Raw genomic sequence first — 190,643 nt, 5'->3', positions numbered from 1 at the left:
CCAAAACAGTAAAGAGGGAAAGAATTGCTAGTAGTGATTCTTGACCAAGACAAACACTTTTAACGAGAGTTTGATCCTGGCTCAGGATGAACGCTGGCGGCGTGCCTAACACATGCAAGTCGAGCGAAGCACTTTGCTTAGATTCTTCGGATGAAGAGGATTGTGACTGAGCGGCGGACGGGTGAGTAACGCGTGGGTAACCTGCCTCATACAGGGGGATAACAGTTAGAAATGACTGCTAATACCGCATAAGACCACAGCACCGCATGGTGCGGGGGTAAAAACTCCGGTGGTATGAGATGGACCCGCGTCTGATTAGCTAGTTGGTAAGGTAACGGCTTACCAAGGCGACGATCAGTAGCCGACCTGAGAGGGTGACCGGCCACATTGGGACTGAGACACGGCCCAAACTCCTACGGGAGGCAGCAGTGGGGAATATTGCACAATGGGGGAAACCCTGATGCAGCGACGCCGCGTGAGCGAAGAAGTATTTCGGTATGTAAAGCTCTATCAGCAGGGAAGAAAATGACGGTACCTGACTAAGAAGCACCGGCTAAATACGTGCCAGCAGCCGCGGTAATACGTATGGTGCAAGCGTTATCCGGATTTACTGGGTGTAAAGGGAGCGTAGACGGATGGGCAAGTCTGATGTGAAAACCCGGGGCTCAACCCCGGGACTGCATTGGAAACTGTTCATCTAGAGTGCTGGAGAGGTAAGTGGAATTCCTAGTGTAGCGGTGAAATGCGTAGATATTAGGAGGAACACCAGTGGCGAAGGCGGCTTACTGGACAGTAACTGACGTTGAGGCTCGAAAGCGTGGGGAGCAAACAGGATTAGATACCCTGGTAGTCCACGCCGTAAACGATGACTACTAGGTGTCGGGTGGCAAAGCCATTCGGTGCCGCAGCAAACGCAATAAGTAGTCCACCTGGGGAGTACGTTCGCAAGAATGAAACTCAAAGGAATTGACGGGGACCCGCACAAGCGGTGGAGCATGTGGTTTAATTCGAAGCAACGCGAAGAACCTTACCTGCTCTTGACATCCCGCTGACCGGACGGTAATGCGTCCTTCCCTTCGGGGCAGCGGAGACAGGTGGTGCATGGTTGTCGTCAGCTCGTGTCGTGAGATGTTGGGTTAAGTCCCCGCAACGAGCGCAACCCCTATCTTTAGTAGCCAGCGGCCAGGCCGGGCACTCTAGAGAGACTGCCGGGGATAACCCGGAGGAAGGTGGGGATGACGTCAAATCATCATGCCCCTTATGAGCAGGGCTACACACGTGCTACAATGGCGTAAACAAAGGGAAGCGAGACCGCGAGGTGGAGCAAATCCCAAAAATAACGTCTCAGTTCGGATTGTAGTCTGCAACTCGACTACATGAAGCTGGAATCGCTAGTAATCGCGAATCAGAATGTCGCGGTGAATACGTTCCCGGGTCTTGTACACACCGCCCGTCACACCATGGGAGTCAGTAACGCCCGAAGTCAGTGACCCAACCGTAAGGAGGGAGCTGCCGAAGGCGGGACCGATAACTGGGGTGAAGTCGTAACAAGGTAGCCGTATCGGAAGGTGCGGCTGGATCACCTCCTTTCTAAGGAAGAAATAACTTCTTTCGTCTGGAACAATCCAACTAAAACGGAAGAAATAACTTCTTTCGTCTGGAACAATCCAACTAAAACGGAAGAAATAACTTCTTTCGTCTGGAACAATCCAACTAAAACGGAAGAAATAACTTCTTTCGTCTGGAACAATCCAACTAAAACGGAAGAAGAAGTAGAGTGAGTCGTTGTCTATTGTTTAGTCATCAAGGATGACAAAACTTTTTGGTGGCGATGCGTTCAGGGGTAACACCCGTTCCCATCCCGAACACGATGGTTAAGACCTGAACGGCCGATGGTACTGCACTGGAGACGGTGTGGGAGAGTAGGTGGCCGCCAAATCAAAAAAAGAAAAAACGAAGACAGAAACGCTGTCGAAGTTTAGAATAAATACAGGCAGGGATGAGCAACAACTTATCAAAGCCAACCCAATCAGCAGGGCAGTGCTGTTGGAATAACTGGGTTCACCAGTGATTAGAGTTTAAAAGAGATTTTAAGTTCTAATGACTGATGAACAGTCAGTCAGGATGCGAAGCTCAAAAACCTTTGGTTTTATCGCTCATGGCATTACATGCCAATGCATCAAAAATCAAGATCGCTTAGGAAAATGAATTTTCCACGCGATACCGATTTTTGTTACGCTCGCATCTTTATGTACCTTGAAAACTGCATACAGAGAAAATCAATGATAAGATAAAATATCTAATCAAGACATCCGAGGTAATGTTATTTAACAATTACTATAAAGTTTGAAGAAAACAAACTAAAAATAAATTGGCCTAGAACCAACACATGTAACGCTATACATGTGTGGATAGAAGTTCATTCCCGTGAACAACTATCGTTTGGTTATGCTGATAAGAGCGTATGGTGGATGCCTTGGCACTAAGAGCCGATGAAAGACGTGATAAGCTGCGAAAAGCTTCGGGGAGGGGCAAATACCCATCGATCCGGAGATTTCTGAATGGGGAAACCTAACTGAGCAAACCTCAGTTATCCTGACGCCAATCCATAACGTCAGGAAGGGAACCCGGTGAACTGAAACATCTAAGTAGCCGGAGGAAGAGAAAACAACATGTGATTCTGTGAGTAGCGGCGAGCGAAAACGGAAGAACCCAAACCGGGATGCGTGCATCCCGGGGTTCGGACCGCGGAATTGATTCAACAAGTTTAGCAAACAGTTTTGGGAAAGCTGACCAAAGAGGGTGAAAGTCCCGTAAGCGAAAGGCGAGTTGACATGGCGGTATCCAGAGTAGGTCGAGACACGTGGAACCTTGACTGATATGGGGGGACCCCCCCCGTAAGGCTAAATACTCCTTAGTGCCCGATAGCGCATAGTACTGTGAAGGAAAGGGGAAAAGGCCCCCGGGAGGGGATTGAAAAAGAACCTGAAACCATATGTTTTCAAGCTGTGGAACATCTTTATATGATGAACCCGCGTACTTTTGTAGAACGGTCCGGCGAGTTACGCTGGCTGGCGAGGTTAAGCACTGAAGGTGCGGAGCCGAAGGGAAACCAAGTCTGAACAGGGCGAAAGTCAGTCGGAGTAGACCCGAAACCGGGTGATCTATCCATGTCCAGGTTGAAGTTGCCGTAAAAGGCAATGGAGGACCGAACCCACATCCGTTGAAAAGGGTGGGGATGAGGTGTGGATAGGGGAGAAATTCCAATCGAACCCGGAGATAGCTGGTTCTCCTCGAAATAGCTTTAGGGCTAGCCTCATACAAGTCTTGCGGAGGTAGAGCACTGAATTCCTACGGGGGCGTCAAAGCTTACCAAGGGATATCAAACTCCGAATGCCGTGTAGATGATGTATGGGAGTCAGACTATCCGAGATAAGTTGGGTAGTCGAAAGGGAAAGAGCCCAGACCTGCAGCTAAGGCCCCAAAATGTGTGTTAAGTGGAAAAGGATGTGGGATTTCGAAGACAACTAGGATGTTGGCTTAGAAGCAGCCATCCATTAAAAGAGTGCGTAATAGCTCACTAGTCGAGAGGTCCTGCGCCGAAAATGTCCGGGGCTGAAACACACTGCCGAAGCTCAGGGATGAACAGTGATCAATACAGATCAATGCAAGAGGAAAGCTTCTTGATGAAATCAAGAAGATTCCAAAACAGATGAAACAGACTGCTGTTGGTCTGCGTTGATCACTGTTCATCGGTAGAGGAGCATTCTTAAAGAGACGAAGCTGTACCGAAAGGAGCAGTGGATTTTTAAGAAGAGAGAATGCCGGAATGAGTAGCGAGAAAGAGGTGAGAATCCTCTTGGCCGAATATCTAAGGTTTCCAGGGTAAAGCTGATCTGCCCTGGGTAAGTCGGGGCCTAAGGCGAGGTCGAAAGACGTAGTCGATGGATAACAGGTTGAAATTCCTGTACTATCCTGTAACAGAACTGTGGGGACGCAGACAGAGAGCACAAGCCGGGAATGGAAAGACCGGTGCAAGCGAGGTAGGAGTACATCAGGCAAATCCGGTGTGCAATCCGAAGACGTGATGCGGATCGAAAAGAAGTAGAGAAGTGTGTGAGCTGGCTGCCAAGAAAAGCCGCTATTGTTTACAGGATACCCGTACCGTAAACCGACACAGGTGGATGAGGAGAGAATCCTAAGGTCGACGGGAGAAGCATTGTTAAGGAACTCGGCAAAATGACTCCGTAACTTCGGGAGAAGGAGTGCCATGCGAATGGCCGCAGAGAATTGGCCCAAGCAACTGTTTAGCAAAAACACAGGTCTATGCGAAACCGAAAGGTGAGGTATATGGGCTGACGCCTGCCCGGTGCTGGAAGGTTAAGGGGAGAGGTTAGCGCAAGCGAAGCTTTGAACTTAAGCCCCAGTAAACGGCGGCCGTAACTATAACGGTCCTAAGGTAGCGAAATTCCTTGTCGGGTAAGTTCCGACCCGCACGAAAGGCGTAATGATTTGGGCACTGTCTCAACAATGCACCCGGTGAAATTGAAATACCAGTGAAGATGCTGGTTACCTGCGCCAGGACGGAAAGACCCCATGGAGCTTTACTCTAGCTTGATACTGGGATTCGATATTGCATGTACAGGATAGGTGGGAGACTAGGAAGTGGTGACGCCAGTTGCCATGGAGTCAATGTTGGGATACCACCCTTGCAGTATTGGGTTTCTAACCAGCAGCCGTGATCCGGCTGGGGGACAATGTCAGGTGGGGAGTTTGACTGGGGCGGTCGCCTCCGAAAGGGTATCGGAGGCGCTCAAAGGTTCCCTCAGAATGGTTGGAAACCATTCGAAGAGTGCAAAGGCAGAAGGGAGCTTGACTGCGACACCGACGGGTGGAGCAGGTACGAAAGTAGGACTTAGTGATCCGGTGGTATAAAGTGGGATTGCCATCGCTCAACGGATAAAAGCTACCCTGGGGATAACAGGCTTATCACTCCCAAGAGTTCACATCGACGGAGTGGTTTGGCACCTCGATGTCGGCTCATCGCATCCTGGGGCTGTAGTCGGTCCCAAGGGTTGGGCTGTTCGCCCATTAAAGCGGTACGCGAGCTGGGTTCAGAACGTCGTGAGACAGTTCGGTCCCTATCCGGCGTGGGCGTAGGATATTTGAGAGGAGCTGCCCTTAGTACGAGAGGACCGGGGTGGACTGGCCGCTGGTGTATCTGTTGTATTACCAAGTGCATAGCAGAGTAGCCAAGCCGGGAAGGGATAAACGCTGAAGGCATCTAAGCGTGAAGCCCCCCTCAAGATGAGATATCCCATAACGTCAAGTTAGTAAGACCCCTTGAAGACGACGAGGTAGATAGGGCAGAGGTGGAAGTGTGGCAACACATGGAGCTGACTGTTACTAATAGGTCGAGGGCATAACCAAAGCGGAGATAGGCACATGTCGTTGGTTAGCATCTGTGTTTTAGATGCTTATCAAAGACGGTACCCGTAAGGGTAGGATGAAAAAGATTCTTTGTATGTAGTTTTGAAGGTATATGTAAACGAGATATAAATAAGAAGAGAATATTTTCCAAACGGAATGAGAGAAGGCAGCGTCTGAAAAGGCGTTGCCTTTTTTTGCGGCAGAGACAAGCTAAAGTCGGGCTTGTCAGGAATATTGATTTAGAAAGAAAAACTTCCAATGTGTATAATATTAAAGTGATATATATTCTATATATTATGAAAAATCATGGTGAAATTCACTATATAAGTATAACTTATAAATAAAGGTTAAAATAAATCAATGCTGAAAATCGTGAGCATTCTCTGAAAGGGTTGACATCAGTTCTGAATTTTTGTAGTATATCAAATAACATTTACTAGTATGGATTGGTAGAAAGAGAGGTCAAAGGACATGGGAAAGATTATAGGAGAAGGTATTACGTTTGATGATGTGCTGTTAGTTCCCGCATATTCAGAGGTAATTCCGAATGAAGTAGATCTGTCAACATATTTGACTAAAAAGATAAGACTTAATATTCCGATGATGAGCGCCGGAATGGATACGGTTACAGAACACCGTATGGCGATTGCAATGGCTCGTCAGGGCGGCATCGGTATTATTCATAAAAATATGTCGATTGAAGCTCAGGCGGAAGAGGTGGACAAGGTAAAAAGATCTGAAAACGGGGTTATTACAGATCCGTTTTATCTGTCACCGGAGAATACTTTGGAAGACGCTAATAATTTAATGGCAAAATTCCGTATTTCAGGAGTTCCGATAACAGAAGGGCGTAAACTTGTCGGTATTATTACGAATCGTGATTTAAAATTTGAAGAGGATTTTTCTAAAAAAATTAAAGAATCTATGACTTCTGAAGGATTGATTACAGCAAAAGAAGGAATTACTCTTGAAGAAGCAAAGAGAGTTCTTGCAAAGGCAAGAAAAGAAAAACTTCCGATTGTGGATGATGAGGGAAATCTGACAGGATTGATCACAATCAAAGATATTGAGAAACAGATCAAGTATCCGTTGTCTGCAAAAGATTCGCAGGGACGCCTTCTCTGTGGAGCGGCAATCGGAATTACAGCAAATTGTCTTGAGCGAGTAGATGCTCTGGTAAAGGCAAAAGTAGATGTTATCGTTATGGATTCTGCGCATGGTCATTCTGCAAATGTTCTTCGTACTGTTCGTATGGTGAAGGAAAAATATCCGGATCTTCAGGTAATTGCCGGTAATGTGGCGACAGGAGAAGCTGCGAAAGCATTAATTGAAGCCGGAGTTGATGCGGTGAAAGTCGGTATCGGACCGGGATCTATCTGTACGACTCGTGTTGTTGCCGGAATCGGTGTGCCGCAGATTACTGCGGTAATGGACTGCTATAATGTTGCAAAAGAATACGGTGTGCCGATTATTGCAGACGGAGGCATCAAATATTCAGGAGACATGACGAAAGCAATCGCCGCAGGAGCAAACGTATGTATGATGGGAAGTATTTTTGCGGGATGTGATGAAAGTCCGGGAACATTTGAACTTTATCAGGGAAGAAAATATAAAGTATACCGTGGAATGGGTTCAATCGCTGCTATGGAAAACGGAAGCAAAGACCGTTATTTCCAGGAAAATGCAAAGAAGCTCGTTCCGGAAGGTGTAGAAGGCCGTGTAGCTTATAAGGGAACGGTTGAGGATACTGTATTCCAGCTTATGGGAGGACTTCGTTCGGGTATGGGATATTGCGGAACACATACGATCGAAGAACTTAAATCAAACGGAAGATTTATTAAGATTTCAGCAGCATCTCTTAAAGAAAGTCATCCGCATGATATTCATATCACAAAAGAAGCGCCAAACTATAGCGTAGACGAATAAAGAAAATCAGCATCATTACATAACAGAAAAACGGTTTGTGTGACGATGGGAATCAAAGTAAATAGAAAACGTGATCAAATAAATGCCTGTTGAATTTCTGACAGGCATTTGTTTTTATAACGGCGACGAGCCAAAGTCCGGGCTTGTCCAAGACTTTGTCACCGCTTATAATCCCGGAATGTGCTTTTTGTCACTTTCGGGGATTCATCATATCAGCAGACCAAAATGCGAAAGATACATAGAACAGAGGCAAAGAAATGAGTCTTTATAAAAAAAACAGAAGAAAAGTATCGAAAAACAGAAAAAATGCATCGGGACATAATACTGGAAGATCAAGTACAAAGAAAAGCCGTTCTGTAAAATCGAATTCGTTAAAGCAGAAGATGAAAAAGAAAAGAATCAGAATAACGGCAGTTGCAGGACTCGCAGTGCTTCTTATTCTGACGATTATTTTAGTTGTGCGCTCCTGTATCGGAGAGAGAAATCAGTTTGTAGAAACAGATGCTTCACAGCCGGATATTGATGTACAGCTTTTGGATGTAAATCCCTATTCAAGGCCCGGAATCGAGAGCGAAGGAGTAAAAGGCGTTGTTATTCATTATACTGCAAATCCGGGAAGTACGGCTCAGGATAACAGAGATTATTTTAATGGCCTTCAATATTCCGGGCAGACGGAAGCAAGCAGTAATTTTATTGTAGGATTGGATGGAGAGATCATACAATGTGTACCGACATGGGAGATCGCTTATGCATCGAATGAGCGAAATGCAGATACAGTATCGATTGAAGTCTGTCACCCTGATGAAACAGGAAAGTTTACTGATGCGACATACCGTTCTCTTGTACAGCTTACAGCATGGCTTTGTGTCAAATTTGATTTGAAAGAAGATCAGATTATTCGCCATTACGATGTTACAGGAAAAAATTGTCCGAAATATTTTGTAGAAAACGAAGATGCATGGGAAATGTTTAAAGATAATGTGTGGGACGCGGTTCAAAAGAAATAGATGATCCGCTTGTTTGGAAAATTATATTGAGGACAGTTTCTTTGATTTTCGGAAAATTTGCGCAGACTGTATTTGTAAAATCCCTTGTCATGTTTCTATGGAATTGATATAATGTGTTAGATTTGTTAGTTTGAGTGAAATGTGGAGGGTAAAGATGAACGATCTGGAAATGTATCGTGAACAGCTTGCGATGTGTGATGATAAGCTTATAGATGCGCTTGTAGAGCGAAATGGAATCATCGAAAAGATAATGTCATATAAAGAAACATACGGGATGCCGATTTTGCAGCCTGCGCAAGAGGAAAAGCAGGAAAAAAGGTTGGAAGAAAAGTTACAGGGAAATAAATATCAGGAAGAAATCCATGATGTATTCCAGAGGATTTTGCGGAACAGCAAAAGAATTCAGGCAAGAAAGCTGTTTCCATATAATATTGTATTAATCGGGTTTATGGGAGCGGGAAAGTCTACGATTTCAGATTATCTCAGCACGATGTTTGATATGAAACTTGTGGAGATGGATCAGGAAATTGCCGAGAGGGAGGAAATGAGCATTCCGGATATTTTCGCAACATATGGGGAAGAATATTTCCGCAATCTTGAGACGGAATTATTAAAGGAACTTCAGACAGGCAGAAATTGTATTATTTCTTGTGGGGGCGGAGTAGCGCTTCGCAGTGAAAATGTCGTTGAAATGAAGAAAAACGGAAAGGTCGTTTTATTGACTGCCAGCCCGGAAACAATTTATGAACGCGTAAAAGACAGTAATGACCGCCCGCTTTTAAAAGAAAATAAAAGTGTGGAGTTTATTGCACAGTTGATGGAAAAAAGAAAAGAGAAGTATGAAGATGCGGCAGATGTTGTGATTCGCACGGATGGAAAAACGATATTGCAGATCTGCGAAGAACTGATTACAAGACTGATGGAGTTGGAAGAGAAATAATGTTTGAAAGATTTTTCCCGGATGAATATGTGGTATCTACATATGTAATCCCATTTGAAAGATTGTATGAAGAGGGATATCGAGGAGTAATTTTTGATATAGATAATACTCTTGTGCCTCACGGTGCACCGGCAGATGACAGAGCAAAAAAACTGTTTCGGAGATTGAAAGAGATTGGATTTTCCTCCTGTCTCATTTCTAATAATCAAGAAGAACGAGTAAAAATGTTCAATCAGGAGATTCGGACAAATTATATTTATAATGCGCATAAACCTTCAACGAAAAATTATGAGAAAGCGATGAAGATTATGGGAACTGATAAAACAAATACATTTTTTGTCGGAGATCAACTGTTTACAGATGTCTGGGGAGCGAAAAGAACAGGAATACATAATATTCTTGTGAGGCCGATCAATCCAAAAGAAGAGATTCAGATTGTTCTTAAGAGGTATCTTGAGAAGATCGTTCTTCATTTCTATAAAAAAAGATTGAAAAATGAAAGAAATTAGTATAGAATTATTAAATGGAGTGCTAAAATAGTGAACGATTTTGAAGGAGGAAGATAAATGATTTCAGCAGGAGATTTTAAGAACGGAATTACTGTGGAAATTGATGGAAATATTTACCAGATTTTGGAGTTCCAGCATGTAAAACCGGGAAAAGGTGCAGCTTTCGTAAGAACAAAATTAAAAAATATTATCAGTGGCGGTGCGGTAGAGAGAACATTCCGTCCGACAGAGAAATTCCCGAAAGCTCATATTGACAGAAAGGACATGCAGTATCTGTATCAGGACGGTGATTTGTACAACTTTATGGATGTTGAGACATATGATCAGATCGCTTTGAATGCGGATGTCGTAGGAGATGCTTTGAAATTTGTGAAAGAGAATGAGACAGTTAAGATCTGCTCACATAACGGAAATGTATTTTCTGTTGAACCGCCGCTTTTTGTCGAGCTGGAGATTACAGAAACAGAGCCGGGATTTAAGGGCGATACTGCACAGGGAGCAACGAAACCGGCTGTTGTAGAAACAGGCGCTACGGTTATGGTTCCGCTTTTTGTTGAGCAGGGAGATGTTCTGAAGATTGATACTCGTACAGGAGAGTATTTGTCAAGAGTTTAATCAAAGCGATATTTTAGATTTTGTGTCTATATAGTGTTTTGAAATTATATAAAAAGATTCCGTCTGAGGGCGGAATCTTTTTTGTGCAATATTACATGTTGCATTTTCTTTTTTGATTCTCTATAATCAAGAGCACATAATATTTTTCAAATTATCAATGTATTTCAAGGTACAGTTCGTACCGGATTTCTCATTTAATTCAAATTGAACCGCATAAAAAGGAAGGAGTTATATGACTTATATTGAATTTGCAGATGCGGTAGAAAAGATGATGAACAAAAAGATGAAAGGGGGCGTTCGTGCAAGCTTATATACGGCAATGAAAAATAATGGGAAAGAGAGAACGGGTATTTTGATTGAAATGCCCGGGATCAATATTTCTCCGACAATCTATCTAGAAGAGTATTACGAAAGCTATGTGGCGGGTAGAAAGATAGAACAGATTGTAGATGACATCAAGCAGCTTTATGAAGAAATAAAACAGGAAAAACCGTGGGATTGTGAATCTTTTCGGGATTATGAAGGGGTCAGAAACCGGATTGTATTTAAAGTGATCAACACGGCAAAAAATCGAAAATTTTTAAGAACCGTTCCCCATTTAGCGTTTCTTGATCTGTCTATTGTTTTTTATGTTCTTGTTGATGTGTCTGAAGAAGGAACAGCGGCAATGGTTGTTAACAGAAGCCATGCAGACACTTGGAAGGTGCAGGCAGAAACATTGTGGGAAGACGCGGTGAAAAATGTAAAAAATCTGCTTCCGGCAGAATTTGTTACGATGAACCATGCATTAAAATCTCTTTTAGGGGATGTGGAATATGAAGAGGGAGATCTTCTTTTAGAAAAGAAAAAAGACTATGATCAGATGTATGTTTTATCAAATAAATTCAGAAATTATGGAGCGGCATGTATTGCTTATCCTAACGTGCTCGAAATGATCGGTCAGATTTTAAAGAAAGATTATTATATTTTGCCAAGCAGTGTTCATGAAGTGATCATTGTGCCATATTCAGAAATCTATGTATGCAGTAAGTTGGATGAGATGGTAAGAGAAATCAACAGTACACAGGTTGAAGAGGAAGATGTATTAAGTAATCATGTGTATTTGTATGACAGAGTTTCCGGTAAGCTTCGTGTCGGATCATCTGTACAGACAGGGAGGATGATGGCATGAGACGATGGATGAAAGTTGTATTTTGTTTTCTTTTTGGAATCATTTTTACGAACATGTTCACTATGGATCAGGCAGTCGCAGATGAAAGCTTTGGAAAAAGAGAAATCTCAGCAGAATCATCCGTATTGACGCAGAAAAAACAAGCAGTGTTAGATATGGAAACAATGACATTTTCGTTGGAATCAGAGGCAGATGAAGACGGAGATACGATATCGAAAGGTATGATACTGACAACTGCGGGAATCACATCGGATACATATCCGGCAGTTTTGACAAAATCGGATGAGATGTTCAAAAAAGCGGCGGCAATTTCAGAAAGATCAAAAGTAGAACTGACAGTAGGAGAAGAGATTTATTATGGCAATTACAGCACTAATTATTTTGATGTAAACGGAAAACCTGCATACTGTCTTGAACCGCTGAAAGATACTCCAAATTCAGGTTCGTATGAAACGCAGGCATTAACCGGCGGAGCTGTAAGAAAAGGATTGTATTATGCATATGGCGGTCCAGGATATGAATTGTATAGGGCAAAATATGGTGCGATCGGCATTGGAGAAAATTATTCTGTAAATGACGAATACTGTATGAGTCATTGCATTTTGTCGTATCTTTATATGGGAACGGAGGAAGCGTTTCTAGGATTAGATCAGCAGGTAATTGAAAATTTAAAACAGAAGGCAAAAAATATAGAAAGTATGCCGGATCCGCCGGAATCATTTTACGCGTTTTTGTTTAACTTAAATTCAGCCGGACAGACAATGGGAGGAAGTGGAAAAGACAGAGTCGGATCTATTGAGATTTATAAATATTCCGATCATCCGGAATGGATAGAAGGAAACAGATGCTATTCTCTTGCAGGAGCGGTGTTTGGTATCTATGAAAGCGGAAAAGACAAACTATTATGGGAATTGACTACAGACGAATCAGGTTATGCAAAAAAAGAAAATATTCCGATCGGAAATTATGATATCAGGGAATTAAAAGCTCCGGCCGGACATGTTATACAATTTAAGCCGCAATCTATCCGAATAGATGAAAACAAAGTATGTACATATAAGTGCACAGATCAGGCGCAGTATTATCCGATAGATCTGATTTTACAGAAAAAAGATAAAGAAACAGATCAATCAGAAGCTGAAGGAGCGGCAACATTGGAAGACGCTCAATTTTCTATTAAGTATTATTCCGGATATTATGAAAAAAATCCGGCAGATTCAGGAGTAACACCGGTCAGAGAATGGATTATGAAAACGGATTCAGAAGGAAGAATAAGAATGAAAGAAGAACAAAAAGTCAGTGGAGATCCGTTTTATAAAAACACGGAAGGAGAAGTTGTTCTTCCGCTTGGAACTGTTACATTTCAGGAAATAAAAGCTCCTGAAGGATATTTGCTCAACAATGAAATTTTTATAGAAACGGTTAGGGAAGAAGGCACAGGACAGACAGATACAATTTTTCAATGTCCTACAATACCTGATCAGATCATCAGAGGTAATCTGCAGATTGTAAAATTTCGTGAAGATAAAGAGGAAGAATCAGAGCAGGGCGAACAAAAAGTACCTTTGGAGGGAATTGTTTTTACAATCACATCAAAAACAACAGGCTGGCAGTGTGAAATTGTAACAGATGAAAACGGATATGCGTCAACATTCCGACAAGGAGAAGAACAGCAGAAAGGAGGTCTTGTATATGATACATATATTGTGAGCGAAAAAAAGGCGCCGGAAGGGTTGACTCCGGTAGGAGATTTTGAGATTACAATAGAAGAAGATGCGAAAACGCTATATTACATATTAGAAAATAAGAAAATATTTTCTCCGGTAAAGCTCGTGAAAAAAGATAGCGAGACAGAAAAAATAATTCCTGTTGCAGGAGCGGTGTTTCGGCTTTTGGACAAAGATAAAAAACCGATTACGATGACGACACATTACCCGAATGAATCAGTTTACGATCTGTTTAAAACAGACGAAAACGGAAGTTTTGTTTTGCCTGAGAAACTTCCTGCCGGAAATTATTATTTTCAGGAGGTGGAAGCGCCGCAAGGTTATCTTATAGAAGATGGATTAATTCCATTTACAATTATAGAAAATCATGACTGGGAGAAACCTTTTATTGTTGAGTCGAAAGACAGACCGGCGAAAGGGCGCATTTATATTCAAAAAAATGATTCTGTAACAGAAAAAGGAATCTCAGGAGTAAAATTTGAGATAAAGGCAGCAGAAGATATTTGTACTCCTGACGGAACTGTTCGTGTGGAAAAAGGAACAGTAGTCGGATCATTAGTGACAGACCAAAGCGGGAAAGCATGGTCGGAAGAATTGTATCTTGGAACGTATGAGATCATAGAGACAAAGCAGGCAGAAGGTTATATTTTGCCGGAAAAGAGCGTTGAGATCGAATTAGAGTACGAAGGTCAGGACGTACCGGTTGTGACAAAAGAGACGGAAATATTAAATAAGCCTACGTCTGTAGTTATCCGAAAATCAGATGGGGAAACAAAGAAAGCACTTTCTGGCGTGAAATTTGAACTGCGGGAAAAAATATCGGAAATAAACGAAGAATCCGATGCAGAAGAGGAAGATCTCAGCGAAGAGAAAACAACATATATTACAGATGAAAATGGAGAAATACATCTTTCTTATCTGCGTCCGGGAGTCTACTGTCTTTATGAGTCTGAACCTTTGACAGGATATATAAAAAATGAAGAAGTGTGGGAGTTTCAGATCAGGGAAGACGGAACAGTAGAAGGAGAACAGGAAAAAATTCTGGAGATTGAAAATCATCATACACGGATCACGGATACACACGCCGTTTGGAAAGAAAGCAAGGCAAAAGAAATTATTGCAGGAGAGGAACATATTATCTGCGATACAGTCAATTTTAAATATATGGAAGCAAATGCATCTTATACGATGAAAGGCATATTGATGGATGCAGATACAGGAAAAGAACTGCTTCAGGACGGGAAACCGGTAACATCAGAAAAAACATTTAAGGGGAAAGACGCAAAAGACGGGATTACAATGGAATTTGATGTTGATTCAAGAAAATTTCCGGGGAAAAGAATTGTAGTTTTTGAAGTATTGTATCTCGGTGATTGTTTGATTGATGCACATCGAGATCTGAGAAATCAGGAACAGACAGTATCTATTTTGAAAAAAGAAGAAGTTACGGTAAAAACCGGAGATAATAAGGTATATATGAAGCAAACGATTTTGATTATGTCGGCGTCTGTCTGTATTTTATATGCTACTTGGAAACGAAAAAAACGAAGACATTAAAAACGACCGATCAAGGATGCAGCAGCTGAATTGTTCTATTTGAGAAATTGCTTTAGAAATTTATTTAAAGATTGCTTATTAGAATTATTAAAATTAGTATTTAGAGCTTGCTCAAAATTACTGGGCTTAAAATTACTGTTTAGAATTTGCTCAAAATCAGTAGTAATATAAAGCGGTTAGTGTTATAATATTGAGAAAGTAAAGACTGTTTTTCAGAACAGAGAAAGGACGTAGATTATGAGCAAAGTAGAAGAATTTATCGCCGAGACAAAACTGAATGATCTGCTGCACAAAAAAGAGGCGGAAAGTCAGAAAAATAAAGTGATCTGGGTATTGGCAATTATTGGAGCAGTGGCAGCAGTTGCAGGAATCGCTTACGCAGTGTATCGTTTCTTTACACCGGATTATTTGGAAGAGTTTGAAGATGATTTTGACGATGACTTCGATGATTATTTCAGCGAAGACGATCAGGTGTAAGAAACTGTTTGCAAAAGTAAAACAGAATATACAGGCAGAGTGTGGATGAAACTGCACCCTGCCTGTTTTGCAGTTGAAAAGGTGTCTGCTTTGCAATGATATATGGATGAAGGATTGACATAAAAGTTAACAGAAAAATTGATAAAAGAGTAAGAGTTAATGCGGTAATTTTCTGCTGTGTTAAAAAGAAAAATTATTATGAAAGGAAAAGCTTATGAAGAAAGGGCAGATTTTTGAAGGAATAATTGAAAGAGTAGATTTTCCGAATAAAGGACTTGTGAAAGTTGAAGAAGAAGGTAAAGATGCCAGATATGTGACTGTAAAAAATGCAGTACCGGGGCAAAAAGTGCGATTCATTATAAATAAATTTAAAAAAGGGAATGCAGAAGGCAGGCTGTTAGAAGTTCTGGAAAATTCCTCTCTTGAAACGAGGAAACCTGTATGCAGTATTTTTCCGGCATGCGGTGGATGCATGTATCAGACAATGCCGTATGAAGAACAGATGAAAATGAAAGAAGGACAGATCCGAAGAATTATGGATGAAGCTGTGGACGGCGAGTATTTGTTTGAAGGTGTGAAGGCAAGTCCGAAAGAATTTGCATATAGAAATAAGATGGAATTCTCATTCGGAGATGAATATAAAGATGGTCCTTTGTCGCTCGGACTTCATAAAAAAGGAAGTACTTATGATGTGCTGACCGCATCCGACTGTAAACTCGTGCATGAAGATATGAATAAAATTCTCGTGTGCGTATTAGAGTATTTTAAAGAGCGGAAAGTCAGTTATTATAAAAAGATGCAGCATGTCGGATATTTAAGACATTTACTTTTAAGACGGGGAGATACGACAGGAGAGATCCTTGTCAATCTTGTCACAACAACGCAGGAAGAATACGACTTATCAGAACTGACAGAACAGCTTTTACAGCTTCCGCTTGAAGGGAAAATCGTAGGCATTCTTCATATTTTGAATGATTCTTTGTCAGACGTTGTAAAAAGCGATGAGACGAGGGTTTTATATGGTCAGGATTTCTTTTATGAAAAACTGCTCGGATTACAATTTAAGATTACACCGTTCTCCTTTTTTCAGCCAAATACAAAGGGGGCGGAAGTGCTTTATGAAACAGTGCGCGAATACATAGGCGATATCCATGATCTGACGGTGTTTGATCTGTTCAGCGGAACAGGCACGATCAGTCAGGCGCTTGCTCCTGTGGCAAAAAAAGTGATTGGCGTAGAAATTGTAGAAGAAGCAGTGGAAGCGGCAAAAGAGAATGCAGAAAGGAACGGACTTTCTAATTGTGAGTTTATTGCCGGGGATGTGTTTGAAGTGCTTGATGATATAAAGGAGAAACCGGATGTGATCATATTAGATCCGCCAAGAGATGGAATCCATCCGAAGGCATTACCGAAGATCTTGGATTATGGAGTGGATCGTATCGTATATATTTCATGTAAAATGACAAGCTTGGCGCGGGATTTAGAGTTGATACAGCAGAGAGGGTATACGGTTGAAAAAATGACGGCAGTGGATCAATTTTGTGAGACTGTGCATGTTGAAACCGCCGTGCTTCTCACGCGGAAACCCTGATTCTATGCGGGGTTGCGGGATTATTTGATGGAAATGTAGTTGTGTTTTTACGAAAAATAAAATGGATAAGTTACCGTGGAAGTGGGGATGGGGTAACGCTGTGTGAGTTTAATATGTGGTTTATTGTTCGCTTCAGCCGGGGCAATCGTTGGGGCTATATCAGCAGGTAATAAAAAACAAGTAAAAGAAAGGCAATACAGACAGTAAGCTGTCAAAAGGTCTGTATGCAAGATTAGGTGAAGATGTCAATTATTTAAGGATCAAAGTTTTTATCAAAGTTGTGAGCCTTTGCAAAGGCCTTTAACTGTTTTATGATACGGTTCGCGTATTTCGGATTATTTTCTGTTACCCATGCCTCAATTCCAGAAGTATCAAAGATACTCATGGAAGCAAGGTTAGAATCAATATGTTGGCAGATCGGTTCAGTGATATCAACTAAGTGATCGAACATCGATTGTAAGTCCATAAGAAACACTATAACGGAGATAAGATCTGGCAATAATTTTAAGTTTTCATAAATTATTGATCGAGCTATGATGGGAGCGTGAATTTTGAAAAATATATTGGTTATTGATGATGATTTACATATAGGAAATGTATTGGAAGAAACTCTTACTAACGAAGGTTATGGTGTTATTCGTGCATACTCGGGAACGGAAGCTGTACTTTTGCTTTCTCAGGTAAAGCCCGATCTTGTACTTCTTGATTTAATGCTGCCGGGGTTGAGCGGAGAAGAAGTTTTGCCGCATATTAAAGGGATTCCTGTTATTATTATGAGTGCAAAAGTTGATGTAGACAACAAAGTTGCTCTTTTGCTCGGCGGAGCGGTTGATTATATGACAAAACCTTTTTATACAAGGGAATTATTAGCTCGGATAGCGGTACATCTTCGTACTTTTGATAGCTTTGCTAAGTCGGAAATTTTGACTTTTGAAGAAATAAAACTCAATATTGATACGCACATAGCACAAATAAAGGATGTAGAAATTAAATTGACGAGAACAGAGTATGCGATTTTGAAACTTTTAATGCAGAATCAGACACAAGTTGTTTCCAAATCGCATCTGCTTGATCATATCAGTGAAGATACACCGGATTGTACGGAAAGTTCACTAAAGACACATATAAGCAACCTTCGCAAAAAACTTCGTGCTGTAAATGGAAAAGAGTACATTGAAGCAGTTTGGGGAATCGGCTTTAAAATGAAAGAAGAATAAATCTCCACTGTTTCTGAACTATTTTCTTAACCGTTTTCTGAACTGTTTTGCGATAGAATGACAGCATCAAGTACAGGAGGTAAGACTTATGGAATATGTTCTTAAGACAAACGCTTTATGTAAAAATTATAAGAATTTTAAAGCGTTAAATGGACTTACTATGAATGTTCCGAAAGGAGCAATCTATGGCTTTGTCGGTAAAAACGGCGCAGGAAAGACAACTTTAATTCGGCTGATTTGCGGGCTGCAAAAGCCTGAGTCCGGGAATTATGTTTTATACGGATTAAAAAATTCGGAAAAGGGAATTTTAAAAGCCCGCAGGAGGATGGGGGCTGTAGTTGAAACACCGTCTATTTATTTGGAGTTAACAGCGGTTGACAACTTGAAAGAGCAGTACCGGATTCTCGGAATTCCTTCTTACGACAGTATTCCCGATCTGTTAAAATTAGTAGGGCTTGAAAATACAGGAAAGAAAAAGGCTAAAAACTTTTCTCTTGGTATGAAACAAAGGTTGGGAATCGCTGTTGCTTTAGCGGGCGATCCTGATTTTTTAGTGTTGGATGAACCTGTGAATGGTCTTGATCCACAAGGTATTATCGAGATGCGTGAGTTGATTTTAAAACTGAACCGGGAGTATCAAATAACTGTATTGATTTCAAGCCATATTCTTGATGAGCTGTCCCGTCTTGCGACACATTATGGTTTTATTGATAACGGAAGAATGGTTAAGGAAATCAGTGCGGAAGAATTAGAAGAGTCTTGTCGTAAATGTGTGCGAATCGAAGTGACGAATGTAAAAGCGCTTGTCCGTGTTTTGGACGAAATGAAAACGGACTACAACATTATCTCTGACAATGTAGCTGACATATTTGCAAAAATTAATATTTCCAAACTCACTTTGGCCTTGTCAAAAGAGAATTGTGAAGTTATTTCTATGCAGGAACGAGATGAAAGTTTGGAAAGTTATTATGTCGGTTTAGTAGGAGGTAAAGACAATGAGTAAGTTGTTATCAGCAAATTTTATCCGTTTAAAAAAAGATAAATTCTTTTGGAGCGGTCTGGTTTTCATGTTGGCAGCAGGAATATTTTTTCCGGTGATGAGATATATGGATATGAGGCAGACTCAGACAATCAATCGTATTGACAACGGCTTTTTTGGGTGTGCTCTTTTTATCGGCATTGTAATGGCTGTGTTTTGCAGCTTGTTCATTGGTACAGAATATAGTGAAGGAACGATCCGAAATAAGATAATTATCGGTCAAAAAAGAGGCACTGTTTATTTGTCAAATTTTATTACATGCTCTTTGGTAAGCGTTGTTATGTGTATGGCATTTTTTATTCCGTATCTTTGCATCGGGATACCTCTTCTCGGCTTTTTTGAAATGGACATAAAAATAGTTTTGTTGTTTGCAGTAACCGTACTGATGACTGCGATTGTATTTTCATCAATTTTTACTTTGATTTCCATGTTAAATAATAATAAAGCGGTTACGGCTGTAATTTGCATTTTGACAGCGTTTTTGTTTCTGATTATCGGAGCGCAATTACATAAGATGTTGAGTGAACCCGAAACAAACATGGCTTTGGTCATGACAGACAATGGACAGGAATATCAGGAACTGCCCAATCCTAAGTTCCTTGATGGAGGCGGACGAAAAACCGTTCAATTCTTTTATGATTTTCTTCCGGGAGGTCAAGTAGTACAGTGTACTTCTTTGGAAACTGAAAATCTATCGTTGCTGCCTGTTTATTCATTGGTCATTGTCGTTTTGACAACAAGTGCGGGAATGTTCTTTTTCAAAAAGAAAGAATTAAAGTAGGAGCATTATATATGGAATTTTGGTTATTAGTTGTGATCGGTATTTTGCTGATTATTATTTTTTCTCTGGTTATTAAACTATTTTTCGTACACAAAACTGTACGAGAAATAGAAGCGCAATTTACTGAGCGGTTAATGACTGAAACTAATACGCTCATTGATATTTCACATCGAAATAAAATCATGTGCGGTTTTGCAAAGCGATTAAATACAGAGCTTCGTAAATTACGCAAAGAGCGGCATCGTTTTCAGCAGGGGGATTTAGAATTAAAAAACGCCGTTACTAATATTTCACATGATTTGCGGACTCCTCTTACGGCAATCAGCGGTTATCTGGATTTGCTTGATAATGCGGAAAAAAGTGAAGAAGCAGAGCGTTATATTAAAGTTATCAGAAATCGTACCGAAGTATTAAGGCAGCTTACAGAAGAACTTTTCTGTTATTCTGTTGTAACATCCCCCGAATACGATAACGATGTAGAATTTGTTTCGGTAAACAGTGTTTTGGAAGAAAGTATATTAGGTTTTTATGCAGTTTTGCAGGAACGAAACATAACGCCGAATATTTCTATGCCGGAGAATAAGGTGTTCCGTAAAGTTAACAGGGCAGCTCTTTCCCGTATTTTCTCAAATCTTCTCAATAACGCAATTAAGTATAGCGACGGTGATTTGAATATCACTTTGAACGATACAGGGGAGATTACCTTTTCAAATACTGCTTCAGATTTAAGTGAAGTGGATGTTAAAAAGCTGTTTGATCGGTTTTATACAGTTGAAAATGCAAGAAAGTCAACGGGTCTTGGTTTGTCTATTTCAAGAATACTGATCGAACAGATGAAAGGAACAATATCTGCCCAATATAAGAATGGAAAACTAAGCATTTGTATTTGGCTGCCGGACGTTTCAGGTGATTAAAAGATGCGAAATCAGAGTATGAAAAATTGATACGGTTTGGTGAAAAGGCAGAAGTAAGGAAAAATTTAAGTTGAAAAAATTTTAGAAGTATTGAAAAAACATTCTGTTTCCAATATAATACATCATTATCATTAAAAATAATTAAGAAGGGACAGGCTGGTGTGCCCGCATATAGTGACGCGCGCATATTGATGCAAAAGATTAGTTTGTACGTTTTTATGTCCCAATTTACGGGGTGAGAGGAGGGTAGAAGAATATAAACTTGTTTATATAAGTGATTTGATGAATTATATAGCAACATGCAGAAAGGATAATATGACATGAAATTAAAACAACACAGAAAACATAGGAAGTTTGTTTCTTCTGCCGTTTCGCTGCTTTTGATTTTTACGATGATTTTGTCTTTTTCCGTATATGTATTTGCTGAAACGCCTGATTTTACAGGCACGATTCCGACAGAGGCTGAAAAAAACTCATTACAGGAAAACAGAGAATACATACCTTCTGAAAAAGAAGAAATGACATTGAGCGAAAAAGGACTTCCTATTATTTTTGAAGGCGGAATTCATTACATAGAAGATCCGGCGTATCCAGGTGAAAAAATCACGTTGTTTTGTATGAATAATGAACGCCATTGGCCGCATCATACGGAAGATATGGGAGATGTGCAGGTGCCGGAATATACAGAAGGCTATTTGACTCCGGGCAAGTTTGATTCTGAGGCTGATTATAAGGAATGTATGCGCAGATTGTCAAAACTGCTCTACGCGGGATATCTGTATAACGGGGAACGGCTTTATAAAATTGTGGATAATTCAGAGCTGCATACTCCTACAGAAAGTCAGTTTAATGAAATGCTGATTCCGACACCGGTGCTTCAGACAGCGTTTCCGTATTTAGGTCACCATTCTTTTACTTATAAAGATTGGGAAACAAATGATACGGAACATTTGGATGAGTTGAGAAGATTTATGAATGCAGTTGCAAAACTTTATCCGGATGGACAGACATCGAATGGAGTAACATACTCAGATATTACAGCGATGCCGTTTTATAAAGCAGTTTTTTGTATGTTATATGAAGCGGAAGGAACAACGCCATTACAAAATTTTGCAATCATGTATTCTGATTCGTATTTCGTTACAGAAGAACAGGCGTATAATGCTACGCAAGATGCGGTCTGGAGATTATTACATCAATACAATATTGAAGATAATAATATGAATGATTTGGAACATGATGCATTGGCGCAGGTTTTGTATGTTTATTCAGAAAGAGGAGGTTTATTGAATTATGAACCATCTCTTAAAGATGTGCATTTAACAGGAGATTTAAAATTTACATATAATCCGAAAGACGGTTATTGGCACAGCGGTGCTTTGAAAATAATCGAGCCGGTAGAATACAATGGGCTATACCGCTTAGAGTTGCCGAAAGGTATGAGTGCATTATGTGATAATATAACATATGTATATGGAAATGAAGAGTACGAATTAGTTTCAGATCATCAGCCGACAATCGAAGATACGTTTACAATTAAAGCAGAATTTGTCTGGATGAAAGATTTTAAGCAATATGCTCCTATGGGTGATGTAGAAGTACATGGGAAAAAGTTTCAAAATATGGTTGGAGCGGTTATTCGCAATACGACAGTATCAGCAGAAGTTCCTGTAGGTGTTGATGAAGTGGGCAGTTTGTCTATTACCAAAAAAGTAGTCGGCGAGAAAAATTGTCAGGAAGAGTTTCAATTTGAAATTCGTTTTCCGTACCATACAAAGATAAATGGATTATACGGAGATTTAGAATTTCATGACGGCATTGCACAATTTTCATTGAAAGACGGACAGACAGTAACGGCGCATAATCTTCCTGCAGGCGCTCAATACGAAGTGACAGAGGCGCAGACAAACCGATATAAAGTTGATTCTGTTGACAGTACCGGAGAAATTATAAAAGACGATATAAAGAACGTCTTATTTACGAATACGAAATATCCTGATTTGTCTTTGAGCAAAATTGTTATAGGGAAAAACGGAGATAAAACAAAACCATTTACATTTACGATACAATTAAAAGATGAAACAGGTAAACCGATAAACGGAACGTATCACTATAGTGGAAGCGTTAAACCGGAGTTTGAGAAAGAAGCAGAAAAACCTGCTGACGGGACACTTACATTTGTTGATGGCAGAGCAGAAATATCACTTTTGCACGGACAACAAATAACACTTCAAAATCTTCCGCTGAATGCAGCATATGTTGTGACAGAAAATGAAGCGAACAAAGATCGATACATAACAACTTATAATGGAAAGAAAGATCATGCAGAAGGCGTGTTAAGTAAAGATACTGCGGTTGATGTGATTAATAATAGGCAGTCGGATCAAGCGCCTTCGCAAGGAAAAGATGAAGAAAATCCAGATAAAGAAGTATCGGATAACGGAACTGCTGTAAAGACCGGAGATTATACAAATATGTGGCAGTATGCATTTACGGCAATAGCAGCGTTTATTGTGACCGCATCGGTATTCGGATTGAAAGAGTGGAAGAGAAAAAGATAATACGGATAAAAATAAACAGAAACAAAATGAAATAAATATAGTGAGCAGAAAAGAAGCTTATATGAAATGAGCGTATGATTATGCCGTGAAAGAGAGTACCGCAAAATAACGAGAAGCAGTTCACAGATTCAATTCAGTTATTTTGCGGGGCTCTTTATTTTTTGACAGGAAATTACTGGAAGTGCCAAAAGGTACATTCTGGGATTACAAGCGGTCACCGAGGTCCAAGGTCTTGGGCAAGTCCGATTTTGGCTTATCGCCGTTACAAAAAAGGCGCTGTTTTATAGACGAGTATCCGTCTGTTTTGCAGCGCTCTTTGTATTTATAATTATAAGGTTAAAATCCCAGTACTTTTTGTGTTAGCTTGCGTTCGTCAGCATCGGCATTTCGATAATGTGTGATCAAATCAATTTCTTCTCTTGTCAAATAAATAGTGTCTGCACTGTCAACAACCATTCCTGTGAAATACGGACCGGAAGTTTCATTGATAAGACCATCTTTTGAACAAGTCTGCGTAAGCAAATTTTCGAGAGAAATATGATAAATATTTGCAATGCGGATAATGATATCCAAATCGGGAATCCGTTTTCCTGTTTCATAATTAGAGTACGCCTGTCTTGAAATATTCAATTTTTTACTAAATTGAGTTTGTGTAAAATGATGATCTTTTCTAAGCCGTTGAAGATTGGCTGCCAGCTGAATATTAGACACGAAGACACCTCCATTTATAAGAAATCTGAAATTTGTTTAAATATCTTTTTTATTATACCAATTTTTCCTGTAAATGGATTTATATGCAACTTAACAAAGAATATATCATAAAAGCAACAAAATGTTGCTAACATTTATAAAGATTTCTTTGAACAAATTGACTTGACTTTTAAATATTACAGGTGTAATATTTATGAATGAAAAATATTCGTTAACAAAAATTTTTCGATTAAAATCTTACAAGTGTAATAAAAAGTCTAACTATTAAAAGTCAAGGTTAAAATGAAGATTTTTTGAGTAAATTGCAGAAATGCTTTTCAGATATATTTGAACCTTGAAAACTGCATGACAATAAGAGCATCTTTGCAGGTGCTCTAAAAGGAGATATGAAGTTAAATTTTATGCTGCTCTATGATAAAGCTGCCCTGACTTTTCTAGTTGGTAAATAACCCTGACCAGTTTCTTGGCAGCATGGGATATGGCAACATTATAGTGTTTGCCTTCGGAACGCTTCTTTGCAAGATAAGCAGAGAACTGATTATCCCAAATGCAGACAAATTTTGTCGCATTAAACAGCGCATAGCGGAGGTAACGGGAACCACGCTTTTCCATGTGAGAATAACAGCCGTCAAGCTGACCTGATTGGTAAGTAGAGGGAGAAAGTCCTGCATAGGCAAGTATCTTGTCAGGGGAACTAAAACGGTTGAAGTCGCCAATCTCAGCAATGATCATCGCACCCATTCGGTAATTGATACCAGGGATGGAAAGAATTGGAGAGCGGATTTCGTCCATAATGGATTTAATGAAGCATTCTATTTCATCAATCTCAGAAGTTAATTCCTGAATAAGCCGAATTGTGTGCTTTAGTTCAAGAGATTTTGCAGGCATATTTGAACCGATGGAATGTTTGGCGGCATTTCGGATTTCTATCGCTTTTTCCTTATTGTAGTGTCCCTTAGAAGCATTCGCCAGCAGATTTGTGAGGCGAGTCAGATGGCATGAAGCAATCTGAGCAGAAGAAGGAAACTCGGCTAAGAGTGCGTATATAGAAACCATGTGAAGACTAGGAACAAGTTTTTCCAGTTCAGGGAAAAGGATGTTAACAAGGCGTGAGATAGAAGTTTTCAGTTTTGCTCGTTCTTGTACTTTATCAAACCTGTATCTGGTTAATGACTTAAGCTCTTCGTTGTGATAAGATGTGTCTGAGTAGGACTGTAAGTTTACTCCAGACATCATCATAAGAGCAATCGTATGGGCATCCACTTTATCGGTTTTTGTCTGTCTAAGGCTAAGACTTTTACGAAACAGATTGGTATGCAAAGGGTTGATGACAAAGGTGGGGAGACCTTTATCAATGAGAAAACCTAACAGATTGTAATTGTAGTGTCCGGTAGCTTCCAGTCCTACTTTTACGTTAGAAAAATCATTTGTTAAGGAAGAAATCTTTTGAAAGAGGTCATGGAAACCATCCGCATTGTTTGGAATAGTAAATGCGTTAAAAAGCACTTCTCCTTCTGAGTTTGTGATAAAACAATCGTGTTTGTCTTTTGCAACATCAATACCAATATAAATCATGGCAAATCTCCTTTGAATATATTTGACACTGTTTTAGAACCACAGTTGCTCTTCGCAGTTGTGAACTCGTTCTAAATAAACCGTCATGCGGTATCTAACTGATTAACAATCAAGCAAAGAGACTGTGGCTGGACACTTTCTGAAACCATCAAAGTGGTAGAGAGGAAACACCAGTCCACAGCATCTTATATATCATAACCATACCTGTAGAAAAGGTAAAGAATGGTTATGATGGAAATAGCATACAGACCTTGGAGAGGGTCTATAAATACTACTACTTTATAATACGAGAGAGGACGATAGTTTGAAAAGAAAAGGAATTTGGAAAAGAGGAGTTGTGGTGAGCGGAATCATGTTGGCAATGAATTTGTCCGGGTGCAGTTTTTTTGTAAAAAAAGATTCGGGAAACACAGACATTCAATCAGTACGGCAGGAAAGTGAAAATGCGGATAAAACAGTAATGAAACGAAGTAAATCAGAAGAAAAAGAAGCAGAAGAAATACTGGAAATTTGCAGTAAGACTTATGCGAAAGCTGAAAAAGAAGGTAAACTGGATGATTTGGAAATGATCCGAGATCTTATTAAAGAATTAGGAGAGAAAGGTTTTACGGCAGTTGACAGCGAAAATCAGGTCAACATGACAGAGTATGAAAAACTCATACAGTTTAGTGAAAAGGCAGAAGCAAAGAAAAATGGACGCATGACCGTTGTAGAAGTTGCAAAGGGAGGGAGCTGCATCATTCGGAATATGGAGACACATGACGGAATTGTAAATATGATCAGAAGTTATTGTATTTATGAGAATGGTAAATTAAAGCAATCTTCAGAAGATATATACAGGACAGAATCATGGGAATATACAGAAGACGGACATTTGATGTTTTCCGGTCGGTTAGCCTTTGAAGGATCTTATGAAGTTACGAGAAATGAGATTATGGAATATATGGCATATAGGGTACTGTCATTAGATGAAACATGCAGAGAACTAAACCGTAAATATATACTTCCGATCGGATATGAACGTAATAATATGTTTCTGACAGACTGGAGTGAAGAAGAGTTCGCAGAGCTAGATTTTTATGATATGTTTGATTTGTTTTATCAGGAAAATCATACGGCGAACGGAGAGTTTACTTTTGGAAATGCAATGGGAACAAGCGCGGTATATTTAATTTCAAAAGAAAAATTTGAACCGGTTATCAAATCTAAATTCAAAATCAGCAGTGAAGTGTTGCAGTCGAAGACAGTTTATTATCCGTGTGAAGAAGTCTATGAATACAAACCGAGAGGGCTTGAAGAAACAGAATATCCGGAATATCCGTATCCGGAAGTTATTGGATATGTGAATAATGATGACGGAACTTTGACATTGAAGGTACAGGCTGTTTTTCCTTATAGAGGGGTATCAAAAGCGTACATCCATGAAGTAACTGTGCGCGATACGAAAGATGGAGGTATACAGTATGTGGGAAATCGGATTATCGAGCCGATAAACAATCCGGAGATTAGATGGCACGTACCGCGCTTGACAAGAACAGAGTGGGAAGAGTTGTATGGAGATAATTAGTTTATCTCCATATATTTAAGTCCGATAAAACAGATAAGGTGATTTCTGAAGCCTTTTTACCGGTGGCGTGTTTTTGATACTGAATATTGGAAGCAAAAAAATAAGTATTATCTGCATTTTCTACAAAGCCGATAAACCAACCGTTGACATCTTGTCCGTTTACTCGTCCTGTTCCGGTTTTTCCGTAGAGGTCACCGAAAGCAGAGGAGGAGATGTGGAGGGCGTTCTTTACAGTCCCGGTGTTTTCTAAGGAGAATCCGAAGCGGTTATTATGCAGTTTGACTAAAAGCTCGACCTGTTCTATCGGGGAAATCTTCAGGGAGGAATTCAACCAATAGGAAGAAAGATTACCGCTTAAATTCTCATTTCCATATCCGATTTGGTGAAGGTATTTCTGAATAGAGTCGGCTCCAAGCCGTTCATCAATAGTCTGAAAATACCAGTTGACGGAAGCTCCCATAGCTGATTGTAATGTTTGATCGGTGTTCCACGCTTCAAAAGGATAGTTTTTCCCGTTCCATTTGATCAAGGAATTTGCAGGGGTGATGACACCTTCTTCTAATCCAAACAAAGCATCATATATTTTGTAGGTGGAGTTTGGAGCAACTCGTAAGACAGCTCGGTCTATATTGTGTATTTTCCAGACATCTCTTTTTAAGTCATATAATACAAAACTACCTTCATATTTTCCGAAATAATTACGAAGGTCTATTTCAGAACAATTCTTTGAAGTTGTGTTCCACTGATATTGCTTTTCATCTGTCGCATAGGTAGAGACAAACGGTGTAAGTCCGAAAAGGAGAATAGATATCATCAGAAAAGCAATGAAGCTTTTCAGTTTTTTTTGTAATGTCGGTTTTTCATAAGAAGCAATATTTAGGATTCTTCGCTTCATCTGCTTCATATTTCCTCCGATGCCGGAGGAAAAGGGAAATGGAGTCAGAGAAATCTTTTCGGCAAAGTTAATCAGCGTATTTCCATAAGTTACATAATCGTCGGATTTCAGCAGGTTTAAAACAGAACTATCACAGGCAATTTCCCTGTCGCCGCGCATTTCTTTCAGTGCGTACCAGACGAACGGATTGAACCAATATATCATTCCGGCGAGGTTTATCAAATAGTTGATAAATCCGTCTTTGTGTTTATAGTGCTGAAGTTCATGCAACAACATATACCGGATATCTGTTTCATTTTTATCCGATATCAGGTGAACGGGAAGAAAGATGCACGGTTTCCAAAATCCTGCAATAACAGGAGATTTTAGATAAGCAGCGCTGTATACGGGTATACTTTTTGTAATATTTGTGTCATTTAGGCAGCGTCGATATAATTTTTGAACATCCTGATCTTCAAGAGGTGATGCAGATTTTTTTAATGAATGCAGGAACAGAGCAGATCGGATTGCTAATATTATCATAATGATAATACCCAAAATCCAAAGAGTAAATAGCAGATAACCGATTGCGGATGAGGATGCTTCGTTTACGGAGAGCGCAAAGTCATCCATCCAATCTTTTGCGCCTGCGATGTTCGTGTGAAGTGGTGGAGCCGAGGCGTTTTTTGTGGCGGCAGAAGGAAGAAACTTTAAGTTCGTGAAACCGAAAAATAGTTCTGAAAACTTGAAAAAATGAGAAGGTAAGAATGGAACTGTTAAAAGTCCAAGCAACAGAAACCATAAGTTATACTGCATCCGGCTTGACAGACAATTTTTTAAAATATGTTTCATAAGCAAAAGGATACTGATGATGCCGCAAAATAATATGTTGCAGATAAGAAAGCGAATCATGAAATCAGACATATTATTCTCCTCCTTTTTCCTGTTTCTGTGAAAGAAGAGTTCGGAGTGTATCTAATTCCGATTTTGATAATTTGTCATTTTCTATATAGGAAGATACCATAGCTGTAATATTGCCATCATAATAACGGTTCAGAAAAGAAGAACTTTGTTGTCTGATGTATTCATCTTCTTTTACTGCAGGAGTATAAACAAATACACGACTTTGTTTTTCGTATGTGAGCGCGCCTTTGGTCACAAGGCGTTTGATTAAAGTTTGAATTGTTTTAGGACTCCAGTTTGTAGTAGGCAATAACTTTTCGGTAATTTCATTTGTGTTGATAGGTGCGTATTTCCATACGATCTTCATGACCTCAAATTCTGCTTCGGAAATCTGCGGGAATGTGCTCATAAGTTCTCTCCTTTTAAATCTTACGATTGTAATATAAACATTATAGATGGGAATAGAAAACTTGTCAATTTATGCGGCAGAATAAAATATTATGTAAAATAGCCAATTGGATAAATCCAGTCGGTTTTTTGTGGGAAATCTGGATTATCACTCAGATTGTATACATGATTCTGGCAGTAATCTAGTCCCGTATGTGTAGTTCATGGCAAAACGTAATTTATTGGATAAAATGAGAAAACATTATGAAATGACGGAGAAAAATGACTTAAAAAATCTGAACAGATATAACAGGAGCTGCAAAAAGATGATACGCATTTTACACAATGACAGTTATGTAAGCATGGAAAAAGTGATATAATAGGCAAAAGATTAGGAAAGATAAGTAGAACGAAGAGGTAAGATTTGGGGTGTTTTGCAACTGAAGAAAACACGGAAGATGATAACCCTCCAATAGGGATTAATTATAGTAGGAGAAGATTCAAAATGAAAAGTGTTACACGATATTTCAGAAATGCTGTGGCAGCAAGTATGCAAGGAACCGTAAACTATAAAAAAGAGCGTTTTTTTGTAGTTACAGAAGGGGAATTATTATCTGGAAAGTTAAGTGAAGAGAATAATTTTAATATATGGAAGAAGGAGTATGATGCAGAGAGCGATAATGATGAAGAAAAATTAAAGATAAAAAATGTAATTATTGCATTAAAGACATTAGCAACGGAATTCCGGGATGGCGGAAAGATGGAAGACAATATAGAAGAGATGACTTCATTTTTCTTTTTGCCGTTATGCGTAACCCGTACCGGAAAGTTATGTATGCCGGTTGAAGGGAAAATACCTTGGATACCGCGGGAGTATTTAAGACCTATGGAGGATCCTTTGCTTGCTGTAGGAGATGGTGAGAAATATGATGAATTTTTGGAGCATACTACGAACGAAAGATATCAGTTGGATTCGTGGCAGGATTATTTAGCATATGCGATCAAACTCTATGAATTTGTTGCAGAGATACCATTTAAAAGTAACTACATTAGAAATGGAAATGAACTGTTTAAAGCAGATGGCAGATATTATTTGTTTCAGGATTCGACAGTTAATGCTTCTTTTTATATTTTGCAGTTGTATAATGCGTTGATAAAGGGAACTGTTAATTCCTTGTATGATAAAATAACGAATGGAAAGATAGAGCCCTCAAAACCGCTGATAAAAAATACTGATATAAGTAAAATGAAAGCTCATGTCGGACAAATGGGAGGGGCATATCCATTGTCACCATCTCAGCGTGAGGCAATGAACCATTTTGGAGAAATAAAAGAAGGAAATCTTTTGGCAGTCAGTGGACCTCCGGGAACAGGAAAGACTACTTTTTTGCAGTCTGTAGTGGCAGACATGTATGTAAAATCTGCATTGAAGAGGGAAAGGGCACCGATTATTGTTGCAGCATCCACTAATAATCAGGCGGTTACAAATATTATTGATTCTTTTGGACAGATTTCAGAGATTGGGATTTCTAATTTAGAACATAAGTGGATTACTGGAACAGATAGCTTTGCAGTTTATTTTCCCTCCAATGGGAAAGTAAAGGAAGCTGCCCAAAAACGATATCAGTATACGACGGTACGCGGGGGTGGATTTGTAGATGAACTTGAGTCAAAAGAAAATAGACGTTCCTCAGGAAGGTTATTTAAACAAGAATTTCATCAATATTTTCGAAGAGAGACAGCAAGTATTGATTTTGCGTTATGTGAAGAAATATTGTGGAAGGAATTGGAGAAAGTAAATAAAGACAGAATAAATTGTATCTCTATGTTAGATAATATAAAAAGCGTTCTCGGTAGGGAATCGTATGGAGCATATGTAGAAAGGATAATGCAGAACATACGGAAAGAAGAAGCGATTAGAAATGATTTGCAAAATCAAATAGAAAAAATTCAGGAAACTACACAATGGTTTTTAAATAGGATGCAGGAATGGCGAAAAGCTTATCAGCAATTTCCGTGGTATGTACGATTATTAAAAAAGTTTTTCTGTTTTAAAAGCAAGATACAAAGATGGTCATTTTCCTTTGTAAATCAAGCGGAATTATCCTTTTTAAGACGTGATATGTCAATAGATGAGATAGAAAAAGTTTATATGCAGAAAATATGTGATAATGATTTGCAAAAAAGTCAGTTGCAGGAACAGAAGCTTTGTATAGACGATAAAATAGAAAAATTAAAAAGTCAAAAAAAAGAAATAGATATAAAGATGGAACATTTAAAAGAAGGATATCAAAACTTTGAAAAATATAATGTTGCAGTTCCGGAGGACAGTGTGTTAAATGAATTCGACTTGTGTAAATTGAACGATGTATTGGATCGGGTAAGATATGCAGAATTTTGGCTGGCAGTACATTATTATGAGAGTCGTTGGTTGAAGGAAGATAATCCGGTCAGTGAGAAGCAAAAAGGAAAAACATTTAAAAATATACTGGATGATATGTATCATCGGATTGCTATGATATCACCGTGTATGGTTATGACATTTTTTATGCTTCCAAAACAGTTTTGGGCATATGACGGAAATGATAAAAAGAACTATTTTATGTGTAACTATATAGATTTATTAGTCGTAGATGAAGCGGGACAGACATCTCCGGAGATTGCTGCCGCATCGTTTTCCTTAGCTAAAAAAGCAGTTATTGTAGGGGATGAAGAACAAATACCGCCCGTATGGGGAACTGCAAGAGCTCTTGATATTGCAATGGCAATCAGTAATGGTGTAATTGCAAATAAAGGTGAATACGGTATGCTTGAAGAAAATGGTTTAAATTGTTCTCAATCCAGTATTATGAAAATGGCTGCACTATCCTGTGAATTTAATAAATATAAAAGAGGGCTATTTTTAAGTGAACATCGCCGGTGTTATAATGAAATAATTACATATTGTAACAAACTGGTATATGAGGGGAAATTGGAACCTAAGAGGGGTTCCTTTTATGCAGCTGAGTACAATGAATTAAGAGGGCTTCTTCCGGTAATGGGATTCAGACAGGTTACCACCGCAAAATCAGAGAAATACGGAGGAAGCAGACGAAACAGAGAAGAAGCTGAGGCTATTATAATGTGGCTGCAGAAAAAATATGAAAAAATTTTATTATGCTACAGCGACAAAGATGGCATTGAGGAGAGAGGAGTATTGGGGATTATCACGCCTTTTAAGAGCCAAAGTTTTTTGATAAAGAATCTTATAAAACGTAGACTTCCGGAGTATTCAAAGTTTATTGATGTTGGAACTGTACATACGTTTCAAGGGGCGGAGCGAAAAGTCATTTTGTTTTCCAGTGTGTATGGAAGTGAAGATGGGTGTTATTTTATTAACAGAGCACCGGATCTTATGAATGTTGCGGTGTCTCGGGCAAAAGATTCGTTTTTGGTTTTTGGAGATAAAGAGTGCCTTACAGGAGGGGAAAAAACTGCGGCAGGATTGTTGAAAAAAATGGTGTTTGTGGAAGGGGAGGAACTATGTTAAGGAATATGATTAACAACATAAAGAAGTCTGTATGTAAAGCAAATGAGGACTTTATATTTGGTACGGATTTTGCGGACAAAATGGGATGGAATGAATTAGATGATATTAGACGAACAAATGGAATTTGTGATTTTTTTTAAGTTGGGACTATAAAGAAGATGAAAGAGATCGGAAATACAGAAAGGTAGAACAATGGCATTTTTAAAATTTATAGATAAAAAAGGTGCGGATTCTTTTATATCAGGAATAGTACAATTTGGACGGCTAAAAGAATATTTGTATATTGAAAAGAAAAAATGTGTTGGAAAAAATGATGAGATGGAAGGTAAATATTATACGACAAAATATCAGACGCCACAAGGAAAAGGGGTTAATTTTACGATTGATGCTAATAAACAGAAAAGGAATTTTGCCTTATGTTTATATCATTTAAATAACAAATATAGTACATCGAGAATAGAGGAGATGTTTGAATTTGGAGAGTATGTTGTAAAAATAGAGGATGAATTAGAATTTGATAAAAGAATAAAAAATGGGGCAAAAGAAAATAAATATCAGCTCTATAGCAGAGACGTTTTATATTATCGAGATGAGAGCATTAAAGATGAAATGAAAATTATGGATTTGATGACAAATAGTCTTGATGATTTGTCATTTATAAAGAGAAAGGAAATTTTCTCGTATCAAAATGAATATAGATATTTAATTGTAGATGAATTAGAAGAAAGAAAAAATATTAGATTTGAGATAGGAGATTTAAAAGACTTAGCAACTATTATGAGTAAATCTGAATTCTTGAAAACTTTATAAATGGGTGATTTCCTGCCTAAATTTGTAATCATTATGATTATAAAATAGGAAACGATAAAGAAATAGTGAGCGTGGTCCTGCTTAGTGGACGATTCAAAATGAGTAGAGATAAATACAAAATCTATTGCAGTCTATTACGCAAGATATGATAAAGAATAAAGATTGATGCATAGTCGATTGATTTCAAGATTAGGATTAATCGGTTATAGTTATGCACTAATGTTCAGAGGAGAGTTTTTTAGAGATGTGCTATATAAGAATATTTGAATTATGCGATAGATTATTATTAAATAATAAAATAGAGAGAAAAAGATGCAAGCGATGTCCTGCATCTTTTTTACAAAGAAAATATGTATGTCAAAGGGAATGTATGTTCGATATATTCTTGATTTATATCGGCAATTATGATAGCATGTTACCATGATAATAGTAGTGATGGGGAAAAGTACACAAAGTTATGTACGGATTTTTGGGTTGATATTAGACATAGTAAGAGAAAATTTCACTATGGAACATTTTGGATTAGTATCGGAATACGCCCTTACCGGCGATCAGCCGCAAGCTATTTGTTTTGCTCATTAATAAGGCAATTTTTATTACAGCAACTATAGAGAAAGAGAATAAGTTTAATTGTAAAGGAATTGAATTTGAAATCGAAATTCGAAATAAAGTAAAGGAGAAATTATGGATCATTTTGAATTAGTATCAGAATATGCTCCGACCGGCGACCAGCCGCAGGCCATCGACCAGCTTGTAAAAGGCTTTCAAGAAGGAAACCAATGCCAGACTTTACTGGGAGTTACAGGCTCTGGCAAGACGTTCACAATGGCAAACGTCATACAACAATTAAATAAACCAACACTCATAATCGCACACAACAAAACGCTGGCTGCGCAGCTATATGGAGAATTCAAAGAATTCTTCCCGAATAATGCGGTAGAATACTTTGTATCCTACTACGACTATTACCAGCCGGAAGCTTATGTTCCGTCCTCGGACACATACATTGCCAAAGACTCTTCCATCAATGATGAGATTGACAAGCTTCGCTTATCTGCCACAATGGCATTGACGGAACGGCGGGACGTGATCATAGTTGCCAGTGTATCGTGTATTTATGGTTTGGGAAGTCCTGTAGATTATCAGAATATGGTGATTTCTTTACGCCCGGGCATGACAAAAGACAGAGACGAGGTTATGGCAAAATTGATAGAAATCCAGTATGACCGTAATGACATGGATTTTCACCGCGGAACTTTCCGTGTTCGCGGCGATGTGGTGGAGATCATACCGGCGTATGAGAGCGATGTGGCGATTCGTATCGAATTTTTCGGAGATGAAGTTGAGCGGATTACGGAAATTGATATTTTGACAGGAGAGGTCAAAGACGAATTGTCACATGTGGCGATTTTCCCGGCGTCACATTATGTGGTGGATAAAGAAAACATAAAGCGTGCTGTAAATGATATAGAAAAAGAACTGGATGAGCGTGTGAAGGAGTTTAAACATGCAGATAAACTTTTGGAAGCGCAGAGAATTGCAGAGAGAACAAATTTTGATATTGAAATGTTGAAAGAAACCGGATTTTGTTCCGGAATCGAAAACTATTCGCGGCACTTGGCAGGACTTAGTCCCGGGCAGGCGCCATATACATTGATAGATTATTTCCCGGATGATTTTATTATTATGATTGATGAATCGCATAAAACCATTCCTCAGATCGGAGGTATGTATCACGGAGATCAATCAAGAAAATCTACCTTGGTAGATTATGGATTTCGTCTTCCGTCTGCGAAGGATAACCGTCCGCTGAACTTTGAAGAATTTGAGAGCAAGATCAACCAGGCGTTATTTGTATCTGCAACACCGGGAGTATATGAAGAAGAACATGAGCTTCTCCGTGTGGAACAGGTGATTCGTCCGACCGGACTGCTCGATCCGGAAGTTGTCGTGCGTCCTGTAGAAGGTCAGATAGACGATCTGATCGGGGAAATAAACAAAGAAATTTCCCAAAAGAATAAAGTTCTCGTAACAACTCTGACAAAGCGGATGGCAGAAGATTTGACGGATTATATGCGTGAGGTGGGAATTCGTGTGAAATATTTGCATTCGGATGTGGATACACTGGAACGTACAGAGATTATTCGTGATATGCGTTTAGATGTATTTGATGTGCTTGTGGGAATCAATCTTTTGCGAGAAGGTCTGGATATTCCGGAAATTACGCTTGTAGCGATATTGGATGCGGATAAGGAAGGATTTTTGCGTTCGGAAACGTCATTGATACAGACAATAGGACGTGCGGCGCGTAATGCACAAGGGCATGTTATTATGTATGCGGATAAGATAACGGAATCTATGCAGCTGGCGATCGATGAAACAAAACGGCGTCGTGAGATTCAGATGAAATATAATGAAGAGCATGGTATCACACCAAAGACGATTCAAAAATCAGTACGCGACCTGATCAGTATTTCTAAAAAAGTTGCGGCAGAGGAGCTGAAACTGGAAAAAGATCCGGAATCTATGAGCGTAAAAGAACTTAAAAAGCTGATTGCCGATCTTACAAAACAGATGAAGAAAGCGGCGGCAGAACTGAATTTTGAAAGCGCGGCAGAATTGCGGGATAAGTTGACAGAATTGAAAAAAATGTTGAATGAAATAGAAGGATAAAATACAAAATAAAATATGACTACAGGGAGGAAAAAGACGGATTATGAGTACGAAAATGGATGTTCGGAAATATATCAAAATAAGGGGAGCGAATGAGAATAATCTTAAAAATATAGATGTGGACATTCCCCGGAACGAACTTGTTGTACTTACAGGATTGAGCGGTTCGGGCAAATCTTCCCTCGCGTTTGATACGATTTATGCAGAAGGGCAGAGAAGATATATGGAATCATTATCTTCCTATGCAAGACAGTTTTTGGGGCAAATGGAGAAACCGGATGTGGAAAGCATAGAGGGACTGTCGCCTGCAATTTCCATTGATCAAAAGTCGACAAATCACAATCCGAGATCTACGGTCGGAACAGTGACTGAAATTTATGATTATTTCAGACTTTTATATGCAAGAGTCGGAATTCCTCATTGTCCTAAATGTGGAAAAGCAATTTCAAAGCAAACAGTCGATCAGATGGTTGATCGAATTATGTCAATGCCGGAAGGAACGAAAATCCAGCTTCTTGCTCCGGTCGTAAGAGGCCGGAAAGGAACACATGCAAAATTATTGGAAAAAGCAAAGAAAAGCGGATATGTGCGTGTACGTGTAGACGGAAATATGTACGAATTGACGGAAGAGATTATTCTTGACAAGAACTTGAAACATAATATTGAGATTATTGTTGACCGATTGATCGTAAAACAGGGGATTGAGAAGAGGTTAACAGATTCTGTGGAAAGTGTTCTGCATTTATCGGAAGGTTTGCTCAGTGTAGATGTGATCGGCGGGGAGATGTTGAATTTCAGTCAGAGCTTTTCCTGTCCGGATTGTGGGATCAGTATCGAAGAGATCGAACCAAGAAGTTTTTCATTTAATAATCCCTTTGGGGCATGTCCGACATGTTATGGATTAGGATATAAGATGGAGTTTTCAGAGGATTTGATGATTCCGGATCCGTCATTGTCGATTAATGAAGGTGCAATAGCGGTATTAGGGTGGCAGTCTTGTACAGACAAATCAAGTTTTACTCATGCGATACTTCAGGCGCTGTGCAGAGAGTATCAATTTGATCTGGACACACCGTTTGAAAAATATCCGAAGAAGATTCATGATATTATTCTTCATGGCACAAACGGGAAAGAGGTGAAAGTATTTTATAAAGGCCAGAGAGGCGAAGGCGTTTATGATGTTGCGTTTGAAGGGTTGATTAAAAACGTAGAGCGCAGATATAAAGAAACCGGTTCGGAGACGATGAAAGCCGAATATGAGACATTTATGAACATAACTCCGTGTTCGGCATGCCACGGGCAACGTCTGAAACCGGGAGCTTTGGCGGTAACCGTCGGAGAAAAAAATATTGCAGAAGTAACGTCGATGTCTATCGGAAAATTGCAAAATTTTCTTGAAGAGCTTGTATTAGGAGAAACACAGATGCTCATCGGAGGGCAGATTTTGAAAGAAATCAGAGCTCGGATCAAATTTCTTATGGATGTGGGACTTGATTACTTGACGTTGGCCCGCGCTACCGGAACACTTTCAGGCGGTGAGGCGCAGAGAATACGTCTGGCAACGCAGATCGGATCGGGTCTTGTGGGAGTAGCATATATTTTGGATGAGCCAAGTATAGGACTTCATCAGCGGGATAATGACAAGCTTCTTGCAACATTAAAGCATCTTCGTGATCTGGGAAATACGCTGATAGTCGTAGAGCATGACGAAGATACAATGATGGAGGCGGATTATATTGTAGATATAGGACCGGGAGCGGGAGAACACGGAGGCGAGGTTGTTGCCGTCGGAAATGCGAAAGAGATCATGAAAAATGAAAATTCGATTACAGGCGCATACTTATCGGGAAGGATCAAAATTCCGGTTCCGCAAGAGCGCAGACAGCCTAAGGGATGGTTGAAGGTGGTCGGCGCCCGGGAAAACAACTTGAAAAATATCGATGTGTCATTTCCTCTTGGAGTTATGACTTGTGTTACCGGAGTTTCAGGTTCGGGAAAAAGCTCTCTTGTAAATGAAATTTTGTATAAAAGGCTTGCACGTGATTTGAATCGCGCGAGAACAATTCCGGGAAAACATAAAAAAATAGAAGGGTTAGATCAGGTAGATAAGGTGATTGATATCGATCAGTCGCCGATCGGGCGAACCCCAAGGTCAAATCCGGCAACCTATACAGGTGTGTTTGATCTGATAAGAGATTTGTTTGCGGCAACTCCGGATGCAAAAGCGCGCGGATATAAGAAAGGGCGGTTTAGTTTTAATGTGAAAGGCGGACGCTGCGAGGCGTGCTCGGGAGACGGCATTCTTAAAATCGAAATGCATTTTTTGCCTGATGTATATGTTCCGTGTGAAGTTTGCGGGGGAAAGCGATATAATCGAGAGACTTTGGAAGTAAAATATAAAGGGAAAACGATTTATGATATTCTCAACATGACAGTGGAAGAGGCGTTGGAATTTTTTGCTCATGTTCCGAGTATCAGGCGCAAGATAGAGACATTGAACGATGTAGGTCTTTCTTATATCCGTCTCGGACAGCCTTCTACAGAATTGTCCGGAGGTGAAGCACAGCGCATTAAGCTGGCAACGGAACTTAGTAAACGGAGTACAGGAAAAACTGTGTATATTTTGGATGAGCCGACGACAGGACTTCATTTTGCGGATGTGCATAAATTGACGGAGATCTTGCGGCGTCTGACAGATGACGGAAATACGGTTATTGTAATCGAACACAATCTGGATGTTATAAAAACAGCAGATTACATTATTGATATCGGTCCGGAAGGCGGAGAACGCGGTGGTACGGTCGTTGCACACGGAACACCGGAAGATGTGGCAGAGAATGAAAATTCCTATACAGGGAAGTATATAAAGAAGATGCTGTAGAAAACACTGTAGTTATAAAAAATAACAGTTCAGTCTGCGCCATTCATAAAATCACGCTGTGTGCTTATTGTGGCCGGCGCCACTGTTTCGCTCATAAATGTGCGCTTGTCGCATACAGATGTCCGTTAGCGAAAACATGAGAGCATGTTTTGTGCTTTCCGTACACTGTAGGGCTGAACTGTTACAATAAAAATTATAAAAAAGTTGTAAAAAGTATCATGTAATTAAAAAAAAGGGTTTTCATTTTTTGTTGAGTCGATTATACTAAAGAATGCAGATTGGATGCAGGGGTATCATCCGGTCTGGAAATATGTGAATGATAAGACCTGTTTGGGGAGAGATACAGACATTTTCGTTTTTGAGGAGATGTCAGCGGGAAAAGAGTATAAAGATTTAGAAGGGAGAATGGAATATGTCGGTAGATATCGGAATAGATCTGGGAACAGCCAGTGTGCTTGTCTATGTCCGCGGCAAAGGAGTCGTTTTGAAAGAACCATCAGTTGTCGCGTTTGACAGAGATACGAATGTAATCAAAGCGATCGGGGAAGAAGCGAGACTGATGCTCGGAAGGACGCCTGGGAATATCGTTGCGGTTCGTCCTCTCAGGCAGGGCGTGATTTCGGATTATACAGTGACAGAAAAGATGATCAAATATTTTGTCCGAAAGTCGCTTGGTAAGAGAACATTCAAAAAACCGCGTATTAGTATCTGTGTGCCCAGTGGTGTCACAGAAGTGGAAAAGAAAGCGGTAGAAGAGGCTACTTATGCGGCAGGTGCGCGGGAAGTGCACTTGATTGAAGAGCCTGTAGCGGCCGCGATTGGCGCGGGAATTGATATTGCAAAGCCATGTGGGAATATGATTGTAGATATCGGCGGAGGTACTGCGGATATTGCGGTAATCTCACTGGGCGGCACTGTTGTGAATACATCGATTAAGGTGGCGGGAGATGATTTTGATGAGGCAATCGTCCGTTATATGCGTAAAAAACATAATCTTCTGATCGGTGAAAGAACGGCGGAAGATATAAAGATAAAGATAGGAACAACATATCCTCTTGTAGAGGAAGAGACTATGGAGGTTAGGGGAAGAAACCTTGTAACAGGATTACCGAAAACTGTTACGGTAACTTCTTCGGAGACAGAGGAGGCTTTGAGGGAAGCCACCGGGCAGATTGTTGAAGCTGTGATAGCGGTATTGGAGCAGACTCCGCCGGAGTTGTCGGCAGATATACTTGACCGTGGAATCGTTTTGACAGGCGGAGGTTCTATGCTTCGCGGATTAGAGGAATTGATCGAGGAGAGGACAGGCATTAACACGATGACAGCGGAAGATCCGATGAAAGTTGTTGCGATCGGAACAGGACAATTTGTTGAATTTATGAGCGGACGGGGCGAAGTCTGACGTGAAGAGCTGATTTGGCAAAGAGAGAGAAGGAGCAGGGATGTGAGCAATACGGCACATCCCTGTTATAATGTGGATATAAAGCGAAATATTGTGGAAAACAATAACGGAAAGAGGAAAGATCTGTGGAAAAAGTTACGGGATATGTAGGTCACATTGTGTTTCGGAATGCAGAAAACGGATATACAGTGTTTCATTTGGAAAATGATGACGGAGAAGTGACCTGTGTGGGGAATTTTAATTACATTACAGAAGGGGAACTGTTGGAAATAACGGGGGAGTATGTGACTCATAGTGTGTATGGAAATCAGTTGAAGGTAATGTCTCACGTTGTGAAAGAACCGGAAGATCTCGTATCCATAGAACGGTATCTTGGATCGGGAGCCGTTAAAGGAATCGGGGCGGCTCTGGCGGGACGTATTGTCAGGAAGTTTAAAGAAGATACTTTTCGTATCATAGAAGAAGAACCGGAGCGTCTTGCCGAAATCAAAGGAATCAGCGAGCGTAAAGCAAGAGAGATTTCATCACAGTTAGAAGATAAAAAGGATTTGCGAAAGGCAATGATCTATCTTCAAAAGTATGGAATTTCTGCGAAATTGGCAGCAAAGATATATAATCATTATGGTATGCGTGTATACAAAGTGATGGAAGAAAATCCGTATGAACTTGCGGATAATATTGAGGGGATCGGATTTCGTACCGCAGATGAGATTGCGGCACGCATCGGAATCCATACAGATTCCGATTACCGGATTAAAAGCGGACTGTTTTATACATTGCAGCAGGCAGTAGGAGAAGGGCATATCTATCTTCCTCAGGAGGAACTTTTACGTCGTGCAAGAACGCTTTTGGAAGTGGAGATTGACGATATAGAAAAGCATGTGATGGATCTGTGCATTGAGAAAAAAGTGGTTATGAAAGAATGTGTCAATGAAAACAAAAATGAAAATGAAATCAGGATTTACCCGGCACATTATTATTATATGGAATTGAATACGGCGAAAATGCTTCATGATTTGAATATAAATTGTGATATGCCGGAGGAAATGATGGAAAGACGGCTCTGTAAAGTGGAGCGGGCAGAAGAGATCAAATTGGATCCTAAGCAGCATACAGCGGTGATTGAGTCGATCAAACACGGTTTGCTTGTGTTGACCGGAGGACCGGGAACGGGAAAAACAACGACAATTAATACAATGATCCGTTTTTTTGAGAGCGAAGGGATGAGCATTCTTTTAGCAGCGCCAACCGGAAGGGCGACAAAGAGAATGACAGAAGCTACCGGATATGAGGCGCAGACGATCCATCGTCTTTTGGAAGTGAATGTAAATCCCGAAGAAGCGGAAAATTCGGGAGGATTTTTAAGAAATCGGCAGAATCCCCTTGAAGCGGATGTGATTATTATTGATGAAATGTCTATGGTTGATCTGACATTGATGCATGCGCTTTTGTCTGCAGTTATACCGGGGACAAGACTGATACTTGTAGGAGACGTAGACCAACTTCCGTCTGTGGGACCGGGAAGCGTATTGAAAGATATCATTGCATCGCATCGGTTTCCTGTTGTGACACTGACTCGTATTTTTCGTCAGGCAGGAGAAAGTGATATTATAGTAAATGCACATAAAATCAATGCAGGAGAGCCGGTTATTCCCGATAATAAGAGCAGAGATTTTTTCTTCTTACGAAGACAGGATGCAGATACGATCATAGGTATTGTGATCATGCTTATCCAGAAAAAGCTTCCGAAGTATGTAGGGGCAGATCAAAACGAGATCCAAGTTATGACGCCGACGAGAAAAGGACTTCTTGGGGTAGAACGTTTAAATGAAATCCTTCAGAAATACTTGAATCCGGAAGAACCGAAAAAGGCGCAGCGTGAGATTAACGGCAGGCTGTTCAGAGAAGGCGATAAAGTAATGCAGATTAAAAATAATTATCAAATCGAGTGGGAAGTATCTACAAAATTCGGTCTGACGGTAGACAAAGGAACCGGTGTGTTTAACGGAGATATGGGAGTGATTACAGAGATTAACGAGTATACGGAAACGATAGAGGTAGAATTTGACGAATCTCGAAAAGTAAAATATGGGTTTGATATGACAGAAGAACTGGAACTGGCATATGCAATTACCGTACATAAGTCACAGGGGAGCGAATATCCGGCAGTTATCATTCCTCTTTTGCCGGGCCCGAAGCTTCTTTATAACCGGAATCTGTTGTATACTGCGGTGACAAGGGCAAAAAAATGTTTGACGATTGTAGGGAGTGAGGCAGTATTTCAGGAAATGATACAAAACAAAAACGAACAGGCGCGGTATACAAGTTTGGCGGAACGTATACAAGAATTTTAAATCTGCTATATCCGAAAGTATGCCCTTTCTGCGGGGAAATTTCGCCGGAAGGGGTTTGCGCGGAGTGTAAAAAGAAGATTATATACGTCAGACAGCCAAGATGTATGAGATGTGGGAAGCCGATAAAAGATGAATATAAAGAATATTGTTCGGATTGTGCAAAAAGAACATCGCATATTACCCAGGGGCGAAGTTTGTGGCTTCATAAAGAACCGGTATCAACGGCGATATATAAATTCAAATATAATAATAAGCGCAGTTGGGGAGAATTGTTTGCGGCAGAAATGGCACAAGCTTATAAAGATCAAGTTATAAAATGGGGAATTGAGGAAATTATCCCCATTCCTCTGCACAAATCTCGAAAGAGAAAAAGAGGGTATAATCAGGCGGAGATTATAGCAAAATGTTTGTCGGAAAAGACAGGAGTGTCTCTAGTGTCAGATGCTTTGTTTCGAGTGAAAAAAACGACGGCGCAGAAAAAGTTGGACAGGCAGGAACGAATGGGAAATCTAAGGGATGCATTTGCTTTGTCAGAAAGATGGAAACCTGTGGCGAATGTGCTTCTGATCGACGATATTTATACAACGGGAGCGACAGTAGAGCAGGCAGCAAAAATATTAAAAAAGGCAGGGGCGCAAAATGTGTACTTTTTGACTATAAGCATTGGACAAGGTATTTAAATATATGATATAATAATCATACATATGTAATTATTTACCGTATTTGGAATATAGTATATGGATTTCGGAAAATACATAGGAGGACGGGAAGACGTCATGTTAGATAAGAGGAAAATACGTTTGATGACTCGGGCTGCTATTTATGAAAAAAACTATGGAGAAGAAGATTTTAAGATCAGCAGCTATTATAAGAAAGATTATTCGAGTTTAAATACATGGGTCACGCTTATTTGGATCACAGTCGGTTATGGATTGGCGGTTGCAGTGCTGTTTCTCGGTTGGGGAGAGGCTGCGATGGAAGGCATCACGCTTGCAAAGTTATTTGTTTTTGCCGCGGTGGCGATAGGCGCTTATGTGTCGCTGCTGATAGCATATGGAATCGGTGCGGGAAGCTTTTATAAAAATAAGCATATCAAGGCAAAACAGAGAGTGAAAAAGTATCTGAGAGACCTTTCCAGAATCGAGAAGATCAACAATAAGAAGGAGATAAATTAATCATGAGTACATTGCTTGTTTGGAGAGAAAAGCTGCAGAGAATATATGCGTTATATTCAATTTATATTCAAAAAGGGCTGCAGTTTGTGACAGGGCTGGTTTTGTTTTGGGTTATCAACTCTAACATAGGTTTTATGAAGCCGGCATCTTCAGTTTTTTGCACATTGGGATTGGCAGTGATCTGTACATTTCTTCCGATGACAATTACCGTTTTAGCGGCGACAGCATTGATACTCGCACATTTTTATGCGTTGTCGCTTCCGATTGCGCTTGTGGCGCTCGTCATTTTTATTTTAATGTATATTTTCTATTTTCGTTTTACCCCGAAAAAAGCATGGCTTGTGTTGATTTCGGGACTTGCGTTTAGTTTGAAAATCCCGTTTGTAATCCCGATTGCATTCGGTCTGCTTGGATCGCCGGTGTGGATTGTTCCTGCATCATGCGGAATTATCACCTATTATATGACAGATTATGTGAAAGTATCCGCGGCAGCGCTAAAGGAGGCAGATGCATCCGGTATAGCGGCTAATTTGATGAGTTTTACAAAGCAAGTGCTTGCAAGTAAAGAAATGTGGCTTATGGTCATGGCAGTGACGATAGGAATTCTTGTTGTGAATTTTGTCCGTACAAGAGGTGTGGATCATTCTTGGAAAATTGCGTCGGCAGCGGGAGCGGCAGTAACGGTTGTTGTTTCAGCGGCAGGTAATATTGTATTAAGTACAAATATATCTTATATAGAAATTATATTGAGCGCGGTTCTTGGCGCGGTGACAGGACTTGTGCTGGAACTTCTTTTCTTTTCCGTAGATTATTCTCGTACGGAGAATATCCAGTTTGAGGATGATGAATACTATTATTATGTAAAAGCCGTTCCTAAAGTCGGAGTAGCCGTTCCGGAAAAGAAGGTAAAACGGATTACTGAAAACCAGCCTCAGGAAACGACGGTGATCAGAGAAGATGCGGATTTGAACAATATAAATACAGAGAATGATGCGGATGATATTCTTTTGACAAGAAGTTTGAGTAAAGAACTCGGTTTGGAAAAACAAAGACCGGAGTAAATCGAAGTAAACGGTAAGGTGGTGATTACGGTATGTTAGATTGGATAAAAAGTATTTTAGACAATTATACAAATGGAATGTATTTTCCTAACATCCATATTAAAGATGTGATCGAAATACTGATCGTTGCCGTAATCGTGTATGAGATCATGCTTTGGATCAAGAATACAAAAGCGTGGATGCTTCTTAGAGGAATTATTATGCTGGGGGTATTTATTCTTTTGGCATGGATTTTTCAGATGCATACGATTTTGTATTTGGCGGCGCAGTCGATCAACGTACTGGCTATTGCGGCTGTAGTGGTGTTTCAGCCGGAACTGCGTCGTGCGCTTGAAAAACTCGGAGAGAAAAACCTGCTTAGCAATATTAATCCGTTTGATAAAAACAGAGAGAATGAACGTTTTTCTGATCAGACAGCAGAAGGTATAGTGACGGCATGTTTTGAAATGGGAAAAGTATGTACAGGAGCCTTGATCGTAGTAGAGCAGGCGATTCAGCTTACAGAATATGAAATGACCGGAATTGAATTGGACTGTAAGGTGTCACCTCAGGTTTTGATCAATATATTTGAACATAATACACCGCTTCATGACGGAGCGATTATTATACGAGGAGACCGGATTACTTCGGCTACATGTTACCTTCCTCTTTCTGATAATATGCGCATCAGCAAAGATCTCGGAACGAGGCACAGGGCGGCTTTGGGAATGAGTGAGGTATGTGATGCTCTTGTAATCGCGGTGTCGGAGGAAACAGGTCTTGTTTCCGTAGCTATGGGCGGTCAGCTTGACAGAGGGATTACAAGGGAAGAATTGAGAAAGCGTCTTAGTCAGATTCAGTATAGAAATGCCGAGTCAAAGCGGTTTTTCTTGCGGAAAGGATGGCGCAGAAAATGAAAAAATATAAGTTTACGGATAATTTGGGATTAAAGATCATAGCGGTTATTTTTGCGGCGTTCTTATGGCTTATTGTTGTGAATCTTGATAATCCCGTAAGTACACAGACTTTCAGCGAGGTTCCGGTAACGATTATAAATGAGGATATTATTTTATCGGCAGGCGATACCTATCAGGTGCTTGGGGAAGAAAAAGTAAGTGTTGTTGTATCGGCGACAAGACAAGTGCGGCAGAAACTGACAAAAGAAGATATTGTCGCGACAGCGGATATAAAGGAGATGGATACAAGTACAGGACTTGTTCCGATCAAGATTTCCATACCGAATTATGCCGGAAAATATGAATCTGCGGAGGCGGCGCCGAGAAATCTTCAGATACAGAGAGAAAAATCGGGAAAGAAAGTCCTTTCCCTTACGGTAAGCACAGGGGATTCTAAAGTAAGAGATGGGTATATTTTAGGTGATATGACGGTTAATCCGGATAAAGTGACGATCACAGGACCGGAGTCGATCCTTGACCAGATTGATCGGGCGGTTGCTCTTATTGATGTAGAGGGATTGGCAAAGGACAGCGAGGAGACAGCAAAACTTGGGTTGTATGATATCAGCGGCAACCCGATCAGTCAGACACGGCTGGGAAATAATCTTGGCGAGGGCGGCATTACTGTGTCTGTTGAAGTGTTAAAGATCAAGAGCGTTCCGATTTCACTCAGTGTTTCGGGAACTCCGGCAGAAGGCTATAAGTATACAGGGTACAGCAGTGAACCGGAAACTGTTCAGATTTACGGGGAAAAAGATGTGGTCGATAAAATTGAGGAAATAGATGTTCCTGTTATTGATGTCAGCGGAGCTTCACAACCGATTCAGAAATCTGTCAATATCTCAGAATATCTGCCGGAAGGAGTTCAGCTGGTAGATGAGAAAACTGCCAATATAACAGTTACTGCAATGGTGGAAGAAGAAGGAACGCGAACGATCAATTTTATGGTAAGTTCGATCCAGATCAATAATCTGGCAGAGGGTCTGCAAGTATCTTATGAGCCGGATGCGGAGATAGCGCTTCGTTTTAGCGGTGATCAGAAAGCATTGGAAATGCTGGATATCAGCAATGCGGTTTCTGTGGATATGTCTGCATATGTAGTGCCGGGAGTATATGATGTGCATGTAGATGTGGATATTCCGGAAGGAATTACATTGATGAAGAAAGTGACAGTTCAGCTTACTGTTGCGGAGAAAGAGCAGGAAGGCGGCAACGAAAGCGATACGAATACAGAACAAAAAGGACAGTAAGCTGCTTTTGGAACGGAAGATGGCTGTTATGAATGGAAAGTAGGCGAAAACAGAGAAAAAGCAGCAGCATAAAGGGAGACGGAATAATGGTAAGAAAAAAAATAGTGATCGATAATCCTACAGGACTGCATTTGAGACCTGCAGGAACATTCTGTAAAGCTGCGATTCAGTTCGAGAGCAAAATCACAGTTCAGAAAATTACAAAAAATGAAAATGTAACTGCAAATGCCAAGAGTGTACTCAGCGTACTTGGGGCGTGTATTAAAGATCGAGATGAAATAGAAATCATCTGTGAAGGCGAAGATGAAGAAGAAGCTTTACAGGAGATGATCCGAGTTGTAGAAAATGAACTTATTTGAATATAATATCGTGTGATTGAAGAAAGAGGAGAAAAAGATGAGCAGAGCGACATTGGTTATAATGGCGGCAGGAATAGGGAGCAGATTCGGAGGGGGAATTAAACAGCTTGCCCCTATAGGACCGAACGGAGAGATCATAATGGATTACTCCGTTTATGACGCGATAGAGGCCGGATTTGATAAAGTTGTGTTTGTTATAAGGAAAGATCTGGAGAAAGATTTTAAAGAAGTAATCGGAAATCGGATCGCACAGAAGGTTGAAGTTGCGTATGCCTATCAGGAAGTTTCGGATATTCCGGCAGAATATGCCGAAAAGTTTGTAGGAAGAACAAAACCGTGGGGAACAGGTCAGGCAATTTTGTGTTGTAAAGATGTTGTTTCTGAACCGTTTCTTGTAATTAATGCGGATGATTATTACGGCAAGAGCGCTTTTAAAGAAGCGTACTCTTATTTGACAAGTATTCCCTCTGCTGATAAAATACAGGTTTGTATGGTTGGATTTGTATTGAAAAATACCTTAAGTGAAAACGGCGGTGTGACAAGAGGAATTTGTCGTGTTGATGAAAACGGAATGCTTCAGGAGATCATTGAAACACATAATATAGAAAAAGACGGAGATAAAGCGGTTGTTCGGGAAGGCGATATTGAAACAGAGTACGATGCAGACTCTCCGGTATCTATGAATATGTGGGGATTAACGCCGGAATTTTTTGCAATATTAAAGAACGGATTTGAACAGTTTTTAAATAAAACAGATATGGAAGATTTGAAAGCTGAATACTTACTTCCGACGATTATAGGCGAACTGCTGAAAGAAGGAACTGTGAGCGTAAAAGTGTTGAAGTCTGAAGATCAATGGTTTGGAGTGACATACAAAGAAGACCGTGAAACGGTTGTGGAAGCCGTGAAAAGTCTGATAGATAAAGGAATTTATCCGGACAAGCTGTAAGGCTGAACAGGGTACACATAAAAAACCGTACATTTGAAAAACGGAAAAAGGAATTGCTGAAATGTCAAAGAAACAAAAACCGACCGGAAATACCGGACGAAAAAATCAAATTAAGGGAAAATATGCGGAGAGATCCAGAAAAAATGGTTTCGGAAAATTCTGTCTGATTTTGCAGGTTATTATGAGTGCGGCATTTATGGGGGTACTCGTACTGCTTGATATGCTTCCTTTGAAATATTTGGCGCTTGCCGCGCTGATCCTTTTCTTTTTGTGGTGCATTACATTTACGACACAGGCAGTTAGAAAGAAAAAAGGAGTGACGGGAAAAGTATACAGTATTCTTCTGATTGCTGTTTTAGCTGTGGGCACATATTACATTGCAAAGACAAATGATATGATCGCGGCAATTACAAGCGGCGGTTCAAAAGTTGATAAGATGGTAGTGGCTGTTTTAAAAGATGATCCGGCAGAAACATTGGAGGATGCATCCGATTACGAGTTCGGAGTTCAATTTAATACCGGAGCTGAGAACATGAAAGCTGCTGTTATGGATATTCAGGATCAGATCGGAGATATATCCACAACAGAATACAAGTCTGTTCAGGAACAGGCAGAGGCGCTTATTTCGGGAGAAGTGGACGCAATTATATACAATCAGTCTTATACAGAATTGATGGAAAATGCTGTTGAAGGCTACAACGATCAGATCCGGATCATTTATAAGCACGAGATTGAAACGAAGTTTGATTTCGGAGGTTCGGCAAAAGACGACAGTTTGACTAAAAAGCCATTTACTGTGTATATTAGCGGAATTGATACATACGGAGACGATGCGGACGATGACCGTGATTCCATACGAAGTGATGTGAATATCATTGCAGTCGTAAATCCGACGACGCATCAGATTTTGCTGATTACGACACCGCGAGATTATTATATTCCGATACCCGGAATATCCGATGGAATGAACGATAAGCTGACACATGCCGGAACATATGGAATAGATGTGTCCATGGAAACGCTCGGTGCGTTGTATGAAACGGATATTAACTATTATGTAAGATTAAACTTCAGTTCCCTTATTGAGATTGTAGATATCTTAGGAGGAGTAGATGTTTACTCGGAATATGCATTTACGACAGGATGGGAATCCGGTTATGAGATGGAAGTACAGCAAGGAATAAATCATTTTGACGGAAAACAAGCGCTTGCTTTCAGCAGGGAACGGCATGCATTGGAAGGCGGAGACAATCAAAGAGGTAAGAACCAACAGGCTGTTATAACAGCTATGCTTAAAAAAGTGCTTTCACCGACGATGCTTTTGAAAGCAAATTCGATCATTAATCAAGTGAGTCAGGATGTAGAGACAAACATTTCACAGGGACAGCTGAATTCTCTTGTGAAAAGCCAGCTTAAGTCAGGGGCAAAATGGACAATTCAGTCTGTGGCGGCAAGCGGAACAGATGGGGAGGATTATTGCTACTCTGTGCCGGACATGCCTTTATATGTGCTCTATCCTGATGAAGAAGTTGTGAACAGTATTGTTGAATTGGCGAATATCGTGGAAGAAGGCGGAAGTCTTGAAAGCGGAGAGGCGTTGAATTAATACTGATTATAAAGAATGCATAGAAATAACGTTACTGTTATATTTGAATTATAAAAGAAATAGATGAAAAGCAGAGCTGTTTACAGGCGTGGAATAGATAACTGTAGAAAGCTCTGTTTTTTGTTATCTTGAGTACGTGGAAAGAAATTATGAAATGATATGTAAATAGTATGGCGCTAAAAAGTGGTGGTAGTGGTTGTATCTATATATGTAAAAATCAGTTGACATTGATTTTACAAAAAGTTAAACTGATAAAGAATTTAAAAGAAAATTAAAGAAAAATTAATAATATACATATTTTAGAGGTGCAAAAATGCAGAAGTTTCAAAAAATGATTAAATATTTAGGAACAGCTATATCCGTTGTAATGGTAGGATTAGCGATATTATTAGGATTTAGCGTTCGGTGGATGTTTAAAACATGGCCTAATTTGGCAGTAGATGAATTGGTATTCCATCTCACGGAACCTTTAAGTGGTGCCAATCAGGATATGATTATAGAATATATAGTACAGTGTATTGTACCAATGCTTCTTGTTTTAATTTTGTTTTCTGTGCTTTTATTTTTTAAAAGAAAAACAAAGTATTATGTTTGTTTTGTTATAACGGGAATATTCTTTTCAATGGGTGCGATTGTGGTTTCTTTGTATATAGCATGGGAAAAAGCAGGAATAGGAGAATACTTATATAATCAATTTGCAAAATCTAATTTTATAGAAGAAAATTATGCAGATCCGAAAAATATAGATTTAGAATTTCCTGAGCAAAAAAGAAATCTTATTTATATTTATTTGGAATCTATGGAAACAACATATGCAGATGAAAACAACGGCGGTGCGTTTACGGAAAATTATATTCCGGAGTTGACGAAGCTTGCACAAGAAAATGAAGACTTCTCGGGAGAAACAACAGATCTTAACGGTGGCCATACAGTAGAAGGAACTACGTGGACAATGGCAGGAATGTTTGCACAGACTTCGGGACTTCCGTTAAAAACAAGCATAGATGCGAATGATATGGATACGCAGGAACATTTCTTCCCGGGTATTACGACTTTGGGAGATATATTAAAAGAACAGGGGTATTCTCAAACACTGCTTATCGGATCAAAAGCTGAATTTGGCGGGAGAAAAGTATATTTTTCAGAGCATGGAGATTATTTTCTGGATGACTATGATTATGCAATAGAAAATTCTAAGATACCTTCTGATTATAAAGTCTGGTGGGGATATGAAGATGAAAAGTTGTTTGAGTTTGCAAAAGAAAAATGCACGGAGCTTTCCCGGCAAGAAGAACCTTTTAATCTTACAATGCTTACGGTAGATACACATTTTGAAGATGGATATATGTGTGAAAAATGTCCGAATGATTATGGGGATCAGTATGCAAATGTTATGGCGTGTTCAAGTAAACAAGTTTATGAGTTTATTGAGTGGGTAAAACAACAGCCGTTTTATGATAATACGACAATCGTATTATCGGGGGATCACTTGACAATGGACAGTGACTTTTGTGTAAAAGTAGATGAAGAAGGAAAGTATGATCGAAGAACATATACGGCGTATATTAATTCTGCTGTTAATCCGGTAAATAATATGAAGAGAACATATACAACAATGGATAATTTTCCTACAACACTGGCTGCAATGGGCGTCAAAATAGAAGGAAACAGATTAGGACTTGGAACGAATTTATTTTCAGAAGAGTTGACATTAATGGAAAGCGTTGGAGAAGAGGAGTTAAAAGCAGAGCTGAAAAAGAAATCTGAATTTTTACAAAAAGTTTCAGGAATAGATAAAAATAATGAAACTGTACTAATTAGAGGAGGAAAAATGGAAGGAGCTTGTATTGAAGCAGAAGTAGGATCAGATTCTATAAAAGTAAATATAGAAGAAATAAATCCTGCAATAAAAGAAAAGTTAAAGACGATTGTTTTGGCGGTGTGGACAGAAGAAGGTCAAAGAGACTTACAGTGGATAGAGGCTGAAAAAATTAGTGATAATCAATATGAAGTAAGTATAAAAATGGATTTATTCAATAATGCAAAAGGAAAATATTATATTGATGTTCGGGCAGTAGAATTTACAGATGTAGAATATGTAATAGGAAGTACTGAATGTAAAGTAGAATAAGAAGCTACAAGGGGATTCTTCCTTAAATGGAGGAATCCTTTTTGCAATGGAAAAACTTGTAATTGTAAAGAAACTTTGTTTTTGTTATTATTAGTAAGTAGTATTTAATAAGGTGAATAAGAGGAGTGCGACAATATGAAGAAGAAAAGATGCTTATCGGTAGTGATAATAAGTTTATTGCTTGGAATATCTTGTTTTATTATGGCAGGTTGTGCAAATAAAGACAATGAAGATAAAGACGATACGAAAATAGAACAAAATCTAGATAAAAAAGAAGATGCAGAAGATTTCAATAAAAAAGATGAAGAAGCAGATGAGAATAAAAAGGTTGAAGAAGATGAGGATGAAGACGAAAATTCAAGGGAAGCCAGAGTTTATTATGTTGATGACATAACCGGAGAGATAATGGGAAAACCATTACAGTTAAAACGGAATATGATATATGGAAGGCTCTTCAGGGGAACGGAATTTTGACGGAAGGTTGTCAGCTGTTAAGTTTTAAAGTAAATGAAGAAACACATCTGATCGATCTGGATTTTAATGCTGCAACCGGAGAATACATACGAAGTATGGGAACAACCGGTGAAATACAGATTATAGGATGCATTATTAATACATATCTTGAGACATATGACTGTGATGGAATAAAACTGACTGAAGAAGGAAAAGTTTTGCAAACATCACATGGAGCTAATTATGACGGTTATAGCGGAATAATGTCATTTTGAAATTGAGATTAAAGAAATAGTATAAGAAGAAAAGCGAGTAAGGAGATATACAAGAGAAGTATGAAGAGAAAAATAAAAAAGATAATTGCAGGAATCTTGTTTGCCAGTATGCTTACAGGAAATGTTTCGATGAATGTTGTTTACGGAACGGAAAACTATGGAGATAGAATAGAAGAAAATCAGTCAGCGAATATAGAAGATGGGGGTAAACAATTTACTGAAGAGGATAATACACAGAATCAAAATCAGAATAAAACAGAAGATGGACTAAATGAAGATCAGTCTTCTGTTAATACAGATGCCACTGAAGGAACAGAGCAAGAAGTAGAAAGTGGAAAAATAGGGATTACTTATGGGAAAGTGAACTTTGTGTATATTGAAAGTCCCTATGTACAAACTCCCGGTACACAAAGAATTGTGTTTTCATTTGATAAAGAAATTACAGGGGCAGAAACAATAGCCTTAATGATCGAGGATGAAGAAGGTAATCAAGAGGAATGGAATCTCGCAAAACAGTCGGGAACATTATATCTGTTTGAAAAAGAATATGCGCAGGGTGTATCAGCGGGAATTTATAAAGCAACAAATCTTCTTATAAAAAGTAGTGCAGAAGAAAAGAAAATTGCACTTGATGATATCGGGGTCAAAGCTGAATTTGGTGTGGATACCGAATATGAAGGGATTGAAGAATTAAAACCGGTTGAAGGTCAATTTTCTGAAGAAGAGTCGAGTGTAGAAACTTCGGTTGTAACAATAGATGAAAATGGAGTTGCAGAAGCACAAGATAATATAGCAGAAGCATTGGAGGTGGTCAGTGCAGATCGAATGAATACGGTAAGTACTTATGGGAACGCTTCTGATGCAAAATCGGGAAATGTTGTGGTCGCGTTAGACCCGGGGCATGATGCAAATGATGCGGGAGCACAAGGGTATGGATTAAGGGAAGAAGACTTAACATTAAAGATTGCCAATTACTGTAAACAGGAACTTGAGCAATATGCAGGTGTTACAGTATATATGACACGCACAGGTGCTGCGTGTCCTTACAATAAGCCGGGAATTACGTGTATGGAAGATCGCGTAAAAGCGGCTGTAAATGCAGGAGCTAAAATATTTGTTAGCTTTCATCTTAATTCTTCTGTATCGTCAGCTGCAAGTGGAGCAGAAGTAATTGTGCCTAATAATAGTTGGAAAGCAGAAGTGGGTGCGGCAGGTCGTAAATTAGGAGAAGCAATTTTAGATGAGCTTGTGGCAATCGGATTAGGAAGACGGTCTGTATACAGTAAAGATACTACAATTAATGAAAAATATCCGGATGGTTCTATTTCAGACTATTTTTCTGTTCAGATTCATTGTAAAGAACATGGAATTCCGGGACTTATTGTAGAACATGCATTCCTTTCAAATGGTAGTGATGTAAATAATTTTTTGAAAACGGAATCAGGACTTAAAAAGCTTGGAGTTGCAGACGCTACAGGGATTGCAAGATATCTCGGATTGCAAAAAATGGGAGTAAGAGTTAATGTTCCGGAGGGAACGTACACCTTGGATAGTGTATTGGCATCAGGAAAAGGTATTAAAATAAGCAATGATCTTTTCACTTCAGGAGCGGGAACAGTTTTATCCACAAAAAAAGAAAATATTTCTTCACAACGATTTGAAATAGTTAGTATCGGAAATGGTTATTATAATATCATTGCTGAGCATTCGGGAAAAGCGTTGCAAGCAGTTGGAGATGGAAAAGCAGGTTACGCGTATATAGAACAAAGAGAGAGAAATAGTGCTTTAGAAGCACAAAAATGGTGTTTTATTGATGCGGGAAACGGAACATATTATATTATGTCAGCGTTGAATACTTGTATAGATATACACTCGGGAGTGACAAGCGATGGGAATACAGTATGGACATATACTTGTAATCAAAGCAATGCTCAAAAGTGGAAATTGACTAAAGCTGATAATAAAACGATAGAAAACGGTACATATACGATTGCAAATAGTGTAAATAAAAATCAAGTCCTTACAGTATCAAAAGAATCATCAGATAATTTCGCCAATGTTGAATTAGATAGTCTGAAAAATATTTCGGCACAGAGATTTGAAGTGGAATATGTCGGAAACGGATATTATAAGATCGTGGCAGAACACTCGGGAAAAAGCTTAGATATTTTAAATGGATCTGAGAAGAAAAATGCGAATTTGCAGCAATATGCATGGAATAGCAGTGATGCTCAACTTTGGAAATTTGTAAAAGCAGATAACGGAACATATTATATAAGATCAAAATTAGGAACAACAATAGGGTTAGCAACATCGAATGTGGTTTCGGGAACGAATGTATGTATGGATCAGGTGAATGGAAATAATATCCAGAAATGGGTGCTGAAAAAAGCGGAGAATGCACCTGTTGCAAATGGAAGGTATGTTATTTCAAATGCAAAATTTTCTGAGAATGTAATTTCGATTAACGGACAAAATGCTACGCTTGGAACATATGTGGGTGCGAAAAATCAGATGTTCGATATAAAGTATATGGGAGCCGGATATTATCAAATTTTATCGGTTCAATCAGGAAAATCTTTGGATGTGGCAAATGCATCGAGTGAACCAGGCGCAAATTTGTGGGAATATTCATGGAACGGAAGTAACGCTCAACTTTGGAAGTTTATCGTTAATTCGGATGGAAGTTATTACATAAAATCAAAATTGGGAACAGTTGTAGATATTTTTAGTGGAATTATCGCCGAAGGAACAAATATTCAAATGTATACGGCGAATGGAAGTGACGCGCAAAAATGGAAACTGGAATCGGGAAAAGAGGGGATTGATGAAAGACCTCTTGAGAACGGAACATATACGATATCAAATGCAACAAACAGTAAGCAGGTTTTAGATATAGCGTCTGCGGTGGAAACAGATTATGCAAATATCCAGATGTATGCCTCCAATAATACATCAGCACAGAGATTTGAACTATATTATGTGGGAAATGGATATTATCAGATTCTTTCTGAAAAGTCCGGAAAGTCCTTAGATGTAGCAAACGGATCTAAGAAGCAGGGTGCGAATGTATGGCAGTATTCATGGAATGGATCAGAAGCACAACTTTGGAGGATTATCGAGGCGGAAGACGGTGGATATTATTTACAGTCGAAACTGGGAACATTTCTTTCCATTAGTGGAAATACAGCTTCATCAGGGATGAATGTACAGATGAGTTATCTGGAGAGCGGTAAAAGACAACAATGGAAATTTGAAGCATCTACTTATCAGCCGGTGAAAGATGGAAAATATACATTAAGAAGTTCTAAAGAATCTGAATACACTATAGATGTAGCGAATGCTTCTAAAGTGGATGGTGCGAATGTATGGTTGTATTATTATAATGGCACGAAGCCACAGCGGTTTAATATTTCCTATGTGGGAAAAGGATATTATAAAATTATTGCCGAGCATTCGGGAAAAGCACTGACAGTAGAAAATGATACGCGAAAAGCGGGTGTGAATGTAGTGCAAAAAAAATGGGTTGCAAATTCAGATACACAGCTTTGGAAATTTGTGAGTACAAGCGAGGGGTATTATATTCGATCCAAAACAGGTACAGTTCTTGATATTTGGAGCGCTGTGTATGCACCATATACAAATATTTGGACGTATACAGCAAACGGTAGTTTGGCACAGAAATGGCATTTGGAAAAAGAATATGATTCGATCGAAGTTCCGGAAGGAATATATACGATTCAGACAGCGTTAAGTTCATCGAAAACTTTAGATATCGCCAATGGTTCTAAAGCAAATTTTGGAAATATTTGGATCTATAATATAAATAACACGGAGGCACAAGAATTTGAGATTGAGAAAGTGTCTGACGGATATTATAAGATAGAGTCAAAATTATCCGGAAAAGTATTGGATGTGGCAAATGGATCAAGAACAGCAGGTGCAAATGTATGGCAGTATTCGTGGAACGGCTCCGATGCTCAGCTTTGGAGATTTGTGGATGCGGGAGATGGTAAATATTATATACAGTCAAAATTGGGTACTGTATTAGATGTTACATCTGCATCTGCAGCAGCAGGGACAAATGTTCAAACTTATACTTTTAATCAATCGACAGCCCAAAAATGGACACTTTTAGAAACAGAAAAAACGTTGTACTCTATTATGGGTAAAACAAATGTGTCTGTTTCTCAAATGGTTAAGTTTTATAAAAATAAGGCGACGGTATCATATCCATACAGTAATGTGAGCGAAGCGCCTACAATAGAGAAGTTCTGTCAGATATATAAGGAGCTTCCTGTATAATTCAAATATAAGGAATTCCAAGAAAGAAGGTTGAGAAAAAAATACCTCAGTGTAGAATAAGATTACTGACTTTGCACGGTTAGTAACAATCTTATTGAACAGAGAGGTATCTAAAATGAAGTATAACACACAGAACGCAAAAATTAAATCTATTACGGAAAAGACATTAATTGTTGGGATTGATGTGGGAAGTGAAACGCACTTTGCAAGAGCATTCGATTGGCGTAATTACGAGTATTCAAAGAAACCGTTGGAATTCAGTAATACAGAAGCTGGATTTATGACTTTAAAAGCATGGATGGCGGATTTTGCAGAAAAATACGGTAAAAACGTTGTGATTCCGGGAATGGAACCAACAGGACACTATTGGTTCAACCTTGGAGCATACCTGCAGGACAACGGCATGAAACCGGTTCATGTAAATCCACATCATGTAAAGAAGTCAAAAGAACTGGATGACAATAATCCAAACAAAAATGACCGTAAGGATCCAAAGACAATTGCGGCGCTGGTAAATGAAGGGAGATTTTCATATCCATATATACCAACTGGTATTTATGCTGAGATTCGGAGTCTTTCAAATCTCAGATTACAAACCCAGGAAGAAATTACAAGGATCAAGAACCGTATCGCAAGATGGTTTAGCATCTATTTTCCGGAAATCAAAGACGTTTATAGAAATCCGGATTCTGTGAGTGGTCTTATGATATTAAAAGAGGCACCTTTGCCACAAGATATCGTAAAACTGGGTGTAGATGGAATCAATAAGATTTGGCGGGATGCTAAGTTGAGAGCGGCTGGACTGAAGAGGGCAAAGACCCTGGTAACGGCTGCAGAGCACAGTATTGGAAGCCAGGAAGCACCTGATAGTGCAAGAATTGAATTGAAGAATCTACTGAACGATTATGAAATCTACAAAAATAGAGAGGAAGACCTGATGAGCCTGACAGAGGAAAAGTTGTCAGAGATTCCTCATATAGATAAGTTGTTGGAAATCAAAGGAGTTGGATTGAAAACAGTGAGTGGATTTGTTGCCGAAGTAGGAGACATCACACGTTTTGATAATCCAAAGCAACTGCAAAAACTAGCTGGATATGCCATTGTAGAGTGTAGTTCGGGAAAACATAAGGGCGAGAGTCACATCAGCTACAGAGGAAGAAAACGCCTCAGATATGTACTGTATGAAGCAGCCATATCCTTGATTGCAAGGAATGAAGAATTTAAGGAAGTACACCGGTATTATCGAACTAGAAAAGAAAATCCGCTAAAGAAGATGCAGTCAGTCATAGCAGTTGCGTGTAAAGTCTTAAGAATCTTTTATACGATTTTGACTAAAGGTGTGACTTATGACGGTGCAAAGATGATGCAAGATATCAAGAGACCACAGATGCTTGCAGCATAGAGTGCAGGAAGTAACCAACCCGAAAAGGTACAAAAGCAGAATGTAATGGGGAACGTCCACTGAAAAGTGCTGTTACAGGAAGCAAGTCAGTAATAATAGGAACAAAGAATGAGCAGGTAGTTGGCAGGAATATTTTCCATAGGGCAAGACCCTGACAAGGAGCTAAGCTGACACCCGGATTATGGATAGGCAGAACGAAGGAAGTTAGGACTCACGAAGTGATGATCCTGGTAGACACGGGAGGTGCGTTGCCATAGATGGAAGGGAATACACAAGGCCATTTAAAACGAATAAAAAAGACGTTTTATTTCGTATACCCTAAACTAGCTATTTTCGTACCAGATACAGAGAAACATCCATGATTCTTGTTCATTCATCTGAGATAGAAACTTTAAAAAACCTTTATTTTAAAGGAAAAAAGACTTGATTTATTAGGGAGGAAAGTGAAGTAGAAGGCGTAAAAGCAGAGGTCGCTTTTGCACAGGCAATGATGGAAACTGGGTTTTTGAAGTTCGGTGGAGATGTTAAGAAAGATCAATATAATTTTGCTGGGATAGGAGCTATTGGCGGGGGATCATCAGGAGCAAAATTTGATTCTATTCGGATTGGAATCAGAGCTCATGTTCAGCATCTGAAGGCATATGCTTCAAAAGAAGCATTGAAACAGCCTGTTGTAGATCCACGTTTTCAATATGTGAAACGTGGAAGCGCAGAATATGTGCAGTGGTTGGGACAAAAAGAAAATCCAAATGGATATGGATGGGCGACAGCTAAAAATTATGGAAATAATATTGTAAAACTATATATTCTTCCAATGAAGAAATATTGATGAAATCAGAGCATTCCAAATCGGAGAAAAAATGGAATGCTCTTTTAAATTGGATCTTTCCTTTCTATGCTTGTGAAATGCTTGAAATTTTAAAAGGGATAGCGTATACTAGTACAGAATGTAGAAAAAGGAAAGGTGAAAGGAATGTATATTAAAAATATCATAGATAATTTTAAAAAGTATTCATTTTTATTGAGACAATTAGTCAGCAGAGATTTCAAAGTGAAATATAAGCGCTCTGTACTAGGTGTTTTATGGAGTTTATTATATCCGGTTTTGATGATGGCGGTTATGGCTGCTGTGTTTTCTAATGTCTTTAAGTTTTCTGTGCCAGGAGTAAACTATCTTGTTTATTTAATGACGGGACTAACATTTTTTAATTATTATAGTGAAGCATCAAATTCATCCATGAGTGCTGTAGTGGCAAATTTCTCTTTGTTGAACAAAATATATATTCCTAAATATATTTTCCCTTTGTCAAAATGCTTATTTGTGGGAATTAATTTTTTGTTAACATTAATTCCTTTATATGGTGTGATTTTGTTGTCGGGCAGTGGTGAAACGAAATGTCATATTACGGCATTACATCTTCTTTTGCCCTATTCATATTTGTGTTTATTGCTTTTTACAGTAGGGGTTGGATTCATTTTATCCACGATATCCGTATTTTTACGGGATATGTTCTATATTTATGGAATTGTACTGACAATCTTGACTTATTTTACGCCTATAATGTACGACATTAATATGCTGGATCCATGGATACAACAAGTGTTGAAATTTAATCCGTTGTATCATTACATTACGTTTGCGAGAACGATTATTTTATATGATCAAATGCCGTCAGTAAAAAGCTTTATTATATGCGGAGCATCATGTTTAATTACATTAGTTATTGGGATGATTGTATTTAAGAAAAATCAGGATAAGTTTATTTATTATATGTAGGATCTAGGAGGCTGTTATGATAGATGTTCAAAACGTATCGATGCGTTTTAATTTAGGAATTGAAAAAAATAACTCTTTAAAACAGATGGCAGTAGATTTGTTCAGTAAAAGTGCAAGAGAAAAACGAAAAATGCACAAAAAAGAAAATGAGTTTTGGGCATTGCAAGATGTTAGTTTTAAAGTGGAAAAAGGTCAGGTGGTTGGATTTGTCGGATCAAATGGAGCAGGGAAATCTACACTTTTAAAAGTGGTTGCCGGAGTTATGAAGCCGACAAAAGGAAAAGTTCTCGTAGGAGGAAATATTTGCCCGATGATTGAATTGGGGGCAGGTTTTGACCTTGACTTAAATGCACGGGAAAATATATATCTTAACGGTGCTGTTATGGGATATTCAAAAGATTTTATTGACAGCAAATATCAAGAAATCGTAGATTTCTCTGAATTACATGACTTTTTAGAAGTGCCTGTAAGAAATTTCTCGTCAGGAATGATTGCTCGTTTGGCATTTTCAGTTGCAACGATTGTAGAGCCTGAAATATTGATCGTGGACGAGATTCTTTCAGTGGGAGATTTGAATTTCCAGAAAAAAAGTGAAAATAAAATGCGGAGTTTGATTTCAGGAGGTACAACAGTTCTTTATGTATCGCATTCTATAGAATCTATTAAAAGTTTGTGTGATAAAGTGGTTTGGTTAGAACATGGAAAAGTAATTCAAGTAGGTACAGCGGAAAAAGTATGTGCCGCATATTATGAGAGTCAAATAGGAAAATGATTACTCATTTATGTAGAAAAGGGGATTGAGAATTAAATGTTGGATAGAGTGCAAGGCATGATAGAAAAACTAAAATATCTTAATCGGAAAATTTTAGAGATTGATAAAAAACAGTCTTTGTTAGTTGAAAAAGAAGAACTTTTAGAAAAAAATTTAGAGCAAAGAGTTGAAAAAGTGATTGTTTCTGTAGATCAGATGAAACAATTTACAGAACAATGTGCAGATCGATTATTTGAGCAGTTTTCCGAAAGAGCAGTATTAGGAAAAGTTAATGATTATGTGAATTTGGAGTATTTTAAAGTTCCATCTGATAAATCCCCGAAAGTATTATTGGTTGGTTTTTATGGAGCGGTTAATCTGGGTGATGAATTGATGCTGCAAAAATTGTACAGAGACCTGAATGTCATTAAAAATGACATTTATGTGATGATGTGTGACAATGAAAATTTAGATGCTTTTCGCTATCCCGGCATGAATATTATTCATTATCCTAAAACAAAATTTGATTTTAATCATTTGGCCGATATATTTGATAGTGTTATTTTTGGAGGTGGAGCAATTTTAGATGATAGCGGATATCTTCAAGAAGAAAGCTTTAAATATGATTTAGGGAAAATATTCATTGAATTGGCATTATCATTTATAGAAAAGAATAAGGAAGTGCATGCCATCGGGTTGAGTACAAATGAAAAAATAGTCAATGAGGAGTATCAGGAAAAGTTAAAAAGAATTATTGACGGAAGTGTTAATTTTAGCGTGAGAGATAAGTACAGTAAAAGACTCATAGAGTCTGCTTGCGGACACGAAATAACTATGATAAATGATATTGTTTTAACAAATGAATATCCAAAGGTAATGAAAGAAAAAGGTGAAAAATATAAGATAGGAATCATTTGGATTTGTCAGGCGGATTTACTGGGATCTTTAGAAAAGTTAGTTGAACATATTCAGAGTACGTACGATATAGAAAAAACAGAAATTCATTTTATTCCGTTTTATAATTATCACGATTGCGATTACAAATTTTATAATGAATTTTGTGAAAAGAAAAGTGAATTTAATTTTTCTATAGAATCTATGGCATATAGTTTTGAAAATATTTGTCAAAAAGTACGAGAATGTGACGTGGTTATCAGTATGCGTTATCATGGCGCTTTACTGGGACTCATGAATGGCTGCAGAACTTTCTCGCTGTTATACACACAGCACCCACACTATTATAATAAAATGATGGATTTATATGAGAAATTTGAGTGCGTACAAGATTTGTTTTTTAGTGTGGAGGAGCTCGTCGAAGCCTTACCGGTTAAGAATGATGTGGTAATTAATTCGGTAGATTTTGATAATACATCATATACTCAGATTGTACAGTCGATTATAAAAAAACAGAAAGAAAGAAAGGAGAAAATGGATTTTTAATCCTGAAGAACGCATGAAAGCATTAACAATATTAATTCCGGTATATAATACAGAAAAATATATAAAAAGATGTTTAGATTCGTTGATTGTTTCTAAAATAATGGATGATATAGAAATACTTGTAGTAAATGACGGAGGAAAAGATCATTCCGTTGAAATTATTCAAAAGTATGTGGATAGTTATCCGGAGACAGTCAGACTGATTGATAAAGAAAATGGAGGGCATGGCTCTACAATAAACGCAGGCATCAAGGAAGCAAAGGGAAAATATTTTCGAGTTTTAGATAGTGATGATTGGTTTAACTCTACTGATTTTGTGAAATTTGTGAATAGATTAAAATCGGAAGATGCAGATTTAGTTGTGTGTGATTATCGAAAGGAACATACGTACAATAGTAAATCGGAATATTTTGTATATAAGAATTTAGAAGATAGAAAATGTTATTGCTTTGATGATATTGATCTGAAAATTCTTGAAGGTGAATATTTTGTTATGGCAACATCTACGTATAAGACAGAAATTTTAAGAACGTCCGGTCTTAAAATGTTAGAAAAAACATTTTATGTAGACATGCAGTATAATGTTGTTCCTATGACGAAAGTTGAGACTTTTACGTATTATCATCTGGATATTTATCGTTATTTTATCGGAAGAAAAGAACAAAGCATGAATATGGATAATTTTGTCCGAAATCAAGAACACCATAAAAAAATGATAAAATGGCTGATAGAATATTATACACATATTTCTTCAAAGTTGTCGTCAAATAAAAGAGAATATATAGAAATTATTCTCACATATACGTTAAATACACATTATTCTATCTATTGTGAATATGATAAGGATCATGCAAGAGCATATAAAGAAATAGTGGACTTTGATCAGTATTTATTGAAGGTGAATAAGGCTTTATATGAACGGATAAATTGTATGGCATATATAAGATATAATCGAAAGACAAAGTTTAAATTTGTCAGATTGAATGGTAGAAAATGGAACACTGCAATGAAAATGGCAAGAAGATTGAAAGGAAAATTCTAATGAAGAAAATATTAGTTATAAGTTGGTTTTATCCGCCGATAAATTCATCAGAAGGATTAGTGACATATAAACTTCTCAGAAATTCTAAATTGCAATATGATGTTTGTATGCAGGAAAGTAATGCATCTTGGTCATATGGAAATAAAGAATATCTGCCGGAATGCGAAAATGTTCGGAAAATTCCAATTCAGGCAGACACTTTGGAGATATGGAAAAACAAAACAATAGAGTATTTTAACGCTCATAAAAAAGAGTATGACATTATTATGACTCGTTCCATGCCTCCGGAATCACATGAGATCGGATTGAAAATAAAAGAAATTAAACCGGAAATTAAGTGGATTGCATCGTTTGGAGATCCAATCGCAAATAATCCTTTTGTATTAAAAACTATAAAAAAGATTTCTCCGTATTCATTACAGAATAGATATATCAGACCGATGGGAATTCGGGAAATTATATCACCTAAGAGAATGATTAAGAACGAGATATGGAAGAAACGAATGAAAAAAGAGCAGATTCCGTATAAAAAGGAGCAAGAATTAGAAGATGCCATTATAACAAAATCTGATTATATTATTATGAATAATCCATATCAAAAGCAATATATGACCGGCAAATACTCAGACGCTATAAAAGCGAAAGCAATCGTTCTTCCGCATAGTTTTGATTATTCTTTGTATGATAAAGAGATTGATGCAGAAAATAGTGGAAAGATACGGATGGTATATATTGGACATCTTGATGATATCAGAACGCCGCATTTGTTTCTTAAAGCTATAGCTAGTATGAAAAAAGAACATTCGGACTTGGCGGAGAAATTAGAAGTTTTCTTTTATGGAAATATGTCTGTAAAAGAAAAAGTATATCTTTTAGATAATGAATTGTTAGATATTGTTCAGATCAAGAAACCTGTGGACTATAAAACGAGCTTATCCCTTATGAAGAATAGTGACTGGCTGATTCATATTGATGCAAATTTGAGCGGTGTGTTAGATGAGAACATTTTCTTCGCTGCTAAATTAGCTGATTATATTGGCGCGGACAGACCGATTTTTGGAATTACGATGTTTGATGGAGCGGGGGCTGATGTGGTACGCGATGTGAATGGACTTACGGTTTCCTATACAGTAGATGAGATCAAAAATTATTTATATTTGATTTTATACGAAGGATATCAAATTGAAGTAAACGAAGAAAACCGCAAAAAATATGATGCAGTAAATGTGGCAAAGAAATTTGATGATTTTGTTGAAAATAAGATTTTACATTAACTTATGATGGTGAGAGGTAGCAACATGAGAAAAATTAAAGTGATGACGGTTTTTGGAACGAGACCGGAAGCAATTAAAATGGCACCGTTAGTGAAAGAATTACAGTCGCGAGAAGAGATTGAACAGATTACATGTGTTACGGCACAGCATAGACAGATGTTGGATCAGGTTTTGGAAACTTTTCAAATTAAGCCGGAATATGATTTGGATATTATGAAACAAGGTCAGACATTGAATGATGTAGTTCAGAGAGTGTTAGGAAGCATTAGTGAAGTTTTGGAAAAAGAAAAACCGGATATCGTATTAGTTCATGGTGATACTACAACTACTTTTGCAGGAGCATTGGCAGCGTTTCATAGTCAAATTGCAATCGGACATGTTGAGGCCGGACTCCGTACATGGAATAAATATTCCCCATATCCTGAAGAAATGAATCGTCAAATGGTAGGATGTCTCGCCGATATGCATTTTTCTCCGACAGAGGTGAGCGCTCAAAACTTGTTGAATGAAGGAAAAGACAAGTCTAAGATATATATTACAGGAAATACAGCCATTGATGCGATGGCAACTACTGTTGATGAAAATTATCAGCACCCGATTTTTGAGTGGGTGGGCGATAACCGAATGATTCTTTTAACTGCTCATAGAAGAGAGAATCTAGGGGAGCCGATGTATCATATTTTCCGGGCGATTAAGAGACTTGTAGATGAATTTGATGATGTGAAAGTCGTATATCCTATTCATCTGAATCCTCGTGTAAGACAGGTGGCTAACGATGTATTTCAAGATTGTGATAAAGTGCGTTTGATTGAACCATTGGAAGTGTTTGATTTTCATAATTTCCAAAACAAAAGTTATTTGATTATGACAGACAGTGGAGGAATACAGGAAGAGGCACCGTCTCTCGGAAAACCGGTTCTCGTATTACGTGATACAACGGAGCGGCCTGAAGGAATAAAGGCAGGAACGCTAAAACTTACAGGTACGGATGAAGAAGTCATTTATCAAGAGGCAAAGAAACTATTAACAGATGAAGAAGCATATCATGCGATGAGTCATGCAAGTAATCCATACGGAGACGGGCATGCAAGTGAACGTATCGCAGATGCGATTATAGAAAAATTTGGTGATCTTTTGAAGTAAAGGAGAAAAGCAGATGGATAGAAATGTAAAATATTTGATTATTGGCGCTGGAATATCCGGACTTACTTTTGCAAACTACGCAGACGGTGATTATTTAATTATCGAAAAAGAAAAAGAAGTGGGTGGATATTGCCGTACTATTAAGAAGAAAGATTATGTTTGGGATTATGCAGGGCATTTCTTCCATTTTAGTACAGATGAATTCAAAAAGAAATTTCTTGATAGCGTGAATCCGGAAGATATTAAATATAAAGATAAAAATACAAAAATTATTTATAAGGGAGAATTGGTGGATTATCCGTTTCAGACAAATATTCATCAATTAGAGAAAGAAGAGTTTATAGATTGTCTCTATGATTTATTCCATAAAGAAGAAAAGGAAGATTATGACAGCTTTTTGGATATGCTCTATGGGAAATTTGGAAAGTCAATCGTTGAAAAGTTCTTAAAACCATATAATGAAAAGTTGTATGCGGTTGATTTAAAGACATTGGATAAAGATGCAATGGGCAGATTTTTTCCGTATGCAGACATTCCGGCAATCATAGATAATATGAAAGCAAATAAAGACAGCACTTCATATAACAATAGCTTTCTTTATCCAAGAAACGGAGCGGGTTCCTTTATCCAGATTCTGTATGATGCATTGGATAGTTCTAAAATTTTGATGGAACATGAAGTTGTTAAAATTGATAATGAACATAAAGTTGCGCAATTGGATGACGGCAGCAAAATAAATTATGAATATTTGATCAATACTTCTCCGTTAAATCACTTTTTAGGATATTTTGAAGGTGAAAAGTTTTCTGCTTTGAAGAACCGATTGTCATATAATAAAGTTCTCGTATTTAATCTTGGGTTCAACAAAAAATCAAAATTCACAGAAGAGCATTGGATGTATATTCCGGATAAAGCAGTGAATTTTTATAGAATTGGATTTTACGATAATATTTTGGATGCAGACAAACTTAGTATGTATATTGAGATCGGATATGGAAAAGAAGATGAGATTACAGAACAAGATGTAGAAATGCAGTTAAAATTAACTCTTGAAAATTTGCATAAGTTGGGAATTATTGATGATGATACAAAATTAGAAGAACATTCGACTATTATCATGGATCCGGCTTACGTGCATATCAATACTGAGACAGAGAAAATGGTTCAGCAATTTAAAGCGGAAGAAGAAAAAAATGGAATCTATACGATTGGCAGATATGGAGCGTGGACATACTGTTCAATGGAAGATTGCATGATTGCTGCCAGAGATTTAGCAATGAGTTTGTGTCAGGGCTAAATCGGGAGTAGGATATAATGAGTGAAAAATTAAAAAAGCAAAGTGTAATAATTTCTTTAATATGGGCTTTTGTGGGGACGATCGGTGTCGTTTATTATATTAAGATAGGAACGGGAATGGATGTATCTCCCAATTATGCAAATAATATAATCTATTATTTTATTTATGCGGCATCTGCTTTTTCAGTGTATTATTGCTGTAAAGTTATCACAAAGAAGAAAGCGGTTTTTGCAGGAATTCTTTCGTTATTATTTGCATGTATCTGTATTATAGGTGCTCAGATAGAGTATTTAAGAGCAATTAATTGGTTATGGATTACATGGATAAAAGTTCTCTGTTTGGCAATTTTTTTATTTCCACTTTTTGTATTATTGATTTACATTTTAGATGATTGTAGATTTAAAGCTGCGGAATCTTGTGTGAAAAATATATCAAAATGGAAAATATTCTTAGCGATTATTGTTATATGGGGCATTGCTTATCTTGCTATGTTTCCGGGAATTTATGATTATGATTCAATAGATCAAACATTGCAATTTTTGGTTACAGGGAACGTGAGTGGCCACCATCCGGTTTTACATTCATTATTATTGTCCGGTTTTATGAAAATCGGATATGTTGTTTTTCATAGTTATGAAATTGGGTTAGGGATATTTACACTTTTACAGGTATTGTTTTTGGCATATGCGGCGATGAAAGTTGCATGGTTTTTGTTGCAAAAAGGTTATAATCGACTTTTTTGGTTTACGATGTGCTTTTATTTGTGCTTCCCATTGCATTATATTATGAGTGTGTGGGATACAAAGGACAGTATCTTTGCAGGTTTTTTTGTTTTAGTTAGTTTAAGTTTGATCGAGATGGCGGATCGCACATCAGGATTTTGGGATAATCGGTGGAATTTAGTCAAGTTTGTTTTATATGTAGTATTAATGTGTATGTTTCGGAATAATGGATTATATGCATTGATCTTGCTCATACCGATTTGCTTTTTTTGTTTTAAAGAGAGAAGAAAGGCAACTATTATTTTGTTTATGTTATCAATGTTAATCTATGTATCATATCAGAATATTTTGCTTCCAAGTCTAGGCGTTAAATCCGGCAACATTCGTGAAATGATGAGTATACCATGCCAGCAGTTGGCAAAAGTGTATGTTGAAACTCCGGAAGCGTATACGGATGAGGAAAAAGAAGCTCTATTGGAATTGATACCGGAAAAAAATATTATGGATTATCAATATAGACCGATGATTTCAGATGCAACGAAGAATTATTTAAATTCAGAAGTTTTGAAAAGTGATCTGCCCAAATATGGAAAGTTATATGTAAGTATTGGATTGAAAAGTCCGAGAAAATATATAGAAGCTTTTTTGCAGAATAGTTGTGGGTTTTGGTATCCGAATAAATCATATCCGGATGAAAGAATGTTTCATCCGTATACTGAATTTGATATGGCAGATCCGAATTTGTTTAAAGGAGATTATATTTATTTAGAGCGAATGAGTTTGTTCCCGCAGTACGAAGAGATATTAAGACCGTTTTTTCAAAGTGCTGTATGGAAAAAAATTCCGATAGTTTCCAACTTTTTTGTTCCGGGCACATATTTTATTGTATTATTGTTTGGAATAAGTGTTAGTTTTTATAGAAAAAATTATAAGCAATTATTTGTGTTTGGCTTTTGGGGGGCATACTGGTTCACGTTGTTGATCTCCCCTGTAGCACTCGTTCGTTATGCATACCCTGTGATTATGTGCTTACCGCTTATGTTAAGTTTAATTACTCAAAAAGGGTTGTTATCATGGAAAAGAGAAAGGAAAAATACAAAAAATGGATAAAATAGCAGTTTTGATTCCTTGTTATAATGAGAGTCAGACGATTAAAAAAGTAGTGGAAGATTGGAAAAAAGAGTTGCCGGAAGCTACAATTTATGTGTACGACAACAATTCTTCGGATAACACGGCTGCAATCGCAAGAGAAGCCGGAGCTGTTGTTCGTTATGAATATCAGCAGGGAAAGGGAAACGTGATCCGTCGCATGTTTCGTGAAATAGACGCGGAATGTTATATTATGATCGATGGAGATGATACGTATCCGGCGGAATTTGGACGGGAAATGGTTACAAAAGTATTGGAAAGAAATGTGGATATGGTAGTAGGAGATCGTTTGTCATCCACTTATTTTGAAGAAAATAAACGTCCGTTCCATAATTTCGGAAACAGTCTCGTAAGAGGAACGATCAACCATCTGTTTAAGAGTAATATTCGTGATATTATGACGGGATATCGGGCGTTCAGCTATCAGTTTGTAAAGACGTTTCCGGTTCTGTCAAAGGGGTTTGAGATTGAAACAGAAATGAGTATTCATGCTGTGCATAAAAACATGCTTGTTGAAAATGTAATCATTGAATACCGCGACCGTCCTGACGGAAGCGAATCAAAGCTGAATACTTATTCCGATGGATTTAAAGTGCTCAAGACAATCGGCAGATTGTATAAGAATTATAAGCCGTTAGGATTTTTCGGAATGTTGTCAGCGCTGCTGGTTCTAATTGCGGCAATCTTATTCATTCCTGTCTTTGTGACATATTTAAAGACCGGATTAGTACCTAATTTCCCGACATTGATCGTCAGCGGATTTGTTGCGCTGGCAGCGATTCAATCTTTCTTTGCAGGATTGATTTTGACAACGATCGTGGAAAAAGATCGTCAGGACTTTGAGTTTAAACTGCAGATGATCAGTATGGAAAAAGGAAACAAAGCCCATGAGTAATACAAAGAAATTATTTTCCCAGATTATAAAATTCGGGTTTGTAGGCGGAACAGCTTTTGTTATTGATGCAGGATTATTGTTTTTACTGACGGAATTTTGCGGGATTCATTATTTGATTTCGGGAATGATTTCTTTTACGGCATCAGTGATATACAATTACATTTTAAGTGTAAAATGGGTATTTGATGCGAAAAAGGATGCGAATAAGACACAGGAATTTATTGTGTTTATTGTGTTAAGCGTGATCGGTTTGGGAATAAATCAGTTGTTTATGTGGCTGTTTGTTGACATGATGCATATTTACTATATGTTGTCAAAGATCATTGCCACTGTGATCGTTATGGTCTACAACTTTATAACAAGAAAGATTTTTCTCGAGAAAAAGTAGTTTTAAATTGCAGAATTTTGTGAAAAATATATAGAATAAAAAGGCATCTTAAAGAAGGATGTCTTTTTTCTTAAATAAAAATGTAGAAAATGATGAAACCTTGAAAAAAGGTACAAGATATACTATAATCTAACAGATATAGAACAATGCAGAAGAAAAGAGGAGTATATAGCGATGCATACTGGGAAGCTGGAACAGTATAAGAGGCTGATACGTTTTGGATTTAATATATTATTATTGGCGATATTGATATTCTTTTTCATTCATATATGGGATAAAAACTATAACGATGGAATTGTTTTTCCGTTTTATTATAAAGGCTATCTGATGATGGCTGCGTTTTACGCGTTCTTTTTTACGGTTTTTTCTTATATTTTAGGCGGAATGAAGATCGGATATTTAAAAAGCAGCAGTTTAATGTTGTCGCAGACGCTTGCTTTGTTGGCATCAAATGTGCTGATTTATTTGGAGACAGTTCTTTTGTCGGCGAAATTCATTCCTGTTGAAGCTATGATCGTTCTGACATTTATTGATGTCGGGGTTATTTTAGTGTGGACATTAGTTGTAAATTGGATTTTCAGAAAACTATTTCCGCCCAGAGATATTCTACTGTTATATGAAGAATACGATCCGACATCCTTTTTGAGAAAAGTAAATTCAAGAAAAGATCGATATAATATAAAAGAATCCATGAATGTAGAAGAAGGCTGGGATCGTATCACAGAAGAAATGAAGAAGTTTGACGCGGTATTTCTCTGTGATATACATTCTCCTTTGCGTAATAAATTAGTAAAGTTTTGTTATGCAGAAGGAATCCGGTCGTATATTACACCGAAAATTTCGGACATTATTATTCGCAGCTCCGAAAATATTCATTTTTTTGACACTCCATTATTGCTGTCGCGTAATAATGGGTTTACTTTTGAACAAAAGTTTGTAAAGAGAACATTGGATATTATTATTTCTGTTTTTATGCTGGTGATAACATCTCCAATTATGCTTATTACCGGAATCGCGATCAAATTGTATGATGGAGGTCCTGTCTTTTTCAGGCAGAAAAGATGTACGATCGGGGGAAAAGTATTTGAAATTCATAAATTCCGAAGTATGATCGTAGATGCGGAAAAAGAGGGGGAAGTCATACCGGCAAAAGAAGATGACGAAAGGATCACCCCTGTCGGAAAATTTATAAGAAAGACCAGAATTGATGAATTGCCGCAGTTTATTGATATTTTAAAAGGAGATATGAGCGTTGTAGGTCCTCGTCCGGAGAGGGTGGAGCATGTAGAGCAGTATACGGCGGAAGTGCCGGAATTTTCTTACAGACTAAAAGTCAAGGGCGGACTTACAGGATATGCTCAGATTTACGGAAAATATAATACGACAGCGTATGATAAGCTGAAGCTTGACCTGATGTATATACAGAATTATTCGATTCTGCTCGATTTGAAATTGATCATTATGACAGGAAAAATACTTTTTGTAAAAGAGAGTACGGAAGGGTTCGAGGAAAAGAAGTGATGGCATCTATAAAAGCATATTATGGGAGAACATATAGAGGAAGTAAAAATAGATTTTTAGATTTTTTGCAGAAAAGGATTGATGAAAAGAAAGGCTGTTTTGTTGTGACAGCCAATCCGGAGATTTTTATGCTCGGAAAGAAGATGCCGGAGATGAATCGGGTTCTTATGGATAAAAATACAGTGATTGCTGCAGACGGTATCGGCATTGTAAAGGGTGGAGAGCAGTTGGGATTCCGTTTTAAAGAAAGGATACCGGGAGTGGAATTGTGTGAGGAACTGCTTAAATATGCAAATGAAAAAAAGTGCTCGATTTATTTGTTCGGAGCAAAAAGAGAGGTTTTGGATTCTTTTGTCAGACGGATTGAGAAAGAGTACAAGAATGTCATTATTTCCGGATATACAGATGGATATGTAGAGGATAAAGAAAAGGTAATGCGGCAGATAACGGAGCTTGATCCGGATTTGGTGTTTGTCGCATTAGGCGCTCCTCAGCAGGAACTTTTGATTCATAAATATTTCCGTTCTGACAGAAAAGGAATTTATATTGGCGTCGGTGGGAGTTTTGATGTTTTAAGCGGTAAGAAACAGCGTGCTCCTTCATTTTTTATACGTCATAATTTGGAGTGGCTGTATAGGATTACGAAAGAACCGAAGCGTATAAAACGTTTTTGGAACAGCAATGTGAAGTTTTTGTTTGAATTGAGAAAGGAAAGTCATGGCGGGAAAAGAACTCATAAATAAAATCAGAAAAAAGGGTATATGCGGAACAATCAAGATGATTGCCGTAAAGTGGAAGAAAACAGAGCGTGACTTATGGAATCCGCCGATCAGTCGGGTGAGGAAAGATCTTATAGATCGGATTTTAAGAAGAGGTTATTCCAGGATTGTTATTTATGAGAATCACTTTGGATATCACAACATAATGATGCAGCGTCCTCAGCATATGCTTAGAAATATGGGGGATGAGGAGACGCTCATTTTATACAATTCGTATTATGATATAGATTTTAAGGATAGACGGCGTATCACGCCGATTGCGCGTCATGTATATGTATTGGATCTGTATTATTATAGGAAGTATTTATTAAATGCATTGAAGCAGATAGAAAAGAAATACGTCATGGTATATTCTACTGATACCGTTCCGGTAAGCAGAATAAAACAATATTCAGAACTTGGATTTCGGATTATTTATGAGTATGTAGATGATATTAATGAGGAACTTATTTCAAGAAAAAAAATCGCGCAGATCCGATCGAGACATCAATATTTGTTAAGAGCAAAAAATGTGTTGACTGTAGCGACTGCGGATAAACTGTATAAAGAGGCAAAGTCGAATAATAAAAAGACGAGGATCGTTCAAATTTCCAATGGGGCAGAGTGTGACAAGTTTGTACCGGAGAGCGTGACGGAAGATCAAGTCTACAGACAGTGGCTTAAAGAAGATATGCTGCATGTCGGATATTACGGGGCATTGGCGGCTTGGGTTGACTATGATCTTTTGAAAAGACTGGCAGATAATGAGAAGATCCAGTTGATCCTGATCGGGATTGAGCATGATGATTCGCTGAAAAAGAGCGGGCTGCTTGATTATAAAAATGTGAAGTATTTTGGAAAAAAACCTTATGAGTCATTGGCAGGATATGTACATTTTTGGGATGTATGCATTATCCCGTTTTTGATCAATGATATTACAAAAGCAACTTCTCCTGTTAAATTATTTGAATATATGGCGATGGAGAAACCGGTTGTTTCAACAGCGCTTCCGGAATGTTTAAAATATACTGCGGTAAAAATCGCCCAAAATGTACAGGAATTTGTTTCATTGGTTGAAGAATGTAAGGACGACTGCAAGGATGAAAAACGGAAGGAGCTCCTGAAAAAGTGTGCGTGGGAAAATGACTGGTCTGTGAAAGCGGCAGAATTGAAAGCGTATATGGGAGAATGGGAGAAAAATGAAAGATAAGATCAGTAAATTGAAAAATCTTGTAAAAAAATATGGGTTGGCAGGAACGATAAAAAAGGCGGCAGGATATATTTATTCTAATTATCTTGTAAAGCTTTCTGTAAAAGAAAGAATTTATGTCGCTGTTAATAAAAAGAAATTTATCGAGGGAATCGACCGGATTCTTTCAAAAAATTCTTACGATCGGATTGTGATCTGGAGAAGTTCATTTGGATGGGATGTGCCTTTGTACCAAAGACCTCAGCATATTTTCAGCAATTTTGCGAAGCAAAGAACGCTTGTCTTTTATGAAGTGACACGTTTTACGGATGATGTGAAGCGGATCAAAAAACAGGCGGATAATTTATATCTGGTCAACTATGCGAATACAGCATTTTCAAAGCTGCTTTTTCAGGAACTTGAAAAATGCAAAGCTCCGAAATATGTTCAGTTCTATTCAACAGACTGGACTTTGCCTGCGGCAAAGATTAAAGAGTATATGCAGCAGGGATATAAAATCGTTTATGAGTATATTGACGACCTGAATCCGCATCTTGCGGGAACAGACGAACTTCCCGTGAACGTAAAAGAAAAGTATGATCTGGCTATGACAGATAAAAATATTTTTGTTGTTGTAACTGCCGAGGCGCTGAAGAAAGATGTCATTGAAAAGCGAGGAGATGTTCGGCTTGCTTTTTCAAGTAATGGCGTGGATTATGCTCACTTTCATGATGGGTGCGATCCGAATTTTAAGTGTGATGAAGAGTTTGAGTCTATCTTGAAAAAGGGGCAGCCGGTTATCGGATATTATGGGGCGCTGGCAAAATGGTTTGATTATGATCTGTTGAAAAAAATTGATCAGGAAAATAAATATCAAGTTGTACTTTTTGGAATCAAATATGATGATTCTTATGATAAATCGGGAGCAGATCAATGGAAAAACGTTCATTTTTGCGGGTCGCGTCCATATGAGATCCTTCAGAATTATGCCGCCCGTATGGATGTTTTAACGATTCCGTTTTTGATCAACGACATTACGAAAGCGACTTCTCCGGTTAAATTATTTGAGTATATGGCGCTTAATAAACCGATCGTGACAACGGATATGGACGAATGCAGGAAATATGAATCGGTGTTGATCGGACATGACCATAAAGAATTTTTAGAGCAGTTAGATAAGGCAATATTGCTGAAAACAGATGAAACATATAAGGCGTTATTGGATAAAGAGGCTTTAGAGAATACATGGGAAGAAAAGGCGAGAACGATTCTTGAACAATTAAAAAAATATGAATAAGTATATTGTGCGAAATAGCCTCAATATGCAGATAAAAATCCCCGGGGAACTTTGGGGATTTTTATTTAATCTTTTCAGGGGAAATGATTGAATAATGTAGAGATTTGTTGTATCATGGTATGATGTAGATTAAGTATATACTAAAATAGGTGAGAAAATATGTCAAAGAACAAGGTGAAGCGTAATTCATCCCGCAGAAGGCAAGCAATGCACAGGGGGAAAGAGACGTCAACTAAGCCAAAGAAACCGGTTACCCGCAGGAAAGATTTTTCCGCTTCAGGAAAAGGAAAGAAGCGCAAAAAGAGACGTGTTCATAAGATGAAGCCATGGCAGATCGCATTAATCTGCGTAGGAGCTTTCATCGCAGCGCTTTTAGCATTCGGATTAATGTATGTTTATGCGAAGTGGAGTAAGATTGATACGAAATCAATTAAAGCGGACGACATCATTATCAATGAAGAAGTGAAGAAAAATAAAAATGTAGATCTTGGAGACGGTTATACGAATGTTGCACTGTTTGGCGTGGATTCAAGAGACGGTGACTTGGGAGAAGGAAATCGTACGGATTGTATTATCGTTGCAAGCTTGAATAATAAGACAAAGGAAATCAAGATGGTGTCAGTGTACAGAGACACGCTGCTTGATCTTTCAGAAGGAACTTATCAGAAGTGTAATGCGGCATATAGCTACGGAGGTCCCGTACTTGCTATCAATATGTTGAACATGAATCTTGATCTTGATATTCAGGATTATGTGACGGTTGATTTTGGCGCGATCGCAGATGCGGTAGATCTGTTGGGCGGCATAGAGATTGAAGTTACAGAGGAAGAACTTCCGTATATTAATCAATATATTCCTGAAACGGCAAATTCGGCGGGAAAGGCGGCAAATCTTCTTCAAAGTGCAGGCCTTCAGAAATTAGACGGAACGCAGGCGACAACTTATGCCAGAATTCGTTCTACGGCAGGCGGAGATTTTACTCGTACGGAGCGTCAGCGCCTTGTAATAGAAAAAATGTTTGAAAAGGCGAAGGGAGCGGATATCGGAACGTTAAACAAGATCATCGATAAAGTGTTCCCGCAAGTTTCAACAAGTTTTACGCTGCCGGAGATTTTGAAATATGCTTCAGCTTACAGTGAATATAAACTGGTAGGAAATATGGGATTCCCGGAAGATAAGTATACAGATATGCTTTCAGAGATCGGAAGCGTTGTCGTGCCGGATAATCTTGTATCGAATGTAACAAAGCTTCATGAATTCCTGTTTGGCATTACAGGATATGTTCCATCGTCTACAGTGCAGACGGTCGGTTCTAATATTTCGTATACTGCAAGTGCAAAGAAGTCTTCGGGAACAGGATCGCAGTCGTCATATGATAGCGGTGAATCTTATAATGACAGTGGATATACCGATAACAGCGGTAACTACGAAGGCGGAAACACCGGCGGAAATTATGATGACGGAAGCATGAGCGGAAACAGTGGTAATACCGGAAATTCGGGAGAAACAGGCGGCGTCGGAGGAAATGGCAGTACCGGGGATAATACAGGCGGTACAACTGTAGAACCTCCGGTTGTGCCGGATGGCGGAACAGACAGCGGCGGCGGACAGACCGAAGCACCTCCGGAAGGTACAGTTCAATAATATCCAACCGGAACAGGGGAAGATAAAAAACAGAAAGAGGTTAAGTATATGAAAGTATTAAAGAAATTTGCAAGCATTATTATTGCGGTATGTTTGATGATTCCGGTGTTGAGTACGGTGGTATTTGCGGCGGATGGCGTATTGATGTTTTCTGATCCGTCAACGAAAGTCGGAGAGAATGTGAGCGTTGATTTTGTTGTTCAAAGTTCAGGCGGTACGATCGGAAGTGTGGATGTTACAATGAGTTATGATCCGAAGGCGCTTGAATTTGTCAGCGGCGATGGATTTACGGCAGACGGTGCGGGTACGCTGACTTATAAAGGTACAGGCGGCGGAACAGAGCTGAGAACGGCGGTAGTTTTCAGAGCTCTTACGGTTGCGAATACGCAGATTTCTGTAAGCAGCAGCTCAGCTACGATTTCTTCCGGAGATACATTAAATTTGAACAATGGATCTTCCGCAATTTCGATTGCAGCGGCAGACGATGGAACAACAAGTGTAGAACCGACATCGGCTCCTAATTCACCGGCAGGTGAAAGTACAGATATTGTTGTGACTGTAGACGGAAATGATTATCATTTTTCGGAGGCGTTTACGACAACAGATATTCCGGAAGGTTATTCTGAGACAAAGATGACATTTAACGGAGAAGAGAGAAAATTTGTAGCAAATGACGCGGGAGTTTATCTTGGATTTTTAATGGATGACGCAGGAAAAGGAAAATTTTTCCTGTTTAATACAGAGGATGCAACATTTGCTCCTTTCGCACAAATTGCAATATCGGATACAACATCTTTGATCGTTGTTGATGCACCGAAGTCGGCAAAACTTCCGAGCAGTTATCAGGAAGTGGACATGACAGTTCAGGAAGAAAACTTCCCGGCATGGTCTGATCCGTCCAATTCCAGATATTATGTTATTTATGCATTGAATACAAGGACAGGTGAAAAATCTTTCTATCAGTACGATACAGAAGACGGAACATATCAGTATTTTGAGGCTCCGAAAGAGGAGACGAAAAAGAAAGACAGTGAGAGCGGCATAGTTGCGAAGCTGGGCGAATTTGTAGCGGAAAATACAATGGTTGTTCTTGTAGCGGCGGCAGCATTGTTTTTGCTTCTCTTGATTTTGGCAATCGTATTTGCGGTAAAACTTGTCCATCGAAATCAGGAATTAGATGATCTGTATGATGAGTACGACATTCCATTCGAGGAAGAAGAGAAAAAGTTGAGTGCAAAGTCCGCTAAAAAAGGAAAAGCAAAAGATGATTACGATGATGACTTTGATGATGAATCGGATGAGTCAGAAGAGTATGCTGAGTATTCGGATGAATATGAAGATGAATATGCCGACGAGTATGAAGATGAATATGACGACGAGTACGACGATGACTATGAGGAAGAAGGTTATCTGGACGATGAGTCGGACGAATATGGGTTTGACGATGATTTTGAAGTCGGATATGATGACGATTATGAGAATGAATACGACGATGAAGCGTTTGATGAGCCTGAGGAAAAACAGGCAGTAGGCAGAAGCAATAGAACATCTTCAAAAAAAGATGGCTTTGATATTGATTTTGTAGATTTATAAGTAGATTTATAAAATGAAAGACCGGATAGAAAAGATGAAATTTTCAATCATTTTCTAAGTCCGGTCTTTTTTTGTGTTTTCAATTCAATATTTGTTAAATGAATAAACACAAATTCATCACATTAATCCGCTATGATAAGACCATAGAAAAAAAGAAAGAAAGCGGGTAGTGTTATGGACAATCAATATAATTATTATAATCCAAATGAAAATTCAAATAACGAAGATCGGCAGAGAATGAATTCTCAGAGCGAAGGCAGCCAAAACGGAGAACAAAAGGGAAATACCCCACAGTGGCAGCCGGGCGGCGATCATTTGAAAAAGGAAAAAAAGCCGCATAAGAATTTGATGCGGACGGTTGCAGTCGTAGGTTTTGCTATTTTATTCGGTGTTGTTTCAAGTGGGATTTTCCTTACAACAACGGTGGTTGGAAACCGGGTGTTTGGGTTGCTTGACTCTTCAAAATCTACAACCGCATCTTCTGATAAGGTAAGTAAAGGGACTCCTCTTTCAAAATCATCCAGCGTAGTGACATCTGATGTATCTGAAGTTGTGGATCAGGTGATGCCGTCTATTGTTTCTATCACAAGTATGTCGGTAGAAGAAGTCCGCAGCTTTTTCGGCGGAACTTATGAACAGCAGTCAAAAGGCGCAGGTACCGGAATTATTATCGGAAAAACAGACACAGAGTTATTGATCGTGACGAACAATCATGTTGTTGCGGGAAGCGATACTCTTACAGTTGCCTTTACGGATGAATCAACTGTAGAAGCAAACATTAAGGGTACAGATGCCCAGTATGATGTTGCAGTTATTGCAGTGCCTATTGAGAATATTTCGGATGATACACTGGATGCAATCTCAGTTGCCACTCTGGGTGATTCCACGAGCCTGAAAGTCGGCGAACCTGCGATCGCCATCGGAAATGCACTTGGATACGGACAGTCTGTGACAACAGGCGTTATCAGTGCATTGAACCGTTCTGTTTCTATGACAAATGAAGAGACTGGAGATACACAGGAAAGCGGTGTGAAATTGATCCAGACGGATGCGGCGATCAACGAAGGAAACAGCGGAGGCGCTCTTGTCAATGTAAATGGGGAAGTGATCGGCATTAACTCTTCAAAACTTGTAGGTGACAGTGTGGAAGGAATCGGATATGCAATTCCGATCAGTGATGTCGGTGATTTGATTGAAAACCTTATGAACAGAGAAACAAAAACAAAAGTTGCGGAAGATAAAAGAGGCCTTATCGGCATAACCGGAATCAGTGTTTCGGATGCCTTTTCACAGCAGATTGAGATGCCGGCAGGAGTATATGTAACAGAAATTGCAAAAGGCGGCGGTGCAGAAAAAGCAGGAATGACAAAAGGGTGCATTATCACAGCTATTGATGACATAACAGTAGACAGCATGGAGGCTCTTCAGGAGCAGCTGCAATACTATGAGAAAGGTACAACTGTGACGTTAAAAATCCAGATTCCTCAGACAAACGGAGAGTATAAAGAGCAGACTATAGAAGTGACGCTGCAGTAAGTGTGAAAGAGAAATCCTTTTTCTGAAAATATATAAATGAAAAATTATTTCCCCTCCCGGAGAGAGAAAACTCTGAAACGGGAGGGGAAGTTTGTGTTGCAGTGATTATTTATCAAACTCGGGATTGACAGCATAGAAGTTTTTGCTGTCGAGTTTTTCCTGTACAATGCGTAAACTTTCACCGAAACGTTGGTAGTGGACGATTTCACGTTGTCTTAAGAAACGGATCGGATCGCATACTTCAGGATCTTTTACGAGACGAAGAATATTATCGTACGTTGTACGCGCTTTCTGCTCTGCCGCAAGATCTTCATGAAGATCGGTGATGGGATCTCCTTTTGATTGGAAATAAGTTGCTGTCCATGGGGCGCCGCTTGCTGCCTGTGGCCAGAGAGCAAGTGTGTGATCTACATAATAAGGAGCAAATCCGGAGCGTTCGATTTCCTCCGGAGAAAGGTCCTTGGTGAGCTGATAAACGATGGCGCATACCATTTCCATGTGAGCGAGTTCTTCTGTTCCTATATCGGTTAGCGTTCCTGTTACTTCCTTATACGGCATAGTATATCTTTGAGAGAGATAGCGCATAGATGCGGCCAGTTCTCCGTCGGGACCTCCGAATTGACTGATGATGATCTTTGCAATTTTAGGATTGGTTTGTGTGATTTTTACCGGATATTGAAGACGTTTTTCATAATTCCACATAAATCAGCATCCTCCTTCCTGCCATGGCCACGGTTCATTGATCCAGTTCCATCGTTCGGCACAGGAATAATCGGCTGTGTCGACAGTCAGTGGTCCGTAGGCAGAAGCATATTGTTTTAAAGCGTCGTTGCGGTGGGCGCTCATTTCATGAAAATACGCAAGCGCTTCGCTGTCGCAAGGATGCGTATCGAGATAAAGTTTTACTTCGTCAACAGCAAAACTAACCTGGTTGATATGCTCCATAAGCTGGTTTCGGTTCATAGAACGATGCATATTTTTCATTGAAGCGTTATTTAAAGAACAGTCTTGAGTATTATTATTTGTGACAGAACAGTTTGAGTTAGAATAAGGATAGTTTTTCATCGGCAGCAGGCTCCTTTCCCTGAGAATGGTTTATTTAATTCCTCAAAGATCGTTCCGTTTTTAAGAGCGCGGCACGGTTCATAAATGTTCTGCCATTTTTGCCATGGAACATATGCCATTGCAATCGGCATATTTGCAGGGAAAAAGTCCCGGGTATTCGGACATCCGTTCATAGGAACTGTTTCGTGACACGGGCAGGAGGTGTCGGGCATTGTACGGCGCATATAACGCATCTGATTATTTGTTTGACAAGTTGCCATTGGCGGTATCTCCTTTTGTTGTAAATTCATTATTATAATATGAACGACTTACGTTTTTGCGAATGATATATGGAAAAATCCTTTACAACTGCCATTAAATTATATATAATAGGTAAGTCATCGGGGTGTGGCTCAGTTTGGTTAGAGCGCACGGCTGGGGGCCGTGAGGTCGCAGGTTCGAATCCTGTCACCCCGACTGATCTATTGCGGCGGCGAGCCGAAGTTCGGGCTTGCCCGAGATTTTGGCGGACGCTTGCGATTTCGGAGCGTGCTTTTTGGCACTTCCGGTGATTGCAGAAGTATATTTTTGTTTTGAAGAAGATATCATATACGAGAGATCAATGAGGGATCAGATCAGGTAAATGGCTTACCGGAAACTGATTCCTTATCTATTATTTCGGATATTATGGAAAGGAAGAAGAAAAATGTGTGGTTTTGCAGGTTTTGTCGGTAAAGTAGAAGATCGGGAAACTGTTCTTGTAAATATGATGGATACAATCATACACAGAGGACCGGACAGTGCAGGGAAATATGTTGATGAGGATGCGGCTCTTGGATTTCGGCGTTTGAGCATTATCGACCTGTCTTCAGTCGGAGATCAGCCCCTTTATAATGAAGATAAAAGCATGGTGCTTGTTTTCAATGGGGAAATCTATAACTATCAGGAACTGCGAAAAGAATTGATCGAGGCTGGACATGTATTTGTCTCTAATACAGATTCGGAAACTCTGATACACGGATATGAGCAGTGGGGAGAGAAACTTGTCGATCGTCTCCGGGGAATGTACGCGTTTGTGATTTGGGATACAAAGAAAAAAAGACTTTTCGGTGCAAGGGATATTTTTGGAATCAAGCCTTTTTACTATGCGCAGATGAATCAGACCTTTTTGTTTGCGTCTGAGATCAAAGCATTTATGGAACATCCGAAATTTGATAAGATTTTTAATGAAGATGCTTTGGGAAATTATCTTTCCTTTCAGTTCGTACCGACTAACGAAACCTTTTTCAAAGGAGTATTTTGTCTTCAGCCCGGTCATTACTTTATTTATGAAGATGGGAAAATGGAAATATCGCGGTATTTTGAACCGAATTTTACAGGAAAATATGAAAAAACATTCGATGAAGCTGCGGCTGAAGTGGAAAAAGTCATGAAGGAGTCGGTAGAGAAGCATAAGATTAGCGATGTGGAGGTTGCGTCTTATTTATCAAGCGGAGTGGATTCCAGTTACCTGACTTATCTGGGACAAGTCGATCATACGTTTACAGTCGGATTTGACGAGGGAGAATACAGTGAGATTCAGGATGCAAAAGATTTTGCCGAAAGTATTCATATGAAGAATGATGCGAAGGTGATCACGCCGGATGAATACTGGGACAGTCTTTCGGATATTCAATATTATATGGATGAGCCTGTGGCGGATCCTGCGGCGGTTGCACTGTATTTTTTGAGTAAAGAAGCGGCAAAGAAAGTAAAAGTTGTGCTTTCGGGTGAAGGATCGGATGAATTGTTCGGAGGATATAATATTTACTGTGAACCTCTTGAACATACTGCTTTTAATAAAATCCCGATGCCGATCCGGCGCTTTATGGGAAAATTTGCAGAATACTGTCTGCCGAGGGGGATGAAAGGCCGTGGATTTCTTATGCGTCATGGAAAGACGCTGGAAGAACGGTATTTTGCCAATGCTACGAATATATTTACAGAGCGTGAGGCTGCTAAAATTTTGAAAAAGGGATGCAGACCGGGAATTCAGGATGTGACAAAACCTTTGTATAACCGGGTGAAAGATAAGGATGCGGTGACAAAAATGCAGTATGTGGACTTGCATCTTTGGCTTGTTCACGATATCCTTATGAAAGGGGATAAGATGGGCATGGCGAATTCTTTGGAAGTCAGAGTGCCGTTTCTTGACCGGAATGTTCTGGAACTTGCGGAAAGCCTTCCTCTTCAATATAAAGTGCAGGCACCGCGCACGAAAGTTGCTCTCCGGGCAGCGGCGGAACGCAGTATCAGAAACAAGACGGCAGAGAAAAAGAAACTTGGTTTTCCGATCCCGATTCGGGTTTGGCTGAAAGAGGAAAAATATTATAATCGTGTGAGAGCGATGTTTGCATCTTCTATGGCGAAAAAATTCTTTAATACCGATCTGCTTATGAAGATGCTGGAAGATCACAGAGACGGAAAGAATACGAATGAAAAAACAGATGACAGCCGCAAAATCTGGACGGTATATATTTTCCTTGTATGGTATGACCGCTTTTTTGAACATGGGAAACCGGTGCATCCTTCCATGACAGCAGGTAAATAAGATTGATGATGGGTGTGATGATATGAGAAGCAGGACTGTGCGTCCGATCAAGAGACGCGAACAGGGCAGGAAAAATGTAAAGAAGCAAAAGAAAAGAAACCTCGGAGATACGATGCCGATGCGTCCCGTCAGAGAAGATGTGTACGATACGGCGCCGATGCGTCCGATGAATATCAGAAGCGGGTATGAGGGATACCGCAGAACGATTGACCGTAGGCGTGAAGTGATACGGACGGAGCGTCCGGTTTCTCGACGTGTGAATTCCCGCAAAGGGAAAAAGGAACGTACGTCAGGCAGAACTCGTTATGAAAACAGAAATAGTTTATCGGCGCTGATCGCAAGACAAAGAAGTGCAGCGGGAAAAGAACAATATTTTGACTATGACCTTCTTTTTGTGATTATTTTTCTGATGTGTTTTGGTCTTGTTATGCTTTATAGTGTCAGTTTCTATGAAGCGCAGGCTGATTTCGGAAATGACATGTACTATTTTTCAAAACAGGCGTTGATCGGTGTGGGCGGATTTATCGGCATGTATCTTGTGTCAAAGTTAGATTATCATCTGTATGGAGCGTTTGCATTTGAAATCTATGTAATTTCGATGTTTTTGATGGCGCTTGTACAGACTCCGCTTGGCGTGACTGTCAATGGCGCGAGACGTTGGATCGGACTTCCCGGCAACCTTTCGCTGCAGCCTGCCGAGATTACAAAAATAGCAGTGATTCTATTTATATCTTATGAGTTATGCCGTCTTGGGAAAAGGGCATATTCGCCGAAAGGAATTGCACAGATACTTGCATTTGGCGCAGTGGCATCGGCAGGCGTTTTGTTTTTGACAGATAACCTGAGTACGGCGATCATCGTGGCGGGGATTACATGTATTTTGATTTTTGTAAGCCATCCGAAGACGAAGCCGTTTCTTGTAATAATCGGGATCGGGATTGCGGTAGCGGCAGTCGGGATCGCAATTCTTTCGGTAACTGTGGCGAACAGTGATAATTTCCGTCTCCAGCGAGTGATCTCGTGGCTGAACCCGGAAGCTACGGCCGATACGGGAAGTTTTCAGGTCATGCAGGGACTTTATGCGATCGGAAGCGGAGGACTGTTCGGAAAAGGACTGGGAAACAGTACACAGAAATTGGGCGTGATTCCCGAAGCGCAAAATGACATGATCCTTGTCGTTATTTGTGAGGAGCTTGGCGTATTTGGCGCGGTTGTTATTTTGGTCCTGTTTGCATTGTTGTTATACAGACTGATCTTTATTGCGAAAAATGCGCCCGATCTTTTCGGTTCGCTGATCGCGACTGGGATATTTGCGCATATCGCATTACAGGTTATTTTGAACATTGCTGTCGTGACGGGACTTCTTCCGACAACGGGTATTACGTTGCCTTTTATCAGTTACGGCGGAACTGCAATCGTATTTTTGATGGCGGAAATGGGAATTGCGCTTGGAATTTCACGGAAAATAAGATTAGAATAGAAAAAGCTTCCTTTCTTATGAGATGTGTGATATATTTATATGTGGTATTAAAAACTACATACAATAGAAGCGTAAAATATATTTTGCGTTTCAGGAGGAAGTGTTATGGATTATAAAATTGTTTTGGATAGTTGCGGAGAATTGACATATAAGATGAAGGAGAGCGGGATTTACCATACGGCGGTTTTGAGTATGCTCGTTGACGGAGATACGATCTTGGATGATGAAAGTTTTGACCGGAAAGATTTTCTGAAAAGAGTAGCGGTGAGTCCGGAATGTCCGAAGTCTTCCTGTCCTTCGCCGGATGCATATATGGAACTTTACGGCGGAGCGGAGAAGAGGGTTTATGTGGTGACCTTGTCAGCGGAATTAAGCGGATCGTATAATAGCGCTCAGCTTGGAAAAGAGCTGTGGAAGGAAGAAAACGAAGACGGGGATAAACAAATCTATGTATTTAATTCGCGTTCGGCATCGGTAGGTGAAAGTTTGATCGCATTGAAAATACAAGAGTGTGAAGAAAAAGGGTATTCTTTTGAAGAAGTGATAGAGCATGTGGAAGCATATATCGAAGAACAGCACACATATTTTGTTCTTGAAAATCTGGATACACTTCGGAAGAACGGAAGGCTTACAGGAATTAAGTCGTTGATGGCAAGCGCTCTTAATATCAAACCGGTGATGGGGTCAACTCCGGAGGGAACGATTTGTCAGCTTGGTCAGGCGAGAGGAGTTAAGAAAGCGATTGCGAAGATGGCAGAGCATATTGTGGCAGATGGCAAAAATACAGAGAATAAAGTGTTGGCGATCGCTCACTGCAACTGCCCGGAAAGAGCAAGAGAGATAGAGCGTATGATTCTCGATAAGATAAAAGTAAAAGACAGTTTTATAGTAGAGACAGGCGGAATCAGCACAATGTATGCAAATGACGGTGGAATAATAGTTGTACTGTAGAAGTGTTTGTGATAAAATGTCCTCATGCGTAGTATCTTATCTGAAAGGAGTAATACGGGATGAGTCAGGAAAAGGTTGACCGTTATAAACAGGAAAAAGTAAACAGAAAACAGATCATGCGTAAGCAGAAGCTGATGAATAATATGCGTAAAGGGGTGCTTGTGGTGGTAGCTCTGGCATTGATCGGATGGCTTGGTTATTCTGCTTATGATATCTATGAGTCGGGAAAAGAGAGAACTGTCTCAGAGGTGAATTATGACGCCGTATCTGATTATTTGAACGGACTGAATGCAGAAGGTTCTGCTGAGTAAATGGTGTGGTGTGGGGAGTGAGCGCCGAATTTGAAGAGCGCACACCCTTGCACCCAAATTTTTTTTAAAACTTTAAAGTGAATAAATTCATTAAAAACACAACATGTAGGGTATTTGGAACATCAATGCCATACATGTTCTTTTTTTGCGAAAAATCCTGTTTTTTGATTCGTTTTTAGCCGAAAAAAGGACACAAAAAAATCTCAAAAAAGGGTTGAAAAAGGGGAGTGGTGGTTTAGAATGGAGTCAAGTGGTAAAGAGTGGAGGCTAGTGGAGTAAAGTAGGGGCGATGTGGAGCTCACATTAAGAGAAAGGATTCCAGATGTTATTAGGAGAGTTTAACCATAGTATTGATGAAAAGGGAAGACTCATCATTCCGGCAAAACTGCGGGATGATCTTGGTGACAGTTTCGTTATTTGTAACGGACTGGAAGGCTGCCTCTTTGTTTACTCTCAGGAAGAATGGAATAAATTCGTTGCTGAACTTGAGACTTTGCCACGCATGAGTAAGGATGCCAGAATTTTCAAGCGTTATTTTTTCGGAAGCGCTTCGGAGGGCAGTTTCGACAAGCAGGGGAGAGTTCTTGTCCCGCCGTCGCTCCGCAAAGCAGCCGGATTAGAAAAAGATGTAGTCTTAGTGGGAGTTCAGGATCGCATCGAGATATGGGATAAGGCTCTTTGGGAGGAACGCAGTCAGATCAGCGAGGAAGATCTGGACGCGATTGCAGAGCGTATGGAATCCATAGGAATTCGTATTTGATAAGGAGAAGACAATGGCATTTGAACATGTGTCTGTTCTACTGAACGAAACAGTAGACGGGTTGAACGTCAAACTGGATGGGGTTTATGTAGACGCTACGCTTGGCGGAGGCGGACATGCCTATGAAGTGTGCAGAAGGCTTGGCAGTAAGGGGAGATTTATAGGAATAGATCAGGATGCCGATGCAATTAAAGCAGCGGGAGAACGCCTGAAAGGCTTCGGGGAGAAGGTTACGATAATTCGGAGCAATTATCGTGATATGAAGCCGCAGCTCCAGAATATAGGTGTTGACAAAGTAGATGGTATTGTGATCGATCTGGGAGTTTCATCATACCAGCTTGATACCGCCGAACGCGGATTTTCTTATCGGGTGGATGCGCCGCTTGATATGAGAATGGATCAGAGACAGAAAATGACGGCGAGAGACATTGTCAACGAATACAGTGAGTCGGAACTTTACCGTGTGATCCGCGACTATGGGGAAGATAAATTTGCTAAGAATATTGCAAAGCATATTGTGGCGGAGCGTAGGAAAAATCCGATTGAAACAACGGGACAACTGAATGAAATTATCAGTCATGCGATACCGATGAAGTTTCGTAAGACGTCAGGTCATCCGTCGAAAAGGACATTTCAGGCGATTCGGATCGAGTTGAATCACGAACTGGATGTTTTGAGGGAGTCGTTGGATGACATGATCGAGATGCTGAATCCGGGTGGAAGGATATGCATTATTACATTTCATTCGTTAGAAGACCGCATTGTGAAAAGTGCATTTAGGAAAAACGAAAATCCATGCACTTGTCCGAGTCATTTTCCTGTATGTGTCTGTGGGAAGATTTCAAAAGGGAAAGTGATCACGAGAAAACCAATTTTGCCGTCGGAGGCAGAAACGGAATCAAACAGCCGTTCAAAAAGTGCGAAACTCAGAATATTTGAACGGGCATAAATTGGGAGTGTATCATATAGAAACGAATTTCCGAGGGGAGGGGAGAACCCTTAGGAAAATACAAAAAAGGAAGGGGCATTTGTCATGGCAGCAAACTATCGTACATCCAAATACAGAACGACAAGTCTAAGTGAAAGAGACAAAAGTGGATTTTATGTATATGGAAATACTGTACGTCAGGCAGAAACTCTTCCGAGAAAAACGAAGAGTCCGTATTCGCAGCAGAGGGAGCAGACGAAACGGACAAGCAGCCGGGTTGTTAAGAACCGAAACCGCGCGATGAGTATTAGTCCGGCTTATGCTGTATTTCTTACGGCAGCGGCAGTCTGTGCGGTATTGATTTGCGTTTTATACTTAAATCTTCAGTCGGAGGTCGTAAGCAGATCGGAAAATGTTACGGCAATGCAGGAACAACTTGCAGATCTGACGGAGGCAAATAATACTGCATATAATTCGGCGGCAGACTCGGTGAATCTCGAGACGGTGCGGGACAGAGCGATGAATGAAATGGGGATGGTTTATGCTGCTCAGGGAACAATCGTAGAATACGATAGTCCGGAAGGGGATTATGTAAAGCAGTATAACGATATTCCGGAAAGCGGTGTGCTCGCAAAGTCCAGCGATGTATTAAAGTAAGGAAAAAATTATGGCTGTAAAGAAAAGAAAAAAGAGTAGATTTGAATTTTTGACAAGAAAATTCCCGCTCAGAATGCAACGGAAGCTGGTAATGCTATTTATGGCAGTAGTACTGGCTTTTGTTGTTCTTATAGGAAGAATAACCTATATAAATGTAACGAAGGGAAGCAAATATACAAAAGTTGTTTTAGATCAGCAAAACTATGACAGCAGGGTGATCGCTTTTAAAAGGGGCGATATTGTCGATCGTAACGGAACAAAGATGGCGACAAGTGAGCGCGTATATAACGTGATCCTTGACGTGGCGGTTATGATGGACAAAAAGGAGTATATCGAACCGACAAAGGAAGTATTGAAAGAATGTTTCAATGTAGAGGGGGACGTTGTTGATAAATTGATCAAAGAGTCTCCGGACAGTCGTTATGAAGTGCTTGTGTCAGATGTGGATTATGCGACTGCTCAGAAGTTTAAGAAGATTGATGAAGATGATAAAAAATATCCGAATGTGAAAGGAATCTGGCTGGAAGAAGACTATTTGAGGAGTTATCCATACGGTTCTATGGCGAGTGATGTGCTTGGATTTGTATATGGAGGAAATCAAGGGGCGCTTGGAATCGAAAGCGCGTATAATTCAATTCTCAACGGAACGGATGGAAGAGAGTATGGGTATTTTGACTCCGATTCTTCGGTAGAGCGTACTGTCAAACCTGCGAAGAACGGAAATACGGTCGTGTCTACCATTGATGTGACATTGCAAAATATTGTGGAAAAATGCATTTTAGAGTTTAACAGTGCGCATGCCGCAGATGGAAATCCCGGCAGTAAAAACACAGCCGTTATCATTATGAATCCGAACACAGGAGAAATACTGGCGGAAGCATCGTACCCTAATTTTGATTTGAATGATCCGAGAAATCTATCTTTGCTTTATACAAAAGAGCAGTGGGATGCGATGAGTGAAGAAGATCAGGTCGAAGCGATGAATGATCTTTGGAGAAATTTCTGCGTAAGTGACGCTTATGAGCCGGGGTCTACTGCGAAACCGTTTACTGTGGCGGCCGGCTTGGAAACAGGAACATTGACCGGAAACGAAAGCTATTACTGCGGAGGTTCTAAAGACGTTCTCGGAACGAAGATCAGCTGTCACTATAAGTCGGGACACGGACAGGAAACGATACAGGATGCCATTGCAAATTCATGTAATGTAGCTCTTATGGATATGGCAGCGGTGATCGGTCCGGAAAATTTTACAAAATATCAGCATTATTTTTGGGTTTGGAGAGTATACAGGGATTGATCTTCCGGGAGAGGCGGAAACGTCAGGACTGCTTTATACGGCGGATACGATGGGAGAGATCGATCTGGCTACCAATTCATTCGGACAGAATTTTAATGTAACGATGACACAGATGGTTTCTGCATTTTCTTCTCTTGTGAACGGAGGATATTATTATGAACCCCATGTTGTAAAACAGATTCAGGATGAAGACGGCAATGTAATAGAGACGAAAGATCCGGTTCTTTTGAGAAAGACAGTGTCTTCCGAAACGTCTAAGATGTTGAGACAGTATTTGAAAGCGACGATGGATTACGGAACAGGAACGAGGGCAAAGGTGGAAGGGTATGATATCGGCGCTAAAACGGGAACAGCGGAAAAACTTCCGAGGGGAAACGGAAAGTATCTGTTATCTTATATCGGTTATGCGCCGCAGAACAATCCGGAAGTCGTAGTTTATGTTGTGATCGATGAGCCTAATACGGCTGTACAGGATGACAGCTCCCTTGTTCTGGGATTAAGTCAGAAGATCATGTCTGAGGCATTCCCGTATCTTGGCATTACGACTATTGCACAAAGCGGGCAAAACGCTCAGGCGCAAGGTCAGAATTTCGGCAATACAGAATATACGGATTATGATGAAAATTATGAGGATACATACGGAAATGCAGACGGATCGTATGTGGATGAAAACTATACACCTGATTTAGATGATTGGGCGTCGTCTGACGTTTCAGAGTAGAGGAATAACCCTGCAGAAGATATAATAAACTGTAAAAATATCTTCTGTGGGGATTTTTTGTTATGAGAAACAAAATAGAGGAAAGAATAAAAAATAAAACTTATAATAAGAGAAAAGTACTTGTCGTTTTTTTATGTGCGGCTTTCGTGCTTTTTTGTCTGATAGGCAGACTTGTTTATCTTATGATATTTGATGCGGAGTATTATCAGAACATGGCGGAGGAACTGCATGAAAGGGAGAGGGAGATCAAAGCGGCCAGAGGGGAGATCGTAGACAGAAACGGAGTTGTTCTTGCGACAAACAGGACGGTGTGTACGATTTCGGTTATTCACAGTCAGATAAAAGATCCGCAGCAGACGGCAGACATGCTCAGTAAAGAGTTGGAACTTGACAGGGAGGATGTTTTGAAAAAGGTAGAGAAAGTATCTTCTATGGAAAAAATAAAGACGAATGTTGACAAAAAGACAGGCGACCGTATCCGTGAGTATAATCTGCCGGGAGTAAAAGTGGATGAAGATTTCAAAAGATACTACCCATATGACCGGCTTGCGTCAAGAGTGCTTGGATTTACAGGGAGCGACAATCAGGGGATCATCGGTCTTGAGGTGAAATATGAAGACGTATTAAAAGGAACAAATGGGAAGATACTGACGGTTACAGATGCCAGAGGAATAGAGTTGGAAGGGGTTGCGGAGGACCGGATTGAACCGGTTGCCGGAAATACATTAAAAACAAGTCTTGATTACAATATCCAGTCGTATTGTGAGCAGGCGGCCGAAAAGGTGCTGGAGGAAAAACAGGCAGAAGGGGTATCGGTCTTGCTGATGAATCCGCAGAACGGAGAAATTTATGCTATGGTAAATGTGCCTGAATTTAATTTGAATGAACCTTATCGTTTGAATGACAAAACGGAAGATCAGATGACAGATGAAGAACGTCAGAACAGACTGAATCAGATGTGGAGAAACCGCTGCATTAACGATACGTATGAGCCGGGATCTACTTTTAAGATCATTACGTCGGCGGCTTGTCTTGAAGAAGGCGTCGTCTCTTTAGACGATACTTTCTCCTGCCCGGGGTATCGGATCGTAGAAGACAGGAAAATCCGGTGTCATAAAGTAGGAGGGCATGGAACGGAAACTTTTGTGCAAGGGATTGAAAATTCGTGTAATCCGGTATTTATGGATATCGGACTTAGACTGGGATCAGAGAGGTTTTGCGACTATTTTGAACAGTTTGGTCTGATGAGCCTGACGAACATCGATCTTCCCGGAGAAGCGGGGACGATTATGCATAAAAGAGAAGATATTAAAGCGGTAGAACTGGCCACAATGACGTTTGGTCAATCATTTCAGATTACGCCGATCCAGATGGCGGTGACGGTCAGTTCGATGGTAAATGGCGGCAGGCGTGTAACGCCGCATCTTGGCGTGTCGGTCTTAGATAAGAAAGGGAAAACGGTCAAGACGTTTAAGTATGGGGAAAAAGAAGGGATTGTTTCGGAGAAAACATCGGAGACAATGCAAGAACTTCTGGAGAAAGTTGTTTCCGAAGGATCGGGAAAAAACGCGTATCTTGAAGGATATTCTATCGGGGGAAAGACGGCGACGTCTCAAACGCTTCCAAGAAGCGCCGGAAAATATATTTCTTCGTTTATAGGATTTGCTCCGGCGGACGATCCTCAGATTCTCGGAATGGTCATCATCCATGATCCTCAGGGAATTTATTACGGCGGAACGATCGCTGCCCCGGTGCTTCGGGACATATATGATAATGTGCTCCCCTATCTCGGGATTGAAAAAAAGTAATGGATGGTTTATACTTTATGAGATAAAAGAGATGAAGAGGTGGATTTATGAGTAGTCATGTAGTGATTCCGGTTCTTGCGGCATTTGCGGTAAGTCTTGTGCTCGGACCGATTGTGATTCCTTTTTTGCGGAAACTGAAAATGAAGCAGACGGAGCGTGTAGAAGGCGTTCAGTCTCATTTGAAAAAAGCGGGAACTCCGACGATGGGCGGCATTATTATTCTTGCGGCTGTTATTGTGACATCCCTGTTCTATGTGAAAGATTATCCGAAGATCATTCCGGTTTTATTCCTTACAGTGGCGTTTGGTTTGATCGGATTTCTTGATGATTATCTTAAAGTTGTGTTGAAACGTTCGGATGGACTGATGCCGATGCAGAAAATGGCTCTGCAGATTATTGTAACGGCTGTGTTTGCATTCTATCTCGTGAAAGTGGCGGATATTCCGCTTACGATGCTTGTGCCGTTCTCTAACGGATATTATCTTGATATCGGCTGGATGGCAGTTCCGCTTTTGTTTGTGGCAGTGATCGGAACGGTCAACGGAACAAACTTTACAGATGGACTGGATGGCCTTGCTTCCAGTGTGACCGTTCTTGTCGCAACATTTTTTACAGTTGTGGCGATCGGAACGAAAAGCGGGATCGAACCTGTCACCTGTGCTGTAGTCGGGGCGCTGCTTGGATTTTTACTGTTTAACGTATATCCGGCAAGTGTGTTTATGGGAGATACAGGGTCTTTGGCTCTTGGAGGATTTGTGGCAGGCACGGCTTATATGATGCAGATGCCTTTGTTTATCCTGATCGTTGGAATTATTTACCTTGTGGAAGTGGCTTCGGTCATGATTCAGGTTACTTATTTTAAGAAAACAGGCGGAAAGAGGTTTTTTAAAATGGCGCCGATCCACCATCATTTTGAATTATGCGGATGGTCTGAAACGAGAGTGGTAGCTGTATTTTCTATCATAACGGCGTTGCTTTGCCTCATTGCGCTGATGGGGGTATAAAAATGGATATAAGAGGAAAAAAAGTGCTCGTCTTCGGTTCGGGTATCAGTGGAGAAGGATCATGCAGGCTTTTGCTCGAAAAAGGCGCGGATGTTGTTTTGTATGATGGAAATGAAAAACTGTGCGCCGATGAGATTGAAGCTAAAATTTTAGAAACTAAAAAAGAAAACGGGCAATTCAGTATAGTGCTCGGAACATTTCCGGAAGAGATTATAGAAGAGCTTTCATTTGTAGTGATGAGTCCGGGAGTGCCGACGGATCTTCCGATCGTTGAAAAAATGCGTGAAAAGAGCATCCCGATCTGGGGAGAGATCGAACTTGCATATGTGTTTGGAAAAGGAGACGTTCTTGCAATTACAGGAACAAACGGGAAAACGACGACGACAGCCCTTTTGGGACAGATCATGCAGGACTATAAAGAACATGCTTATATTGTAGGAAATATAGGAACTCCGTATACAAGCGTTGCACAAGAAACGACGGACGACGCGGTAATTGTAGCGGAAATAAGCAGTTTCCAGCTTGAGACAATACATACATTTCATCCGAAAGTAAGCGCGATTTTGAATATTACTCCCGATCATTTGAATCGTCATCATACAATGGAGGCATATATCGAAGCGAAAGAGCGTATTGCTGAAAATCAGACAAAAGCAGATGTGTGCGTATTGAATTATGAGGATGATGAACTTCAGAAATTCGGAGAAAAAACGGCAGCGCAAGTTCTATATTTCAGCAGTGCGCGTAAACTGGAAAAAGGGATATATCTTGATGGAACAAAAATCATTTGCGCGGCAGATGTTCCGGTCGAGCTTTGCGATGTCAGTGAACTGAAGATTCTCGGAACACACAATTATGAAAATGTGATGGCTGCTTCTGCAATGGCGTATGCATATGGTGTTCCGATCGAGGTGATCCGCAAAAATCTTCTGACATTTCCCGGAGTGGAACATCGAATTGAGTTTGTGGCAGAAAAAAGAGGTGTCCTTTATTATAATGACTCGAAAGGAACAAATCCGGACGCAGCGATCAAAGGGATTCAGGCCATGAACCGTCCTACCATACTGATCGGGGGAGGTTACGACAAAGATTCCGAATATGATGAGTGGATCAAGGCGTTTGACGGGAAAGTGAGAAAACTTGTTCTGCTTGGCGCAACGAGAGAGAAGATCGCGCAAAGCGCTCATGCAAACGGATTTGACGATATTATTATGGCAGATACCTTTGAGGAGGCGTTTGAACAGTGCGTGAAATATGCGAAGCCGGGCGATGCGGTGCTTTTATCGCCGGCGTGTGCAAGCTGGGGGATGTTTAAAAATTATGAAGAACGTGGAGATAAATTCAAAGAACTTGTAGACCAACTATAAGGAGTGGAGCTGATTGACGCGTTCTGAAAAGAAAAAACGATATGACGGGATGCTTATATTTGTTGTATTGCTTCTTGTTGCCGCAGGGCTTGTGATATTGTACAGCACAAGCGCTTACAATGGGCAGGTGAAATTTCACGATCCGTTTCATTATTTGAAAAAGCAGGGGTTTGCGACACTGCTCGGACTGTTTGGTATGGCGCTTATCGCCCGCGTTGATTATCATAAATGGGTTCCGCTGGCGATTCCCGCATATGTGACGTCGATCATTCTGTCTGTGGCTGTTATATTTTTCGGGGATGAATACAACGGGTCCAAAAGATGGTTGTCTTTGGGCCCGATTTCTTTTCAGCCTTCAGAGTTTGCAAAAGTAGCCGTTATTTTTTTTCTTGCATGCCTTGTGAGCAGAAATGTACAGCGGATGAAACGTTTTCGCACAATGATACTTATGATGATTCCGGTTTTGCCGATCGTAGGTCTGGTCGGAGCAAGTAATTTAAGCACTGCGATCATCATTCTCGGAATTGCGGTTGTTCTGATTTTTGTAGCGGATCCGAAATACGTCCGTTTTATATTGATGGGAAGTATCGGCGTAGGATTTATGACGGTTTTTCTGGCGATGGAAAGTTATCGATTGGAACGCCTGGCAATCTGGAGACATCCGGAGCAATATGAAAAAGGGTATCAGACGCTGCAGGGACTATATGCAATCGGCAGCGGAGGTCTGTTCGGAAGGGGATTAGGCAACAGTGTACAAAAACTCGGATTTCTTCCAGAGGCTCAAAATGATATGATTTTTTCTATTATCTGTGAAGAATTGGGATTGATCGGAGCAGGATTTATCATTCTTTTATTTTTGATTCTTATTTGGCGTTTTTTTGTGATTTCAACAAAAGCGTCGGATCTGCTTGGCGCTTTGATAGCGGCAGGGGCAATGGCGCATATGATGATCCAGGTTATATTAAACATCGCGGTAGTTACAAATTCAATTCCAAACACAGGGATTACGCTTCCGTTTATCAGTTACGGAGGTACATCGGTTGTATTTCTTCTGTTGGAGATGGGACTTGTGCTTAGCGTATCGAATTACGAAGGTTTACGGTATGGAGGTTCAGAATAGATGAAGAGAAAAAAACACAAAAAGAGAAAGGTGTGGCCGATTATTTTAGTTGTGCTTACTGTCTTGATCGTTATGGCAGCTGCGGCGGTATTTCTATTTCGCACAAGGTCATATAAAGTGGAAGGAAATTCTTATTACGGAGAGAGAACGATCACAACATGGATTGAGAATGATCCGCTTTCGGTAAATTCTCTGTATGTTCTGTATAAATATAATTTTACCGATGCCGATCTTCCGTCAGGAGTAGAAAGTCTGAGTATTTCACTGAAAGATCCGTGGACGGTGAAGGTGAAAGTGAAAGAAAAAGAAATGGCCGGATATGTAGATTATGACGGTGCATATCTTTATTTTGACAGAACCGGAACGGCAGTATTGCGGACAAAAAAAATAATCGAAGGTGTTCCTCATATCGAAGGTCTTATGTTTGATTCGGCAAAAGCTAAAATAGGGAAAAAACTTCCGGTGGAAGATGACAGTATTTTTGAAAAAATTGTAGAAGTTTCAAAAAATTTAAAAAAATACAATCTCACACCTGACAGGATGGGGTGTACAGATGGAGGCGTACAGATATATTTTGAAATTGTACAGGTCAGCCTTGGAAACGGGAATTATGAAGAAAAGCTTAGACAGGTAGAACCGATTCTTAAAAAACTGACTGAATTATATCCCGGAAAGGCGGGCGTGCTGCATTTAGAGAATTACGATGCCGAATCGGAGTCGATTCCGTTTGTTCCGGCGGCATAGCGGCGGCGGATCATCTGTAAAAGTGTAATAATTCAGAAAAATAGCAAAAAATCTATTGATTATTTGCTAAAAAGACTTTATTATATACTTATTGAATTCTATCGTTCAATATTAAGGGATGTATAAGAAATTAGTAAGACGACGAAGGAGGAAGTACTCTTGTTAGAAATTAAAACCAACGAATCAGAAGCGGCCGCAAGAATTATTGTAGTCGGAGTCGGTGGAGGCGGAAACAACGCAGTAAACCGGATGATTGACGAACAGATCGCGGGCGTGGAATTTATCGCAGTGAATACAGATAAGCAGGCACTGCAGCTTTGTAAAGCACCGACATTAATGCAGATCGGTGAGAAGCTTACAAAAGGGCTCGGCGCAGGGGCACAGCCGGAAGTAGGAGAAAAAGCGGCAGAGGAAAGTTCAGAAGAGATCTCGGCAGCGCTCAAAGGTGCGGACATGGTGTTCGTAACATGCGGTATGGGCGGCGGAACGGGTACAGGTGCTGCACCTGTTATTGCGCGTATTGCAAAAGAGCAGGGAGCTCTTACAGTCGGAGTTGTCACAAAACCTTTCCGTTTTGAGTCAAAAACAAGAATGCAGAATGCATTGAGCGGAATTGATAAATTAAAAGAAAATGTAGATACGATTATCGTAATTCCGAATGACAAGCTTCTTGAGGTTGTTGACAGACGCACAACAATGCCGGAAGCTCTTAAGAAAGCTGATGAAGTTCTTCAGCAGGGTATTCAAGGTATCACAGATTTGATCAATGTTCCGTCACTGATCAACCTTGACTTTGCGGATATTCAGACAGTTATGAAGGATAAAGGCATTGCTCATATCGGTATCGGTGCAGGACGCGGAGACGATAAGGCTCTTGAGGCGGTAAAAGAAGCTGTTGCGAGTCCGCTGCTTGAGACGACGATTCAGGGTGCGTCGAATGTTATCGTTAACGTATCGGGAGATATTACTCTTATGGATGCTTCTGATGCGGCTGATTATGTACAGGAACTTGCAGGAGAAGGCGCAAGTATTATTTTCGGTGCTATGTATGATGACGCGAAGTCAGATGAATGTACGATCACTGTTATTGCGACCGGGTTACATAATGTAGGCGGAAGCGCATCAAAATTAAAGGCGAGATTGGAAGGACAGCAGAAAGTAGGATCGATCCTTCCGTCCGGTGAATCGACAGTAAGAAGTCGTCTTGACAATGATGGAAGCAGAGTATCTGCGGCCAGACCACAGACATCTGCCAGACCGCAGGGAGGTACGATGCCGACTTTACAGCCGCGTACGCCATCCAGTACGGTGAAAGAGCAGTCTATTAAGATTCCGGATTTCTTTAAGAAATAAGCGAATCGGTATAATAATATAGAATTTTAAGACAGAATGGAATTTCATGTAAGAGTTCCATTCTGTTTTTTTGTTTTTTGTCGAAATATATTTACAGATACATGTCAATATATGACAAAATTTTCCTGTTTCTAAATATATAATAGATTCCGCACTACATAATTACGGAAGAGAAAGAAGGTGGACTATGTACTATGAATTATACATAGATGTATTTTTTTTAGAAAATTTTATGTTAGACAGTCTGCTTTTAATGGCTGTAAACCGTGTTATGCAGTATAGGAATTCTTATGCGCGGATGCTTGCAGGAGGGGCAGCAGGCAGTTTTTTGACTTGTGTTGTGATAGCGCTTCCGCTTATGCCGGCGATAAAAACACTTCTGTTTGGCGTTGGGATTAATAGTGTGATGATATTTGCGGGACTTGGCGGAGATGTTTTGAAAAAGGGTAGAAAACAAAGTAAAAAAGAACTGGCTGCCTGGTTTTTGAGGACGCTGATCGTTCTGTATGCAGCGGCAGTTGTCTTCGGAGGGGCTGCGAATCTGTTTCGTCCGTATATGAAATTTGCCGGAGTGTTTTACGCAGTATTTGCAGTCGGATACTTTGCATTTACGGGAATGTGGAAGTTTATATCGCGCATAAGACAGAATACGAAAAATCTTCCGGAAGTAACATTGTATACAAGTCTTGGGGTAAAGAAAGTGATCGGTCTTATAGATACGGGAAATGAGCTCCGCGATTTTGCGTCTGATGATCCGGTCAATATTATTGATCCGCGATTGGCAGAGTCTATTACGACACATCCGGAATGGGAAAAAGGCTTTCATATGATTCCGTACAGCAGCATCGGGGGAGATGGAGTGATGAAGGTGTTTCGGATTGAAAAAATGTGTATTCACATGGATGAAGACATATGGATAGAAAATCCGCTTCTCGGGATGAGTGAAAGAACTCTTTCGGAAAAAGAACGATATGAAATGATCCTGAATCCGGGGATCTTTTTATAAGCGGGAGTTAAAAAATATGGATTAATATCTTTGACAGTTTATATTTACTGCCGCTTAAAATTACTAAAACAGGGGAATATAGGAGGATATGACATGATGATGAAAGTAGCTGTTCCGCAGCGGTTTAAGTTAAGAGTAGTACCTGATGTGAAAACCTTGATTTTCGGGAGCGGGAGAGAGGTGCATTATATAGGAGGAACGGAAGTCCTTCCGCCGCCTCTTGAGGGGATGAGAGAAAGCGAGATGATTAACCGGCTCGGAACAGAGTATGCAGAGGATGCAAAAAAAGTATTAATAGAACACAATCTCCGGCTTGTTGTATACATTGCGAAAAAATTTGACAATACAGGCGTAGGCGTTGAAGATTTGATTTCGATCGGAACGATCGGTTTGATCAAAGCAATCAATACGTTTAATCCGACAAAAAAGATCAAACTTGCAACATACGCATCCCGATGTATTGAAAATGAAATTTTAATGTACTTAAGGCGTAATAGCAAGACAAAGATGGAGGTGTCCATCGACGAACCTTTGAACGTTGACTGGGATGGAAACGAGCTGCTTTTGTCGGATATTTTGGGAACGGAAGAAGATACGATTTATAAAGATCTGGAAAATGAAGCGGAGAGAAAACTTTTGATTCGTGCTCTGAATAAACTTAACAGCAGAGAAAAGCTGATTGTAAGTATGCGATTTGGATTGGATAATCCGGATGGAAAAGAAAAAACACAAAAAGAAGTCGCAGATCTGCTTGGGATTTCGCAGTCATACATATCGAGGTTAGAAAAAAAGATCATGCAGAGATTAAAAAGGGAAATGGTAAGATATGAATAATAGATGAAAAAATAAATGTATGCAGTCGGTTTTCGGCAGCATACATTTATTTTTATAATCCGGGAAAGTAAACAGATCAAGCGCGGTAATAGTGAGCGTAAAGTCCGTTTTTATCAAGCAGTGATCCGTGAGTTCCGCGCTCGGCAATGCCATCTTCTGTGATGACGATGATTTCATCGGCGTTTTTGATTGTAGAGAGGCGGTGTGCGATTGTGATCGTTGTTCTGTCTTTAGAAAGTTCTTCGAGACTTTTTTGTATTCGCCGTTCGCTTTCATTATCAAGAGCGCTGGTAGCTTCGTCAAGAATCAGGATCGGAGGGTTCTTAAGGAAGACACGGGCAATAGAAATCCTTTGTTTTTGTCCTCCTGAGAGACGGGTTCCGCGCTCGCCTACATAAGTGGAATATCCATCGGGAAGTTCGCTGATAAAATCGTGAATATTTGCACGTTTTGCGGCATCTATGATCTCTTCATCCGACGCGTCCGGTTTTCCGTAGGCGATGTTGTCGCGAATCGTTCCCGAAAACAGATATACGTCTTGTTGTACAACGCCGATATGGCTTCGAAGACTTTTTAAAGTCAATGTTCGGACGTCTTTTCCGTCTATTGTGATCCTGCCGCCTGTCACATCGTAAAAACGTGGCAGAAGGGAACAAATCGTTGTTTTTCCACTTCCCGACGGACCGACAAGAGCGACTGATCTTCCGGCGGGAATTTCAAAAGATATGTGAGAAAGGACAGACGTATCGTCATCAGCATAGTGAAAAGATACGTTTTCATAGCGGACGAGGCCTTTTACATCTGTTAATTCTTCTGCGTCGGAAGCGTCTTTGATTTCAGGTTCTGTTTCCATGACGTCAAGAAAACGGCGGAATCCGGCAAGACCTTTTTGAATCATTTCAATAAGTTCTACGAGGATTTGGATCGGACTGATGAAAATACCGATATAAAGTGCATACATGGCAAGGTCTCCGACGTTCATGAATCCTTTTGCGATAAGGTATCCGCCATAGATAAGAGTGACTGAATACATCAACCCCTGAAACAGAAGATTCCATCCCATAAAACTTCCGATACAGTGATAATTCTCTTTTTTAGAGAGAAGAAAAGCGTGATTGCTTTTCTGGAATTTTTTCCGTTCTATTTCCTCATTTGTGAAAGATTGTACAACACGGATTCCGGCAAGGGTATCCTGGAGACTTGCATTGACATCTCCGATCTTTCTCCGGTTATCCATAAATGTTTCTTGCATTTTTTTGTTTTGGCGTATGGAAAAAACGAACATACATAAAACAATAATGGCAAGGGGCAGGGCGAGCCGCGCATTGATCAGAAAGAGGAAAATAAAAGAGCCGATGATCTTTACGACAGAAATAAAAAGGTTCTCAGGTCCGTGATGTGCAAATTCGGCAATGTCAAACAGATCGGAGACGAGTTTGCTCATCATCTGTCCTGAATTATTTTTGCTGTAATAAGAAAAAGAAAGTTTTTCATAATGATCAAATAGTTGTCGGCGCATATCACGTTCCATGCAGGCGCCCATCATATGTCCCTGGTAACTTACATAATATTTGCAAAGACTTTGTATAAGATACATGAAAAGAAGTCCGGCTGCAATGAATGGGAGCGCATGAAGGATGAGACTGCTGTCTTTCGTAAACAAAGTATTTGTCAGCACGCGCAGGATCTGCGGGTAAGCAAGATCGACAATGCTGATGAATGCAGCGCAAAGAAGGTCGATAAAAAAGACGGTCTTGTACGGTGAGTAATAGGTGATAAATTTCCGTAATGTATTCATAAACGTTATGCTCCTTTTTGGTAAAAAATACTGTTCTTATCTTAGCACATGAGATTTTTCTTGACAAGGCAGGGGGCGCTGTAATAATCTAAAGGTCGCGGGATGAACTGTTACTAAAGGTCATATATTGATTAAAGGAGAGTTATTATATATGAATATATATCTTGCCCCATTGGAAGGAATTACGGGATGGATTTACCGCGGCGCCGTACAGAAGTGTTTTGGAGGGTTTGACAAGTATTTTATTCCGTTTATTAAGCCGAATCAAATGGGACGTTTCAGCGCGAGGGAGAAAAAAGATATTCTTCCGGAACATAATAAGGGGATGCATGCTGTTCCTCAGATATTGACAAATTGTGCAGAGGACTTTGTACAGACGGCAAAGAAGCTGGAACAGTACGGGTATAAAGAGATTAATCTGAATGTAGGATGTCCGTCTAAAACTGTTGTGACGAAAGGGCGGGGAGCGGGCTTTTTAGCATTTCCGGAACGTTTGGATCTTTTTCTGGAAGAAGTGTTTCAAAATTGCCCGATCGATATTTCTGTAAAAACGCGGATCGGAACAGAAAGTGGTGAGGAATTTCCGAAACTTATGGATATTTATAATAAGTATCCGATAAAAGAGCTGATCATTCATCCCCGTACACAAAAAGATTTTTATAAAATATTCCGCATATGGATGTGTTTGAAAAAGCGCTCGGCACAGGAAGGCATAAAATATGTTATAACGGAGATCTTACATCGGAAGAAGATGTCCGTAATCTTTCGGAACAGTTTCCGGAAGTAGAGAGTATAATGATCGGCAGGGGAGTTCTCGCCGATCCGGCGATTGCCCGGAAGATAAAAGGCGGAGATGGTGCGGATAAAGCGGAAATGCGTCATTTTCATGATATGCTATATGAAGCATATTGCGAGGAAATGTCCGGTGAAAGAACAGTTTTGTATAAGATGAAAGAACTGTGGTTTTATTTGGCGTCCTCTTTTACTAATAGCAGACCATACGCAAAGAAGATCAAAAAAGCGGAAAAATGTGCTGTGTACGAAAAAATTATAGAGGAACTTTTTGCGAATGAGGAAGTAATATAGAAATACAAAAAACAGCCGGATCTAAAAACATCCGGCTGTCTGTAACATAAGGATAATAAGAGGGGAGGAGTCATCCTTCCCCTTTGTTATTTTATAAAGCGTGCTCGTATACGGCTTCGGAAGTGAGTTGCACTTCCAGTTTCTTAAAGATTTTAATGTCTACGTCTGACAGCATGACAGATGTGTGCGCCTGGCATCCTGCAAGTTCGGGAAGCTGGGAAAGGGCAAGGCGTGCCTGTGGATTTGTTGCCGCGCTTGCGGATAGGGCGATAAGTACTTCATCTGTATGAAGCCGTGGATTTTTGCTCTTTAAATAATCTACTTTTAATTTTTGGATCGGTTCGATCGATTCAGGAGAAATAATATGAGTTTCGTGATCGATACCTGCAAGCACTTTTAGTACATTTAACAGAAGCGCCGCGCTTGCTCCGAGAAGATTGGTTGTTTTTCCGGTGATGATCCTTCCGTCACGCAGTTCAAGAGCGGCAGCGGGACCGTCTGTCTCTTTGGCGCGCTCTAAAGCTTTGATTACAACTTTGCGGTCTGTGACAGTAATCCCTGCCATATTCATAAGAAGTTCGATTTTCTGAGCTTCTTTCTCGGAAGTGCTGCCCTTTGCAAGAGCGTTCAGAGCATCAAAATAACGGCGGATGATCTCTTGTTTGGAAGCTTCACGGCAGGCTTCGTCGTCGCAGATGCAGTTTCCTGCCATGTTGACGCCCATATCAGTAGGAGACTTGTAAGGACTTTCTCCGTAAATCTTTTCAAAGATTGTATTTAATACAGGGAAAATCTCAACATCACGGTTATAGTTGACAGTCGTTTCTCCATACGCTTCAAGATGGAACGGGTCGATCATGTTTATGTCGTTTAAGTCGGCAGTTGCCGCTTCGTATGCAAGGTTAACCGGATGCTTAAGCGGGAGATTCCATATAGGGAACGTCTCGAATTTTGCATATCCCGCAAGAACGCCCCGTTTATGCTCGTGATAAAGCTGGGAAAGACATGCTGCCATCTTGCCGCTTCCGGGTCCGGGAGCAGTGACGATAACAAGAGGTCTGCTTGTCTTGATATAATCATTTTTTCCATAACCTTCGTCGCTGATGATAAGCGGAATATTAGATGGATATCCGGGAATAAGATAATGAAGATATACCGGAATATGCAGCTTTTCAAGTCTGTTTTTGAACAGGAGGGCACTTTCCTGACCGGAAAATTGAGTGATTGTAACACTTCCTACATATAATCCCTGATCCTTGTATGTCTGAATCAGACGGAGAACATCTGTGTCATAGGTGATGCCCAGATCTCCGCGGATTTTATTTTTTTCAATGTCTTTGGCGCTGATGACGATAACGATCTCTGCCTGAGAACTCAACTCTTTTAAAAGACGGAGTTTACTGTCAGGAGCAAATCCCGGAAGAACACGGGACGCATGATAATCATCAAACAGTTTGCCTCCGAATTCAAGATAAAGCTTGTTGCCAAATTTTCCGATCCGGTTTCGGATATGTTCGGACTGCATTTTCAGATATTTTTCATTGTCAAAACCGATTCTCATTTTATTCTTCTCCACTTTTTTGTTCATTTTAATCCTGCATGCAAAAGAATAGCGGCAGGACACATTTCGTACTCAGTATACTATAAAATCTAACTGTTTTACAATATTTTCATAATCTTTTTATTGATTTATGCAAAAGCTGTACTTATAATGGTAATAACGTCATGCACGTTGTGCAATGACGCCGAAGATTTTTAGGAGGAACAGGATGGATAACAACCAGAATAAGAAGAATAATAAAAATAATCCGAATAATAACCGGCAGGGTTTGGGCATTGTGCTTATAACGACCCTGCTGGTGGCTTTTGTATTGATCGGATTCTTTTCTGCTATGGGCAATACAAGTCAAAGGGAGATCAGTTATGACAAATTTCTTAAACTTGTAAGTGAACATAAAGTAAAAGAGGTAAAGTTAGACAGTGAAAAGATTTATATTACATTAACGGACAAAGCCCGTGAGGAAGCGCGGGAAAAAGCTGTTGAGAAAGCGGAAAAAGAAGGACGCCTCAGTCCGTTTGAAGAAGCGATGGAAAGATTGCGTATCCAACTGCCTTCCGTAAAAAAAGAAGGGAAAGAACACGCGCCTGATTTTTATACGGGATATGTTGACGATGATACGCTTGTGACAAAACTTGACCGTGCCGGGGTTAAGTTTCAAAGTGAGATTCCGGATACGATCGGTCAGTTGTTTTTTGAAATGTTTGTCACGGTGATCCTGCCGCTTCTGCTCATGGTGTGGCTGTTCACATATATGATGAAGCGCATGAATAAGGGCGGCGGAATGATGGGCATTGGAAAGAGCAATGCGAAGATGTACATGGAAAAAGAAACAGGAGTGACGTTCCGGGATGTGGCAGGAGAAGATGAAGCGAAAGAATCGCTTCAGGAAGTCGTTGATTTCCTTCATAATCCGGGAAAATACAGTGGGATCGGAGCGAAACTTCCGAAAGGAGCGCTTCTTGTAGGACCGCCGGGAACAGGAAAGACACTTTTGGCAAAGGCGGTTGCGGGAGAGGCAAAAGTTCCGTTTTTCTCATTATCGGGTTCTGCGTTTGTGGAAATGTATGTCGGTGTCGGAGCATCCCGTGTTCGTGATCTGTTCAAACAGGCTCAGCAGTCGGCTCCGTGTATTGTGTTTATCGACGAGATCGATGCGATCGGAAAGACAAGAGATACGGCGATGGGCGGAAATGATGAGAGAGAGCAGACTCTGAATCAGCTTTTGGCGGAGATGGACGGATTTGATACGAATAAGGGACTTTTGATTCTGGCGGCAACAAACCGTCCGGAGATTCTTGATCCTGCGCTTCTTCGTCCGGGACGGTTTGACAGACGGATCATTGTTGATAAGCCGGATCTGAAAGGCCGTGTCGATATTTTAAAAGTACATGCAAAAGACGTTCGGATGGATGAGAGCGTGGACTTGGAAGCAATCGCGCTTGCAACATCCGGAGCAGTTGGTTCGGACCTTGCGAATATGATCAATGAAGCGGCGATCAATGCAGTAAAACACGGAAGGCAGGTTGTGAGTCAAAAAGATTTGTTTGAGGCGGTTGAAGTTGTTCTTGTCGGAAAAGAGAAGAAAGACCGGATCATGAGCGAGGAAGAGCGGAAAATTGTTTCTTATCATGAGGTAGGTCATGCCCTTGTGACAGCGCTTCAGAAAAATACAGAGCCGGTACAGAAGATCACGATCGTTCCGAGAACGATGGGCGCGCTGGGGTATGTGATGCAGACTCCGGAAGAAGAGAAGTTCTTAAATACAAAGAAAGAACTGGAAGCGATGATCGTTGTTGCGCTCGGAGGACGTGCGGCGGAAGAAATCGTGTTTGATACAGTAACGACAGGCGCGTCAAATGATATTGAACAGGCAACGAAAATCGCCCGTGCCATGATCACGCAGTATGGAATGTCAGACAGGTTCGGACTGATGGGGCTTGAATCGATCCAGAACAAATATTTGGACGGCCGTGCGGTTCTTAACTGTGGAGAGGCGACGGCGGGAGAGATTGACGAAGAAGTAATGAAGATGCTGAAATCTGCGTACGCAGAGGCGAAGAAACTTCTTTCCGAAAACAGAGAAGCTCTTGATAAAATCGCGGAATTTCTCATTGAAAAAGAAACGATCACAGGAAAAGAATTTATGAAGATATTCAGAGAAGTAAAAGGAATTTCCGAGCCTGAAGAAGGCGCGGTATCCGGTATAGAAGAGCGTGGGAGAATTGCGATGAAATAAGGAAATAAGGGTTGTTTTCCGTTTGAGAGAAAGCGGAGAGCGATCCTTTTTCTTTTGAAATCATAAAATCCGTCGAATCTTTCGGAATTTTGGAAGAAAAGAATTTCCGGGAACGGATAGTTTGAGAATAAGAGGGAAAATAGATGGAATACAGAAACAGTTATATATCGCCGCTTGGCAGGATATTGCTGACAGCGGATGAGATCGGACTGACCGGACTGGCGTTTGAAGGACAGAAAAATGCTGTTCAAGGTTTGACCCGGGAAAGTGAGGAGAAAGAGACAACACTTTTTTCGGGTGTGAAAAAATGGCTGGATATATATTTTTCAGGAGTGGAACCGGACTTTCAAATACCGATTCATTTGGAAGGAACCGATTTTCAGATGTGTGTGTGGGAGATGCTTTGCACGATCCCGTATGGAGAGACAACGACATACGGCGCAATCGCAAAGCAGATCGCACATGACAGAGGGATTTCAAAGATGTCGAGTCAGGCGGTTGGAAATGCTATCGGACGCAACCCTGTGTCGGTGATCGTTCCGTGTCACAGAGTGATCGGAGCAAAAGGAAATCTGACAGGATATGCAGGCGGAATTGAGAGAAAAGCAGAGCTTTTAAAAATAGAACAAAACCAAAATGCCACTGAGCAGTATCCCTTTTGATAAAGTGAAAGAGAATGTTTATAAAAGATAAGTTTTTCTTGTTTTTTTATATATGGGAAGTATAATAAAGTTTATGGAAAACAATAATTTTAACATACAGGAAGAATTAAAAAAGCTTCCCGCAAGACCGGGCGTATATCTTATGCATGACGAGCGGGACGAGATCATTTATGTCGGGAAAGCGATCAGTTTAAAAAACAGAGTGCGGCAGTATTTTCAAAGCAGCAGAAATAAAGGCGTCAAGATAGAACAGATGGTGACGCATATCAGGCGTTTTGAGTATATTGTGACAGATTCGGAGTTGGAGGCTCTTGTATTAGAGTGTAATCTGATCAAAGAACATCATCCAAAATACAATACGATGCTGATGGATGATAAAACATATCCATTTATCAAAGTGACGGTGAATGAACCCTTTCCGAGAGTTTTGCTGGCAAGGAAAATGCTGAAAGATAAGGCAAAATACTTCGGTCCGTACACGAGTGCGCAGGCGGTTAGAGATACGATTGATCTGATCCATAAATTGTACCATGTAAGGAGCTGCAATCGAAATCTTCCAAAAGATATCGGGAAAGAACGTCCTTGTCTTAATTATCATATCAAGCAGTGCGACGCTCCGTGTCAGGGCTATATTTCTCAGGAAGACTACGGGGCGGCGATCGCGGAAGTGTTGAAGTTTTTGAATGGAAATTATGATGTGATCTTGAAAGAGTTGGAAGAAAAAATGAATACCGCCTCTGAGAATCTGGAGTTTGAACGTGCGATCGAATACAGGGAACTGATAAACAGTGTGAAAAAGATTGCTCAGAAACAAAAGATCACAGATTCGAGCGGAGAAGACAGAGATATTCTGGCGGCAGCTTCGGAAGGGGAAGATGCGGTTGTTCAAGTGTTTTTTATAAGGGGAGGACGGCTGATCGGAAGGGATCATTTTTATCTTCGTATCTCAAGCGGAGAAAAAACATCCGGTATTTTAGACAGTTTTATTAAGCAGTATTATGCGGGAACGCCTTATATTCCGGGAGAACTGATGATTCAGGAGGAAATCAAAGACAGAGAATTGATCGAAACGTGGCTTACCTCAAAGCGTGGACAGAAAGTGACGGTAAAAGTTCCGAAAAAAGGAACGAAAGAAAAACTGGTCGAATTGGCCTCTGACAATGCGAAGCTTGTTTTGAGCAAAGACAAAGAGCGGATGCGAAGAGAAGAAGGCCGTACAATCGGAGCTGTAAAAGAAATAGAAGCACTGCTTGGCATTTCGCAGATCAGGCGTATGGAAGCTTACGATATTTCCAATACGAACGGTTTCGAGTCAGTCGGATCTATGGTCGTGTATGAGAGAGGAAAACCAAAACGAAATGATTACAGAAAGTTTAAGATCAAAGGAATCCAAGGCGCAGATGATTACGGAAGTATGAGAGAAGTGCTGACCAGACGTTTTACTCATGGTTTGAAAGAACGGGAAGAGAACGGAGAGCTTGGAAAGTTTACTGTATTTCCGGATCTGATCTTGATGGATGGAGGAAAAGGTCAGGTAAACGTGGCGCTTCAGGTATTAGAGGACCTGAATCTGAATATTCCGGTGTGCGGCATGGTAAAAGATGATTTTCACCGGACGAGAGGACTCTATTTTCAAAACGAAGAGATTTCGATTGAAAAATCATCCGAAGCTTTCCGCCTTATTACACGAATTCAAGATGAGGCGCATCGGTTTGCAATCGAATACCACCGGCAGCTCAGAGGAAAAGGTCAGGTACATTCCATCCTGGATGATATAGAAGGGATCGGACCTGCGAGAAGAAAAGCGCTTATGCGTCATTATTTAAGTCTGGACGCGATCAAAGCAGCTTCAATAGAAGAACTTGCGAAGCTTCCTTCTATGAATGAAAAGGCGGCGCAGGCGGTATACAATTTTTTTCATACATGATATGATAAGAGAAATGAATAAAGAATGTCGCCGGATGAGGGGAAAGCCGATCCGGCTATGAAAAATAAAATGAAAGGAACGGAAAATATATGGGACGAGGAATTAAACTAAGTGAAATCGCAGAAAGGATGGATCTGAAAAATCTGACGCCGGAGTTGGATCTGACAGAGAAAGAAGTCCATGTGCCGGACGTCAACAGACCGGCGCTTCAGTTAGCGGGCTTTTTTGATCATTTTGACTCAAACCGCGTACAGATCATCGGGAATGTAGAGTACACATATATGCAGACGCTGACAGAAGAGCGGAGAGTGTATATTTATGAAATGCTTCTGAAACACCCGATTCCGTGCATGGTATTTTGCCGGGGGATAGAGCCGGGCGACGTGTTTTTAAAAAAGGCGGTGGAAAGTAATGTGCCGGTATTTAGCGCATCCAAACCGACATCTGATTTTTCTGCGGAGATCATCCGTTGGATGAACGTAAAGCTTGCGCCGTGTATTTCGATTCACGGAGTTCTTGTAGATGTATATGGCGTCGGTGTTTTGATTATGGGAGAAAGCGGGATCGGAAAAAGTGAAGCTGCACTTGAGCTGATCAAGAGAGGACATCGTCTTGTGACGGATGATGTAGTGGAAATACGGAAAGTGAGCGATGAGACGCTTGTAGGCTCTGCGCCGGATGTGACGAAAAACTTTATTGAGTTAAGAGGAATCGGTATCGTCGATGTAAAATCAATGTTTGGTGTCCAAAGCGTCAGAGAAACTCAGAACATCGATCTTGTCATTACACTGGAAGACTGGAGCAGAGAAAAAGAGTATGACAGGCTCGGACTGGAAGAAGAGTATACGGAATTTCTCGGAAATAAAGTCGTATGCCACAGTATCCCGATCAGACCGGGAAGAAATCTTGCTATTATCGTAGAGTCAGCCGCGGTAAACCACAGACAGAAGCAGATGGGTTATAACGCGGCGCAGGAATTATATAAACGTGTGCAGGAAAATCTTGCGAAAAAAAGATAAAAGATAAGGAAGGAGATCAGGAATTATGAATTATTGTTTCGGCGTTGACATCGGAGGCACAACAGTTAAGATAGGGTTGTTTGAAGAGACGGGAACTATTGTTGAAAAATGGGAGATTCCGACGAATACATTGGCTGATGGAGAGGCAATTTTGCCGGATATTGCATTTTCGTTAAAAACAAAGATAGAAGAGAGAAAACTATCCGAAGAAGACATCCTCGGGATCGGAGTCGGAGTTCCGGCGCCTGTGACGGCAGAAGGAATTGTAAACGGGAGCGCAAATCTCGGATGGAAATATAAAGAAGTGAAAAAGGAAATGGAAGAGCTGACAGGTTTGAAAGCGTACATCGGAAACGATGCGAATGTTGCCGCTCTCGGTGAAATGTGGAAAGGAGGCGGAGCCGGAGAAAAAAATATGATCATGGTAACGCTTGGCACAGGAGTAGGAGGCGGAGTGATCATTGACGGAAAGATGCTCGTCGGCAACAACGGAGCAGGAGGAGAAATCGGACATATCTGCGTAAACTATGAAGAGAACGATCGATGTGGCTGTGGGAATAAAGGGTGTTTGGAACAGTATGCGTCTGCTACGGGAATTGTCCGCCTGGCAGAACAAAAATTAAAAACAGAAAAACGGGAAACGATTCTTAATAAAGCTGCGATTACGGCAAAAGATGTGTTTGATGCCGTAAAGGCAGGCGACGAAGTGGCGGATGAGATTGCGGCTGAGTTTGGAAAATATCTCGGATACGGACTTGCCAATCTTGCGGCAGTCGTGAACCCGGCAGTGTTTGTCATCGGCGGAGGCGTTTCCAAAGCCGGCGAAGTACTGATTCCGTACATAGAGAAACCGTATAAAGAAAGAGCGTTTTTTGCAGATAAAAATGTAAGATTTGTTCTTGCGCAGTTGGGAAATGATGCGGGAATCTGTGGATCTGCCAAGCTCGTGTTAGACGAGAAGAAAAATTGATGTTTTCTTCGTTTGATGTTTGAAATATCTGAAATAAAGAATATATTTTTAAAACCAAAATATTTGAATTGAAATCATTGAAAAAAAACCACAATATAGGATAAAACGATATGGAAAAAATAAGTTTATCCTATGTTGTGTTTTTTTTATTTTTTGTTTTTAACAATCAAAATGTAAAAAATAGACAAAAAAAGAATACTTAATACGATAAAAACGGATTAAAATTAAAAAAATGTTGTGTAAACAGACTAAAATCTTTGAAACAAAGAAAAAGTGTTGACTTAAAAGAAATATATGATAAAATATAGACAAATAAAGAAATAAAGTTTCCGGCCGGAAGCTAAAGAGCATGAAAATGCGGGTGACTGAAAAAAGTAAAATTTGAAAAGAAACCCCGGAATACAGAATGGAAAAAGAGGAGAATGAAAAGATGAAAGCATTAGCAAGATATGGAAAAGAATTTGGCGGATATCGTATGATCGACGTTCCGAAACCGACATGCGGTCCGGAAGATATTATTATTGAGATCAAGGCGGCTGCAATCTGCGGAGCAGATATGAAACACTATAAAGTGGATAATGGCTCCGATGAATTCAACTCGATCCGCGGACATGAATTTGCAGGTGAGATCGTAGAAGTTGGCGAGAAAGTAACGGACTGGAAAGTGGGACAAAGAGTTGTGTCTGACAACAGCGCTCATGTATGCGGCGTTTGCCCGGCTTGCGAACAGGGAGATTTTCTCTGCTGTGAAAGCAAAGTAAACTTAGGTCTTGATAATAATACATGGGGCGGCGGATTTTCTAAATACTGTAAAGTTCCGGGAGAGATCCTGAGAATCCATAAACATGCGATCTGGGAGATCCCGGAAAATGTAAAATATGAAGAGGCGGCGGTACTTGATCCGATCTGTAATTCATACAAAGCGATCGCGCAGCAAAGTCATCTCCTTCCGGGACAGGATGTCGTAGTATTCGGAACAGGACCGCTTGGATTATTTGCAGTACAGGTAGCAAGAATTATGGGCGCGGTCAACATCGTTATGGTAGGACTTGACGAGGATGTTCCGGTTCGTTTCCCGGTTGCAAAAGAGCTTGGAGCTACACACTGCGTAAACGGTTCCAAAGAAGATGTAGTAAAAAGATGTACAGAAATCTGCGGAAGAGATAACTTGGGTCTTGTCGTTGAGTGTTCGGGAGCAAACATTGCTTTGAAACAGGCAATCGAGATGCTTCGTCCGAACGGAGAAGTTGTTCGTGTAGGAATGGGATTCAAACCGCTTGAATTTTCAATCAACGACATTACTTCATGGAACAAGAGCATTATCGGACATATGGCATATGACTCCACATCATGGAGAAACGCGATCCGCCTTCTTGCTTCCGGTCAGATCAAAGTACAGCCGATGATCACTCACAGACTTGGACTTTCCGAGTGGGAAAAAGGATTTGAACTGATGGCGAAAAAAGAAGCAATCAAAGTAATCTTTACATATGATTTTGATGACGAGGATTGATGACCGGGGGAGAAGCAATGGAAAAGAAATTAATGCTTGCACCGTCTATGGGTTGTTGTGACTTATATGATTTCGGTCATCAAGTAAAATTTATCGATGAACATGCAGATTTCCTTCATATTGATATAAAGGATGGAAATTATGTAAAAACATTTGGCGTTGGTCCTGATTTTATGACAGTATTGAAAAAAGTTGTAAAAAAACCGATGGATGCACACTTAATGGTAAAACATCCGCAAGATTATATTGAGGCATGTGCTGCAGCCGGAGCAGCTTATATCACTCCGCACACAGATTGCATTGAAAGTGATGCTTTCGTGACGATCAACAAGATTATCTCTCTGGGATGCAAAGCCGGGATTGCCATGAACCCGGCAGCTCCTTTAGAGGCGATTCGATATTACCTTCCCCTTCTGTCGAAAGTAACGATTATGATCGTAGATGCAGGATATGCCGGACAGAAGGTGATCACACAGATGTATGATAAAATACGTACCCTTGCAAAATGGAGAGAAGAGATGAAGCTTGACTTTCTGATCGAGGCAGACGGATCGATGAATGCAGGCGTTTATGCTCCTCTTTATGAAGCAGGTGCAGATATGGTTGTACTCGGACCTCCGGCTCTTTGGAATAAAGATGAGGATATCGAAAAGGCGTGGGCAATCATGGAACAGGAAGTAAAAAGTGAACTCGCCGGAATGTAAAATACAATACAGACAGTTTCATGTACATAGAAAAAGAGGCTGTCACAAAGAATGAGAAAAGAAAGGGAATTAATTATGGAAACAAGAAAAAGCGCAAATATCGGCGCAAGACTCGATCGCCTTCCGAATTCGGGATGGCATATTAAAATGTGGCTTGTTACAGCATTTGCCTTGTTGGTGTGCTGGTCAAACGGAATAGGAGGATCGGTTCAGAATATTTTGCTTAACGAGCTTCATTGGTTAGAACCGGGTACAAAACTCCTTGCAATGTGGGGAACAACTTATACGGCAGGACAGCTTTTCGGAGCGCTTGTCGGAGGTCCTATCGGAGATAAAATAGGACGTAAAAAAAGTATTCTTTTATATGAAATTATCCATATTATCGCCATGATCGGCGGCGCGATCGCACCGAACATTTATGTATTGTATGTATTCAGACTTGTACAGGGATTCGGACTCGGAGCGCTTCTCGTAGTTCTGTTTGCAGGATTTACAGAGTATGTGCCGGGAAGAAACCGTGGTGTATGGTCAAGCCGTAACTCCTTTATCGGAAACTGGGCTCACCCGATCTGTAACGGAATTGCATTTTTGATCGTGACAACAGGAATCAGCTATAATATGAACTGGAGAATCCAGTATATGATCCCGTCTGTTCTTTCTATTATTGCATCCATCATTATTGCAAAGAAGCTTCCGGAGTCTCCGCGTTGGTTAGAGGCACAGGGAAGAGTTGACGAAGCAGACGCAATCCTTACAAAGATTGAAAAAGAAATTGAAGCGTCAACAGGAAAACCGCTTCCGCCTGTAACAGAAGAGCCGAAAGAAGTAAAACAGCTTCCGTACTCGGCTCTGTTTAAAGGCAAACTTTTGAGAAGAACGATCGTAGGTTCTCTCGTATTGATCGGTATGAACACGATCCAGTATACATTGATGACATGGATGCCGTCCTTGTTGAAATCAATGGGATATGATACATCACAGTCACAGTTTATGACAATGTTCGGACTGTTCGGCGCTCCGTTTGGAATCTTTATCGCATCACTGATCATGGATAAGATTCCGAGAAGAGTTATGGGCGTGATTCTTCTGGCAGCAATGGCTGTACTTGGAGTTATTACAGGACAGCAGACAACAATGACAGCATTGATCGTAACAACATTCTTGCTGAACACGGCAATTTATATGTACGTATGCTATGCTTCCGCGGTGTATGTTCCGGAAATGTGGCCTACGTCGGCAAAACTGTCCGGTTCCGGCTTCTGTAATGCGATCGGACGTGTCAGCAATATCTTCTTCCCGTTCCTCGTAACAAGCGTTGCAGCAGGTTCTATGGGAAGCACGGGAGTATTCGTCCTGATCTCTGTTGTTGCCATAATAATCGGAGTATGTATTTTGATCTTCGGCGTAGAGACTAGAGGAGAATCTGTAGAAGATATCGGAAATGTTGATTAAACAGAAGTAATAGGTAAATGAGTTTCCTGTTCTCCTAGTATTGGGGAACAGGAAAAATTGTAAAAGATGAAAGGTGAAAGGAAGGATATAAAATGAAAAATTCAGAAGCAATCTTAGTGACTCCAAAACATTTTGAAATACAGGAATGTCCGGTTCCGGAGCCGAAAGATCATGAAATTCTTATGAAAGTAGAGTATGTCGGAATGTGCGGATCTGATATTCATGGATTTGAATTTGGACCGTTTATTCCTCCGAAAGATCCGAATCAAAAGATCGGTCTCGGACATGAGGTGGCGGGAGAAGTTGTTAAAATAGGAGCGAAAGTAACAAAATTTAAAGTCGGAGACAAAGTGCTTATCGAGCCGGGTGTTCCGGATGATACATGTGAGTATTGCCGTACAGGCCGTTATAATATTTGTCCGGGAGTTGACTTTATGGCAACACAGCCGAACTATAAAGGGGCGCTGACACAGTATATGACTCATCCGGAAGAATGGACATATCATATTCCGGAAGGGATGACAACGATGGAAGGGGCTCTTGTAGAGCCGGCGGCAGTTGGAATGCATGCTGCTGTTCTCGGAGGAGCACAGCCGGGTAAAAGTATCGTCATCCTCGGAGGAGGAACAATCGGTCTGATGGTTCTTCAGGCTTGTATCAGCCTCGGGGCAACAGATATTACAGTTGTAGATGTTATTGAAAAACGTCTGGAACTTGCAAAAAAATTAGGTGCTGCAAGAGTAATCAACGGAAAAGAAGAAGATACGGTTGCGGTTCTTAGATCGGAAGAAATGTACGGAGATCATGGCGTGGATCTCGTATTTGAGGCGGCGGGAGCTGTATTTACGGCACAGCAGGCAGTACAGATCGTAAGCCGGGGCGGTAAAATCATGATGGTAGGAACACAGTCGAAGCCGGTTCCGATCGATTTCTTAAAGATTAACCGAGAAGTGACGATTCAGACATCATTCCGTTATTGCAATAACTTCCCGCAGACGATCGAAGCGATCTCATCAGGAAGATTTAATGTAAAAGATATGGTAACGAACATTTATGATTATGAAGACGTGCAGAAGGCATTTGAAGAAGCGATCGATCCTGTGAAAAAGACGGAGATGGTTAAAGGCGTGATCAAAGTAGCAGAATAGTAAAATTGTGAATCTATCCGACTCGGGCGATATGAAAGTGCATAAATCCAAGCTTGGGTCGTTGAAAAGAAAAGGAGAAAAGTTATGATTTCAGATATCAGATATTGGGAAAAGAAAGCAAGTGAAGGACATTATGCAATCCCTCATTTTAATGTATGGAATGCAGAGATGCTGATGGGAGTTATTGATGCGGCGGAAGAACTGCGCGCGCCGATCATTATTTCATTCGGAACAGGATTTACGGGAAATACTTCTTTTGAAGATTACTGTTATATGATGGAATCTATGGCGAAAAAAGCAAGTGTTCCGGTAATTCTTCACTGGGATCACGGCCGCAATATGACGATCCTTCAAAATGCCGTAGACCATTGCATGAATTCTGTAATGCGTGACGCTTCTGCTCTTCCGTACGAACAGAACGTTGCAGAGATCAAAAGATGCGTAGATTATTTCCACGCTTATAACATTCCGGTTGAGGCAGAACTTGGACATGTAGGAAACGAGACGATCTACGAAGAAGCGTTGTCCGAGTATCACTATACAGATCCGAAACAGGCAAAAGATTTCGTGGACAGAACAGGATGCGATTCTCTGGCTGTTGCGATCGGAAACGTACACGGCGTTTATTCTTCTGAGCCGAAGCTGGCATTTGATATTTTGGAAGAGGTTGCAAATGCAGTTGACGTTCCGCTTGTACTTCACGGAGCATCAGGTATCGGAGATGAAGATATTAAGAAAGCGATCTCTCTTGGAATCGCTAAGATCAATATACATACAGAATTATGCCAGGCTGCTATGGAAGCGATCAACGAACATAAAGACGAGCCGTTCTTGGCTGTGGAACGTGCGGTAAGACAGGCTGTAAAAGAACGTGCAATGTACAAGATCAAATTATTTGGTGATGACGGAAGGGCTGATGAATAAGGTGAGTAAAGATTTGGACGTAATGATTATCGGGGCGGCGATCGTAGATCTGCCGCTGCGCCCGGTAAGTAAAGAAGTGTTTGACGTTGTATCTTATCCGGTAGACGGAATTGCAATGACGATCGGAGGAGATGCGCTTAATGAATCGACCATTATTACAAGACTGGGACATAAAGTTGCTTTGATGAGCTGTATCGGTGTCGATGTAGCCGGAGCGTTTGTGTTAAGTCATTGTGAAAGAACAGGAATCGATACAAAATATATCAAACAAGATCCGGCAATCGATACTTCGATCAATGTCGGTCTGGTAGCGGCTGACGGAGAGAGAACTTTTATCACGAACCGTCAGGGAAGTCTTTGGAAATTTAAGTACGAAGATTTGGATATGTCAGCTTTAAAAGGAGCAAAGATTCTTTCGTTTGCAAGTATTTTCAACAATCCGCTTTTTGATAATAAAGCGCTTGTATCTGTATTTTCCAAAGCAAAAGAAGAAGGTATGATCATTTGTGCCGATATGGTGTCGCCAAGATTGAATGAGAAACTGGAAGATATTACGGAAGCGTTGAGTTATGTAGACTATTTCTTCCCGAATTTTGAAGAGGCAAGTGAAATGACGGGAGAGACAGACGAAGCGAAAGTGGCTGATAAGTTATATGCCTGCGGTGTGAAAAACGTAATCATGAAGATCGGTAAAAGAGGATGCTACATCCGTAATGCAGACGGTGCGATGATCGTTCCGGCATGCAAAGGAGTGACGGCAATCGATACGATCGGAGCAGGAGATAATTTCGCATCCGGATTTATTACAGGCCTTTTGGAAGGAAAAGATATCCGTGAATGTGCGATCTATGCAAACTGTACTGCAGCTGTTTCTGTTCAGTATGTCGGCGCGACAGGCGGTGTGACAGATAAAGCGATCGTAGATAAGATGCTTGCGAAATACCGTGAAGATTATAAATAATATCTGCATACTTAAAAGTGTTTGGTTGGATGAAATAGGTTAAGAAAGGGATAGACAGCTATTATGAAAACGATGAAATTAGGAAAGACAGGAATAGATATTTCAAGAATCGGACTTGGAACATGGTCGATCGGAGGCGGTTCTGCGTGGGGCGGAGATCATGAGCTTCAGACAGTTGTAGATACGATAAGGGAAGCTCCTAAGGCAGGAGTCAATCTGATCGATACAGCGCCGGGATACAATTTCGGAAACAGTGAAAAAATTCTCGGAAAAGCTCTTGAGAAAATGAATCGCGAAGAAGTTGTGATCATTACGAAATGCGGAGTTACATGGGATCAGGAGATGAAAGGAGACCTGTTTAATAAAGTAAACGGGATTCAGCTTTATAAAAACCTGAACAGCGAGTCTGTGAAAAAGGAAATTGTCGGCTCTCTTGAGCGTCTCGGAACAGATTATGTGGATGTGTATATGACACATTGGCAGTCTGTGGAAGGATCAGAATATTATGTGCCGATCCAAAAGACAATGGATGTTTTAAATGAGTTAAAAGCTCAGGGAAAGATACGTGCGATCGGAGCGGCAAACGTAGATATCGACCAGATCAAAGAATATTTGAAATGGGGAGATCTTGATATTGTTCAGGCGAAATATTCGATACTTGATCGTGGTATTGAAGATGAGATTATTCCGTGCTGTCGTGAAAACGGTGTGACGATCCAGGCATACTCTCCGCTTGAGATGGGACTTCTTTCGGGAACGATGCCGAGAGATTATCAGCCGGTCGGAGCACAGATTCCGAAAAAATGGTTCCAGCCGGATAATATGCAGGCGGCAATGGATATGATGGATAAATGGAAACCGCTTTGCGAAAAATATAATTGTACAATCGCAAATCTGGCTCTTGGATGGATACTGGCACAAGGAGATTTCCTGAATCTTCTCAGTGGCTCGACAACAGTAGATCAGATTAAAGAAAATGTGAAATCAGCTGAATTGGAACTTGATCCGGAAGATGTCGCTTATATGCGCGAGCTTGCGGAAGAAATCGATAAATAAGAGGCAACTGTATTTTAAAGATTGTTTGCCTGTATATATTTCCGAGTCTGAATATTTCAAAAGGAGAAATCATGTTTTCAAAGAATAAAGGTCTTGCAAAAACCAACTCAAAGGAGTTATTATTAAATAAAAGTGGTGTGAATAGCGGTGGAAAAGGTACAGAAAGGGAAGAAAGCATGGCGGGCAAGGAAAGATTGATGGCAATCCGTCAAACGATACAGATGCAGAAGAAAGCGTCTGTAGGAGAATTGAGTAAAATATGCAGAGTGACGGAAGAGACAATACGCAGAGATTTGGATAAGTTGGAGGCGGATGGCGTCGTGACCCGGGTTCACGGCGGTGCGATCTGGAATGAAGGCATTCAAAAAGAAGGAGTTCATTTTTATCGGAGGATGAGCAAACATCTGAAAGAAAAGCAGGAGATTGCCCGCAAAACGGCGAAACTTTTCGAGGGAAAGACAACGATGATCGCGGATTCTAGCACAACGGTGATGGAGGCGTTGAAGCTGCTGCCTCAGTCTCCTGATATAACAGTTGTGACAAATTCAACTGAGGTATTCCGTGAATTTCAGCAGTCTCCTCTTAATATTATCTCGACTGGGGGAGAGTATAATAAAAAATCACTTTCTTTACAAGGGCAGCTTGCCAAGACAAACATTCTGAAATATAACGTAAGCCTTGCATTGATCAGCTGTAAAGGACTGAGCATTGAAAAAGGTGTGCTTGATTCAAACGAAAGCGAAGCTGAGGTAAAGAAGGCAATGCTCTCGCAGGCTGAGGAAGTTGCGCTCTTAGTTGATTTTTCAAAATTTGATCAGTCGGCATTTGTGAACCTGATCGATCTTCAGAAGGTGAATTACATTATTACAGACAGGAGTCCTTCAGAAAAGTGGATAGAGTATTGCTCCGAACAAGGGATTGAATTGATTTATTAAATTGTTTAGGAAATTTTCGGATTTCGATTAAGAATTATCATTTGAATAAAAAAAGGAATGACCGATGCGTTTTTTTGTAGCGGTCATTCCTTTTTTATATAGGTATTAAATTATGTGTAGAAAACAATCATAAACAAAATGTATGAATCAAAGAAAATAGAAGAAAACAAAAAAATATATAACAAAAATAACGGATGAAATCTGTTTAAAACATAGAAAATCTTTGAATCAAAGAAATAATATTGACAATAATTTGCCGAAAATGTACAATAAATATCAAGAAATCCCATTGTATTCGACGATATAGACATAAAGGGATAAAAACGAAAAACACAGAAAGTTAAGGAGATGGAGAGATGAAAGAAAAAGAAAAAAAGAATACGATCGTGAAACGTATGATATTCGCGGTGGCAGCCGGATTCGTGGTTGGTTTTCTCATGCTCTTTTTGAGGGAATTTCTTCTGGAAAGCGGGAAATCAGGAATATGGAAAACAGTGGATGCAATCTTTTTTCAAGATGTAACAAAGACAAACGGAATTGAAGGTATCGGTATTTTATATATTGTCGGTCAGTTGTTTATGAGAGGACTTCAGTTGGCTATTGTTCCTCTTGTACTTACTTCGCTGAGTCTGGCGATGTGCAGTCTGGCAAATCCGGAGAGACTCGGAAAGATTGCAGGGAAGACATTTATCACATACATTTGCTTTTATGTAGTGGCAGCGGCTCTTGCGGGAGCAGCGGCATATTTTGTGAAAACAATGGGATGGTTCGACGTACAGCTTCCTAACGAGATGGTGACAGAAGCGGTGACGATGGAAGGATATAACCCGCTGGTGACAGTCGTCAATGCAGTTCCGTCTAATATTTTTTCGGCATTTTCATCTAATAACGAGATCATATCTGTCGTAGTTGTTGCGATCATTCTCGGATTGTGCATGACAGTGCTTGGCAAAAAGACAGAACCTCTTCGTAAAGTCATTGAAAATTTAAATGATGTCGTACAACTTTTCTTGAATTTCCTGATCGATAAGATCGGACCGGTTGCAATTTTTTGCATGATCACAAGAACGCTTGCGGTGTATGGAATCGAATATATTAAACCGACGCTTGTATGGATCGTTACTACGATTGTTGTAAGTCTGGTGCTTGTATTTACAATTTATCCGGTAGGGATATTCCTTACAACCCGGCTGAATCCGATTCCGTTTGTGAAGAAAACGTTGAAGATCGGCTTGTTTGCGGCAGCGACAAACTCTTCTGCGGCAACACTTCCGCTGAATACAAAGACATGTACGGAAGAACTGGGATGTTCAAAAGAAATCAGCAGTTTTGTTCTTCCTACAGGTATGACGATCAACATGAACGGTACGACAGCGATGCATATGATTGCGATTACATTTATTGCGACAGCGGCAGGAATTGATATTAAGCCTTCAACACTTGCCATAGCAGCTTTTCTTTCTATCTGCACGGCGATGGGAACTCCGGCAATTCCGGTTGCGGGAACGACGATGGTGTATGTTGTCATGACAGGGTTGGGAATGAGCTCTGAATTATGTATGATCGGATATTCGCTTGTACTGGCGATGAATTATCTTCCGGGAATGGCGGTAATTACCTTGAATGTAATCGGTGACGCAGCTACAAATGTGATCGTAAGCTTTAAAGAGAAAGTGCTGAATAAAGATGTTTATTATAAATAGAAGATAAATAAAATTGTAAAAGTACAGAATAAAGAAGTAGTTTAGAAAAAAAGAAGATAATGAAATCTTGTAATATCATGATGAAACAAAAAACAGGAATCGCCGCATTGAACTTAGTTCAGTGCGGCGATTCCCGCTTTTGCGTGTAAACATCCCACTATGAGATTCGCAGACAGTTAAGAGATGTTACGGCAATCAGTTTCGAGATTGAGGAATGACTTCAGGCCCTTCCGGTTCGGGATTCGGTTCGGGATCCGGCGTAGGCGGAATCGGATCCACATCATCGCCATCATCTCCGTTTGTATTTCCTAAGTTTTCGGAGCTGCCTGAATTGTTGTTTGTCGAATTATCCTCGTTGTTCTCGTCATCTTTACTTTCGTCATCTGTCTTTCCGTGTCCCGGACAAGTTTCTTTTGTCAAAGTGTCTTTATCAAAATACTCTGTGATGGAAGGACATCCGTTCACTGCAAGTTTTCCTGTCTGGGTACAGATTGTTCTTTGTACAACAGAAGCAGGAGGAGTGAAGTTTTTATATTCTAATTCTGCGTGGATGCGATCCATAATGTGCTTCCATATTACTTCGTGCCATGACTGATTCCAAAATTGTTCCAGTGTTTTATCCTCGTCATATCCGGTCCATACAGAACAGGTGTAGTAAGGCGTATATGCGGATAACCAGAGATCAGTACTGTTTTCCGTTGTACCTGTTTTACCTGCTGCAGGCATGTTGTTAAGTCTTGCAGGCGTTCCGGTTCCACGGTTGATTACGTCCTGCATAGCGCTTGTCAGAAGAAATGCTGTCGATTCTTTTAAAACACGACGTGTTATAGGTTTTGAATTATCGATCAGGACGTTGCCGTCGTGATCAAGAATTTCTGTATAAAGGAGCGGTTCGGTATAAATTCCGCTATTTGCGATCGCGGCATAAGCGGCGGTCATTTCAATATTGTAAACACCTCTTGTAATACCTCCGAGGGCGGTAGCCTGTGCGATATCCGACATACCCGGATAGTTCGGATCATTATTTACAAGCGTCGTAAAACCGAAGTTTTCGAGATATTTGTATCCCTTTTCAAGTCCGACTGTCTCGGTCAGAGTGCGTACGGCGCAAACATTCATGGAGTGTTCGATAGCATAGCGTACGCGGGCGCTTCCGATGTATTTGTTATCCCAGTTGTTTACCGGCTGTCCGCTGGCGTACCGGTACGGCTCGTCTTTGATCGTTGTTGCAAGAGTCATGCCGCACTCGTTTAATCCTGGGGCATAAGTGGATAAAACTTTAAAACAAGATCCCGGCTGTTTTGGGGAAGCTGTGGCGCGGTTTAAAGATAAGCTGGTCGTCTTTGCTCCGCGTCCGCCGACAATGGCTTTTACATGTCCTGTATATTGATCCATTAATACGACGGAAACCTGAGGCTGAAGCGTAATGTTTAAACGTTCGTCTACAATATCGCCTGCATCTGTATTAATACCGAGAGTGCCTTTATATTGTTCGATAGAAGCTTTCGCTTCATCTTCCGAACTGAAAACAAACGGAGCGGCAGAGCCTCGTACAGAGATCAGATACTGCTTTAAGTTTTCCTTACTGTAGTTTTCGGCAGATCCGTCCGCACGGTGGATTGTCAGTGCGTAGTCTGTGATACCGTATTCTACGATCGGATAATAAGCATCATTGGAGGCTTCTTCGTCACAGATCTGTTGGATCGCCAGATCCTGAGTAGACTTGATAGTCAATCCTTCGCTGTAGAGAAGGTTATAAGCCTGTGTTTCCGAGTAACCTTTCTCGTCCATAAGATCTTGAATGACATCTTCGATCAAGGCATCTGTAAAATAAGAGTAAGGCGTTGTATCTTCGGTGATCGCGGCTGTCTGTAAAATGCGGTCATACACAGGGTCGGCAAGCGCTTCGTCGTACTGCGCCTGATCGATGTATTTTTGTTCAAGCATGTTGCCGAGAACTTTTTCACGGCGTTTGGCGTTAGATTCCGGATTCGTTACAGGATCGTACTCTGTCGGGTTCTGTGTGATCGCGGCAATGACCGCACATTCCGAAAGGGTCAGATCCGCCACATCTTTGTTGAAATATCTTGTAGATGCCGTCTGTACTCCGAGACATCCCTGACCGAGGTTGATCGTGTTAAGATAGGCTTCTAATATCTCGTTTTTGTTCATCTCTTTTTCAAATGCGAGAGCGAGATACTGCTCTTGTAATTTACGTTCCACTCTGTCAAAAAATGTTTTTTCGTTGACAAAATCAAATACGTTGTTTTTGATAAGCTGCTGTGTCAGGGTACTGGCTCCTTCGGTAAAATCAAAACCGTTCATGACTCCGACGACGCCGGCTCTTAAAATTCCCTGAATATCGATTCCGTTATGTTCATAGAAACGTTCGTCCTCGATCGCCACAAATGCATGCGGAAGAAAATCTGTTTTTGCCGTGATCTCGTCATAAGTACGGTAGACACGGTTTGAATCAGAATCTTTCAGAGTGTCGATGACTGTGCCGTTTTGATCGACAATCGTTGTTGTAAATCCTTTCGGCTGAATGTCTTCGGCAGATACGTCCGGGGTGTTGTCAATGATTTTTTTTGCAAAAATTATACCGCCGACAAGCCCTATAACGACAAGCAGAAGCATACAGGTGATAACTGCTTTAAAAAAACGAACTCCTACGCGTTTCTTTTTCATTTTCTTTTTCGAAGAGATTGATGATTTTCTCTTTGAAAGATTATTTTTTCCGTAGTTCACGAATAACATCCTCCTTTTCAACTTCTATGATTATATCAAATAAGGTCTTTTAAATAAAGAAAAAAATGAAATCTTCATATTTTATAAAGAATTTTAATCATAATATCAGTATCTTCACGTTCGTACAGGCGAGAGATCCGCATAATGGTTGTACATGTTCCATGTCTTTGCTATAGTAGAAAAGGTATGGAACTGTTTTATGAAAAAGGAGAAGATAAAAATGGAGTGTTATCATACGGTATATACAGAAGGAACAGGAGAAATTGTGGAAAAAAAATCCCGTTTTATAGCAGAGGTATTTCCGGTTTCAAATGAAGAAGAGGCGTTTGCGCATTTGGAAGAAATCCGAAAAAAACACTGGGATGCCAGACATCACTGCTGGGCATATGTAATCGGAAGAAATCCGGCGGCAGAGAGAATGAGCGATGACGGAGAACCGGCAGGAACGGCGGGGAAGCCGATACTGGAAGTGTTAAGAGGGAAAAAACTGACAGATGTATTTGTTGTTGTCACCAGATACTTTGGCGGCACGCTTCTCGGAACAGGCGGTCTTGTAAGAGCGTATACGTCGGCGGCGGCAGAGGCGCTTGCTCATACGGTTATTATAACCAAGATACATGGGTTTAAACTGAAAATTATTACAGACTATACGGGACTTGGAAAAATTCAGTATATTTTAGGACAAAGGGGATTATCCGTTCTTGATACAGTGTATACAGATAAAGTAGAACTTACAGTTCTTGTGCCGGATGACGAAGAGGGATTTCTGATGAAAGAGCTGATGGAAGGCACGAACGGACAGGCGATGACGGAAAAAACGGAGCAGTGCTGGTTTGCGGAGACAGAAGAAGGAATAAAAATTTTTGAACAATAAAAAAGAACGCTGCTTACAGGCGACAGTCTGCCTGTAAGCAGCGTTCCTTATTTGTATAGGCAACGAGCAAAAGCCCGGATTTGCTAAATGATGAGATTACTCATCAATACATTCCAGTTTGCTCACTGACACTTCATATGCCGTTCTTGTCTCTGTTTCTGTTTCGGATAATTTCTTTACATATTCTCTGCTTTGGATCCTTCCCAGTATACGCACATGTTCTCCTACATCGAAGTTCGATGCGTACCGTGCGTTTCTTCCCCAGCAGATACAAGGGATATAATCTGATTTCCCGTAAGGGCGGTTTACGGCAAGAAGCAGATCCGCAATCTCACGTCCTAAAGGGGTTTTTCGATATACCGGTGTCTTGCACATATATCCTTCCAGTAAAATATGATTTGTCTTTGCGCCGTCCGGTTCTTCTTCGATGAACTCCATTTCCCGTGCAAACACTGAAAGAACAAGTCTGTTTTTCTGTTCTTCATGACGGTTATATGACCGGAATTGTCCTGACACCATAATGCTTCTGCCTTTGTAATCTTGCGTTACATCGATGAGTCGTTCCGAGACCATGACCGGGATCCTGTCACTGGAATTGCTCAGCCGTTTCACGAGAATATCTACCATATAAAATCCTTCTCCGAATACTTCATGGCTGTATGTAAATTCCGAAGCCACCGATCCTATAACCGTTACCTGATTGTTCTCAATAATCTTATCTGACATGCTCTGTAATTCTCCTCTCCTCTTATCGCCGGGGTATCTGTCCGGCACTGCTTGTATTTTTGAGTCACTACTAAATTTATGTTTTTTTCATCTTGTTTAGAACTGATTTCATACAGAATCGTTCGACACAAAATTTCGACATGCGTTCTTGTAAAATGAAAATTTTATGATAAAATATAACAGTTGCAGTAAAACTATAACTATAAATCACTCCCTTAGCAGGGGAAAATAAAGAAAGAGTGTATATTTATGAAGACAAAACGTGAAGATGTAAGAAACATTGCCATCATCGCCCATGTTGACCACGGAAAGACGACATTGGTTGACGAGCTTTTAAAACAAAGCGGTGTTTTCCGTGAAAATCAGGAAGTGGCGGAACGTGTTATGGACTCGAACGATATTGAGCGGGAACGTGGGATCACGATCCTGTCCAAAAATACGGCAGTTCATTATAAAGGAACAAAGATCAACATTATCGATACGCCGGGACATGCGGATTTTGGCGGAGAAGTAGAACGTGTGCTGAAAATGGTCAACGGCGTGATCCTCGTTGTCGACGCATTTGAAGGCGCAATGCCGCAGACAAAATTTGTATTAAGAAAAGCGCTTGAATTAAGCCTTCCTGTCATTGTCTGCATCAACAAGATCGACCGTCCCGAAGCAAGACCTGACGATGTAATCGACGAAGTTCTTGAACTTTTCATCGATCTTGGCGCATCTGACGATCAGCTTGAGTGCCCGTTTGTATATGCATCCGCCAAAGCAGGAGTTGCATGCCTTGATCTGTCTGATCCGCAGCAGGACATGAAACCGTTATTTGAAACGATCCTCGAATATATTCCCGCTCCGGAAGGAGATCCTGAAGCTCCGACGCAGGTGCTGATCAGCACGATCGATTACAACGAATATGTCGGACGTATCGGTATCGGAAAAGTGGATAACGGAACGATCAGTGTGAATCAGGATATGATACTTGTCAATCACCATGATCCGGACAAACAGCAGAAAGTAAAGATCAGTAAATTATATGAATTTGACGGATTGAGCAAAACAGAAGTTAAAAGTGCAACGATCGGATCGATCGTCGCTATTTCCGGTATTTCTGATATATCGATCGGAGATACGCTTTGTTCTCCTGAAAAAGCAGAGGCAATTCCTTTCCAGAAAATTTCAGAACCGACGATTGCGATGCAGTTTATTGTAAACGACAGTCCTTTTGCCGGACAGGAAGGAAAATATGTAACTTCCCGCCATCTGCGTGACCGCCTGTTTAAAGAGCTGAACACAGACGTAAGTCTTCGAGTGGAAGAAATGGAAAATACAGACAGTTTTAAAGTGTCGGGACGCGGAGAACTTCATTTGTCCGTTTTGATTGAAAATATGCGCCGCGAAGGATATGAGTTTGCAGTAAGCAAAGCGGAAGTTCTCTATCATACGGATGAAAACGGAAAGAAACTTGAGCCGATCGAGACAGCTTATATTGATGTGCCGGATGAATTTACAGGAGTTGTAATCGAAAAACTCGGCCAAAGAAAAGGAGAACTTCGCAATATGGGGGTTTCCAACGGCGGTTACACACGTCTTGAGTTTTCCATTCCGTCCAGAGGATTGATCGGATATCGCGGAGAATTTATGACAGATACAAAAGGAAACGGTATCATTAATACAAGCTTCGACGGATATGAGCCGTACAAAGGCGATATCCAGTATCGTAAGCAGGGATCGCTTATCGCATTTGAGACAGGTGAATCTGTAACTTATGGTTTATACAGCGCGCAGGAACGCGGAACTTTGTTTATCGGACCGGGAGAAAAGGTTTATTCAGGTATGGTGATCGGCCAGAATGGAAAAACAGATGATATTGAGTTGAACGTATGTAAGACAAAGCATCTGACAAATACACGTTCCTCCAGCGCAGATGAAGCTTTGAGACTGACTCCGCCTAAAATTTTAAGTCTTGAGCAGGCTCTTGATTTTATCGACACCGACGAGCTTTTGGAGGTGACGCCGAAGACGCTGCGTATCCGCAAAAAAAATCCTGGATTCAAGGATGCGGAAGAGAAGTATGATGAAATAAATTATGAAAATTTAATGAAATTTGAAGAATTTACAGAATTCAAAACGATTTATTATATACATTAGAGCTGTTCTGTGTTATAATATTTTCATAATATAAACATCCTTTTTACACATGTTTATGTTAAGTATATACAAAAAGGAGTTGAACAGCATGAATTTTATCATCAGCGGAAAAAACATTGAAGTAACACCGGGGCTTAAAGAGGCTATCGAACAAAAGTTAGGAAAACTTGAGAGGTATTTCACTCCTGAAACAGAAATCATCGTAACGCTTAGCGTGGAAAAAGGACGTCAGAAAATCGAAGTGACGATTCCTGTAAAAGGATCTATCATCCGCTCCGAGCAGACGAGCAGCGACATGTATGTGTCGATCGACCTTGTAGAAGAGGTTATTGAACGGCAGCTTCGTAAATATAAAAACAAACTTGTTGCGAAAAGCCAGGGACATCCTACTGCTGCTGTTCCGTCAGGAAGCATTAAAAAAGAGTTTATCGAATCCGACGACGAGTCATCTGATGACGATGAAATCCGCATCGTCCGCACGAAAAAGTTTGGTATTAAACCGATGTTCCCTGAAGATGCCTGCATCCAGATGGAACTGCTCGGACATAGCTTTTTCGTTTTCTCAAACGCAGAAACAGATGAAGTAAATGTTGTATACAAAAGAAAGGACGGATCTTTCGGACTGATCGAGCCGGAATTTTCATAAACTGACCGAATTGTCATTTTTCATCAGTAAACAGAATTAACGTACAGAACGCCCGCAAAACTGTTCGCACTGTTTTGCGGGCGCTTTGACTGTTGTGTAGCTGCCCCCCCCCGATAAGTTGTCTTGAAAGGTTTATGAGGAACTTCACATGAAAGATAAAATCAAATTATTGTCAATAGCCGCAGTATTTGTTTTATTGATATGCGCGGGATATTCGATACTTAGTTTTAAGCAGACTGATTTACAAAGTATCTTAAAAAAGGAAAGTTCTAAAAAAGATTTATTTATTGATCATAATGAGAGCAGAGTTTGTTCCATACAATATGAGGCGAAGGATAACCGGACAGAGAAGATTTATTTTGAATTTGCCGATAAATATATATTTGATATGGAGTCTAAGTTTTCGGTTTATTATGACAGCAATTATTTAATGATAGACTCTTTTGAATATGAGGTGTTAAAAAACAATCTGATCCATACGAAGTGTATTGAAAAGGGGAATGCACCTGCATCGTCATATCATGGAGTTATATCATGGTATAATAAATTCAATGTAGCCGGCTGTAACGTGACAAAAGTTACGATAGGTTTCAAGGTGATCGATCCGGAAATCGACCTGTCAAATATTACAGAGATTTTATCTTTGCATGAGGAATAAAGACGGGTATGATCTGACGAACCGGTTATCGAGAAACTGTAACAGTTCAGCCCACGCCATTCGTAAAACCGCACTGTGCGCTTATCGTGGCTGAATTGTTACGAGAAACTTTGTGAAAAGGATATCATATGTTGAGATGCGAACTCAAATGTGATATCCTTTTTTGAGTAGAGAAAAATCCGTTTTTGATTCAATAATGAGCCGCAGGAAAAAAACTTGTAGTGAACGATTGTTTTTGAAACGTGAAATGATACAGGCAGGAGGAAAATAAAATGATTAAAATAATGATGCATGGATGCAACGGAAAAATGGGAAGGATGATCACGGAGATCGTAAAAAATGATGAAAATGCCGTTATTACGGCAGGTGTTGACACATATACAGAAACGCCGAATGATTATCCGGTATTTGATTCGGTGGAAAAATGTACGGAAGACGCAGATGTTGTGATCGATTTTTCAAATGCGGGAGCAGTGGATTCGCTTTTGGATTATTGCGTGGATAAGAAACTTCCGGTTGTGCTTTGCACGACAGGACTTTCGGAAGAGCAGCTTGCAAAAGCAGAGAAGGCGGCAGAGAAGACGGCGGTGTTAAAGTCGGCGAATATGTCTCTTGGAATTAATCTCCTTTTAAAACTTTTAAAAGATGCGGCAAAAGTGCTTGCTCCGGCGGGATATGATATTGAACTTGTGGAAAAACATCACAATCAGAAACTGGATGCCCCGAGCGGAACAGCGCTTGCACTTGCGGATTCGGTGAATGAAGCGCTTGGAAACGAATATCATTATGTATATGACAGAAGCACTGTCCGCCAGAAACGTGATGCAAAAGAAATCGGAATTTCAGCTCTTCGCGGAGGTACGATCGTAGGGGAACATGAGGTGATCTTTGCGGGAACAGACGAAGTGATCGAATTTAAACATACGGCATACTCGAGAAGCGTATTCGGAAAAGGCGCTGTCGAGGCGGCAAAATTCCTTGCCGGAAAAGAAAGCGGTATGTATGATATGAGCGATGTGGTCGGATTGTGACATCCGACGTACATGAGAGATATAAATTGTGCGGTGTATTGTGGAACAAGGGGGCAGACAAGCATGAAAGAAGAATATAAAGAACTGAAAGAACTCCAGAAACGGTATTTGACCCGATTGTCAGACTTATATCCGACAATCGCGGCGGCATCGACGGAGATCATCAATCTTCAGGCGATTTTGAATCTGCCGAAAGGAACAGAACATTTTCTGACAGATGTACACGGTGAGTATGAGGCTTTTTCTCATGTTTTAAAAAACGGATCCGGATCTGTCCGAAGAAAGATCGAGGATGTGTTCGGAAATACGATGAGTGCCGCAGATAAGAAATCTTTGGCAACGCTGATCTATTATCCGAGAGCAAAGATGGACCTGATCCGGCAGACAGAGACGAATATGGAAGACTGGTATAAAGTACATCTATATCGTTTGATCGAAGTTGCCAAAAGAGCGGCGAGCAAGTATACGCGGTCGAAAGTAAGAAAGGCGCTTCCCCCAAATTTTGCTTATGTGATCGAGGAACTGATCACGGAGAAAGCGGAGGTACATGATAAGGAATCATATTATAATGAGATTATTTCAACGATTATACGGATCGGAAGAGCAGAAGATTTTATCGAGGCAATTTCAGAGTTGATCCAAAGGCTCGTTGTAGATCATCTGCATATTGTCGGCGATATTTATGACAGAGGTCCCGGTCCTCATATTATTATGGATAAACTGATGTCTTATCACTCTGTCGATATTCAGTGGGGAAATCATGATATACTTTGGATGGGAGCGGCTGCGGGACAATGGGGCTGTATTGCGAATGTGATCCGCATCTGTGCACGTTACGGAAATCTCGATATTTTGGAGGATGGATATGGGATCAATCTTCTTCCTCTGGCAGCATTTGCCCTTCGGATTTACGGGGATGATCCGTGTATTTGTTTTCGGTTAAAAGCGGTTGAAGGGATAGATCCTGATGAGATGCAAATGAATATGAGGATTCATAAAGCAATCTCCATCATTCAATTTAAAGTGGAAGGGCAGATCATCCGTCGGCAGAAAGCATTTCATTTAGAAAACAGGGCGCTTTTGCACAGAATTGATTTTGAAAAAGGTACGATTGAACTGGACGGAAAGAAATATCCGCTTTTGGATACGGCGTTTCCTACAGTCGATCCGAAAGATCCGTACGCTTTTACTCAAGAGGAAGAGGAGATCATGAAGCGGCTTGAAAAGGCGTTTCTGCACTGTGAGAAGCTTCAAAGGCATATGAGGTTTTTGCTGAACAAGGGAAGTTTGTATAAAGTTTACAATGATAATCTTCTCTATCACGGATGTGTTCCGCTCACAGAAGACGGAAAATTGAAAGAAATTCGGCTTTTCGGCAAGTCTTACGGTGGAAAAGAACTTTATGATGTTCTGGATTCTTATGTGAGAAAAGGCTTTTTTGCTCTTGATGAGAATGAAAGGCAGGATGGAAAGGACATCATGTGGTATATATGGCTGCATCCTGATTCTCCGCTTTTCGGAAAAGATAAGATGGCAACTTTTGAACGGTATTTTCTGCAAGATGCGGAAACTCACATAGAGAAAAAGAATCCGTATTACTCCCTGCTTGAAAATGAAAAAGTTATCAATCAGATATTGGAAGAGTTTGGGTTAGACCCGGCGGTGTCTCATATTGTCAACGGACATGTTCCGGTGAAACGAAAAGACGGGGAAAATCCCGTGAAATGCGGCGGGAAAGTGCTTGTGATCGACGGCGGATTTTCCAAAGCGTATCAGAAAGAAACCGGAATTGCAGGTTATACTTTGATCTTTAATTCATATGGACTTCTGCTTGTTGCGCACGAGCCGTTTGAATCTACAGAGTCGGCGATCGCAAAGGAAAAAGATATCCATTCCGAAACGATGATAGTGAAAAGAGTCAGGGAGAGGCTTTTAGTCGGAGATACGGATATCGGTGAGGAACTCAAACGTCAGGTAAAAGATCTTGAACGACTGCTTGTCGCATACAGAAACGGTGAGCTCAGAGAAAAACGATAGCAGGTATCGGATATATAACAGAACATAAAGAGAATATAAAACAGATAAATAAAAGTGAGGTTTGTATGGGAAAAGAAGAAATTCAGGAGTCAGAACCGCTTCGGATCTATTTGAATGAGATAGGGGAGATTCCTCTGTTGGACGAGACGGAAGAAAAAGAATTGGGCAGAAGAATCTCAGACGGAGACGAATCCGCAAGAGCGAGACTGGAAGAAGGGAATCTTCGTCTCGTCGTTTCTATCGCAAAACATTATACGGGAAGAGGTTTGCCGTTAATGGATCTGATTCAGGAAGGAAATATCGGATTGATGCATGCTGCCGAAAAGTATGACTATACGAAAGATAACCGTTTTTCAACTTACGCGTCATGGTGGATCAAAGAGGCAATTACAAGAGCCATCGATCAGCAGTCAAGAGAAATTCGAGTTCCGGTTCACGTTGCGGAAAATATAAAACGGGTGCAAAAAGCAGCAAAAGAACTGCAGCAGGAATTCGGAAGAGAAGCAGAACCGGGGGAGATTGCAAAGAAGCTTGGCGACCGGACAGAAGAGGAAGTGAAAAATATTCTTTCTTATATTCGAAATCCGGTATCTTTGGAAACTCCGGTAGGGGAAGATGGCGAGGACAGTCTTGGAGATTTTGTAGAAGACAGATCTGAGACGACGCCGGAAGATGCGATGGACGTTCTTGTCAGGAAAGAAGAAGTACAAGAACTTCTTGAAACTTTGAACGACAGAGAGAAAGAAGTGATCAGCCTTCGGTTTGGATTGGGGAAAGACCGCACATATACATTAGAAGAAATCGGTGAAAGTCTTGGTATAACAAGAGAGCGTGTGCGTCAGATTGAATCAAAAGCGATGGAAAAACTGAGGAAAAAGGCTCTGTAGCAAAAAGAAAAAATCCCGAATGTATAAATATTGAAAATATTGCAGATATTAGAACTACAACAATATTTATGGAAAGGGAGATATTCTTATGAAAAAAATGAAACAACTCATTTTGCTGACGCTCTGTGTGTTCACTTTGTTTGGCATGACAGCATGTGCGGGCAAAGATAAAACAGATAATGCGGCGGATCAGACGACAACGGATAAAGACAGAGACAACGATCGCAACGATGCGTCGGACAAGTCAGATAAAAAAGGAGACGGTATTCTTGATGATGCGGTAAATGATGTGACTCAGGGAGTTGATGACGTAACAGATGATGTCACAGACGGAATTGACGATGTGACAGACGATGTCACAGACGGTGTTGACAATGCGGCGGATGATCTGACTGATGAAAACGGAGCGAAAAAAGAAGGCGACCGTATGAAAAATACAGATCAGGGAGATGCAACAGGAAATGCCGATGACTCTATGAGATAGTTTTTTGTCGCATGATAAGAACAGTTATAAAATAATCGGGATTGATTCGACCGCAGAGAGAAGGAACTTTATGTCTGCGGTCGATCTTGTAATAGTGTAAACAATACATAAGGAGAAGGGCAGATGAAATTCAGACCGTGCATTGATATTCATAACGGAAAAGTAAAACAGATTGTCGGTGGAAGTTTAAAAGATGAGGGGAACATGGCAAAGACGAATTTCGCATCTGATTTAAACGCCGCATTTTATGCGAATATGTATAAGGAAGATTGTCTGAGAGGAGGTCATATTATTCTTTTAAACAGCCGGCAGTCAGAATATTATGAACAGACAAAACAACAGGCGAAAGAGGCTCTTCGTGTTTATCCGAAAGGACTGCAGATAGGAGGAGGGATTACAGACGAGAATGCATATGAATATATAGAATGCGGAGCGAGCCATGTGATCGTCACATCGTATGTGTTTCGCGGAGGAGAATTTTGCAGAGAAAATCTAAAGAAGCTTGTTCATGCCGTAGGAAAAGAGCATATCGTGCTCGATTTGAGCTGCCGAAAACAAGGTGAAGATTATTATGTAGTTACAGATCGTTGGCAAAAATATACGAATCTACGTTTGAACGCCGCTGTTCTTGAGGAATTATCTTCTTATTGTGATGAGTTTTTGATCCACGGCGTTGATGTAGAGGGAAAACGATCGGGAATGGAAGAACAACTTGTACATATGCTTGGGCAATGGGGAAAAATTCCGATTACATACGCCGGAGGAATCAGTTCGGAAGACGATTTGGAACGGTTTCGGAGTTTGGGCGGCGGACAACTTGACTTTACGATAGGAAGCGCCCTCGATCTTTTCGGAGGAACTGTTTCATATAGAAAAATTGTGAACAAATATAACTGATGAAAAGATGCATAACAGGTGACTATTTGAGAAAAAATGGTATATTTTGAAAGGTCTGTTTGGTATTAATAGATAGAAAAGAGCATGATATAAGCGGTGCAAATGTACAACAAGCAATACAAATGTATAAATTGACATTTTTGAGAAAATTTGCTATTCTGATAAAGAGCAAAGACATAGATGGCGGCTTTGAACAGATAAGATCAGATATTTTCTATGCATTATGCCGGAGAATATCGGATCTTTTTTTCTGCCTGTATTCGCGCAGCATTTTATGCAGAAATCTGCAATGACATCGAAAACAGATCTGCCGCTTCGGTCTGATATTATTGATAAAGGAGTGGAAGAATGCAAAAGAAGATTAGAAAGATCGTATCATCGATTCTTGCTTCCTGCATGGTTATTAGCGCATTTGCGGGCATAGCTCCGCAAAAAGCAGAGGCGAAGACAACGCTTGTCAATGTTGCCGTTAACGGTACGGTAAGTACGCAGAACGGTGAGAATGGAAGTTATGTAATCGGAAACATCAATGACGGTGATCCGAAAACAAGCTGGCAGACACAAGGAACGTGGCCTGCAACGGCTGTGATCCAGTTGGATAAAGGACGCAGTATTTCAAAAGTGGCTGTAGAACTTGGCGAAGACGGGGATAACAGTACAGGAAGAACGGCGCTTGTGACAGTTCAGTATGCACAGAACGGCATTACAACGGATTTGATTGATTTCGGAAGCAAGAGAATGACGGTAGATTCAAAAGAAGAGTTTACAGCGGACGTGCCGAAGTCGGCAACGCATATTTATGTAACGCTTTCCGATCCGCAGAATTCTGATGGAAGTCAGGGCGCGTTCTGGCCGTCGGTTCAGGAAGTGGAAGTGTTTGAAGAGCAGGAAGAAAAAGTGTCTGATTACAATAACATTGCAAATCAGGCGAAGATCACAACAGACGGAAACGAAAATCAATCTGAAGGATCAGCAAACCTTGTTGACGGAAACGACAAAACATTGTATAAGTTCCACAATGAAGCGCAGACTTCAGAGAAGTACATCGCTTTGAATTTTGACGAGGCAAGAACGATGGATGCGTTCCGCATTGCTTTTGAGCATGTGGGAGATACGGACAGTGTTGATTTCGCGTTCGAGTACAGCATCCTGGCGAAGAAAGCAGGAGACAGCGATTATACGAAGATTGCAGATCACCAGAAGGCAAACCGTACAGATAATTATGCGCAGGTTTATAAGTTTAATGCCGCGCAGTATTCAGAAGTGAAGATTGTTATGCATTCTTGTAAGACACAGGGCGGAACGCAGAACGGATGGCCGGCAGTGGCAGAGTTTGAGGTGTACGGAAGCGAGATCGAAGTACAGGATACAGGCAGTATCGCATTTAAGAAACCGGTACATACGCCGTCTGGAAAAAATACGGCGAAAAATATTACGGACGGAAGCAAAAAGACACAGTGGACCGGCGCATATTATCCGTCTTATGTAGATATTGATCTGGAGAAAAATTATAACCTTGATACGGTAGAAGTATATACACCGGAGAATGGATATTCTCAGTATACGATCTATACAAGTATGGACGGAAGAGATTTTGATAAACTGGCAGAGAAGACATCAAAAGATTCCTGTGATGCTGAAAAGGGAGAAGTTTACCAGGCGGAAGGAAAAGAAGCGAGAATCGTCCGCGTTTATATGGAATATAATTCCGCGTCTACGGCGGCTGTACTGAACGAAGTCCGTGTGACAGGAAAAGAGAGCAAGTCAGAAGTTCAGAAAAGACCTGAGATCAATACAGTAAAATATGAAGAGTCAGAATATAATGTAGAGATTACAGAAAATGATACGAAAAACGAAGTTTACGGTATTATCGAAAGAAGACTCGGAAAAGCTTACAAAGACTGGTTTAAGCTTGAACTTGCGGAGAATCCGAAAAAGAACGGTTATGATTACTTTGAACTTTCCATGGATGGAGATCAGGTGAAAATCAAAGGAAACGACGGTGTTTCTCTTGCGACAGGACTGAACCATTATCTGAAATATTTCTGTCAGGTAAATCTTTCACAAGTGGGAGATCAGGCAGATATGCCGGAAAATAAACCTGTTGTGACAGAAAAAGTATTTAAAGAGACGAAGGCGGAAGTCCGCTACTCTTATAACTACTGTACGCTTTCTTATTCTATGGCGTTCTGGGGAGAGCAGGAATGGCGTGACGAGTTAGACTGGCTGGCGTTAAACGGCGTGAACGTCGTTCTTGACGCGACAGCGCAGGAAGAAGTATGGAGAAGATTTTTAGGAGAACTTGGATATTCTCACGAAGATATTAAAGACTTTATTGCAGGACCTGCATATTATGCGTGGGCATATATGGCGAACCTTTCCGGTTTCGGAGGCCCGGTGCATGACTCGTGGTTTGAAGAGAGAACAGAGCTGGCAAGAAAGAATCAGCTTATTATGAGAAAACTCGGAATGCAGCCTGTACTGCAAGGTTACAGCGGAATGGTTCCGACAAATATTCACGATTATGACAAAAATGCAGAAGTGATCGAGCAGGGCGAGTGGTGTTCCTTCCAGCGTCCGACGATGTTAAAGACAACTTCTTCTACATTTGAAAAATATGCGAAGAAATTCTATCAGTGTCAGAAAGAAGTTTACGGAGACGTAAGCAACTATTATGCGACAGACCCGTTCCACGAAGGCGGCATTACAGGCGGTATGAATGCGTCCGACATTTCGGAAAAAGTATTAACTGAAATGATCACGGCAGACAAAGATGCGGTTTGGATCATCCAGTCATGGCAGGGTAATCCGACAACTGCATTGTTAAACGGTCTTGACAGAGTGGAAAAGGGAACAGATCATGCGCTGATTCTTGACTTGTACGCAGAGAAAGACCCGCATTATGATGAAGGACGTCCCGGCGCGGAAGCATATGGAGACGAGGAAGAATTTGACAAGACTCCGTGGCTGTTCTGTATGCTGAATAACTTCGGAGGACGTCTCGGACTGCACGGACATCTTGACAACCTTGCAAATAATATTCCGAAAGTATTTAATGAGACGAAATATATCGCGGGAATCGGAATCACTCCTGAGGCGAGTGTAAATAACCCGGTATTGTATGATTTCTTGTTCGAGACGATCTGGCAGGATGATGCGTCACAGAAGATGGAAGTGATCGATCTTGACACATGGCTTGATGATTATGCGACGAGAAGATACGGAGCAGAGAGTGAGTCGGCAAATCAGGCATGGGATATTTTGAAAGAAACAGTATATAAGGCGAGCTTAAACGGCCTTGGACAGGGTGCGCCGGAGTCAGTTGTAAATGCAAGACCGAATCTTACGATCGGGGCGGCTTCTACATGGGGCAACGCGGTGATCAGCTATGAAAAAGGCGATCTTGAAGAAGCGGCAGCGCTTCTGTTAGCTGATTATGATAAGCTGAAAGACAGCGCAGGATATCAGTACGATCTGGCAAATGTTTTGCAGCAGGTACTTTCCAACAGCGCTCAGGAATATCAAAAAGGTATGTCTGCAGCGTTCAGCGCAAAAGATCTGGACAGCTTTAAAACATATTCGGAAAAATTCATGTCAGTGATCGAAGACATGGAAAAAGTAACGGGAACAAGCGAATACTTCCTTCTCGGAAGATGGGTAGAGCAGGCAAAAGCGCTTGCAAATAATGCGGATGACTTTACAAAAGAACTGTATGAGTTCAATGCAAAAGCGCTCGTTACTACATGGGGATCGAAAAATCAGGCGGAAAAAGGCGGTCTGAAAGATTACTCTAACCGTCAGTGGTCAGGCTTGATCGGTGATTTCTATAAAGCAAGATGGCAGCGCTGGATCACAGCAAGAACAAACGAGCTTTCGGGAACGGATTATGAGAGTAATATCGACTGGTTTGAGTGGGAATGGGAATGGGTACGCAGCAATAAAGAGTATCCGACAACTGCGACACCGCAGGATCTGAAAACACTCGGAGCAGAAATTTTAGAAAACTACTCTGTAAAAAATCCGGCGGCAAATGATGAGTTTGACCTTCCGACAGAAGGGATGACTGCTACGGCAGGAAGCGCGCAGCCGCAGACAGGGAAAGAAGGACCCGCATCATATGTTCTGGATAAAGACGTGTCAACGCTTTGGCACAGTAAATATGAAGGCGACGACCAGAATAATCTGTGGATCGATATTGCCCTGGGAGAGAGCAAGACTGTCAACGGACTGCGTATACTTCCAAGAAACGGCGCGGTGAACGGTGTGATCGTTGAATACCGTATTGAGGTAAGCAATGATAACGGACAGTCTTATCATGAAGTGGCGACAGGAACATGGACAAATGATTCAGGATGGAAATGGGCTCAGTTTGATCAGACAGAGGCGACAAACGTTAGATTATATGCAGTGAGAACATTGTCAGATCAGGCAGGAAAGAACTTTGCATCTGCGGCAGAAATCCGTATAATGGCTCCGAAAAAAGAAGAACCGCAGCCGGAACAGGTAAATAAGCAGTTCCTTGAATTTTTGATCGGATACGCACAGAGCGCGAAAGAAAAACCGGAATATGAACATGTCGTTCCTGAAGTGAAAAAAGCGTTAGATGCAGCGCTTGCGAAAGCAGTTCAGGTGAAAGATAATGAAAAAGCGTCACAGGAGCAGGTTGACGAAGCGTACACAGAATTGCTTGAAATCGTACATATGCTTGACTTTATAGGTGACACGACAAGCCTGAAAGTATTGGTCGATGCAGTGAGCGATAAGACTGAAAAAGACTATACTCCGTCCACATGGCAGCCGTTTAAGAGCGCATTGGATGCGGCAAATGAAGTCTTGAAAAATGAAAATGCGCTTGATGCGGATATCGAGGCGGCTCGCACAGCGCTTGAGACAGCGGTAAACGGACTTGTAAAACGTGCAGATTTCACAAAACTGCAGGCTTCGGTTGATGAGGCGAAAAAAGCGTACGGGGATCTTTCGGGATATACGGAAGAATCCGCAGCGAAGTATACGCAAGCGCTGACAGCGGCTGAAACGGTACTTAAAAACGCGGATGCTTCACAGACAGAAGTAGATCAGGCGAAGACGGATCTTGAAACTGCGATCAGCGGACTGACTGCAAAACCGAGTCCGGATAAAGTGGATAAGACTGCGCTTCAGAGTTATGTAGATTTCGCAAAGAAATACGCAGATAAAGAAGAAGAGTATACTCCTTCGACATGGAATGCTTTTAAGGCGGCATATGATAAAGCGCAGGAAGTTCTTAAAGATGAGAAGGCGGCACAAAAAGAGGTAGACGACGCTTTGGCTAAACTGCAGAAAGCTGCCGTTGATTTGGAAATGAAGCCGAGCAAAGAAAAGTTAGAGGAATTAAAGAAAGCGATCAAAGCGGCTGAAAAGAAAGATTTAAGCGGATATACGGATGCGTCTGTCGAAGCATATAAAGATGTTGTGGAAAAAGCAAAAACAATGTTGTCAGATAAAGAAACAACAGCAACAGAGGTTGAAGATATGCTGAAAACATTAAAAGATGCAGACAAGCTTCTCGTAGAGAAAGACAATCCGCAGGAAGAAGACAAAAAGCCGAGCAAAGAGCAGTTAGAAGCATTGAAAGAAGCGATCAAAGCGGCTGAAAAGAAAGACTTAAGCGGATATACGGATGCGTCAGTGAAAGCATATAAAGACGTTTTGGAAAAAGCAAAAGCGGTATTGGAAGACAAGAAAGCGACGGCAAAAGACGTTGAAGATATGTTAAAAGCGTTAAAAGATGCAGAGAAACTGCTTGTGAAAAAAGATGACGTTAAGGAAGATGAGGATAAAAATCCGGATTCACAGAAAGGTCAGGCAGTTCAGACAGGCGATCAGACACCGATCATGTTCTGGGCGTTCATGCTGGTAGCTTCCGCAGTTGTTATTTTCAGAAGAAGAAAAAGAGCATAGAGCAATGCATAAAAAAATCAGCACAGGATAATCAAATATTGTGTGCGGATGAATGAGAAAAGCACAGAGCCTTTGGAATGGGTTCTGTGCTTTTTGCAATGGCGATAAGCCAAAGTCCGGGCTTGCCCGTGACCTTGGCGACCGCTTGCACTCCCGGAATGTGCCTTTTGGTACTTCCGGTGATTGAATGATTCTGAATGGGATCATTATTTCCGATATAAGAGTATCGTTTTTGTGCGTAAAAGGCGGTGCGCGTATGGTTGTCAAAACAATTTTTGAGTATTGAATTACGCTTTGGTTAGTGTTAAAATGAAGAATAGTGGTGGCATCGGAGCTATTACCGATGCTAAATTTATATAAGGAGTTAATTACAGAATATGGGTATTATAGAAAAGATTTTCGGAACCCACAGCCATAATGAGCTGAAAAGAATTTATCCGATCGTAGACCGGATCGAAGCTCTTGCTCCTGCGATGGAGGCGCTGTCAGATGAGGAACTGAAAGGAAAAACAAAGGAGTTTAAGGACAGACTGAATGAAGGAGAGACGCTTGACGACATTCTTCCTGAGGCTTATGCCGTTGTAAGAGAGGCAGCATGGAGAAGTATCGGTATGCGTCATTACAGAGTACAGCTTATCGGTGGTATTATTCTGCACCAGGGTCGTATTGCCGAGATGCGTACAGGTGAAGGTAAGACGCTTGTGTCTACACTTCCGGCTTATCTGAACGCACTTTCAGGAAAAGGCGTCCATATCGTTACGGTCAATGATTATCTGGCAAAACGTGACGCTGAATGGATGGGAAAAGTACATGAATTTCTTGGATTGACAGTCGGTGTTATTTTAAACGGAATGGACAATAAAGAGCGCCGTGCGGCATATGACTGCGATATTACTTATGTAACGAATAATGAACTCGGATTTGACTATCTGCGTGACAACATGGTCATATATAAAGAACAGCTCGTACAAAGAGGTCTGAATTTTGCGATCATCGATGAGGTTGACTCTGTTTTGATCGACGAGGCGAGAACGCCGCTTATTATTTCCGGGCAGAGCGGAAAATCGACAAAGCTTTATGAAGCGTGTGATATTCTTGCCCGTCAGCTTGAACGTGGCGAGGCAAGCGGAGAATTCTCCAAGATGAATGCGATTATGGGAGAGGATATCGAAGAGACGGGTGATTTTATTGTCAATGAAAAGGAAAAGGCAATTAACCTGACAGAAGACGGAGTTAAGAAAGTAGAGAAATTCTTCCATATTGAAAATCTTGCCGATCCGGAAAATCTGGAGATCCAGCATAATATTATCCTTGCTTTGCGCGCGCATAATCTGATGTTTAAAGATCAGGACTATGTTGTGAATGCAGAAGGAGAGGTTATGATCGTCGATGAATTTACAGGACGTATCATGCCGGGAAGACGTTATTCGGACGGGCTGCATCAGGCGATTGAGGCGAAGGAACACGTAAAAGTGCGCAGAGAGAGCAAGACGCTTGCGACGATCACATTCCAGAACTTGTTTAATAAATTTGAGAAGAAGAGCGGTATGACAGGTACGGCTCTTACAGAAGAAAAAGAGTTCCGTGATATTTACGGAATGGACGTTATAGAAATCCCGACAAACAAACCGGTTCAGAGAAAAGACCTTGAAGATGCGGTATATAAAACAAAAGCAGAAAAATATCATGCTGTCGTTGAAGAAGTAAAGAGAGCTCATGCTACAGGTCAGCCGGTTCTTGTCGGAACGATCACGATAGAAGTGTCCGAACTTTTGAGCGGTATGCTGAAAAAAGAAGGAATCAAACATAACGTTCTGAATGCGAAATATCACGAGCAGGAAGCAGAGATCGTAGCGGATGCAGGTGTTCACGGCGCCGTAACGATCGCGACGAACATGGCAGGTCGTGGTACGGATATTAAACTTGATGAAGATGCGAGAGCGGCAGGCGGATTAAAGATTATCGGTACGGAAAGGCATGAGTCAAGACGTATTGACAATCAGCTTAGAGGACGTTCCGGTCGTCAGGGAGATCCGGGTGAATCAAGATTTTATATTTCACTGGAAGATGATCTTCTTCGTCTGTTCGGTTCGGACCGTCTTATGGGAGCTTTTAATGCGCTGGGTGTTGCAGACGGGGAACAGTTGGAGCATAAGATGCTTTCCAATGCGATAGAGACAGCACAGAAAAAACTGGAGACAAACAACTTCGGTATCCGTAAAAATCTGCTTGAGTATGATCAGGTTATGAACGAGCAAAGAGAGATCATTTACGGAGAGAGAAGAAGGGTTCTCGACGGCGAGAGCATGAGAGATACCGTCTATAATATGATCACAGAATATGTTGAAAATATTACAGACCGTTTCGCCTCTCCGGAAGCGGCAGCAGAAGACTGGGATGTAAAAGGTCTGGAGCTGAACTTGCATAAGATTATTCCGATGATGGAGCTTCCGTCAGAGAAAGAATGTATTGATATGCGTCAAAAAGAGCTGAAACATCTCTTGAAAGAACGTGCGGTGAAAGCGTATGAAGTGAAAGAAGCGGAATTCCCGGAAGCAGAACAGATCCGAGAGTTAGAGCGTGTCGTACTTCTAAAAGTAATCGATGCAAGATGGATGGATCATATCGACGATATGGATCAGCTTCGTCAGGGAATCGGTCTTCAGGCATACGGACAGAGAGATCCGCTTGTTGAGTATAAGATGACAGGGTATAATATGTTTGGCGAGATGACAAATATGATCGCCGAGACAACGATCCGTACACTGTTCAATGTTCGTGTCGAGCAGAAAGTAGAAAGAGAAGAGGTAGCGAAAGTTACAGGAACAAATAAGGATGACACTTCCGTACGCGCTCCGAAAAAGCGGGAAGATAAGAAAGTTTATCCGAACGATCCATGTCCTTGCGGAAGCGGGAAAAAATACAAACAATGCTGTGGAAGAAAACCGGTGTAATAGACGGTATTATAAAAAACAATAGAATCCGTATAATAAAAGATAAGACAGGATTTGTATAATAAATGAAAGAGGTGATCAAGGTGGTTTTGTTAGATGAACTGAAGTTAAGACTAAGCGCATATGAAGAACCGCTGAAAGATTTGAGGGATTCACTTTGACTTAGCTTCTAAGAAGCTGCGGGTTGAAGAGTTGGAGAAGCGTTTGGAAGAACCGGGATTTTGGGATGATCCGGAAGTTTCCCAACAAGTAATGAAAGAATTAAAAGGGCTGCAGGACTCTGTAAAAGAAATCGAAAAGCTGTATTCAGATTATGAGGATATGATGCTTCTGATTGAGATGAGCGAGGAAGAAGACAGCGAGGAAACAGCGGAAGAGATTGAAGAAGAATTGCAGCAGTTTGAAGAGACGTTTGAAGAATTGCGTATCGGGACACTTCTTACAGGACCATATGACAGAGATAATGCGATCGTGACGCTTCATGCCGGGGCGGGCGGTACAGAATCTTGTGACTGGACCGGAATGCTCTACCGTATGTATACGAGGTGGGCGGAAAAGAAAGGGTACAGTATCGAAGAGCTGGATTATCTTGAGGGAGATGTGGCAGGAGTAAAAGGCGTGACTTTTGAGGTGAAGGGCGAGAATGCATACGGATATCTTCGCTCGGAAAAAGGAGTACACCGTCTCGTGCGTATTTCTCCGTTTAATTCGGCAGGAAAGCGTCAGACATCATTTGCATCCTGTGATGTGATTCCGGATATAGAGGAAGATATCGATATAGAGATCAATGACGATGATCTGAAGATCGACACATATCGTTCCAGCGGCGCGGGAGGTCAGCATATAAATAAGACGTCCTCGGCAGTGCGTATTACGCATCTTCCGACCGGAATCGTAGTTCAGTGTCAGAATGAACGCTCTCAGCATATGAACAAGGATAAAGCGATGCAGATGCTCAAATCAAAGCTTTATTTGATGAAGCAGCAGGAACAGGCGGAAAAAATGTCTGATATCCGCGGAGAAGTAAGGGATATTAATTTTGGAAATCAGATCCGTTCCTATGTCATGCAGCCGTATACGATGGTGAAAGATCACCGTACAAATGCGGAAGTAAGTAACGTAGGCGGAGTGATGGACGGAAATATCGATCCGTTTATCAACGCATATTTAAGTGCAAATACAGAACAGGCATCCGAGCAGTGATCGGAAGCCTGTTTTGGCTAATAGTGGTTTTGTGAAATGTTACGAACAGAAAAAGGGATAGGAAAGGAAGAATAGGATGATAAGTATAGCGGTATTGGGATATGGCACAGTCGGTTCGGGAGTTGTAGAAGTGCTCGAAAAAAATAAGGATGTTATCAATCAGAGAGCAGGAGATGAAATCAGTGTCAAATATGTTCTTGATCTGAGAGATTTTCCGGGAGATCCGATACAGGAAAAGATAGTGCATGACATTGATGTGATCATTAATGATCCGGAAGTTCAAATCGTAGTGGAAGTAATGGGTGGAGTAGAACCGGCGTATACATTTGTAAAACGGTGTCTGGAAGCGGGAAAGAGCGTGGCGACATCCAACAAAGCGCTTGTGGCAAAGCATGGCGCGACTCTTCTGTCTATCGCAAGAGAGCGGGAGATCAATTTCCTGTTTGAAGCAAGTGTAGGAGGAGGTATCCCGATTATCCGCGCGTTAAATTCTTCGCTGACGGCAGACCGCATTGAGGAGATTACCGGAATTTTGAACGGAACGACAAACTATATGCTTACGAAGATGTTTTATGAAGGTGCTCAGTACGACGAAGTGCTTAAAGAAGCGCAGGATAACGGCTTTGCGGAGCGCAATCCTGAGGCTGATGTAGAAGGATATGACGCATGCCGGAAAATCGCGATTCTTTCTTCTCTTATTTCAGGACATCAGGTTGATTTTGAAGATATTTACACAGAAGGTATCACGCAGATAACAAAAGAAGATATGATGTATGCAAAAGAGATGAAAATGACGATCAAACTTCTTGCATCGAGTAAGCGTGACGGCGACCACCTCCATGCGATCGTTGCTCCGGCGCTTCTTGGAAATGAACATCCGCTTTATAGCGTAAACGGTGTGTTCAACGCAGTGTTTGTAAACGGAAATATGCTTGGAGACGCAATGTTTTACGGAAGCGGAGCAGGAAAACTTCCTACGGCGAGCGCTGTTGTAGCGGATGTTGTAGATGAAGCAAAACATCTTCACAGAAATATTATGACAATGTGGAAAAATGAAAAGCTGGAACTTCTTCCGATAGAGGATACGGAAAAACGTTTCTTTGTACGGATCAGCGGCGACGAAAAAATGCGTCGGGAAGAAACAGAAGCGGCATTTGGAGCAGTGACTTTTGTGAGAGCGGAAGGTCTTGAAAATGAGTTCGGTATCATAACAGAAGTGATGACAGAGGGAGCATACAGAAAGATCGCGGAGAAATTTGAGGGAATCCTTCATATGATCCGTGTTGAAGAGTAAAATAAAGAGGACGAAAATTATGAAATATATCGTTATTTTATGTGACGGAATGGCAGATGAACCACTGGAGTCTCTGTCAGGGAAAACACCGCTTGAAGCGGCAAAGACTCTGAATATGGATCGTCTGGCAAAAAACGCGGAGATCGGGATGGTTCAGACAGTTCCGAAAGGAATGTCTCCGGGAAGCGATACTGCAAACCTGTCGGTGATCGGATATGATCCGAAGAAGTATTATTCAGGACGTTCTCCGTTAGAAGCTTTGAGTATCGGCGCGCAGATGGGGGACTTGGATGTGTCTTTTCGGTGCAACCTTGTTACATTGACAGAGGATGAAGATTGTTATGAAGAACGCACGATTCTTGATCACAGTTCGGGAGAAATATCGACAGAGGATGCGGCAGTTCTTATGGAAGCATTAAGTAAAGGGCTTGCAAAAGACGGATATCATTTTTATGTAGGAACGAGCTACCGTCACCTGCTGATCCAGAATAACGGACATGTGACAGAATTGACGCCGCCTCATGATATTTTGACAAAGAAGATCGGCGGATATCTCCCGGAAGATGAAGTGCTTCGGGAAATGATGGTGAAAAGCTACGATATATTAAAAGATCATCCGATCAATATAAAACGCAGGGAAGAAGGGAAAAACCCAGCCAATTCAGCATGGTTTTGGGGAGCGGGAACGCGTCCTGCGCTGACTTCGTTTGAAGAAAAAAACAAAGTAAAAGGCGCAATGATCTCTGCTGTCGATCTGTTAAAAGGAATTGCAGTAGGCGCAGAAATGGATAATATTACGGTAGAAGGAGCAAATGGCGGACTCCATACAAATTATGGAGGAAAGGCTGAAGCTGCGGTGAAAGCGCTTACAGAGGACGGCTATGATTTTGTTTATGTACATATTGAAGCGCCGGACGAGATGGGACATCAGGGAAGTACGGATGATAAGATCAAAGCGATTGAATTGATAGACGACCTTGTGATCGGTCCTGTGGCAGAAGGACTTGAGCAGGCGGGTGAAGATTACAGGATGCTGATTCTTCCGGATCATCCGACGCCTGTGCGCGTGCGTACTCATACAGGTGATCCTGTTCCGTATATGTTGTATGACAGCACAAATGCAGTAAAAGGACAGGATGAGTATTCTGAACGGACGGCACAGAAAACGGGGATCTTCAGAGAAAAAGGAGATCGTTTGATCGATCATCTTTTGGAACGTGAATAATTGATTTTGCAGGAAAATAAGCAGAGAAAAAGAAAGCACCACTTTGTGTTGAGGTTGAGTTTGCAAAGACAAAACTTGCAGCAAGGAAGGTGCTTTCTGCGTTTAGAAGCAGTTTCAGGCTTGACAGACATTCTTATTTTGATGTAAAATAGCCGTTGTAAAGTAAAAATGATTATGAAAGTGTTGAAGAGGACAGTAAGCTGTCCGGTCATCTCAGAGAGGGATCTGTATGGTGTGAAGATCCTGATGTTCCGGCTGACTGAATACCACCTCGGAGCGGCCTTAATACGGCACGGTGATTCCGTTATCATCACATGAATTAAGATGGTTTTCTGACGAAGACAAACAGGGTGGAACCGCGGGAGTTTTCCCGTCCCTGTGTGGAGTGTTTCCGTGCAGCATAGATTCATAGATAAGAGGCATTCCGTATGGAGTGCTTCTTTTATGTTTGCGGACAGGGAAGAATAACAAAAAGAAAGGAAGAAAAAGATGAAGATCACATTAAAAGACGGATCAAGCAAAGAATATGCACAGCCGATGAGTGTTTATGAAATTGCGCTTGATATTAGTGAAGGGTTGGCAAGAGTTGCTACGGCAGGGGAAATTGACGGAGAGGAAGTTGATTTAAGAACTGTTGTTGACAAAGATTGTGAATTGAATATTTTGACATTTAACGATGAAAAAGGAAAAGGAGCTTTTCGTCATACAGCATCTCATATTATGGCGCAGGCGATTAAAAGGCTGTATCCCGATGCGAAACTTGCGATCGGACCGTCGATCGCAGACGGATTTTATTATGATATAGACAAGGAGACTCCGCTTACAGCAGAGGATCTTGATAAGATCGAGGCTGAGATGAAGAAGATCGTAAAAGAGAATCTTGAGATCAAACAGTATACAATGCCAAGAGAAGAAGCGATTGCGTATTTTAAAGAAAAAAATGAGCCTTATAAAGTAGAATTGATCGAAGATCTTCCGGAAGGCGAAACGATCAGTTTCTATTCACAGGGAGAATTTACCGATCTGTGCGCAGGTCCGCATCTTATGACAACAAAACCGGTGAAAGCATTTAAATTAACAAGTCTTGCAGGCGCTTATTGGAGAGGCGACGAACATAATAAAATGCTTCAGAGAATTTACGGAACTGCTTTTTCCAAAAAGGCAGAGCTTGAAGAATATCTGACGATGATTGAGGAAGCGAAAAAGCGTGATCACAGAAAACTTGGAAAAGAACTCGGTCTGTTTATGATGCGCGAAGAAGGACCGGGATTTCCGTTTTTCCTTCCGAACGGTATGGTTCTGAAAAACACACTGCTTGATTACTGGAGAGAGATTCACCGCAGAGCGGGATATGTAGAAATTAATACGCCGATTATGTTAAGTCGCCATTTATGGGAAACATCAGGTCACTGGGATCATTATAAAGAAAATATGTATACAACAGTAGTTGATGAGGAAGATTTCGCAATTAAACCGATGAACTGTCCGGGCGGAATTCTTGTGTATGAGTCAGAGCCGCGTTCTTACCGTGATCTTCCGATCCGTATGGGAGAGTTGGGACTTGTGCACCGTCATGAAAAATCAGGTCAGCTCCACGGATTAATGAGAGTTCGCTGTTTTACACAAGATGATGCGCATATTTTCATGACGCCGGAACAGATTAAAGATGAGATCAAAGGCGTTGTAAAACTGATCGACGAAGTGTATAGTTTGTTTGGATTTAAGTATCATGTCGAGCTTTCTACACGGCCGGACGACAGTATGGGAAGTGATGAAGATTGGGAAATGGCGACAGATGCTCTTAGAAGCGCGCTTGATGATATCGGACTTCCGTATATTGTAAATGAAGGGGACGGAGCTTTTTACGGTCCGAAGATCGACTTCCATCTGGAAGATTCTATCGGAAGAACGTGGCAGTGCGGTACGATCCAGCTTGACTTCCAGCTTCCGCTTCGATTTGAACTTGAGTATACAGGAGCGGACGGAGAGAAGCACAGACCGATTATGATCCACCGCGTTGTATTCGGTTCTATCGAACGTTTCATCGGAATTCTGATCGAGCATTTTGCGGGCGCATTCCCGACATGGCTTGCTCCGGTACAGGTGAAAGTTCTTCCGATCTCTGACAAATATCTTGATTATGCAGGTAAAGTGCTTGAAGATCTGAAGGAGGCGGGTATTCGCGCAGAAATTGACAGTCGTGCGGAGAAGATCGGATATAAGATCCGCGAGGCACAGATGAAAAAGATTCCGTATATGCTCGTTGTAGGAGCGAAGGAAGAAGAGGAAGGCAAAGTATCTGTAAGAAGCAGATTTGCCGGAGATGAAGGTCAGTGTGGTCTGGAAGAGTTTATAGAACAGATTAAAGAAGAAGTTGCAGCAAAGAAACTCAGAGAGACAGTGCAGGATAAATAAATCATAAAATAAATTAAGAAGAGTTCAGAACAGATGATACTATCATACTGCTGAACTCTTTTTTGTATTGGGATCAAAATGTAAAAGAAAAAACATCTGTTTTAAGGTTCTTCTTTTTTGTAAGATTCATCGGTGGAAATTGTGACCGGAATGTCGATGATCTTATGCGGAGTAATATTTTTAACTAAATATTCAAATAAAGTTTTGATCAATAAATATCCTTGGTTTACCGGTTCTTGTCCCAATACGAAATCAACAACCTGTGTTTGGAGCAAGTGAATGGAGCCTTCTGTAAGATCGTGACAGATCACATGGATATTCTCAGAATCATCTATGATATCCAAGGCGCTTCCCACTCCGGCTATACCGCCGCCTGTAATATAGATTCCGTCCAGATCGGGAAGTTTGTTACAGTATTCTAAGGTGATGCGAAAGGCATCTTCTTTTTTATCTTGATTTTCAGAAATGCCGACGATTTTGATATCCGGTCGTGTTTCCGAGATTTTATTTTGAAAACCAAGCAGTCTTTGCTGATGGCATGAAAGTTTTGTACTGCTGATAATGATTCCTATTCTGGCATCTTTCGGAAGAATCTTACACATTAATCCGGCTGCGGTTCTTCCGCCTTTATAATGATCCTGTCCGATAAAGCATAAACTTTTTACTTCGGGAGCAGGAGAGTTAAAGGTGATTACGGCGATTCCTTTTTCGATAAGGGAGTTAAGAAGGGCGTAAACATTTGGGTGATCCAGAGGAAAGACTGCCATTCCGCTGACTCCGTTTTCAGTTAAATCGTTAATAATCCGGATTTCTTCGGAAGGATCAAGACTGGTCATCAGTTTGATGATTACTTCGATTCCAAAAGCAGAAAATTCCTTCTTGGCACGGTTGATTCCCGAAATAATATCATGGATAAAGGGGTTATAATCCGGTGTTAAGATGACCCCGATTTTTAAGGATTCCTTTTTAGATACTAACGCTTTGGCAAGGAAGTTCGGTTCATAGTGCAGTTCTTTTGCGATTTTCAAAACTTTTTGGCGCGTTGCCTCGCTGACTCCGGAACGATTGTTTAGTACCCGGTCTACAGTACCTCGAGAAACGTTTGCCAGCTCTGCAATTTGTTTTACGGTTACCGCCATGTAATAATCACCTCCCATATAATACCATTTTTACTGCTAATAATATAACATAATATCGTGCTCGTGTCTAGTTACAAAAAATAAGAGTTTGTGCAAAAAAAATATATGTAACATACAACTCAATATAAATGTAAAAAATGCACAAAAAATACAGTGAAAAAATGGTGAATATATAGTATTGAAACAATAAAATGAACATGGTACTATAAATACAAGAAAAACGTGCACGAGCACGAAAAAGAAGGAGGATGAAGATGAAATTTGGAACATTATATTCTTATTGGGGAACAAAATGGCAATGTGATTATTTGAAAACATTAAAACGAGTTTCAGACATCGGATTTGACATTTTGGAAATGGGTGCTCCTCACTTGTTGGAAATGTCAGATTATGAACTTTCAGAATTGAGGCGCGCGGCGAAAGATATGGATATGGTATTGACGGCAAATATCGGACCGGCAAAAGATAAAGATCTTGCTTCTCCTGATCCGGATATACGAAAAGCGGGAGTAAACTATTTGATCGATATATTAAAAGCAATGGAAAAAGTAGGATCTAAATCACTTGTTGGAGCAATGTATTCTTATTGGCCGTGTCAATTTGAAATAACGGATAAGGAAGCTGCCTGGGAGAGAAGCATCGAGGGGATGAAAGAGGTTGCAGAAGCTGCGGAATCATTGGGAATCGAATGCTGTCAGGAAGTTTTGAATCGATATGAAACTTATATTATCACAGATTGCAGGGAAGGATTGGAATACTGCAGGAGAGTCGGAAGTGAAAACGTTAATCTCCTTCTTGATACATTTCATATGAATATCGAAGAAGATAATATTCCGGAGGCTATCCGGCTTGCAGGAAGAAAATTGGGCCATCTGCATGTGGGAGAATCAAACAGAAAGCTTCCGGGAATGGGATCCCTTCCTTGGAGAGATATCGGACGGGCGCTAAGAGATATCGGATATGAGAAAGGCGTCGTTATGGAACCGTTTCTTCTTCAAGGAGGAGAGGTCGCTCGGGACTGTAAAGTGTGGAGAGATTTAAGTGGGAATGCAGATGAGAAAATGCTGGATCGCTATATAAAAGAATCTTTAACATTTTTGAAACATGAATTTACGTTTTGAGGAGAGGATATGAAATGGCAGAAATTTGGACGATGGGTGAAATGATCGTGGAAATTATGCGGGAGAAAGAAAATGAGCCACTGGATAAAGCAGGAGTTTTTCGAGGACCTTATCCGAGCGGAGCACCGGCGATTTTTATTGATACAGTGGCGAGACTCGGACATAAGGGCGGAATTATCGGAGGAGTAGGCAAAGACGATTTTGGAAAATGTCTGTTGGACAGATTGAAAAGTGACGGAGTCGATGTGTCGCATGTGATTGAAAATCCAAAAAAAGCTACAGGATGTGCGATTGTAACATATTTTGATGATGGCTCCCGAAAATTTATTTTTCATATGGGGAATACTCCGGCTGTTGAAGCGAAAGCGCCGCAGAAGGATGTGCTGGATGGAGTTCGGTATTTTCATGTAATGGGCTGTTCTTTGTTTGCTGATATAGAGTTTGCAAAAGAAATTTTAAAAGCGGCACAAACGGCAAAAAAAATAGGGGCGAAGGTTTCTTTTGATCCGAATATCAGAAAAGAATTAATAGGGGAAAAAGAGACGGATAAAATTCTGGAGAATCTGATGCGGTTGACGAATGTTTTTTTGCCCGGGGAGGAAGAACTTCTTTTGTTGACAGGAAAAGAAACAGTGGAAGAAGCTGTTGAAGAATGCTTTAAAAATCCTGAGCTTGAAATATTGGCATTAAAGCAAGGTTCGCGGGGGTCAAAGATTTATACGAAGGAAAAAACGGTTGAAACAGGAATTTACAGAATTCAGCCTGTAGATGCAACCGGAGCCGGAGATAGTTTTGACGCGGCGTTTATCTGCGGACTGTGTGAAGGAAAGAGAATTGAAGAGGCGGCGAAAATGGCAGCAGCAGCAGGTGCGATTAATACAGCGGCGTTTGGTCCTATGGAAGGAAAGATCAGCGTGGAAGCGATAGATAAGATGATAAAGGAGGAATGAAAATGAAAAAAGTAAATATCGGAGTAGCGGGACTTGGATTTGGAAAAGAATTTGCGGCGATTTACTGTGATCATCCGCTTGTTGATAAAGTGGCGATCTGTACAAGGAATCCCGAAACTTTAAATAAAGTGGGGGAAGAACTCGGAATTCCGGAAGAATTAAGATTTACAAATTATGATGATATGATTTCACATGAAGAATTGGATGCGATTCATATTGTGACGCCGATTAAAGAACACTATCCTCAGTCGATCAAAGCGCTAAGAGCCGGGAAACATACTGCATGTACAGTTCCGATGGCGACATCTTTGGATGAGTTGAGAGAGATTGTAAAAACATCCAGGGAAGTTGGAAAAATCTATACGATGATGGAAACTTCGCTTTATACAAGAGAATACCTTTATGTAAAGAGATTAAAAGAAAATGGTGAACTTGGAAAAATTCAGTATTTAAAAGGTGATCATATGCAGAACATGTCTCTGGAAGGCTGGGGAGACTACTGGCAGGGATTTCCGCCGTTTTGGTATGGCACGCATGTACTGTCACCGATTCTGGATCTGGCCGGTACAACAGCTAAGAGTGTGCGGTGTCTTGGAAGCGGAAGGGTAAATAAAGAAAGAGCTGAACATTACGGGTGTCCGTATGCGGTAGAAACCGCTACATTTAGATTGAGAAACAGCGATATCGTAGCAGAGGCACATAGATGTCTTTTCGAGACAGTACGTCAGGTAAGAGAGTGTTTTGATGTTTACGGAGATAAAATGTCGTTTGAGTGGGAGCCGACGGTAGACGAAGGACATACTATTTTCACAGGCATTGATGATTTTACAAAGTTTACAGCTCCGGACACAGCGGAACTTTTGCCAAAAGAGATTCAAAAGTATACGTTGCGTTCAGCTATTAAAGATCCAAATCAGCCGTCCTTTATACAAGGAAGCGGGCATGGAGGTTCTCATCCTCATCTTTGCAATGAATTTGTGAATGCGATCGTAGAGGGAAGACAGCCGTATATGGATGCGGTTCGCTCGGCAAATTATACGGCGGCCGGTATTTGCGCACAGGAATCAGCAGACCATGGCGGAGCAGAAGTAGAAATACCGGATTTTGCAGAAGAATTTTAAGCTGTTTAGGAGGGACTTATGGAAAAATTACTGGAAATGAAAGAAATCTGTAAGTCTTTTGGGACGAATAATGTCCTGAAGAATGTGCAGTTTGATCTTTTTGCCGGAGAAGTTCATGCCTTGATCGGAGAAAACGGAGCAGGAAAATCTACACTAATGAAAATATTAATGGGTATGTATAAAAAGGATTCGGGAAGTCTTTCTGTTTTGGGATCAGATGAAGCGTACACAAATCCGGATCAGGCGCTCAAAGCCGGAGTTGCCATGATTCATCAAGAACTCAATCCGATTCCGGATATGTCTGTTGCTGAAAATATATTTCTTGGGAAAGAAAAAAGAAAATGGATCTTTACGTCTAAAAAAGAGCAGGAAAAAGAGTCAAAAAGATATTTGGATATGTTGGGAATCGATCTGGAACCGTCTGTACTGATGAGAGAATTAAGTGTTTCTGAAATGCAGATGGTGGAAATTGCGAAAGCACTTTCTTATGGGGCAAGAATTATTATCATGGATGAACCTACTTCTGCAATTACAGAAGCGGAAGTGGAGAAATTATTTCAAAATATAAAAATGCTTAAAGAACAGGGAACAGGGATCATTTATATTTCTCATAAAATGGATGAATTGTTTGAAATATCGGATCGCATTACAGTGCTTAGAGACGGACAGTATGTATTTTCAAAAAAGACAAAAGATCTTTGTCCGAATGATCTGATCAAAGCTATGGTAGGGCGTGAGATCACGGAAATTTATCCGGAAAGTAAGAGTAAAATCGGCGAAGTGATCCTTAAAGTAAAACATGCTTCACGGAAAGGCGAGTTTAAAAAGATTGATTTTGAACTTCGGAAAGGTGAAAAACTTGGAATTGCCGGATTGATGGGAGCCGGAAGAACAGAATTGATGATGGCTGTTTTCGGAGCGGCGAAACTGGAAGAAGGTGAGATTGAAATAGGCGGAGTTCCTGTCAGAATACAAAGTCCGAAAGATGCAATCAGGCAAAAAATAGCGCTTGTGACCGAAGATAGGAAACGTTACGGTTTGAATTTGACGGCATCAGTCGAGGATAATGCGGTTTCTGTAATTGAGAGCAGTCTTTCCAAATTTGGATTTTATAGAAGAAAGTTGGGAAGAAAAGCTGCGGAGGAAATGATCAGCCGTATGAACACAAAAGTTACGGGAATGGATCAGATTGTCGGAAGTCTTTCGGGTGGGAATATGCAAAAAGTTGTTCTTTCAAAATGGCTTTTAAATGATCCTGATATTATCATTTTTGATGAACCGACAAGAGGAATTGATGTTGGCGCAAAAGCAGAGATATATAAGATTATAGAGGAATTAGCCTGTAAGGGAAAGGGAATCATTATTATTTCGTCGGAAATGCCGGAGTTGATCGGGTTAAGTCAAAGAATTATTGTGTTGCATGAAGGAGAACAGACCGGAGAATTGCGAGGAAAAGAGATGACGCAGGAAAATATTATGACTCTTGCATCGGGATACAGAAAGGAGGAAAAAGAATGAAAGTTTTAAGTAAAAATTCTGTTATGGAATTTGTAAAAAAGACGGCAATACTCTGGGTTATGATTATTCTGATCCTTATTTTATCTGTTATCAGTCCAAGCTTTTTCAGAGGGCAGAATCTTCTGAATATTATAAAGCAGGCGTCTATTACAGGGGTAATCGGCGTAGGGATGACATTTGTTTTGATCACAGGAGGGATTGATCTTTCCGTCGGATCTGTAATGGCGTTATCGGGAACAATGGCTGCATCTGTAGCTGTGGCAGAAAAAAATATGCCGATTGCTCTGGTTATTTTAGTTGGAGTCGGACTTGGGGCGCTGTGCGGACTTATAAATGGAATCGGTGTATCATACATTGGATTTCCGCCGTTTATTATGACGTTGGGCATGATGACGATTGCAAGAGGGATTCCCCTTGTTTTTACAAACGGAACTCCGATCTTCGGACTATCTGAAGAGTTTAATATGATTGCGAATTCAAGAGTTTTAGGAGTACCTTCACTTGTGATTTTCCTTGTGATCACTGTTTTAGCGGGACATATTATCCTGAGTAAAACTGTTTTGGGAAGACGGATTTATGCAGTGGGAGGAAATGAAGATGCAGCGAGGTTAAGCGGTGTGTCCACTGCAAAAGTAAAGTTGTTTGTTTATGTTTTTTGCGGAATTTTATCGGGAATTGCAGGAATTTTGATTTGTTCAAGAATTACGTCGGGGAATGGCACTGTGGCGGAAGGGTATGAAATGAACGCTATTTCGGCGGCAGTAATCGGCGGTGTCAGCATGACCGGAGGATCGGGAAATGTTCTTGGCATGGTTGTCGGGGCAATGATTTTAACGATTATTCAAAACAGTTTTGATATTATGGGAGTAAATTCGTTTTATCAAAATATCATTAAAGGAATTATTATTTTACTCGCCGTATTTTTGGATTTAAGAGGAAAGAAAAAGAAAAATTAAAAAATGAGTTTTAAGGAGGAAAAATGATGAAGAAAAAGATGTTGGCAGTGGCAGTATGTGTGTCTATGTGTATGATGGCTTTTGCGGGCTGTACAAGTGAATCCGGCGGAGGTTCGGATAAGAAAGCAGAACAGACAGAAGGGAAAAAAGAAGAATCCGGAAAAGTGTTTATGACAGTAAGTAACCAACAGAATGAGTTTATGGTCGGAATGGCAGAAAATTTTAAAGAGGTCGGAGAGGCAGCAGGGTATGAAGTGCAGTTGATGGATGCTGATCTTGATGCTACGAAACAAGTATCTCAGATTGAGACGGCTATTTCTGAAAACGCGGAAGCTATTCTCGTTGAACCGTGCAGCGTGGACGGGTTGACGACAGGGTTGAAAGAGGCTCATGACGCGGGAATTCCGGTGTTTGTTATCCATAATAATGTGTCGGCAACCGACTTGGTCACATCTCTGATTCATGTAGATGTAAGACAAGGCGGGGAATTGAAAATGGAACAGGTTATTAAGGATTGTGGAGAAGATGCTAAAATTGCGATTATGACAGGAACGCTTGGGCAGGATACGACAAATCAGATCTGCGGTGGTTATGACGCTGTTCTTGAAAAATACCCGAATGTAGAAGTTGTATTTGAAGGGGCAGGCAACTGGGGAGCTACGGATGCTGCGCCTTTGGCAGAAAACTGGCTGGCTTCAGGAAAAGAAATTGACGCAATCGTCTGCAACAATGATGGAATGGCTCTCGGAGTAGTGTCTGTATTGAAATCGGCGGGAAAATCGGAACAGATTAAAGTTTACGGTCTGGACGCAACAAATGAAGGATTAAAAGCAGTTGATTCAGGAGAAATGGCAGCGACGATCTATGTTGATTCCAAGGCAGAGATTGAAAAAGCGTTTGAAATGCTTGAAGATCTGAAAGCAGGGAAAAAGGTGGATGCAGAGTATAAAGTACCGTCTGTGCTTGTTACAAAAGAGAATGTAAAAGAATATATGAAATAGCAGGTGAGTCTTATGAAAGCAGCAATATCCGGAGAGACGCTTGGAAGTGTGATGGAATTAGACGAAATTTTATCTTTATTTCAAAAAAACGGGATTCATTTTATCGAAATATGGCCGGAAAATATTCCTGTAAAAGTCGGAAAAACACTTCTGCATAAACGTTTGTATGCAAACAGAGATGTGGAACAAGCAAAAAAGATACTGGAGAAATATCAAATAAAAGCAGCGTGTGTATGCTTTGGAGCAGGATTTGATAAAGAATTGGCGAAAGATCCGGAACTTTTTTCGAGAGAATTAGAACGAGCTGTTGAGATAGCTTATGAGCTGGGAGCAAAAGTTGTAAATCATTATTGTTATCATGTCGCAATGGGTCCGGAAATTTCTTTTTCTGAATTGGAAAAGTATTATGGGCGGGCGATCAGGAAAGCGAAGCATAGGAAAATCTATCTGGCTTTGGAAAATGAGGCTCATGATATTACTCAAAGTCCCGAAGGGATGAAAACGATTGTAGAGCATATGAATTCGGAATATTTTAAAACAAATTTTGATGCGACCAACTATTATCAGGCGGGATATGAAGGTTTTCCGTATGCATATGAAGTTTTGAAGGAGTATATTGTTCATGTACATATAAAAAACGGTTGTTTTTATCATCCTGAATTCGGACACGAAAAGCAGTGCAGAGGAGGGAAAATGACGGGGATGTTTGCGGGAAATGATATCTATTATCCATATGCATCTGACGGAGCGGTGAACATAGACGGACTTTTGCGGAGGCTTGAAAAAGACGGATATACAGGTTTTTGTACGATGGAACCTCATACGACTCCTGAAAAGTGTCTGGACTTCTACAGAGAAGAGACGGCTTATTTAAGAGAAAGAGGAATCAAAGAATAAACGATATATACGGCGAAGATGACAGCGGTCATTTTCGCCGCATTTTTATGAATGGGCAGGTGAACTGTCACATTTTTACCGGAAAATTCTGTATAACGGTTGATTTTGATATTGTACATAGAGTAGATTATAAGTAGATGAAACAGGATAATAAACGTGTGCAAATATAGAGGCAAAAGCGAATAAGATCGGGGAGAATAACTTATGGAAGAAAACAGATGTCGAGCGCGGTCAGTTATAGGGGAAGTGGAGAAATCAGTCGTTGGGAAAACAGATATTTTAAGAAAAGTTATGACAGCAATTCTTGCCGGAGGTCATGTTCTGATCGAAGACATTCCGGGAACGGGAAAGACGACGCTGGCGCTTTCGTTCTCGCATGCAATGGGACTTAAGGTGAATCGGGTGCAGTTTACGCCGGACGTACTTCCGGCAGATCTGAGTGGATTTACGATATATGATAAAGCATCAGGGACATTTGTGTATCAGCCGGGTGCAGCTATATGCAATCTTCTTTTGGCAGATGAGATAAACAGAACGTCGCCAAAGACGCAGTCCGCGCTTTTGGAAGTAATGGAAGAGCATCAGGTAACGGTTGATGGAAAAACTCACAGGACAGGAGAGCCGTTTATTGTGATCGCGACTGAAAATCCGGTAGGTTCCGCCGGAACTCAGCTTCTGCCGGAGTCACAGCTTGATCGTTTTATGATCTGTGTGAGTATGGGCTATCCGACGGCAGAAGAGGAAATTGAGATTTTGAAACGGGAACAGTCAATAGAAAAAACGAGAGAACGAATCGATCCGGTTGTCAATGCAGAGGAATTGATCGAAATGCAAAGAGAAGTTAAGGAGGTTTTTGTACATGACCGGATTTTCGGTTATATTGTGGAACTTGCAAAAGCAACAAGGGAAAATGAATGGACAGAGTTAGGTTTAAGTCCTCGCGGAACTGTCGCGTTGACAGCTATGGCGAAAGCATGTGCGTGGCTGAATGGACGGGAATATGTCGTTCCTTCCGATGTACAGGAAATATTTCCGTGTGTCACAGAGCATCGGATCATTCTGAATATGAAAGCGAAGGTAGGCCATATAAAAAAAGAAGAACTGATCCGGCGGGTTCTGGAGAGTGTTCCGACTCCGACAATGAGACAGAAATATTGAGGATGAACAGATGGTAAAAAGAATAATCGGATATCTGGCAGTTCTTATACTTACGATATATTTATTTTTTATGTATAACGATACTGTAATCTCAGGACTTCTTATATTTGTTATAATGTATCCGCTTTTATCATTTTGGTTTTTGATGATCCAGCGAGGAAAAGTCGGAACAGATATGACGCGTATTCCTTCGATGGGTGAAGAAGGAAAGACGATAAAAGCCGGGATTACCGTAAAAAATCAATCCGCATGGAATATGCGGTATGAAGCTGTGATCCTTGTGGGAAACAAGATTGAAGAAAAAAAGAAACAGAAGCGGATACGGGGAGTGATACAGGCGGAAAATGTCAGAACATTTTGGTATGAGCTGCCGGGGAATATTTGTGGCAGTATGGAAATTACGTTGAATGAAATAAGAATTTATGATCCCCTTTGTATTTTTTATATCAGGAGAAGAGAGGCTGAAACAGTATTTGTGAAGATCATGCCTGAATTTGAACTGATGCCTGTTGAGATCACAAGAAAGACGAGAGAATTTCAAACAGATGCGGAAGAATATTCCTGTGAGAAAAAGGGAGATGATCCTTCTGAAATTTATCAGGTGAGAGAGTATCGAAGAGAAGATTCTTTAAAAGATATTCATTGGAAACTGACTGCCGCGAAAGAAGAGCTTGTAGCAAAAGAGAGGGCGTTTCCTTTAGGATGTGCCGTACTGATCTGGTTTGACATCAGAGAAAAAGAATGTACTGCGAACGGTTTTTCTAAAATGCTAAAGACAGCAGCATCATTATCGATCACTCTTGTTGAAGAAAAATGTATTCATCTGGCTGCGTGGTATGAAGAGGATACAGAACAGATTGTGACTGTGAAAGTGAAAGATGAAGAAAGCTGCTGTCAGATGGTATGGGAATTGATCGATATAAAGCCGTGCGGAAATACAGAGAAAAGAGATTCCTATATGAGGGAGCGTTTTAAAGGGGCAGAGTTTAGCAGTATAGTTACGATCGATGGACAGGGGCAGATTAAAAAAGATGGGAAAGAAGAGTTGTTTCTTCGTTTATAAAAGTGGGGATGCCGATGTGGAAAAGAAAAATCCGGAAATAAATTTTGTGAAAGCGCTTAGTGCTGTTTGTGCAGTCTTATTATGGCGGAATGCATTTTTATCTGTATTTGATTTGGAAGCGCTGGCAAATCAAATAGGACGAAAAGAAATCATTTTTGCAGAGATTGCCGTGAGTTTTGCGGTATTTATTTTGTTGATTGCGGCATTCAAAGTAAGGAGGCTGCGCGTAATTGCTTATTTGGTTATTTTTGCACCGTTTATATCTGCTGCATGCGCGCGAAAATTTCCGCCGCCATGGGCGTCGTGGATGTTGGTTTTTGCCGCGGTATTGTATGGAACGTGCTGTGCAATGGAAGGATGCAAAGCTAAACAGGTTTTTCGTTCACTTGTTTTGATTTCGGCGGTCTTTGGGATTGCTGCGGGAATTTCTGTTTTTGCGGGAAAACAGATCGATCAGATCAGAGTAGACGAGAATGGATTTTATCAGGAAACGAGACAGAAAATCAGAGAGAACGTAATCGGAAAAGCAGAAGAACTGGCTGAAAAAATAAAAAATAAAAAAGACGGCAAAAAGTTAGATGAAGAAAAAACAGATGCTGAAAGCAAGCATGACAGAGAAGATATAGAAGAAAAAAATCCTTTCCGGCCGGAAAATGATCCGACACAACAAAACGGAAAAAATGACAATATGACGTCGGGCGGAAAAATGGACGATCTCAAAGCTATTTCTTCTTTTAAGCCGTCTTCGGAAGTGTCTACATGTGTTGTGCTTGAGAAAAAGAAAACATACCTTTATGATAGGTGGGGGACGACTTATGAGGACAGTGCGTGGACAAATGAAAAACTAGAAGAGGTAGTGTATTCTTCAAAGTATTATTTTGAAGAAGAAAAAGAGGAGCTATTTTTACAGTATCCTTCGGAACTTACCCGTATGCAAAAAATGTGCGAAGGATGGGATAAGAGTTCGTTTTCTGCTGTGAAAAATCAGATTGACGAAGCTTTGTCGAATATAGTTTATGATACGAATCCTGGGAAAACGCCTGCAAAATGGGATTTTGCAGAGTATTTTCTGTTTGAAAATAAAAAGGGATTTTGTGTACATTTTGCCACAACAGCAGCTTTACTTTACAGGATGTGCGGCTACCAGTCGATTTATGTGGAAGGTTTGGTAGTTCCGGCTTCTGCGTTTAAAGAAAAAGAAAACGGAACTTATGAGGCGCAGGTTGACGGAACAATGGGACATGCATGGTGTGAAGTATATGATGAGAAAACAGGAGAGTGGATCACAATGGAACATACGCCGGCATCTTCAAGAAACGAGATGCAGGGAGCGGATGCGGCAAAACAAAAGAAAGAAAACAGTTTTAAAAGCAATCAGGTTTTTCGGTTGATTGTGTGTGTTGTTTTTGTGGCGGGGGCTGCGTTTGGAGGCGTTTTTATTCAGGCTGTAGTCAGAGGAAAACGTCACAGGAGAAAGATTGGGACGACTCGGGGCGGAATCGGTATTCTTACAATGTATGACGATGTAGTTAAAGTTGCAAGACTGACGGAAAAACCAAAGAAGCAGATTTTCGGAAACAGGCATTCGGATACAGATGATTATTCGGAAGTTTGGTTGAAACATCTGAAAAAACAGTATCCTCAGATTTCGGAAGAAGAGTGGAATAGTTTTTATGAAGAAGTGCGGCGCATTTTGTTTTATTATCCGACAAAAGACCGGAGAATATGGAAAGAATCCTATAAATTGTATCGGAAGTTTTATGCTGAGGCAAAAAGGCGGATGAATCCCGGAATGCGGCTGCTTCTAAAATATATTTATTGCATTGAAACGCCTTTTTGTGAAAAAGGTGCAAGTTTTATGAAAAAGAAAAAGAAAAGGAGAAAGTAAAATGATAAGAAAAATGAGATCAGAAGACAAAAAGACTTATATGGAGATGGCGAGAGAGTTTTATCATTCGGATGCCGTATTACATCCGGTTCCGGACACCTATTTTGAACGGACTGCAGATGAGGCGCTTCGCTCTGATGTCTATGCCGAGATATTTCTTTTTGAATGTGAAAACGAAGCGGCGGGATACGGGCTGATCGCGAAAACTTATTCTCAGGAAGCGGGAGGAATGGTTTGGTGGATTGAAGAAGTGTATGTGCGGGAAGCGTTTCGTTCCAAAGGGATCGGAAGGGAATTTTTTGCATATCTTGATAAGGTGAAAGGCTCGGCGGTGACAAGGATGAGGCTTGAAGTGGAAGAAGATAATACAAGAGCCGTAGCTCTGTATAAAAAACTTGGATACAAGCCTTTGGAATATGCGCAGATGATCAAAGATGCTCCCTTGAAGTAAAATCGTTTGAAAACAGAGCATTTTAGCCAAACAGAGATATCGTATACTTGTATACAATATCTCTGAAATTCTTTTAATACCCCATTGCAAGAAGAGACAGAACAATGTTATAATTCATAGTAGCGTACTTTTGTCCGAGGGCAAAAGACAGCAGTCCGCGATACGTTCATGCCCGGACTGCTGCAAAAATGATGAGTAGGTGACAGATTTGAAGAATAAGATCAAACGATTTGCCAAAGGCGACTTTCATATTCCGCAGCCGGAAATTATATTTCCGGAAACACATATTGTAATGAGAGTCGGAGAAGGGGAAAAATACAGAGGAAGTTTTTCATTGAAAAATCAGGGGGAAGGAACGATCAGAGGTCTTGTCTATCCCTCTTCTTATCGTGTGCAGTGTGACGAACAAGGTTTCGACGGGAATCCTGTCAATATATATTATACATATGACGGCAGCGGGTTGATGCCGGGGCATGTCGAACATGGGAAGTTTACGATCGTTTGCAACGGCGGCGAGTATGATGTCGCATTTACCGCGATTATCGAGAAACCGTATGTTATGACGAGCTATGGGAAGATACAAAGTCTTGACGATTTTAAGAAGCTGTCTTTTCGGGATGCGGCTGAGGCAGTAAAGCTGTTTCGCTCCAGAGATTTTTACGAAATACTGAAATACGAAGATAAGCGGATCCAGGCGCTTTATGAAAATATGCGGAAATGGGAACTGGATCAGCAGGCTTTGGAAGAATTTCTCGTAGGATGTAAGCAAAAAGAGAAGATATTCCTGACACTTGAGGAGGAAAGCCGGGCGTTTATGTCGCTTTCAGAGGCGCGGAAAGAGACGTTTACTATCAGAAAAAATACGTGGGGATATTTAGAAATCGACGTACATACAGAAGGGGAATTCCTCTCTGTTGAACATACCCGTGTAACGACGGAAGAGTTTATCGGAAATTCATACCGGCTGGAATATTTTCTGAATGTGGAAGCACTTCATCCGGGAAGTAATTTCGGCAGGATCATATTAGAATCTCCGTACGAGACTCTTACCTATGAGGTTGTCGTAGAAAAAGATATAAGCAGAGATGAGGATTATCGTGCAAACGACAGAGAGTTTGCGGGAATTGTTAAAAACTATTTAAAATATGAAAGTGGAAAACTGGAACTGAACGAATGGGTCGAGGAAGCAATCCGTCGGATCAGCCATCTGAGGGAAGTTGATGACAGAAATGAATTCTATCTTCTTGCGCATGCACATATCTGTCTGATCGGAAAACGTTTGGAAGAGGCGAAATGGCTTCTCGAATCATATAATTATAATCGCTTTGCCATCGGTAAGGATGTGGAACTTAGTTCATATTATTTGTATTTGACAACGCTTTTGTCAAATGACACGATCGGGCAGCGAAAGGTTGCGGAAGAGCTTTCCAAGTCATTTATGAAGCATCCGGATAGTTGGAAGATTTTGTGTATGCTTGTGGAAGTGGATTCGGAGTATAAAATATACAGTGAACGTCTTCGGGCTTTGGAAAAACAGTTTTATGATGAAAAGTCGCATAGCGTCTGGTTCTATTTACAGGCGTTTAAATGTTACAGGGAAAAGAGTTCTTCTCTGAAAAAGCTCGGAATGTTTGAAGTTCGGGTTCTTCTGTTTGCAGTCAAACATAAACTGATGACAAGAGAACTGGCGCTTTACACTGCAAATCTTGCAAGTCAGATGAAAGTTTTTGACAAACAGTTATATGCGGTTCTTGTCGGTTCTTATAAGATGTATAAGGAATCGATGATACTGACGGCGATCTGTACTCTTCTGATCAAAGGAAACTGTGTGGAAAGCTGTTATTTTCAGTGGTATGAAAAAGCGGTGGAAGCAGAGCTTAAGATTGCTCAGCTTTATGAATATTATATGGCTTCGGTTGTTCCGGCGGATTTTCACAAAGCGCTTCCGAGATCGGTATATTTGTATTTTATGCACGGAAATTCATTGGATTACCATAAATGCGCATTTTTATATTCAAACTTGATCACATATGAAGATGAAAGCAGCGAGATTTACGCTCATTACAGAGACGAGATGGAAGCGTTTGCATGGAATCAGCTTGACCGGAGAAATGTTGACGAACAGCTTCGTATCATTTATAAACGGTTTGTAGTAGAGGCATCTATGAATCCTGAAAGGGTAAAAGCGCTTTATGATGTATGTCATGCATACCGGATTACGACGAAAGTGCCGAATATGAAATTTATTCATGTTATTGCAGATGACGGCACGATTACTCAGAAATCACCGTATACGGAAAACGGAGCGCGTGTATTCTTGTATGCGAAAACCGATCGGCTTGTGTGGGAGTCAAAAGACGGAAGGCATTATACAGATTCTATCCCATATGAGAGTCAGAGACTTTTTTATGAGCTTCGCTATATGGATATGTGCAGGAAATATATTAACGGCCTGAGAAGAACGCGGGAGGAAGAAGAAGTTCAGGAACTGACGACAGAGATCGTCAGAGAAAACGGAGTTGAAAATTACGAAGAAGATGAACTTTTGGGACTTTGCAGCAAAACGATCAGAGAGAATAATTATGAGAATGATGATTTTCTTACATATGTCTGCTTTGAATTGTTTAAAAAAGGTCAATATGACAAGGTGATCCTGACGTATTTGGCAAGCTATTACTGCGGCGCGACATCTGATATGAAGATGCTTTGGAGAGAGGCGCGGGATTATGAAGTACATACGCATAAGCTGGCAGAGAGGATCCTGACACAGATGCTCTTTTCGGAAGAATTATTTCAGGAAGCGCAGGTGTTTGAGCAGTATTATGCGGAAGGTGCATATTTCAGGCTTCAGCAGGCGTATCTTGTGTATATGTCGAGAGAATATGTGGTGGAAGAAAGAAAAATCAGCAGGAGTGTGATCGATATCATCTGCCGTGAATATGAAAAGGGCGAGGATACGATCGATATATGCAAAGTAGCGGTATTAAAATACTATTCGACGAGAGAGTACAGTCCGCAGACAAGAAAGACGTTAAAGAAATTCCTTCAGGAATTGTGTGGAAAGCAGATTTATTTTCCGTTCTTTCTTTCATATGAAAAAGACTGGCTGATCGAACTGCAGCTTTGGGATAAAACACTGATCGAGTATAAAGGTCAGAAGGGAAGCAGGGTAATGCTTTATTACAGCCTGCAAAAAGGAGGAGAAGAATCGTCCGATTATTCGACGGAAGTGCTTACTCCGATGTATGAAAATATTTATGTGAAAAAGTTTGTTCTTTTTGCAAATGAAAAGTTAAAATATTATTTTAAAGAGACGATCGACGGAAACTCTTACAGAAGTGATAAGGAACTTTGTGTGCGGGAAACTGTTCAGGGAGAACCGGGGCGCTATGGAAGACTGAATGATATCCTGATCGAGAAAAACGAAAGTGAGCGCAAGAAAAAAATTCAGGCATATGCAAGAGAAGATGCGGCTGCAGCGCAGATTTTTACAAAAGAACAGGCGTAAGATTAAACAATAGGAGGTTGTTTTTTCATGGGACAGGGAAGTATCATCGGATATGAGATAAATGAAAAAACATGTCAGATCAGTTTTTATAACGAAAAAGACTTGGAGCCGGATACGCTGGAAGTGGATACGGACAATTATCAGATTCCGCTTATCATAGGAAAACTGCGAGACACGTGGGCGTATGGAAAAGAAGCGAAAAGACTTGTTACGATCAAAGACGGATTTACCGCAACGAGACTTCTAAGCAAAAGTCTTGCTGGGGATAAGATCGAGTTTGGAGAAGAAACATACGACGCAGTGTGGCTTTTATCTCAATTTATTCAGATGTCGCTTCAGTCATTTCCGGAGATCGACGGTATTGTTTTTACAGTTCCGTCTCTTTCGGAAGAAATGGCGCAGATGCTCAGAGGAATCGCCGTACGGATGAATATTGATAAACGTAATATTTTTATCCAGGATTACAAGGAGAGTTTTTGCAATTACCTGTTTTATCAGCCGAAGGAATTGTGGCAGTATGACGCAGCGCTGTTTTGCTGTGACAGAAATGAGATCAAAGCGTATATGCTTAGGAGGCTTCGGCCGGGGCTGGGAGGCGGAAAAACGACGTTTGTTACAGTAGATGAAGTGGCAAGCGCTCACATGAAGGAACTTGCGATGGTATATCCTGTCTTGAATGAAGATAAGGCAAAAGAAGCGGATGCAATGTTCAGCAAATTTATAGAGAGCGTATTTGACAAACGGATTGTTTCCTCTGTATTTTTGACAGGAGAAGGTTTTGAAAACGACTGGTATCCGAAATCTTTGCGAGTGCTGTGCAACGGGCGGCGAGCATTTATCGGTAATAATCTCTACAGTAAGGGCGCTTGTTATACAGCGTATAGAAAGTTGTATATGCATATTGAAAATCCGGTATATCTGTCAGAAGATAAACTGACGGATCAGATTACGGTCAATATGCGGGTTGGAGGCCAGGAGATGTGGTATCCGATCGTTTCATGGGGGAACCACTGGTATGAGTCGAATAATCAGTGGGAAGTGCTCATGGAAGACGTAGAAGACATCGAGCTTCGGATTGAGTCTCTTGTTCAGGGAAATGTAAGAACGGAAACACTGTCTCTTGACGGATTTCCGAAAAGGGCGGAGTATTCCATGCGTTTACAGCTTGAGACACTGTTTCTTGATGAAAAAACATGCAGAATTTCCGTAAGGGATGCCGGATTTGGAGATTTCTTCCCGGCGACAGACTTCCATGCGGAGAAGACGATACATTTAGGAGGCAATGATGGGAAATTTAATTCTTTGTCATGACAGACATGCGGCACATCCGTATGAGATTACGCGCATCCATTGCCGTATTTTTACAATAGAAGAATTGTGCTACTATCTGTGTAATAATTTATATTTGATCGATTATACGATTATGAACGGGCAGCTTTGCGACTGGCTTGACGAGGAACTGGAGATGAAGGCGCTTGCATCAGAGTTAAGAGACGTTCTTCGTCTGCACGGTTCGGTTGAAAAGTTTGTTTTAACTATTTTGAAATCGTCTCGTTTGTATCGTGAGCCGGAGATGATTCGTATTCAGAATGTTTTGGAACATTTGAAAAATCAAAAAGATATTGAACGGCAGAAATTTAAAGGCGACAATCTTCTTGAAAGCGGGGAAGTGGAAGAGGCGATTCTTGTATATCAGGCTATTTTAAACGGGGAAAAAGATGAGACTGTAGATGAGAAGTTTTACGGAAAGATTTATGCAAGTCTCGGAGCGGCATACGGTCGTTTGTTCCTCTATCAAGAGTCGGCGAAAATGTATGATTGTGCATATCAGATCTGCGGGGATAAGACGTTGATCAAGCCGTATCTTTATGCGTCGTACAAATATATGTCGCTTGAAGAATACCATATTTTGATTACAAAAAGCGAAGAATATATGGAAATAAACGCCCAGATGCGCAGGGAAGTAGATAAGATCAACCAAGAGGTGTCTGTAGAACCGGAACCCGGAATCATGGAAAAGTGGAAACGAAGTCATAGAAGAAGTCATGCATAATATATATTGGCAGATCAGATTACAATCTGGTCTGTTACAATCGGTGAGAAGAAAGACCCTCTGTGTGTTGACACGGAGGGTTCTCCATGTTAGAATACAGAGGTAACTTTACTGTGGTACAGTGACTCATTAGTAAAGAAAGAAAGCGAGAACTATAAGTTTGGTTGTGGAGGTTATCTATGAAAAGAAGAGTGTTAAGTGTTTTGTTGTGTGCGGGACTTGTTGTTTCAGTGTTGGCAGGATGTGGTTCTGATGATGCAAAGAAAGATTCGGGAAAGAAAGCAGCTTCAGAAAGCGATCTCGATTATGTAAAGGAAAAAGGAACGCTTGTCGTGGGAATCACAAATTTTGAGCCGATGGATTACCAGGATGAAGAAGGCGAATGGATCGGTTTTGATGCGGATATGGCGAAGGCGTTCGGAGAGAGCCTCGGCGTAGATGTAGAGTTTGTGGAGATTGACTGGGATAATAAGATCTTAGAACTTGACGGGAAGACGATCGACTGTGTATGGAACGGAATGACGCTTACCGAAGAAGTTACAAGTTCTATGGAATGTACAGACGCATACTTAAATAATGCACAGGTTGTTGTACTTCCGGCGGATAAAGCAGATAAATATCAGGATGAGAAAAGCCTGTCAGATCTGTCGTTTGCGGTAGAATCGGGAAGCGCGGGAGAAGATGAAGTGGAAAATCGCGGACTTGATTTCACTCCGGTGACAGCACAGGCGGATGCGTTGATGGAAGTTGCGGCAGGTACGTCGGATGCGGCTGTGATCGATCTTCTGATGGCGACGGCGATGATCGGAGAAGGAACAAATTATGCGGATCTTGCTTATACGGTAAGATTAAGCGAGGAAGAGTACGGCGTTGGATTCAGAAAAGGTTCTGATCTTGCAAAAGCTCTGAACGATTTCTTCGCAGAGTGTTATGAAGACGAAAGCATAGTGAAATGTGCGGAAAAATATAACCTTCAGGATATGCTTGTGAAATAAGATAAAAGACGGAGTTGTAGACAAAAAATGGATTTGATATTAGAACAGTTTCCGATTGTGTTTAAATCACTGAATATCGGATTTCTCCAGACATTAAAGTTGTTTTTTGTGACACTGCTCGGAGCGGTTCCGCTTGGGCTTGTCATTGCATTCGGATCGATGTCGCGGTTTAAACCGCTTAGTTATCTGACGAAGATTATTGTGTGGATCATAAGAGGAACGCCCCTTATGATCCAGCTTTTGATCATCTATTTCTTTCCGGGACTTGTTATGGGAAACAATATCTGGGGCGGGGGAGAAGCCGGACGTTTTCTTGCGGCGGCAGTTGCATTTATTTTTAATTACGCATGTTATTTTTCAGAAATATACAGAGGCGGTATTCAGGGAGTACCGCATGGTCAGGAAGAGGCGGGGCTTGTGCTTGGCATGACGCGAAGTCAGATTTTTTTCAAGGTAACTTTGCTTCAGATGGTAAAACGGATCGTACCTCCGATGTCTAATGAGATCATTACTCTTGTGAAAGATACGTCTCTTGCCCGCATTATTGCGCTTCAGGAAATTATATGGGCAGGACAGGCATTTCTGAAAGGATCGCAGGGAATTGCCGGAGTCATCTGGCCGCTCTTTTTTACAGCGGTATATTATCTGATCTTTAACGGTATTTTGACAGTGCTTCTGGGACGTCTTGAGAAGAAACTGGATTATTTCAAGTAGGAGGTGGAGCGTGTGGCAATTCTTGAAGTAGAACATTTGAGTAAAAGTTTTGATCGAACGGAAGTGTTGAAAGACATCACCTTTTCTCTTGAGAAAGGACAGGTTCTTTCAATTATCGGTTCTTCGGGAAGCGGAAAGACGACGCTGCTTAGGTGTTTGAATTTTCTGGAAAGACCGGACGGTGGATCGATCAGTGTAAACGGAGAAACATTGTTTGATATTCATGATCCCATAACTTCACAGGAGGGAGAAATTCGGAAAAAACGGCTTCATTTCGGGTTGGTATTTCAATCGTTTAATCTGTTCCCGCAGTATACGGCTCTGAAAAATGTAATGTTGGCAAAAGAGCTTCTCGCAAAAGAACAACCGGATTATAAACAACATAAAAAAGAGATCCATGAGGAGATTGAAAAAGAGGCAAGGAGGCTTCTGACCCAGATGGGACTTGCGGATCGTATGGAAAATTATCCACATCAGCTTTCCGGCGGACAGTGTCAGCGTGTCGCAATCGCCAGAGCCCTTGCGTTAAAGCCGGATATCTTATGTTTTGATGAGCCGACGTCGGCGCTTGATCCTGAATTAACGGGAGAAGTGTTGAAAGTGATCCAAAGTCTTGCAGACCAGGAGACGACGATGATCATCGTCACACATGAAATGGCGTTTGCAAGAGATGTGTCCAGCCAGGTGATTTTTATGGATGGAGGATGTATTTTGGAACAGGGGACTCCGGAGGAAGTTTTTGAAAATCCGAAAGAAGAGAGAACGAAGCAGTTTTTGTCTCGTTTTACTAATGGATGAGTTTCTAAATAATGTTTTTATAAAAAAGTAATAAATAATACTTTGTTTATAAGAAAAACTTATTAAATGGCAATGAATAAAATAATGAGATGACAGAAATACAAGGCGGAGGGTATGTTGATTTTCCCTCCGCCTTATATTATAATCGGATTTGCGGGATGTATTAAAAATAAGACATGCCGTATACTAATCACTCCAGATTTGAAAAATTAATGAAAAGGACAGGTGTGGATGTTATGAAAAAATTAGAACAGCTCTATGAAGGAAAAGCAAAAAAAGTATTTGCCACAGAGGATCCGGATGTTGTGATCGTTGATTATAAAGATGATGCGACAGCTTTTAACGGGGAGAAAAAAGGAACGATCGTCGGAAAAGGCGTGATCAACAACCGTATGACGAATTATGTATTCCAGGTTTTGGAAAAAGAAGGAGTTCCGACACATTATGTAGAAGAACTCAGCGATAGAGAGACAGCCGTGAAAAAAGTGGAGATCGTTCCGCTTGAAGTAATCGTGCGTAATGTGGCAGCAGGAAGTTTTTCTAAGAGACTGGGAATCGAAGAAGGAAGAAAACTGCTCGCACCGACTTTGGAATTCAGTTATAAAGACGATGATCTCGGAGATCCGCTGATCAATGATTATTTTGCGATTGCCATCGGAGCGGCTACAAGAGAAGAGATCGATAAGATTACAGAGTATACATTTAAAGTAAACGATGTTTTGAAAAAGTTCTTTGACGAAGCGGGAATCGATCTGATCGACTTTAAGATCGAGTTCGGAAGATATCACGGAGATATTATTCTTGCAGATGAGATTTCACCGGATACATGCCGTCTTTGGGATAAAGAAACACATGAAAAACTTGACAAAGACCGTTTCCGCAGAGATATGGGAAATGTAGAAGATGCTTATCAGGAAGTATTTAAACGGATCGGCATCAAATAAGAAAAGGATTGTATGATACAAAAAGGAGAGAACCAGACATGAGCAATGATCGTTATGTAAGTCCTCTTTCCGAACGCTATGCGAGCAGAGAAATGCAGTATATTTTCTCCCCGGATAAGAAGTTCCGCACATGGAGAAGACTTTGGATCGCACTGGCGGAGACAGAAAAAGAATTAGGACTCAATATTACGGATGAGCAGATTGAAGAATTGAAAAGTCATGCAGATGATATCAATTACGATGTGGCAAAAGAACGGGAGAAGATCGTACGTCACGATGTAATGTCTCATGTGTATGCATATGGCGTACAGTGCCCGAAAGCAAAAGGAATCATTCATCTTGGCGCGACATCCTGTTATGTCGGAGATAACACAGATATTATCGTGATGTCCGAGGCGTTGAAACTTGTACGCAGAAAACTGATCAATGTAATTGCCGAGCTGGCAAAATTTGCAGAAGAGCAGAAAAGTCAGCCGACACTTGCGTTTACACATTTCCAGCCGGCTCAGCCGACAACAGTCGGAAAGAGAGCGACACTTTGGATGCAGGAGTTCGAGATGGATCTGGAAGATTTGGATTATGTTCTCGGGAGCTTGAAACTTCTCGGATCGAAGGGAACAACAGGAACTCAGGCGAGTTTTTTGGAGCTTTTTGACGGAGATCAGGAAACAATCGATAAGATCGATCCGATGATCGCGGAAAAGATGGGATTTAAAGCTTGTTACCCTGTTTCCGGTCAGACATATTCAAGAAAAGTGGATACGAGAGTGCTGAATGTGCTGGCGGGAATCGCCGCAAGTGCGCATAAGTTTTCAAATGACATTCGTCTTCTCCAACACTTAAAAGAGATCGAAGAGCCGTTTGAAAAGACACAGATAGGGTCTTCGGCGATGGCATATAAGAGAAATCCGATGAGAAGCGAGCGTATTGCATCACTGTCAAGATATGTGATGATTGATGCACTGAATCCGGCAATTACATCCGCTACACAGTGGTTTGAAAGAACATTGGATGATTCGGCGAATAAACGTCTCAGTGTACCGGAAGGATTTCTTGCGATCGACGGCATTCTTGATCTTTGTCTGAATGTTGTTGACGGGCTTGTCGTTTATCCGAAGGTAATTGAGAAACGTCTGATGTCAGAACTTCCGTTTATGGCAACGGAAAATATTATGATGGATGCGGTGAAAGCAGGCGGAGATCGTCAGGAACTTCACGAGCGTATCAGAGAGCTTTCGATGGAAGCAGGAAAGAACGTAAAAGAAAACGGTCTTGACAATAACCTTCTTGAGTTGATTGCGGAAGATCAGGCCTTTAATATGAGCTTAGAAGATCTGAAAAAGACGATGGATCCGGCAAAATACGTAGGACGTGCAAGAGAGCAGGTTGACGCTTATCTGAAAAATGTCATTTATCCGCTTTTGCAGGAAAATGAAAAAGAGCTTGGTATGAAAGCGGAGATCAATGTATAATTGATGCTGTTCATATTAAAAAATATTATATAGAAATGTGCTAAGGAGTGTTGCAGGGGATTGCAGCATTCCTTTTTCTTTGGTATTTTATCATAGTGAAGTAATGGGAAATTTTTCCAAAGCAAAGCGAATGAGAGGATATTAAAAGATGGAATTTTGTGGTGTGTTTTATGAGACAGGATATTTAAGGGCAGTGTATGACAGAATAAGAAAACTGTTTTTCGTTTTTCTTATGGCAGCCGTTTTGACTGTCGGTATGATGGGGCAGGGAATGGAGACGATAAATTTCGGAAGTGTTCGGCTGAAAGATATGGCAGGAAGAGCTGTCGCCGAATATGCGGCGGGAGTAGGAACAACAGGTTCTTTTATGATTTCGGTAACCGAGATTCAGATTTCGGCAGATGTTTCAGCTGATCTTTTCACTGTGCCTGCGGTTATATCGGAGCGCTCGGAAGATTTGAATACGGGAAACAGCGCGGCAGTTGTTTTACCGGTTGAAGATGCGATATCGGATGCTTTGATGGCTGAAGAAACTATATCGAACATTTTGCCTGGAGAAGAAACCGTACCGGATGCTCCGATCATTGAGACGATTCTGCCAAATGATCCGCCGATCAGCGGAGAATTGTCAGACATTCCGGTAATCGATGAAAATATATCGGATGATCCGGCTTTAGAAGAAGGCGGTGTAGGAGATAAAACAGTAATAGGCGGCGGATTTGTTACAGACGCGTCAGGAATGATTTGCGGGATTTCTGATCTGTCGGTTATTTCGGAAGACGGATATCTCATACTTCCTTCAGAAGGATGTAGGGGAATTGCGGCAGGAGCATTCGCTTCCTGTAAAGATATTATTTCAGAAATCTATATTCCTGCTAATATATCAGAGATTGAAGAACGTGCGTTTACAGATTTGACTTCACTTGGATGGATTGAAATGGAGACCTCCGCAGGATATTATACAGAGGACGGAGTTTTATTTTCAAAAGACGGAACGTGTCTTTTGGCATTTCCTCCGGCAAGAACGGGAAATTATAAAGTTCCTTCACATGTGACAGAAATTGCGGACGGAGCGTTTGACCGGGCGGGAATTTCCGTCTTGGATGCTTCTGATTGTTCCGTTTTAGAAATCAGGAGTTTGCCGTCTTATATTGAACTGAGACGGTGAAAAGAAAGTATACAGCGTCTTGAACATTTTTTGCAGTTGTTTTATAATGTTGCCTGTAAGTTTTATACAGAAGACGGTTCTGTGACAGAAAAATGAAACGGCCAGAGCCGGGACACTGCACAGAGCAGGAAAATAGAAGAAATAGAAGTGGAGAAAAAACATGGAAAATAAAGTAAGAACAAGATTTGCGCCCAGTCCGACCGGAAGAATGCATGTGGGGAATTTAAGAACAGCGCTTTATGCATATTTAATTGCAAAGCATGAAGGCGGAGATTTTATTTTAAGAGTAGAAGATACAGACCAGGAGCGTTTTGTTGAAGGCGCGCTTGATATCATATACAGAACAATGGAAAAAACAGGACTTCTTCATGATGAAGGACCTGATAAAGACGGAGGATTCGGTCCGTACGTTCAAAGTGAAAGACAGGCATCCGGACTTTATCTGGATTATGCGAAACAGCTTGTAGAACAGGGAGACGCTTATTACTGCTTCTGTGATAAAGAGCGTCTTGAAAGTCTGAAAACATCGGTTTCTGACGACGGAACAGATATTGTTGTTTATGACAAGCATTGTCTCGGCCTTAGTAAAGAAGAAGTGGAGAAAAACCTTGCGGAAGGAAAACCATGGGTGATCCGTCTGAATGTTCCGAATGAGGGAGAGACAACATTCCATGACGAGATTTACGGGAATATTACAGTGCCGAACAATGAGTTGGACGATATGATCCTGATTAAATCCGATGGATTTCCGACATATAACTTTGCAAATGTAATAGACGATCATCTTATGGGGATCACACATGTCGTACGTGGGAATGAATATCTTTCGTCCGCGCCGAAATACAATCGTCTCTATGAGGCGTTTGGATGGGAAATTCCGGTTTATGTACACTGTCCGCTTATCACAGATGAAAACCATAAAAAATTAAGTAAAAGATGCGGTCATGCTTCTTATGAGGATTTGATCGATCAGGGATTTGTGTCTGAAGCGGTTGTGAATTATGTGGCTTTGCTTGGATGGTGTCCTTCTGACAACAGAGAGATCTTTTCTTTGGAGGAATTAGTAGAGGCGTTTGACTATCGCCATATGAGTAAATCTCCCGCTGTGTTTGATACGGTAAAATTAAAATGGATGAACGGCGAATATTTAAAGGCGATGGATTTTGACAGATTTTATGAGTTGGCAGAACCGTATTTAAAAAAGGCAGTCACGAAAGACTATGACCTGAAGAAGATTGCGGCGCTTGTAAAAACAAGAATCGAGATCCTTCCGGATATTTGCGAACAAATTGACTTCTTTGAGGAAGTTCCGGAGTATGATAACGAATTATACAGACATAAGAAGATGAAAACGGATCCTGAGAAAGGACTCGTGCTTTTGCGGGAAGTGCTTCCGGTTCTTGAAGCGCAGGAAGCGTTTGACAATGATTCTTTGTTTGAGACACTCAAAAGTTTTGCGGGAGAGAAAGAATATAAGATCGGTTATGTTATGTGGCCGCTTCGTACTGCAGTATCAGGCAAACAGAACACACCGGGCGGAGCAACAGAACTGATGGAAGTTCTCGGAAAGGAAGAATCTCTTAAAAGAATTCGTGCAGGGATCGAGAAACTCAGCCAGACTGCAGAGGCAGAATAAACATCGGTCAAAGCGAGGAATCAGATGGGATTTAATAAGGCACAAAATGAAGCGATCATGCACGGAAAAGGACCGTGTCAGGTGTTGGCGGGACCGGGATCCGGAAAAACGCTGACGATCGTAAACAGAATTAAATATTTGATCGAAAGATATGAAGTAAGACCGGAAGAGATTCTGGTCGTTACTTTTACCCGTTTTGCGGCGGCAGAGATGAAATCCAGACTTTGCAGCCTGATGGGAAAATCAAATGTTCCGGTTACTGCCGGAACGTTTCATGGCATTTATTACGGCATTTTAAAGTGGGCATACAGGCTTGGACCGGATAATATTTTGTCAGAAGAAGAAAAATATCGAATTCTTCGAAGAGTATCGGAAGATTGCGGAACAGAGGCGGCAGAGGAAGAAGATTTTCTGCATGATATTGCGGAAGAAATCGGACTTGTAAAAAATAACGGGCTGAAAATAGGACAGTTTGTTTCCAAGAAATGCAGACAGGATACATTCAGAGAATTATATGAAAAATACGAAGCTCAAAGAAAAGCTGTCAGGAAGCTGGACTTTGATGATATGCTTGTGTTGTGCAAAGACTTGTTTGTAAGCCATCCTGATGTATTGAAACAATGGCAGACAAAGTTCAAGTATATATTAGTTGATGAGTTTCAGGATATCAACAGAGTTCAATACGATGTGATTCGTATGCTGGCTCTTCCGGAAAATAATCTTTTTGTAGTCGGAGACGACGATCAGGCAATTTACGGCTTCCGCGGAGCTGATTCGGAATTTATGTTTCGATTTTCGGAAGATTACCCTCAGGCAAAAAGGATCATATTGAATATAAATTATAGGTCATCGGGAAATATTGTAAAAAACTCGATGAAGGTGATAGGACATAATGAAAAGAGGTTTCTAAAAGAGTTTCAGTCTGTAAAGGAAAACGGATTCTGCGTGCATGTGCAGGAAGTGAAAGACCCGAACGAAGAGGCGCAGTACGTTGCGGACGAGATAGAAAAACGTGCAGAACTGGGGATTTCGTATGAAGAGATGGCAGTCCTTTTCCGCATTCATACAGATGCGCGTCCGGTTGCCGAAGAATTTCTGGAACGGAAGATCCCGTTTCAGATGAAAGAGCGGCTTCCGAATCTATACGACCATTTTATCGCAAAAGATATTTGCGCCTATTTCAGGCTGGCTCTTGGAAATATAGAACGAAATGATCTTTTGCAAGTTATGAACCGCCCGAAACGATATATAGGAAGAGACAGTGTTGCATCAGGGAAACCTTCTTTTGAAGAAATGAGAAAATTTTATTGCGATAAAGAATGGATGCTGGATCGGATCGATCAATTTGAATGGGATGTAAAAATGCTTCGAAAAACAGCGCCATATGCGGGAATTAATTATATACGAAAGCGGATCGGATATGATGATTTTTTGAAAGATTATGCGTTTACGAGAAAAATCGATCGAGCGAATCTCAATGAAGTGCTGGCAGAGCTGGAGGAGGCTGCGCGCCCTTTTGCAACGATAGAAGAGTGGTTTCGTCATATAGAAGAATATACGCGTTTGCTCCGGCTAAAGTCGATGAAGAGACAGGAAGACAGAGAAGGGGTTCATCTTATGACACTGCATTCTGCCAAAGGACTTGAGTTTGATACTGTATTTCTCGTAGAAGCAAACGAGGGGAAGATGCCATATAAGAAAGCAAAGACGGATGCTGAGACAGAGGAGGAAAGAAGGCTGTTTTATGTCGGTATGACGAGGGCAAAAGAAGTGTTGAAAGTATCTTATGTAAAAACAAAAAACGGGAAAGAGACAAGTCCTTCCCGTTTTGTAGATGAATTATTAGAATAGGGATGAGCGGATGAAAAGATCAGTCCTCAAGCTCGTCGAGATCTATATCCGCAAAATCCTGTTCTTCCATCAACTCATTAAATGCATTTGAAACACGTTCAAATTCCTGATCGTCTTCGATGTTTTCCAGATCCGGCTCTGCGTCTTCGCCATTGTCGATGAAACGATAAAGAAATACTTGTCCATCGTCATTGTCTCCGTTTTCGTCAAGCGGAAGAAGGGCGATGTATTCTCTTTCTTCGGCTTCAAAGATGGAAAGAACGGCACATTCCAGTTCTTCATCATTTTCAAGTGTCAGTGTAACTGTGATTGCTTCATTTTCATTCATATGATTTTCTCCTTATCTGCATATCGTGTGTTTTATAAGATGGTATCAGAAAGAAAGAGAAAAAGCAAGAAGCAACGTGATTGTATTGACATTCATTTGAAACAAGGTAGAATAAAATAAGAACAAAAAACCTATACGGTAAAGAGGAGACGACATGAAAAAAAGAGTGATCGAATTTATATTGCTGACGGTATTTGCCGTTCTTTTTTTATCAGGCTGCAAGAAAAATGTAGGAACACCCGAAGATAATCCGGTTGTAGAAGAAGACGAAGAGTCTGTGGAACCTGCGAAAGATTATTTGTACGGATACAGTTGTGCGGATCTCAAAGATCCGTTTTATATGGCTTTGAAAGATGCTATCGGGGTTCAGGCAGAACAAAACAAAGGGCAGTTTATTGTGCGTGATGCGGGGAATGATCCGGTGAAACAAAATGAACAGCTTATGGAGATGATTGATAAGGGAGCAGACGTTGTTTTTCTTACGGCATCTGATCCTGATGCTGTCACACCGGCTTTAGAAGCTCTGGACAAAGCGGATATTCCGGTTATCTTACTTGAAACTCAAGTGAAAGAACGCGACCTGGCGAAAGCGTTTATCAGTTCGGACAATTATAATGCAGGAAAAGTGTGCGGAGAAGATTTGAAAGAGAAGATGCCTGACGGAGGAAAGCTCGTCATTGTGGAGGATAAGGCAGACCAAAACTTAAGCGAAGGAATTTCAGGATTTGAAGAAAAGATCAAAAACGGAGGATTTGAAGTTGTTAAGCGTGTTGACGGCGCTCAGACAGATGGGATGACAAAAGAATTGAATGAAATTTTGTCATCAGGTACAAAGGTTGAAGTTATTATGTGTGCAGATGATCAGATGGCTGAAGCGGTTCGCGCGACTGTGAAAGAGAGTGGAAAAAACGATATTCTCATCTATAGTATTGGCGGTTCTCCGGCGGCAAAGGCAGCGCTTTTGGCTCAGGAAGGAGCGATGGCGGGAATTGGAGCACGCTCTCCGATTATTGAAGGAAAAATTGCCGTAAAGACCGCAGATGCAATTTTAGATGACGGTTCCTATGAAGAAGAGGTTTTGATCGAAACATTTTTTATAAATAAAGAGAATGTAGAGATATACGGAACAGATGGCTGGCAGTAAGAAAGGAAACGGAATATGAGAAAAACAGAAGGAAGTCCGCTTCCGTTCGGAGCGGCTGCAAAAGAAAGAAAAGTGAATTTTTCTGTGCAGGTTCCGATGGGAAAAACGTGTGAACTTCTGCTTTACAGAGAAGGAAACACAAAGCCGGAAGTCTGCTTTGACATGCCGGAGGAAGAAGGCATAGGAGAGGTACGTTTCCTAAGTGTAGAAGAAATTGATCCTGAAAAATACGAATATAACTTTTTGATCGATGGAAAGGTATGTACAGATCCATACGCAAAAGAAATTGCAGGAAGGGAAGTATTTGGAAAACGGCAGAACGATGATAAACATGGCGTACGGGCGAAAATACAAGTTTCAGATTATGATTGGGGCGAAGATCGCCCGATTCGGCATCCATGGAATGAAGTAGTTTCATACAGTATCCATGTGAGGGGCTTTACAAAGCACAGTTCCTCAAAAGTGCTGCATAGAGGAACGTATCAAGGGGTGATCGAAAAGATTCCTTATCTGAAAGAACTTGGGGTGAACCAGATCCAGTGCATGCCGATTTATGAGTTTGATGAGTGTGCAAAAACAAAGATTAATTATTGGGGATATGGTCCGGCGTTTTATTTTGCGCCGAAGGAGGCATATTCTTCGGACGGATGTGCTGTGCGCGAGTTGAAAGATATGGTAAAAGCATGTCACAAGGCAGACATAGAGGTTGTTTTGGAAATGCCGTTTGCTGCGGGAATTTCCGAGCAAGAAGCGGCGGAGTGTCTGCGCTTTTACATGATGGAGTATCATGTGGACGGGTTTGTGGTCAATCCTTATATCGTTTCATGGGAACTTTTAAATAAAGATCCTTTTTTGAAAGGTATTCGTTTGATGCGCAAAGATGACGGGTTTCAAAATGTGATGCGCCGTTTTTTAAAAGGCGATGAGAATATGGTTAATGATGTGATCTCATCACTTGGTCACAATAGCGCTTCGGACGGAAAATGTAACTATATTACAGCGCAGACCGGTTTTACATTGAGAGACCTTGTATCATATGACTGCAAACATAACGAAGAAAATGGAGAAAATAATACAGACGGTCCTGACTATAATTATAGTTGGAATTGCGGCGCAGAGGGACAGAGCCGTAAAAGAAGTGTTGTGAATCTGCGGAAAAGTCAGATCAGAAATGCGTTTCTTTTGTTGTTGTTGGCGCAGGGAACACCGTGTCTTTTGTCGGGAGATGAATTTTACAATACGCAGAAAGGAAATAATAACGTTTATTGTCAGGATAATGCAACGGGGTGGCTTGACTGGAGCAGGCTTAAGTCTGACAGAGGATTGTTTGATTACGTAAAAGCGTTGATTACATTTCGGAAAAATCATCCGTGTTTGTGTCAGAAAGAACCGTTAAAAGGAATGGATCGTACGGCATGTGGAATGCCGGATGTCTCTTATCACGGAGAAAATGCATGGCAGGTAAAAAACGAAGTGTCAAGCCGCCAGTTGGGCGTTATGTATTCAGGAGCAGGCGTTGGAGACTGTGATTGCTTTGTCGCTTATAATATGCACTGGCTTCCTCATAGTTATGCGCTTCCATCTCCGGGAAAAGGAAAATGCTGGCATTTGGCGTTGGATACGGACAGAGGCGTTCTGTCAAAGAGTATAAAATTGGAAGATCAGAAACGTATCGAGATCAGAGAGCGGAGTATTGCAGTTCTTATAAGCTGCGAGGAAGATAAAACAGAGTTACGGAATACAAATTTTCACTCCAAAGGTAAGACCGCGGAGAAGAAATCTGTTTCGGAAACAGAAAAAACAGATATAGTAACGTCTGATGCCGAAAAAGAAAAGAAATGCAGACAGGAGTAAAGAATATGAAAGCGATCAAACATTTTCAAACGATCACAAAACATAAAATTCTCGTTATGCAGGAATGTTTTCGCGTAGGTTTGTATCGGCAGGGACTTCTTCATGATTTGTCTAAATATGGATGGACGGAATTTCGAGTCGGATGCAGGTATTATCAGGGAACAAGAAGTCCGAATAATGCAGAACGGGAAGACAAAGGGTATTCTTCTGCATGGCTTCATCACAAAGGAAGAAATAAGCATCATTATGAATACTGGCTTGATTATGATTCTCACGGAGAAGGGAAACTGGTAGGAATGAAGATGCCGGTCAGATACGTCGTAGAGATGTTTATGGATCGGATCGCGGCATGTAAAGTATATAAAGGAGCAGCATACAAAGACAGCGATCCACTGATATATTATAACAGTGGAAAAGCGGGAGATATGATGCATAAAGATACGAGGAAACTTTTGGAAAAACTTTTGCATATGCTTGCGGAACAAGGGGAAGAGACAGTGTTTTGCTATGTTCGCCGGGAAATATTGAAAAAGAAATGAAAGATATAAAAATAAGCCGTTAAAAAACGGCTTATTTAATATTTATCAGACCGGATAATTCAGTTGTTCTTCCCGAATATCCGTCAATACTTCTTCAAGAAATTTTCGGGCAAGGAAGTTTGCCATCGGAAGATTCATATCAAGATAATTTCCGCAGTCTTTGGCAGATGCTCCAGGGACTTCTCCCTTAAAAGACGCGATAAAAGAAAACATTTCTTTCATAAGAGGTAAGATCTCAGAAGAAGTCAGATCATCTGCAAGAAGAAGATAGAAACCGGTTCTGCATCCCATAGGACCAAAGTAGATCACCTGATCTTTATATACTTCATGGTTGCGGAGAAATGTGGCGCCCAGATGTTCGATTGTGTGGATTTCGGCAGTATTCATGACAGGTTCATCATTCGGGCTTGTCATTCGGATGTCAAATGTCGTGATGATATGACCGTTGACAGAGTCTTTTCTTGATACATAGATTCCGGGAATGAGGCGGATGTGATCGATCGTAAAACTTGTGATTTTATTCATATTGATGTTCCTTTCTTATGTTTGTTGAGCCATACGCCCTGATTTTTTAATCTTTTATGTAAGTGTTATGATGCAACATCGTTATTATAGACATGACCGTGAAAAAAGACAAGAGAGAAAGTTGATAAAAGAAGGCGGAAAAGGGTAAGGGATCGGAAAAAAGATCTATTGATCATAGTGGGAAAATGTGAAAAATAATAAAAAATCTGCAATATACAAAAAGCGGATAAGAAAAAAGAGAAGGAGAGAAAAGAAATGCTGCTTTATATTGTTCGTCATGGGGAAACAGATTGGAATAAGGCGGGAAAAGTTCAGGGACGTACGGATATTCCGTTGAATGAAAGGGGCAGGTATCTTGCGGAAGCGACTGCAGAAGGGATGAAGGACGTCCGCATCGATTTTTGTTATACAAGCCCTTTGATCCGGGCGAAAGAGACGGCGCAGATCATACTTGGGGAAAGAGAAATTCCTCTGGTTGAAGAAAAACGCATTGAGGAGATTTGTTTCGGAAAGTGTGAAGGAATGAAGTTCCGTGGGGAAATCACAGATCCGGGGAGCGAAGCGTTTCAGCGCTTTTTTACAGATACGGAAAACTATGTTCCTTCTGAAGGAGCAGAGTCGATCAGTGAATTATATGAAAGAACAGGCTGCTTTTTGTCGGAAATTGCAGATCGGGAGGATTTGAAAGACAGTCATATTTTGATTTCAACCCATGGAGCGGCCATGACAGCTTTGTTGAACCGGATAAAAGGAAATATGCAGATAAAAGATTTTTGGAAATATAAAGTGCCGAAAAACTGTGCTGTTTCCGTAGTGGAAATAAAAGGAAAGGATATCATAATTAAAGAGGAAGGTCTCATATACTATTAAAGTTTACAAATAAAGTATGCTTTTGAAGGAGTTTTTTCAGAAATTTACTTTATATTTTTGCAAATGATGTTACAATAGAAGAAAAGTGAAAAGGGATGGTGGACTTATGAAGCTTACATTTGTCGGGGCAGCTCATGAAGTTACGGGAAGCTGTCATTTTCTTCAAGCGGCAGGAAAAAATATCTTGATAGACTGCGGAATGGAACAAGGACCGGATCTGTATGAAAATCCGGGACTTCCGATTCCGGAAAATGAGATTGACTATGTATTTTTGACTCATGCACATATCGATCATTCGGGAATGCTGCCGAAATTGGCAAAAAACGGATTTAAAGGTCAGATTTTCACAACATTTGCAACTGCCGATCTATGTAATATCATGCTTCGTGACAGCGCTCATATTCAGGAGTTTGAGGCAGAATGGCGAAACAGGAAAGGCAGAAGGGCAGGAAAACCGGAATTTGAGCCCGTGTATGTGATGCAGGATGCGTTGGATGCGATTGAACTGCTCGTGCCGTGCGGGTATGGGGAAAGGATCACGATCTGCGATGGGATACAGATTCGTTTTACCGATGTCGGACATCTGCTTGGATCGGCCAGTATCGAAGTCTGGGCAACAGAAGGTGATGTGACGAAGAAGATCGTCTTTTCGGGGGATATCGGAAATGTAGATCAGCCGATCATAAAAGATCCAAGCTACACAGATTCGGCAGATTATATCGTAGTGGAGTCTACTTACGGAAACCGGATACATACTGCCGAGAAACCGGATTATCTGGGAGAGTTTACCCGCATTATCAAGGAGACATTTGACAGAGGAGGTAATGTTGTCATTCCTTCCTTTGCAGTCGGAAGGACACAGGAGATGCTTTATTTTATCCGTGAGATCAAAGAAAAGCATCTGCTTCCGGAATACGAAGATTTTGACGTGTACCTGGATAGTCCGTTGGCGATCGAAGCGACGAAAGTATTTACAATGAATATGCGGGATTGTTTTGATAAAGAGGCAATGGAGCTTGTCAATGCCGGAATAAATCCTCTTGTATTTCCCGGGCTTCACATATCGACAACGAGCGATGATTCCAAGATGATCAATTTTATCGAGAAACCGAAAGTGATTATATCCGCATCGGGAATGTGCGATGCAGGTCGTATCCGTCATCATTTGAAGCATAATCTTTGGCGTCCGGAATGTACGATCCTGTTTGTGGGATATCAGGCAAACGGAACTCTCGGACGAAGTCTGATTGAAGGAGAAAAGAATGTAAAACTGTTTGGAGAGCCGATTGAAGTTCATGCGCATATCGAAAGCTTACACGGGGTAAGCGGTCATGCGGATATGAACGGGCTGCTTTCATGGATTGGGGCGTTTGTCAGTCCGATTGAGAGAGTGTTTGTCGTACATGGAGAAGATACGGTGACAGAAGAGTTTGCACATACGGTAGAGGAAAAGTTCGGGTATTCTGCATGGGCGCCTTACCCTTGCTGTGAAGCGGACCTTTTGAAGAATGAGATCGTGAACGAAGGAGTGCGCGTTCCGGTCAAAGCAAAGAAAGCGGCACGGCGGAAATCAGACTCTGCTTTTGAACGGCTTGTGGCAGCAGGCAGACGTCTGCTTGATATTATTTACAAAAATGAAGGACTTTCTAATAAAGATAAGGCAAAATTTGAAACACAGATCAATAATCTTTCCGATAAATGGGAAGACTAAATGGTCTGCGTGACGGGAAATACAAAAAAAGATGATTTTGTCAAGGACTAAAAGTTTATAAAAATTTGCGGGAATCGGAATATCTTTCTTATTGAATGAGAATTCTTCTAAGTAGAAACTACTTGGGAGGATTGTTGTGATGACAGTAAATAAGGTAGAACTTTGCGGGGTAAATACAGCGAAGCTTCCGCTTCTTAAAGAAGAGGAAAAAGAAGAACTTTTTGAGCGGATAAAAGCAGGGGATGAAGAAGCCCGGGAAAAGTATATTAAAGGGAATCTGCGGCTTGTTCTAAGTGTGATCAAACGTTTTGAAAACAGCAGTGAAAATGCGGATGATCTGTTCCAGATAGGATGTGTCGGACTGATGAAAGCAGTAGATCATTTTGATCCGGGGCGCATGGTGAAATTTTCCACATATGCAGTACCTATGATCATAGGGGAGATCAGACGATATTTGCGGGATAACAGTCCGATCCGTGTGAGCAGATCATTGCGCGATACAGCTTATAAGGCAATTTATGCAAAAGAAGGTTATATAAAGCGGCATATGAAAGAGCCGACCGTTCAGGAAATCGCAGAAGAGATTGGGATTGCCAAGGAAGAGATCGTCTATGCGCTTGATGCGATTCAGATGCCGATGAGTCTGCATGAGCCTGTGTACAGCGACGGACAAGATGCTCTGTTTGTGATGGATCAGGTGAGTGATAAAAAGAATAAAGAAGAAAACTGGATCGAGGAACTTTCTTTAGAGGCCGCGATGGAACGACTGAACGAAAGAGAGCGATATATTATCACACTTCGTTTTTTTGAAGGAAAGACGCAGATGGAAGTTGCAGAGCAGATCAATATTTCGCAGGCTCAGGTAAGCCGTCTGGAGAAGAATGCTTTAAAAATAATGCGCAAGTATCTTTTAGGAAAATAAGAGTGCGAAAAAACAATACGTCAGGAGAAAGAACAGATTGTTTAAAAGTATCTTGTCAGATAAAGTGACTGATGGTAATATAAATCTGACCAAAGACAAGAGAGGATGAAAAACGGTGTACAAAGCATGTATATTTGACTTAGACGGAACGTTGACCGATACGTTGGAGTCTTTGACATTTTCGGTGAATGAGACATTAAAGGAAGTAGCGCTTCCGGCGATCACAGAGGAACAGTGCAGAACATTTGTCGGAAACGGAGCAAAGGTACTGATTGAACAATCATTGAAAGCGGCAGGAGATACAAAGCTTCTTTTGTTCGAGAAAGCCTTTGAGGCATATGGACGTATTTTTGACAGGAACTGTACCTATCATGTAAAACCTTATCCGGGGATAAGAGAGATGCTCTTAAAGCTGAAAGATCAAAACATGAAATTAGGAGTGTTGTCGAACAAACCGGATCGTCAGGCAGTTCATGTTGTGGAAGAAATATTCGGGAAAGAGACGTTTGACCTTGTGTGGGGGCAGAGAGAAGGTGTACCGAGAAAACCGGATCCTTCGGCATTGTTTGCGATGGCAGAGTCATTAGGGGTGTCTTCGGAAGAGGTATTGTATATCGGAGATTCAGAGGTCGACGCTGCGACGGGAAATGCGGCGGATATGGATACGGTTCTTGTAGAATGGGGATTTCGATCACGAGAAGAACTGGAAAAGGCAGATGCATACAGAATTGTGGCAGCGGCAGATGAAATTCTTGACATTATCAGGTAAAGGGGAAAAAGACAGATGAATGAGTACAGTGAAGAGTGTCTGAACACATTTTTGAAAGAACAAGAAAAAATTATTTGATGAGCCTGTGGCAGAAAACATGGAAGAAGCAGAAGCGTTTCTTGCAGACTGTATGGCTGTCGTAGTCGATTCTATTGACGAGGTGAGAGAATACTTTGAAGAAGAGGGAGTAGATGTGGACGGAATGTCCGCAGAAGATCTTGAGGAAGCTTCGGAAGTGTTCGCTTTGCCGGACGGAACGTATTTGATCGTTGAAGGATAATACCGGTGAAAGCAAATGTATGAATAATATTTGTCAAGTATTGTTGTATGAATATAAGGCAGCAAAGAGAAAAGGCCGCAGTTATTTTACTGCGGCTTTTTCGACGGCTTCGGAAACGGCGTCCAATATAAGTTGCGACGTATATGGCGTATCTTCGGACAGAGTGATTGAATCAGGTGACTGTGTTTCATAGATTTGTTCGGCAATTTCTTCGATGGCAGGCTGGATGAGTGGGAACATAGTCGTTACTGTTTCATCAAGATTGGAAAAACGGATTGAATTGATCTTGTAAGCGTCTACGGAAACTTCTACTTCCAGGTTCGTATTATTTAGTGTGAGAGTGGAAGTATATGTTCCGGGCGTGTACTGTTTTTCGTTTTTTACGGCGCTGTCTTTTTTGCCTGTTCCGAACATAAAAATAAGCAGGACGATGACAAGGAGCGCAAGTGCCGCAAAAATGGCGGTATAAATAATTTCTTTCATGTGAAGAACAACGATTTTTGTTCTGGAACTCATAGAGTTACCTCCCGATTATCCGGCTGCCGTTTTACGGCGATCCGCTTTTTTTATAAGTGTATGTTTGGAAAAGGAAAAATATGCATGTTATCTGCGTGACAAAGGAAGAGAGATATTGTAAAATATTTGTGCTGTATAGGAGGTAGAAGATATGTTTATTATCGCGGGACTTGGAAATCCGACAAAACAATATGAAGGAACGAGACATAATGTCGGATTTGAAGTAATAGACAGGATTTCAGAGAAATATAATATAGATGTGGATGCAAAAAAACACAGAGCGCTGATCGGAAAGGGAATCATTCAGGGGCAGAAAGTTATTTTGGCTAAGCCCCAGACTTATATGAATTTAAGTGGCGAAAGCGTACGCAGTTTGCTTGATTATTATAAGGTGGATGAAGAACATGAACTGATCGTTATTTATGACGATATCAGCTTAGACGTAGGACAACTTAGAATCAGAGCGAAAGGAAGCGCAGGAGGACATAACGGGATGAAAAATATTATTGCTCATCTTGGAAGCCAAGTATTTCCCCGTATTAAAGTAGGAGTCGGAGAGAAGCCGGCGAAATACGATTTGGCGGATTATGTGCTCGGACATTTTTCAAAGGGGGAAGCGAAGTTGATGGATGAAGGGTATGACCATGCGGTTCATGCCGTGGAATTGATCGTTTCAGGTCAGATCAATGAGGCGATGAATGAATATAACCGGAAAAAGAAAGAGGAAAAATAAATTATGAAAGCGTTGCTTGCTCCCCTTGCGGAACTGGCGGATTATGAAGAAATCCGGAAAAACAGAACAAAAGAAAACGGAATGATACAGATCTCGGGTTGTGTAAATACTCAGAAGATACATTTGCTTAGTGGAATCGGATCGGGATGCGGGTATAAACTTGTTGTTTTTTCAAATGAGGAAAAGGCAAAGAAGGCATACGAAGAGTATTTACTGTTTGGAGAAGAGACGTATTTGTATCCTGCAAGAGATTTGCTTTTTTATTATGCGGATATTAAAGGGAAGACACTTACAAATCGAAGAATGGAAGTGTTAAGAGCGATTGCAGAAAAGAAAAAAGAAGAGCCGGTCACTGTGATTACGACGATGGATGCTTTTTTGGACGGGATCATTTCCCCGGATGAAATTCAAAAAAACAGAATTCATATTACAGGAGAAGATACGGTTGATCTTACGAAACTTGAACAAGATCTGACGGCTCTTGGATATGAGAGAGAAAGCCAAATAGAAGCGCCGGGTCAGTTTGCGGTCAGAGGGGGAATTATCGATGTTTTTCCTCTTGCGGAAGAGATGCCGGTGCGGATTGAGCTTTGGGGTGATGAGATCGATTCTATCCGTATGTTTGATGCTAAGAGCCAGAGGTCGATAGAAAATATTTCGGAGATCACAATTTATCCGGCTTCGGAAAATTGTTTTGGAAACAATGGTTTGGTATCCTTTTTGAAATATTTTCCGGAAAATGAAACACTATTATTTTATGATGAACCGCACAGACTGCAGGAGACGGCGGAAACAGTAGAGGCGGAATATACGGAAAGTTTGAAAAACCGGGCTGATGCAGGTATGAAAGAAGAAGGCGAAGAAGAGTTGAGAGTCTTTCAGACAAAAGATATCATCAGTGAGATGAATCGTTACAGCGGGATCGGTTTGACAACGCTCGAATCAAAATGCGGTTTATTTAAAGTAAGATCGGTTTATACGGTGCAGGCAAAAGGGGTAAATCCTTATAATAACAGTTTTGAGCTTTTGACACGTGATTTAAAGCGGTTAAAACGAAACGGGTACAGAGTTGTCCTTTTATCGGGTTCGAGAACGAGAGCAAAACGTCTGGCGGAAGATTTAAGAGACTATGATTTGAGCAGTTTTTACAGTGAAGATATGCAGAGGGAAGTAAAACCGGGCGAGATCATGGCAGCGTACGGCTATGCGTCAGAAGGGTATGAGTATCCGATGCTTAAATTTGTCGTTATTTCGGAGTCGGATATTTTCGGAAGAAAAAAGAAAAAGAAAAAACGCAAAAAGTATGAAGGTCAGCGGATTCAGGATTTTGCCGAGCTGAAACCCGGAGATTACGTTGTTCACGAAAATCATGGAATCGGCGTATATAAAGGAATTGAAAAAATTGAAGTAGAGAAGATCGTAAAAGATTATATGAAGATCGTCTATGCCGAAGGCGGAGTCTTGTATATACCTGTGGCACAGATGGATCTGATCCAGAAATATGCAGGAGCGGATGCAAAGAAACCTCGGTTGAATAAACTCGGAACGATCCAGTGGGGAAAAACAAAAAGCCAAGTAAAGAAAGCTGTTCAGATTGTAGCGAAAGATCTTGTAGAATTGTACGCGGTCAGACAACAGTCGGAAGGATTTGTATATGGACCGGATACTGTCTGGCAGAAAGAGTTTGAGGAAATGTTTCCGTTCGAGGAAACGGATGATCAGCTTCAGGCAATAGAAGATACAAAGCATGATATGGAAAGTAAGAAGATCATGGATCGTCTTATCTGCGGAGACGTAGGATACGGAAAGACAGA

General features: G+C 40.8%; 143 protein-coding genes, 1 tRNA gene, 3 rRNA genes, 5 pseudogenes and 1 other annotated feature (1 of these 153 only partly in view). Of the genes and pseudogenes, 135 read left to right on the top strand and 17 right to left on the bottom strand.

The window, feature by feature from the left end; all coding sequences use genetic code 11:
* The first annotated feature begins 58 nt into the window (after window positions 1–58).
* Window positions 59–1,590 (top strand): 16S ribosomal RNA (locus RUMTOR_RS07460).
* Here RUMTOR_RS07460 and RUMTOR_RS13290 read toward each other — a convergent pair.
* The gene (locus RUMTOR_RS13290) at window positions 1,580–1,750 is read right to left on the bottom strand and encodes a hypothetical protein (RefSeq protein ID WP_207634932.1); all 171 of its coding nucleotides are present in this window, start codon (window positions 1,748–1,750) and stop codon (window positions 1,580–1,582) included. The two genes, RUMTOR_RS07460 and RUMTOR_RS13290, sit on opposite strands and share 11 nt — an antisense overlap.
* A gap of 71 nt (window positions 1,751–1,821) precedes the next feature.
* On the opposite strand from RUMTOR_RS13290, the gene rrf reads away from it, so the two are divergent.
* The 11 genes from rrf (at window position 1,822) to rlmD (ending at window position 16,950) form a co-directional block, all read left to right on the top strand.
* A 5S ribosomal RNA gene (rrf, locus tag RUMTOR_RS07455) occupies window positions 1,822–1,939 on the top strand.
* 505 nt (window positions 1,940–2,444) lie between these two features.
* Window positions 2,445–5,430: ribosomal RNA gene (locus tag RUMTOR_RS07450) — 23S ribosomal RNA — on the top strand.
* The 16S, 23S and 5S rRNA genes sit together here, the layout of an rRNA operon.
* A gap of 471 nt (window positions 5,431–5,901) precedes the next feature.
* Window positions 5,902–7,356 (top strand): IMP dehydrogenase, encoded by a 1,455-nt coding sequence (gene guaB / locus RUMTOR_RS07445; protein ID WP_004846637.1) that lies wholly within the window; start codon window positions 5,902–5,904, stop codon window positions 7,354–7,356.
* 257 nt (window positions 7,357–7,613) lie between these two features.
* Window positions 7,614–8,363, top strand: a complete 750-nt coding sequence (locus RUMTOR_RS07440; RefSeq protein ID WP_004846636.1) for a peptidoglycan recognition protein family protein — start codon at window positions 7,614–7,616, stop codon at window positions 8,361–8,363.
* 154 nt (window positions 8,364–8,517) lie between these two features.
* Window positions 8,518–9,303 carry a shikimate kinase gene (locus tag RUMTOR_RS07435; protein ID WP_009242897.1) on the top strand — a complete coding sequence of 262 codons (786 nt, stop codon included), beginning with the start codon at window positions 8,518–8,520 and terminating at the stop codon, window positions 9,301–9,303.
* A complete protein-coding gene (locus tag RUMTOR_RS07430; protein ID WP_004846632.1) occupies window positions 9,303–9,812 on the top strand; it encodes a YqeG family HAD IIIA-type phosphatase in 510 nt (169 codons plus the stop codon). Before RUMTOR_RS07435 ends, RUMTOR_RS07430 begins: the two co-directional genes overlap by 1 nt.
* Window positions 9,813–9,869: 57 nt before the next feature.
* Window positions 9,870–10,427 carry an elongation factor P gene (gene efp, locus RUMTOR_RS07425; protein WP_004846631.1) on the top strand — a complete coding sequence of 186 codons (558 nt, stop codon included), beginning with the start codon at window positions 9,870–9,872 and terminating at the stop codon, window positions 10,425–10,427.
* 232 nt (window positions 10,428–10,659) lie between these two features.
* Window positions 10,660–11,598 (top strand): DUF5688 family protein, encoded by a 939-nt coding sequence (locus RUMTOR_RS07420; protein ID WP_004846630.1) that lies wholly within the window; start codon window positions 10,660–10,662, stop codon window positions 11,596–11,598.
* Window positions 11,595–14,882, top strand: a complete 3,288-nt coding sequence (locus RUMTOR_RS07415) for a SpaA isopeptide-forming pilin-related protein (RefSeq protein ID WP_004846629.1) — start codon at window positions 11,595–11,597, stop codon at window positions 14,880–14,882. The genes RUMTOR_RS07420 and RUMTOR_RS07415 overlap by 4 nt, the downstream gene beginning before the upstream one ends.
* A 237-nt stretch (window positions 14,883–15,119) precedes the next feature.
* Complete coding sequence (locus RUMTOR_RS07410; protein ID WP_004846628.1) at window positions 15,120–15,359, top strand: hypothetical protein; 240 nt, start codon at window positions 15,120–15,122, stop codon at window positions 15,357–15,359.
* A 214-nt stretch (window positions 15,360–15,573) separates the two neighbouring features.
* On the top strand, window positions 15,574–16,950 hold the full coding sequence (gene rlmD / locus RUMTOR_RS07405; RefSeq protein ID WP_004846627.1) for a 23S rRNA (uracil(1939)-C(5))-methyltransferase RlmD: 1,377 nt from the start codon (window positions 15,574–15,576) through the stop codon (window positions 16,948–16,950).
* A gap of 256 nt (window positions 16,951–17,206) precedes the next feature.
* Here the strand turns inward: rlmD and RUMTOR_RS07400 are convergent.
* Window positions 17,207–17,422: pseudogene (locus tag RUMTOR_RS07400) on the bottom strand (ISNCY family transposase); the annotation flags it as partial.
* A gap of 79 nt (window positions 17,423–17,501) precedes the next feature.
* Here RUMTOR_RS07400 and RUMTOR_RS07395 point away from each other — a divergent pair.
* From RUMTOR_RS07395 to RUMTOR_RS07375, 5 genes are all read left to right on the top strand, one after another.
* On the top strand, window positions 17,502–18,167 hold the full coding sequence (locus RUMTOR_RS07395) for a response regulator transcription factor (protein WP_009242834.1): 666 nt from the start codon (window positions 17,502–17,504) through the stop codon (window positions 18,165–18,167).
* A gap of 88 nt (window positions 18,168–18,255) precedes the next feature.
* Complete coding sequence (locus tag RUMTOR_RS07390; RefSeq protein WP_004846624.1) at window positions 18,256–19,170, top strand: ATP-binding cassette domain-containing protein; 915 nt, start codon at window positions 18,256–18,258, stop codon at window positions 19,168–19,170.
* Window positions 19,163–19,987, top strand: coding sequence for an ABC transporter permease (locus tag RUMTOR_RS07385; protein ID WP_004846623.1), 825 nt, complete (start codon window positions 19,163–19,165; stop codon window positions 19,985–19,987). Before RUMTOR_RS07390 ends, RUMTOR_RS07385 begins: the two co-directional genes overlap by 8 nt.
* A gap of 11 nt (window positions 19,988–19,998) precedes the next feature.
* The gene (locus RUMTOR_RS07380) at window positions 19,999–20,901 is read left to right on the top strand and encodes a sensor histidine kinase (protein ID WP_004846622.1); all 903 of its coding nucleotides are present in this window, start codon (window positions 19,999–20,001) and stop codon (window positions 20,899–20,901) included.
* A 320-nt stretch (window positions 20,902–21,221) separates the two neighbouring features.
* Complete coding sequence (locus RUMTOR_RS07375; RefSeq protein WP_004846621.1) at window positions 21,222–23,462, top strand: DUF7601 domain-containing protein; 2,241 nt, start codon at window positions 21,222–21,224, stop codon at window positions 23,460–23,462.
* Between the two features lie 336 nt (window positions 23,463–23,798).
* Here RUMTOR_RS07375 and RUMTOR_RS07370 read toward each other — a convergent pair whose 3' ends face one another.
* Window positions 23,799–24,173 (bottom strand): helix-turn-helix domain-containing protein, encoded by a 375-nt coding sequence (locus RUMTOR_RS07370; RefSeq protein ID WP_004846620.1) that lies wholly within the window; start codon window positions 24,171–24,173, stop codon window positions 23,799–23,801.
* Between the two features lie 399 nt (window positions 24,174–24,572).
* Window positions 24,573–25,748 carry an IS110 family RNA-guided transposase gene (locus RUMTOR_RS07365; RefSeq protein ID WP_004846619.1) on the bottom strand — a complete coding sequence of 392 codons (1,176 nt, stop codon included), beginning with the start codon at window positions 25,746–25,748 and terminating at the stop codon, window positions 24,573–24,575.
* A 352-nt stretch (window positions 25,749–26,100) separates the two neighbouring features.
* Between RUMTOR_RS07365 and RUMTOR_RS07360 the strand changes: the two genes are divergently transcribed.
* Window positions 26,101–27,315 carry a DUF6070 family protein gene (locus tag RUMTOR_RS07360; RefSeq protein ID WP_004846618.1) on the top strand — a complete coding sequence of 405 codons (1,215 nt, stop codon included), beginning with the start codon at window positions 26,101–26,103 and terminating at the stop codon, window positions 27,313–27,315.
* A 1-nt stretch (window position 27,316) separates the two neighbouring features.
* On the opposite strand, the gene RUMTOR_RS07355 is transcribed toward RUMTOR_RS07360, so the two are convergent.
* Together RUMTOR_RS07355 and RUMTOR_RS07350 are read right to left on the bottom strand one after the other, a co-directional pair.
* Complete coding sequence (locus RUMTOR_RS07355; protein WP_009242830.1) at window positions 27,317–29,113, bottom strand: BlaR1 family beta-lactam sensor/signal transducer; 1,797 nt, start codon at window positions 29,111–29,113, stop codon at window positions 27,317–27,319.
* Between the two features lies 1 nt (window position 29,114).
* Window positions 29,115–29,501, bottom strand: coding sequence for a BlaI/MecI/CopY family transcriptional regulator (locus RUMTOR_RS07350; protein ID WP_004846616.1), 387 nt, complete (start codon window positions 29,499–29,501; stop codon window positions 29,115–29,117).
* A gap of 229 nt (window positions 29,502–29,730) precedes the next feature.
* On the opposite strand from RUMTOR_RS07350, the gene RUMTOR_RS13635 reads away from it, so the two are divergent.
* The 38 genes from RUMTOR_RS13635 to RUMTOR_RS07170 all read left to right on the top strand — a co-directional run bounded on the left by RUMTOR_RS13635 (window position 29,731) and on the right by RUMTOR_RS07170 (window position 80,445).
* The gene (locus RUMTOR_RS13635) at window positions 29,731–29,859 is read left to right on the top strand and encodes a hypothetical protein (protein WP_278078304.1); all 129 of its coding nucleotides are present in this window, start codon (window positions 29,731–29,733) and stop codon (window positions 29,857–29,859) included.
* A gap of 125 nt (window positions 29,860–29,984) precedes the next feature.
* Entirely contained in the window at window positions 29,985–33,008 is a 3,024-nt protein-coding gene (locus RUMTOR_RS07345; RefSeq protein ID WP_004846613.1) for an AAA domain-containing protein, read from the top strand.
* Window positions 33,009–33,200: 192 nt separating this feature from the next.
* Complete coding sequence (locus RUMTOR_RS07340) at window positions 33,201–33,818, top strand: hypothetical protein (RefSeq protein ID WP_004846609.1); 618 nt, start codon at window positions 33,201–33,203, stop codon at window positions 33,816–33,818.
* A gap of 684 nt (window positions 33,819–34,502) precedes the next feature.
* Window positions 34,503–36,491 carry an excinuclease ABC subunit UvrB gene (gene uvrB, locus RUMTOR_RS07335; RefSeq protein WP_004846603.1) on the top strand — a complete coding sequence of 663 codons (1,989 nt, stop codon included), beginning with the start codon at window positions 34,503–34,505 and terminating at the stop codon, window positions 36,489–36,491.
* Window positions 36,492–36,534: 43 nt separating this feature from the next.
* Entirely contained in the window at window positions 36,535–39,372 is a 2,838-nt protein-coding gene (gene uvrA, locus RUMTOR_RS07330) for an excinuclease ABC subunit UvrA (RefSeq protein ID WP_004846601.1), read from the top strand.
* 412 nt (window positions 39,373–39,784) lie between these two features.
* The gene (gene mreB / locus RUMTOR_RS07325; protein ID WP_004846599.1) at window positions 39,785–40,774 is read left to right on the top strand and encodes a rod shape-determining protein; all 990 of its coding nucleotides are present in this window, start codon (window positions 39,785–39,787) and stop codon (window positions 40,772–40,774) included.
* 125 nt (window positions 40,775–40,899) lie between these two features.
* Window positions 40,900–43,128 carry an SF1B family DNA helicase RecD2 gene (gene recD2, locus RUMTOR_RS07320; protein WP_009242826.1) on the top strand — a complete coding sequence of 743 codons (2,229 nt, stop codon included), beginning with the start codon at window positions 40,900–40,902 and terminating at the stop codon, window positions 43,126–43,128.
* Window positions 43,122–43,808, top strand: a complete 687-nt coding sequence (locus tag RUMTOR_RS07315; protein ID WP_227182371.1) for a double zinc ribbon domain-containing protein — start codon at window positions 43,122–43,124, stop codon at window positions 43,806–43,808. The genes recD2 and RUMTOR_RS07315 overlap by 7 nt, the downstream gene beginning before the upstream one ends.
* A 57-nt stretch (window positions 43,809–43,865) precedes the next feature.
* Window positions 43,866–44,303 (top strand): hypothetical protein, encoded by a 438-nt coding sequence (locus tag RUMTOR_RS07310; protein WP_004846594.1) that lies wholly within the window; start codon window positions 43,866–43,868, stop codon window positions 44,301–44,303.
* 2 nt (window positions 44,304–44,305) lie between these two features.
* On the top strand, window positions 44,306–45,364 hold the full coding sequence (locus RUMTOR_RS07305; RefSeq protein WP_004846593.1) for a hypothetical protein: 1,059 nt from the start codon (window positions 44,306–44,308) through the stop codon (window positions 45,362–45,364).
* Window positions 45,365–45,396: 32 nt separating this feature from the next.
* On the top strand, window positions 45,397–46,260 hold the full coding sequence (gene cdaA, locus RUMTOR_RS07300) for a diadenylate cyclase CdaA (protein ID WP_004846591.1): 864 nt from the start codon (window positions 45,397–45,399) through the stop codon (window positions 46,258–46,260).
* Window positions 46,257–47,549, top strand: a complete 1,293-nt coding sequence (locus RUMTOR_RS07295) for a CdaR family protein (protein WP_009320760.1) — start codon at window positions 46,257–46,259, stop codon at window positions 47,547–47,549. The genes cdaA and RUMTOR_RS07295 overlap by 4 nt, the downstream gene beginning before the upstream one ends.
* A gap of 86 nt (window positions 47,550–47,635) precedes the next feature.
* Window positions 47,636–47,908, top strand: coding sequence for an HPr family phosphocarrier protein (locus RUMTOR_RS07290; RefSeq protein ID WP_009242823.1), 273 nt, complete (start codon window positions 47,636–47,638; stop codon window positions 47,906–47,908).
* A gap of 37 nt (window positions 47,909–47,945) precedes the next feature.
* Window positions 47,946–48,857 (top strand): nucleotidyltransferase family protein, encoded by a 912-nt coding sequence (locus RUMTOR_RS07285; protein WP_004846587.1) that lies wholly within the window; start codon window positions 47,946–47,948, stop codon window positions 48,855–48,857.
* 61 nt (window positions 48,858–48,918) lie between these two features.
* A complete protein-coding gene (locus RUMTOR_RS07280) occupies window positions 48,919–50,463 on the top strand; it encodes an LCP family protein (protein ID WP_004846585.1) in 1,545 nt (514 codons plus the stop codon).
* Between the two features lie 313 nt (window positions 50,464–50,776).
* Window positions 50,777–52,594, top strand: coding sequence for a sulfatase-like hydrolase/transferase (locus tag RUMTOR_RS07275; RefSeq protein ID WP_004846584.1), 1,818 nt, complete (start codon window positions 50,777–50,779; stop codon window positions 52,592–52,594).
* Between the two features lie 135 nt (window positions 52,595–52,729).
* Window positions 52,730–53,068: a hypothetical protein gene (locus tag RUMTOR_RS13480; RefSeq protein ID WP_242647690.1), complete on the top strand. Its 339-nt coding sequence runs from the start codon at window positions 52,730–52,732 to the stop codon at window positions 53,066–53,068.
* Window positions 53,065–53,322, top strand: coding sequence for a hypothetical protein (locus RUMTOR_RS13475; protein WP_242647689.1), 258 nt, complete (start codon window positions 53,065–53,067; stop codon window positions 53,320–53,322). The genes RUMTOR_RS13480 and RUMTOR_RS13475 overlap by 4 nt, the downstream gene beginning before the upstream one ends.
* Window positions 53,323–53,382: 60 nt before the next feature.
* Window positions 53,383–57,627, top strand: coding sequence for an RICIN domain-containing protein (locus RUMTOR_RS07265; protein ID WP_004846578.1), 4,245 nt, complete (start codon window positions 53,383–53,385; stop codon window positions 57,625–57,627).
* A 115-nt stretch (window positions 57,628–57,742) separates the two neighbouring features.
* Window positions 57,743–59,029 carry an IS110 family RNA-guided transposase gene (locus tag RUMTOR_RS07260; protein ID WP_004846577.1) on the top strand — a complete coding sequence of 429 codons (1,287 nt, stop codon included), beginning with the start codon at window positions 57,743–57,745 and terminating at the stop codon, window positions 59,027–59,029.
* Between the two features lie 430 nt (window positions 59,030–59,459).
* Window positions 59,460–59,858 (top strand): glucosaminidase domain-containing protein, encoded by a 399-nt coding sequence (locus RUMTOR_RS07255; RefSeq protein WP_082241031.1) that lies wholly within the window; start codon window positions 59,460–59,462, stop codon window positions 59,856–59,858.
* A 144-nt stretch (window positions 59,859–60,002) separates the two neighbouring features.
* Entirely contained in the window at window positions 60,003–60,806 is an 804-nt protein-coding gene (locus RUMTOR_RS07250) for an ABC transporter permease (protein WP_004846573.1), read from the top strand.
* 16 nt (window positions 60,807–60,822) lie between these two features.
* Window positions 60,823–61,578 (top strand): ABC transporter ATP-binding protein, encoded by a 756-nt coding sequence (locus tag RUMTOR_RS07245; protein WP_004846571.1) that lies wholly within the window; start codon window positions 60,823–60,825, stop codon window positions 61,576–61,578.
* A gap of 36 nt (window positions 61,579–61,614) precedes the next feature.
* Window positions 61,615–62,997, top strand: a complete 1,383-nt coding sequence (locus RUMTOR_RS07240; protein ID WP_004846570.1) for a polysaccharide pyruvyl transferase family protein — start codon at window positions 61,615–61,617, stop codon at window positions 62,995–62,997.
* Window positions 62,998–63,010: 13 nt separating this feature from the next.
* Complete coding sequence (locus tag RUMTOR_RS07235; RefSeq protein ID WP_004846567.1) at window positions 63,011–64,039, top strand: glycosyltransferase family 2 protein; 1,029 nt, start codon at window positions 63,011–63,013, stop codon at window positions 64,037–64,039.
* Window positions 64,039–65,313 (top strand): glycosyltransferase family protein, encoded by a 1,275-nt coding sequence (locus RUMTOR_RS07230; protein WP_009242818.1) that lies wholly within the window; start codon window positions 64,039–64,041, stop codon window positions 65,311–65,313. The genes RUMTOR_RS07235 and RUMTOR_RS07230 overlap by 1 nt, the downstream gene beginning before the upstream one ends.
* A 24-nt stretch (window positions 65,314–65,337) precedes the next feature.
* Window positions 65,338–66,456, top strand: coding sequence for a non-hydrolyzing UDP-N-acetylglucosamine 2-epimerase (gene wecB / locus RUMTOR_RS07225; protein WP_009242817.1), 1,119 nt, complete (start codon window positions 65,338–65,340; stop codon window positions 66,454–66,456).
* Window positions 66,457–66,469: 13 nt separating this feature from the next.
* Window positions 66,470–67,753 carry a protoporphyrinogen/coproporphyrinogen oxidase gene (locus tag RUMTOR_RS07220; RefSeq protein WP_004846563.1) on the top strand — a complete coding sequence of 428 codons (1,284 nt, stop codon included), beginning with the start codon at window positions 66,470–66,472 and terminating at the stop codon, window positions 67,751–67,753.
* Between the two features lie 17 nt (window positions 67,754–67,770).
* Window positions 67,771–69,585, top strand: a complete 1,815-nt coding sequence (locus RUMTOR_RS07215) for a DUF6020 family protein (RefSeq protein ID WP_004846560.1) — start codon at window positions 67,771–67,773, stop codon at window positions 69,583–69,585.
* The gene (locus RUMTOR_RS07210; protein WP_004846559.1) at window positions 69,578–70,519 is read left to right on the top strand and encodes a glycosyltransferase family 2 protein; all 942 of its coding nucleotides are present in this window, start codon (window positions 69,578–69,580) and stop codon (window positions 70,517–70,519) included. The genes RUMTOR_RS07215 and RUMTOR_RS07210 overlap by 8 nt, the downstream gene beginning before the upstream one ends.
* Window positions 70,512–70,907 (top strand): GtrA family protein, encoded by a 396-nt coding sequence (locus RUMTOR_RS07205; RefSeq protein WP_004846556.1) that lies wholly within the window; start codon window positions 70,512–70,514, stop codon window positions 70,905–70,907. Before RUMTOR_RS07210 ends, RUMTOR_RS07205 begins: the two co-directional genes overlap by 8 nt.
* Window positions 70,908–71,081: 174 nt before the next feature.
* Window positions 71,082–72,428 carry a sugar transferase gene (locus tag RUMTOR_RS07200; RefSeq protein ID WP_004846555.1) on the top strand — a complete coding sequence of 449 codons (1,347 nt, stop codon included), beginning with the start codon at window positions 71,082–71,084 and terminating at the stop codon, window positions 72,426–72,428.
* Entirely contained in the window at window positions 72,428–73,171 is a 744-nt protein-coding gene (locus tag RUMTOR_RS07195) for a WecB/TagA/CpsF family glycosyltransferase (RefSeq protein WP_004846553.1), read from the top strand. The genes RUMTOR_RS07200 and RUMTOR_RS07195 overlap by 1 nt, the downstream gene beginning before the upstream one ends.
* Window positions 73,146–74,396 (top strand): glycosyltransferase, encoded by a 1,251-nt coding sequence (locus tag RUMTOR_RS07190; protein ID WP_004846551.1) that lies wholly within the window; start codon window positions 73,146–73,148, stop codon window positions 74,394–74,396. The genes RUMTOR_RS07195 and RUMTOR_RS07190 overlap by 26 nt, the downstream gene beginning before the upstream one ends.
* The gene (locus RUMTOR_RS07185; RefSeq protein WP_004846548.1) at window positions 74,386–75,672 is read left to right on the top strand and encodes a glycosyltransferase; all 1,287 of its coding nucleotides are present in this window, start codon (window positions 74,386–74,388) and stop codon (window positions 75,670–75,672) included. Before RUMTOR_RS07190 ends, RUMTOR_RS07185 begins: the two co-directional genes overlap by 11 nt.
* A 207-nt stretch (window positions 75,673–75,879) precedes the next feature.
* On the top strand, window positions 75,880–77,316 hold the full coding sequence (locus RUMTOR_RS07180) for an LCP family glycopolymer transferase (protein WP_004846546.1): 1,437 nt from the start codon (window positions 75,880–75,882) through the stop codon (window positions 77,314–77,316).
* Window positions 77,317–77,364: 48 nt separating this feature from the next.
* A complete protein-coding gene (locus RUMTOR_RS07175) occupies window positions 77,365–78,909 on the top strand; it encodes a hypothetical protein (protein ID WP_004846544.1) in 1,545 nt (514 codons plus the stop codon).
* A gap of 174 nt (window positions 78,910–79,083) precedes the next feature.
* Window positions 79,084–80,445 (top strand): S1C family serine protease, encoded by a 1,362-nt coding sequence (locus tag RUMTOR_RS07170; RefSeq protein ID WP_004846541.1) that lies wholly within the window; start codon window positions 79,084–79,086, stop codon window positions 80,443–80,445.
* A gap of 105 nt (window positions 80,446–80,550) precedes the next feature.
* On the opposite strand, the gene RUMTOR_RS07165 is transcribed toward RUMTOR_RS07170, so the two are convergent.
* The 3 genes from RUMTOR_RS07165 to RUMTOR_RS07155 all read right to left on the bottom strand — a co-directional run bounded on the left by RUMTOR_RS07165 (window position 80,551) and on the right by RUMTOR_RS07155 (window position 81,770).
* On the bottom strand, window positions 80,551–81,147 hold the full coding sequence (locus RUMTOR_RS07165) for a manganese catalase family protein (RefSeq protein ID WP_004846540.1): 597 nt from the start codon (window positions 81,145–81,147) through the stop codon (window positions 80,551–80,553).
* Between the two features lie 3 nt (window positions 81,148–81,150).
* Complete coding sequence (locus RUMTOR_RS07160; RefSeq protein WP_004846537.1) at window positions 81,151–81,429, bottom strand: spore coat protein CotJB; 279 nt, start codon at window positions 81,427–81,429, stop codon at window positions 81,151–81,153.
* Window positions 81,430–81,506: 77 nt separating this feature from the next.
* A complete protein-coding gene (locus RUMTOR_RS07155) occupies window positions 81,507–81,770 on the bottom strand; it encodes a spore coat associated protein CotJA (RefSeq protein ID WP_009242751.1) in 264 nt (87 codons plus the stop codon).
* Between the two features lie 121 nt (window positions 81,771–81,891).
* Between RUMTOR_RS07155 and RUMTOR_RS07150 the strand changes: the two genes are divergently transcribed.
* The 17 genes and pseudogenes from RUMTOR_RS07150 (at window position 81,892) to sigE (ending at window position 100,420) form a co-directional block, all read left to right on the top strand.
* Window positions 81,892–81,966: transfer RNA gene (locus RUMTOR_RS07150), tRNA-Pro, on the top strand.
* Window positions 81,967–82,195: 229 nt separating this feature from the next.
* A complete protein-coding gene (asnB, locus tag RUMTOR_RS07145) occupies window positions 82,196–84,079 on the top strand; it encodes an asparagine synthase (glutamine-hydrolyzing) (protein ID WP_022003177.1) in 1,884 nt (627 codons plus the stop codon).
* Window positions 84,080–84,191: 112 nt separating this feature from the next.
* Window positions 84,192–85,559, top strand: coding sequence for an FtsW/RodA/SpoVE family cell cycle protein (locus RUMTOR_RS07140; protein WP_009242749.1), 1,368 nt, complete (start codon window positions 84,192–84,194; stop codon window positions 85,557–85,559).
* A gap of 105 nt (window positions 85,560–85,664) precedes the next feature.
* On the top strand, window positions 85,665–86,510 hold the full coding sequence (locus RUMTOR_RS07135) for a DegV family protein (protein ID WP_004846527.1): 846 nt from the start codon (window positions 85,665–85,667) through the stop codon (window positions 86,508–86,510).
* Window positions 86,511–86,569: 59 nt separating this feature from the next.
* Complete coding sequence (locus RUMTOR_RS07130; protein WP_004846524.1) at window positions 86,570–86,821, top strand: hypothetical protein; 252 nt, start codon at window positions 86,570–86,572, stop codon at window positions 86,819–86,821.
* Between the two features lie 322 nt (window positions 86,822–87,143).
* The gene (mraZ, locus tag RUMTOR_RS07125; RefSeq protein ID WP_004846523.1) at window positions 87,144–87,581 is read left to right on the top strand and encodes a division/cell wall cluster transcriptional repressor MraZ; all 438 of its coding nucleotides are present in this window, start codon (window positions 87,144–87,146) and stop codon (window positions 87,579–87,581) included.
* Window positions 87,582–87,594: 13 nt separating this feature from the next.
* Window positions 87,595–88,530 (top strand): 16S rRNA (cytosine(1402)-N(4))-methyltransferase RsmH, encoded by a 936-nt coding sequence (gene rsmH, locus RUMTOR_RS07120; RefSeq protein WP_004846521.1) that lies wholly within the window; start codon window positions 87,595–87,597, stop codon window positions 88,528–88,530.
* 84 nt (window positions 88,531–88,614) lie between these two features.
* The gene (locus RUMTOR_RS07115; protein WP_004846519.1) at window positions 88,615–89,166 is read left to right on the top strand and encodes a hypothetical protein; all 552 of its coding nucleotides are present in this window, start codon (window positions 88,615–88,617) and stop codon (window positions 89,164–89,166) included.
* 10 nt (window positions 89,167–89,176) lie between these two features.
* A pseudogene (locus RUMTOR_RS13910) lies at window positions 89,177–91,184 on the top strand (peptidoglycan D,D-transpeptidase FtsI family protein).
* 86 nt (window positions 91,185–91,270) lie between these two features.
* Window positions 91,271–92,992: a penicillin-binding transpeptidase domain-containing protein gene (locus RUMTOR_RS07105; RefSeq protein WP_044953163.1), complete on the top strand. Its 1,722-nt coding sequence runs from the start codon at window positions 91,271–91,273 to the stop codon at window positions 92,990–92,992.
* A gap of 47 nt (window positions 92,993–93,039) precedes the next feature.
* On the top strand, window positions 93,040–93,996 hold the full coding sequence (gene mraY, locus RUMTOR_RS07100; protein WP_004846514.1) for a phospho-N-acetylmuramoyl-pentapeptide-transferase: 957 nt from the start codon (window positions 93,040–93,042) through the stop codon (window positions 93,994–93,996).
* Between the two features lie 2 nt (window positions 93,997–93,998).
* Window positions 93,999–95,363, top strand: a complete 1,365-nt coding sequence (gene murD / locus RUMTOR_RS07095) for a UDP-N-acetylmuramoyl-L-alanine--D-glutamate ligase (RefSeq protein ID WP_004846513.1) — start codon at window positions 93,999–94,001, stop codon at window positions 95,361–95,363.
* Between the two features lie 49 nt (window positions 95,364–95,412).
* Window positions 95,413–96,483: an FtsW/RodA/SpoVE family cell cycle protein gene (locus tag RUMTOR_RS07090; protein WP_004846512.1), complete on the top strand. Its 1,071-nt coding sequence runs from the start codon at window positions 95,413–95,415 to the stop codon at window positions 96,481–96,483.
* On the top strand, window positions 96,484–97,227 hold the full coding sequence (locus RUMTOR_RS07085) for a cell division protein FtsQ/DivIB (RefSeq protein ID WP_004846511.1): 744 nt from the start codon (window positions 96,484–96,486) through the stop codon (window positions 97,225–97,227).
* A 159-nt stretch (window positions 97,228–97,386) separates the two neighbouring features.
* Window positions 97,387–98,580, top strand: coding sequence for a cell division protein FtsZ (ftsZ, locus tag RUMTOR_RS07080; RefSeq protein WP_009242740.1), 1,194 nt, complete (start codon window positions 97,387–97,389; stop codon window positions 98,578–98,580).
* A 187-nt stretch (window positions 98,581–98,767) separates the two neighbouring features.
* Window positions 98,768–99,586 (top strand): sigma-E processing peptidase SpoIIGA, encoded by an 819-nt coding sequence (locus RUMTOR_RS07075; RefSeq protein ID WP_004846509.1) that lies wholly within the window; start codon window positions 98,768–98,770, stop codon window positions 99,584–99,586.
* 93 nt (window positions 99,587–99,679) lie between these two features.
* Window positions 99,680–100,420: an RNA polymerase sporulation sigma factor SigE gene (gene sigE, locus RUMTOR_RS07070; protein WP_004846508.1), complete on the top strand. Its 741-nt coding sequence runs from the start codon at window positions 99,680–99,682 to the stop codon at window positions 100,418–100,420.
* 76 nt (window positions 100,421–100,496) lie between these two features.
* Here sigE and RUMTOR_RS07065 read toward each other — a convergent pair whose 3' ends face one another.
* Complete coding sequence (locus RUMTOR_RS07065; RefSeq protein ID WP_009320720.1) at window positions 100,497–102,218, bottom strand: ABC transporter ATP-binding protein; 1,722 nt, start codon at window positions 102,216–102,218, stop codon at window positions 100,497–100,499.
* 151 nt (window positions 102,219–102,369) lie between these two features.
* On the opposite strand from RUMTOR_RS07065, the pseudogene RUMTOR_RS07060 reads away from it, so the two are divergent.
* A pseudogene (locus tag RUMTOR_RS07060) lies at window positions 102,370–103,304 on the top strand (tRNA dihydrouridine synthase).
* Between the two features lie 91 nt (window positions 103,305–103,395).
* Here the strand turns inward: RUMTOR_RS07060 and RUMTOR_RS07055 are convergent.
* A complete protein-coding gene (locus RUMTOR_RS07055) occupies window positions 103,396–104,865 on the bottom strand; it encodes a DUF1846 domain-containing protein (protein WP_009242737.1) in 1,470 nt (489 codons plus the stop codon).
* Between the two features lie 208 nt (window positions 104,866–105,073).
* Here RUMTOR_RS07055 and ftsH point away from each other — a divergent pair, with 208 nt between their 5' ends.
* The 14 genes from ftsH to RUMTOR_RS06985 all read left to right on the top strand — a co-directional run bounded on the left by ftsH (window position 105,074) and on the right by RUMTOR_RS06985 (window position 122,075).
* The gene (gene ftsH / locus RUMTOR_RS07050; protein WP_009320715.1) at window positions 105,074–107,101 is read left to right on the top strand and encodes an ATP-dependent zinc metalloprotease FtsH; all 2,028 of its coding nucleotides are present in this window, start codon (window positions 105,074–105,076) and stop codon (window positions 107,099–107,101) included.
* 143 nt (window positions 107,102–107,244) lie between these two features.
* Window positions 107,245–107,763, top strand: a complete 519-nt coding sequence (locus tag RUMTOR_RS07045; RefSeq protein WP_004846501.1) for a methylated-DNA--[protein]-cysteine S-methyltransferase — start codon at window positions 107,245–107,247, stop codon at window positions 107,761–107,763.
* A 73-nt stretch (window positions 107,764–107,836) separates the two neighbouring features.
* Window positions 107,837–109,690 (top strand): excinuclease ABC subunit UvrC, encoded by a 1,854-nt coding sequence (gene uvrC, locus RUMTOR_RS07040; RefSeq protein WP_044998087.1) that lies wholly within the window; start codon window positions 107,837–107,839, stop codon window positions 109,688–109,690.
* A gap of 89 nt (window positions 109,691–109,779) precedes the next feature.
* Window positions 109,780–110,709 carry an HPr(Ser) kinase/phosphatase gene (hprK, locus tag RUMTOR_RS07035; RefSeq protein WP_004846499.1) on the top strand — a complete coding sequence of 310 codons (930 nt, stop codon included), beginning with the start codon at window positions 109,780–109,782 and terminating at the stop codon, window positions 110,707–110,709.
* Window positions 110,710–110,734: 25 nt separating this feature from the next.
* Window positions 110,735–111,679: an ROK family glucokinase gene (locus RUMTOR_RS07030; RefSeq protein WP_004846498.1), complete on the top strand. Its 945-nt coding sequence runs from the start codon at window positions 110,735–110,737 to the stop codon at window positions 111,677–111,679.
* Window positions 111,680–112,109: 430 nt separating this feature from the next.
* Complete coding sequence (locus tag RUMTOR_RS07025; protein ID WP_044929722.1) at window positions 112,110–113,192, top strand: zinc-binding dehydrogenase; 1,083 nt, start codon at window positions 112,110–112,112, stop codon at window positions 113,190–113,192.
* Between the two features lie 17 nt (window positions 113,193–113,209).
* Window positions 113,210–113,896 (top strand): beta/alpha barrel domain-containing protein, encoded by a 687-nt coding sequence (locus RUMTOR_RS07020; RefSeq protein WP_009242732.1) that lies wholly within the window; start codon window positions 113,210–113,212, stop codon window positions 113,894–113,896.
* Between the two features lie 51 nt (window positions 113,897–113,947).
* Window positions 113,948–115,348 (top strand): MFS transporter, encoded by a 1,401-nt coding sequence (locus RUMTOR_RS07015; protein WP_004846495.1) that lies wholly within the window; start codon window positions 113,948–113,950, stop codon window positions 115,346–115,348.
* Between the two features lie 92 nt (window positions 115,349–115,440).
* Window positions 115,441–116,496 carry an NAD(P)-dependent alcohol dehydrogenase gene (locus RUMTOR_RS07010; RefSeq protein ID WP_004846494.1) on the top strand — a complete coding sequence of 352 codons (1,056 nt, stop codon included), beginning with the start codon at window positions 115,441–115,443 and terminating at the stop codon, window positions 116,494–116,496.
* 84 nt (window positions 116,497–116,580) lie between these two features.
* A complete protein-coding gene (locus RUMTOR_RS07005; RefSeq protein ID WP_004846493.1) occupies window positions 116,581–117,420 on the top strand; it encodes a class II fructose-bisphosphate aldolase in 840 nt (279 codons plus the stop codon).
* Entirely contained in the window at window positions 117,413–118,381 is a 969-nt protein-coding gene (locus tag RUMTOR_RS07000; protein ID WP_004846492.1) for a carbohydrate kinase family protein, read from the top strand. Before RUMTOR_RS07005 ends, RUMTOR_RS07000 begins: the two co-directional genes overlap by 8 nt.
* Window positions 118,382–118,444: 63 nt before the next feature.
* The gene (ydjG, locus tag RUMTOR_RS06995) at window positions 118,445–119,437 is read left to right on the top strand and encodes an NADH-dependent methylglyoxal reductase (RefSeq protein WP_004846491.1); all 993 of its coding nucleotides are present in this window, start codon (window positions 118,445–118,447) and stop codon (window positions 119,435–119,437) included.
* A 71-nt stretch (window positions 119,438–119,508) separates the two neighbouring features.
* The gene (locus RUMTOR_RS06990) at window positions 119,509–120,372 is read left to right on the top strand and encodes a DeoR/GlpR family DNA-binding transcription regulator (RefSeq protein WP_004846490.1); all 864 of its coding nucleotides are present in this window, start codon (window positions 119,509–119,511) and stop codon (window positions 120,370–120,372) included.
* A 356-nt stretch (window positions 120,373–120,728) separates the two neighbouring features.
* On the top strand, window positions 120,729–122,075 hold the full coding sequence (locus RUMTOR_RS06985) for a dicarboxylate/amino acid:cation symporter (RefSeq protein WP_004846489.1): 1,347 nt from the start codon (window positions 120,729–120,731) through the stop codon (window positions 122,073–122,075).
* Between the two features lie 195 nt (window positions 122,076–122,270).
* On the opposite strand, the gene RUMTOR_RS06980 is transcribed toward RUMTOR_RS06985, so the two are convergent.
* A complete protein-coding gene (locus tag RUMTOR_RS06980) occupies window positions 122,271–124,823 on the bottom strand; it encodes a transglycosylase domain-containing protein (RefSeq protein ID WP_009320701.1) in 2,553 nt (850 codons plus the stop codon).
* Window positions 124,824–125,043: 220 nt separating this feature from the next.
* On the opposite strand from RUMTOR_RS06980, the gene RUMTOR_RS06975 reads away from it, so the two are divergent.
* Window positions 125,044–125,697, top strand: coding sequence for a YigZ family protein (locus RUMTOR_RS06975; RefSeq protein WP_009320699.1), 654 nt, complete (start codon window positions 125,044–125,046; stop codon window positions 125,695–125,697).
* 96 nt (window positions 125,698–125,793) lie between these two features.
* Here RUMTOR_RS06975 and RUMTOR_RS06970 read toward each other — a convergent pair whose 3' ends face one another.
* Entirely contained in the window at window positions 125,794–126,423 is a 630-nt protein-coding gene (locus RUMTOR_RS06970; protein WP_004846486.1) for a single-stranded DNA-binding protein, read from the bottom strand.
* Between the two features lie 249 nt (window positions 126,424–126,672).
* Here RUMTOR_RS06970 and typA point away from each other — a divergent pair.
* The 14 genes and pseudogenes from typA to thrS all read left to right on the top strand — a co-directional run bounded on the left by typA (window position 126,673) and on the right by thrS (window position 150,236).
* A pseudogene (gene typA, locus RUMTOR_RS06965) lies at window positions 126,673–128,500 on the top strand (translational GTPase TypA).
* A gap of 153 nt (window positions 128,501–128,653) precedes the next feature.
* Window positions 128,654–129,211, top strand: a complete 558-nt coding sequence (gene hpf, locus RUMTOR_RS06960) for a ribosome hibernation-promoting factor, HPF/YfiA family (RefSeq protein WP_009242722.1) — start codon at window positions 128,654–128,656, stop codon at window positions 129,209–129,211.
* A 148-nt stretch (window positions 129,212–129,359) separates the two neighbouring features.
* The gene (locus RUMTOR_RS06955) at window positions 129,360–129,869 is read left to right on the top strand and encodes a hypothetical protein (protein ID WP_004846483.1); all 510 of its coding nucleotides are present in this window, start codon (window positions 129,360–129,362) and stop codon (window positions 129,867–129,869) included.
* A 272-nt stretch (window positions 129,870–130,141) separates the two neighbouring features.
* Complete coding sequence (dapB, locus tag RUMTOR_RS06950; protein ID WP_004846482.1) at window positions 130,142–130,900, top strand: 4-hydroxy-tetrahydrodipicolinate reductase; 759 nt, start codon at window positions 130,142–130,144, stop codon at window positions 130,898–130,900.
* 63 nt (window positions 130,901–130,963) lie between these two features.
* Window positions 130,964–132,937 carry a fructose-bisphosphatase class III gene (locus tag RUMTOR_RS06945; RefSeq protein ID WP_004846481.1) on the top strand — a complete coding sequence of 658 codons (1,974 nt, stop codon included), beginning with the start codon at window positions 130,964–130,966 and terminating at the stop codon, window positions 132,935–132,937.
* Window positions 132,938–133,002: 65 nt separating this feature from the next.
* Window positions 133,003–133,824, top strand: coding sequence for a sigma-70 family RNA polymerase sigma factor (locus tag RUMTOR_RS06940; RefSeq protein ID WP_004846480.1), 822 nt, complete (start codon window positions 133,003–133,005; stop codon window positions 133,822–133,824).
* A gap of 88 nt (window positions 133,825–133,912) precedes the next feature.
* Entirely contained in the window at window positions 133,913–134,308 is a 396-nt protein-coding gene (locus RUMTOR_RS06935) for a hypothetical protein (RefSeq protein ID WP_004846479.1), read from the top strand.
* A gap of 123 nt (window positions 134,309–134,431) precedes the next feature.
* Complete coding sequence (gene hisA, locus RUMTOR_RS06930) at window positions 134,432–135,205, top strand: phosphoribosylformimino-5-aminoimidazole carboxamide ribotide isomerase (RefSeq protein ID WP_004846478.1); 774 nt, start codon at window positions 134,432–134,434, stop codon at window positions 135,203–135,205.
* Between the two features lie 348 nt (window positions 135,206–135,553).
* A complete protein-coding gene (locus RUMTOR_RS06925; protein WP_004846476.1) occupies window positions 135,554–141,145 on the top strand; it encodes an alpha-N-acetylglucosaminidase TIM-barrel domain-containing protein in 5,592 nt (1,863 codons plus the stop codon).
* 377 nt (window positions 141,146–141,522) lie between these two features.
* Window positions 141,523–144,099: a preprotein translocase subunit SecA gene (gene secA, locus RUMTOR_RS06920; RefSeq protein WP_004846474.1), complete on the top strand. Its 2,577-nt coding sequence runs from the start codon at window positions 141,523–141,525 to the stop codon at window positions 144,097–144,099.
* 83 nt (window positions 144,100–144,182) lie between these two features.
* A protein-coding gene (gene prfB, locus RUMTOR_RS06915) for a peptide chain release factor 2 (RefSeq protein WP_114148667.1) occupies window positions 144,183–145,302 on the top strand; the annotation gives its coding sequence in 2 pieces (ribosomal slippage) (window positions 144,183–144,257 and window positions 144,259–145,302; 1,119 coding nt in all).
* A 76-nt stretch (window positions 145,303–145,378) separates the two neighbouring features.
* Entirely contained in the window at window positions 145,379–146,596 is a 1,218-nt protein-coding gene (locus RUMTOR_RS06910) for a homoserine dehydrogenase (RefSeq protein WP_004846471.1), read from the top strand.
* A 19-nt stretch (window positions 146,597–146,615) separates the two neighbouring features.
* Window positions 146,616–147,821 carry a cofactor-independent phosphoglycerate mutase gene (locus tag RUMTOR_RS06905; RefSeq protein WP_004846470.1) on the top strand — a complete coding sequence of 402 codons (1,206 nt, stop codon included), beginning with the start codon at window positions 146,616–146,618 and terminating at the stop codon, window positions 147,819–147,821.
* Between the two features lie 174 nt (window positions 147,822–147,995).
* Window positions 147,996–148,202 (top strand) — a binding site (T-box leader).
* Between the two features lie 108 nt (window positions 148,203–148,310).
* Window positions 148,311–150,236, top strand: a complete 1,926-nt coding sequence (gene thrS, locus RUMTOR_RS06900; protein ID WP_004846467.1) for a threonine--tRNA ligase — start codon at window positions 148,311–148,313, stop codon at window positions 150,234–150,236.
* A gap of 101 nt (window positions 150,237–150,337) precedes the next feature.
* Here the strand turns inward: thrS and RUMTOR_RS06895 are convergent, their stop codons facing one another.
* Window positions 150,338–151,375 (bottom strand): LacI family DNA-binding transcriptional regulator, encoded by a 1,038-nt coding sequence (locus RUMTOR_RS06895; RefSeq protein ID WP_009242715.1) that lies wholly within the window; start codon window positions 151,373–151,375, stop codon window positions 150,338–150,340.
* A gap of 254 nt (window positions 151,376–151,629) precedes the next feature.
* Here RUMTOR_RS06895 and RUMTOR_RS06890 point away from each other — a divergent pair, with 254 nt between their 5' ends.
* The 22 genes from RUMTOR_RS06890 to RUMTOR_RS06780 all read left to right on the top strand — a co-directional run bounded on the left by RUMTOR_RS06890 (window position 151,630) and on the right by RUMTOR_RS06780 (window position 178,638).
* On the top strand, window positions 151,630–152,496 hold the full coding sequence (locus RUMTOR_RS06890; RefSeq protein WP_009320692.1) for a D-psicose 3-epimerase: 867 nt from the start codon (window positions 151,630–151,632) through the stop codon (window positions 152,494–152,496).
* 14 nt (window positions 152,497–152,510) lie between these two features.
* Window positions 152,511–153,446, top strand: a complete 936-nt coding sequence (locus RUMTOR_RS06885; protein WP_004846464.1) for a sugar kinase — start codon at window positions 152,511–152,513, stop codon at window positions 153,444–153,446.
* Window positions 153,447–153,448: 2 nt separating this feature from the next.
* Window positions 153,449–154,567 (top strand): Gfo/Idh/MocA family protein, encoded by a 1,119-nt coding sequence (locus RUMTOR_RS06880; protein ID WP_009242713.1) that lies wholly within the window; start codon window positions 153,449–153,451, stop codon window positions 154,565–154,567.
* Window positions 154,568–154,585: 18 nt separating this feature from the next.
* Entirely contained in the window at window positions 154,586–156,085 is a 1,500-nt protein-coding gene (locus tag RUMTOR_RS06875; RefSeq protein WP_004846462.1) for a sugar ABC transporter ATP-binding protein, read from the top strand.
* Complete coding sequence (locus tag RUMTOR_RS06870; protein WP_004846461.1) at window positions 156,082–157,041, top strand: ABC transporter permease; 960 nt, start codon at window positions 156,082–156,084, stop codon at window positions 157,039–157,041. The genes RUMTOR_RS06875 and RUMTOR_RS06870 overlap by 4 nt, the downstream gene beginning before the upstream one ends.
* 23 nt (window positions 157,042–157,064) lie before the next feature.
* On the top strand, window positions 157,065–158,042 hold the full coding sequence (locus RUMTOR_RS06865; RefSeq protein ID WP_004846460.1) for a sugar ABC transporter substrate-binding protein: 978 nt from the start codon (window positions 157,065–157,067) through the stop codon (window positions 158,040–158,042).
* 12 nt (window positions 158,043–158,054) lie between these two features.
* Window positions 158,055–158,939 (top strand): sugar phosphate isomerase/epimerase family protein, encoded by an 885-nt coding sequence (locus tag RUMTOR_RS06860; RefSeq protein WP_004846459.1) that lies wholly within the window; start codon window positions 158,055–158,057, stop codon window positions 158,937–158,939.
* A 204-nt stretch (window positions 158,940–159,143) separates the two neighbouring features.
* Window positions 159,144–160,097 (top strand): AAA family ATPase, encoded by a 954-nt coding sequence (locus RUMTOR_RS06855; RefSeq protein ID WP_004846458.1) that lies wholly within the window; start codon window positions 159,144–159,146, stop codon window positions 160,095–160,097.
* 10 nt (window positions 160,098–160,107) lie between these two features.
* Complete coding sequence (locus RUMTOR_RS06850) at window positions 160,108–161,160, top strand: DUF58 domain-containing protein (protein WP_004846457.1); 1,053 nt, start codon at window positions 160,108–160,110, stop codon at window positions 161,158–161,160.
* Window positions 161,129–163,048: a transglutaminase-like domain-containing protein gene (locus RUMTOR_RS13470; RefSeq protein ID WP_004846456.1), complete on the top strand. Its 1,920-nt coding sequence runs from the start codon at window positions 161,129–161,131 to the stop codon at window positions 163,046–163,048. Before RUMTOR_RS06850 ends, RUMTOR_RS13470 begins: the two co-directional genes overlap by 32 nt.
* A 1-nt stretch (window position 163,049) precedes the next feature.
* Window positions 163,050–163,499 (top strand): GNAT family N-acetyltransferase, encoded by a 450-nt coding sequence (locus RUMTOR_RS06835; protein WP_004846455.1) that lies wholly within the window; start codon window positions 163,050–163,052, stop codon window positions 163,497–163,499.
* A gap of 208 nt (window positions 163,500–163,707) precedes the next feature.
* A complete protein-coding gene (locus RUMTOR_RS06830; RefSeq protein ID WP_009242548.1) occupies window positions 163,708–167,007 on the top strand; it encodes a DUF5717 family protein in 3,300 nt (1,099 codons plus the stop codon).
* 27 nt (window positions 167,008–167,034) lie between these two features.
* Window positions 167,035–168,318 carry a DUF5716 family protein gene (locus RUMTOR_RS06825; RefSeq protein WP_004846453.1) on the top strand — a complete coding sequence of 428 codons (1,284 nt, stop codon included), beginning with the start codon at window positions 167,035–167,037 and terminating at the stop codon, window positions 168,316–168,318.
* Window positions 168,293–169,060, top strand: coding sequence for a hypothetical protein (locus tag RUMTOR_RS06820; protein WP_009242549.1), 768 nt, complete (start codon window positions 168,293–168,295; stop codon window positions 169,058–169,060). Before RUMTOR_RS06825 ends, RUMTOR_RS06820 begins: the two co-directional genes overlap by 26 nt.
* A 179-nt stretch (window positions 169,061–169,239) precedes the next feature.
* Entirely contained in the window at window positions 169,240–170,055 is an 816-nt protein-coding gene (locus tag RUMTOR_RS06815) for a transporter substrate-binding domain-containing protein (protein ID WP_004846451.1), read from the top strand.
* A 27-nt stretch (window positions 170,056–170,082) separates the two neighbouring features.
* The gene (locus RUMTOR_RS06810; RefSeq protein ID WP_004846450.1) at window positions 170,083–170,769 is read left to right on the top strand and encodes an amino acid ABC transporter permease; all 687 of its coding nucleotides are present in this window, start codon (window positions 170,083–170,085) and stop codon (window positions 170,767–170,769) included.
* Between the two features lie 12 nt (window positions 170,770–170,781).
* Window positions 170,782–171,567, top strand: coding sequence for an amino acid ABC transporter ATP-binding protein (locus RUMTOR_RS06805; protein ID WP_009242550.1), 786 nt, complete (start codon window positions 170,782–170,784; stop codon window positions 171,565–171,567).
* A 236-nt stretch (window positions 171,568–171,803) separates the two neighbouring features.
* A complete protein-coding gene (gene purC, locus RUMTOR_RS06800; protein ID WP_044929555.1) occupies window positions 171,804–172,511 on the top strand; it encodes a phosphoribosylaminoimidazolesuccinocarboxamide synthase in 708 nt (235 codons plus the stop codon).
* 38 nt (window positions 172,512–172,549) lie between these two features.
* Complete coding sequence (gene purB / locus RUMTOR_RS06795) at window positions 172,550–173,983, top strand: adenylosuccinate lyase (RefSeq protein WP_009242552.1); 1,434 nt, start codon at window positions 172,550–172,552, stop codon at window positions 173,981–173,983.
* Between the two features lie 148 nt (window positions 173,984–174,131).
* A complete protein-coding gene (locus RUMTOR_RS06790; protein ID WP_004846445.1) occupies window positions 174,132–175,151 on the top strand; it encodes a leucine-rich repeat domain-containing protein in 1,020 nt (339 codons plus the stop codon).
* A gap of 160 nt (window positions 175,152–175,311) precedes the next feature.
* Window positions 175,312–176,787 carry a glutamate--tRNA ligase gene (gene gltX, locus RUMTOR_RS06785; RefSeq protein WP_004846444.1) on the top strand — a complete coding sequence of 492 codons (1,476 nt, stop codon included), beginning with the start codon at window positions 175,312–175,314 and terminating at the stop codon, window positions 176,785–176,787.
* Between the two features lie 24 nt (window positions 176,788–176,811).
* On the top strand, window positions 176,812–178,638 hold the full coding sequence (locus RUMTOR_RS06780; RefSeq protein ID WP_004846443.1) for an ATP-dependent helicase: 1,827 nt from the start codon (window positions 176,812–176,814) through the stop codon (window positions 178,636–178,638).
* 19 nt (window positions 178,639–178,657) lie between these two features.
* Here RUMTOR_RS06780 and RUMTOR_RS06775 read toward each other — a convergent pair whose 3' ends face one another.
* Window positions 178,658–178,966 (bottom strand): DUF1292 domain-containing protein, encoded by a 309-nt coding sequence (locus tag RUMTOR_RS06775; protein WP_004846442.1) that lies wholly within the window; start codon window positions 178,964–178,966, stop codon window positions 178,658–178,660.
* A gap of 154 nt (window positions 178,967–179,120) precedes the next feature.
* On the opposite strand from RUMTOR_RS06775, the gene RUMTOR_RS06770 reads away from it, so the two are divergent.
* The 3 genes from RUMTOR_RS06770 to RUMTOR_RS06760 are packed head-to-tail and all read left to right on the top strand — an operon-like array spanning window position 179,121 to window position 182,503.
* Window positions 179,121–180,110, top strand: a complete 990-nt coding sequence (locus RUMTOR_RS06770; RefSeq protein ID WP_004846441.1) for a substrate-binding domain-containing protein — start codon at window positions 179,121–179,123, stop codon at window positions 180,108–180,110.
* Between the two features lie 15 nt (window positions 180,111–180,125).
* Window positions 180,126–181,964, top strand: a complete 1,839-nt coding sequence (locus tag RUMTOR_RS06765; RefSeq protein WP_004846440.1) for an alpha-amylase family glycosyl hydrolase — start codon at window positions 180,126–180,128, stop codon at window positions 181,962–181,964.
* 5 nt (window positions 181,965–181,969) lie between these two features.
* A complete protein-coding gene (locus RUMTOR_RS06760; RefSeq protein ID WP_009242556.1) occupies window positions 181,970–182,503 on the top strand; it encodes a DUF5662 family protein in 534 nt (177 codons plus the stop codon).
* Window positions 182,504–182,548: 45 nt separating this feature from the next.
* Here RUMTOR_RS06760 and RUMTOR_RS06755 read toward each other — a convergent pair whose 3' ends face one another.
* The gene (locus tag RUMTOR_RS06755; protein ID WP_004846438.1) at window positions 182,549–183,028 is read right to left on the bottom strand and encodes an S-ribosylhomocysteine lyase; all 480 of its coding nucleotides are present in this window, start codon (window positions 183,026–183,028) and stop codon (window positions 182,549–182,551) included.
* 255 nt (window positions 183,029–183,283) lie between these two features.
* On the opposite strand from RUMTOR_RS06755, the gene RUMTOR_RS06750 reads away from it, so the two are divergent.
* The 5 genes and pseudogenes from RUMTOR_RS06750 (at window position 183,284) to RUMTOR_RS06730 (ending at window position 187,580) form a co-directional block, all read left to right on the top strand.
* A complete protein-coding gene (locus tag RUMTOR_RS06750; protein WP_004846437.1) occupies window positions 183,284–183,898 on the top strand; it encodes a histidine phosphatase family protein in 615 nt (204 codons plus the stop codon).
* Between the two features lie 106 nt (window positions 183,899–184,004).
* Window positions 184,005–185,609, top strand: a complete 1,605-nt coding sequence (locus RUMTOR_RS06745; protein ID WP_004846436.1) for an MBL fold metallo-hydrolase RNA specificity domain-containing protein — start codon at window positions 184,005–184,007, stop codon at window positions 185,607–185,609.
* Between the two features lie 139 nt (window positions 185,610–185,748).
* Window positions 185,749–186,531 carry an RNA polymerase sporulation sigma factor SigG gene (sigG, locus tag RUMTOR_RS06740; protein WP_004846435.1) on the top strand — a complete coding sequence of 261 codons (783 nt, stop codon included), beginning with the start codon at window positions 185,749–185,751 and terminating at the stop codon, window positions 186,529–186,531.
* A gap of 115 nt (window positions 186,532–186,646) precedes the next feature.
* Complete coding sequence (locus RUMTOR_RS06735; RefSeq protein WP_009242558.1) at window positions 186,647–187,300, top strand: HAD family hydrolase; 654 nt, start codon at window positions 186,647–186,649, stop codon at window positions 187,298–187,300.
* A 15-nt stretch (window positions 187,301–187,315) separates the two neighbouring features.
* Window positions 187,316–187,580: pseudogene (locus RUMTOR_RS06730) on the top strand (glyoxalase).
* A gap of 81 nt (window positions 187,581–187,661) precedes the next feature.
* On the opposite strand, the gene RUMTOR_RS06725 reads toward RUMTOR_RS06730, so the two are convergent.
* Entirely contained in the window at window positions 187,662–188,096 is a 435-nt protein-coding gene (locus tag RUMTOR_RS06725) for an FMN-binding protein (RefSeq protein WP_004846432.1), read from the bottom strand.
* A 151-nt stretch (window positions 188,097–188,247) separates the two neighbouring features.
* On the opposite strand from RUMTOR_RS06725, the gene pth reads away from it, so the two are divergent.
* Both pth and mfd read left to right on the top strand, forming a co-directional pair.
* Complete coding sequence (gene pth / locus RUMTOR_RS06720; protein ID WP_004846431.1) at window positions 188,248–188,829, top strand: aminoacyl-tRNA hydrolase; 582 nt, start codon at window positions 188,248–188,250, stop codon at window positions 188,827–188,829.
* 3 nt (window positions 188,830–188,832) lie between these two features.
* Window positions 188,833–190,643 carry the 5' portion of a transcription-repair coupling factor gene (mfd, locus tag RUMTOR_RS06715; protein WP_004846430.1) on the top strand. 1,537 nt of this gene lie beyond the right edge of the window, so only the first 1,811 of its 3,348 coding nucleotides appear in the window; its start codon is at window positions 188,833–188,835; its stop codon lies off the right edge, out of view.

Origin of the sequence: [Ruminococcus] torques ATCC 27756 (genome assembly GCF_000153925.1) — a bacterium.
Taxonomy (GTDB): domain Bacteria; phylum Bacillota; class Clostridia; order Lachnospirales; family Lachnospiraceae; genus Mediterraneibacter; species Mediterraneibacter torques.
This window is presented reverse-complemented; position numbering and strand designations above follow the sequence as displayed.

Excerpts from the sequence above, each read along its gene's own strand:
- RUMTOR_RS07380 (WP_004846622.1), top strand. The coding sequence starts at position 19,999 with ATGGAATTTTGGTTATTAGTTGTGATCGGTATTTTGCTGATTATTATT.
- RUMTOR_RS07000 (WP_004846492.1), top strand. The coding sequence starts at position 117,413 with ATGAATAAGGTGAGTAAAGATTTGGACGTAATGATTATCGGGGCGGCG.
- RUMTOR_RS06985 (WP_004846489.1), top strand. The coding sequence starts at position 120,729 with ATGAAAGAAAAAGAAAAAAAGAATACGATCGTGAAACGTATGATATTC.
- RUMTOR_RS07390 (WP_004846624.1), top strand. The coding sequence starts at position 18,256 with ATGGAATATGTTCTTAAGACAAACGCTTTATGTAAAAATTATAAGAAT.
- mraZ (WP_004846523.1), top strand. The coding sequence starts at position 87,144 with ATGTTATTAGGAGAGTTTAACCATAGTATTGATGAAAAGGGAAGACTC.
- RUMTOR_RS06955 (WP_004846483.1), top strand. The coding sequence starts at position 129,360 with ATGAAAGATAAAATCAAATTATTGTCAATAGCCGCAGTATTTGTTTTA.
- RUMTOR_RS07010 (WP_004846494.1), top strand. The coding sequence starts at position 115,441 with ATGAAAAATTCAGAAGCAATCTTAGTGACTCCAAAACATTTTGAAATA.
- RUMTOR_RS07355 (WP_009242830.1), bottom strand. The coding sequence starts at position 29,113 with ATGTCTGATTTCATGATTCGCTTTCTTATCTGCAACATATTATTTTGC.
- RUMTOR_RS06810 (WP_004846450.1), top strand. The coding sequence starts at position 170,083 with ATGGATTTGATATTAGAACAGTTTCCGATTGTGTTTAAATCACTGAAT.
- uvrA (WP_004846601.1), top strand. The coding sequence starts at position 36,535 with ATGAGTACGAAAATGGATGTTCGGAAATATATCAAAATAAGGGGAGCG.
- RUMTOR_RS06865 (WP_004846460.1), top strand. The coding sequence starts at position 157,065 with ATGATGAAGAAAAAGATGTTGGCAGTGGCAGTATGTGTGTCTATGTGT.
- purB (WP_009242552.1), top strand. The coding sequence starts at position 172,550 with ATGAGCAATGATCGTTATGTAAGTCCTCTTTCCGAACGCTATGCGAGC.
- RUMTOR_RS06875 (WP_004846462.1), top strand. The coding sequence starts at position 154,586 with ATGGAAAAATTACTGGAAATGAAAGAAATCTGTAAGTCTTTTGGGACG.
- RUMTOR_RS06910 (WP_004846471.1), top strand. The coding sequence starts at position 145,379 with ATGATAAGTATAGCGGTATTGGGATATGGCACAGTCGGTTCGGGAGTT.
- RUMTOR_RS07350 (WP_004846616.1), bottom strand. The coding sequence starts at position 29,501 with ATGAGCACATTCCCGCAGATTTCCGAAGCAGAATTTGAGGTCATGAAG.
- RUMTOR_RS07365 (WP_004846619.1), bottom strand. The coding sequence starts at position 25,748 with ATGATTTATATTGGTATTGATGTTGCAAAAGACAAACACGATTGTTTT.
- RUMTOR_RS06815 (WP_004846451.1), top strand. The coding sequence starts at position 169,240 with ATGAAAAGAAGAGTGTTAAGTGTTTTGTTGTGTGCGGGACTTGTTGTT.
- RUMTOR_RS07280 (WP_004846585.1), top strand. The coding sequence starts at position 48,919 with ATGTCAAAGAAACAAAAACCGACCGGAAATACCGGACGAAAAAATCAA.
- RUMTOR_RS06885 (WP_004846464.1), top strand. The coding sequence starts at position 152,511 with ATGGCAGAAATTTGGACGATGGGTGAAATGATCGTGGAAATTATGCGG.
- sigG (WP_004846435.1), top strand. The coding sequence starts at position 185,749 with ATGACAGTAAATAAGGTAGAACTTTGCGGGGTAAATACAGCGAAGCTT.
- hprK (WP_004846499.1), top strand. The coding sequence starts at position 109,780 with ATGGGACGAGGAATTAAACTAAGTGAAATCGCAGAAAGGATGGATCTG.
- RUMTOR_RS07210 (WP_004846559.1), top strand. The coding sequence starts at position 69,578 with ATGGATAAAATAGCAGTTTTGATTCCTTGTTATAATGAGAGTCAGACG.
- RUMTOR_RS07175 (WP_004846544.1), top strand. The coding sequence starts at position 77,365 with ATGAAAGTATTAAAGAAATTTGCAAGCATTATTATTGCGGTATGTTTG.
- RUMTOR_RS06820 (WP_009242549.1), top strand. The coding sequence starts at position 168,293 with ATGGGAAATTTAATTCTTTGTCATGACAGACATGCGGCACATCCGTAT.
- RUMTOR_RS07030 (WP_004846498.1), top strand. The coding sequence starts at position 110,735 with ATGAATTATTGTTTCGGCGTTGACATCGGAGGCACAACAGTTAAGATA.
- RUMTOR_RS06975 (WP_009320699.1), top strand. The coding sequence starts at position 125,044 with ATGGAGTGTTATCATACGGTATATACAGAAGGAACAGGAGAAATTGTG.
- RUMTOR_RS06855 (WP_004846458.1), top strand. The coding sequence starts at position 159,144 with ATGGAAGAAAACAGATGTCGAGCGCGGTCAGTTATAGGGGAAGTGGAG.
- RUMTOR_RS07285 (WP_004846587.1), top strand. The coding sequence starts at position 47,946 with ATGAGCAGAGCGACATTGGTTATAATGGCGGCAGGAATAGGGAGCAGA.
- RUMTOR_RS07155 (WP_009242751.1), bottom strand. The coding sequence starts at position 81,770 with ATGGCAACTTGTCAAACAAATAATCAGATGCGTTATATGCGCCGTACA.
- RUMTOR_RS07430 (WP_004846632.1), top strand. The coding sequence starts at position 9,303 with ATGTTTGAAAGATTTTTCCCGGATGAATATGTGGTATCTACATATGTA.
- RUMTOR_RS07085 (WP_004846511.1), top strand. The coding sequence starts at position 96,484 with ATGAAGAGAAAAAAACACAAAAAGAGAAAGGTGTGGCCGATTATTTTA.
- RUMTOR_RS07245 (WP_004846571.1), top strand. The coding sequence starts at position 60,823 with ATGATAGATGTTCAAAACGTATCGATGCGTTTTAATTTAGGAATTGAA.
- RUMTOR_RS07220 (WP_004846563.1), top strand. The coding sequence starts at position 66,470 with ATGGATAGAAATGTAAAATATTTGATTATTGGCGCTGGAATATCCGGA.
- RUMTOR_RS07360 (WP_004846618.1), top strand. The coding sequence starts at position 26,101 with ATGTTGGCAATGAATTTGTCCGGGTGCAGTTTTTTTGTAAAAAAAGAT.
- hpf (WP_009242722.1), top strand. The coding sequence starts at position 128,654 with ATGAATTTTATCATCAGCGGAAAAAACATTGAAGTAACACCGGGGCTT.
- RUMTOR_RS06905 (WP_004846470.1), top strand. The coding sequence starts at position 146,616 with ATGAAATATATCGTTATTTTATGTGACGGAATGGCAGATGAACCACTG.
- RUMTOR_RS06755 (WP_004846438.1), bottom strand. The coding sequence starts at position 183,028 with ATGAATAAAATCACAAGTTTTACGATCGATCACATCCGCCTCATTCCC.
- RUMTOR_RS07185 (WP_004846548.1), top strand. The coding sequence starts at position 74,386 with ATGAAAGATAAGATCAGTAAATTGAAAAATCTTGTAAAAAAATATGGG.
- RUMTOR_RS06760 (WP_009242556.1), top strand. The coding sequence starts at position 181,970 with ATGAAAGCGATCAAACATTTTCAAACGATCACAAAACATAAAATTCTC.
- sigE (WP_004846508.1), top strand. The coding sequence starts at position 99,680 with ATGATGATGAAAGTAGCTGTTCCGCAGCGGTTTAAGTTAAGAGTAGTA.
- RUMTOR_RS07200 (WP_004846555.1), top strand. The coding sequence starts at position 71,082 with ATGCATACTGGGAAGCTGGAACAGTATAAGAGGCTGATACGTTTTGGA.
- RUMTOR_RS07265 (WP_004846578.1), top strand. The coding sequence starts at position 53,383 with ATGAAGAGAAAAATAAAAAAGATAATTGCAGGAATCTTGTTTGCCAGT.
- hisA (WP_004846478.1), top strand. The coding sequence starts at position 134,432 with ATGAAATTCAGACCGTGCATTGATATTCATAACGGAAAAGTAAAACAG.
- RUMTOR_RS07385 (WP_004846623.1), top strand. The coding sequence starts at position 19,163 with ATGAGTAAGTTGTTATCAGCAAATTTTATCCGTTTAAAAAAAGATAAA.
- RUMTOR_RS06880 (WP_009242713.1), top strand. The coding sequence starts at position 153,449 with ATGAAAAAAGTAAATATCGGAGTAGCGGGACTTGGATTTGGAAAAGAA.
- RUMTOR_RS07290 (WP_009242823.1), top strand. The coding sequence starts at position 47,636 with ATGGTAAGAAAAAAAATAGTGATCGATAATCCTACAGGACTGCATTTG.
- RUMTOR_RS06890 (WP_009320692.1), top strand. The coding sequence starts at position 151,630 with ATGAAATTTGGAACATTATATTCTTATTGGGGAACAAAATGGCAATGT.
- RUMTOR_RS06850 (WP_004846457.1), top strand. The coding sequence starts at position 160,108 with ATGGTAAAAAGAATAATCGGATATCTGGCAGTTCTTATACTTACGATA.
- RUMTOR_RS07130 (WP_004846524.1), top strand. The coding sequence starts at position 86,570 with ATGAGTCAGGAAAAGGTTGACCGTTATAAACAGGAAAAAGTAAACAGA.
- RUMTOR_RS07075 (WP_004846509.1), top strand. The coding sequence starts at position 98,768 with ATGTACTATGAATTATACATAGATGTATTTTTTTTAGAAAATTTTATG.
- RUMTOR_RS07275 (WP_004846584.1), top strand. The coding sequence starts at position 50,777 with ATGCAGAAGTTTCAAAAAATGATTAAATATTTAGGAACAGCTATATCC.
- ydjG (WP_004846491.1), top strand. The coding sequence starts at position 118,445 with ATGAAAACGATGAAATTAGGAAAGACAGGAATAGATATTTCAAGAATC.
- RUMTOR_RS07345 (WP_004846613.1), top strand. The coding sequence starts at position 29,985 with ATGAAAAGTGTTACACGATATTTCAGAAATGCTGTGGCAGCAAGTATG.
- RUMTOR_RS07435 (WP_009242897.1), top strand. The coding sequence starts at position 8,518 with ATGAACGATCTGGAAATGTATCGTGAACAGCTTGCGATGTGTGATGAT.
- RUMTOR_RS13480 (WP_242647690.1), top strand. The coding sequence starts at position 52,730 with ATGAAGAAGAAAAGATGCTTATCGGTAGTGATAATAAGTTTATTGCTT.
- RUMTOR_RS07115 (WP_004846519.1), top strand. The coding sequence starts at position 88,615 with ATGGCAGCAAACTATCGTACATCCAAATACAGAACGACAAGTCTAAGT.
- RUMTOR_RS07375 (WP_004846621.1), top strand. The coding sequence starts at position 21,222 with ATGAAATTAAAACAACACAGAAAACATAGGAAGTTTGTTTCTTCTGCC.
- RUMTOR_RS07165 (WP_004846540.1), bottom strand. The coding sequence starts at position 81,147 with ATGTGGAATTATGAAAAACGTCTTCAATATCCGGTAAAAATCACACAA.
- secA (WP_004846474.1), top strand. The coding sequence starts at position 141,523 with ATGGGTATTATAGAAAAGATTTTCGGAACCCACAGCCATAATGAGCTG.
- RUMTOR_RS06860 (WP_004846459.1), top strand. The coding sequence starts at position 158,055 with ATGAAAGCAGCAATATCCGGAGAGACGCTTGGAAGTGTGATGGAATTA.
- RUMTOR_RS07195 (WP_004846553.1), top strand. The coding sequence starts at position 72,428 with ATGGCATCTATAAAAGCATATTATGGGAGAACATATAGAGGAAGTAAA.
- RUMTOR_RS06825 (WP_004846453.1), top strand. The coding sequence starts at position 167,035 with ATGGGACAGGGAAGTATCATCGGATATGAGATAAATGAAAAAACATGT.
- guaB (WP_004846637.1), top strand. The coding sequence starts at position 5,902 with ATGGGAAAGATTATAGGAGAAGGTATTACGTTTGATGATGTGCTGTTA.
- RUMTOR_RS06725 (WP_004846432.1), bottom strand. The coding sequence starts at position 188,096 with ATGAGTTCCAGAACAAAAATCGTTGTTCTTCACATGAAAGAAATTATT.
- RUMTOR_RS06790 (WP_004846445.1), top strand. The coding sequence starts at position 174,132 with ATGGAATTTTGTGGTGTGTTTTATGAGACAGGATATTTAAGGGCAGTG.
- RUMTOR_RS06870 (WP_004846461.1), top strand. The coding sequence starts at position 156,082 with ATGAAAGTTTTAAGTAAAAATTCTGTTATGGAATTTGTAAAAAAGACG.
- RUMTOR_RS07410 (WP_004846628.1), top strand. The coding sequence starts at position 15,120 with ATGAGCAAAGTAGAAGAATTTATCGCCGAGACAAAACTGAATGATCTG.
- RUMTOR_RS07440 (WP_004846636.1), top strand. The coding sequence starts at position 7,614 with ATGAGTCTTTATAAAAAAAACAGAAGAAAAGTATCGAAAAACAGAAAA.
- RUMTOR_RS07135 (WP_004846527.1), top strand. The coding sequence starts at position 85,665 with ATGGATTATAAAATTGTTTTGGATAGTTGCGGAGAATTGACATATAAG.
- purC (WP_044929555.1), top strand. The coding sequence starts at position 171,804 with ATGAAAAAATTAGAACAGCTCTATGAAGGAAAAGCAAAAAAAGTATTT.
- RUMTOR_RS06935 (WP_004846479.1), top strand. The coding sequence starts at position 133,913 with ATGAAAAAAATGAAACAACTCATTTTGCTGACGCTCTGTGTGTTCACT.
- RUMTOR_RS07015 (WP_004846495.1), top strand. The coding sequence starts at position 113,948 with ATGAGAAAAGAAAGGGAATTAATTATGGAAACAAGAAAAAGCGCAAAT.
- RUMTOR_RS07170 (WP_004846541.1), top strand. The coding sequence starts at position 79,084 with ATGGACAATCAATATAATTATTATAATCCAAATGAAAATTCAAATAAC.
- RUMTOR_RS06990 (WP_004846490.1), top strand. The coding sequence starts at position 119,509 with ATGTTTTCAAAGAATAAAGGTCTTGCAAAAACCAACTCAAAGGAGTTA.
- mreB (WP_004846599.1), top strand. The coding sequence starts at position 39,785 with ATGTCGGTAGATATCGGAATAGATCTGGGAACAGCCAGTGTGCTTGTC.
- RUMTOR_RS07160 (WP_004846537.1), bottom strand. The coding sequence starts at position 81,429 with ATGAAAAATATGCATCGTTCTATGAACCGAAACCAGCTTATGGAGCAT.
- RUMTOR_RS13470 (WP_004846456.1), top strand. The coding sequence starts at position 161,129 with ATGGGAAAGAAGAGTTGTTTCTTCGTTTATAAAAGTGGGGATGCCGAT.
- RUMTOR_RS13635 (WP_278078304.1), top strand. The coding sequence starts at position 29,731 with ATGAGAAAACATTATGAAATGACGGAGAAAAATGACTTAAAAAATCTG.
- RUMTOR_RS07140 (WP_009242749.1), top strand. The coding sequence starts at position 84,192 with ATGCCGATGCGTCCCGTCAGAGAAGATGTGTACGATACGGCGCCGATG.
- RUMTOR_RS07310 (WP_004846594.1), top strand. The coding sequence starts at position 43,866 with ATGGATTTCGGAAAATACATAGGAGGACGGGAAGACGTCATGTTAGAT.
- RUMTOR_RS07065 (WP_009320720.1), bottom strand. The coding sequence starts at position 102,218 with ATGAATACATTACGGAAATTTATCACCTATTACTCACCGTACAAGACC.
- RUMTOR_RS07415 (WP_004846629.1), top strand. The coding sequence starts at position 11,595 with ATGAGACGATGGATGAAAGTTGTATTTTGTTTTCTTTTTGGAATCATT.
- rlmD (WP_004846627.1), top strand. The coding sequence starts at position 15,574 with ATGAAGAAAGGGCAGATTTTTGAAGGAATAATTGAAAGAGTAGATTTT.
- RUMTOR_RS07305 (WP_004846593.1), top strand. The coding sequence starts at position 44,306 with ATGAGTACATTGCTTGTTTGGAGAGAAAAGCTGCAGAGAATATATGCG.
- dapB (WP_004846482.1), top strand. The coding sequence starts at position 130,142 with ATGATTAAAATAATGATGCATGGATGCAACGGAAAAATGGGAAGGATG.
- RUMTOR_RS07340 (WP_004846609.1), top strand. The coding sequence starts at position 33,201 with ATGGCATTTTTAAAATTTATAGATAAAAAAGGTGCGGATTCTTTTATA.
- RUMTOR_RS07055 (WP_009242737.1), bottom strand. The coding sequence starts at position 104,865 with ATGAGAATCGGTTTTGACAATGAAAAATATCTGAAAATGCAGTCCGAA.
- RUMTOR_RS07420 (WP_004846630.1), top strand. The coding sequence starts at position 10,660 with ATGACTTATATTGAATTTGCAGATGCGGTAGAAAAGATGATGAACAAA.
- RUMTOR_RS06945 (WP_004846481.1), top strand. The coding sequence starts at position 130,964 with ATGAAAGAAGAATATAAAGAACTGAAAGAACTCCAGAAACGGTATTTG.
- wecB (WP_009242817.1), top strand. The coding sequence starts at position 65,338 with ATGAGAAAAATTAAAGTGATGACGGTTTTTGGAACGAGACCGGAAGCA.
- RUMTOR_RS06895 (WP_009242715.1), bottom strand. The coding sequence starts at position 151,375 with ATGGCGGTAACCGTAAAACAAATTGCAGAGCTGGCAAACGTTTCTCGA.
- RUMTOR_RS07260 (WP_004846577.1), top strand. The coding sequence starts at position 57,743 with ATGAAGTATAACACACAGAACGCAAAAATTAAATCTATTACGGAAAAG.
- RUMTOR_RS07205 (WP_004846556.1), top strand. The coding sequence starts at position 70,512 with ATGAGTAATACAAAGAAATTATTTTCCCAGATTATAAAATTCGGGTTT.
- RUMTOR_RS07240 (WP_004846570.1), top strand. The coding sequence starts at position 61,615 with ATGTTGGATAGAGTGCAAGGCATGATAGAAAAACTAAAATATCTTAAT.
- rsmH (WP_004846521.1), top strand. The coding sequence starts at position 87,595 with ATGGCATTTGAACATGTGTCTGTTCTACTGAACGAAACAGTAGACGGG.
- RUMTOR_RS06780 (WP_004846443.1), top strand. The coding sequence starts at position 176,812 with ATGGGATTTAATAAGGCACAAAATGAAGCGATCATGCACGGAAAAGGA.
- RUMTOR_RS07020 (WP_009242732.1), top strand. The coding sequence starts at position 113,210 with ATGGAAAAGAAATTAATGCTTGCACCGTCTATGGGTTGTTGTGACTTA.
- RUMTOR_RS06970 (WP_004846486.1), bottom strand. The coding sequence starts at position 126,423 with ATGTCAGATAAGATTATTGAGAACAATCAGGTAACGGTTATAGGATCG.
- RUMTOR_RS07295 (WP_009320760.1), top strand. The coding sequence starts at position 46,257 with ATGAAAAAATATAAGTTTACGGATAATTTGGGATTAAAGATCATAGCG.
- RUMTOR_RS07215 (WP_004846560.1), top strand. The coding sequence starts at position 67,771 with ATGAGTGAAAAATTAAAAAAGCAAAGTGTAATAATTTCTTTAATATGG.
- uvrB (WP_004846603.1), top strand. The coding sequence starts at position 34,503 with ATGGATCATTTTGAATTAGTATCAGAATATGCTCCGACCGGCGACCAG.
- RUMTOR_RS06750 (WP_004846437.1), top strand. The coding sequence starts at position 183,284 with ATGCTGCTTTATATTGTTCGTCATGGGGAAACAGATTGGAATAAGGCG.
- uvrC (WP_044998087.1), top strand. The coding sequence starts at position 107,837 with ATGGAAAACAATAATTTTAACATACAGGAAGAATTAAAAAAGCTTCCC.
- murD (WP_004846513.1), top strand. The coding sequence starts at position 93,999 with ATGGATATAAGAGGAAAAAAAGTGCTCGTCTTCGGTTCGGGTATCAGT.
- RUMTOR_RS07250 (WP_004846573.1), top strand. The coding sequence starts at position 60,003 with ATGTATATTAAAAATATCATAGATAATTTTAAAAAGTATTCATTTTTA.
- RUMTOR_RS06925 (WP_004846476.1), top strand. The coding sequence starts at position 135,554 with ATGCAAAAGAAGATTAGAAAGATCGTATCATCGATTCTTGCTTCCTGC.
- RUMTOR_RS06770 (WP_004846441.1), top strand. The coding sequence starts at position 179,121 with ATGAAAAAAAGAGTGATCGAATTTATATTGCTGACGGTATTTGCCGTT.
- RUMTOR_RS07235 (WP_004846567.1), top strand. The coding sequence starts at position 63,011 with ATGAAAGCATTAACAATATTAATTCCGGTATATAATACAGAAAAATAT.
- RUMTOR_RS06775 (WP_004846442.1), bottom strand. The coding sequence starts at position 178,966 with ATGAATGAAAATGAAGCAATCACAGTTACACTGACACTTGAAAATGAT.
- pth (WP_004846431.1), top strand. The coding sequence starts at position 188,248 with ATGTTTATTATCGCGGGACTTGGAAATCCGACAAAACAATATGAAGGA.
- RUMTOR_RS07230 (WP_009242818.1), top strand. The coding sequence starts at position 64,039 with ATGAAGAAAATATTAGTTATAAGTTGGTTTTATCCGCCGATAAATTCA.
- mraY (WP_004846514.1), top strand. The coding sequence starts at position 93,040 with ATGAGTAGTCATGTAGTGATTCCGGTTCTTGCGGCATTTGCGGTAAGT.
- efp (WP_004846631.1), top strand. The coding sequence starts at position 9,870 with ATGATTTCAGCAGGAGATTTTAAGAACGGAATTACTGTGGAAATTGAT.
- RUMTOR_RS07025 (WP_044929722.1), top strand. The coding sequence starts at position 112,110 with ATGAAAGCATTAGCAAGATATGGAAAAGAATTTGGCGGATATCGTATG.
- RUMTOR_RS07190 (WP_004846551.1), top strand. The coding sequence starts at position 73,146 with ATGGCGGGAAAAGAACTCATAAATAAAATCAGAAAAAAGGGTATATGC.
- RUMTOR_RS07180 (WP_004846546.1), top strand. The coding sequence starts at position 75,880 with ATGCACAGGGGGAAAGAGACGTCAACTAAGCCAAAGAAACCGGTTACC.
- RUMTOR_RS06765 (WP_004846440.1), top strand. The coding sequence starts at position 180,126 with ATGAGAAAAACAGAAGGAAGTCCGCTTCCGTTCGGAGCGGCTGCAAAA.
- RUMTOR_RS06940 (WP_004846480.1), top strand. The coding sequence starts at position 133,003 with ATGGGAAAAGAAGAAATTCAGGAGTCAGAACCGCTTCGGATCTATTTG.
- gltX (WP_004846444.1), top strand. The coding sequence starts at position 175,312 with ATGGAAAATAAAGTAAGAACAAGATTTGCGCCCAGTCCGACCGGAAGA.
- RUMTOR_RS07090 (WP_004846512.1), top strand. The coding sequence starts at position 95,413 with ATGCTTATATTTGTTGTATTGCTTCTTGTTGCCGCAGGGCTTGTGATA.
- RUMTOR_RS07005 (WP_004846493.1), top strand. The coding sequence starts at position 116,581 with ATGATTTCAGATATCAGATATTGGGAAAAGAAAGCAAGTGAAGGACAT.
- RUMTOR_RS07045 (WP_004846501.1), top strand. The coding sequence starts at position 107,245 with ATGGAATACAGAAACAGTTATATATCGCCGCTTGGCAGGATATTGCTG.
- RUMTOR_RS06745 (WP_004846436.1), top strand. The coding sequence starts at position 184,005 with ATGAAGCTTACATTTGTCGGGGCAGCTCATGAAGTTACGGGAAGCTGT.
- RUMTOR_RS06835 (WP_004846455.1), top strand. The coding sequence starts at position 163,050 with ATGATAAGAAAAATGAGATCAGAAGACAAAAAGACTTATATGGAGATG.
- ftsH (WP_009320715.1), top strand. The coding sequence starts at position 105,074 with ATGGATAACAACCAGAATAAGAAGAATAATAAAAATAATCCGAATAAT.
- cdaA (WP_004846591.1), top strand. The coding sequence starts at position 45,397 with ATGTTAGATTGGATAAAAAGTATTTTAGACAATTATACAAATGGAATG.
- asnB (WP_022003177.1), top strand. The coding sequence starts at position 82,196 with ATGTGTGGTTTTGCAGGTTTTGTCGGTAAAGTAGAAGATCGGGAAACT.
- thrS (WP_004846467.1), top strand. The coding sequence starts at position 148,311 with ATGAAGATCACATTAAAAGACGGATCAAGCAAAGAATATGCACAGCCG.